Raw genomic sequence first — 225145 nt, 5'->3', positions numbered from 1 at the left:
GATGATGGCCGTACTCGTGCGCCAGCGTGTGCACCAGCTCGACCGTCCGCCACTCCGCCTCCTCGACCGCGAACGTGTGCCAGCCCACGCAGATGGCGTCCGGGCCGACGTCGTAGTACGCCCCGCGGTCGTCGTTGTCCACCGCGGGATCACAGTCCCCGCTCCCGAACGCGACGAGTTTGGCCGGCACGAACACGAAGCCCGCGCGCGAGACGAGCGGCGCCCACGCCCGGTTCAGGCAATCCACCAACGTCCGCGAGTACCGAAGTACTCCCGCGCTGTCCTTCGGCACCACGTCCGGCAGCACACACCGCACCGCGTGGACCTTCCCAGCCGCATACAACCCGTTGCTGACCAGCAGGGGCTCATTCGTTGGTGTCGCCACCGGTTGCGGCGCGACCTTCGGCGTCACCACAGGCGTCACAACAGGCGACACCGTCGGCGTCGATGACGGAGGTACGCCGCCATCCACCACCGCCGGCCGACCCTGCTGCTGCGAACAACCCCCAAGCACAGCCAGCGCAGCGAGCAGCGCCAGCCGTCGCAGCATCAGCTCACCTTGCTGGCTGGTGCCGTGAACGTGTTGCAGGACGCGGGGCTGGTGGACTTGAACGCCGGGCCGGCCCACGCCCAGTTGCTCTTCTTGGACCCGTGGTCGCGGACCTTCTTCGGGTTGTACTCGTCGCCGCTGTGCGAGGCCTCGTACTCCCAGACCTTCAGCTTGTTGCCGCTCAGGCCGAGCGACTTCTTGTTGGCGCCCAGGAAGGCCCCGCCGAAGCAGGTCGCCTGCAGCTCGGTACGCCGGGACCACTCCAGCTTCGACGCGTTCGACCTGGCCCATCCCTCGCGGGAGTCCGCCGCGGTCAGCATCTCGGTCATCTGCTGCACGTGGTGGCCGTACTCGTGCGCCATCGTGTCCAGCATCCACACCCGCGCCCCGATCGGACTGTCCTTGTAGAACTGGAGGTCGTTCTTCCAGCTGATGTTGATGCTCTCGTCGGTCGAGCAGTAGTAGGCGACGTTCATCTCGCCGGAGCAGTCGTCCTGCGACGACGGCTGCTTGCTCTGCAGCTTGAGCTGGGGCGCACGGAAGCGGTACCCGGCCTTGGTCACCACCGGCTCCCACGCCTTGTTCAGGCACGGCAGCAGCGCGGTGTAGTACCGCAGGATCGCCGACTGGGAGTCCGGCTTGATAGCCGGCTCTTTGCAGCTCACCGACGCGACCTTGCCCGCCTTGTAGAGCTCGTTCTGCTGCAGGCGGACGATGTCCGGGACGTTCGGGGCGACCTTGGTGACGGTGACGTCGGGCGGGACCGGGAGCGGAACCGTCGACTTCTTCACCTCAGGCTGGGTGAGGGGCCGGTCGACGGTGTTGTCGTAGCGGTTGATCAGTTTGAAGCCGGCGATGGTGGCGCCGGTGAGCATCAGCACGATCAGCACCGACAGGCCGCCGATGACCGCCTTCGAGAGCTGGCGCGGCGGCTTGATCGGCGGCGGTTCGGAGGACCACTGCGCGCCGGCCCGGGACGGGTTCGAGTGCCAGCCCACCGGCCGGGACCCACCGACCCGGCGGGTGCCGGCGAGCGGCTGCAGCGGCGCACCGGTCAGCGGTGCCACCGGCGGGCCGCTGTACTCCGTCTGGGCGTTGGGGTCGGCCGGAAGCGGACGTGCCTTGCGGCGCAGTGACGAGTCGGCCAGTGACACGTCCCGCGCCTTGCCCATGCCGATCGAGCGGGCCCGGTTCAGCGTCAGCGGGCGGCTGCCGTCGGGGACCGTCTCGCCCTCGCCGCCGGGCATGAAGTGTCCGGGCTTCGGCGTACCCCCGGTGTCGTCCGGCATCGCGCTCCCTCGTTCCGTCAGCTGACCTTGGCGGATGCTGCGACGAAAGTGTTGCAGGACCCCGGGTTGGTTGTCGCGAAGCCCTGGTTCATCCACAGCGCCAGGCTCTTCGCGGAGCCATGATCGCGCACCTTCGTCTTGGTGTGCTCGTCGCCACCGTGCTGGATCAGGTAGGTCCACTGCCGCAGCACCTCGCCGCGGAGCGGGAAGCTCGCCTTGGCCGCACCGAAGAAGGCCGCCGACAGGCAGCTGGCCTGCAACGACGCACGCCGCTTCTGCTCGAGCTCAGCGGCCTTGTTCGCGGCCGAGTCGCCCTGGTTCTGGGAGGCGTCGAGGATGCCCATCAGGTTCTGCACGTGGGTGCTGTAGACGAACCCGATCGCCTGGGCCATCGCCGCCCGGGTCAGCGCCTTGTTCTGCGGGTAGTTCTCGGTCAGCTCCTGCCACGGCATCGCGACGCTGCCGGCCTCGGCCGGGCAGTACGACTCGACTTCCTCGTTCTGTACGCCGCACGCCGTCTCGTTGCCGACGCTGAACAGGACCAGCTGTGGCGACCGGAACTCGAACCCGGCCTTCTCGACGACCGGCTTCCAGGCCCTGTCCAGGCAGCCGATCAGCGCCTGGTAGTAGGAGCGGACGTTCTCCATCGAGGTCGGCCGGAACGCGGGCTCCTGGCACTTGACGACGGACATCGCCCCGGCCGCGTAGAGCGGGCTCTTGGCCAGGACCTCGGCGTCGGGTGTGCCCTTGGTGACCGGTTCCGAGGGGTCGTTGCTCGATCGTGCCGACGGGGTAGCCCCCGGGTCCCCGATCGGGCCGTCGTATGCGGTCAGCACCTTCGCGGCGAAGGCGAGGCCGCCGCCGACCAGGATCAGCGCGCCGATGACGATTCCGGCGATCAGCGCCTTGGAGCGCTTCTTCGGGACGAACGGGATCGGGTCCGGGTGGAAGACCCGCCGGTACGCCTCGGCCGCGGCGTCGTCGACCGGCGGCGGGCCGAGCCGGCTGCCGGACAGGCTGGTCCGCTTGGACTCGATCCTGGTGCCCTGCAGCTGCGGCGGTGTCGGCGGCGCGTCGCCACCCAGCCGCGGCGTCGGCGCGCTCAGCGGCGCCGCGTTCGGACTGCTCGGTTTCGGAGCACTCTCCGTGACACTGTGATCACCCTCGCCACCCGGCAAGAAGTGCCCGACCTTGGGCGCCGGCTTGTCCGCCATGATTCCCCGCTTCTTCTCCCCAGTACCGGCGACCGCCGGTCCTCCCAAACCCCACGCAACCCCACGCAAACGGCCCGCAACCCCCCGGTCTCGGGCCCCCGCGATGCTACGGGCCAGACCGGTATTGACGGAAGTTTTTTGCAGCTATTGACATCGTTTGGTGACCGCTGGAATTCGCTTGCCGACAGCACCCGGGTTCGAGTTGGCTGACCGGGTGGATCTGACGAACGAGCGCTATCCGCGCTCCTCGAAGTACGACGCGGAGTGGCTGCTGGCCGCCGATATGGGACCGAACCCGCTGTGGTTGCTGGAGGCGCTCGACGGAGAGCTCGACCTGCGGCCCGGGATGCGCGTGCTCGACCTGGGCTCGGGCAAGGGCGCGACCTCGGTCTTCCTGGCCAGGGAGTACGGCGTCCGCGTGTGGGCGGCCGATTTGTGGGTGGACCCGACCGAGGCCGCGGCCAACATCACCGCACAGAGCGTGGACGACGTGGTGACCCTGCGTGCGGAGGCGCACACGCTGCCGTTCGCGCAGGGTTTCTTCGACGCGATCGTCTGTGTGGACGCCTACGAGTACTTCGGGACCGCGGACGGCTATCTGCCCTACCTGGCCGGCTTCCTCAAGCCGGGCGGTCAGCTGGGAGTCGCGACGCCGGCGATGCGGCAGGAGGTCCGCGAGCTCGGGCACATCCCCGAGCACATCAAGCAGATGGTCGGGTGGGAGGCGATCGCGTGGCACACGGCTGAGTGGTGGCGGTTCCAGTGGGAGATCACCGAGCTGGTCGACGTCACCGCTGCGCACCTGCTTCCGTCCGGCTGGGACGACTGGCTCAGGTGGTCGCGCGCGCTCTCGTCATACCGCGGCGAGCGCGACGATGCGCTCGACATGCTCGAGGCGGACCAGGGCGAGTACCTGACCTTTGCGATCCTGGCGGCCCGCAAACGCTGAGCGGCTGGCATGCTGGGGACATGAGCTGGGCTGTTTACGCGCTGCGGGGACCAGGAGGCGTGCGTCGCCTCGACGACTTGCCGGTCGACTACGAGCCGCCGTCGCTGGGCACGGTGGCCGACGTGGTGGACAAGGTCCGGGAGGTGGTACCGGACGTCGACACCAGCAAGCCGTCCTGGCTGGCGCTGCGAAGTCCGGAGTACGACGTCGAGATGACGATCGGGAAGGGCGTCGAGGTCCGCGACATCACGTTCTACCTGAACGACGGCCCGCGCTCGATCCCGCTGGTGATGGAGCTCGCCCGCAGGCTCGGCGTCACGCCGTACGACACCGAGTCCGGCGACTTCCTCACCGAGGAGTCGAAGCCGCCGGTGCCGCCACCGATGACCGACGACGAGATCAAGATGAACAAGCCGAAGTGGTGGAAGTTCGGCCGGAAGTAGCCGGAACCGGTCAGTCGAGGACGGTGAGCTCGGCGGGGCCGAGGCGCAGGATGCCGGACGTCAGCGGGGTGGTGCGGATGCCGCCGTGGCCGCGGAGTGCCTGCATCGCGCCGGGGGCGAGGACCTCGTCCATCCACGCGCACGGGTTGGCCGGGCGGTTGGCCTGGAAGGTGATCGGACCGGCGCCGGAGTCCAGCGTGAACCGGCGCCCCGGTACCCGGCTTCCGTCGGCGGCACGGTGGGCGGCGAGGGTGTCGATCGGGTAGCCGCGGAGGGTGATGTTGCGCCGGGTCAGCAGCGGGTCGAGCCCGGCGGGCAGCCCGAGCACGCGCACCACCTCGTCGAGCGAGGCGGCGTCGATCACCGTCACGGCAGCGTTCTTGTGGACCGTCTGACCGAAGTACCGGTCGCCGACGATGCCGAGGCCGGCGCGGATCTCGATCTCGGCGCGACCTACCGGTTCCGGATCCGGCGCGGGCCCCTCCTGCGGACGTCCCTCGAAGGCGTGCACGGGCGACACCAGCAGTGCGACGAGTTCGATGTCCATCTCAGCCCCAGGTCAGCGGGTCGAGGAGCCGGAAGAAGTCCAGGCGCCGCTGGTCCGGGTCGGGCAGTCCGTACGCCGTCAGGAACGGGCCCGGGTCGACCGACCACTCGTCGTGCAGCTGGATCGTGGCGAGGGCGAGATCGGAGTACCGGTCGGCAACGCCCAGCCGCCCGAGATCGATCAACCCGGTCACCTCCAGCGTCTCCGGGTCGAAGAACACGTTCGGCAGACAGGCGTCGCCGTGACAGACCGCGAGGTCCTCCACGAACTCAACGTAGGCCCGCTCGGCCAGGACTCGCGCGAGCAGCTCGGCCGGCGGCACCTGCCGCCACTCGTCGGTCAGGAAGTCCGGGTTGACCGCGCCTCGCCGTACGACGTCCTCGGCAGTCGCGATCACCTCCGCCAGCGGTCGCTCGAACGGGCAGTCCGGCAGGGTGTGGAGCTGGCGAATCGTCCGGCCGAGCGTCACCATCGCGGCGCCCCGAGAACGCTCCGGCACAGCGCTCCCCGGGATGCCCGGTACGGCCGTGGTCAGCAGGCAAGCGCCGTCCGGCGACTCCAGCCAGTCGACGACGGCTGCTCCGGGGACGTCTGTCCCCGCCAGCCACGCCACCCGGTCCCGCTCGGCGGCCAACTCCTCAACCCCAGCCGGTCCACAACACTTGGCGATCAAGTCCCCTTGCCGGTAGACGGACGTGTCGGACTCACCGTCCTCGAGCGGCACCCACTCGCTGGGCAGAAGCCCGGATCGCCACAGGTCGCGCAGGGTCATGACGACTCGCGCACGATCAGCTCCCACGGGAACTCGAACACCTCGCCCGGCGCACCCTCCCGATCCGTCAACCGGCCGACGATGATCCGCGCCAGCGCCTCGTTGAACCCGACCGGCCCGACCGTCGACAGCGACGGGTCGAGGTGCTCACCTTCCGGCGTGTTACCTACCCCGACGATCGCCAGATCCCCCGGTACGTCGATCCGCAGCCTATGCGCCGCCCGCACCGCCGCGATCGCCGCGAAGTCCGTCGTGCAGTACAAGGCCGACGGCCGGTCCGGCTTGCTCAGCAATGCCATCGCCGCGCGGTAGGCACCTTCCGGATGCTGCTCGAAGATCTCCACGTCCTCGTCCCGGATCGGCTTCCCGGCGTTGCGCAAGGTGTTGACGTACGCGTCGTACCGCGCGAACCCCGTCTTCCGTGAGGTCAGCGCGCCGACCCGGTCGTGGCGCTCGAGCAGATGCTCCACGGCCAGGTGACAGCGCGGCTCGGCCCCGGACCGGATCACGTCGTACCCGAGCGGCTCGAGCGTCTCGCTGAAGGCCACGATCTGCACGCCCTGCGCCGCGAAAGCCTCCAGCTCGGCCTCCTGCGCCGGGTCCCGGCGCACGCTGTCGATGAAGATCACGTCCGGCGTCCGGTTCGACAGCACGGTCCGCCAGTCGCCGTCGGCCACGATCAGCGCGGTCTTCCCGTACGGCGTCACCGCCGCGCTGACCGTCTCCGCGACCGCCTGCGACCACGGGTCGGCAAGCACGCTCAACGACAGCAGCACCAGATCCGACTTGCCGGTCCGGATCGCCCGGGCCGCATCGTTGCGCCGGTACCCGAGCCGGGACGCGGCCTCACGCACCCGGTCCGCGGTCGAGTCCTTGATCGTGTGCGTCCGGTGCCGCCCCGACAACACGTAGGACACCGTCGCGACCGACACCCCGGCCTCTTTAGCCACCATCCTGAGCGTCGGCCGATCCTGGTTCATGAGACCGATTCTGTCAGGTCGTGTCCGAAGCTCGCACGCCGTAGCGAGCAGGTGCTTGGTGCGGTGCATCGGCGTGCGGGAGGGGAGGTCTCGATGCGGAGCATCGTGGCCTTCGCTCCCGTGCGGCGAGGCGCCGTGCCAAGTGCCGCGCAGTAGGCGTGCGAGCTTCGGACACGGCCTAACCTTTGACGGCTCCGGTGATGACGCCCATGGTGAAGTGTCGTTGGAGGAAGGGGTAGACCATCGCGATCGGGACCAGGGCGACCACGACGACGGCCATTTGCAGGGATTGCGGTTGCGGTAGCGGTTCCACCCCGAGTTGGTCCGCCGACAACGACTTGCCCTGCAGCACGTAGGTCCGCAGGATCACCTGAACCGGCCACTTCGACGTGTCGTTCAGGTACAGCAGCGCGTTGAAGAACGCGTTCCAGAACCCGACCGCGTAGAACAGCCCGACCACGGCGACCACCGCCTTCGACAGCGGCAGCACGATCCGGCGCAGGATGGTCAGGTCGCTCGCGCCATCGATCCGGGCACTCTCCAGCAGCTCACCCGGCACATTCATGAAGAAGGTGCGCAGGACAACGAAGTTGAAGGCACCCAGCGCGCCCGGGAGGATCAGCGACCACAGGCTGTCGAGCAGCCCGAGCTGCTTCACCACCAGGAACATCGGGATGATCCCCGGCGCGAACAGCAACGTGAACAGCACCATCAGCAGCACCGGCCGGCCGAACAGCACCGGGCGCGAGGTGGCGTACGCGAGCGCGATGGTGACGGCCAGCGCGATCGCCGTACCGACCACCGTCACGAAGACGCTGACCAGGATCGCGCGGCCCATCAGCCCACCGGAGAACAACGTCTGGTACGCCTTCACCGTCGGGTGCGACGGCCACAGCACGTACCCACCGGCGTCGATGATGTCGCGGTCACTCGCCAGCGACGTGGAGATCACGACGAGGATCGGTACCACGATGACGAGCGAGAAGCCACCGAGCACCGTCGCCTTGATCGCCTGGTAGCCGGGCGAAGGATTCTCTTTCCAGATGGGTCTCATGCTCCTCGCCTTTGGAAGATGCCGGGCTCACCCAACCGATGAGCGAGCGAGTTGGCGCCCCACAGCAGCAACGCACCGACGACGCCCTTGGCCAGTCCCGCCGCGGCGCCGCTGCTCCAGTCACCGCCGACCACGCCTGCGTAGTACGTGAACGTGTCCAGTACTTCGGCCGCGCCCGGCCCGACCGAGTCGCGCTGCAGGATGAACTGCTCGAACCCGACGCTGAGGATGTCGCCGATCCGCAGGATCAGCAGCAGCACGATGACGGTGCGCAGCGACGGCAGGGTGATGTGCCAGAGCCGTCGCCACCGGCCGGCGCCGTCCGCCGCTGCCGCCTCGTACAGCGACACGTCGACGGTGGTGAGCGCGGCCAGGAAGATGATCATCGCCCAGCCGGCGTCCTTCCAGATCAGCTGCGCGACCACCAGCAACGGGAAGGTGTCCGGGTTCGTCATGAACGGGATCGGGTCGAGACCCGCGTGCCGCAGCAGGTTGTTCACGAACCCGGCCCCGCCGAGCGACTGCTGGAACAGCGTCACGACCAGCACCCAGGACAGGAAGTGTGGCAGGTACGCGATCGTCTGGAACCAGCGCCGGAACCTGTTGCTGACCAGCGAGTCGACGATCAGCGCGAGCCCGATCGGCACCGGGAAGAACAGCAGTAGCTGGACCGCGGCCAGCAGCAACGTGTTCCGCAGCGCGTCCCAGAAGTCCGGGTTGTCGTACAGGTTGACGAAGTTCTGCAGGCCGTTCCACTCGCTGTGCATGATGCCGAGGAACGGCTGGAAGTCCTGGAACGCGACCACGTTGCCGAGCACCGGCAGGTAGAAGAACACCAGCAGGAACACAACGCCGGGGATCATCAGCAGCACCATCTGCCAGTCCCGCCGCCACTTGGCGGCGAGCGGCAGACCGGTCTTGGCCTGCCGCTTGGTGCCACTCGGCTTCAGCATCATGACCCGGTGACCGGCACACTCGACGGCAGCACGGCCGCGAACTCGTCGCGGATCTTGTCACCGCCGCCGGACCTCCAGCGCTTCAGCGCGGCGTCGTACGCGTCCAGCTTCTGCCGGCCGGTGACGATGTCCACGATCGTGTCCCGGAACGCCGCGGTCAGCTTCGGGCCGAGCTTGCTGGAGGTGTCGGAGTACGTGCCCGCGGTCGGGTTCCGCATCGCGTACTTCAGCAGCTGCTGCTCGGTCGTGTAGATCTTCCGGGTGTCCTCGGGGTACGCCGGGTTGAAGATCACGCTCTCCGGCGAGTTCATGATCTGCAGCGCACTGACCAGACCGGGCGCCTGCTGCGTCCCGGCCTTGGTCAGCACCGGGTTCTTCGCGGCGTCCAGCTGGTACTGCTGCCCCTCGACGCCGAAGTTCTTGACCAGGTACTCCTTGGTGCCGAACGGCGCGGACAGGTAGTTCATCAGCGCGAGCAGCTCGCGGATGCGACCCTCGTCGGTCTTCTTGAACGGCGTGAAGCCGACCGTCCCGTAGCCCATGTCGTAGACCGGCTTCGCCTTGCCGTCGTGGCCGAACGGGATCATCGTGTCCACGAACAGCGTCGGGTCGAGCGCACGGAAGTCGGCGGTCGCCCGCGGTCCGACCACGACCTGCGCGGCGATCTGGCCGTTCACGGTCTTCGGCGTCGCGTCGGCGAGGTTGAGGTCCGGGTAGAACACCTTCGCCGCCCAGAGCTTGGCGGCGTACTCGACCGCGGCCTTGTAGTTGTCGGTCTCGTAGAGGTGGGTGAGCGAGCGGTCCTGGTTCACCCGCCAGCTGTTCGGAGCGCCGAACCACTCGCCGAACATGTGCAGCATGTTGATGATCGCCGGCTCGAGCGCGTAGTTCGTGCCGTTCGTCAGCTCCTTGCACTTGGCAAAGAACTCGTCGGCGTCCTGGCACTGCAGCCCACCGACCTTCTGCCAGGTCCTCGGGTTGCCCATCAGGACCTGGCCGAACGGCGTCGACGGGATCGGCGCGCCCCAGATCTTCCCGTTCACCACCGCCGTCCGCCAGGAGGCCGGCTTCAGCGCGGCCAGGTTCGGGTACTCGAGCACGGCGTCGCCGGACAGGTACTTGGTCAGGTCCTGGAACTTGGCCTCGAGCATCGGGCCGATGTTCGGGATGCCCTGGTTCGGCGGCAGCCACATCAGGTCCGGCAGCGAGTCGCTCGCCAGCAGCGTGGCGAACTTCTCCGGGTAGCCCGGGTCGGTGCCGATCGTCAGCTTGAGCTCACCGCCGAGGGCCTGGTTCAGCGCCTGCCACATCGGGTTGCTGCCCATCGGCGGCGGCGGCGTCGCGAACGTCTCGGTCAGCGCGGTCACCGCGCTCTTCAGCGGCGGCGCCTGCACGCTCGCGACCGCATCCGCCGGGAACTTCAGGAAACCGGGCTCCAGCCCCGACTCGGCCCCGGCAAGGTCGGGATGCAGGCCTTCGAACGGCTTGTACGTCGGGAGCGTGAGGTCGCCGGAGGCCTTCGCGCCGCCGTTCGCCGAACCGCCGTCGCCGCAGGCCGCGAGCGCGGATCCGGCGATCGCCGCTCCGGTCACCTGCAGAAACCGTCGCCGAGTGATCATAGTTGCTCCAAGTTTCGAAGAAGTGCTCACTAACACTCACTTAAACGTTAACCTGGACCGTAGACCTCACCCCGGCTTCGATGCAAGACAGCGGTCTCAAAAACCTTCCGGGCAGCCAAAAGCCGGCGGCCGCGGGCTCGAGATCCCGCGGCCGCCGGCCGCTCTTACCGCGTGTGAAGCTGGGTCAGCAGCGAACGATCAGACCCGTCAGGGCCGAGCAGCTCTTGCTCACCTTGTCGTTCGCGGCGGCCGGGTCGTCCGGCGAGCTCGCCGTCCGCTGGGCCGTCGCGGTCAGCGTGCCGACCGTGAGCAGGCCGGTGTCCGCCACCAGCGTCCGCGTCGTACTGGCACCGCTCGCGAGCGAGGCGATGTCGCAGTTCACCGACCTCGTCGTACCGATCCGGCTGCACGTGCTGCTCGAGTAGGTCAGACCGGCCGGGTAGGTGCCGACCACGCGGATGCCGGAGGCGTCCGCCGGGCCGTTGTTCTTCACCGTGATGGTGTAGGTGATCCGCGCGGTGACGACGCTGCGGACCGACGCGCTCAGCGCGACGGACACGTCCGCCGCCTGCGGCGTGATCGTGATCGTCGGGCCGGAGTAGATCTCGTACCCGTAGTTGTCGCCGATCAGCTGGCTGCGCAGGATGAACGGATCCATCTTCGGGTCGTCCTTCACCCGCAGCGTCCAGGTCACGACCCGCGTCTCGCCGGCCGCCATGTCACCGAACGAGGCCCGGAAGTGCGCCCCCTCGGCCACGTAGCAGTTGCCGCCGACGCAGCTGACCAGGTCGAGCCAGTCGGTCAGCGTCTGGTCCTTCGCGTAGAGAGCCGCCTTCGCGCCTTCCAGTACGAAGTCCCCCTTGTTGAACACCGTCTGCGTGACGGTGAACGTGTCCCCCGGGCTCAGCGCGGTCTGACTGACCTCCACCGAGCTTGTCGGCGGGTCGTCCGCCGAGGCCGTCATCGGTACGGCCAGCGAAGCGCCGATGATCCCCGTGATCAGCGCAGCACGAAGCAACTTCCAGGCATGCACAGCAAGCCCCCCTTTGATCCCCATGAACTCAAACGTCAAGACACTTCAAGACGCAACTGCCCCCACAGCCCGCCGACGGCGGTGAGAGCAGTATGTAGCCGGTGCTCGCGGGGGTCAACAACCCGGCCGTTGCCCTGCACAACTGGCATGCCAACCGACAAATACGCTCAGGCGGGGAGCTGAGCGAGCAGGTCCTCGACCCGCGCGGCGCGCCCCGCCTGGCGGTGCCGCTCCCACTCCGCGCGGGTCATCGCGTCGCCGACGAGCTCGAGCGCCTCGGCCAGCTCCTCCTCGGCGTACGGGTTGGCCAGCCGCAGCCGCTCACCCATCGCCTCCTCCGCGCCGAACAGCGCCGCGGCACGGACCGGGTCGCCGCGCCGGAGCAGGATGTTCATCACCGTGTTCGAGAACGCCATCGTGAGGCTCGGACTGCCCAAAGCGGTCACCGCCGGAATCAGGTCCCGCGCCAGCGCATCGGCCTCGTCGACCCGCCCGGTGATCGCCAGCAGATACGCAAGGTTCTGTCCTTGGAGGGCGACGTCGTGCGCGTCGCCGAGGGACTGCGTCAGCGCGAGCGACTCGCGCAGCAGCTCCTCGGCGCGGTCGAACTGACCGAGCTCCTCTTCGATCCCGCCGAGGTGGCCGAGCACGCGCGCGAGCCGCCACGGGTTGTCGAGCTCGCGCAGGCGCTCGACCGCATCGATCAGGATCGTCTGCGCCGCCTGCAGGTCACCCTGCTGCCGCCGTACCGAACCGAGCACGGTCAGGCCGAAGGCGATCTGGGCCGGGTCGTCCAGGTCCCGGGCCAGCTCGAGCGCGCGGGTCGCGACCTCGTCGGCGCGGTCCGTTTCGCCCTGCAGGAGCAGGAGGTTCGCCAGCCCGCGCAGGCAGCCGGCCAGCTCCGGCGAGGACGTCGTACCGGCGGCTGCGACGACCTGCTCGTGCCAGCGCCGGCTCTCGGCGAGGTACCCGCCGAGGAGCCAGACCCAGCCGAGGGCCGAGCAGAGCCGGAGAGCGGTCCGCAGATCATGCTCGGTGGCCCAGGTCAGCGCGGCACGGAAGTTGTCGAGCTCGGGCTCCGCGCGGTCGAGCAGTGGGTCGGACGCGGTCCGCTTCAGTACTTCGAGATGCTCGGCGAGGTCGGCGTAGTACGTCGCGTGCTGGTCGTGGATCATCGCCGCCTCAGCGGTGGCGCCCAGCTCGCCTGCGGCGTACTGCTGGATGGTCTGCAACAGGTGGACCCGGCCGTCGGCCAGCGTGAGCAGATTCGCGTCGTGCAGCTCGGCCAGCGCGTCGAGCGGATCGGTGCCAGTGGCAACTTTCTCGACCGCGACCAGGTCGGCGCTGCCGGCGAAGACCGCGAGCCGACGGAACGTCTGCTGGTGCTGAGGGCTGAGCAACTCGTAGGACCAGGCAATGGTCTCGCGCAGCGTGCGCTGACGGTCCGGTACGACGCTGCTCGTCGACGCGACGTCCAGCGAACGGTCGATCCGGGCGAGCAGCTCCTTGACACCGAGCAGCCGGATCCGCGGCGCGAACAACTCGATCGCGAGCGGCAGCCAGTCGAGCTGCCGACAGATCGCGACGACGTCGGCATGGTTGCCTTCGGCCAATGCGAACGACGGCTGCACGGCCTGCGCGCGCTGCACGAAGAGCTGCACCGCGTCCGCCTCCGGCAGCGGTACGACGGGATGCTGGTGCTCCCCGACCAGGCCGAGCGCTCGCCGCGAGGTCGCAACGATCTTCACGTGCGCGGTGCCTTCGATGATCTCGGCAACGACCCTGGCCGCGTCCGGGAGTTGCTCGAGGTTGTCGAGGACGAGGAGCAAGGTCCGTTGGGTGAGGTAGGCAACGATCCGACCGCGTTCCCGGGGCGGGATGTCGAGGACCTCGGCGATCGTTGTCCACAGCACCTGTTCGGAGGTGACGGCGGCGAGCGGGACGAAGTAGACGCCGGCCGGGAAACGGGTGGTCAACCCGGCGGCCGTAGCGATCGCGAGCCGCGACTTGCCTGAGCCGCCGGGGCCGGTCAGCGTGACCAGACGGACGTCGGCGCGGTCGAGCAGGTCGGTGATGCGGGCGAGGTCCTGCTCGCGGCCGAGCAGCGGCGTCGCCGGGGCCGGCAGGCTGGTCGACGTACCGAGAGTCCGGGGTGGTGGGAAGTCGCTCTGCAGGCCGTCGACGGTGATTTGGAAGAGCTGCTCCGCTTCGGGAATGTCCTTGAGGTGGTGCGTTCCGAGGTCGCGCAGGGTGACACCGTCGGAGAGTTGCGTGAGCTGTCCGGTCACGGCCGACACGATGATCTGGCCGCCGTGCGCAGCGGCGCCGATGCGCGCGGCGAGGTGCACATCCATACCCCAATAGTCGCCTTCGTGGATGCCCGGCGTACCGGTATGTACTCCCATCCGTACGCGGAGTCGTTCGCCACCCGGCCAGCAGTGCCCGTCCAGACCGCGCTGACCGTCCACAGCCGCTTGGACCGCAGCGGACGCGGTCGGGAAGACGACGAAGAAGCTGTCGCCCTCGGTGCCGATCTCGGTCCCGCCGTTCGCCGACCAGACCGCGCGCAGGATCCGCCGATGTCCTTCCAGCGCGTCCAGGTAGCGGTCCCCCAGCCGCCGCAGCAGGACCGTCGACCCTTCGATATCAGTGAAAACCATTGACACCGTTGCCCCACCAGCCATGCCGACAGTCTCGGTGGCGGTACCGGAAACGTCGAGAAGTCGGCGGCAACTTTTCCCTGGAACCGTGGGTCTCATGGGATGCGCGGCCAGGGAGGCGGCGGGGAGAAAAACTCTGAGGGGACTGGATATGAAGCGATTCGGAATCGTGGCGGGTGCGGTGTCCGGCGTGGCTGCGCTGGCGGGCGCGGGGGCGCTCGTCCTGGCCGGTGCGCTGCCGAGCAACGCGGCCACCGAGCAGGTCAGGACGGTTGCCGCGAGCAACACTACGGCGATCACCTACGTGCCGCGCTACTTCGACCACAGCACGCTGGGCTACCACTCCAGGGCCGTCCTGCCGAAAACCTGGAAGCAGGTCGTGCTCGCCAAGTGGCAGACGCGGCTCGACGACCCGGCGCACAACCGGATGATCCGGTTCAACACGGCGTACAGCGGCAAGATCAGCACGGTGACCGCGATGAACAACAAGATCAAGGCGCTCAAGGGCACCCGGCAGCTGCACATCGTCGGCACCTCGACCTTGACCATGCGGTCGACCACGCAGCAGGGCCCGCAGACCGTGAGCACGCTGGTCTACACCTACAAGAGCGGCAGCCAGACCCGCTGGGTCGCGACCCGGTACGTCGGTCAGCACGGCTCCAAGACCGCCCAGGTCGAGATCTCCGTTGCCGGCTCGACTGCCGACAGCAAGGTCCTCGGCACGGTGATCAACAACGCGACGCTGTCGGTGACGCGGTTCGGCTGATCCGGCCGACGTTTCGACCACACTCGAATACTGCCTGCGGCGGACCCTGGACGACCTAGGGTCCGCCGCATGGCGTCTGGTGTGAGCTACCGCGAGGTGTTCCGGGTCCCCGAGTTCCGGGCGATGTGGCTGGCCGAGCTCCAGTCGATCGGCGGCGACCAGCTGGCCCGGGTCGCCCTGTCCGTGCTGGTGTTCACCGACACCGGATCGGCCGCGCTGACCGGCCTCACCTACGCGCTGACCTTCGTACCCTCGTTGCTCGGCGGGCTCTTCCTGACCGGTCTGGCGGACCGGTTCCCCCGGCGCGAGCTGATCTTCTGCGTCGACGTCCTGCGCGGCTGCCTGATCCTGCTGGTCGCCGTCCCGGCGATGCCGTTCCCGGTGCTCTGCTTGCTGGTCGGGATCGTGTCGCTGCTCCAGCCGGTCTTCAAGTCGGCGCAGCTGGCCTTGCTGCCCGAAGTGCTGGGCAAGGAGAAGTTCGCCACCGGGATGGCGATCCGGAGCATCTCGATCCAGTCCGCGCAGATGGCCGGGTTCGCCGGCGGCGGCCTGCTGATCGCGCTCTTCAACCCGTACGTCGTGCTCCTGCTCGACGCGCTGACGTTCTTCGGTTCCGCCGTACTGATCCGGACCCTGCTCAAGCCTCGCCCGGCCGCGGACGGGACCACCGGCCGCAAGCTGGGCGGCTCGGCCCGCGAGGCGTGGGCGCTGCTCTTCAACGACCGCGGGATGCGCGCGCTGACCCTGATGCTGTGGCTGATGGCCCTCGTCGCCGTCTACGAGGGCATGGCCGCGCCGTACGCCGCTGCCTTCGGTGGTGGGTCCGTCACGGTCGGCCTGATCCTGGCGGCCGATCCGCTCGGCAGCGTGATCGGGGCGTTCCTGTTCAGCAAGCTGGTCCCGGAATCGCAGCGGGAACGCTGGCTCGGACCGCTCGCCGTCCTGGCCGCGGTACCGGTGGCGATCTGCCTACTCCGGCCCGGACTGGTTGCCTCGATCCTACTGTTCGTCGTCGCCGGCGGGTTCGGCACGGTGGTCGTGATGCAGACGACCACGTCGATGACGTTCCGGCTCCCGGATGCCCGCCGCGGGCAGGCGATCGGGATGTCGAACTCCGGCCTGACCACCGCGACCGGCGTCAGCCCGTTGCTCGCCGGCGTACTGTCCGACCAGACCTCGCCGACGCAGGCGGTCGGCTGGTTCGGGCTGATCGGGACGCTGGTCGCGATTCCGCTGGCGATCGGCTGGCAGCGCGCGTCCCGCAGTACCCCTGCCGAAGTCTGACCCGTCGGAACCCGTGTAACACGATGCGCGGCCCGGTGCATCTAAAGGGTTGAAACGACGAAGGGTGAGTATGGACGACTTCGAGGAGTTCGCCAGAGTCTCCGCCCCACGGTTGTACCGGGCCGCATGGCTGCTGACCGTGGAGCACCACCAGGCCGAAGACCTGGTCCAGGAGACGCTCGCGAAGCTCTACCTGTCCTGGCGCAAGCTGCAACACGTCGACAACGTGCCGTCGTACGCGCGGACAGTGCTGGCCCGCACCTACCTGGCCCAACGGCGGCGCAAGAGCTCGACGGAACGGCCGACCGCGAGCATGCCGGAGCGGGTCGAGCGACCGGGTGACCCCGAGCTGCGGCTCGTCCTGCAGCAGGCCCTGTCCCAGCTCTCGCCGCTGGATCGTGCGGTGCTCGTACTGCGGTTCTTCGAAGATCGCAGCGCCGAGCAGGTGGCGCTCGATCTCGGCAAGAACGCCGGCGCGATCAGGACCCGGACGTCCCGCGCCCTGGACCGGCTCCGCGCCGTACTGGGCGACGACGTCCGCCACCTGATCGCACTCTGACCCGCGGGAGACCCTGAATGACGAACAACCTGAACAACTCGCTCCCCGAGCTCCTGGAGCGCGCAACCGACACTCTCGACCCCCAGACCGACCTGGTCGCCCGCGGCATCAGCCGCGGCACCACCCTCCGCCGTCGCCGCACGGTTCTCCGAGCAGCAACCAGTGTGACGGCAGTCGCTGCCACGGTCGCGGCCGTCGCAGCCGGCACCCAGCTGTTCGGGGGCAGCAAGACGCAGGCACCGGTTGCCGGGAAGCCAAACCCGGTAGCGACGGCCACGCCGGTCGTGGTCAACGCCACCAAGGCGGACACGCTGGCGGATTTGCGGGCCGCGCTTCCGCCCGGCCTCAAAGTGGTGAAGACCGAGCTCGGCGGTGACAACGTCGACAACACCGTCCGGGCCGTTGTCGACGACGGCCACGGGCAGGCCCTGGTCCTCGTCCTGGTCACCGCACCGAACGCCGGGTTCCAGCCCAGCACGCCGGTGGTGCGCCGGCCGGACGGCTCGAAGCTCGGGTCGCTGCGCAACCAGCCGGTGACCCCGGGTGCCGGCGGTAACCCGGGCGGCGTCGTCTACAACGTGGTCGACACGGTGCGACCAGGCGGTCAGGTCATCAGCCTGATGGCGTTCAACGCTCCCGAGGAGAAGGGCGCCACGAAGACCCGGCCGGCGCCGGTGCTTTCGGTCGCCCAGCTCACGAAGATCGCCGACAGCAAGATCTGGACCTTCCCGGCCCCGGGCAAGCCGGGGCCGAAGCCCACTGGAAAGCCTCAGCCGCTTCCTGGCGAGGGGAAGCCGGCGGTTCCGCTGCAGCAGACCCAGCAGACCCTCCGCAAGGTCCTGCCGCACGGTCTGAAGCTCACCCGCCCGGAGGTCTGGGGCGGCGGGCACGACGGGTTCAACGCGGTCGCGTACGTCGTCGACGACGGCAAGGGACTGTCCCGGGTGCTGGCCTTCGTCACCATCGAGCGGCCAGTGACCAAGTGTCAGCCGGAGCGATCGACGACGCACTGCGAGGTCAAGGCGGACGGTTCCGTCGTCGGCTGGTCGAAGAACGCTCCCACGTACAGCGATGCCCGCCAGCAGATCAACGGCGTGGTCGCAAACATCGTCGAGATCCACTACCCCGACGGCCGCTACATCAACATGTACAGCTTCAACGGCCCGCAGGAGAAGGACGCCAAGCACACCCGTCCGGCACCGCCCTTCACCACGGACAAGCTACTGGAAATGGCCAAGAACAAGGGCTGGAAGTTCCCCGGCAACGGCAACTGACAACGTCACTCGGGGAGGGGTTGAGGGGCCCCTCCCCGAGTGCTGCACCTCCACCGTCGTCTGCATGGCACGGGTGCCGTTACATCCCTGCCGGTTCGGGAGCCTGGATCAGATTCCGAGGATGGTTCGGAGCGACTTCTCCAGCTCGACGTCCTCGATCGGTGGCGTGGGAGCGAGCCGGCGGCCGAGGAGGTCGGCGTACAGGTCGCGGAGGTGCTGTGACTGGGTCTCCCAGGAGACCTCTCGGAGCAGCTCAGGTTTGGTGGCGTTCTCGCGGTACGTGTCCCGGTCCTCCAGCACGCGGGTGACGGCGGCGGCGAGGTCGGTCGGGTTCTCGGCCTCGAAGACCTCGCCGATACCGGTCTGCCGGACGAACTCCTGCAGGCTGGGCATGTCGCTGGTGACGATCGGCAGGCCGGCAAAGATGTACTCGAAGACCTTGTTCGGCAACGCCATCTCGTGACTCGGGAACCTGAGGATCGGGATCAGCCCGATGTCAGCCTGTTCGAGGAACGGCACCACGTCGTCCGGTGGGACCGGGTCGAGGTAGTGGACCCGGTCGTCGACGTCGAGCTTCTCGGCGAGCGCTTGCAGCTCGTACACCGGCCGCATCTCGACGGTCGGCACGCAGACCACAGCCAGGTGTACGCCGGGGAGCTCGGGCAGCGCCTGGATCGCCGTCTCGACGCCGCGGGCCCGCGTGACGCCGCCGCTGTAGACGAGCAGCGGGACGCCCTCGGGGATGCCTTGCCGGATGCTCGGAACCGCCGGCCGGTCGTCCTGCTCGAGCCGCGGGCTGTTCATCACGACCGTGGGTTCACGGGGCAGCTCGTGCCGCTGCTGCAGGGCCCGCGCAATCGCCGGGCTGACCGTGACGACGCGATCCATGTACCGGATGAACTCCGCCTCGTGCCGCGACCAGGCCGCGATGAGCCGCGGGGTCCGTGGCGGGTACACCGAAAGTCCGGGAACGAATTCGTGAGCGTCGTACACGGTCTTCACGCTGTGACCGCGCAACTGCGCGCGCCCCGCCGCCCGCGCCGCGACGCCGATCACGTGCATGTCATGCGCGTGAATAACGTCCGGTCTCGTCTTGTCGAGAATGTCACCGAAAATCGTCTCGTAATCGTAGGCCTCCGGGATTTCCGTGCGCCAGCTCACTCTTTTGCTCTTGGCCGTTCGGGCATCCCAGCGGCGCCAGATGTTTCCGGTCGTTTTGACTTGCCGGCGCGCGACATTCAGCCGCAGCCGGGTGGTCACCGCGGCCACTTGCCACCGCTTCGCCAGCACCACCCGCTTGGCGACACCGACCTTGAACGCCACACCGCTCAACTGCCCGGCCCTGCGCTGAGCGACCGCGTGGCCCGCCGCCGCCTTCAGATCCCCCCGCCGAGCCCGCACCCGCGCCGCCCGCGCCACCAGTGCAGCCACCGCTTCCCCACTCCGCGAGCCCCGCCGCCCTTTCCGCCGCCGGGTCCGGTCGTCCCGCAACACGAACCGCCCGCGAACCAGCACCTTGAGCACCCCGTTGCCCATCCGCTCGACCGACGCCGTCCCGTCCCTGACAACCCCGAACAAGGTGACTCTGACACCCGCACCGGCGAGCGCATCAGCCTCCTTCAAAACCCGCGTGTCATTCACGATGTCATTGGCCACCATCATCACCACATGCGGTGCGACTTCACCCACGAATATCCCCTCTGCCGTCCCCAGACATACCTCAGCCCAACGGGAACGTGCATTTGCTCGCCCGAATTCAGCACCCCCGTCCAACACCGGTGAAACGCATCCCACCCGGCCGCCGGTTGCATCACCCCGCCAACCTCTAGATGGACCCACGCACCCGGAAGTTGCCGAGGCCTCAACCACCCAGACGCACCACCACCCCCAAACGCTGCGTCCCCGAGCCAGTCCCGCGCTGATCGCGAGCCGGGCGGGGGCGACGCACCACGAGGACTGGGCGTGGCACGACAGCCGACCACCGACAACACCCGTGGCCGCGTAGCACCGCACTGGGTCAAGCACCTGCACCACTCACCAGCAGTACGACGAGTAGTACGCCGGCCCGGTGTAGTCACCGCGAGCGCAGCGAGCGAACCCCCGGCACTCGCCGGGAACACCGGGGCGCCCGCCCCGAACAAACAGGGTGGGTGGGGCGGCGCGTAGTGCGGCGACGAAGGAGCCGTGCGTAGCACCGCGATGGGACTACCACCTGCACCACCCACCACGAGTACGACGTGTAGTGCGCCCGCCCGGGGTAGTCACTCGCGAGCGGTAGCGAGCAACTCGCCAGCGCTAGCTGGCAGGAGGCCGGCGGTAAGCCGGAGGGTAGGTGGGAGCGGGCGTAGTGGGCGCGTCGGAGGAGCGCAGCGACGACAGAGCGGCCGCGGAGCACGCGTGGGAGGACCCTGGGCTGGTTAGGGTCAGACAGATGACGGTCACCTATCAGTTCGAGTACTCCGAGCGGTTGCGGTGCGCGTTCATCGGGGCCGGCGGCCACTCGTACCGCAACGTCTATCCCACGTTCCAGTACGCACCCGTCGACCTGGTCGCGGTGTGCGACGTACAGCTCGACCGGGCCCGCACCTACGCGCGCACGTTCGGCGCGCCGGCGGCGTACGACGATCACCGGGAGATGCTCGCGGCCGAGCGGCCGGACGCGGTGTTCATCGTGACGTCGTACACGGAGGACGGCGACGTACAGGCGACCGCGCTCGCCGAGGACTGCGTGCGTGCGGGTGCCCACGTCTGGATGGAGAAGCCGACGGCGGCCGGGCTCGCGCAGCTCGACCGACTGCAGGCGGCGGCCGACGAGACCGGGCGCACAGTGATGACCGGCTTGAAGAAGATCTTCACGCCGGCCATGGAGAAGGTGAAGGCGATCATCGGTACGCCGGAGTTCGGTACGGCGTCCTCGATCTCGGTCCGCTACCCGCAGGCCCTGCCGGCGCCGGCCGATCGGTCCGACGACGTGAAGATGATCGGCTTCCTGGACCACATCTTCCACCCGGCCGCGGTCCTCACCCACCTGATGGGACCGGTACGGCGACTCAGCTACGAGTGGGAGCCGCGGACCGGGTCGAGCGTGTCCAGCCTGTTGTTCGAGTCGGAGGCGATCGGGACCCTCCACCTCGCCGCCGGTTCCGCGGCGAGCGCTCCCCTCGAGCGCGTCGAGGTCGTCGGCGACGGCGCCAACGTGGTTGTGGAGAACGGAGTACGGCTCACCTACTACCGCCCGGGCGCCGACCTGCCGTATGGGCGTTCCGCCTCGTTCATCACCGCCGACGAGGTCGCTCCGCTGCGCTGGGAACCGGAGTTCTCGCTCGGGCAGCTCTACAACAAGAACCTCTTCTACCTCGGCTACGTCCCCGAGGTGGTCCACTTCTGCGAGAGCGTGCTGGCCGGGAAGCCACCGGAGAAAGGCACCCTGGCCGACGTCCGCGAAATCCTCAAACTGTACGAGCTGTACCGCCGGACCGATTGAGGTGGCTCTCGCGCTACCCCGGTGGTAGCTGCGCGGGGATGGTTCGGCCTGCAGGCGGGCGGATGTGATGGGGATGGCACATTCGACGGTTGCAGAGGTGGGACATGACGATTGGCAGGATCACGGCCGGGCGACGCGGCGTACTGGGGTTTGCGGTCGCGGCGGCCGCGGCTCGCTGGATCGCGCCGGAAGCGAACGCGAACGGCGTGGCGCCGTCCCTGGACGACACCGACATCACCGAACTCGCCCAGCGGATGGCGGCCGGCCAGATCACCGCACAACAATTGACGCAGTACTACCTGCACCGGATCGACAGCATCGACAGGCGAGGGCCCGGCCTGCACGCGGTGATCGAGGTCAACCCCGACGCGATGCGCGAGGCCCGGCGGCTGGATGCCGAGCGCAGCGCCCACGGAGTGCGCGGTCCCTTGCACGGCCTGCCGGTGCTGGTGAAGGACCTGTTCGACACAGCGGACCGGATGCATACGACGGCGGGTTCCTACGCCTTGGAAGGATCACGACCGCAGTCCGACTCGACCGTGGTGGCCAGGCTGCGCGCGGCCGGTGCGGTCCTGCTCGGCAAGACCAACCTGAGCGAGTGGGCCGGCGGCATCTCGCTCACGCACCACGCCGGCTGGAGCGCTCGCGGCGGTCAGACCCGGAACCCGTACAAACTCGACCGCTCGCCGAGCGAGTCCAGCTCCGGCTCCGCGGTGGCGGCCGCCGCGAACCTGTGCGCCGCCGCCATCGGCACCGAGACGAACGGGTCCATCCTCGACCCGGCGTCGGCCAACTCCGTCGTCGGCGTGAAGCCCACCGTGGGTTTGATCGGCCGCGGCGGCATGATCCAGGGCGTCCCGAGCCAGGACAGCGCCGGCCCGATCGCCCGTACCGTGCGCGACGCCGCGATCGTGCTCGGCACGCTGGTCGGCGTCGACGAGCGCGATCCGGCCACTGCGGCGAGCCGGGGACATTTCCACCTCGACTACACCCGCTTCCTGGACGCGGACGGGTTGCGCGGTGCGCGGATCGGCGTACCCCGGCAGGTGTACTTCGGGTACAGCAACCACGCCGATGACATCGCCGAGCAGGCGATCGAGGTACTGCGCAACGCCGGCGCCACCGTGGTCGACCCGGCCGAGATCGCCACCGCACAACAACTCGACGAGACCCCGACCTCCGTCGTCGTCCAGGCCTACGAGATCAAGCGGGCCTTCAACACCTACCTGTCGCGGACGCCCGGCGATCATCCGCGCAGCCTGACCGAGCTGATCGAGTTCAACCGCGCGAACGCCGACCGCGAGCTGCGCTACGTACGACAGGACGGGCTCGAGGCGGTCCAGGCGCTCGACTACACCGAGACGGAGTACCGCGAAGCCCTGGCCACCAACCACCGGCTGTCGCGCGACGAAGGAATCGACGCCGTACTGCGCCAACACCGCCTCGACGCACTGGTGATGCCGAGCACCGCCCCACCGGGCAAGATCGACCTGGTCAACGGCGACAGCTACAGCGGCGACAGCTCCACTCCCGCCGCACTGGCCGGCTACCCGGCGATCACCGTGCCCGCCGGATTCGCCTTCGGGCTACCGGTCGGTCTCACCTTCATGGGTACGGCGTGGTCCGAGCCGGTGCTGCTGCGGCTCGCCTACGCGTACGAACAACACAGCAAGGCTCGCCGCCTACCGTCGTACCGACCCGCGGACGTCGGCCTCTGACGCCGTCATCGACGGAGCCAGTCGACGTCCTGTGGATCGAGGGGTTCGGCGGTGCCGAGCTGGCGGCCGAGGTGGATGGTTCGAATCCGCCGCTCGAGCAGTACGGCCGCTTTGACCGCTTCGCCCGCACTCGATCCGACGGTGAACAACCCGTGACCCCTCATCAGCACGGCCGGCGAGCTGCCGCTACGCAACGTACCGACGATGTCTTCGCCACTGCCCGATCCCCCGGGAGCGACCGGGATCCGGCCACCCGCCGCATCCACCGGCAGGGGTGGCACCGGCTCGCCCCGGGCAGCGGCGGCCATCACCAGCGTCGACCGGGTGTTCACGATCACCTGCACCTCGGGCATCTCCCGGTGCACGTCGACGTGAGTGTCACCTCCGGACCACGGGGCGAGCCCGCCGTCGAGCACCTTGCCAGACATGTCGGTGACGACAACCGAATCCGCCGACAGGTCGTCGCGGGAGACCCCGGCGGGCTTCAGCACGACGACGTCGGAGTCCGGAAGGTGAACAGACACGGCAGCCCTCGTGAAGAGCTCGGACTCCGCGCGGTCCGCGACGCTTCGCCGCAGCTCGTCGACCGCTTCGTCAACTCCGGTCAGCTCCATGGCGATCCACCGCCCCGGCATCAGCGGGCTCCGGCCCGGCTGATCCGGTGGTAGACGTCGTTCCAGTGCAGCTCCCGCTGGAACTCGCGGACGGTGGTCGACGCGTCGATGACGGCCAGCTCGACGGACAGCATGTCGGCGAAGTCCTCGTACACCTCGCGGTCGAGAGCCGTCGACAGGACCGTGTGGTGCGGTCCGCCGGCGACCAGCCACGACTCGGCCGAGGTGGCCAACGACGGCTCGGGCTTCCACACCGCGCAGGCGACCGGAAGCCGCGGCAGCGCCTCGTCCGGCTCGACGACCTGGACGACGTTGGCCGTCAGCCGGAAGCGGTCGCCCAGGTCGGCGATCCCGACCACGATCCCGGGCCCGGGATCGGCGGTGAAGCGCAACCGGACCGGATCCTCGCGACCGCCGATCGACAGCGGATGAATCTCCAGCGACGGGCGGGCCGAGGTCAGCGACGGGCACACCTCGAGCATGTGCGCGCCGAGGATCTTCTCCTCGCCCGGCACCAGGTGGTACGTGTAGTCCTCCATGAACGAGGTACCGCCCGGCAGCCCGCCGGCCATCGCCTTGCCGGCCCGCAGCAGCACCGACGTCTTCCAGTCGCCCTCGCCGCCGAATCCGTAGCCGTCGGCCATCAGTCGCTGCACGGCCAGGCCGGGCAGTTGCCGGAGCCCGCCGAGATCCTCGAAGTTGGAGGTGAACGCGCCGAACCGGCCGTCGGTCAGGAACGCGCGGAGGCCCAGCTCGATCTGGGCGCCGTACCGCAGCGACTCGTGCCGGTCGCCGCCGGGCAGCAGCTCGGGCGCGACGGTGTAGGTGTCGACATACTCCTCCACCAGGGTGGAGATCTCGGCACCTCCTACGCCGTCTACCGCGGTGACGAGCTCGTTGACGCTGTACGTGTTGACCGACACGCCGAACCGCAGCTGGGCCTCGACCTTGTCGCCCTCGGTCACCGCGACGTCGCGCATGTTGTCGCCGAAACGGGCGACCTGGAGCGACCGGAGCTCGGCGACGCCGAGCGCCGCCCGGGCCCAGTGCCCGACCCGCGCCTGGACGGTCGGCGACTCGACGTGTCCGGCGACGGTCTTGCGCGGTACGTGCAGCCGGGACTGGATGTACCCGAACTCCCGGTCGCCGTGGGCGGCCTGGTTGAGGTTCATGAAGTCCATGTCGATCGTTGCCCATGGCAACGCGACGTTCGCCTGCGTGTGCAGGTGCAGCAACGGTTTGCGGAGCGCGTCGAGCCCGGCGATCCACATCTTCGCCGGCGAGAAGGTGTGCATCCAGGCGATCACGCCGACGCACTCGGGTGCGCTGTTCGCCGCCAGCATCTGGCGCCGGATCGCGTCCGCGTCGAGGAGCACGGGCTTCCAGACGACCTGCACCGGCAGGCGGGCGTCGGCGAGCCGCTTGGCCACCGCCTGGGACTGTTCGGCGACCTGCTCTAGCGTGCCAGGGCCGTAGAGCCCTTGGCTGCCGGTCAGGAACCAGACCTCGCGAGCGGTCTCGGTGGTGTTCACAGTCATGCGGTCCTTCCGGGTCCGGCAGTGGTCATCGCTGTGGTCAGCGCAGTCCTCGCACTGGTGGGCGCAGTGGTCATCGTTGTCCGTAGACGTTCTGGTAGCGGTCGAACAGGCGGTCGATGTACTCCTGCTCGATCGGGACCGGCTCGCCGAGCTGCCGGGCGAGGTGCACCGTCCGGGCGACGTCCTCGCACATGACGGCCGCCTTGACCGCGGCCTTGGCGGTCGGCCCGATGCTGAACACGCCGTGGTTCTGCATCAGCACCGCCGGCGAGCGCGAGCCGCGGAGCGTCTCGACGATGCCGCGGCCGATCGAGTCGTCCCCGATGATCGCGAACGGCCCGACCGGGATCGGGCCGCCGAACTCGTCGGCGCACATCGTGGTGACACAAGGGATGGGCTCCGCCCGCGCGGCCCAGGCGACGGCGTACGGCGAATGCGTGTGTACGACGCCGCCGACGTCCGGCATCTCCCGGTACACATAGGCCTGCGCCTCGGTGTCCGAGGACGGCGCGTGCTCACCGTCGACGACCTTGCCGTCGAGATCGCAGACGACCATGTTGCCGGGAGTCAGTTCGTCGTACCCAACCCCGCTCGGCTTGATCACCATCAGGTCGTGTCCGGGGACCCGGGCGGAGACGTTGCCCGCAGTCCAGACCACCAGCCCGTTGGCCGGCAGGTGGGCATGCAGCCGGCACACCTCGGCGCGCAGCCGGGTGATGGTGCCGGCGACCTCCGTGACGGCGCTCATTTGGACTCCACGGCAGTACGGCGGATCGCTTTCAGCTTCCGCATCAACCGGTTGTGCCGCCCGAAGTGGTCGTGCAGCTCGAGGTACAGCTCGAACAGCTGGTCGTAGGCCTTGGCCCGTTCCTCGTCCGGGAGATGGACGCCGCGCCTGACCTTGCCCATGCTCTTGGCCGCTGCCGGTACGTCGGGATAGGCGCCGGCAGCCACGGCCGCGTGGATGGCCGAACCCAGCGCCGGACCCTGCTCGGAGTCGATGATCGACAGCGGCAGCCGGGTGACGTCGGCGTAGATCTGCATCAGCAGGGCGTTCTTCGCCAGCCCGCCGGCGATGATCAGCTCCTTCACCGGTACGCCGCTGCTCGCAAAGGTCTCGACGATGACGCGGGTGCCGAACGCCGTCGCCTCGAGCAAGGCGCGATAGCCGTCCTCGGGACGAGTCGCCAGCGTCTGGCCCACGACGAGTCCGGACAGCTCGTGGTCCACGAGCACCGACCGGTTTCCGCTGTGCCAGTCGAGCGCGACCAGCCCGTGCTCAGCCACCGCCTGATCGGCAGCGAGTTTCGTCAGATGCTCGTGCAGCGACTCGCCCGCGGCAGCAGCAGCTTCGTAGTACGAGTGCGGTACGGCGTTGTCGACGAACCAGCCGAAGATGTCGCCGACACCGCTCTGGCCCGCCTCGTAGCCCCACCGGCCCGCGATGATGCCGCCGTCCACCACACCGCACATGCCCGGCACCTCGCGGAGCGTGTCCGCACTCATCACGTGGCACGTCGACGTACCCATGATGGCGACCATCTGTCCCGCGTCCACCGCTTGCGCCGCCGGTGCCGTCACGTGCGCGTCGACGTTGCCGACAGCAACCGCGATACCTTCCGGCAGACCCGTCCACGCAGCGGCCTCGGCGGTCAACGTGCCGGCCGCCGAGCCGAGCTGACCGATCGGGTGTTCCAGCTTGTCGGTGACGAACCGCCCGAAGCCGGGCGCGAGCTGCTCGAGGAAGTCCGCCGACGGGTACCGGCCGTCCTGGAGGATGCCCTTGTAGCCCGCGGTGCAGGCGTTGCGCACGTACTTGCCGGACAGCTGCCAGACGATCCAGTCCGCCGCCTCGACCCAGTGCTCCATCCGGTCGTAGAGCGGGCGATCCTCCTCGAAGAGCTGCAGCCCTTTGGCGAACTCCCACTCCGACGAGATCAGCCCGCCGTAGCGCGGCAGCCAGTCCTCGCCGCGGGCGCGGGCGAGCTCGTTGATCCGGTCGGCCTGCGGCTGTGCGGCGTGGTGCTTCCAGAGCTTGACGTACGCGTGCGGCCGGTCCGCGAACCCGTCGGTCTCGTTCAGCGGCGTACCGTCGGCCAGGCACGGGACCATCGTGCAGGCGGTGAAGTCGGTCGCGATCCCGATCACGCGCGCCGGGTCGATCCCGGACGCGGCGACCGCCGCGGGGACAGCGGTCCGCAGTACCTCGCGGTAGTCGTCGGGGACCTGCAGCGCCCAGTCCGGTGGCAACCGCAGACCGGTCGCCGGCAGCCGGTCGTCGATCACGCCCTGCGCGTACTCGTGGACGCCCGTACCGAGCTCGGCTCCGTCGGACACGCGGACGACGACGGCGCGGCCGGACAGCGTACCGAAGTCGACTCCGACGACGTAGCGCTCCTCAGAGCTCATGCACGGTTCCTTTCTGCTGACATGAGGGTCATCAGTGACGAGAGTGTGAACGCTAACATTCTGCGTTGTCAAGAACTACGGTCCGGATCCGGACAGCGCCTGTTAACGCTAACTGATCAGTGTTGTGGGGTGGCTGTGGAGTCGCGCACGACCAGCGTGGGACGGATCAGCTCGGTGGACGGATCGGCCTCTCCGGACAGCGCCCGCAGGGTCAGTTCGACGGCCCGCCGGCCGAGCAGGGAGAACTCCTGGTTGACGGTCGTGAGCGCCGGCCAGAGGTACGCCGCCTCCGGCACGTTGTCGAACCCGACGACGCTGATCTCGCCGGGCACGTCGCGCCCCTTCTCGTGCAACGCGTACACCAGCCCCATGGCCATCCCGTCGTTGGCCACGAAGACCGCCGTCACGTCCGGGTCCTCGGCGATCCGCAGGCCCGCTTCGTAGCCGCTCCTGGGCAACCAGTCACCGGCAAGCTCCGGGCCCGGCAGAACGTGCCGATCCTCGTGCGCACGTTGCCAGCCCACGCGCCGCTGCCTGGCTTCGGCCCATTCGAGCGGTCCGGTGACATGGGCAACATGACGGTGGCCGAGATCCAGCAGATGCTCCACCGCGAGCCGGGCACCCACCTCCTGGTCGATGCCCACCGCCATCCGCTGCCTATCGCTCACGCCTTGGACGACGACCAACGGCACCGGCATCTCGAGCGACCTGACCTGCACGAGCGCCTCCCGGTGGGCGACCGCCACGACGATCGCCTCGACGGCCTCGTCGAGCAGGCGGTCGACGGCCGCCCGGAGCGACTCCGACGAGAAGTCCTCGACCGCGACCAGCGAGACGTCGTACCCCGCTTTGTGGCCGGCGTCCTGCACCGACACCGCGATCATGCTCGGTCCGTGCAGCACCAGGTTCCCCGAGATCATCCCGATCCGGTGCGAGCGGTTCGTCACCAGCAGGCGGGCAGCGTTGTTACGCCGGTAACCGAGCTCGGCGATCGCGGCCAGCACCCGGGTCCGGGTCTCGTCCCGCACCAGCTCCGAGCCGTTCAGTACCCGTGACACCGTCTGGTGCGAGACACCGGCGGCGGCAGCCACATCCGTCATACTCGGAGCTCGCCCAATACCGTCGCCCGCTCTCACCATGGGGAAATAGTAGGTTTCGGAGCCGCCGGACGCGGTTTCGGCTGCCTCTCCGGGCGAGGCGCGGCTGTCGTACCGCGGACCATCAGACGCGGCTGCACCGGCCGTGGCTGCAGCGGCGTACCGCTGAGGCGCGCGAGAACGGACTGGATGACGCGCCGGCCCAGTTCGGCGAAGTCCTGCCGGACGGTGGTCAGCGGCGGTGCGTAGTACGGCGCTTCCGGGACATCGTCGAACCCGACCACGCTGATGTCCTCGGGCACCCGGATCCCGCCTTCGTGGAGCGCACTGAGCAGGCCTAGCGCCATCTGGTCGTTGGCAACGAAGACGGCCGTAACCTCCTCGCCGCCACGCCGGCGTGCGATCAGCTCACGGCCGGCGAGGTAGCCGGCCGGTGGCCACCAGTCGCCGTGCAGTACGGACGGGACCGGGGCGCCGACTGCCTCGAGCTCCTTCCGCCAGCGGCGCTCCCGGGCATCCGCCTCGAGGGCGTTGGCCGGTCCGCGGACATGATGAACCGTGCGATGACCGAGACCGAGCAGGTGCCGGGTGGCCAGCGCCGCGCCGGCCTCCTGGTCGACCCAGACCGCCAGGTCCTGCCCGGCCCGCTCCGCCTGTACGGCGATCAGCGGCACCCGCGGACTCGTTTCGGGCAACGCGCGGACCGCACCCTCATAGGTGCTCAGCGCAACGACCGCGTCGACGGACTGCGTCGCCAGCCGGTCGACCGCCTCGATCAGGCAGCCGGCGCTGTCGTCGTCAAGCACGGAGACGGTCAGGAAGTAACCGGCCTCGCGCGCGGCGTGCTCCAGCCCGAGCAGGGTCTGGGCAGGCCCGTACTGGCTGACGTTGGCGATCGCGAGGCCGATCGTGCGGGACGACCCGGTGACCAGGGCGCGCGCCGCGCTGTTCGGCCGGTAGCCGAGCTCGGCGATCGCCTCCAGCACCCGTTTGCGGGTCGCCGCGGCGACGTTCGCATGCCCGTTCACCACCCTCGAAACGGTCTGGTGCGACACGCCGGCGTGAGCGGCGACGTCGGCCATCCCGAGGGACCGGGTGGCCCCGGGATCTGCTGGCGTCCCGGAGCTGTCCACGGTCCTCAGCGGCTGGCGCCGGCGCGGCGCTTGTTGTAGATGTCGAAGGCAACGGCCAGCAGCAGGACCAGGCCCTTGACGACGGACTGGGTCGACTGGTCGACACCCATCAGCTGCATACCGTTGCTCATCACCGCCATGATCAGACCGCCGACCATCGCCCCGACCACCGTGCCGACGCCACCCGCGACGGCCGCGCCGCCGATGAACGCCGCCGCGATCGCGTCGAGCTCGAACATGTTGCCGGCCGCCGGCTGGGCGCCATTGGACCGGGACGAGTAGATGACGCCGGCGATCCCGGCCAGGAAGCCCATGTTGACGAAGATCCAGAAGTTGACCTTGCGGACCTTGACCCCGGACAGCATCGCGGCCGACAGGTTGCCGCCGATCGCGTAGACCTGGCGTCCGAAGACGGTGTTCTTCGTCATCAGTCCGTAGGCGATCACGAGCACCGCCAGGATGATCAGGACGATCGGCAGTCCGCGAGCGTGGGCAAGCTGCCAGGCGAAGTACATGACGATCGCGGCGACCACCAGCACGCGGGTGACGAACAGCGGGAACGACTCGACCGGCTGCTCGTACCGGATCCGCGCCAACCGGGTGCGGAACACGCCGAAGGCGTACCCGGCGACCGCGATCGCGGCAATGAGCAGCGTGAATGCGTCGTACCCCTGTCCACCCATCAGGCCGTTCAGGAAGCCGCTGGCGACCTTCTGGTACTCCGCCGGGAACGGCGACAGCGACACGTTGTCCAGCACCTGCAGCGTCAGACCGCGGAACAGCAGCATGCCCGCCAGCGTCACGATGAACGCGGGCATACCGACGTACGCGACCCAGAAGCCGTGCCAGGCGCCGACCGCGGTGCCGACCGCGACGGCGGCAATCATGCCGATCCACCACGGCTGGCCGTGCTGGATGACGAGCACCGCCGAGACCGCGCCGGTCAGCGCCACGATCGACCCGACCGACAGGTCGATGTGGCCGGCGATGATCAGGATCACCATGCCGATCGCCAGCACCAGGATGTAGGAGTACTGGAGCACGATGTTGGTGATGTTGCCCGGGCTGAGCAGTACGCCGTGGGTGAGCGACGCGAACAGCGCCACGATCACCACGAACGCGATGTAGATGCCGCTCTGCCGCAGGTTGCGCATGATCAGGGTGAGCGGATCGCTGGTCCCTACGTGCAGCGCGGCGGCGGAGGCGCTCTCGGCCGGCGCCTGGTCCGTGGGTGCGGACGGTTTGGTGCTGGTCATCCGGCGAGCTCCTTCTCCTTCGTCATGAGCAGCATCAGGTTCTCCTGCGTTGCCTGGCCCACCGGCAGCTCACCGGTGATCCGGCCCGCCGACAGGGTGTAGATCCGGTCGCACATCCCGAGCAGTTCGGGGAGCTCCGAGGAGATGATGACGACCGCCTTCCCCTCGGCCACGAGCCGGTTGACGATCGTGTAGATCTCGAACTTGGCCCCGACGTCGATCCCCCGGGTGGGCTCGTCCAGGATCAGCACGTCCGGATCCGTGAACAGCCACTTGGAGAGCACGACCTTCTGCTGATTGCCGCCGGACAGGGTGCCGACGGTGTCCAGCACGGTGCGGGTCTTGATGTTCATGTCCCGCCGGCCCTGCTCGGCGACCTTGATCTCCTCGTTGCCGTTGACCCAGCCGGCCCGGGCCAGCTTGCCGAGCGCGGCCGCGGAGATGTTGGCGCGGACGTCGGCGATCAGGTTCAGGCCGTACCGTTTGCGGTCCTCGGTCGCGTAGGCGATGCCGTTGGCGATCGCTTCGGCCACGCTGCGGGCCCGGACCTGCTTGCCGTGCACGTACAGCCGGCCGCTGACGTTGCGCCCGTACGAGCGCCCGAAGACGCTCATCGCGAGCTCGGTGCGGCCCGCGCCCATCAGCCCGGCGATGCCGACGACCTCACCGGCCCGCACGTTCAGGGACGCGCCGTCGACGACCTTGCGGGGCTGGACCGGGTGCCACACCGTCCAGTCCTCGATCCGCAGTACCTCGGGCCCGGGCTCGGAGTGCCGGTCCGGGTAGAAGCTGTCGAGATCGCGGCCGACCATGCCGCGGATGATGCGCTCCTGGGTGACCTCGCCCGACCGCATGTCGAGCGTCTCGACCGTACGGCCGTCGCGGATCACCGTGGTGGAGTCCGCGACCGCGGTGATCTCGCTCAGCTTGTGGGAGATCATGATGCAGGTGATGCCGCGGTCCCGGAGCCTCCTGAGCAGGTCGAGGAGGTGGGCCGAGTCGACGTCGTTCAGGGCGGCGGTCGGCTCGTCCAGAATGAGCAGCCGGACGTCCTTCGACAAAGCCTTCGCGATCTCGACCAGCTGCTGCTTGCCGACCCCGAGCTGGATCACCGGCGCGACCGGGCTCTCGTCGAGGCCAACCGAGCGCAGCAGCTCGCGGGCCTCGGCATTGGTCCGGTTCCAGTCGATCAGCCCGCCGCGCCCGCGGCGCTCGTTGCCGAGGAAGATGTTCTCCGCGATCGACAGGTACGGCACCAGCGCGAGCTCCTGGTGGATGATGACGATGCCGACGTCCTCGCTGTCCCGGATGCCGGCGAAGTGCACCGGTTTGCCGTCGAAGCTGATCTCGCCGTCGTAGCTCCCGGTCGGGTAGACGCCGGACAGCACCTTCATCAGGGTCGACTTGCCGGCCCCGTTCTCACCGCAGATCGCGTGGATCTCTCCACGCCGGACGACCAGCGAGACGTCCTCGAGTGCCTTGACACCGGGAAAGGTCTTCGTGATGCCGCGCATCTCGAGCAGTACGTCGTTCATTCCTCCTCCTTCAGCTGGGGCCGGGCCCGGTCGCCGCCGGGCCCGGCCCGTCGGTCACTTCGCCTGACCGGCGGCGACCTCGGCGGCCGTGTAGTAGCCGGTGTCGACGAGCTGCTTCTGGATGTCGGTCTTGAAGACGGTCTGGATCGGCAACAGGTACGCCGGGACGACCTTCACACCGTTGTCGTACGACTTGGTGTCGTTCGACTCCGGCTGCTTCTTCTCCAGGAACGCCACCGACGCGTTGACGGCCTGGGCGGCCAGCAGCCGGGTGTCCTTGAAGATCGTCGAGCTCTGGACGCCGGTGTTGATCAGCTTGACCGAAGCGATCTCCGCGTCCTGACCGGTGATCACCGGCATCGGCTTGGCCGCCGTACCGTAGCCCGCGTTCTGCAACGCGGTGATGATGCCGCGCGAGATGCCGTCGTACGGCGAGAGCACGCCGTCGACCTTGCTGCCGTCGTTGTAGCTCGAGGTGAGCAGGTCCTCCATCCGCTTCTGCGCCGTCTCCTGCAGCCAGCGCAGGGTCGCGACCTGCTCCATCTTGGTCTGCTTCGACTTGACCACCAGCTTGCCGCTGTCGACGTACGGCTTCAGCGTGTCCATCGCGCCGGTGAAGAAGAAGTGGGTGTTGTTGTCGTCCAGCGAGCCGGCGAAGAGCTCGATGTTGAACGGTCCGGTCTTGGCACCCTTCGAGCCGTCCGGGTTCTCCAGGCCCAGCCCGCGCAGCAGCGCCTTGGCCTGGGCGACCCCGACCTTGTAGTTGTCGAAGCTGACGTAGAAGTCGACGTTCTTGCTGCCGCGGATCAACCGGTCGTAAGCGATCACCGGGATCTTCTTGTCGGCCGCCGCCTGCAGCTGGCCGCTGAGCGCGGTGCCGTCGATGGCCGCGATGATCAGCACGTCGGCGCCCTGGGTGATCATCTGGTCGACCTGCTGGGACTGGGTCGGGATGTCGTCGCCGGCGTACTGCAGGTCGACCTTGTACCCCTTCGCCTCCAGCTTCTCCTTGACGGCCTTGCCGTCCGCGATCCAGCGCTCCGACGTCTGCGTCGGCATCGAGACGCCGATCGTCAGATCCGCGGGCTTCTGACTCGCGGTATCGGTGGTTCCGCCCGCCCCTTGCCCGCCGCAGGCCGCGAGGCCGAGCACCAGTAGGGCGCCACTCACAGTGGCCACAAACCTCTTCTTCACAGACCTCTTCCCTCCGGGCACGTCGATTGTTAGCGCTCACATATTGGCGTCGAGACTGGAGCCGGTCAAGACATCGGCAGGACATCGTGGTGTCACGGTCTCGTAACGTCCGCCGCTTCGACCCACGGGAAAGCCATTGCCAGAAAGGGCTAAAGGTGCGTAACCCGATCACGGCGACCTGGCCGGCGAGCCGCAGCCGATCCTCCGGGCAGTTTCTGGACACGCTAACAACTGAACGATCCTCACCCGGTCGGGCGGCATGATGGGCGGGATGATCGAGTACCAGCTGAGTGCGGCGGATCTGGCCGCGGTCCGGTTCGCGGTGTCGCCGTTGAACGAGACCGTGCTCAGCCTGCGCGTCCTGCAGAACCCGGCGCGGTACCCGTTCCACCGGCGCTGGCTCCGGCAGCTTCCCGACCTGGACCGGCTGCCGCACTTCGGCCTCCTGATGTCGTCGTTGAACGATCGCGGCTGGTCGCCCGACTTCCTCAGCCCGGTCCCGCGGACGCAACACCCGTCGTTCGACGAGGAGCTCGCGCTGGTCGCCGGCACTGCGCCTTCGCAGGTCGAAGCGGACCTGGCCGCGATTGCGAACCCGGTCGGCGCTCCGTTGGGGCGGCTGTTGTCGGGGCTGCGGCACTACTGGGCGGCCGCGATCGAGCCGCACTGGCAGCAGCTCAGGGCAGTGCTCGACGCGGACATCGCCTACCGCAGCCGAGTCTGCGTGACGCACGGTTTGGCGACGATGTTCGCGGGCCTCTCGGACCGCCTGACATTCGAGCCTCCGCTGGTCCGCATCACGATCCCCGGCGCCCTGCCCCGTCACGTCTCCACCGCCGGCACGGGGCTCACGCTGATGCCGAGCGCGTTCGCCCTGCACACCGCCGTACCCGCGGATCCCGCCGGTCCCCCGCTGATCATCTACGGCGCGCGTGGCGTCGCGACGCTCTGGGAGGACGGTTCGCCGGCTCCTCCGCGGGCGCTGGCCAACGTACTCGGCGAGACCCGGGCCGGGCTGCTCATTCGGCTCGCGGAGCCGGCCAGCTCCAGCGAGCTCGCGCTCCGTCTCGGGGTCAGCGTCTCCGCCGTCAACCAGCATCTCCGGGCGCTGCGGGACGTCGGTCTTCTGCAGTCGTCGCGGGTCGGGCGGTCGGTGGCGTACCGGCGTACCGCTCTCGCCGACGAGATGCTGCGTTCGGATGAAGCACCTGGCTTCATCGATGGCTCCGGGGTGCCGCCGGGCCGACCATGATTCGGTCTTGCTACCGCCGAGCTGATCTGGAGTGACGTCTGTGGCGTACGCCGTTTCCGATGTGCACGGTCACGTCGACGAGCTGAGATCGGTGCTATCGGCAACTGGTCTGACCGACTCCGCCGGCCGATGGACAGGTGGCCGATCCACGCTCTGGTTCCTGGGCGACTACGTCGATCGGGGCCCTGACGGCCTGGCGGTGATCGACCTGGTGATCGACCTCCAGGCCGGCGCCGCTGCGGCGGGAGGCAGGGTTGGCGCCTTGCTCGGCAACCATGAGGTGCAGTTCCTTGCCGCCCATCGGTTCGGGTACGAGCCGGTGGCCGCGCTCGCGCCGTACCCCGACTGGCACACCGGGTGGCAAGCCTTCGGCGGCCAACAGACCGACCTCGACGGGCTGCAACGCGATCAGCTGGACTGGCTCCGCGGTCTGCCCGCCCTGTCGCGCCACGGCGAAACGCTGCTGATGCACTCCGACACCGACCGCTACCTGGAACTCGGTGCAACCGTCGACACCGTGAACGCCGAGACCGCTCGGGTGCTCGGCTCCGCGAACCTCGACGACTGGGTCCGTCTCTGCGATGTTCTCAGCTCACGTCACGCCTTCCAGGACGACGCCAGGCTCGACCGCGTCCTCGGTTCGTATGCCGCCGACCACCTGATCCACGGCCACACGCCCGTGCCCGCCAACCGCCCTTTCCGGTACGCGGACAACCGCGCCACCGCCATCGACGGCGGCGTCTTCGAAGGCGGCCAACTCCTCCTCACTACCCTCTGAACAGTGGACATCCTGACCCTGCTGATCGCGTCCGCGGCCGCCTTCAGCTTGGCCTTGCTGTCCGCAGTGGCGGGATTCGGCGGCGGGGTGTTGCTGTTGCCGGTATTCACCGCGCTCTTCGGGCTACGAGTCGCCGTACCAATGCTGACCCTGACCCAACTGTCGAGCAACGCGTCCAGAGCCTGGCTCAACCGCCACGACCTGCGCTGGCGGGTCATCGCATGGTTCGCCCTAGGAGCCATCCCCTTCGCAGTAGCTGGCGGCATCCTGCTCAGCCACGCACCACTAGCTCCCCTAAAACGACTGCTGGGCGTCTTCCTGATCGCGGTAGTCGTGTGGCGCCGGCTCCGCCCGTCAGCACCCCGACCGAGCGACCCCCAGTTCGCAGCCGTCGGCGCAGCCTCCGGCCTAGGCTCAGCCCTCCTCGGATCCGTCGGCCCGCTGACCGCCCCGTTCTTCCTCGCCTACGGCCTGACCCGAGCCGCCTACATCGGCACCGAGGCCACCAGCGCCCTGATCATGCACCTCACCAAACTCACGACATACGGCGCCGGCAACCTCATCACCCACCAAACCCTCACCTACGCCCTCGCCCTAACCCCAGCCACCCTCCTAGGCACCTGGACCGGTAAACACCTCACCACCCACCTAACCGACCACCGCTTCACCACCCTCGTAGAACTCGGCCTCCTAACAGCCGGGGCCTTGTTCCTCATCGGCTTCTGAGCCACCAACTGTTGTTCCGAGGACAACAACGAGCTGGCACGAGTGCGCGGACGGCGAGGAGATCACCCGTCGACGCGCATCACGCGATCGGTCCCCAGGGGCTCGTAGTGCTCGGTGAACAGCTTCGCCACCAGCTCACCCCGGCTGGACACCCGGGTCTTGTCGAACACCGCCTTGATGTGGTCGCGGACGGTGTGCGGGGACAGGAACAGCTTCGCCGCGATCTCGCCGGTGCCCAGGCCGCGCTCGACGAACTGGGTGATCTCCAGCTCCCGCTCGGACAGCTCGTAGGCGGCGAACAGGATCGGCGCCACCTCCGACGGGTTGGCCGCGTCGACCACTATCGCCGTCTGCCCCAGCGAGCCGTCGGCGTTGGTCAGGCACGAGGCGTGGCACTGGAGCCAGGTGTTGGCGCGGGTGCGGACGCGTACCCGCGCGCTGCCGCGGTCCCGGCCCTCGGCGATCGCGCGGGCGCGTACCACGACCCCGTGGACCCACGCGGGCAGCCGCAGCCCCAGCCGGGTCGGCACCCCGGGCCCGTCCGCGATCTGAGCGAGGTGGTGGCGGGCCTCGTCGTTGACCGACAGCAATGCGCCCTCCGGGTCGAACAGCAGCAGGCCGGGGCCGGGCACGACGTCGGTCGGAACCGCGGGGACCGGCTGGGCATAGGACCGCAGGCGGTGCGCCAGCGGCGTCGACAGGCCGGCCAGGAACTCGATGTCGGCCGGCGTGAACGGCATCTGGCCCTGCTCGCGGAACAGGCTCACCGTGCCCCACGTGTGGCCGGCGGCGGTGCGCAGGACGCTCCGCAGCTCGTCGTCGAAGCCACGCGGACGCAGGTACTGCCGGTAGAGCGCGCTGCGACCGGGCAGGTCGCCGGTGGTCTCCCGCAGGCCGGCCGCCGACACCGGCATCCGGGCCACCTCGTGGAACGGGTTGACGCTCTCGGAGAGCAGTTCGCTCTCCCAGAACACCGCGCAGCCGTCCTCGTCGAGGTTCTCCACCCGGATGGGCGCGGTCATCAGGCCGGTCATCGGATCGGTGGCCCGCCAGACGGCGGCCGCGAACGGCACCACCTGGCGCAGCCGGGGCGACACCTCGGCGAACAGGTCGAGGACGTCACCGGCCCGGTCGGCCCCGGCCAGCAGCTCCTCTCTGGCCCGCAGCCGGTGTGACGCCGTCGACCTGCCCATGCCGCACCTCGCCTCTCTCGATGGCCCACGATTGTTCGCGGTACGCCGTGTCACTCAAGTGTTCGCGGTACGCCGTATGACTCAAGTATCCCGCGGCGGCGGTGCGCGCGCCCTCCCTCAATCGAGGGGGTGCCAGGGCCCGGGAACCCCCGCGTCGCGGGATGGGACCGGACCACGTCCGGCGCGATCGTGGATGTCGACCACGGTGACGGCCACCCCGTCAGGAGGATGCGATGCGAGTTCCCAACACCGCGGCCCGCCCGCCCGGATCCCTGGCGCTTGCCGAGCTGGTCCGTGGCCCGGTCCTGTACCCCGGCTCGCCGGAGTACGTGGCCGAGTGCGCGACGTTCAACCTGATGGTGCGGCACCACCCCGCGGTCGTCGTGGGCGCCACGGGCGTCGCCGACGTCATGGCCGCGGTCCGCCACGCCGCCGCGCACGACCTGCCGGTGGCCGTGCAGGCCACCGGGCACGGGGTCAGCCTGCCTGCCGACGGCGCGCTGCTGATCAGCACCCGCCGGATGACCGGCGCGCAGGTCGACCCGCAGACCCGGCTGGCGCGCGTCGAGGCGGGCGTGCGCTGGGAGCAGGTCATCCACGAGGCGGCGGTGTTCGGCCTGGCCCCGCTCAACGGCTCCTCGCCGCTGGTGGGCGTGGTCGGATACACGCTCGGCGGCGGCATGGGGCCGCTGGGCCGCAAGTACGGCTACGCCGCAGACCACGTGCGCGGAATCGAGGTGGTCACCGCGGACGGGCGCCTGCACGAGGTGTCCGACCTGCGCGAACCGGACCTGTTCCGGGCGCTGCTCGGCGGCAAGGGCAACTTCGGCGTGGTCACCGCGGTGGAGTTCGAGCTCGCGCCGGTGTCGCGGCTGTACGGCGGCGCCCTGTACTTGGCCGGCGAACACGCGCCGGAGGTGCTGCGGACGTGGTGGCGCTGGGCCGACGAGGTCGACGACGAGACGACGTCCTCGATCGCGCTGCTGCGGCTGCCTGCGGTGCCCGACGTCCCCGAGCCGCCGCGCGGCAGGCTCACCGCCCATGTACGGATCGCCCACCTCGGTTCGGCCGAGCAGGGGGAGCGGCTCGTCGCCCCGCTGCGCGGGGTGGCGCCGGCACTGATCGACTCGGTCGGCGAGATGCCCTACTCGGCGGTCGCGCGGATCCACGAGGACACCACCGTGCCGGTCGCTACCACGAGCGCAACATCATGCTGCGCGAACTCGACGACAGCGCGCTGGACGCGCTGCTCGCGCTCGTCGGCCCCGGGTCGGAGTGCCGCGACCCGATGGTCGAGATCCGCCAGCTCGGCGGCGCGCTGGGCCGGCCGCCGCGCCGGCCGAACGCGGTCGGCAACCGCGACGCCGCCTTCTGCCTGACGACGCTGTCCCCGCCGGACGACGACGGGATCGGTCCGGAGCTGTTCGCCGCGCTGCGGCCATGGAGCACCGGCCGCAGGTACCTCAACTTCCTCAGCGGACCGGACACTGCCGAGCTGGTCCGGGATGCCTACGACGCGACGACATTCGACGCGCTGCGCCGGGCCAAGGCCGTCCACGACCCGGGGAACCTGTCCGGGTCAACCACAACATTCCCCCGCAGACACACCGACACCCGGGACCGGTGACACGATGACCAGGACCGAACCCACCGCGAACCGCACCACCACCGAACCGGCTCGCCGGCCGAGCGCCGCGCTGACCGGCGTCCGGCTCGGGCTGCTGATCGGGCCCATGGTGTTCGGCGTCTCGGCGGGCAGCCTCGCGTTGCCCAACACCGCGACCGCCCTGCACGTGGACCCGTCGGCAACGGCCTGGCTGCTCGCCGCCTACGCCCTCACCCAGGGCACCTGTACGGCGCTGTTCGGCAGGCTGTCCGACGCGCGCGGTGTGCCGCGCACCCTGGTCATCGGCGCCGCGCTGCTCGTCGTCGGCGTCCTGACCTGCTTGCTCGCGCCCGACGTCGGCGTACTGATCGCCGGCCGACTGGTGCTGGGCAGCGGCGCGGGCGCGATGACCGCCTCCGCGTTGTTCCTGGGCGCGACGTGGCCGGAGTCCGACCGCGGCGCGGTGCTGGCGACGATGGCGGCGACGATGTCGGCCTTCGTCGGCAGCGGAACGATCGTCGGCGGCCTGGTGACCTCCGCGCTGTGGTGGCGGCTGACCCTGGTACTGCCCGCGCTGTCGCTGGTCGGCGTCCTCGTGTGCCTGCGGCTTGCCGCCGCGCGCTCCGAGCGGTCCGGCAAGCCGGTCGACATCCTCGGCGCGGGCCTGCTGGTGGTTACCGCCGCCGGGGTCCTGGTGCTGATCCAGGCCAAGACCCTGGCGCTGCCCGCGGCCGTGGTGGTCGCGACTGCGGTGGTCGCCGTACTCGCCGCGGCTGGGCTCGCACTGTGGATGCGCAACCGGCCGGCGGGTTTCGTGCCGCGGGAAGTCGTCGCCGTGCCGGCGTTCCGCGCCGCCGCGCTGATCGGCTTCGGCGCGTTCGGCGGCCTGTACGCGATCCTCTTCGCCGCGCCGCAGATCCTCGTGCGCGGCCACGGGTGGACCGTGCTGGTCACCGGCCTGGCGCTGCTGCCGCCCGCGGTGCTCGGCGCGGCGCTGTCCCGGCTCGCCGGCCGGATGAGCGCCAAGCTGGGCGGCTACCGGCTGCTGACTCTTGTCGGTGTGCTGTTCGCCGCCGCACTGGTGGGCACGGCGCTCACGGCCGGCGCCGTCGCGGCGACCATCACCGCGGTGGCGGTCGGGCTCGTCGCGTTCGGCATCTCGCAGGCCCTGCTGATCGCCAAGGTATCGGCGACCGCGCCACCCGGGCTGCGCGGCGCGGCGACCGGTCTGCTGCAGCTGACCCACGTCACCGGCGGCGCCATCGGTTCCGCGGTGGCCGGGGCGCTGTCGCTGCCGCTGGGCGTGCCGCACGCGCTGCTGCCGATCGCCCTGCTCCCGTTGGCGGGCGCCGCGGTCGCGGCCGTGGCGGGTCACCGTATCGAGTGATGCACCCACCGAGCCATGACCCGAGGCGCGATTAGCCTCCGGTCATGGCCGATCGTTGGTGGCGCCGCAACCCACGCGAGGTCCTGCTCACCGACCCGGCCCTGGTGCTACCCAAGTACGTCGAATGGCTCGGCCGCTACATCGCGAGCGGTGGCGAACCGACGCACTACCACAACTATCCGTTCAAGCAGGTGAGCTCCGGCTATCAGCGCGGTGGCACGGTAACTCTGGATCACACGAGTCCGAGTATCGTCGTCACGGATCGGAACACCGAGGTTGTCCGGGCACCGGACGACGACGAGTACCCCCTCCCGGTCACGGTCCTGCGCTACGAGGACGCCCTGCCGAAAGAGATCGACACGCCCGAAGGACCGGCGAAGCTCGATCCCCCACTCACCACGGTCCCGGAGCGGCGGCACCGCATGGTCGCGGTCTTCTCGGACCCCGAGTTCGACGCCGTCCTCAAGCCGGAACACCACCAAGAGCGACGAAACCAGATCGCGGCGGACAGGCTCCTGGCTGAGAACGGCGACTTCCCCTTCGGGGATCCACCGGATCGGGAAGACGTCGAATCGGCGCAGCTGGCGGACGCGGACGTCGAGCTCCTCACGTCGGCAACGTTCAAGGACGCCGTACGTTTGCCGTCCGGTCTCGTGATCAGCGGCGAGACGGCCACCGAGCTCCGCCGGCAACTGCTGGCCACGAACCCGGAACCGGCCGACGAGCGGACCGCGCGGGATTTCCAGGCCGCGTTGGGGACCCGGGAGTCGCCGGCGGTCGCCGACGCCGCTGGTGCCACCAGGCCCGCCAAGCCAGCCGAGGAATCGACGGTTGCCACCCACACCGATCCGAGGCGTCACGGCAAGTCGCGCGAGCTCTGATCAGGGCAGAGCAGCGTCTTGCCGATGGTTGTGCGAGTTCGCGTGCGAGTACGTCCAGCGCCCCTCCGGGGAGCTCCCGCCAATCAGCCGGATCCGGCTGAAGGCTGCGCGCCGTACCCGAGGAAGCGCCGCCCGGCGGCCATCGTCACATTGGTTGCCGTGAGCAACGGAACCGGTCAGCTGCCGACGATTCCGGTCGCCGCCACGGCCAGCACCCGCCCGCCGGGTCTCGACCTCATCCATGATCGGGAAGACCACGCTCGCCGGTACAGCCCGCTCGGCGTACCCGACCCACCCGCCCGGACGCCGGCGCCAGGAACGAAGGGCGGCGCTTCTACCGCACGCCGGCCCCGGTCAGTCGTCGGCGTCGAAGAAGACGAGTTGGCCGTTGAGGGCGGTTTTGCGGTGGCGTTGGAGGTTGTCGTGGCCCCAGGGGAGTGCGTTGAGGTTCTCCCAGATCGGGCTGAAGTGCTCGTCCTCCAGCTGCTGCTCCTTGAACGGGTCGGAGCTGAAGACGTCCGTCTCGTCAGTGACCCGCATGCCCGGGTTGTCGCAGGCTTCAGGGCGCCGCTGCTTGCCGCTCTCGGAGTACCCGATCGTCGTGAACGCCGTGACGGGGTGGCCGGCCCAGATCGCGGACAGCGGCTCGATGAGGTTGTCACCGGAGTCACCACGTCCGGCGTTGCAGCCGAGCAGGATTATCGGTGCGCCGGGCTCGAGCATGCGGGCGATACGCACGAGCTGAGGCGTCAACTCGAGCAGGGTGAACGACGACAGTTGCTTTCCGTCGAAGACTTCGTTGCTGACGTCGAGTTGCCCTGGCAATCCGTGGGCGTTGATCGCGAGGCGGGTGATCGAGCCGGCCCCGATGGTGGCCGATCCGGCGCCGTCGTCACCGTAGAAGTCTGGGATGACCGCCCGCTCGAGCGCGTCCGCCAGCCCCTGAAGGGTGCTGAATTTCATGCCCAGCTGCCAGCCGGCTTGGCCACGCGATGTGCCACCAGGGTAGGCGATCACCCGGTTGGCTCCCGCTTCGAGGCGGGCGTCGCTGCAGACCAAGAGCGGTGCACGCTTGTGCTCGGCCCAGACGGCGAGACCGGTCGGCCAGCCGGCGCTGGTCGGCAACGGATAGCCCTCGTCCGCGCGGTCGTTGGTCCAGTCGTAGCGCACGTACTGGTCGCCTTTGAAGAAGTACGCCTTGTCGTGGCCGACGACTTTCGGCGCGTCACAACACGCAGTCAGGCCGCTGGTAAAGCCGTCCCCGAGGCTCCACGCTGAAATGGGCTTGATCTCCTGATCGACACCGAGAGAGGTCCAGTCGACCCGGGCGTAGATGTCGTCCTTGAAGAAGTACGCCTTGTTCTTGAAGGCGCCGAGTCCGTTGAACGCGACGTCCACACCGCTGGCGAAAGGCTCCGGGAGGCCCCAGCCTTTGGCGATCGAGTTCGGCCCGCGGTCGATGGTGTCCGTACGCCAGTCGTAGCGCACGTACTGGTCATTCTTGAAGAAGTACGACTTACCGGTGAAAGCCGCTTGGCCGTCGAGTGCTGCATCCACGCCGGCTGCGAAACCACCCGTGACATGCCACAGATCCATCGAAAGCGGATACCCGGCTTCGCCATAGTCCTTGCCGAGGTCGTAGCGCCAGTATCGGTCGCCGGAGAAGAAGTACACCTTGTCTGTGTTGTTGGGGTTGCGAATGCAACCGCGCGGCGAATCCGGGAGTGCTCCCATAACGTGCTCCGTCCGCCTCAGCCGGTTCCGTGCAGGGTGGCCAACGCTGTATTAGGCGTCAGTACGACCGGGCGGTCGACATCGATGACGATGCCTGGCACAACGATCTGCCGCACGACCTTGCCTTCGCTGTTGATGAGCGGGAACGACGTACTCAGCGACGGGTCGACGAACGCAGCCGTGGACGTCGAGCCCGCAGCAAGCAGCGACCGAGTGGCCCCGGCGTGGTCGACCACCGAGGTGAGGGCGGTGACGACAGCCTTGGCGGCCGCCTCCCGTACTGCGGTGTCGGTCACGCAACTGTCGAGCAGCGATCGCATCTCGCGGATCGGGACGGACCGAGCCGCACGCTCGTCGCCGTTGCGGAAGACCAGGTTGGCGTCGACCAGGCTGAGCACGAGGATGTATTCCTGCGTGAGCTGGAACAGCACGAAGTTGATCGGATCGGGGTTGTCCGAGTTGTCCACGGTCTGCTTGAAGCCTGTCTCGGTCGACACGTCGATCTGCTGGCTCGCGTCCCGGACGCTGACTTGTTCGCGGTGCTCGTCGTGCGTGCGGGCAGCCTCTTTGTGCGATTGGGTGCCGACGGCCTTCGCAAACCCGCGGCGGACGTCCTGGGACTCACCCTTGACCCGGAGCGTGGCGTCGACCTCCCCGCCGAACAGCGACGTCGCGTGTGCCTCGCCATGGAACGAGGCGTCCATCCCGTAGTCGTAGTTCTCCTGTGCCTCGGAGGATGACTCGTCCTCCCGGACCGCCTTCGAGAAGTTGTCGGCGACCCGCTCGGAACTGCTCTCGAGAATGTTCGACGAGGTCGCGTCGCTCTCCGATACCCGCTTCTTGGTGACGACCTGGAACTCGGTCTTGGTATGGCCGCCAACCTGGGTCGGCGTGCCGATCACCCCGCCGTTGCCGATCTCGCCGTGGAAGGTGGTGAGGGTGTACTCCTCGGTGAGAAACAGTTGCGGCACCGGCATGAATCGACCCATGACCGGATAGAGATCGGCGAGCTTCGACGGCCCCTCCTCGACGCGGTCGAGCGGGAGGTTGTAGCGGATGAACTCGTCACCGCGGAAGAAGAAGATGTGCTCCGCGTGCACGCCCGTGCCGTAGAACGCGAAGTCGATCCCGTCGGCGAACGCCTCCGGCCATCCATGCCAGTTCTCGACAATCGGCGCGGGGCCGAACTCGACCGCGTCCTTCGGAAGGCTGTAGCGAACGTACTCACTGCCGCGGAAGAACCAGATCTTCCCGAGGTGAGCGCCGAGCCCGTGGATCGCGGCATCGACGCCCTGCGAGAACGAGTCCGGCATGCCGTTCCAGCCGTCGGCGATCGGCCGCACCGGGACGGTGATCTTGTCCCGAGCAGGGTCGTAGCGTAGATACTGGCTCCCCGAGAAGAACCACAGCTGCCCCTCGAAGGGGGCGACCAGGCCGGTCGCGGTGGCGTCGACGCCCGTCGTGAAATTGACCGGGAAACCCTTCCAGTTTCCCTCGATCTTCAGGTCCTCGCTCGTCTCGTCGCGCGCATTGGCCTTTTCGAAGTAGCGCACATAGCTGTCCCCGCGGAAGAGCCAGATTCGGTCCGCAAACGGCCCGAACCCCCGGACGGCGGTGTCGAACACGCCCTTGCGCTGCGCATATCGAGACTGGCTCGGATCAGAAAAGCCGCCCAGGCGTGAGGGAAACGCTGACGGCTCAAGCCCCAGCGAGATCATCAGCGGTTTGACGCGGAGCTCGCGGCTCTCCTCGAGCGTCGGCGAAACCTCAAATAGCGGCCGCTCCGCAGCCGGCGACCCCGGATCGACCCGCAACACATTCCCATTGCCCGCGGGAATACCCACCGTTCCGCTCATAAGGTCCCCCCGACCTAGCGGTTCATTGTTATGCAGCGTACGCCGAGCATGGGCTTCGGTGGAAGGCCTCCTCCGGGCGGGTCAGGCTTCGTGGTTTCGCTGGTCCTGGCCGCGGGCTGCGCGACCGAGAGTCGTCGCGGTGCCAGGAGGGCGGGCGCCGTTGTCCGCGGCCCGGCGTACCTGGCCAGAGTGCCCTTGAGAGGTGTACGCCTGCACCTGCGCGGCGAGGCCGGGATCATGGTCCGCGGACTGCGTCTCGAAGAACAGCTCCTCGACCTGCGTAGCTCCGTTCAGGTCGGTGGAGACCAGGTGGATCGGTTCCGAACGGGGTACGCCGTCCCACGGCGGCCGCATCGGAGGTACGCCGTCGGCGCCCGTCCAGGTGCGCTCGTCGACACCGCAGTTGACCCGCAGCGCTTGCTCGGCAAAGTCACGCGCGGCGGCCGGGTCCTGACGAATCGCCTCGCGCAACCGCTCGGCGACGGACGCGGGCAGCACTGCCTGCACCTGCAGAAAGTTGCCCGGCTGGTTCGGCTGGACCGACGGGTACAGCGGCAGATCCTGACGGCGGCGCTGGCCGAGCTGATGCGGATCGAACGCGTAGCTGACCCGGACACCGGGCTCGAGACCGTTCGGGCCCGGGACCATCAGTGGCTTGTCGCCGTCGCGGACAGCACCGTTCTCGGTCTTCTTCCACCACAGCCGGCCGGTCTGCACGGCCTGCTGCCGGAACGACGGCTGGGTCGCCGGTGCGAATGCGACGCCTTCGTACATCCGCGGTCCGGCTGCGGCGAAGGCGGACCGGGTGTCGGTCCCAGGCGTGCCGTTTGTCGCGGCACCGTCGCCGAAGCTGTGGTTCCCGGAGTCCGTGCCGAGGCCGTCGCGGTACCGGACCGTCGCACCCCGCGGCCGCTGGGTCGACGCCGTCACCGTGCCGGCCATCCCGGTAGCCACGTCGCTGCCGAGCCGCGGATCGCCGGCGATACCGTGCTGGGCCACCTGCCACTGCCGATGACGTCGGTTGCCTTCGCGCACTACCTCCGGCTGACTCCTGAGCTGGTCGAGTTGCTCGAGGGTTGCGTTCAGGTGGATTCGCTGCTGACGATTCAGGTCGCGGGTCAGTCCGCCTTCGAACTCCGTGAGTATCCGAACGAGGTCCGTACCCGTCGTCGTCCGGGACCGCAGGCCCGTAGCCAGGACGGCTCGCAGCGCGACCCGCTGATCCTCGACCCGGGACCGCAGCAGCAAACCGTTGACATGATCAAGCAACTCCGCCGCACCGACCGGCTGCAAAGTCTCCACGCATTCCCCTCGCCAAACCGACGACCGCAGACGTAACTCTGCCCCAAACCCGTGTCACCACCGATTCAGAACGTTAGTTCGATTGGGGCGGGTGGGGACGGGACGCGATGAGGACCTGGCGCGGTGGCACCGGAAGGGTGGAGGTGCCTGCGGCGATAACGTTCGCGCGATCCCAGGGACGGTCTGATTGGAGGAAGGGATTCTCGGCCGCCATCCAGGTGTGCCAAAACTCGACCGTCGCCTGCGGGCCGCCGTTGACGCCTGACGCAAGGTCTCGGGCGATCCCCAGCCGCTCAGCCTCGGCGTAGTCGGACTGGACCCAGACCAGGCAGTCAATCAGACCGGCGAGTTCCCGACGCCCGGCGCCGACCCCCTCGACGATCACCAGCCTCTGCCCGGCCGGTACGGCGATGGCGCCGGGTCGGTCATGGAGATCCCAGGCCGGTGGACGATACGACACGGCCTCGCCCCGTCGAAGAGGTTCGAGCACGCCGCTCGCCAAAGCGTCGTGCCAGCCGAACATCGGGGCATGCCACGCGACGTCATCGACATGCACGACCGCGGAGTCCGGTATCGCGCCGACCAACCGTTGCGCGAGCGTGGACTTGCCCCCACCGCTGCGTCCATCGACCGCCACGATGCACGGACGTTCAGCCTGGGGCGCATCGGCGTGGCCGAGAACCAACGTTGCCAGGTCAGCCAAATGGACGGATCGCCATGGACCGGCGGGTGGTTCACCGGGTCCAGGTCGCATGTTCACCCCACAAGCATGCCGGATCCCCAACGAGGATTCAGGTTCCGCGAATGTAGAAGGTCTTGCTGACCACCACCACGGAGTGGCAGGCCGGGAAGTAGGACCGGTACGGGATGTTGCCCTTGGACGTCAGTTGCACGTTGACCGTGTAGCGGTCCGACAACCGCACCGCCGCGGTACTGACGGTGCGCCACTGCGTAGCGGTGGACTCCCGCCTTGCCCTCCCGGCACAAGTCTGCGACAGCCGGTCGCCCTCCTCGTAGGCCCAGGCACATTCTCATCCGGCGAAGCGCTCGCATACCACCTGCAGACACGCGGCCGGGTTGCCGTCGTCGGTGAGACCACACCCGGCGCCGCCGACCACATCACCCCGATCCGGCTGGCGCCGACGGTTCTGGCCTACCTGCCCGAGGCGTACGTCGTCGACACCATCACCGGCACCAACTGGGAAGGCTCCGGCGTCGTACCCGACGTCCTAAGCCCTCCCAACACAATGATCGAAACCGCAGTGGCAGCGCTGCGCTGACGGCTACTGGCGATCCGTCCAAGCGGCTGTGGGTGGACGCTTCAGCCATCCACCCACAGTATCCAGAGGAGATTTACGAACCGCGGATGGCGGAAGCTATCCGGCCCGGTGCGTCGATCGCCACGTTGTGATGAGCCTGCGACAGGACAGTCAACGTGCTGCCGGTCAACGCGGAATGCAGCTCGTTGGCGATGTTGAGGTTGAGGTCAGGATCTTGCGCTCCCCAGACGAGACGGGTGATGGGCCCGAGCTTGGCAAGCTGGGGCACGCGTTGTCCGTCGGCTCTCACAGTGTTGCCGACGTCGGCAGCCAGCGATGTCATGGGCGTGATGCTGCTGGGCGTCGTCTCGAATTGGTGCGCGAACAGCGGCGTGAAGACGCCGGCGTCCTGCGGACGCTCGAAGAACGTGCTCTCTTCCCACCGGAAGACGGTGGCAAACAGCCCGGGCTGGGTCCGGTAAGCCGTGACGAGGCTGTTGAGCCCGAAGGCGGTTCCTGCCGGCAGCGGGCCCAGGGGTGCCGATTGAGGGTACTGGCCCAGGATAAGAGTGGTTGTCAGAGCCGGCGGACCGGATTTGTCCACCGGAGCGTAAAAGCCGTTGGTGACGACGAGACGCTGAGTCCGGCCGGGATTGTCTAGCGACCAGTTGATGGCCGCCGGGACACCCGAATCGGAGGCGACGAGGATTACCGGCCCAAGGTGGAGCTGGGTGATGACCGCATTGAGGTCCGCCTCCTGCTGTGCGAATGTGTAGTTGTAATTCGCCGGCTTGTCAGATGCGCCCCACCCGAGGAAGTCGAAAGTGACAACAGTGCGGCCTTTGAGGCGCGCCACGACCTTGTCATAGAGGTGGTGGTTGTCGGGGAAGCCGTGGAGGAGGACGATCGCTGGTCCGGCACCCTTCTGCTCATAGGCTGCGATGTGATGGCCATCATGCGTGACGAACACCTGGTTCAGGTCGGATATATCCGTATCACCACGCGCGAACGAGGGGCCAGCGAAGGTGGCACCGAGCGTCACAGCAACCGCCGTGAATGCGATGAGCAGCGCTTTACGCGCCTTGAGAAAAGATAGCGACATGTTTTCTTCCTTCGGGAGCAGATATCAAGGGACGCCGCAGCTCACACAAGCTGCGAGAGCAAGGTCAAAAACCCGTTGAGAAGTCGGCCCGGGATTATCACCCCTCCTGCTGGGCCGGTATCGGGGTCGGCTCCCCCGACGTCGTGTGCTGGTCGGGACGGGCTGGAAGGAACACGAAGGCGGTGATCGCGCCGGCGGCGGCGACGCACGCGGCCACCACGCAACCTCCGGTGAAGCTGTGCATGAACGAGAGGATCGCTGCGTCGGTGAGGCCGTGCGCGAGGGCGGGGTGCCCGGCGTCGGCGATGCGCTTGGCGGCGGCGGCCGCAGCGGCGACCGAGCCGTTCGCGGCGGTGACGGCGGACGCCGGAAGTCTGGCGGGAAGCGCTGACGCCAGCCGGTTGGTGTAGAGCGATGCCGCGGCACTACCGATCACGGCGACGCCGAGGGTGCCGCCGAACAGTCGTACGGCGCTGTTGACGGCCGAGCCGATGCCGGCCTTCTCCGGCGGTACGGAACCCATGACGGCCTCGGTGGCCGGCGCCTGAGTGAGTCCCATGCCGAGCCCGAACAGCGCGCCCTGGACGGCGATGACGCCGTACGACGTCCCCTGGGACACCGTCGCGGTCCACAGCAGGGCCACGGAGTAGCACAGCAGCCCACCGGTGACGACGAGCTTGTTGCCGATCCGCACCGCCAGCCTTGTCCCCACCACAGCCGCTGCTGCCACCGACCCGGCGACCGGGAGCAGCCGCACGCCGGTGCTCAGCGGGCCATAACCCTTGATGAACTGCATGTATTGGGTCATCAGGAAGATGAAGCCGTTCAGCACGAAGAACGCGATCGCAATCGCGCCGCTGGCAGCGGTGAAGCGCAGGTTGCGGAACAGCGCGACGTCCACCATCGGATGGGTGGCCCGGCTCTCGACGGCCACGAGAGCGGCCAGTACCACGGCCCCGGCGGCGAGCACGGCGATGGTCCGCGCCGAGCCCCAGCCCCAGTCAGGAGCCTGGATGAGTCCGAGGACGACCAGCCCCATACCGGCGGCGGAGAGCGCCAGCCCGGTCCAGTCAATCCGCGGGGTACGAGGATCGCGGGAGGTCGGTACCGCGACCGCGATGACCAGCGCGACCGCCGCCGCCACCGGTGCCATGAACGCGAAGACGCTGCCCCACCAGTAGCGTTCCAGCAGCCACCCGCCGATGATCGGTCCGGTGGCTATCCCGACTCCGGTGGTGGCGCCCCACAGGCCGATCGCCACCGCCCGCTCCCGCCGCGCGGTGAAGACGTTGGTCAACAGCGACAGCGTCGCGGGGAACATCATCGCGGCACCGAGTCCCATCACCGCGCGGGCCACGATCAGCTCACCGGGAGTGTTGGCGAACGCGCCGACCAGGCTGGACGCACCGAACACGCCGAGGCCTGACAGCAGCATTCCCTTGCGGCCCAGCCGGTCCGACAGGCTCCCGGACGCCAGGACCAGCGCGGCGAAGACCAGGTTGTAGGCGTCGACAACCCATTGCAGGTCCGTGGTAGTCGCATTGATCCGCACGACCAGAGTCGGCAGCGCGACGTTCACGATCGTGATGTCCAGGCTGATGATCAACGCCGCCAGGCACAGGCCGGCCAGGACGAGTCCCCTGCCCTTCATGAAGCCTCCTAAGTTGCTTTATTAAACTCACTGATCACGATGCTAAAGTAGTGAGTTGAATAAAGCAACCAACTAGGTAGGAGTCATGCGGCAGACAAGCTTCTCCTCGATGCAGTGCTCGATCGCCCGGAGTCTGGAGCTGATCGGCGACTGGTGGACGCCATTGATCATCCGGGACCTCTACTACGGAATCAGTCGCTTCGACGACCTGGTCGAAGACCTCAGCATCTCCAGGAACCTGCTGGCCGCCCGCCTCACCCACCTGGTCAAGCACGGCATCGTGTACCGCCGCCCCTACAGCGAGCACCGGGCTCGACACGAGTACCTGCTGACCGAGTCCGGACGGGACCTGATGCCGGTGCTCATCGCCCTGATGGCCTGGGGTGACCGCTGGGCCACCCCCGAAGGCGGCCCTCCCGTGCTCTTAGAGCATCGGCCCTGCGGACACCGGTCCACCCCCGTCGTGAGCTGCGACGCCTGCGGCGAACCGGTTCGTCCGGGCGAATTCGACGCCTTGCCCGGCCCAGGCGCACGACCGAGCCCCGGCACGCGGATAGTCGCCGAGCTGATCTCCGCCCGCCACTCACGCCAGCCGCCTGCCTAGTGGTGGTTACCTGTTGGCCCAGACCTCGGCGACGTCGTACCGATGGCGTCCGCGATCGACCTGGTCATCACACCTCCGCAGTTGCTCGGCCGGGAGCAGGACCGGGCGTCGTGGCGTCTCGTCGCCAGCGAGCCGGTGGTGTGCTGTAGCGGCTCTTGAACGCGCGGCTGAACGCTGCCTCCGACGTGTACCCGACTCTCGCCGCGACGTGGTTGACCGACAGGGAGGTGTTGCGGAGTAGGTCGGCGGCGGTGTCGAGACGCACGTGCGCGAGGTAGGTAGCCGGTGGCTTCCCAACGCGCTCGGCGAACCGTGCCGCGAACGTCGATCGCGACAGGTTGCACACCTGGGCCAGGTCGTCGACCGTCCAGTCGCGGCCGGGAGCTCGGTGGATGGCGCTCAGGGACAGGCCGATCTCCGCGTCGAATGCGCCGGCCAGCCAGTTCGGTTCGGGGTCCTTGCCCGCGGCCCAGGTGCGCAGGATCTGGACGAAGATCAGGTCGAGAATACGGGCGATCATCACCGCCGAACCTTGCGAGGGCGTCTGCATCTCGATCAGGAGCATCCGGCGAGCGACTTCGAGGCCTTCGGGTACCGGGGTGCCGGTGGCGCCCAGGACGATCGCGGCCGGCAGACTCCTCAGCAGATGACTCGCCTGCGGGTCGCCGATCGTGAACCTCCCGCAGAGCCAGCGCACCTGTTCGGAGGCGGGGCCGCGTGCGCTGCTCAACTGGTGCCGGTCGCCGCGCGGGAGCAGGACAACATCTCCGCGACCGATGTGCTTGACGTCCGGGTCGCCGTCGATCCGAAGCTCGAGCTCACCCTCCTCGATGATGTGCAGGCTGCCGACATCGGCGAAGCCGACCGCGAAGGTCGACGGCTGCTGCAGCGTGACGACCCGTTCTCCGGTCAGCCGGACGCTGCGGAGCAAGTCCGAGAGCAGGTCGTCCGGCTGCGCGGCCGGTGGACGATCTGCAAGATTTCCCGGCGAGACGGTCATGGTCGGTCAGTATTCCTCTCACTAGGATCAACAATCGCCGCGAGTGCAGATGCTCGCCGGTTTCACGTCGAAATCATTGAAAGGTCATCAATGGCGAACCCGACCAAGATCAGCTTTGTCTACTCCAACCCCGAGGATCCGGAGGCTTTCGAGGCAGCGTACGGCGAGCAGCTCACGCTGGCGCGCAAGCTCCCCGGTCTGATCCGGCTCCAAGCCTCGAAGGTCTGGCCGAAGGAGGACGGCAGCGAAACCCCGGCGTACCGGCTGCTGGACCTGTACTTCGAGGACTACCAGGCGGCCAGTGCCGCCGCATCGGAGGCGGGCCCCCTGGTCGGCGCCACCCTCGAACACGCCACCGGCGGTGTGGTGATCGCGTTCGCGGAAATCCTCGAGGACGCCTGAATCGAAAACTCTTGGAACCGGTCCGGAGTCAGGCGGCCCGGACCGGTTCACTTATCGAGTTACACCTGAGAATCCCGGGGCAAAACGCCGGGATTCTTACCTAGAATTTCAGTCGAGTGCGCCCAATGGCTGGGATAGACCTCGAGAAGGCGTGCGCGGTCCACGGCATGGTGGAAGACTAGACACACTCGCTTGCTTTGTTCAACCATCATCTTGACTTTAGTGTGTACCATGCACGTGTGCGCAGCTATGACCAGTACTGCTCGATAGCCCGAGGGCTCGATATCATCGGCGATCGCTGGACGCTGCTGATCGTGCGAGAGCTCCTCCTCCAAGGCCCCTGCCGTTTCACCGACCTGAAGAACGGCCTGCCCGGCGTCGCCACCAACATGCTGTCAAGCCGGCTCAAGGAACTCGAGCAGACGGGACTGATCACTCGGTACGACGCGCCGCCGCCAGTCGCGACCGTGCTGTACGAGCTGACGCGAGACGGCGCGGATCTCGAGCCCGTTCTCAAACAGATCGGCCTGTGGGGACTGCGCCGAATGACCGACGACCGTGCTGACGACGCATTTCAAGCCTCATGGTTGGCGTACGCCCCGGCGTGGTTCACGGCCGACGCCAACCCCGACGGACCGCCGGCCACGATCCAGCTCATCGCCGGGGGCCAGGAAGCGGTGATCGCGCTGGAAGGCGGAAGCGTCCGCACCTGGGTCGGACACGTTGACCACCCAGACCTGGTCATCGACGGATCACCACGCGCAGTACTCGGACTGGTGACCGGAATGATCGACCTCAAGGCAGCCAAAGCGCTTGGCTCGACGATCCGCGGCAAGCATCAGCTACTGCAGCGCCTGCACCCGATCCCGGCCACGCCAGAGGTTGAGTAACGGAACGATGCAGCGACGGCGGTCACTTCCAGTCAGGCCAGAGTGGATCAGTCTCGGAACGCGCGATCTGGATCGGCGTAGGCCTGCATGTGGACGATGAGTCCGTTGCGGACTGTGAAGATGTCCGCGACCTCAGCTTTCCGATCGATGCCGTCGGCACCGATGCCTTCGAGGAAGTGACGGACAGCGATGGTGTTGTCCACGCGTCGAGCGACCGGGACCGAGTGCAATCGTTCCCAACTGTCGCGGGAACGCCGGAGGTAGCCGGCGACGGCGTCGCGACCGTCGTATCGCCCACCATCGGGGAACTCGTCGGGCTCGACCCAGACGACGTCTTCGGCCATGTTCGCCACTGCGGCATCGATGTCGCCGAGAGCGAAGGCCCGGTACGCCGCCAAGACCGTCTCCAGGTCCGGATCCCCGCGGCGCACTTCACCTTGCGGCCCAACTGACTTCTCGTCGTTGACGTCTGCTGCCACCAGTTCGGGTTGGTCGTCCTGGGGAGGCTTGGACGATGCAGAGGTCATGGTTGAGTTCTAACACAGTCAAGTGGTCTTTTGCAATCAATAAGTAGCAGATATCACCACAGCAGGTTGAACGCGACGCCGGCTGACTGGCAGCATGAGCACATGATTCCTGCACCCGTGAAGCCGACCGTCTCGATCAACGCGCTCGAGGTCCTCGACGTTCGCGTGGGCACTATCGAGGCCGTCGACGATGTGGCCAATTCCAAGAAGCTGGTGCAGCTCACCGTCAGCTTGGGCGATCACCAGCGCACGATTCTCGTTGGGATGAAAGGCGAGCGCGACGACCCGCGCGAGATCGTGGGGAAGCAGGCCCTCTTCGTTGTCAACCTGGAACCACAGCGGATGGCCGGTGTCGTCTCCGAAGGCATGGTCTTCGACCTCGGTTACGCCGACGGCCTGTCCCCGGACCTCGCAATGCCAGAGCGACAGATACCTGACGGCACACGCGCCGGCTGAGGAATCGAGGCGTTGGTCTCCAGCGTGCACCTGGAATCGCACGGGGCCTGAACGCTTACACCGCGACCACTTAGCCGGGTCAGAGTTCAACGCGCTGAGCTATGGCCGCGGCCTCGAGCCGGCTCGGTACGCCGAGCTTGCGCAGGACGTTGGTGACATGCACGCTCGCGGTCTTCTCCGAGATGAACAGCGCCTCGCCGATCTGCCGGTTCGTCTGTCCCTCGGCGAGCAGTCGTAGAACGTCGACCTCGCGTGGAGTGAGATGGAAATGGGCCAGTGGATTGGCAGGTTCTGTGGGCTGGCACGTGGTGAGATCCAGCCGACCGCGACGGGCAAGCTGGCGTATCTTCTCTGCGAGCGGTACCGCGCCGAGCGCCTCGGCAATCCGAAGTGACTCACGGGCGGTGGTGGCAGCCACCGTCCGGTCCCCGTGCTCACGAAGCAGGGCGTCGGCTTGGCGGTATCGCGCCTCGGCGATCTGGAAAGGCTGGCCGACCTGTTCCCAGGCTGTGACGACAGTTGCCCAGGCGCCGCCGGTATCACGGCCGAAGACGCGGTCATGCTCGGCCTCGGCCGTAGCAAGCCAAGCATGCGGTTCAGGAAGCCACGTACCGCGGGCCACGACATCCGCAGTGAAGGCTCGCAGACGATCGGCAAGCCGGTCCGCAGCGGCTTGTGCGCTACCCGGGGTGAAGACAGAACGCTCAGCCTCGACCGTCATCGCGAAGGACAGCGCGCGCGCCCGGTAGAACTGATCGTCCGTGCGCTCGGCAATCTGCAATGCATCGTCGAAGAGCTGCCGAGCGTCGTCGAGGCGTTGGCCGGCGGCTGCCAACTCTCCCGCGCGCATCAGTGCCTGCGCCCGAAATTGCACATCGCCGGACGCCTTCGTTTCATCAAGGCACTGCTGAATCAGCCTCCGCGCCTCGTCGTAGTCGCCACGCTGCAACGGCAGTGGCAGCCAGCGCAGCTCGAGATAGGGACCGGCTGTCGAGTTGGGCATGGCCGCGCGCATCCGGTCTGCCTCGGCCCACCGCCCGGCGCAAATCAGCGCGGCGAGCGCGTTGCCGGCGATCGACTCGCTGTGACGCGGACGACCGACCTTGGCGGCATACCGAATCCCCTCGGCGCCTACGCGAACTGCCTCGGCGTACTCACCACTGATCAGCAAGCTACTGGCCTCATTGACATAGGCGCGGCAGACCTCGTCTGCGGTGCCGAACTCAGTGGACAGGCGGTGGGCCTGGCGCACGGCAGCCAAGCCGTCCTGAACGCCGCCGAGCGCGACCAGTGCCGTTCCCATGCTGCACAGCGCATGGCCCTCGACGTCCGGCGCGCCGACAGTTCGGGCGATGGTAATCGCTCGGGTGAGTACTGCTTCAGCATCGCGGTACTGCTGACGAACCATCATGCTCTGCCCGAGTGCCGAGAGCGCGAAGGCCTGTTCCCGAGACGGTGGCCGGCCTTCCAGAATCGCTACAGATTCCTCGTACGCCGCGACGGCTTCCGGCCCATGCCTCTGTGTCCAGTTGCTGCGACCGATCCGCTCCAGCACGAGCGAACGTTGTTCCGGTGGCGCATCCCTCAGCTCGTCGAGCGCTGCCTGGGCCAGAGCGATAGCACGGTTGGTGCTCGAGCTCGCCTGCACTGCGTCCGCGGCGTGGAGGAGCAGCTCGGCACGACTCATGCCCGCCGCCGCGTCCGCGTCCGGTACCTGGCCGCGAAGTCGTAGAGCCCGCTCGAAATGCTCAGCCGCATCAGCCAGCGCGCTGACCTTCTCCGCTTCGAGCCCCGCACGGACGGACGCTCCGAATGCGCGTGGAGCGTCGGTTGCGGCGTACCAGTGGTAGGCGATCTGTGCCCAGCGCGACCGCTCGTCTCGTCGAGTTCCCGCCTCCAAGGCCAGCGCCGCGACGCGGTGAAGATCCTCTCGTTCCCCGGGCAGGAGATCGTCGTAGAGGGCCTCGCGGATCAGGGCGTGCCGGAACCGGCAGCTGTCACCGTCGAGGACAAGGATCTGGTGGAACACGGCTTCACGCAGAGCCGCAGACACCGTCCCCGCCGGTCGCTGGGTGATCAAGCCGAGCTGCACGTCATCGACATCCATACCTAGTACGGCGGCGTTGTGCAGCAGACCCTGGGCGTCGGACGAGAGGCGTTCCACCCGAGCAAGGATCACGTTGGCCAGCGAATCCGGCAGGCCGCCGTGGATCGCTCCGGCAGCGATCATTTCCTCGACGTAGAAGGGGTTGCCTTCCGTGCGGGTATACAACTCATCGACGACTTCGGCGGTAGGCGGCTCATCGCAGATGTCTGCGAGCATCCGGGCCAGATCACCTCGAGCCAGGCCACCGAGCAGGATGCGCTCGACCAGTGGGTCTCGCTCGAGGTCGGCAATGACGGGACGGAGCGGGTGTCGGCGGTGCAACTCGTCGGAGCGATAACTGAGGACGACAGCAACCGCCGCGTCCGGAAGATTGCGACCGAGGAATGCGATCCAGTCACGAGTAGACGCGTCCGCCCAGTGCAGGTCCTCGAGGACGAGGAGTACCGGATCCCGCTGCCCCAGCCGGGTCAGCAGGCCCAGCAGATTCTCGAAGAGGAAACCCGAGCTGTCGGATGCCGACCCGGACCGGGTTCCGAGCAGCGCGCCGATCTCGTTCCATCCCTGTCCTGCGAGGTCGATGAACTCCTGGTCGCCGAGATGCGCACGAAGGTCGCGCAACGCCTGCACCAGCGGGGCATAGGCCACGGACACCTCGCCCAATTGCACGCAGCCCCCGACGGCGACAACGAAGTTCGCCGCGCGCGCCTCGGTCACGACTTCGGCGATCAATCGACTCTTCCCGATACCGGCATCGCCGGCGACCACGACCAGAGCCGAGCTGCCCTCGCCCGCTGCGGTGATGGCCGAGCGCAACGCCGCCAGTTCACCGATCCGTCCAACCAGCCGATCGCTGGTCACGCGTCGAGCCACAGGCACAATATGACGGCTCCTAACGTTGTCGTTCTGCTCTGTCGTCTGGATGGTTTTGGGCTGGATGCGGGCGACGGACCGCAGGCTCAGCCAAGAGGAGGTGGAGCACCTCCGGCTCCGCCACACAGAGCGCACGGGCTTTCTCTTCGTAGGCTCGGTCAGCACCGGTGAGGCGACCGTGATGTTGACGGAGGTGCTCGCCCCATGAAGGCACCACATAGATCTCGAGAAACTGGCCGGGAAGCTCGCCGATCCGCCACAACTCACAACTGGTGGCACCAGTACGCCGCCGCGATCTCTGCACGTCCGACATGGCGACGACGAACTGTTCCTCGCTGGATTCCGGCACTCGGTAGGTAACCTGGATCGCTACCGGGTCCAGCCTGTTCTGCGGCTGCTGGGCAAGATCCGGCTCCGGCCAATACACGGCAGGTTCACGGTTCATGCCATGCCAATCCACCGCCGGCTTGCGCCCGACGATCGCCACGCTGAGCACGATCAGAACAGCTGCGGTGACATACGCCGCCGTCACGCCGGCACCTTGCGCGAGCAGTCCCCACAGCAATGCGCCGCCTGCCTGTGCACCGAACAGCACGACCTGGTAGGCGGCCGATCCACGTGCGCGTACCCATTGCGGCAGAAACATTTGCACGTTCGCGGTTGCATCAGTCAATGCTGCTGTCCAGGCGACACCAGAAATAACCAGTACCGCCAGGACAGGAACCGGCTTGTCCAGCACGGAGAGGGCAGCAACGGCAGCGGCGAACACGAGACGCGCGGTGACAGGGAGTCGGGTGTTGCCGAGCCGTCGCCGCATCCACGGCACAAGTGGTGCTCCCGCAGCGGCGCCGCCGCCGGCAGCGGCCAATGCGAGGCCGTACCCTCCAGCTCCATGCCCCAGTCCTCGCGCTGTCACGAGCGGCAACAGAGCCCAGAAACACGAAGCCGGCAGCAGGAATGCTGCGAGTTGCCAGAGCATCCGTCGCATGACACTCGAGTAGCGCACATAACGCCCGCCTGCACGCAAGGCAGCGATGAAAGGCTCTCCTCGTTCGGCTGGCAGTGGTTCCTTCTGACGCCACAGCCCGAGCACAGCAGCGTAGGCGCCGAACAGAACCGTGGTCACGCCAAACACTGCTGATGCGCCCCACGATGCCAGAAGTACGCCACCGAGCAGCGGACCGATCGCACGCGTGAGATTGATGCCGAACGCATCCAACGCGGCAGTGGACTGTAGGCGACGCCGTAGAATCAGGCTCGAAACGAGACCCTGGTAGGTAGGGGCGCCCATGGCCGTTCCGCAACCCGCCATGAAGATGAGCAGCAAGACGACCGGCGGCGACAGCCTTCCAACCAGGGCCAGCGCCGCCATCGCTGTCGCCGTGCAGACCTGGAACACCTGTATCGTCAGCAACATCCGGCGGCGGTCGAGAACATCGGCCAGCACGCCGGCCGGCAGCGCCAGGAGAAGTACCGGCAGCATGCTCGAAGTGTTGACAAGGGCGATGAGCACTGGCGAGCCTGACAGCTCGACGAGGATCCACTGCGCAGCCATCAACTGCATCCAGCTGCCGAGCAGACCGCCGATGCCGGCCGTCCACATCATGCGATAGGCACCGTTACGCAGCGGATCCCAGACGCTCACGACGGACTCACTGCCCAACACCCATGGCCGCGGCATAGCGGATCCCGATACCCCAGGTGCCACCGTGCTCCTGGGCGATCTCGCTCGCGCCGTCCGCCGTGGCTGCGATCCCCCAATCCGCCTGCAATTCCTGCAGAAGGGTCACCCACGTGATGGGGACCGCACCCGCCTGCATCATCCTGTGCATTGCGAGGTTGTGCGATTCGACTGACGTGTCGCCACACGCGTCGGCCACGACGTACACGTCGTACCCGGCGGCGATTGCGCTGAGGGCGGGGTGTGCCACGCAGACCTCGGTCCACAATCCCGCGAGCACCAGTTTGCGTCGTCCAGTCGATTCGATGGAACTCACCACGCGCTCGTCCGCCCAGGCGTTGATGACGGTGCGGTCGTAGACCTCGGTGTCGGGGAACAACGACGCGAGTTGCGTGAACGTCGGTCCGCCGAACTGCTTGGCGCTGATGGTCGCGAGCACTGTCGGCACACCGTAGAGCGCGAGCGTCTTACCAAGGCCAGTCACGTTGTTGAGCAATGTCTGGCCATCGATCGAGTTCACACCGAAGGCGAACTGCGGCTGAAGATCCACAAGCAATGCCACGGTGTTGTCCGGCGTGAGCAGAGTGGTCGGTCCTGTCATTTCGTTTACTCCTCCTCGGTGCAGATATCGGATAGTTCGGCGTGAGCTACGTGGCGCTGGACGTGACCTCAGTCGCGACGGCCGCTGCTCTTGATGCGCGGTGGAGTGAAGCAAGGGCTCGGACCTGCGCCCATACCTGAGCGCCGCGCCGGGACGTACTCGTCTGGTCGGCGACCACCGGAGCATCGGGCAGCGCTGACTGCGCCAGGCTCCGGGCGTTCTCCACAACGGTGTTGCCGGGGATGGATATCGACATTCTGGGCTCCTTCATAGATCGCGCGAGTTCGGTTAGTGGCCTTGCGGTCCGCATCCCGCGGTCCCACCAACACATCGTCGATCTGGCAGCCGGCACACCACATCTGGCGCACAACCTCAGATCAGGCCCCTTGGCACTCAATTCCGACGCCCGTGCACTTAGATCCGACATGGCAGGCATGAGCCTTCTTCAGGCGTTGAAAAGGAAAATCACCTGCCAAGTCTGACTGGCTGGGGCAGGGCTGGACGGATTCAGGCACGGCACGCCCGTCACCTCGTGGACCCAACCTGCCAGCCGTGCGATGCACACCGCTTCCCTCGGGTACCAGTCCTGGTACCACACCCGCTGGTACCAGCCGTGTTGCCAGTGCAGGAAGTGTTGGCTGGACTCGGAGAGGCAGTACTCGGTGTGGATGGCTTCAGGAGCGAAGTAGGTGTCCGCTTGCAGGCACCGGCCGGTGGCGACGTTCTTGGTCCAGCCGCCGTTCCAGATATGCCATTGCTGATAAGGATTACGGGGATCACAGGGGTTCAGGTAGACATCGCCGGCGGCATTGCTGTCCAAGCAATATCCTTCGTCGTTTCCGATCTGGTTGTAGTCAAGACCAGCTGATGCCGGCGCCGCAGTACCAATGATCAGCCCAGCGACGACAACGCTGCACGCGATCGCTGCGCTGATCCAGCCTCTTAGCCTCGTCTTCAAGGAGAGCTCCTATGCTCGGTGGCTCCGTTCGCGGAGCCCTGTGAGCATCTGAGCACCTTGGCCTTGCATCTGGCTTACGCGCCCTTCACAGCTTGTGAGGTCAGCGACCCTCAGTGCTGGTCTGCCAAATCGTCGTTCGCCCGTACACGATGACGGCGTTGCCAGTGTTCAGCATTTGGAGTACGGCGCCGGCGTGCGGGGCGGTCTTGCTGGACCAGAGGGGCTTGTTGGCGGGGCTGTAGACGATCAGATTGCCGTCGGCCTGCATGATCGCCCAGGCGCCGGGGTTCTTACCCGTCGCGGTGTGCCACAGCGGGGTCGTACCATTTTTCACCAGCACCAGGTTGCCGTCTGTCTGCATCATCATCCGGTAGATCCGGTTTGTCGAGAACAGCGCCTGCCCCGGCTTCAGCGCCCGATTCACACCGAGCGTGCCCAGCACCATCGAGCGCGTCCAGACTGGCTTGCTGCGGCTGTTGTAGAGGACCAGGTTGGAGTCGTTCTGCACCGCCAACCTCGCGTTCGTGCTGCCGGCGGTGTTGCTGGCCCAGATCCGCGTGCGACCGGAGATGACGACCAAATTCCCGTCGCGCTGCATGACCAGTGAGGAGGCCCTGCGGTTCGTCATCGTGCCCCACAGCGCGGTGCGACCCTTGTAGAGCACGGCGTTGCCATCGGCCTGCATGAGCAGGGTGAAGACGCCGTTCTGGGACCGGCGATACTGACCAGGCTTGAGGATCTGGCCGGGCAGCAACACATCCGAAACTGAAGCCACCTGCGTCGTTGAGATGGCTTCAGTGGTCGATGCGTCAGCGGCAGGGGCAATCAGCAGCGTCGCACTTGCAGCGAGCGTGATGAGCGCCCACGTGCAGGTGGACTTGAGGTTGATCATCGAACTTCTTCTCCACTTCCAGACGGTCGGTCCGGTCGGTCCGGACCAAGGAGGTGGGCTCCGCGCCCAGCGCACGGAGCCCACCGTGGGTGCGTCGCCTTCTTCAGCGCAGGCACGGGCAAACGCTACGGAGCCCGCCTTGCACCTGACTTACACGTCGACGGGACATGCGCGATCACGTCCGAGCAGCGGCACCAAGCCGATCCGTCGACCTCGGCTCGCCGAACATCCAACCCGACGACTCCTGGATGGAGATGGATGCCTTAGGCATCGAGTGCGGCAGGTCAGTGGTTCGGCTCCAGGTCCGGGCGCATGCGGGCGAGGAGGGTGGCGAGTTCAGGTTCGGTGATCTGCTCCGTGAACAGCTGGCCGAGGGTCGTGCCGTCGGCCCAGGCGCAGTGCACCTCGGAACCGGCCCGCTGCGGAACAGGGATCGAAGCGCACTCGATCGTCTCACCGCTACGGCGGCCGGGGTGCTCGGTGATCCCGTGCTCGAACTGACCGTGGGTGGCAAGGTCGCGAAAGAACGCGTCCATCGTGACCTTCGGGTCCCAGCGGCCTTCCAGCCCGACAAAGACCATCACGAGTGGCTTACCGTCAGGATGCTGGGGATGCGCGTAGGTCGCGTACTTCAGATCCTTCCCCGACTTGATCAGGTTCTCGTAATACTCCTCCACAGCCGGCGGTGTCGGCACCTTGTGCACCCCGCCCGCCACGTCCGGCAGCGCGAGATGCCCGCGCTGAACACCCGGCGGCGTCGGAGCATCGCTGTCGTAGTGGATCAGTAACGGCAGGATCCCGACCACCAATGTCGCCGTCGCGAGGCCACGCAACCGCAAGGCTTTCCGCACCTCGGGCCGTTGGTAGATCGGCAACACCGGCGGTGAACCGACGAACTGCTGAGGTGGTGACGACCATCCCGGCTGCGGGTTCTGCGCGGGCGGCGGTACCGCGCGTTTCGTTGCCTCGAGTCGCCGATTCACAGCAATGAGTCCAATGATTCCACCGAGGACGAGGACGAGCCCGACCACCGTGAGCACCGACAGGTCGGTCGGTGTCCCGAGGGTGACCGCAGCGTCAAGACTGATCTGGCACATGACCTCGACTCCCCTCGGAACCTCTTCGCCCTGCTGATGCGGCCTGTCACGCGGAAGTTGCACCAGGCCGCCGGCCCCAGCTAACGCCAGCTCGCCTTCACATTGGTTTCACGTCCCGTGGCGGTCCGACTGGCTCAGTCCAGGAAGGTGCGCAGATTTGCGACGTAGGTATCGGGATCGTCCAGCCACGGGTAGTGGCTCGCCTGGGGGTGGACCGTGAGTTGCCAGCCCGCGAACGACGCGACTGCCTCGGCGGCCTGTTCAGGTGTGGGGCCGATCTCCAGCTCCCCGACGTACATCATCACCGGCGCGTTCACAGCGGCCAGCGCCGCCTTTATGGCCGCCGGCTCCGGCGCCCCCGGACCGTAGAACTCGGCTGCCACTGCCTTGTGCCGCTCGGTGAATCCCAGCCGGGCGTGCCTCTGCGCGGCTAGGTCCCAACGGCCGTAAAAGAAGGGCAGGTAGCGGTGTCGAGTCTCATCGGATGTATCCCCACTTCCAGCCGCATCGATCGCGGCGCACGCATCCTCGTACCAGGGCTCTCCCGAACGGCGTGCCATAGCCGCCCGCTGCTGCGCGTCGGTCAATGTCAGCCCCAGCGGGAAGAGCCCTGGGCTGTGTAGCACCAGGCGCCGGATGCGCTGCGGATATGCGGCTGCGTAGTAGAGTCCCACAACACCGCCCGCTGAGTGCGCGAGCAAGTCCATCCGCTCCAGACCAAGCTCGACGCGCAGGCCTTCGACGTCCTCGGCCAACCGATCGCGACGGTACGTCGCAGGGTCCGTCGGCGTCGAGGACTCTCCCGTCCCCCGGGTCTCGGGCATGATCAGCTCGCGATAATCTGCGAGCCCCCCAAGGTCCCCAAAGTAGTCGGGGTGCCGACCAGGCCCACCTGGCAGACATACCAACGGACGCCCGGTTCCGATCCGTCGATACGCAATCTTCGTGCCGTCGTACGAGGTGAAGTGCGGCATGGCGGCACGATAGCCCCGCGCTGTGCAATTCGATCGCGTGTTCTGCTGCCAGCAGAGACAAGCCCCGCCTCTCCAGGCTCATGCCGTATCGCTCTTGCCATCAGCAACCAATGACCGGCCGCGCTGCGTCGCGTTATCTGATCGAGATTGGACTGGCGCAGTACGTCACGAACTGGCATCTCCACTGGGGCGGGTTTGTTCCTATGCTGCCGCAGACACTCACTAAGGAGGACCGATGAGATCTCTGCGCGTCGCCGCTGTTGCCCTCGCCAGTGCGGGCGTCGTCGCCGGCTCGTCCGTCGCAAACGCACACCCGCGTTGCGAGCAGGTCGATGCGACCATCTACGACAAGGTCGTCGACGTAGGCTGCCCGTCACCGACCCAGGTCTGCGTTGCCGGCACGTTCCGCGGCCGCCACAGCTTTGACGGCACCAGCGTCTTCATCCTCGGGTCCCGGGGCGAAGCGCCACCGACGGCGCCCGGCTACCGCCCGGTCAGCGGGACGATCACCTACACCTTCGCGGACGGCTCGACCTTGACCGCCCTCGAGACCAGCATCGGCAACGTCAACACGACAACCGGCACCGGCCATGCCGGCGGCACCCAGGAATTCACCGGCGGCACCGGCCGCTACGAGAACGCCACCGGCTTCACCTACCTCAACCAGCACTGGCAGACCGACCATTTCGTCACCACGATCCACGGCGAAGCCTGCCGCTCCAACGGCTGAGCAGCACGCTCCCTGCGGAGGTTCCTCAGGGAGCGTGCTCGACGGGGATTCTTGCTTAGACGTTCCTCGCACGTCGCCAGGTTTCGAAGTTTGCGGCGATGATGCGCTCGTCGTGCACGCCGGCTGCTTCGTCGGACGCGAGCCAGACGATAGGCGGTGCCATCACCGTCGGTTCCAGGAGTCTGCGACCCTCGGGCGAGGCGTCGTCGGGCAACATCCCCGTCGCGGTCAGGCCACCTGGCAGCAGCAGGTTGACAGTGACACCCGTCGTACGCAGATCGGCCGCCATGATCCGCGACATCGCCTCACTGCCGGCGCGGGACGGTCCGCACGGCACGAAACCGACTCGGTGCATGGTCGAGTTGACCGTACCAGCACCCTCATCGGTGTCTCCCTTAGCGAGCTAGTGCGGCGTCGAGTGCGCGGCGAACGGCGTTCTCCGGGTCGGGGTCCAGCTCGCGGGTGCGCCAAGCGACGAAGCCGTCGGGCCGGACCAGGCTCGCGCCGCCCGCACCGATCCCGTAGGCCGGCAGCGTGTCGATCACGTGCACGGCGATCGGGAGACCACGCGCGGCGGACTCCCACGGCGAGCCGTCCCGACCGGCCAGAAGCACGAATCCGTCCCCGAAGAGGTCAAGCACAGAGCTGGACCCTAGAAACACATGTGGTGCTCGGGTCCCCGGCTCGCCGGACAGCTCGGAGGGCACCACCGGCGGTCGATCCAGGTAGCTGTATCCCATCGCGACCGCACCGTACTCAATGAGCTCCGGTCCCTCGGCAGACCGCATCCGGCTGCCGAACCGCGCGAGCGCCTGCTGCATGGTCAGCCGGCCCACCGGACGCCGTTCCGCGTCATAGGTGCGCAGCAAGTCCTCGCCTGCCGAACCATCCAGGACCGCGGCAAGTTTCCAGGCCAGGTTGTGCGCATCCTGAATGCCGCAGTTCGCACCCAGACCGCCGGTCGGCGGCCACGTGTGCGCCGCGTCGCCAACCAGAAACACGCGACCTACCTGGTACCTGCGTGCGAGTCGGGCAGCGATCGGAAAGGCCAGCACCGTCAGATCCGTGCCAGGGATCTGTGGATGCAGCTTGACCTCCACGTCCGGCAGTCCTGCCGCGGCGCGGACCATGTCTGCGATCCGCGCATCGCTGTACGCCGTGACGTCCTCGGCAGCGGCGTCGTAGCCGGTGCCGAACACCCAGCGCAGGCCGGCATCGTCGTGCGCCATGAGAATCGTAAAAGGACGCGGCTGCTGCAGATACGCCATGCTCGCGATGCGGCCGCGTAGCGCAGGTCGCAGGTCGGCCTCGACGATGGCGGTCAGCGTAGTGAACAGAACGCCAGGGCCGTCGGTCTCGATTGCGAGTTCGGCACGGATCGAGCTGTTGACCCCGTCAGCCGCGATCAGGTATTCCGCCTCGATCGTCTCGTCCACACCGGTTGCATGATTCCGGACGGTCGCGAGGACGCCGTGCAAGTCCTGTCGATGGGTGACGAGTTCGACGCCGAATCGTAGCTCGGCTCCGAGCTCGCGAGCTCGATCCCGAACAAGGATCTCGAGCACGTCCTGGTCAATCGGGCCGAACCCGCACGGGCTGGAACTTGCTCCGTCGTCCTCGTGCGGCTCGTCCGGCGTGGTGTACTCCGCATCGTTCAAGGTCTGCCCTTGTACCGGCGTGTAAGCGAAGCCCGGACCGGCGAACGCGGACCCCAGGATCGCGGGCTCGAGCCCTGCCTGCCGGTAGATCTCCATGGTGCGTGGGGTCAGACCGCGCGCCCGCGGATGAATCAGCAGGTCGGGGTGGCGCTCGACCAGCACGCACGGCACTCCGTGCTTCGCCAGGAACAGGGCCGCTGTGAGTCCGACAACCCCGCCACCGACAACCAGTACTGAAGTCTGCACGAAACTCCTCCTCGGTCGAGACGTCATTCCTCGCCACGCCAAGCACGACAGGTTCTGCCCGCTGACTCGGCGACTGCTGAGACATGGCTCCGGCCTGGTGCGCGCCCAACGCCGGCTGCTGAGACGACGGACGCGCGCCGGCGCGCACACTGGACTTCTTACTCGAATCAGAACTCGACGACATCCAGGAAAGACTCACGTGTTTCGCGCATTATCATCACCCCTTCCCTTTGGCAGATTGGACATTAGGCGCTGCACCTTGCTGCGATCTTTCACGACGCTTTCTCGAGCACTGGGTTGGAATCACGGCGCCGAGCACTGCGCAGACCTCGCAGCAAACTCTGTGCCTACCGTGACGAGCTTGGCGTGATGTAAGAGTCATGAAGCCCTTGGCTTCGTAGGGTTTACCCATGGGTGGCACAACGCCGGGACGTGATGATCGGGTGCGACTTTGTCAGCTTTGTTCTGGTGGTGTCCATGGCAGTGCCGGGGATGCCCTTGGCCGTTGTCTGTGCCGGAATGGCGGGCGTCGCCCTTGTCGGCGGGCCGTTCCGCTCCGCGCGACTGGCGCTGCTACCTGAGCTGTTGTCCGGTGATGCCTACATCGCAGGGCTTGCCGCGCGCGCCATGATCAACCAGACCGCACAGCTGGTCGGGTTCGCCGCGGGCGGTGTCCTCGTCGGACTGGCGAGCCCTTATATAGCCTTGGTGGCCGACGCGATGACGTTCGCGGCCTCGGCCGTCCTGCTGATCCGGGTATCCCGCCGACCGGTGACTCAGCACCGGCGGCACCGGTTCTGGTCATCCTCCCTCCACGGCGCCCGGGTCATCGCAGGCATCCCGGGCCTGCCCGCGCTGTACGCCCTTGCCATGCTCGCCGGTTTCTACATCGGGCCCGAGGGCCTAGCCGCAGAGCCTGCGTTCGGCAGGTCCCTCCGGTATCCGGCTGCCGGCCGGTGCCTGACACCGGTCCGGATCAGGATCGCGGAGCCTGCGAACGTCAGCGCGTCGACCGCCAGTGCAGGCCTGGCGCCGATCCACGCAACCAGAGCGCCACCGACGGCGAAGCCGCTCATCTGCGCCGCCTGCACCGTAATCTGACGAGTCGCCTGCGCTACATCAAACCGATCTCCCTCGAGGGCCAGCGGCAAGGTGGCGATCTGGGCTGCCGCGAACGGCGCGGCCAACAACTGCACAACGATCAGCAGGCCGCCAAGGCCCACGACCGGAACGCCTGGCAGGACCATGTCGCCTGCCACAGATTGCAATTCGGCCAGCCACAACGCGCGGAACTCCCCTACCCGAAGGACGTCACCAAAGCTCGCCCGTTGTTCGCCCGCACCCGATCTGGACACCCAACGCCTCCAATTGCGGTGTCGGTCACGCGAGTCCTTGCGTCAGTTCACGTCTCGTTGGCAGCCTCGCCCTCCGCTACCAAGGTGGGCTCCTGTTCGAGCTCCCTGGCGTCGCCACCTTGCGTGTTCCGCACCTGCCTGAACGCTCGGACGGCGAGTACAGCCATGCCGGCGTAGAAGATGGCACTGACGACGCCCACGACGTGCACACCGGACGTGAAGGCGTCACGTGCGGCGGCCAGGAGGCCGCCGCCCTGGCCGGAAGGCAGCTGACCGGCAGCCTCGACAGCGCGGTCGACGCTCTCGCGGGCGGCGTTCGCCGCATCGGCCGGTAACGCGCCGAGGGCGCCCTCCATGTTGCTGCGATACACCGCCGTACCGAGCGTGCCAAGCGTCGCGATGCCGAGCCCGAGGGCGAGCTCAGTGGTGGTTTGTACGATTGACGCGCCTGAGCCTGCCTTGTCCGCGGGCACGGCGCCCATGGCGAGGTGATTGCAGAGCGCGGCCAGTGGCGCCGTTCCGAGCATGACGACACACATCGCGATGAAGATCATCCCAGGCCCGGACGTCGAATCGGCCAGCGTGAAGCCCAGATAGCCGACACCGGCAACGACCAGCCCACCCGCGATCAGGTACGCCGGGCGGACATGGTTTGCCACCGGCGGGGTGGCAAGGTTGCCGGCGATCATGAGCACGTTGGGAAGCAACAGGAGGAGGCCGGCCGCCAGCGGGGTCAGCCCGGCGACGTTCTGGAGGTACAGGTTGACGAGGAGGGAGACACCGGCGCCTACCAGCGCTGTCGTGAAGAACAACGCCGTCGCGGCGCTGAACGTGCGGTTGCCGAACAGACGTAGGTCGAGCAGAGGTTGCTCCAAGTGCCGCTGCCGCTGGACGAACACGACCCCTACCGCCAGGCCGAATGCCAGCGCCACGGCGGGGAACCACCCCCAGCCGTACCGAGCCAGACCCTTCAATCCATAAACGAACGGCAAGATCGCCGCGAGCGACAGTACGACGCTGACCGGGTCCACCTTGCCGGACTGATGCACTTTCTGGTCCGGAAGCAGGAAGGGCCCGAATGCCAGCAACAGCACTATCCCTGGCAAGGACACCAGGAACACTGAGCCCCACCAGAAGTACTCGAGCAGCACTCCACCGACCAGCGGACCGAGCGTCAGTCCGCCCATGAAGCAGGCCAGATAGATGGCGATGGCACGACTGCGTTGCTTCTCGTCGGTGAACATCCCGATGACCAGGGCCAGCACCGACGGCATCACCGCTGCACCCGCGACGCCGAGTAGCGCACGACTGGCGATGAGCATCTCCGGACTGGCGGAAAAGGCTGCCGCTACAGAGGCGATGCCGAACAAGGCGGCACCGAAGAGCAAAGGCTTCTTCCGGCCGATTCGGTCGCCGATCGTGCCCATGGTGACCAGAAAGCCCGCGATCACGAAGCCGTAGACATCGACGATCCACAGTTGCTGGATGCCGGTCGGCGCGAGGTCGACGGTCAGACGGGGGATGGCGAGGTACAGCACGGAGAAATCCATCGCGATCAGGAAGACCGGCACTCCGAGCACTGCCAGACCAACCCATTCCCGCCGCCCTGCCAACGGACTCGGCTCTGCACTGGTCACGATCCGATCCCGCTCCCGACCACGACGCCCACTGGGTTGCTCGGCAGCGAACGGTTCAAAGATGGGTCGACCGCCTGCACCGTGATGACGTGCGAACCTGCCGTGATGCGGCAGAGCTGGACGAGGGTGTCGATGTTGTATGTCGTGGCAGCCGGCCTGGCCCGCTGTTGCCCGTCGACCAGCACCCAGTAGTGATAGATCACTCCCGAGTCGTCGGTCGAGGCGTCCCAGCGGAGGATTGCTTCGCCGCGGAACTCGCCGGAGATCCGCAGCTGTTGCGGCGCCGACGGCGGGGTTGTATCGGCGACCGCGACCGCCGGCGGGGCGATCAACACACCGCCGACGACAAGTACCAGCATTGCAGTTACACGCATTGGGGACTCCATGGTTGATCGGTCAACCATGGACGCTAGCTCCGGGCCCCTTTCACATCGCTCACACGAAGCCTCGCCGGCCGGGGCCCAGAACCTATGCTTGGGTCAACGGACGATGGCGAAGGAGGGAGCACGGTGGCGTCGGCACCGTTGGACTCGCGCCGGCAGCTCGGTGCGGAGCTGAGAATTCTCCGACGCCGGAGTCGTTATTCCGGCCTCGAGCTCGCTGCGAGGCTCGGCGTGGGGCAGGCAACAGTGTCGCGCATGGAAACCGGCCAAGTCCGGCCCAGCCTCGAGGTGATCGAGCGCTGGCTGAATCTCACCGGGGCGGACCAGACCATTCGAGATCGCGCGCGCAAGCTGGCAGACGACGCCCAACTCGATGTCGTCGGCTGGCGCGCGGTCTATCGACGAGGCCCCGCGCGTCGGCAGCGCCAGTCGATAGCGTACGACCCCCTGGCGACCAGAATCCGCTGGTTTCAGCCGTTCATGGTGCCAGGACCCTTCCAACCGCTTGCGTATGCACGAGCGCTGATGCTTGGAATGCGCATCGACGACGTTGACGTCTGGGACCTCGAGCTGGCAATCGAGGTGAGGGCAGAGCGCAAGCGCCTCATCTTCGAGGAGGGCACCCCACTTGACGTCATTGCGACCCAGACTGGACTTCGCGCGCTGCCTGCGGGCCTTCCAGCGACGGTACTGCGTGAGGCGTGGTCGGCGATGCTGGACGCGAACGAGCTGCCGAACGTAACCGTCCGGATCGTCCCAGACGACGCACCGATGCGTCAGGCGATCATGTGCGGTTGGGTCATGTACGACCTCGCCGACGAAGCAAAAGACCCGCAGGCCGTGCAGGTCGAAACCCCCGGTGCTCTGTTGACCTTCACGGGACAAGATGTCGCGCCGTACGAGACCGCCTGGGCCAGGATGGCTGCCTCCGCCCTGAATCCGCGGAAGTCCTCGGATCTCCTGCGGGCCCTCTTACGCGAGAACGACTGAATCACTGTAAGGAGAGGCTGCGGCGAATGGCCTTGGCCACGGCCAGCGCTTGGGCTCGATCGAGGTGATTCGCGGCATCGAGCGTGGCTGCCGCGAGATCCGACAACTCTGTGTCGAGCGGTGTCGGCGGATTCGGAACGGGGGTCGCTGTCCGCATCCCGGCGGACACCGTGTAGTGGTCGATCAGCCGAACAAGTACGGCGCTGCGAGCCTCGGAAGGGTCGTTGCGAGCTGATAACGCCGCTGCATGGATTCTCACCAGCGGATGGAAACGGAATCGGTCAGGCGCAGGCTCGCTCAGCAGGTGTGCATCAAGCAGCTTCTCGAGCAGCCCGCTGGTCTCCTCCGTGCTGCGCCCGATCATCGCGGCAGCGGCGGCAGCTTCCACCTCCACACCCGGATGGAGTCCGAGAAATCGATACAGCTGCTGTTGCGGGCCGGTGAGATTTCGGTAGGAGAGGGCCAATGCCCCGGCAATGCTCCACTCGCCGACGTCGAGAACGGACAGCCGGCGGTTCGGGTCACGGAGCTGGTCGGCCAGCTCGTGAACGCCCCAGGACGGATGCGAGCGCAGCCGGGTACCTGCAATCCGGATGGCAAGTGGGAGCCTCCCGCACATTTCCACGAGCTCGAGTAGCGTCTCGGGCGGGCCAATGACCGGCAACTCGGCGATGTGGGCGAACAGCGTTACCGCGTCCTCGGGTGGCAGCAAGCCGAGCGAGAGTGTGCACGCATTGTCCGGGCCCGATAGCGCCGTTCTACTGGTCACCAGCACAGCACATCCAGCGGCTCCGGGAAGCAGCGGCCGCACTTGCCGCTCATCGCGGGCGTTGTCCAGAACGATCAAGGTCCGGGTGTCGGCAAGCTTGCTTCTGTAGAGCGCCGAGCGGTCTTCCGTGCGGCACGGAATCTCACTGACCGGAACATCGAGCGCCAGCAGTAGCCGCTCCAATGCGTCAGCGGGCTGGACCGGCAGCACGTCCTTGCTGAATCCGTGCAGGTCGATGAAGAGTTGCCCGTCCGGGAATCTCGAAGCGAGTTTTTGGGCTGCGTAGACCGCAAGGGTCGTCTTGCCAACACCGGGCATGCCGTTAATTGCGGCGACTGCCATCACCGGCCCTGCAGATTCGCTGGGTGCCAGAGATTCCATGAGCTGCTCGACCTCAACTGCGCGGCCGGTAAAGTTTGGCGAGGCGGCCGGCAGCTGTGCGGGAACGGTTCGCATTCTGACGATCTGCGGGTTTCCCGCGGCATCGAACAAGGTGGTATCGCTGTTCAGGATGCGTTGATGTAATTGTTGCACCTCCGGACCCGGATCGACTCCGAGCTCGTCGGTCAAAATGATCCGGAGCTTCCGGTACGCCGATAATGCGTCGGACTGCCGCCCGGACCGATAAAGGGCGGTCATCAGCTGCGCCCAGTACCGCTCGCGGAGCGGCCATTCGGCCACCAGCCCCAACAGTCGGGGGACCAGTTCGGCATGGCGCCCCAGCGACAGTTCGGCGCCGATTCGGTGTTCGACGGCGATGGCCCACAACTCCTCGAGGTGATCGACCTCGTCTCGCTGGATCCCATCGGATGCGACGTTGCTCAGGATCGGACGTTGCCAAAGATCGACCGCTTCGGCTGCGAGCGACGCCTCGAGAGCGAGATTGCCTGCCGCATGCGCACGGTCTACTCGACCGAGGAGTTCGGTGAACCGCAGGAGATCGAGACTCTCGGCACTCGCGGATGCGACGTATCCGCCGTCTTCGGTGCGAATCACGGCCGGCCCGTCAGGGCCCAGGACCTGGCGCAGCCGCGTCGTATAGACATGCAGATTTTGACGAGCCCGCGGGGATCGGCGACCGTTCCAGAGCTGGCCGATGAGGTCGGATGCCGGAACCACTTGGTTGGGCCTCAGGAGAAGCGTCGCGAGGATGACCGACAGCTGGCCCGGTGGGACCTTGACAGGTTGCCCAGCTCTTGTCACTCTCAGTGGCCCAAGGACCTGGAAGAGCAGCCCTTGCTCCCGCCCGTCACGGCGACGCATCTCGACAGCCGGATCGACACCACAGACCACGACCTCGGACAATCCACACCTCCGCATCCGTGATTATTCGCCGATATCCACAATTATCCACGCATTAGGCAGGATACGCCCGGGCAGGGTCGCGTCTCAAAGGGTGCGGAGACTACCTCGCGGCCGGAGCGCCGGCCTCGGTGCCTTGATCGGAGACGACCAGCCAGCGCCCGCGATCGTAGGTGTACGTGACTGTGTTGAGGGCGTGCCGGCTGAACCCCGGCCGCTCGATCAGGGTCCGGTACACGATGACCGCAGTACGGCAGCCCTGCACGGATCTGGTGACTTCGGTCCAGCTCCACTTGGCCACCTTGGCCTCGAAGTAGGGAGCGAGAGCTTCCATGATCTCGTCCCGGCCGACGGCGACTACTCCGACCGCGAACACGCTCGTCGCGTCGGGGTGATGGACATCGCGGAACGCCACGGCGTCATAGTCGCGGAAGGACTCCATGTCCTGCCGTTGCGCCTGGTCGAACCTCTCCGCACAGCTGCCGTGACGCGAGTCCGCTCCCGCAGCCAAGAGGTGCACGCCTTCGATGGAAGGGATCGAGGTCGTCAGGACAACACTGAGGGCTGCGGCGCCGACGGCAAGTTTGCGCATGAGTTTCTCCCTGGGTCGGTGGGAACGAACTCAGCCACGGTAAGTCCGCGGTGCGCCCGAGGATGACGCCAAACCAGGACCGCGCGCATGGGCCAACGGCACTCACGTCACCCGTCGGGTCAGCCTTGCCTCCGGCAACTGTTGCCAGGAGCAATAGTTAGGCCATCGTGGAGCCGCGGGGCGGCTGGCGAGGGAGGACGTCGAGCAAGGCGGCGAGTGCACCTCGAAAAGCATGGGCCGGAGGGCGGGCATAGCCGATCACCAGGCCGCCTGGTTCGGTGTCCTGGCTGTCGCTGATTCGAAACCTGCTGAGGCCCGCAAGAGCCAAGCCGCGCGCAGCGGCGCGTGAGACGACCTCCGTCTCCGTCTCGCGGCCGCCGGGCAATTCGATCAGGCCGTGAAGACCGGCAGGAACGCCGCGGAGGTCCAGCGGCTGTTGCCGTGCGCCCAGCGCCTGCTCGAGTTGCTCGCGACGCCGGCGGTATCGCAGTCGAGCGGTACGGAGGTGCCGGTCGAAGTCGCCGCACTCGATGTACTCCGCCAAGGCCAACTGTTCACCGATACCGGTGTGCAGGTCGCTGTCCTCCCGCAACTTCAGCAGCGGAGCCAGACATCGGCGTGGAACCGCCATCCAGCCAAGTCGGAGTCCTGGGGCCAGCGTCTTGCTCATCGAGCCGACATACACCACGTGATCTGGGTCCTCTGCCTGCAGAGCTCCGACTCGAATCTGGTCGTAGCGGAACTCCCCGTCGTAGTCGTCCTCGATGACCAGGGCGCCGGTTGCCCGCGCCCACTCGACCACCTCCACGCGGCGCTCGGCGCTCAGCGGAACTCCGGTAGGGAACTGGTGCGCAGGGGTGAGGAGCACCGCGGCCGCGGGCGCTTGCCATAGCCGGCCAACGCAGGCCCCGGCTTCGTCCAGCGGAAGGGCAGTGACGGTCAGGCCTTGTCTTGTCGCCACGCGGCGGAGTCGGGGAAAACCATAAGACTCCATGGCCATCGTCGCGCTTCCCGTTTGACCGAGTACGGCGGACAGCATGCTCAATCCGTGGGTCGCTCCATTACAGACCACGATCTGGCCGGCGGATGTACGCACGCCTCGGGCGCGCCCGAGGTAGGCAGCGAGGGCGGCCCGCAGCCGCGGATGGCCCAAGGGATCTCCGTAGGCGAGCGACTCCATCGGGGCCGACAGTACGGCGCGCCGGTAGGCTGCGCTCCACGCGTCACGGGGGAAGTCAGCGACGTCTGGAACGCCAGGTCGCAGGTCATAACGCGGCCGCGGCTCAGCACCGTCGGACTCAGCCACCACTGTGGCTTCGGGCAGGTCGCGCGCGACCGATGTGCCACGTCCGCGGTGTGCCTCGAACCAGCCCTCCGCAACGAGTTGGGCATAGGCATTTGCCACGGTGTTCCGTGCGACGCCGAGGTCAGCGGCCAGAGACCGGGAGGAAGGTAGGCGCGTACCCTGCTTGAGCCGGCCATGCCGCACCGCCTTGCGGAGATCTCGCTCCAGCCCGGCCCGCAGATCACGGCTACCGATCTCGACATGTAGATCGAGACCCGGCGTGATCGTGTGGTCCGCGCCGTCTCCACGTCGAACCGACAGGGTCACCGGCTCGGAGCGGTCCTGCCCGGATTCGTTGAACGGCGAAAGCGATCGATTCTGTATCTGGCGGATCGGTTCGGGATTCAGAAAGTGAAGCCGCATCCTTCGTCGGTGCACCACGGTGACCAGACCGGCAGACGCCAACAGGTCGAGATGTTGCGTCACTGATTGCCTGGTCATGCCGCCGACGCTGTCGCAAAGCTCGGTCAGCGTCTGCCCGTCGCGCTCACGAAGGCGGTTCAGGAGGGCCCGGCGGGTGCTGTCGGCCAGCGCCCTGAAGACCGCATCCTGCGCCATCGCGTCAGCATCCACGCCGTCATTATGCAGGCATTCACCTGCATACCCCCGATGGAGAAGTCTCGATCTACATCCATCGCTGTGCGCCGCCGCACCGCGGGGGATCGCCCACCAGCGGTAATTCAGCATTAGTCGACCAGGTAGCGGTTTCTCCGCGCTTACTCCGGCCAAGTCGGCCCTGAGCACGGGTCTGCGTTGTGGATGGTGTGGTCGACGCAGGGAGCCAGGTCTGTCGTCTGCTACGGGCATAACGGTCGAGACTGCTGGACGCGGACCCACCGCTCTACTGTTCGATCATGTCCGACGCCGTGGTGGTGCGTGACCTCGTTGAGCGGCTCACGGGCTGGCTGCTCCGGCTGATGCCACCCGGTGCCCGGCGCGACACGCTCATCGCTGTGCTCACCGAACGGTTCGAGGCCGTAGATACCCCGGTCACCAGCGCCGACTGTGTGGCGATCGAACGGTGTGCCTGGACGGTCTCCCGCCATCTCGCGCTCACCTTCGAGCCCCGCGGCACCGGACAGCCCGACACCGAGTCGCGGGGCTGGCCGGATCCCGACCCGGACGTAATCCGGGCTCGAGCCGGATGCGTCTCGCAGGTACGGCGGCTGCCGGACGGCACCTGCCTCATCAGCGTCGACGACCTCGACGTCGTCAACCTCGCCCAGCCGTATCTCGACGCCGCGTTCGCCCTCGCGCAGGGTTCGTCCCGGATCCTCCTGGACCTGCGCGCCAACGGCGGCGGCGATCCGGCGACGGTGGCGCACATCGCCGGCCGGCTGCTCGGCGATACGCCGACACAACTGTCCGAAGTCATCTACTCGGACCGGCTGCGCCAGTGGTGGACTCCCGCCCTGCCCTCCGGCACAAGTCTGCGACAGCCGGTCGCCCTCCTCGTAGGCCCAGGCACATTCTCATCCGGCGAAGCGCTCGCATACCACCTGCAGACACGCGGCCGGGTTGTCGTCGTCGGCCAGACCACGCCCGGCGCCGCCGACCACATCACACCGATCCGGCTGGCGCCGACGGTTCTGGCCTACCTGCCCGAGGCGTACGTCGTCGACACCATCACCGGCACCAACTGGGAAGGCTCCGGCGTCGTACCCGACGTCCTAAGCCCTCCCAACACGATGATCGAAACCGCAGTGGCAGCGCTGCGCTAACTAGCCCCTGGCCAGGTGATCCACAACAGTGAATGCATACGGTCAGCAAATCTGCCGGCGCAAGGCCGGCTGAAGAAGAAGACACGGGTGTGAGCCGTCGCCAGGAAGACACGCAAGGTGGCGTCGGTACCGCGCTGATACTCCGCGCTTTGGAAGACGCAGTACGTCGCCCTCGGCGCCGACGACCTGGCCGGGCTGAGGTCGGCTGGTGCCGTGATCGTCGGCGATCCCGAGGCCGTACGCCGTCTCGTCGCGAACGTCCGCGTCCCGGCCCCCACAGATCAGTACTCACTCGGCACCTCCGGCCAAGGGCGGGCGGGTAGCGGCCACCCGCCGCCCGAAACATGACCCGGTTCGGCGTCCGGTCGGTTCGCAGTGTCTTGATCGATCCTCCGGCCGGATCCCACCGCGGTGACGTTGTCGTTGCACGCAGCTGGGCGTGGCATGACGCGTACGGGCCTGCTGCGACGCCATCGATATCCGAGCCGATGGGCTAACAGGACCCACCCCGCCGAGACGCCGACTACAAACTGCCTAGTCCAGATAAGGCCGCCAGTTCCGCCCGAGGGACTCCAGACGCCGTCGCCGGACGGTCCACCGCATCGAGCGGATGTCGGTTCCCTCGACCGCGAGCACGTCGAACGCGATGAACGACGCCGGCTGCGCAGGCGCCAGTCTTGAGCGCACCGTCGCGGCCGTGTTCACGTTGCGCTGCTACAGCGCGTCGAAGTCGAGCCGCTCGCCGGTCGACACCACGAGCTCACCGTCCAAGACACAGTCCACGCCGACCTGGCGCTTCAGCTGGGCCGCCACATCGGGGAACTTCACGGTGAAATCCTTGCCGTTGCGCGACCACAACCGAACCTCACCATCACCGAGCACCGCCGCAGCCCGGAACCCGTCCCACTTCAACTCGAACCAGGCGCCACCCGGCATACCGCCGCTGCGGCGCAGCTCAGGCACCGCCCGGGCCAGCACCATCCCGACCGGCCCGAACAAACCGGCCGCCAACTCGACCACCCTGCCAGTGTTGCCCTCAGCAACCGTTCCGCGCCACCCCCGATCCAGCAGGCTGGGAACAGTCACCGGTGGGTGACAGACCTCAGGAGTCAGCGCTGTTCCTCGCACCTTCCATCGATCCCGCCGCGCAGTTTGTGGACAACATCAATGTCGGCATCCATCCACCAGAGAAGGACCTTCAGACGACGATCGCGCACACCGAGCGCGACTATAGGACCTTGGTACCGACCTACCGCGTGGTGACCGACGAGCCGGCCACCGCGAACGGCCAGGCTGCCTGGCTACTCGGCGGCGCGTTCGACCGCGGGAAGATGCACCTCGAGAATCTGCAACTCATCTTGGCGAGCTACGCCGACCTTGAAGATCTTGCACGCGCATCACTGCTGTCGTTCCATCTGGTTTGAACACGCAAGCGCGGTAACTCCCGGCACTTCATGGCCGGCGAGCACACCGTCGGTCAGATGATCCGCTCCCCCGCCCACGAGCTTGCGAAGTCGTCATGGCCGACCGTCAGCGCGAGGTTGCGAGTGTGGATCGGAGCTTTTCGGCGTCGGGGTGCTGGAGTTCTTCGAGGATGGTCAGCGCTTGTTGCCACGCGCGGCGGGCGCTCTGGACCTCGCCGGCGGCACGGCGGGTATCTCCGATGCTGGTCAGGATGATGCTCTGGTAGTAACGGTTGCCGACGTCCTCGAGAATGCCGAGCGCGCGGTGGTAGCTGGCCATCGCTTCCTCGTACTGGCCGAGTTGGTGGTGAGCGTGGCCGATGCTGTGCAAGGTGTTGGCCTGCTCCGACAAGTTGCCCAGCGACTCGTGCAGCGCGAACGCCTGGCGGCAGAACTCCACTGCCTGTTCGTGCCGCCCGAGCAGACTGTGACACCAGCCGACCGCATTGAGTGCGTCGGCTTGGCCGGGTTCGTCACCGGCGGCGCGATACAACTGGAGGGCCTGGTCGGCGTGCTTGAGGGCCTCGGCCGGGTCACCGCGCTGGTCCCAGAAGAAGCCGAAGCTGTCGTGGGTACGGGCTCGATCCAGCAGATCGCCCGAGCGGACGCCTAGCTCTACCGCTGCATTGAGATGCTGCTCGGCCTCGTCGAAGTGCCGCAGCATGATGCAGGCTGAGGAGAGGCTGCGCAGGATCTGTGCCTGCGCGTGCAGATCACCCACGCGTTGTACGGCCGCCAGGGCAATGCGCGTACTGGCGGCCTGGTCGTGCCAGTGTCCCTGCCGGTTGAAGAACGTGTACAGGGTCCTGGCCAGCTGCCAGGCATGAGCGTCGTAGCCGGAGGCGGCCGCGAGCTCGATGCAAGCCACCAGGATCGGTCGTTCCGCGGCGAGCCAGTCGAGCGCCTGCTGGGGGCTGTCCTGGCGTTCTGGCGTAACCCCGCTCCAGGCCTCGTCGAGGGTCAGGGGTGGACGCAGGGGTGCGAGCAGGCGGTCCGCGCTGTTCGCCGAGTGGAGGTAGTGATCGAGCATCCGGCGTACTGCGGTGTCGCGTTCGGGGCTGGTCTTGGGTGTGAGTTCGGCCGCGTAGCTCCGGAGCAAGTCGTGCATGGCGTACCGGCCGTGGGTGTGTTCGGCGAGCAGACCCACGCGGACCAGCACGTCGATCAGCGATCGCACGGTGGCGATGTCGTGTCCGGCCAGGCTGGCGGCGGCAGGAGCGCTGATGTCGGGGCCTGGATGCGTTCCGAGCAGCCGGAACACCCGCGCCGCAGCGGTGTCGAGTGCCTCGTACGACCAGGAGAACACGGTACGCACGTCGACGCTGGGTTCGTCGTCGGTGAGGGTCTCCCAACGCCGCAGCGAATCATGGAGTCCTTCTGCCATCGCCCGCAGACTGACGTCGGGTTCGAGTGCGGCGCGGGCCGCCGTCAAGGCCAGCGCCAGGGGTAGCCGCGCGCATCGGGTGACGATGTCGGCGATCGCTTCGGGTTCGGCGGAGACTCGGCTGGGTCCCAGACGCAGGCTCAGCAACTCGCGCGCCTCGAACTCGGTGAGCAGGTCGAGCACGACGGGGTGGGCGCCCTGGGCCGCCACCAGTCCGCGAAGCTGGTTGCGGCTGGTGACGATGACGAGGCAGGTCGGCGTACCGGGCAGCAGCGGCCGGACCTGTGCGGCGTCGCGGGCGTTGTCCAGCACGATCAGCATCCGGCGTCCGGCGAGTTCGCTGCGATACAGCGTGGCCTGGGCCTCGAGATCGACCGGGACCCGCTCCGGTGACAAGTGCAACGCGTCGAGGAACCGGCGGATCACGTCCGCCGGATCGATCACGGAACCAGCGGCGTCGAAGCCGCGCAGGTTCACGTACAGCTGCCCGTCGGGAAACGCGCCGGCCACCTGGTGCGCCCAGTGAACGGCCAGCGCGGTCTTGCCGACGCCCGCCGTACCGCCGATCACCGTCACCGGTACGGCCCCATCCGCCAGCAACCCGTTCAAGGCCTCTAACTCGGCGGTGCGGCCGACGAACTGCGCAACAGCTGCCGGCAGCTGCCGTGGCACCGGCCCGGTCTTACCCACGCTGATCCGCGGCACACCGCTCAGGATCTGCTGGTACGCCGCTCGCACGGGCGCGCCAGGATCGACGCCAAGCTCGTTGGCCAGCCGCTTGCGAAGCCGCTCATACGCAGCGAGCGCGTCGGCGGAACGGCCGGTGGCGTGCAGCAGGAGCATCAACACCTCAGTCAACGACTCGGTCAGCGGGTGTTCGTCGGCGAGCTGGGCCAGCACGCCGATCGCCGCCGAAGGATCCCCGGCCGCCAGCTCGGCACGCGCCCAGGCGGCGACGACGTCGAGATGCTGCGCCCACCAGGACGACCGAGTCCGCAGCGCCCATGATCCCGACACACCGGTCAGCGGCTCGCCGCACCACAGCGCCATCGCCTGGCGCAGCGATTCGAGTCGCTCATGGTCCCGACCCGGCAGCTCACCGAGCAGAGCGCGATAGCGCAGTACGTCGACCCGATCGGGGGGAATCTCCAGCACGTAACCCCCGCCGCGGCGGACCAATCGCACCGGCACATCGGCCGTACTGACCTGCTCGAGAATTCGGCGCAACCGGGTGATCGCGACGTGCAATGCCCTCCGTGCCCCGGAGGGCGCTTCGTCCCACACCCGGTCGATCAGCGTCTCCACAGCGACTACCCGCCCCGCCTCAGCCGCCAGCACTGCCAGAACCAGTCGCTGTTGTGGCCGGCCCAAATCCACGGCCTCACCGTCCGCCATGAGCACCACCGGCCCGAGCAGTCGCAACTCGATCACGCCTCGGCCTCCCCGGTCATGGACACGTTAACAAGTTGTCAGGAATTCGGGTCACCGGCCGCGGCCACGATGCCAAGGTCGCCGGCCGGCATTCGAGAGACAGCCGGCGCTCGGGCCGGGTTCGCTACGAAAGGAATAGCCGATGTTGAGAATCGTTCGATGGTTCGTGTGTGGGCTGGCAGTGAGTGTGACTGCGACTTCACTGATATCCGCAGGTACGGCCAGCGCGCAGACGCCCCCGATCAATGAGTGGTCACGCCACTGCGTCTCCGACAGCTCCGACAGCTACATCGGCCTGCGCGCGGGCAGTGGCGGCTCGGTGTTCCTTACGTCTCGGAACTTCCAGGCGACGGCGTGCGAGTACCGCTACCACAACTACATGCAGGTCGGCCTGTCCTGGAAATATCTCAGGATCGAAAGACCGGCAGGGCTGCTCGGCGGTACGGCATTCTTCTTCAAGGTCTGGGACTGCGCGACGAACAAGGTTGCCGGGTACGGCGTCAAGAACTACGCCGCGCACGGAATGCGGCTCTACGGGACGTCCGGCACAGCACAGACATCGACGTTCACCGTGAAATCGGGCCACAAGTACAAGGTCCAGGTCACGGGCGTGGCGAACTATCTGTACAACAACTTGATCTGGCGCTTCGCGGAATACCCACCGCGCGGGGTAGGCGCGTTGAGTGCCTACAGTGCATGCTACGCAAGCTGACGCCATCCGATGCCGCCGGTTGTCGTCGGCGCCCATTCGCTCTTTTCATGGAGGAGAAGTTGAAGAAGGTCATGATGTTCTTGTGCGCCGGCCTGATGCTGCTCGGCGGTGCGGCGACACCGGCGTACGCAAGTGAATCGGAGATTACCAAGACGTGCCGGTCCGGTGCGCTCGGGGCGATCTGCGTCCGCATCTATTTCAACCCCACGACCGGCTGGGCGCGCGCGCACTACGCTCTCGATCCGGTAGACGGCAATCTCTTCTCCGCCTCGAACGTCACGTTGTACTACGAAGTCTCCGCCGGCGGCTGCCCGTGCCGAACTATTCCCCGGTATTCCTTCGCCACGACGACCTATGCGTACGAGGACATCGAGGTGAACATGAGGGACATCTCACCGAACACCTATTGCTGGACCCTCTCGGCCACGATGGACTACCGCCACAGCGGCGGCGCCGACTCGATCGGAGCATTCACGGCGGGTCGCATCTGCGCATAGGAGCAGGCCGCGCGGCTGACCCAGCCTCGGCCACGCCGTTGCGAAAGAGTCCAGACCACCTGGTGCGGAATTCCGGTAGCGGCCGTATCTTCTCTCCCGAAGGGGGACGGATGAACCGACAACTGACTGCCCTGACCGGAAGTACCGTACTCGCGCTGGCGGCGCTGGTGCCCACCGCCGCGGACGCGCACCCGCAGGCGGCCGCCAACGCGTGTTACGTCTGGCAGGGTGGAATCGATGGCGTTGGTGGCCATCATTTCTCGACCCCGACCGCCAGCAGTCCGCCGACAGTGATGGACAACTGGGGCACCCCCGGCGTCTACAAGTCCGGGGCGGTCCGCCTGAGCTCCCGGCAGACCATGGAGACGGACATCGACGGCTACGACAACTACGGGTATGTCGTGATCGCCGATGCGCTCTACTACAGCTACTACCTAAGGCCCGCGGATGGCACCGTCAAGTACCAGTCCCTGACCCGCCTCGGCGGCGGCTGGGCCGGCTTCCGCTACCTGGAGGTCTCGCAGTACCAGAGCCCCGAAGGCACGACGCCGAACGTCTCCCGGGCGGCGTCGTACGCGCTGCGCAGCGACGGCGTGCTGTTCCGCTGGAACGTCCTCGGCGGGAAGATCTGGCGAGTGAGCGGGTCGTACCCAGGCTTCTCGGCCGTCAAGACGATGACGCTGATCGCCAAGACACCGACCTACGACACCTTCCTCGCAAACACCCGGGGTGGGGCGCTCTACACGATCCGGATCCCCACCACGTCGCCGGTGAAGCCGGTCGTACGACAGGTGCGGACAAGCGGCTGGCAACGATTCGAAGCGCTCATGACGATGGCCTGCGGCCGGAACGGCAATCTGTTGCTCGCCCTGGACAAGGACGCCGACAGCCCCAAGGCCTACCTGTACGCCGTCGGCCATGCGAACGGGCTGTCGACGGTGATCCAGCCCCGAGGTCAGGTGCCCGCGGCTCCTGGCTACCCGGTGGACTTCCGCTGGGTGCAGCTCCCGGTCTATGACGTCGCGAACGGAGACTGACGATGTCGCGCAAGGCTGCCGTTCTGACCTGCGTAGCAGCTCTGGGCCTGGCAGCCACGGTCCAGGCCGACGCGCATGCGGCCGGGACCGCGAGCACCGCGGCCTGCGACTGGCCGACCAGTACGGCCAGGTCACCCATCCGCCGACGACGCGGCGCGTGGGCGGCGGGTGGAGCAGCTACCGGTCGCTCGAGGTCTCCGTGTACCAGGCGCCGTTCCCTGGGAAGGTTCACCGGGAGGCGGCCTACGCCCTGCGAACCGACGGCACGCTGCACCACTGGCTGATCGACAACGGCACCTGGCACGCGGCCGGCGCGTACACCGGGTTCGCGGCGGTGAAGTCGATGGCGCTGTACACGATCCGGCTCTCGGCCGGCTCCGGTGCGCCGGTCGTCACGCAGGTCCGGGCGCGGACCTGGCAGGGGTTCGAGACGCTGTCCGCGATGGCGTGCGGCCACAACGGCACGCTGCTCGTCGGCATCGACAGCGACACCCGCCAGGCCTTCCTATACTCCGTTGGGCACGCCAACGGGTCGGCGACGCTGATCCGGTCGCACGGCCGCGTCCACGGCACGTTCGATGACCCGTGTACTTCCGCTGGGCCCCGATCGCGGAGTACGACACCGCGAATGGCGGCTGATCAGCAGACCGGACCGCAGCGCCCTCCTGGAACTGACGGAAGTGGCCGGCCTGCAGTCATTGCAGATGAGCTGGCCTGGTGACCGCACACGCATTCTGGAAGACCACGGCGACGATCCTGGAAGGCGCAGGACAGACGCCCCGCCAGGTCGCCACCAACTCGGGCACGTCAGACTTCCACCACCGTCGACGACTACTTCGGCCGCCGTCGCCGAACCCAGAAGCAGCCAAGCACCTCGAAGAAGCCCTCCGCCACGTCCACGACCGGGATCGCACCGATGTGCAAGGCCCAGAACTCGCTCCGGCGCAAAACCTCGAGTAAACGCGGAGTAGCCCTGCGGGGCATAAGCGGCTACTTATCTTGCCTCGTCGGAGAGCCGGTGAGGGGACTCGAACCCCTAGCCCCCGCTTTCTACGCAGTCACTCGCCAGTGGTGCGCGTTGATGCTCATATCCCTTGCACAGCAGGGTTTTCGACTAGTTGATCGGTTCCTCGATGTACGTTCGATCGCGTCGCTACCCGTTGAAACCCATGGGATAGACCATGGGTCGAGCGCCGATTGCCGGACAGGGTCGGCGCAGCCCTTCCGGCGCGATGTGTGGTCAGTCTCCGTCCGACTGCCGAATGTCGGCTGCGGTCTGCGATCATTCTTCGTATGTCTGCTCGTCCTGCTCGGTCCTACACGAATTGGGTGCTGGTTCCACCTTCGACCGAGGGTGGCATCATGATCGGCGAATCTGCTTCGGTTGCCTACATCCTGGAGACGCTCGGCACTCACTCTGAAATCGCCAAGGTCGGCAGAGCACGCTTCTCCGGAACCATGTCAGAACGCAATGCACTTTGGCGTGACTTCCGGAACTACACCCGGCAGGCGATAAGCAACTTCCAAGCTGCGCAACTAGTTCCGAATAGATCAGCGGCCCTACTTTACTACTACGCAATGATGAATTTTGCCAAGGCTGAACTGCTCGACACACACTCAAGCAATATCGTGGATCGACGGATCGGTCATGGGCTGAGCTTTAGTCCAACCGCGGCGAAGACGGTGTCTGGCGACGCCCTCATCGTGAGGGATGGCATCTTTCGCTTACTCTACGAACGACGCCTTGGCAAGACAATTCGAGTCGGTGAAAGGCTACCAGTCGCAAGACTTCTAACTCAGATTCCTGAAATCGCAATGCAACTCGGCACCGTAGACGGTGGAAGTTGTCAAGTCGCCGGTCTCTATCAAATGCTTGCGCGAGATGCAAACCAGGCGTGGTCGCTCATCGCGATAGCGGACCCCGGCGTTCCAAGTGGCAACAATGTCACTCGGAAGTTGCTCGCCAGAGGTTTCGAGGAGGTCGAGCGCCCGCCGGACTGGAGGGACCATTTTGCCTTCAGTCGCGCATTCAACAGATCGCTGACCTTCTACGAATCTGTGAGGAAAATCGATACTCGTGGCGTGACTACGATACCAGCAGCCACCGCCCGGATCATATTTGATATTGAAGATATTCTAGGCTTGCAGACTTCCGAAGATTTCGACGCTTGGATTGCGCCCAGTCTGTATAAGAGTCGAATGCTCCCAATGCCGCCAGCCCTCGCCCGTTACGCGCTGACATATTACGCATCCTCTCTCGTACGCTACAAACCGCAGATGTTCGACGGCCAGCTTCATCCAGAGCAGGCATATTTGTTCGACGCGATTGCCAGAGAACTCGCCGTTCCGATGCTTCAGGACACCCTGTCGGCGATTTCTCAGAAGACCGTTCTCTTCCGTCGCGCTGGCTCGTGGCGGGCATAAGTTGACGTGTACGCATCAAGCACGCGGGCAGACCTCCCGCATCGCCCCGATAGCTGCCGACCTTAGGCCCGGTGCGGCGCGGGTCAAAGGTCGAAGATCCCGCAGGGACGCCGTAGGCGCCCTTGACGCGTGCCGTGCCGGGCCGTCCCTTCCATGATTGTTAGCGGGGCGATGCGGAAGCCCCACAGACTGGCTGGTGGCGCCGCAGATGCAACGGATGCGGTAGCCGGCCTTTCGGCGAGTGATGCACCGGCAGGGTGTCGGATCGTTGATGGCGAGTTGTGCTGTCTTCGACCCGGCACCCTTTGGCACGTGCGCGCCAAGCCAAGGGACGCGCCCGGAGCGCAGCGGAGGGGAGGCAGGCGTCCCGCCCTGTGGTGCCGGCGCGCTTTCGGGCCCTGGAGGGGCCCGTCTTGAAGACGTAGAGAACTTGTCAGAGTGAACCCGCAGTGTCGCCCAGGAGTTCACACCGGCTGGGGCATTAGGCTCTTCTAGAGCCGTTGGCGAAAGGTGGACTTCCATGGCTTCTGAGCAGGATCGCCACATCAAATGGTGGGCCATCGGGGCGGTGAGCGTTGCAGGGCTGGCCATCACCGCACTGCCGTTTATCCTCTCTCGTTGGGTCGACCGAGAATACGGCACGTGGGAGTCGTTGGCTTCGTCTGCACTCACGAATGTGGGTACAACGGTATTGGTTGTTGCTGTGGTCTTCTTCCTGGAGCGTGGGTTGGTCGGGCGCGTTCGCGAAGTCGCGGAGCGGCAGGCGGAGGCAGTCGTCGAAGAACGCACCCGCGAACTCGTCGAAGCTAACCGGGACTTGAGCGTGCGCGTTGACGCTCTGCAGGAGCAACTCGAACGGCGCGTGGCCGATGAGGATTCGGACCGATTTGCGCGAGCCGACCGACTGTCGGCCAGTATCTCGTTCGACACTGTCACTGATGCGCTGGAGGAAGCAAACGATTTACGGGCCTTGGCGTTCGGCGACATCATCGTCCCTGCGGGCGACGACCTTGACGGTCCACGCATCAAAGTCTCTTGGCGACCGCACTGGTCGAACTATCTGCATGTCGATCTGGATCCTGAGCACGAAGATGGGGAGCCGAGGCTGACCCTGCAATACGAAGCAGTTCGTGATCCAGACGGCGGCGGGGACATCACTGGAGTGGTGGTTGACTGGTCGCCGCATGAATCTCCGGTTGACGCCCTGCAGAAATTGCGGGATGAAATGCGACGGCAGGGTTTCGGTTCAGAAGCAAAGGCGGTTGGCACTAAGCTTTTTGAGAATCTTCACGACGCGGTCGCAGCTGCTCTGGCCGCGAGGATTGACACTGACGGCGCATGGGCTCACGGCGCGATGTATGAGTGGCTCGCTGATGGTTGGGCAGTAACAGACCGCGGATTAGCCTCCAGAGACCACGGCATCATCGAATCGAAAGAATTTCCCGAGTCGGATTATCAGCGAGTCATGCGCCCTGGCTCAAATCAAGGGACTCAGAAATTCGACCGCCCGGCGCCAGACGGCGTTGATCCAGAGTTCTGGCAATTGGCCATCAAACGTGCGAGCAACATCCATCCCCGATCCGGTTGGTACGCCGGAGACGATACTCGACCGCCGGCGTACACACGATCAACTTCCCCGAAGCCACGGGCCGAATGACGTTCGAAACGAGTGCGCTGACCGTACAACCTGGCCTGCCGACGCATCCGCTGGCCAGCGGTTGAATCGCTCTAGCTCGTCGGCAACTGACCGGTGAGAGCGCCCATACTGACAACGACGCCGTCCGCCCCCACGCCAATCAGGTCGCCTGTCTTTCCTGGCTTGTTTGCGTACCCGATACTGCGAGTTCCCGCCGCGATCGCGGCCTCAGTGTCGCTGACCTGGTCACCTATGAATACGGATCGAACCGCATCAACAACGGAGCGCAGATAGAGCCTGCTCAAGCAGAAAGGGGTTGGGCTTCATACGTTCGGCATGATTCGGGTCTCGCGCCTCGACATGCGTGATCTTCGCGGCAAGGTTGGCCCGATCCAAGTAGGAGCGGACGGACTCATGGCAGTTGTTACTAACGATCGCCACAGGCCGTCCAGCAGCCCAGCAAGCATCGAGGAAGGCCTCGACGCCTGGAGTTGCCGTTGCGCTTTCAACTGCTCTTACTTCGGCTACCTGAAGGGCTTCCTCGATCCGTCTCCAGACCTTGTCTCCAAAATTGGCTGATTCGGCGAGGACTTCATGTGGACCGTTCGCTGCGCTGATGGACGGGCAACTCACCAAGCAGCTCGCAGAGCAGAGTTCTGAGTTCGCTGGCAATCTCGGGTGCGGGATAGCCCGCGAAGACGGAGCAGACTGGGCCGTCAAAGTCCAAGAGAACGGCCTGGCTTGCCGTGAGAAGTCTCGAGGCGGCAGATTCGGTGGTCACGGGTTGTGGGTCCGGCTGATGGTGCCCCAGAGGCTGTTGAACCAGAGTCGCGCCTGGTCGACGTACTGCGAGCCTGTAGCCCGGTCGTCGTCGCTCACGGAGTGGTGGAAGAGCACGGTGTCCTTACCTACTGCGTCGAAGATGGGCATGTCTTTCCCATCGATCGGCACTTCCCGCTCAACGACGGGATAGAAGCCGAAGAAGACCTCCTCGTCATTAAGGAGGTAGAGCTTGAACATCATCGGGAGGTTGACCACTCGGCACTCGACGCTGGTCTTGGGGACCAGGCCGGTACTGCCGAGCTCCTCGATGGCTTCGATGACTTGGCCGGCCGATCGGTGCGCGATCTCCTGGAACCGTCCGCGAACGGCTGCATCGTCGCGACCAGCCCGCGAAGGCACTGCCAACGGCTGCGATGTATCCGGCAGAAGCATGCGAACGCTGACTGACTCGGGAGTGAGGCGTCCCCGCCTAATCCGGTCTAGCGGCTCCTCAAGCGCTCCGAGGAGCGTCTCACCCGTCAGGCCTGCGAGGTCGATCTCGGCCGTCGATGACGCAGGACGTCTACTTCGATCGCAGGGCGCGGAACCGGAGGCGGCCCCTGGGGTAAACCATGGCCCGGAGGTTCCTGGTTCATGACCTCCAAGGCATATCCCCTGGTAGTGGAGCCGGTGAGGGGACTTGAACCCCTAACCCCCGCTTTACCATGCCAGGCTTCCCACTGGCTCGCGTCAGCAGCCGAAAGTTGCGGTTGACCTGCTCACTCTCCGATGGAGAGCACCCGCAGTTCATTGAAGTGGCTCAAGCCTTCGAGTTCATTCCGATGAGTAAAACGGTGAGCTATCGACTCAGGGAGGAGGTCCGAGGTGGGTATCAAGTCGCCCTTCTTGGCACCTGCCTCAGACATCGAGAGCTCTGCTTATGCCGCGTGTCTTATCGTCGGCGACTGCCTCGGCGCACGGGACGATCATCGCGCGGGCCGATGGGAGACTGAGCGTGTTCCGGACGAAGTTCAGGCCTCAGGTGCTGACGACCGATGACGACGGACCACAGCTCTGAGTCCGCCTTGAGGCCGATGCCTGATGGCGCGAGTAGGGTCATCTTCTTGTGGTCGATCGTGTAGGTGAGTGCAGGTCCGACAGTGGAGAGGGTCGCGGTGTCTACGTCGGCTGTTTCGCCTGTGCCAGGACGGCCGGAGGTGGCGACGGCGGTGAAGGTCGGTTCTGTGTTGGCAATAGTCATTGAACGATCATTGCTGCAGGCAATGATCGGGACCCATGTCCTACTCTCCCGGGACGAACGCCCCACGCCAGTAGGCCCCGCGCCGGTAGCTCGCAGAAGCGGCCTTTGCGGCCAGCCGGCGGATCATTGGAGCTAATGGTGCGGACACGCCGCGAGCGTCGAAGTCCAGCTGAAAGTGGCTCGGCAGGGGCTGTCGTCCAGCCGTTCGATCGAGACGGCGGCGGGGGCCGGACCGTCGATTCCGCGGGCTGCCCAGCTCCGAGGAGGCCTGTTCTTGGTGATCTCCTGAGTCATCCTGCGTTCGGAGCCGGCGATCCTGCGTACGGTGACGAACCACGCCCCCGCCGCACGGCCGTCAATCTTCACTCGCACGACGTCCTTGTGCCACTCGGGAAAATGCTCTGGATCCGTCGCGTAGGCGAACACGTCCGCTGCTGCTCGATCGATTTCGATGCTCGAGACGAAGGGTTCTGCCATGGGCCTGTGTCGCTTCCCTGATCCGTTGTGCTGAGGTGGTTGCTGGAGTCAGGTGCTGGGGAAGTCGGTCTGCCCGAGCGGGGCGACGGCCTCCAGGTCGTCGAGTTGCTGGCGGATCTTGGTGCGGATGTGGTCGTGTGCCATTGCCCCGAGCGGTAGCCGGAGCGGTGGATCGTCGCTCACTGCCGCGTCGACGATCGCCCGCGCTGCTCGGACCGGATCGCCAGGCTGGTTGCCGTCCAGCTGTGTGAGGAGTTCCCGAACTGGTCCCACACTCTCAGCGTAGTCGGGCATCGGCTCGGCGGACGGCATCGAGCTGGCCCGGGCGAACGACGTACGGTGAGGGCCCGGTTCGACGATGGTGACGCCGATACCAAGATGCGCGACCTCAGCGGCAAGTGCCTCGGAAAAGCCCTCGACCGCGAACTTGGCCGCCGTGTAGTAGGCGCCGCCCGGGAGCGCCTCGATGCCGTTCAGCGACGACATCTGAACGAACCGGCCCGACCGCCTGCTCCGGAAGTAGGGCAGAGCAGCACGAGTCACGTTGACCACTCCGTAGAAATTGACATCCAGCTGGCGGCGCAGTTCCTCATCGGTCAGTTCCTCGATCGCACCCACGTGCCCGTAGCCGGCGTTGTTGACCACCACGTCGACCCCACCCGTGTCCTGCTCCGCCCGCTGCATGATCGCGCGCGCGTCGTCGGGGTCGGTAACATCCATCCGTAGGGCGACTGCCCCGTCCGCCAGGTCATCCAGCGAGTCCGGATCGCGCGAGGTGGCGACCAGCCGGTCTCCACGGCCCACCACTTCCTCGCAGATCGCCCGCCCGAAACCACTCGACGCACCGGTCACGAACCAGACCCGAGTCCCGTTCTGATCAGACACAGCACGCCGCCTCCTCATCGGACTCAGTTCGAATTTCCACAACCCCGTGCCCAACAACCGACACCGCAAAACCCGCATACCGCCGCTCGATCTACCAGTGCGGCACATCTCGCGCACGTAGACGGGCATGACGGGGTCAGCTGCCGGTGTTGATCACTTCGGAGAGGGCGCTGACATTGAGCTGAGCGGTGCCGCCGCAGGCGCCGCTCAGACGGGTCAGGGAACCGCGCAGGTCGTAGACGCCGTCGGGAAACTGCATGACACCGTTGACCGAACCGGCGTATCGACAGGTGCCCTGTGGCGTGGTGATGGTCACGTCGACGCCCCCAATGGTGTAGCCACGATCTTTCAGAAGGTCTAGTTTCCACGGTAAGGCGTTGGGAGTCGCACTGGCGCCGCTGAAGCAGTCGATGCGCAGGTTGTCGATGTCGGCCTTGACCCTGCCGACTCGGTCGTCGGACGTCACCGGCCCGCTGAACTGGTTCTGGCATTCGGCCAGGACAGTGTTGTCGGTGTTCATGAACTCCATACCGGTGCTGGTGAACCCATGCACGGATTCTGCTGCGGTGGATGCGGACGCTCGAGGGGCGGCGGTGAGGGCGAGCGCTGCTCCCGCGGCGACGACGGCGACGCGTTGCGTCAGCAGACGTATTCTCCCGATGGTCATGGTTCTCCTCTGCTGTGCTTGAGTCTCGACGGCCGGGCGCCGGGTCGCAGACGCCGGCATCTGATACGCGGTCGACCGGTGACTGGTTCAACAGGCCAATCGACGCACACGCTCTGATCAATGAACTCGACAGAGCCCGGCGTGTGAGCCGGTCACGGTCGAGTACGCCGAAATCGAGCTCAGGTGAGTGTCAGCGGTCGCGGGAGATGTCTTCGAGGGCGCCGCCCGCGGCCGCGTGCGGGAGCGCCCGGGCGACATCGGCCTGGGCGAGCATGCCGACCACGACCTGCTTGTCGATGACCGGGAGCCGTCGGACCTGGTGAATGGCCATGGTACGCAAGGCGTCCGCAGCCGAGTCGTCCACGCCGATCACGACCGGTGGGCCTTGGGCGAGCTCGCCGACCGGTACGCGGTTCGGATTGCGGTCCTCCGCGACACACCGGACGACGATGTCGCGATCGGTGAGTACGCCGGCCAGGCGACCGTCATCGCCGCAGACCGGCAGCGAGCCGACGTTCAGCTCACGCATCTTGAGTGCTGCTGCGCCCGCGGAGTCGTTGACGCCGATTAGTTCGGCGCCTGGTGTCATCAGTTGCCTGACGGTGATCATGCGAGTCCCCTTCCCACTGGGCGTTCGCGTCAGCTGATTCCGTGCCCCTTTACCTCGGAGCCAAACAGCTCCGCTGCAGCTCGACTGCTGCCCGACCTGGCCGCCCGGGTGCGTCGTGATGCCGGTCCGGTCGCTGCCGATCTGTAGCGAGGACAACCGCCTGACGGCTGACCGATCGCGACATCGTCGTGAAGTGCGTGGCCGACGGCGGCAATCCGTCGCACACCACCGCCGAGACCCTCGGTCGGGGAAGGCCGCTCACCATCGGATCGGACGACAGCACACTGTACGACGGCGGCTCGACGCGGAATCGCAACGGTCATGGTCGGCTTCGCCCTCCGCCTTGCGATCGACCTGTGGCAAAGGGAATTCTTCGCGTCCGCGTAGCCCAGCATCACGGGTCGCGGACGATACGTCTTGCGTAACCACCTATACCGCTTATGCCGTTCTCATTTGAAGCGCAGAGCCGCCGCGGACCGCAGCTGGGGACGAGTTCCGTTTCCGTAGCGGGCGGCCGAGTCTGGACCTGTGTTCGACCGTGCTGTGGCATCAGCTCCGTCCAGTCGAGCTGCTGCAACGGCTGGAGGATTTCGTTCAATGGCTGGTGGGCGCAGGGCTGTGGACCAAGTCACGGTGACCGACTCTGACGTGGCGGCTGCAGCAAACGACCCGAGCCCACAGCTCTCGCCGGCCGGCGAACTCCGCTGGTTGGCCCCCGAGCCCCTCCGGGCAGCGCTGTCGGTGGTTGCCCGCGATGCGCATGAACTGCTGACCGGGCCACTCGCAAAGCGAGTGCGCGTCTGCGCGGCGCCAGACTGCTCCTTCTTGTTGTCGACACGTCCAGGCCGGGCAGACGACGCTAGTGTTCGCACAACCGCTGCCGTAACCGCCACCATGCGCGCGACCACCGCGCCCGCCAAGCCCGCGACCGGTCAGAGGAGGATAGCTGAGCTGTATTGCCACGACGGTTGCTTCAGGCAACAGGTACTCTCGGTTCCTGCACGAAGTCGGGATCGCCTCAGACACGCCGCACCAAATGTCTCGGGCGCATCGAAGTAGCCGAAGGCATCAATCTGCCCGTCGGCTTGTGAGTCACCGGTGCTGAGAGCATTGAGCTTGGTTCAGGTTCTTGGGCAGAATCCACTCGGGAGACCATCTCAACAAGAACGGAGAACCATGGCCGAGCCCGGCGTAACCCGCGTGGCCGTCTACATCGACTTCGACAACATCGTGATCTCGCGCTACGACCAGGTCCATGGCCGTAGCCAGTTCCAGCGTGACAAGGTGCGGGCGTTGGACCGGGCACAGCGGTCGGCCGAACCCGATATCGCGGACAAACTCCGGCGCGCCACGGTCGACATCGGCGCGGTCATCGACTTCGCCTCGTCGTTCGGCACTCTCGTTCTTACGCGCGCCTACGCGGACTGGTCAGACCCGGTCAACGCCGACTACCGCGGGCAACTCGTCAGCCGCGCAGTAGACCTGGTGCAACTGTTTCCCGCTGCTGCCTACGCCAAGAACGGCGCCGACATCAGACTTGCTGTAGACGCCGTCGAAGACATGTTCCGGCTTCCGGACCTGACCCATGTGGTGATCGTGGCCGGAGACTCCGACTACATCGCCTTGGCCCAACGCTGTCGACGTCTTGGCCGCTACGTCGTGGGCGTCGGGGTAGCAGGATCGACCAGCAGATCGCTCGCCGCCGCCTGCGACGAGCTCGTCATCTACGACGCGCTACCCGGCGTCACACCCATTGACACCTCCCAACCAGCGACCGAACAACGCACAACCCCCAAGGCCGAATCCGAAGAAGAAGCCGACACCTCCCCCCAGCCCGGCTCGCGCCGTACCCGGGCCGCGGGCGCCGCGGTGACGAACGAGACTGATCCCGACTCCGAAGACCCCCAGCAGCTGGCCACGAGCCTACTCGAACGCGCACTGCGCCTCGGACACGAGAAAGATGACGGCGACTGGCTGCACAGCTCCGCAGTGAAGAGTCAGATGAAGCGCATGGACCCATCATTCAGCGAGAGGGCACTCGGCTACCGATCGTTCTCGGACTTCGTGCGATCACGAGAAACCGTCGCCGAACTCGACGAGACGACCCCCGTACGGCTCGTACGGCTCAACCCGACGCTGGCCGCACGCTAGTCCCCGTAAGCGATGTAGCTTGAACGGATAGCCGAGGCGGGCTCCTTCCCTCCGTTGCTACGCCAGGTCAAAGAATCTGGTCTGCTCGAGCTGGGCAGCGTGTCGCGGCGTCGGCCAGCTGCGCACTCCGGTTGCCCCAGCCATCGTTGCCGAGGGCAACATAACCATTGCGATCTGGTTCGGGCGGCGGCGATGAGCGTTCTGATAACGGCAAGCGTTTGCCGGCACCAGAAACCTACCGTCGTCGAGTCGAGGCATAATGGGCTGCATGGATCACACCGATCAGCGGGGTGCCCCTATCGACGGCGCGCCCCCGCGGCCCCTGACGGCGGCGTACGGCGCCAATGATGCCAACGGTGCAGTGCAGGCTGACGTCTTCTCGCAGCTGGCGGTGGAGATGCAAGCTGCCGCCGGGGTCGAGGAGACCGTCGACGCGGTCGTGCAGTTCGCGTTGCAGGCCTTGGACTGCAGTTACGCCGGTGTCGCACTGCACGCCAAAGGCGAGCGGCCGGCGATCCCTGCCGTCACCGACGCCGTGGTCGCCGAGATCTACCAGTTCCAGCTCGACAGCAACGAAGGTCCGCTGATCGCGTCGATGCGGGACCGTGCCACCGTACTGATCTGCGACACGGCCGCCGATCAACGATGGCCGCAATGGGCGGAAAAGGTCACCACCCTGGGCGTGCGCAGCGTCCTGGACGTGCCACTCACGCTTGGCCAGGCCTCATCCACGGTCGGCGTACTCGGCCTCTACAGTCAGCGCCCGGACGGGTTCAGCACCGACGACGAGGCGATCGCGCAGATCCTGGCCCGCCACGCCTCGGTCGCCGTCGCTGCCGCACGGCACGAGGAGACCATGGCCGCCGCGGTGGACGCGCGGAAACTGGTCGGTCAGGCGATGGGGATTCTGATGGAGCGTTTCGATGTCGACGGTGACCGCGCCTTCGCGATCCTGAGGCGCTACTCCCAGGACACCAACACCAAGCTCCGCGATGTGGCCCAGCAACTCATCCACACCCGCCAACTCCCGCACTGAAGCGGCTATACGGGCGGCGAACGCCTCGGTGATGCTATTGGCAGTCACGAGTCCTCGTCCTCAGCCTCGTTGGAGAAACTCAATCGTCGACTGATGATCTGGGATGCCACCTCCGCAAGCGTGGTGTCGTGGGAGAATGCGTGGGCGCGAAGCAACGCCATCGCGTCGTCCGGGCTGATCCGAAGCTGTACCACGACCATACCCGTGGCCTGATGGATGGCCGAGCGACTCGACCACGGTCCGGCCGTCAGATCGGAGTCCTGGGGTATGTCCTTGACCAACGCGGCCCCGATCGCATCGGCGAGGAACTGGGCATGAGCCCGGTCCGGCAGCACGCGACCGCTGTGGTGGACACTCAGGACGCCGATGACGGCTCCTGTGGCCCGCACCGGTACGGCGTACAGCACCTCCGCACCCGCAATCTCGCGGGCTGCATCGACGAACAACGGCCACCGACCCTGGCGACTCCGAAGATCCGCGACCGTGATGTCCTGGGTGTCGTAGGCCGTCGGCCCCGGCCCTTCGCCGAGAACGTCCTGCAGATCCTCCAACCTGGCGGCAACGTCATCCGTGACACACAGCGTGATCCGCCCAGGCCGGGTATAGGACACCGTGAGGGCGGCACCGTCGCCGCCGAGGATCGACAAGTAGGCCCGGCACAACCGCTCCTCCAGCGGCCGGTCGGAACCCTCGTTCGCCACCGCCCGGGCCAACCGCGCCAGGAGCGAGATCCGGTCCAGGTCGGTCATCTGGAGTCCCGTGACATATCTCGACGACCCATTCCACCAACCTGTCGAGCCGGCTTCCTCCATTGCTTGCCGACTTCACTCCGGGTGTGCCCATCTGATGGGATCCAAAACGGCCCAACTGGCCTCCGCGACTGGGCCGAGTTCCATCCTCGCCGAGATGCCGTCCGCTGGGAGGTCACGCGGAGCCCGACGCAGTACGTCGACAAGCCCCGAAGCAGGACCCCTGGCCGAATTGTTGCCGCAGGCAATCGATCGTCCCCGATCCGACTTGCCGGCCGGATCGGGCCTGCCGATTCCTCACCTGAGGGACCCTTGGTCCAGGGTGGTGGTGAAACCGGCGAAGTGGGCGGGCTCGAACTCGGTCCGGTACAGCGTGGCGACCAGCTCTCCGCGGCTCGAGACGCCGACCTTGGCGAGGATCGCCTTCACGTGGTCGCGGACCGTGTGCGACGACAGGTACAACCGGCGAGCGATCTCAGCCGTCCTGGCCCCGCGCGCGATGAGGCGGGTGATCTCGCGCTCGCGTTCGGTCAGGGCGTAGGCCTCGACGAGGATCGGCGCCAGCATCGCCGGGTTCGCCGGCTCGAGTACGACGGCGGTGCCGGCCGGCGACCCGTCGGCGTCGTACGTCGTCGACGCGTGCCCGACGACCCACTGGCCGCGGCGCGATCGCACCCGGCTGCGCGCGATCCCGTCGCCACCTCGCACGAGTGAGTCCCGGGCACGTACGGCGGTCACCAGGAGCCAGAGCGGGAGCTGCAGCCCGAACCGGGTAGGCACCGGCTCGTGCAGCGGCAGCTCGTCCAACCAGGCGACCGCGTGCTCGTTGGCGGACACCAGTCGGCACCGCTCGTCGAACATCAGCATGCCGGGCGCCTCGCCGATCGTGCCGATGCCATCGGCAACGTCCTCGAGGACGAGGCGGCGCAGTGTGTCGCCGAGGGGCAACGAGAGGCCGGCGACGAGCTCCGCCTCGGCCGCCGAGAACGCCGGCTGACCCTCGCGCCGCCACAGCGCGACGATCGCCCACGGAACCTCGCCGACTCGAAGTACGGCGCGCAGTTCGTCGCCGAACCCCATCGGCCGGGTGAACCAGCGGAACCGGCTGCTCCGCGCCGGGTCGCCGGTCGTGTCCTGGAGCGCGGCGGCGGGCCGTCCTGCGCGGGCCAGGTCCTGGAACCGGTTGAAGTCCGGTCTCACGAACTCGCGATGCCAGTGCTCGGTGCATACGTCGACCGGGGCCGAGAAGTCGTCCAACAGGCTCGGTGCCGTCGGCAGCCCGGTGACCGGGTCGGTCGACAGCCACGTCGCGGCGTCGTGCTGAACCAGTTCGTGCAGTGATCTCGAGGCCACGGCGAACACGTCGGTCGCGGTCCCGGCGGCCGACACCTGACGGAGCAGCTCGACACGTCGACGCGTCCGTGCCCCTTGTGACATCACCGAAGTCATCGATCCAGTCTTGCGCGAAGCACCTCTCCACCGTCAAGGCGAGACCCCTCAATTGAGGGATTTGCCGGCCCGGCCCGACCGGCCACGGTGGGAACTATCGACGAAATCGGAGGTAGTTCCATGAAGAACCGTTCGTACCTGATCCCGGCCGTCCTGCTGGCCGGTATCGGTGGCGTGCTAACGACCGGTACGGCGTTCGCAGCGGGCGAATCGGCGCCCGCACAGCCGAGGGCAACGCTCGATTGTCACGAGACGGCCGGAGCGCTGACTGTGCGGCACCGGGCACCCGTGCACACCAGACCGAGCGCCGCCTCCCACGTCATGTGGTTCGCAGCCAAGGGCAAGACGTACCGCATCGGCGGCTACTGCGACAACTCCATCGGAAACAGGTGGTACTGCGTGGCCGGCTGCGACTTCAGAGACACCCCCAAAGGCTTCTGGATCTTCGAGGAGTACTTCAAGCCTTGAGCAAGCCCCAGGGTCGCCAGACGTGGAGTCGCCTTGCCAGCGGGGCATACCGGCTCGAGGCGCTGGGTACCCGCGATCTACGGCTGTGTATCGGCTGGTGTGGACCTGGATGTGCGGACTGGTCGCCGCACGGGGCAGCGCGGCCGCATTGATGCTGCTGCCGGTCGGCACGACGATAGTCCCGCTGTTCATGTTGTTGGCGGTTGGTTCGCTCGCGGGCGTAGACCGCAGAACGGTCTTCGGGCCGATCGGGCGCCGATTCCTCGCCCGGCGTCGCACCTTTCTCGGTGTGGGGCCGTAGCCGTTCCGCCAGCGGGCGAGTGGGTACTACCCAAGGATCGAACCGGTCCGGAAAGGAGAGCCCAACGATGACCGGCGACCAGCGTGAGCTCACCGACACGATCGCCGACAACCTCGCGCCGCTGAAACCGGCACTGCGTGGCTGGCTCCATGCGGGTACCCTCCCGCTCGCCTGCGCGGCCGGCCTGGTGCTGATCATCCTGGCGCCCACGCGCGCCGCCCGCACCGCCGCGGTCGTGTTCGGCAGCGCGTCGATCCTGCTGTTCGGCATCTCCGCCCTGTACCACCGACTTCACTGGCGCTCCAGAGCCAAAGGACTCTTACGCCGCCTCGACCACGCGAACATCTTCGTGATGATCGCCGGCACCTACACGCCCTTCGCCGTACTTCTACTCAGGGGAACCGATCGAACCACATTGCTGATCGCTGCCTGGGCCGGAGCAGCTCTGGGCGTGATGTTCCGGCTGCTCTGGGTCGCCGCTCCCCGCTGGCTCTACACACCCATCTACCTGGCCCTCGGCTGGGTCGCGATCTTCTGGCTCCCCGCCTTCTATCACCGCGGTGGCGGCATCGCAGTGGCGCTCCTGATCGCCGGCGGGATCCTGTACTCCCTCGGCGCAATCGTTTACGGATTGAAGAAGCCAAACCCGTCACCACACTGGTTCGGTTTCCACGAGATCTTCCACGCCTGCACGGTGGCAGCGTTCGTCACTCACTACATCGCCGCCAGCATCATCACTTATCAGTCCGCCTGACCAGGTTCTTCACACCCTGACTCGCCACGACCTTGTACGCCGCACCGTGGGCCGCGTCAGGTGGTTGGCACTGCCGGAAGCTTGGACAGTGCTTGCACTGCGCAACTAGGCGCCGCCGATGACGGCATGGGCCGCGCGCAACTTCGTACCTGGAAATTGGACCGGCAATGGGAAGGGACCGCCGACCCACCCGCCGTTCTCGAAGGTGGCCAGGCGGCTAAGCCGTACGCCTCGAGTACAGCACCCCCGTCGCCTGACCACCTTCGCCTTCCGGCCGCTCGGGAGCCCACAGCACCTTGAAGCCCCCACAGCACACAGCGGCCAGGACCTGTAGGTACCCAGTTCGGATCGCCGCTAACGCGCAATGTCGAGATGCTCGTCAACGCACGAGCAGCGGGCCGGAATCGTGGCTGGCGTTGCATTGCCACCACTTCTCGTGATGGGGTGGACGGCGGGTTCCCCGGCTGTCAAGGGGATGTTCCGACTGTGAGTTTGCCGGCCGGACCGTGGCCGGGGAGCCCACCAACCTGTGCCCCAGACACAGTGTTCACGGATCGGCCTACTCGGTACCCGATTCCCGCGTTCGCATCGCCGTATCGGGTCGTGATTCGCCCCGGGACCGTTGGGTACCGCGAATCAACGAAGAACGTCGCTCGGAGATGATGCAGCATGGCTACGCAGACACGACGGGTAACCGTGTGGACCGTCGCAGTCCTGATCGCCGTAATTCTCCTCGCCGGCAACGGAGGCGGTGGCGGCGGCGGCTACTGACTGATCCGGAACCACCGGATAGGCCCCGGCGCGGTGCGAAGTGCGCCGGGTCGAGCGACCTGAGGTAGTACCGGGTTCACTGAAAGCAGGTGTTCTCAATGTATGACATCGTCCTACTGGTTGAAGAAGAACTGGCCGTGCCGGACGCGGAGCGGCTGGTGGAGCTCTACGGCGGTGCACCGGAACCGGCGAGCTTCCACATAGTTATTCCGTGGGAGGACGCAGGGGCCCGGGTCGAGGCATCGCTCACCAGTCTCGCCGGCACCGAGCTTTACGGCATGGCGGCCGAACGGCACTCGGTCCAGTCGGACGAGCAGGTACTCGAGGCACAGCACGAGGCGCAACGTGCCGCCGACGCCCGGGCCGCCGCAGCGCTCGAACGCAGTGTGCAGCGATTGCAATCCTTCGACCGGGAAGCGGACGGCCTGATCACCCGCCGGAACCCAGTGGACGAGCTCAGCGAGTACGTCAAGCGAGTTGACGGCCAGGAGGTCGTCGTCCTCACCAGGCCGCACATCGTGGCCGAATTCTTCCATGTCGACTGGTCCACCCAGGCTCGTCGGCACCTCGGCGTACCTGTGCTCCATCTGCTCGAACAGCACGTGGACAGCCCCACGGAGGTCGAGCGCTGATCTTGCTGCGCAGGAACGGCGGGTGAACAGTTGCGCGCAAATCCTCACGCACGCAGGGATTCGCGCAGGTACAGCTCACCGCGAAAGCACAGTCCCTGCGCGTGCGCCCGGCGGAGGTTCGACTGGCTTCAGAGGATCGTGTCCGGGGCATCAGTCCGGCGATCGCAACAAGCTGTCACTATTTGCTCAAGGCAAACTGTTGTTGACCATGAGGCGCTGCAGGGCGGCGCATCCGGATCACGCCGACCCGGTCCTCGATCGTGTCCGGCGGGGCGGCGGTCAGCAGGTCGTTCCTCCTGAGGCGCTTGGCAGGAAGCGGCCGGGGCCGCCTGTGGCGAAGCTGCGGCAGGCGTCGTAAAGTTCAGGTAGGGCCTTGTTGAGCCCTCCCAATCGGTCCCCGCTCCACCCCCCCGAGCGGGGACCGATCCATGTCCGGTCGTGCCCACGTGGCTGCAGTGGTCGGCGACGGTCCGACTGAACGGGCAGGTGCGGCGCGCCTGCATCGTCATGTCCAGGGCGTTTGGTTCCGCGAGGCGCGGGATACGGCATCGGCAGCTCGTTCGTCTGGGCGCGCCGGGCCCATTCACATCGATCAGGCTTTGCGCTGGATGACCTGCCAGAGCCTTCGCACCGGCGTGCCGTCGGCGATCTCCTCGACCTCATGCTCCACCCAACCGGCGGCAAGCGACTCGATCAGCTCGCGATCGAAATAACGGGTGCCGCACGTCGTGCAGCGCTGCGGTGACCAGCTCACTCAACTCGAGGCGCCCCCCCGTTCAGATCCGCCACAGCACCTCCACGACAGCAGGGACTTGCTCACATCCAGGCGTCCGATAGTCGTACGTCCGCCCGGTACCCTCGCGAACTTCCAGCAGGTGGTTCGACACAAGCGATCCTGGCCCGCTATCGGCGGTCAGGGCCGGTGATCGACTGGCCACCGGTCGACGACCGATCACGTTGTTCGGCTGCGCGGCGCTCGTCCTCAGCAGTACTCCGCTGACTTAGGTCGATGCGACGGGTGCGGACGAGGAGCAGGGTGCCGCCACCAGCGATGGCAACGACGATCAGTGCGGCCGCTACAACCCAGCCGGCGCCGTTGTAGTCCTTCGGACTCGAGTTGGCCGAGCCCGGGGGGTTCGGTGCAGGGGAGTTCGTCGAGCCCACCGTCGGAGACGGGGAGGCCGCTGCCTGCGCATCTGTCGATCCGGCCGCAAGAGGTGCCAGTACAAGCACCAGCACGGCTGCTGCGGCCAGCATTCGCCATGCTCTGCTCATCATTGTTTTCCGGTGCCCAAGGCGCACAACGGCAAACGAATCCGGAAGCCGCCTCGCCGGGCGTTAGCCGGGCCAGGTCGTAGGGAACCGGGATCGTATGTCGACGACAACGGAACGCCCCCAAGGAGGTCGGAGACCTCCGGCTGGCGACAGTGTGCGTGAACGCAACCGACATGGACCGGGCCGCTGACTTCTGGTCCACGGCGCTCGGGTACCGACGACCTCAGCGGATCGATGACGCTGACCAGTTCGCGAAGCTCGAGGATCCGGCAGGCAGCGGTCCCATCGTGCTGTTGCAGCGAGCGGACGAGATCCCGGCCACGCCGACGCCGGTACATCTCGACCTGTACACGTCGGATCGCGAGGGCCACATCGAACGGCTGCTGAAACACGGCGCCACCCGGGCCGAGAACTGGCCGTACCCCAGCCGCCACGACTTTGTCGTACTCCGAGACACCGAAGGCAACGAATTCTGCGTCATCGCCGTCCCGCCGGAATAAGCCTCACCTGATGTGGGCGCAGACGGCCAGCGAGACTCCGGCGGCCTTTCGGTGGATCTCGCGGAGATCCATGAGGAGCACGAGTGCCGGATCGTGATGCCTGCCGATCAGCTCCGCTCCCTTGTGCCGGATCGTGGGCAGGATGGTTCCTCCTCAGGCCCGGCGCTCAGTCGAGGTCGTAGTTCTCGCCAAACCTCGCGAGTGCTCTGACGTGTTCCTGCGACCCGGGCAGCAAACCGGTCGGCTGTCATCAGGTGACCGGTACATCGGTGATGACCACGGCGTGCCGCAACTGTCCCTGCTGGCGCACGTCCTCCATCACCTCGTCCGCGGAGAAATCAGGGATCGAGCAGGTACTCCGCCTGTCCGGCTCCTGGATCCGCGGATCCGGCATCTCGTCGTACCCGATCTGCCGCTTTCCCTGCCAGGTCAGCGCCTTCATGTGACCTCCTGTTGCGCGAGGCCGAAATCTGACTTGGAGCTCGGACGCGCGCTGACGCCGTCAGCGCGCGTCTTCCACGGCCGACAACAATCTCCGCAGTGTCGTACCTACTCAGAGACTCATGCAATATCTATCATGACGAGTGTAGACATTGTCATTCGGCAGAGGTAGTATTATTGATGCTGCCAGAGAACAACACCGAAGCTGACGTAGCTAGTAACGACCTTGTCGACTTGACGGCCGAGTAGTTGGTGACAATCCAAACCCATGCGCGCCGGTGCGAATGCACCGGGCTTCGGCACGGAGGCTCGATGACCCCAGACACACATGGAGTGCCCGATGAGTTCAGATCCGGGAGCCGGGCCGGCCAGTTTCGACGATGACGACTACCCCGCGTTCACGATGGGCCGGGCAGCCGAGATGCTCGGCACCACCCCGGGGTTCCTGCGGAGCCTGGACGAGGCAAAACTGATCAACCCGCAGCGTTCCGACGGAGGTCATCGCCGCTACTCGCGGTACCAGTTGCAGCTCGCGGCCAGGGCCCGTCAACTCGTCGACCAGGGCACCGCACTCGAGGCGGCCTGCCGCATCATCATTCTGGAAGATCAGCTCGCAGAAGCCCTGCGTATCAATGACCAGATCCGTGGCCAGAGCTAGCACCACGCCATCGGCCGTGTCGGCCGCCCGGGGTGCACACCTACATCGCATCCCGCTTGGAGACCGAGATGGCCCTGTCAGAACCCGCCGAGGCGTTCGACGCCGGTACGTTCGCGCAGTTCGCGATCGAGTTACACGATGCTCCCGGAGTGGACGAAACCCTGGAGACAGTGGTGCAGTTCGCGATACAGGCCGCCAACTGCACCCATGCCGGCGTCGCGCTCGCGACCCGCGGCGGCCGCGCGGAGATCGGGGCAACCACCGACCCGGTCGTGGACACGTTGTACCGGTTCCAGATCGAGACCGATGAAGGCCCGATGCTGACCGCACTGTCCGGCGAAACGATCACCGTTCCCGACGTCGCGACCGACGAACGCTGGCCGCGCTGGCAATCCGCGGCCGCCGACGCCGGCATCGGAAGCGCGCTCCACGTCCCGATGACTGTCAGCGACCGCACCACCGGCGTCCTGTCCCTCTACAGCACCGAGCCGAAAGCATTCACGGTCGACGACGAAGCGATCGCCCACATCCTGGCCCGGCACGCCTCGGTGGCGGTTGCCACCGCCCGGAACGAGGAGTCCATGGCTCAGGCGGTGGATGCCCGCAAGCTGGTCGGCCAGGCGATGGGAATCTTGATGGAGCGCTTCGACATCACCGGCGATCAGGCGTTCGCCGTCCTGCGCCGCTACTCCCAAGACACCAACACCAAACTCCGCGACGTCGCCCAGCAGTTGGTCGAGACCCGCAAACTGCCCCACTGAGCGCGACGCGCCGGGTCAGGATAGTTCGTGCGCACCGGCAGCAGGGCGGTTCAGCGACGGAGGGCTCGTCGCGTCCCATCTTGGAATGTCCGGGTATCCCGCGTTTCTGCGCCTCGCGGTACAGCTCCTGGCGCGTCTTCGGTTAGGGATCTCCGACGTCCTCGGCGTCTTCGGTGTCCAGGTAAGTCACTGCCGCAGCTGGGTGACGATGGCTTGGTCGTCTTCGGGTGCCGGACTTGGGGTGACCGCCTGCAGCGGCAGCTCGGAGTGGGAGGTGATCGTCTCCACGTGGCGCAGAATAATGCCTTCGCGCAATGCCCATGGACAAAGATCGACGCTGCCGACATCCAGCGCTTTCAACGTCGTGTTGGCGATCACCGCACCAGCGAGGATCTGACGGGCGCGCGAGCTGGAGACGCCCGGCAGCTTGGCTCGGTCGGCAGCGGGCAGCGCGGCAAGCCGCGGGATCCACGCCTCGATGTCAGCGCGATCCAGCCGGCGCGTGACAAACGGGCCCTTCCGTTGCGCGGGAGCACCACTCAACCGAGTGAGTTGTTTGAACGTCTTCGACGTGACGACGATCCGGCTGGGGCCGGCCTCCCAGCGCAACCGGTCGACCACCTCGCCCAAGGTGTCGCGAACATGACGTCGCAACGCCTTCAGGTGCTTGTTCCGGGGCGGATCGACGGGCAGGAACTTCCGCGTCAACCGACCCGCACCCAGCGGCACCGAGATCGCCAAATTGGGCTCGGCGTCACGCCCCAGCACGATCTCCATAGACCCGCCACCGATGTCGATCAGCAGCAGCCGTCCTGCCGACCAGCCGTACCAGCGATGAGCCGCCAGATAGGTGAGGCGTGCCTCTTCCTCACCAGTCAGGTACTGCGGACGGACGCCGGCACCCACCTCGATCGCCTCGATCACCTCGCCCCGGTTGGCGGCGTCGCGGACCGCGGACGTCACGAACGGATACACCTGATCCACCTGCTGCTGTACGGCGACACGCATCGAACGGGTCACCGCGCCGACCACTCGATCGATCCCGGTCCGGCTGATCGATCCGTCCGCGGTGATCTCCTCACCCAGCATCGTCGGTGTCTTCACAGCCAGGGCAGGCAGCGGCGGAGCGCCGGCGGTGACGTCGACGATCTGCAACTGCGCCGAGTTCGACCCGATGTCCAACACTCCTAGACGCATACTGACGCGGTACCCGGCACCCAAACCGATCAGATGCCAGACGTTGAACGTCGTCGAGCTCATCGAGGCCGCTGACTCGGAGCTCCCTCTCGGCGCCGAAGGCCAACAGCCGCGGCGGACCTGCACTGGCAGGATGCAAATCGATTGGCTACCGTAGGGCGATCCGGCGTCGAGGAGAGCTATGGAAACCCTGCGCATCGTGCTCGACACGGACCTGGCGATGGGTGCCCCCGGATCCGATGTCGACGACGGATTTGCGCTCGCGTTGGCCATTGCCGAGCCCGGCATCGAACTCGAGTTGATCACCACCGTCGGCGGCAACAGTGACGTGGCGACGTCCACGCGGCTCACCAGAGAGCTCCTGGAGGTTCTAGGACGTCCCGACATCCCCGTCGTCACGGGCGCGTCGGCGCCACTCGACCCCGGTCTGCGGAACCCGGCCCAACCACTCGCGACCGGTCCCGTCCAAGCGCCGTACGCGGCCGTGGAGATCATCCGGCGTGTCATGGCCGAGCCCGGCGAGATCACCGTCGTCGCGATCGGACCCCTGACGAATCTGGCCGTGGCACTCATGCTGGAGCCAGGCCTTGCGACCGCGGTACGGGAGATCGTCGTCATGGGCGGGGTGTACCTCGAGCAGACGAATGTCGGCTGGATGCCGGGTGAGTACAACTTCTGGTGCGATCCGCACGCGGCGGACGTAGTACTCAAGAGCGGCGCACCGCTGCGGCTGGTCGGTCTTGACGTCACCCGCAAGGTGCGGCTGTGTCGAGCAGACGCCCGCGAGCTCGCATCGGGCGGTGAGTTCGGCCGGCGGGCCGCCGAGCACACCGAGGCCTGGATCTCGTTCCAGGAGCGCGTCAAACCGCAGGAGGAGCTCGAGCAGGGAAGTTGTGCCCTGCACGACCCCTTGGCGGTGGCGCTGGTCAGCCATCCTGACCTCGTGACCTGGCGAGACGCGTACGTCGCCGTCGAGACGGCCGGGCGGGTGACCCGGGGCGTGGCGATCGCCGACCTGCTGATGTGGGAGAACCCGCCGGCGCCCAACTGCCGGATCGCCACCGCGGTGGATGCCGCAGCGTTCCGCGAGTTGTTCCTGGAACGCCTCGCACGTCTTCCGTGACTCGGCGCATGGACCGCATTGACCGAGTGACCGGCCAGGCTCTAGCTTGGCACAAAACGATTTGCTTCCACTGACGGAGAGCGCGCCCGACCACGACGAGAGGCCGACCATTGAGCAAGCTGCGTGTGGGGATGATCGGGCTGGGAGAGGTCGCCCAGGTCATCCATCTTCCCGTCATCGAGTCGCTGCCGGACCGCTACGAGCTGGCGGCCGTCTGCGATATCTCGCCGGGTCTGGTCAAGCGGGTCGGTGATCGCTACCGGGTGGAACGCCGCTACACCAGCGCGGCGGAGATGATCGCGGCAGGCGGGCTCGACTGCGTCCTGGTCCTCAACAGCGACGAGTACCACGCCGAATGCACGGTGGCGGCTCTCGACGCCGGCCTCGACGTACTCGTGGAGAAGCCGATGTGCCTGAGCCCGCGGGAGGCCGCGGAGATCATCGCGGCCCGCGACCGGTCGGGCCGGACGGTGATGGTGGCCTACATGCGCCGCTTCGCACCGGCCTTCACCGAGGCTGTCCGCAAGCTTCCCGAGCTGGGCCCGATCCGCTACGCCCGCGTCCACGACGTGATCGGCGAGAACAGGCTCATCGTCGACCGGACCGCGTACGTCGATCGCCCGGACGACATCCCGCAGGACGCGATCGACGAGAAGTGGGCCCGGCGGGCAACGCTGGTCCGCGAAGCGCTCGGCGACGTGTCCGAGGAGCTCGCCGGGACCTACGGTCTGCTCTGCGGGCTCGGAAGCCACGATCTCTCGGCGATGCGCGAGCTGCTCGGCCGGCCGACGAAGGTCGCCGCCGCCAGGACCTGGCGCCAGGGCGGGTACGTCGTCGCGCTGCTCGAGTACGACGATTTCGTGGTGACCTACGAAACTGGCGTCGACGACCAGCTCCGCTTCGACGCGCACATCGAGGTGTACGGCGCCGCCGCGTCGCTGCGGATCCAGTACGACACGCCGTACGTCCGGCACTTCCCGACCGTGCTCGAGCTGGAGCGGACCGACGGCGACTCCTACGAGCGGTCGGTGATCCGGCCGCACCTCAAGGACCCGTACACCCACGAGCTCGAGTACTTCCACGACGTCGTCACCAGTGGCGGTACGCCGAAGACGACACCCGAGGACTACATCGAGGACATGGAGCTGTTCGTCGACATCATCCGAGCGCTGCAGCAGGCTTAGCGAGCGCAGCATCATCCAGGAAAGGACGTGACCGTGCTGACCGACGACGACGTGGAGTTCTTCCGCACCAACGGTTATCTGCTCCCGGGCCGGCCGATGTTCGGCGAGGACCGGCTGGCTGGGCTCGAGGCCATCTTCAACGAGCATCTGGACCAGAAGGGCGACAAGCTGTCCGACGAACTCGACACCCCGCACTACCGCGACGCGCGGCTGCTGGACTTCCTGCTCTCCGACCAGGTCCTCGACTGGATCGAGCCTCTGGTCGGCCCGGACATCGCGCTGTGGTCCAGCCATTTCATCTCCAAGGATCCCTTCACCGGCCGGGCGACGCCTTGGCACGAGGACAGCGCGTTCTGGGAGGGCAGGTTCGACGCCTACGATCACATCGTCACGATCTGGCTGGCGCTGGAGAACCCGAGCACACGCGAGAACGGCTGCATGCGGGTCATCCCGGGCAGCCACCTCAACGGCGGGTTCTCGCAGAACTACGTGCCCGCCGATCTGACGACGCAGACCTTCCACGCCCAGCTCGCGGAGGTCGACGAATCCAGAGCAGTCGACTTCGAGCTTCCGCGCGGCCAGTTTTCGATGCACGACGGCCGGATCGTGCACGGCGCGAAAGCCAACACCAGCCCGATCCGGCGCACCGGCTACACGATGCGCTACTTCCCCTCCTCGGTGCTGATGCAAGATGTGCCGCAGAACGAGGGCTGGAAGATCTGGCTCGCCCGCGGGCGCGACCTGGCCGGGAACCAGTACGCGAACGTCTGACCCGAGAGGACCCCGATGCAGCGCGGTGTGTACTTCGATGCGTGGTTTCCCCGTCAGCACTGCTACCACCCGAGCCTGCCACCGCGCCGGCTGCGGATGGTCGACGACCTGGTCGACTTCCGTGCCACGGTGCTGGTGTGGGCGTCGATGGGAGGCGGGTCGCTGTCGCTGCCGTACCTGGAGCAGGAGGCGTTCGGGCCGGTCGACGCCCGCTCGCGGTTCTACGGATTCGTCAACGACAGTGAGTTCATCGCGGCGTGCCACCAGCAGAGCATCAAGGTGCTCGGCATCGTGTTCGAGGCGCAGGGCTGGGAGTTTCCGGTCGAGCTGTCCGAGGAGGAGGACGCCGTACTCGCACTGAACGAGCTGCGCGGTGCCGGCAAGCGCGGCTGGATGGGCCTGCGCGAGTTCTCGTCGAACCGGTACCCGAAGCTGTGGAAGCCGGTCGAGCACTACTTCCCGCAGGGCCTGGTCAACAGCGAGGGCGAGCCGGTTGTCGACCTCATCGAAGAGTGCGTGGTCCGCGACATCCACCAGCAGCCGTGTCACGCGCACTGGGTGGAGTGTCCGGACCGCGAGCACCAGTGCTACTACATGGACCGCAACAACCCGGTATGGCGCGAGTACCTCAAGGCCGTGATCCGGATCCAGATCGACGCCGGGGTCGACGGCATCCAGCTCGACGAGGCCGAGTTGCCGATGGGCGCCTTCCAGTACGGCGCCTGCTTCTGCAAGGACTGCATGAAGGGCTTCCGCGCCTACCTCGAGGAGCACCCCCCGGCCGTTCTGGCTGGGGTCGATCTGTCGACCTTCCACTACGGGGACTGGCTGCTCGGGCAGGGCTACGACTTCAAGGACGGCCGGGAGTCGACACCTCTGTTCGGTCAGTACTACGCATTCCAGTGCCGGTCGATCAAGAAGTACTTCGGTGAGCTCGCCGACTACGCCCGTGCGTACGCACGCTCGACGGGTCGCGAGATCATTGTCAGCGGCAACTTCTTCAACCTCGAGCCGATGTACCTCGCCCTGGCCGACGACGTCGACCTGGTCATCACCGAGATGCGTAACACCACGTACCGCCAGCCCGAGTGGTACCGCTACGTCGCGGCATTCGCCGGCGACAAGGACGTGGTCGTGGTGGAGAACCCGTACGGCGGGGTGATCCCCGAACTGATCGGGTTGCTTGCCGAGGGCAAGGGGCATGACCTCTTCCGGCTCTCACTGTTCGAGGCGGCGGCGCTCGGAGCCAACATGTCGGTGCCGTACGGATCCTGGATGGGCAGTGTCATCGAGGACTCCTTCTACGCACCCCACCAGTTGGCGACCGGGATTCAGGCCTTCCTCGCCGACCACGAGCAGCTGTTCACGCGGCGTACCGTCAACGACGTCGCCGTGGTCTTCAGCGTCGAGAGCACCCGCGAACTGGTCGGAAAGGCCGATACCAGCGACAACACGACCAACGCGAGGGACGAGTCCGTCGTGGTGCCGTACCGCGTCGTCACGAGCACACTGGCCAGTAGCGCCGTACCGTTCGACGTGGTGATCTGGGCAGACGGCGTCACTGCCCCGGACCGCGCGTCGGCCGAGGCGCTGGCGCGATATTCGACCGTGATCCTGCCGGACGTGTACGCGCTCACGGACGCCCAGGCGAGTGCGATCGAGGGCTACGTCGCCGGCGGTGGCACCGTCGTCGTGACGGACCGCACCGCCGGGAAGCTGCCCGAGAACGTGCTGACCGCCGACCACGCCGTACTGGATGAACTACTTCCGCACGGCCGTCAGGTCGAGATACCTGTGCCGGTTGCGGCGAACATCCAACTGCTTGCCGACGGCTCCTATGCGCTGCACCTCCTCAACTACGATTACGACCCGGTCGCTGATGCCGTGCGGGCGGTTCCCGACGTGCCCGTGCGGATCAGGCTGCCCAAGGTCAAGGAGCGGGCCACGCTGGTCGCCAGCGACGGCAGCCGGACCGCCCTTGCGGTCCGCCGCGACGCCGGCGTGCATGCGGTCACCTTGGACACACTCGGCGTCTACTCGATCGTGGTCTTCCACGACGGCGACCTCTGAGAGGCTGGTCAGGTGAAGATCGCCGCGCTGCGGGGCCGCGAAGGCTTCGTGATCGAAGAGACCGAGGTCCCGGCGATCCGGCCGGACGAGATCCTGGTGAAGGTCGCCGTGTCCGGAGTCTGCGCCTCCGAGCTGGAGCCCTGGGTCGAGGGTCTGCCGGACGGCGAGGTCCGGTACCTGGGCCATGAGGTCAGCGGTGTCGTGGTCGAGGCCGGAGCCGACATCACCGGCCTGGTGCCGGGAGATCAGGTCGGGACGTGGGTCATCGAGCGCGGCTTCGCCGAGTACGTCGCGGTCCGGGCGGCGTACTGCTTCCCGACGGACCACCTGCCGCTCGACGAGGTGCTCGCCGAGCCGATCGCGTGCGCGGTCAACGCCGTCGAGGCGGCCGACGTACGGCTCGGTGACGATGTCGTCGTCATCGGTGCGGGCTTCATGGGCAACCTGGTGCAGAAGCTGGTCGCGGTCCGCGGGGTGCGGCAGTTGATCGTGGCCGACGCCAGACCGGATGCGCTGTCGCGTGCCGCCGCGTTCGGGGCGACTCGGGTCGTCGACGTCCGGCAGGAGTCCCTGCCCGACGTCGTACGGTCGCTGACCGACGGGCGCGGGGCGGACCTGACCTTCGAATGCACCGGGACGCAGCAGGCGCTGACGACGACGGGCGAGACCACCCGGATGAGCGGCAGGGTCGCGATCGTCGGGTTCCACCAGGGACCGGAGCGAACGATCCCCCTGGCGCACTGGAACTGGATGGCCTTCACGATTGTGAATGCACACTTCCGGGACGTCGGGGTCATCCTCCGCGGCATGGAGGTCGGCCTGCGTCTGCTGTCGTCGAAACAGCTGTCGATGCAAGGCCTGGTGACACATCGCTTCCGGCTCGAGCGGATCGGCGACGCCTTCGCCACCCTGCGCGACAAGCCGGATGGTTTCGTGAAGGCGGTGATCACCTTCCCGATCGGCTAGTGCCCTGCGACGCAGGGCACTAGGCCGAGCCCCGGGCGACGAGCGGGCAGGGCAGGACGACGGTCCGGCCGGTGCCCCGGTAGCGCCCGGCCATCCGGCTCATCAGCAGCTCCCCTGCCGTGCTGCCCGCCTCATACGACGGATTGAGCACGGTGGTCAGCTGCGGGGTGACGATGGTGGCGGCATCGACATCGTCGAACCCGGCGATCGCGACATCGCCGGGAACGTCGAGCCCGAGCTCGTGGGCGAGGTCGATCGCCCCGATGGCCATCAGGTCGTTGGCGCAGAACACGGCGTCCGGCCGGTTCCGGCGCGACATCAGGATCGCCATCGCCTCGTAGCCGCTGCGACGCGTCCAGCCGCCGCGCACCATCCGCTCGGCCGGGACCTTCTGGCCGGCGGCCAGAAGCGCGGCGCGGAACCCGTTCGTCCGGTTGGCGCCGTACTTGAGCGGACCTTGGATCATCGCGATCCGCTTGTAGCCCCGAGACGCCAGGAACTCACCCACGGCACGTGAGCCGGCCCCGTCATCAGGGATGACCGCGTCGCACAGGGGGTGATCCAGATGTTCGCCGATGCAGACGATGGGCGTGTGGTGGTCCGCCGGCCCGAAGGTGACCCGCGAGGCCGTCTCACCGGACGCGAAGACGATGCCGTCCACACCACGATCCATCACGTCCTGGAAGAACTTCGTCTCCCGCTCGTGGACGCCGTCGGTGTTGCAGACGTACGTGCCGTACCCCGCGGCGTCGACCGCATCGGCGAGACCGCGGGTGAGCACCGCGTAGAAGGGATTGGTGATGTCCGGCACCATGACCGCGATCATCTGCGACTGCCTGGTGCGCAAATTGCGGGCCACGACATTCGGCCGGTAGCCGAGCGCGCGGATCGCGTCCATCACGATGTCCCGGGTCGCTGCGCTCACGACACGCTTACCCGACAGCACGTGAGACACCGTGGTGGGGCTGACCCCGGCGCGGCCGGCCACCTCGGCGATCGTGACCCGTGATGCCGACGCTCGCTCCTCGGCTGTATCGCTCGACATGCCGGTAGTGTAGTGGAGAGCAAATCGATTTGACGCTAGTCCCGGTCCCCGCCGGACTTCGGTCCGCCGGTCCGCTCGGCCCGCCGCTGGGAACCATTGACAAACTCCCCCTGCTCGACCAGGCTACCCGCCAAGTAGCCAATCGATTTGCGCGGGCCGCTGAGGCCGTCTCGCCAATCGAGCAGAGGGGAGCTGATGTGGTGAAGTTCCACATGTCCCGGCGCGTCCCGGTCGGCGCGGCACTGGTGCTGGCCCTCGCGCTGAGCCTCGCCGCGTGCGGCAGTGGCGAGAAGAAGGCAAGCACCGATGCAGGCACCGGCCAGGGGCAGGTCCAGGAGCCCACGACGCCGCAGACTGTCACGTTCTTCTCCTGGGTCGGCAGCGAGCCGCAGATGAAGAAGCTGGCGGCTACGTTCCACCAGAAGCACCCGAACATCACGATCAAGTTCGAGAACGCGCCGGCCGAGCAGGCCGCGCAGGTGCTCAGCACCAGGATCGCGGGCAAGACCGCGCCGGATGTCGCCTACATCAACGCGATCGACACCAGCGACTACGCCGCGCGCGGCGCACTGGTTGACCTTGGCAACTACATGGAGCGCAGCAAGGTGGTCTCCCCGGAGGACTATGTCGACGGGTTCAAGAGCTTCGTCAGCTGGGACAACAAGATGTGGGGCCTGCCGTTCGACGGCGAGACCACGGGCCTGTTCTACCGCACCGACCGATTCGCCGAGGCCGGGCTCAGCGGCCCGCCGAAGACCTGGGACGAGTTCCAGCAGTACGCCGAGAAGCTGACTGACACCGCGAAGGGCAAGTACGGCTTCGAGATGTTCGCGTCCGAGTCGGCGTACTACTTCTACCCGTGGCTGTTCCAGGCCGGCGGCAACACGCTGACCGACGACGGCAAGGACGTCGCGTTCGACAGCGAGGCGGGCAAGAAGGCGGCCGAGTATTACGTGAACCTGGCCAAGTACTCACCCAAGGACTACTTCAACTCGAACTCCTACGACGGCCGGGTCGCGTTCGCCCAGGGCGACGTCGCTATGTACGTCGCGGGTGCCTGGTTCGCCGGCACGCTCGCGGACGAGTACCCGAAGCTCAACGGGAAGTGGGCGGCGGCGCCGTTGCCGGACGGCAGTGCGGGCTGCAAGACCACTATCGCGGGCGACTCGCTGGTGATGTTCAGTCAGACCAAGGTCTCCGACGCGGCGTGGCTGTGGATGGAGTTCCTCTCCGAGCCCGAGAACCTGGTGAACTGGACGTACAAGACCGAGGGAACGCTCCTGCCGCCGACCAAGTCGCTGCTGAACAGCCCCGACCTGGAGAAGGCGAAGCCGGTCCTCAAGCCCTTCGCCGACCTGATGAAGTGCGGCGTCGCCGGTATCGCCAACCCGAAGTTCCCGCGGGTCGAGACGATCCTCAACGAGCAACTCGGCAAGGCCATCTACGGCGAGCAGACGGCCGACCAAGCGCTGGACAACGCGGCTCAGCAAGGTCGCCCGATCCTGGCCCGCTGACCGGGATGGCCGTGACACACATTCAGACTGCCGGGCCGGACGAGGTCAAGGTCAACCGCCGAAGCCTCGCCGCCCGGATCTGGAAGGAACGGTCCGCGTACGTCTTCCTGCTGCCGGGTCTGCTGATCTTCTCGGTCTTCACGCTCGCCGCGTTGCTGTTCGCGTTCTACCTGACCTTCCACCGCTGGAGCATCATCGAACCGGACAAGCCGTTCGTTGGGCTCACCAACTACCACGACATGGTGCACGACGAGCGGTTCGCCGAGTCCGTGCTGAACACGATCTACTTCGGTGGGGCGTCCGTACCGATCTCGATGGCGATCGGGCTGCTGCTGGCGCTCCTGCTGAACCTGCCGTTGCGCCTGCGCAGCGTCTTCCGGACGGCGTTCTACCTCCCGGTGGTGACGCCGTTCGTGGTCTCGGCGATCCTCTGGAAGTGGCTCTACAACGGTGACCACGGGCTCTTCAACTACTACCTGCTCAAGGGCCACTTCATCGACCACCCGCTGCTGTGGCTGTCGGACAAGAACCTCGCCATGCCGGCCGTCATCCTGATGAGCGTCTGGGCCGGCGTGGGGTTCTCGATGGTGGTGTATCTCGCCGGGCTGCAGTCGATCCCCGAGGAACTGTACGAGTCGGCCCGGCTGGACGGGGCCGGCGCGCTGCGGCGGCTGCGTTACATCACGATCCCGATGCTCCGGCCGACGACGTTGTTCCTGCTCGTGATGGGCATCATCAGCTCGCTGCAGGTCTTCACTCAGATCTTCGTGATGACCAGCGGCGGGCCGGTCAACAAGACGACGACGATGGTCTACTACATGTACCTCTGGGCATTCAAGTACTACGACATGGGATACGCGAGCACGCTGGCGTTCGCGCTGTTCGCGATGCTGCTCGTGTTCACCGGGATCCAGTTGCGCCTGGCCCGAAGGGGGTCCGAGGTATGAGCGGCGCGGTCGAGGTCCGCCCGGAGGCGCCGGCGATCGTCGAGCCGGTGCGGACGGCGAAGAAGCCGAAGAACGGCAACCAGCAGTTCAGTGCCCGGCAGAAGCTGGTGACGTACCTGGTCCTGGCGCCGATCGCGATCCTGTTCGTGGCGCCGTTCGCCTGGCTGATCAGTGCATCGTTCCAGCCGATGGGCGAGATCTTCGCCTCGACGCCGCACTGGTTCCCGCAACACCCGACGCTCGACGGCTACAAGTCGTTCCTCGGCGTCGGCGACCTGACCAATGCCCAGCAGGGCCAGGGCCACGGTGACTGGCGATGGTTCGCCAACAGTGCGTTCGTCGCGATCTCGATCACGGTCCTGCAGACGTTCTTCAACGCCCTGTGCGCCTACTGCTTCGCCAAGCGCAAGTTCCCCGGCCGGAACGCGATCTTCGTGCTCTTCCTCGCCACGATGATGGTGCCGGGACAGGTCACGCTGATCCCGAACTACCTGATCATCCAGCACATCCCGTTCTTCGGCGGGAACAACTGGCTGGGCAGCGGTGGCCACGGCTGGCTCGACTCCTACTGGGGCTTGATCATGCCCGGCATCGTGTCCGCGTTCGGCATCTTCCTGCTGCGCCAGTACATGCTGTCCATCCCCGACGAGCTGCTCGAGGCGGCCAAGGTCGACGGCGCCGGCGAGTTCCGGATCTTCTGGAGCGTCGTCCTTCCGCTCTGCTTCCCGGCGCTCGCGGCGAACGCGATCTTCACCTTCCAGGGCGCGTGGGAGGACTTCTTCTGGCCGCTGATCATCCTCTCCAGCCCGGACAAGATCACCGCGCCGGTCGGCCTCGCGCTGTTCGTCGTACAGAACCGGACGTCGTGGACGTTGCTGTTCGCCGGGTCGGTGATCGCGACCTTGCCGATGATCATCGTCTTCATCGTCTTCCAGCGTCAGTTCGTGCAGGGCATCGCACTGACCGGCGTGAAGGGCTGAGCCGTGACAGTACGGCGAACGCGCCGGTGATCCGTTCTACTTCTCGAGGCGCCAGAGTTGTCGACGCTCCGGAGCGTACTGGAGGGCGTGGCTGATCGCGGCGTACGCCGGTTTCGGGTGCAGGTCACTGTCGAACGCCAGCGGGCGGCGGGGTGCGCCGTCCTCCCGCGGCCGGTCCTCTTCCAGCCATGTGTAGCGGTCGGTGAGTCCGAAGGCGACGACCGCCTTCACCGCCTTCTCGTCCAGCGTGACATCGAGGTACCGGCGGTACACGTCGGCGACCATGCGATCCCGGGGCCCGATCTCCGCGGGCAGACCGTCGTCCAGGATGTCGAGCTCGGTGACCAAGATCGTCAGACCGCGATCGGCCAGGTCACGCAGGAAGGCCCGGTAGCCACGTTCGTCGAACTTGCTGCTGAAATCATCGGCGAGAAGGTGGCCCTGGATGCCGGCCGCCTGGACGGGAACGTTCTGATCCAGCAGCCGATCGATCGCCTTCAGGAAGGCCTTCCGGCGCGGTTCGGCGCGGTCGCCGAACTCGTTCTCGGTCTCGAATCCGAACTCGTTGATGATGCGCAGCGCCTTCGGGTCGTTGTCCTTGGCCAGGTGGAACGAGTCACCGATGTAGCCCGGGCCGATGGTGCTGTACCACGGCACGTTCGTGCGGAACCCGTAATTGTCGGTGTCGTTCGGGTCCGTCACCTCGTTGGCCACGATCCAGCCGTTCATCCGGCCCCGGTAGTGCGCGAGCTCCGCGCGGATCACGCCGTACAGGAGCTTGCGTGCCTCGGTCTTGCCGAGACCCCACAGGTCGTCCTCGGTCCAGCCGTCCCCGAAGCCTTCGTCCCAGGCAAGGTGAGCACCGATGGTGAGCTGTCGGTTGGCCTCGGCGAACGCCACGATCTGGTCGCCGGGCGCGAAGTTGAGCGGGGCTGTCGGCGTGGGCTTGAGCTGGTACCAGAGCAGGTCGTCCTCGGTGAACAGCAGGCCCGCCTCACGCGCGAAGAGCGCCGGATAGGTCTCGTCGAGTTGCCAGCTGGCGATCGACGATCCGAACACGATGCCCTTGCGCGCAGCCTGCTGCCACAGCGGTGTCCGCCCGGCCTCGGGGACCGCCTGTGCGGCTGCCGGCAACACCGGCACGGCGACCGCGACCCCCGCGGCGCCCAGCAGTAGCGATCGTCGGCTGACGGGTCTGAGATCCATTGTTCGGCCCCCTGGGACAGGTTATGCAAATCGATTGGCTAGACCGTACGGCTGGGGATCCGGGCTGGCAAGAGCTCCGGGCGAAGGAGTTTCGAGGCAGCCTGCGAAACCGGAAGGGTGCCGATCAGGTCTCGGGTTCGCGCTGTTCCTGGTACCGGTAGCGTTCCATCGGCTCTGCTCTGGTTTGTTGCTTTCTGGCTTGGCATACCGGCGTACGTCCGGCACAGGTACCGCCCGGCATCGGCTGGGTTCTCGGCCCGGCACGGTGCCTCACGAGGACGTGAGAGGCATCGGTCGGGGAAGTACAGACCCCGGAGACGAGGTCGGCGAGTCTTCGGCGCAAACCGGCCTTGGACAGGTCGCTGAAGGCTGCTCCCGGCTCGCTTACGCCGGTGTCACGCTGCAAACCGCCGGCAGCCGCACGGAGGTTCCGGCCGTCACGGACCCGGTCGTCGCCGAGATCCACGAATTCCAGCTGGCCGGTGCGGACGGGCCGCTGGTCGAGTGCATGCTCCACCGAGCGACCGTGTCGGTACCTGATCTCGAGCAGGAGCCGCGCTGGCCGCAGTGGACCGAGATGGTCCTCGCCCTCGGGGTTCGCAGCCGACCTCGAACCAGACGAAGAGGTTGAGCAGATCGGCGGTGACGGCTGTCCCGATCATTGCCGCCAGCAACAGCTGGGCGAGACGGGCGTACCACCCGGCCCGCTTCAGGTACGACGATGCAGTGGTAGACCAGCTCGTGTCGCGACCGGTCGAGGTCGATGATCTGGTTGTCGACGACGAGCGAACTGATGATCCCGACTGCGCCGACGCGACTCTCGTCGTCGAATCGAGTGGGACGACAACCACACCCATCTCCAAGGGCAATGCGCAGCCACGCCTGGGGGCGATGCCCGAGTCAGGACACTAGCTGGGCTCGGAGATCTCGCTCACCGTGCGCCCTGCACGGCCGGGGGCTGCCTGGACGACGTCGGCCTGAGCCAGCATCCCGACCAGGTCATGACCGTCGATGACGGGAAGCCGCCGTACCTGATGGGCCTCCATGGTCCGCAACGCTTCCTCAATGGAGTCGTCCGCCCCGATCGTCACCGGCTTCCCCTGGGCGAACGCACCGGCTGTGGTCTTCGTCGGGTCACCGCCGTCGGCGACGCATTTCACGACGATGTCGCGGTCGGTCAGCATGCCCTTCAGCCGGTTGTCCTCGCCACAGATCGGCAGTGCACCGACGTCCAGGTCCCGCATCTTGCGAGCCGCGTCGGTCAGGCTCTCGTTCTCGCCCACGCACTCCGCGCCCGGCGTCATCAGATCCCGTGCCGTCGTCACGTCGTCCACCTCCTGAGCAGATTCGTTGGGACCCTGATGCGGTGCCCGTTCACGCCAGCCGGAAACCCGGGTGGCGGGTTTTGCCAGGGGACGCAGATCCAGAAGAACGTGTACGACCAACGGCTGCCGTGGTACGCCGACCTGCAGCAGCTCGCCGATCAGATCGGTGCCGCACTGGGAGCGATCGCCATCCGCCCCGACGACGTGTCGGTCGCGCGGGATGCCCGCGATCGCGGTCTGGGCCTGTACCGCTTGTTCTGCGCGGCCTGCTCGGATGGGCGGAGATCAGCTGCAGGTGCGACGTAGCTCAGCCGGGCGAGATCATGGAATCGTTGCCATACCTACTTGCCAGACCTGGCTAACGGGTGTCTAGGCTGCTGCGTGTGACTCTGGCGAGCCGACAGATCGGCGCGAATCTCTACGCCGTCGATGACAGTTGCACGGTCTACCTGCTCGTCGATCCAGCCACGCGAACCGCTGTGGCGATCGACGCCGGCAGCGGTACCTGGCTGGACCAATTGGCGTCGTACAGCGTCGACGCGGTGACCGACGTACTGATCACGCACCATCACCGCGACCAGGTGGAAGGGCTGCCGCGATTGGTGGCGAGCGGTGCACGCGCCTGGGTGCCGGAGAACGAGGCGGACCTCATCACCGACGCCGATCATCACTGGCAGGGGCGAAGAGTCGTCAACAACTACGACCTGCACACCGACCGGTTCTCACTGCTCGGGTCCGTGCCGATCGCCGGCGCGATGAAGGACTACAGCCTCCGCCGGATCGGTCACCTCGACGTGCTGACACTGCCAACGCCAGGACACACGCCGGGCAGCGTTACCTACTTGGTCAACGGATATGCGTTCACCGGCGACCTCTTGCACAGCCCAGGCAGGGTCTGGTCAGCGGCAGCCCTGCAGTGGTCGTACGTCGGCATGGAGGGCGCCGCGATGACCATGGCGTCTCTGGTCCAACTGCTGGATCACCAGCCACAAGCACTGCTGCCCAGTCATGGTTCACCAATGACGGACCCCGCTGATGCCGTGCGGCGGACGTGTGACGCGCTCGGCCGCCTGGTCGCGGTCCGGCTCGGCACACCCACCGGTCTCCTCGACAAGCTGGAGAGCCCGTACGTCGAGCTCAGCCCGCACCTGCTGATGAACCGCACCAGCGAATCGCGTAGCTACGCCCTGCTGAGCGATTCCGGTTCCGCGTTGCTGATCGACTACGGCTACGACCTGACCACAGGCATCCCGACCGGCGGCCCCAGGCATACGGTCAGGCCCTGGCTACCGAGCCTGCGAGCGCTGCGCCGTGACTACGGCATCGATCGCGTCGAGGTGGCCATCCCGACGCATTACCACGACGACCACGTCGCCGCCTTCAACCTTCTGCGCGAGGTACACGGGACCGAGGTGTGGGCAAGCAGTCCGGTCGCCCACGTGCTGGAGAATCCGGCGCACTACGACCTGCCCTGTCTGTGGTACGACCCGATCCCGTGTGCACGGCACATCCCGGACGGTACCGGCATCCGCTGGCGCGAGTACGAGCTCGACCTGCACGCGCTGCCGGGACATACGCTCTACGCCTCCGCGATCGGGTTCGAGGTGAACGGCCGGAAGGTGCTGGCGACCGGCGACCAGCAGACCGGCGGCTGGTCGCCCGACGGCTCACCGGAGATTCCGAACTTCCAGTACGCGAACGCATTCGCAGCCGACGACTACGTGGCCTCGGCCGCGCTCTACCAGCGGCTCCGGCCCGAGCTGATGATCTCTGGTCACTGGGACCCCCGTTCGGTGACGCCGGACTATCTGGACGCACTGACCAGCCTCGGGGACGAGGTTGCCGCGGCACACCGCGGGTTGCTGCTGCCGGAGGACCCGGTGTTCATCGGTGCCGTGCGGATCACGCCGTACCGCGTGGACGCCGTGGACGGGCGTCCGTTCGAGGTGCGGGTGAGTTGTGCGGGCGCACGGCTCGTCCTGCCGTCGGGGTGGAAGTCGGAGCAACTCGACGACCACCTGTTCGTCGTCGTACCGCACGTCGACCAGCCGGTACGACGTGCCCGGATCGCAGCCGCGGTCACCCGAGAGGGCCGATACCTGGGTCAGTTGGCCGAGGCATTGGTCGACGTACGCCTGCCCTGAAAGGACCTTCGTTGAAGATCGGTCACTACACCGTCGACGTCCATCCCACCAAGGCCCATGCCGACGTGCGGGGCGTCGGTGGGCAGCCCTGGTTCGCACTGCTTCTGTTCGCCTCGTTGGACACCACCACCGGGTACGACGAGAGCTACGGCGACATCGACCTGGAGTCGGTGCAGGAGGACGGTGCGCTGGTGGTGACTGCAACCGCCCGCAGCACCGTCTGGGAGAGCCGCGTCACGACAACCCGGTTCTTGGCGGACCGGATCGAGACGCAGACGACGGTGACTGGCAAGGGACGTCTCACGGAGACGCATCTGCTGGGTGGACGACGTACCCCGCGAGGTTTCCTGCCCAGCGGGTCTCACTTGCGGCTGGCGTACTCACCGAATCCGGATCACCCGACACGAGTCCTGCGGGACCCCCTGGAGCCCGCAACGATCGGTGTGTGCGGTGAGGGTGGTGAGCCGGGTATCGAACGCTGGTTGTTCTCCCCCGCCCCGTGGTGCTTCGCAGCGGCGCTGGACGACCAGTGGCTCGGTCTCAGTGTGGTGGCGCCGATCGCCGCGCAGACGTTCACCAGCTACCAATACCTGCCGGTCACCGGCGGCTTCAGCCTGCGCCTCGACTACGAGGGACACACCGTTGTCGAGGGCACCTCCAACACGCCGACTCTCGTCGTACACCTGGGCAGTGAGTCGCCGGAGGCGGTGCTGACCCGGCATCGCGAACTGCTCGACGCTCATGGTGTGGTCCCCGCCCGTACGACGCCGGCCGCCGACTGGTGGAGCGGCACGATCTTCTGCGGGTGGGGTGCCCAGTGCGCTCTGGGCGCCAGGACGGATCAGGCGCCGCAGCCACTGGCCACTCAGGCCAACTACGACCACTTCCTGGGCACACTCGCCGATCAGGGCATCGTGCCGGAGACGGTGGTGATCGACGACAAGTGGCAATCGTCGTACGCGACCTGCCGGCCAGATCCGACGAAGTGGCAGGACCTCAAGGGGTGGATCGCTCAGCGCCATGCGACCGGACAGCGGGTGCTGCTGTGGTGGAAGGCCTGGGACGAAGAGGGCGCTCCGGTCGAGGCTTGCATCACCGATGCCGCCGGCGGTCCGGTCGGACTGGATGCGGACGCGCCGGCATGCGTCGAACTGATCACCGAGGCGGTCGAGTACATGCTGTCCGCGGACGGACTGGATGCCGACGGGTTCAAGGTCGACTTCACCGCACGGACGCCCTCCGGCTCCTCGCTGCGACACAGTGGGGCACGCTGGGGAGCCGCTCTGCTCCATGAGCAACTGCGACTGGTCTATGACAGCGCCAAGCGGGTCAAGCCCGACGCGCTGGTCGTCACACATACTCCGAACCCGGCCTTCCTCGACGTGACCGACGTGATCCGGTTGAACGACGTACTGCGCGACGACACCGCCGACCCCGGCTATGTCGCTCGTCACATGACCTACCGAGCGGGCGTGGTCCGCGCAGTGGTCCCTGAACTTGGAATCGACACGGACGGCTGGATGATGCCCAGCCACGCTGAATGGCGCGACTACCTACAGGTCCAGGGTGCTCTCGGTGTCCCTGCGCTGTATTACGTCGATGGCACGGACACGGACCGCTATGACTTCGGCCCGGACGACTTCGCTGCGATCAGGGATACGTGGAATCGCTACAGGTCCGCCACGAACGCCTAGACTGCGGGCCATGAGCCCCCGGGGACAGCAGGCGGCACGGGCCTCGACGCAGACACCGTCACCGACACCGCAACAGCCGGCGGTACGACGTCCTACGGTGCAGGATGTAGCGCGAGAAGCCGGGGTATCACCGTCGACCGTCTCCCGTGCCTTGCACACCCGCGGCTACGCGTCGCCCGCCGTACGGGCCCGCGTACAGGCCGCGGCCGAGCGGATCGGATACGTCACCGACCACAACGCCCGCAACCTGCGCAGCCGCACCTCGACGTCGATCGGTGTGCTCATCTCCGATCTTCGCAACCCGTTCTACGCCGATCTGGCGGCCGGTATCGAGGAGGAGCTGCGAGCGGCGCAGTACCAGATGGTGCTCGTCAACGACGACGGCGACCCGGCCGAGGAACTGCGTGCCGCCGAGACGCTGCTGGCGATGCGGGTGCCCGGGGTGATCGTCACGCCGGTGACGGCCAAGTGTCCGCAACTTCTGCAGGACAACGGCGTCCATGTGGTGTGCGCGGACCGCGAGCTCGGCCGGTCCAAGGGTGACGTGGTCCTCAGCGACAACAAGGCCGGCGCGCGCGAGCTGACCGGACATCTGCTCAACCTCGGCCACACCAGGATCGGGCTGCTCATCGACGAGACCAAGTGGTCGACCGGCGCCGGGCGACTGGCAGGGTTCCGCGCAGCACACTTGGACTACCTCGTGGACCTCGACGAGGACCTGATCGCGTACACCAGCTTCGACGCCGGCGCCGCCCAGGCGACAACCCGGAAGCTGCTGAACGACCACGAGGTCACTGCGATCATCTCCGCGAACAATGTGCTCGCGCACGGCGCGTTGGCCGAGCTGAAAGACCGCCGGGTCAAGATCCCTCGCCAGATCAGCCTGGCCGCGTACGACGACGTGCCATGGATGTCGCTGGTACAGCCGTCCCTGACGACCGTCGACCAGAGCACCGTCGAGATGGGGCGCAGCTGCGCCCGACTGCTGCTCGCCCGGATCCGCGGCGAGCTCCCGCCGCAGCGGCGTATCGTCCGGGTGCCCGCCAGGCTGATCGTCCGCGGGTCAACCGGTCCCGCACCGCGCTGACCTGTCGCCCGTCGTCCACAAGCTCCGCCGCGACACCTTGACGACTCCGCACGCCCGCACTTACGGTTCCTGCAATCGAATGTGGCATCGATGCCACATTCCAGGCGTCCGCCCACTGCCGAGGGGCGCTCGTCCCCTGCCGAGATGAGGAGCAACGCAATGAAGCACCTGCGCCTTCCGGTGATGCTGGCGGCCGGCTCGCTCGCGCTGACCGCCTGCGCCGGCGTCGGGAACAAGGACGCCGGCGGCGGGAACGCCGACTCCGGATCCGCCGGCTCGACCCCGACCGGGACCCTGAACATCATGGGTTTCAGCGGTGAGGACGAGGTGGCCCAGTCCCGGATCACCGCCTTCAAGGCCGCGTTCCCGGGCGTCACGGTGAAGAACAACAAGGGCGACTTCGACGCCCAGCAGTTCCTCACCGCGGTCTCCAGCGGGAACCCACCCGATGTCGTCTACATGCCCCGCAACCTGATCGGGACCTATGCCGCGAAGGGCGCAATCCAGCCCTTGGACGACTGCATCAAGAATAGTGGAATCGATACCACACAGTATCGCGACGCCGCCATGAACGAGGTCCGCCTGAAGGACAAGACCTACGGCATTCCGGAGTTCTACAACGTCGAGGTCAACCTGATCAGCGGCAAGTCGCTGGCCTCGGCCGGGGTGCCGGTGAGCGATATCCAGACCACCGACTGGGACAGGCTCGAGGCAACCGCCAAGAAGCTGTACGTCGCGAAGAACGGCCGGCCGGCCCGGATCGGCTACGACCCGAAGATGCCTGACTTCTTCCCGCTCTGGGCGATGGCCAACGGCGCCGAACTGGTCAAGTCCGGCGGCGCGCCGAACCTCAACGACCCCAAGGCCGTCGAGGCCCTGCAGTACACGATCAAGCTGATCAACGACCAGGGCGGCTGGTCGAACTTCAAGACCTTCCGCGACACCTTCGACATCTTCGGCGCGAAGAACCAGTTCACCAAGGACCAACTGGCCGCCTTCCCGATCGAGAACTGGTACGTCAACGTCCTGCTGGACGCCCGGGCGAACGGGTTGCAACTGCAGTCGACGCCGTTCACCGACCGGAAGGGGCAGCCGATCAGCATGATCGGCGGCTCGGCCTGGGTGGTGCCGAAGGGCTCGAAGAACGCCGAGGCCGCCTGTCAATGGGCGAAGACGGTGACGTCGGCGGACACCTGGATGAAGGCCGCCGAGGCGCGGATGCAGACCGTCGCCAAGGACAAGAGCTTCTTCACCGGCCTGTTCACAGGGAACAAGACGGCCGACGACCAGATCAAGGCGAAGTACCTGAAACCCACTGGTGACGCCGGGTTCGACGCAGCCATCAAAAACTACTACGACATCCTCGACAAAGCCAAGGCGCTGAACCCGTCTGCGGCCGGCGCCGAGATCGACGCGGCCTGGAAGAGCGCCGTCGCCAAGGCCCTGGCGGGGTCGGCCACCCCCCAGGCCGCCCTCGACCAGGCCCAGGCAGAAGCCAAGGCTGCCTTTGACAAGGCCAGCCAGGGCTGACATATGACGACCACTGTCGAGCGTGCGGTGGCGCCCGGGCGGGCCGAGCCCGAGCGCCGCCGACGGCCGAAGCGCAGTCCGCTGGCCAAGCGGGAGGACCGGGCCGGGTGGCTGTTCGTGCTGCCGTGGGTTCTCGGGTTCCTGATCTTCACCGCGGGCCCGATGATCGCCAGCCTGGTGCTGTCGTTCACCGACTACCAGATGATCCAGACGCCGCACGCGGTCGGCCTGGACAACTACCGTGAGCTGTTCGACGACCCGCGTGTGCTCAAGTCGCTCAGCAACACCTTCGTCTATGCCGCGATGTTCGTCCCGATCGGTACAGTCGTCGCACTGCTGCTGGCGCTGATGCTGCAACGGGTCGGCCGCGCGGGCGGCTTCTTCCGGACGGCGTTCTACCTGCCGGAGATGACGCCGGCCGTCGCCGCAGGCGCGATGTTCCTGTTGCTCCTGAACGGTCAGCAGGGCCTGATCAACAAGGTCCTCGGCTGGTTCGGTATCAACGGGCCGAACTGGACCGCCGATCCGCACTGGCTCAAACCGTCCCTCGCCATCGTCAGCCTATGGACCCTCGGCGGCACCGTGGTCATCTACCTGGCCGCGCTGAACGGCGTACCCCGGCAGCTCTACGAAGCCGCTGAGCTCGACGGGGCGGGAGCGGTCACGCGGTTCTTCCGGATCACGGTGCCGATGATCTCCGGCGCATTGTTCTTCACCGTGATCACCAACACGATCGCAGCCATGCAGATGTTCGACCAGGCATACACGATGTTCTACGGACCACAGCAGAAGGCGACGGCATCCGACGAGTCGCTGGTGTACATGGTCTACCTGTTCCAGAACGCCTTCCAGTTCTTCAAGATGGGCTTCGCCTCCGCCATGGCGTGGCTGTTGTTCGTGATCATCCTGCTGATCACTTTCATCCAGGTGCGCATCGGCAACCGGTACGTCTACTACCATGGGGAGCGCTGATGAGGATCCCTTGGCGGCGCCTGCCGTTCTTCGTCTTCCTGACGCTGGCAACGATCGCGTTCGTCTACCCATTGGTCTGGCTTGTCTCGGCGTCGCTGAAGCCACGGTCCCAGGTCTTCGACAACCGGCTCATCCCGGCAGTCTTCCAGCCGTCGAACTACGTCCAGGTGTGGGACGCCGCACCGGTGCTGCGCTGGCTGACGAACTCGCTCACCGTCGGCTTCATGGCGGCCGCGACGGTCACCCTGTCGAGCGCGGCGGTCGCCTTCGGCTTCGCCTACTTCCGCTTCCGCGGCCGGAACCTGCTCTTCGGCATCGTGCTGTCGACGATGATGCTGCCCGGCGCGGTGACGATGATCCCGGTCTACCTGATCTGGAACAAGCTGGGCATGATCGACACCCAGATCCCGCTCTGGGCACAGAACCTGTTCGGGTCTGCCTTCTACATCTTCCTGCTGCGGCAGTTCTTCCTCGGCATCCCCCGCGAGCTGTTCGAGGCCGCCCGGGTGGACGGCTGCGGCTACTTCGGCCTGTTCCGGAGGATCGCGTTCCCACTCTGCAAGCCGGCCCTGGTGATCGTGTTCGTCTTCGAGTTCAAGGCGAGCTGGTCCGACCTGATGAAACCACTGATCTACCTGCAAACCCCCGAGTACTTCACGATGCCGCGTGGCCTGAAGCAGATCATCGACGCCTTCGCCCTCTCGGGCCATTACGAGTGGGAGATCGCGATCGCCGCCAGCGTGATCGCAGTGGTGCCGATGATCATCCTGTTCGCCTTCGGCCAGCGCTACATCCTCGACGGCGTGGCCACGACCGCGCAGAAAGGCTGAGCGTGAGCTCGCATCCTCCCTGGCAGCCGGTGCTGGCCCTCGACGTCGGCGGGACCAAACTCGCCGCCGGCGTCGTCGGTCCAGACGGTGGCCTACGCTCCCTGCACCAGGTCGGAACTGTCGTCGGCGAAGGTCCGGCAGCGGTCGTCAAACGCCTGCTCGAGCTGGGCGAGCAAGCCCTGGCCGAGTCGTCCGACGGACCCGTGGTGGCCGTGGGCGTGGGGTGCGGTGGACCACTGGACCCTCGCAACGGCGTGATCCTCGGTCCGCCCGGTCTGCCGGGCTGGGACGAGGTCCCGCTCGGCCGGATGGTGGCGGACCGGTTCGGTCTACCGACGTACGTGGAGAACGACGCGACCGCGGCCGCCCTCGGTGAGTTCCAGTGGGGTGGCTGGGGTGTGCGCGACCTTGTCTACCTCACCGTCTCCACCGGCTTCGGAGGTGGAGTCGTTGCCAACGGCAAGCTGTTCCGAGGCGCTGCGGACCAGGGTGGCGAGCTCGGGCATGTCGTGGTCGACTGGCAGGGCCGGGTCTGCGGCTGCGGTGCCCGTGGCTGCGCGGAGGCCTACGTCTCGGGTACGTCGGTCGCGCGCCGCGCGACCGAAGCCGTCGCCGATCGCCTGGGCTCCAGCCTGGCGCACCTTCCGGTGATCACCGCGAAGGACGTCGCCGAGCACGCTCGCGCCGGTGACGACGTGGCTGGTGCGGTGTGGGACGAGACGACCGCGATGCTCGGCAGGATGGTCGCCGTACTGATCAACATCTGCGAGCCTGAGCTCGTCGTTCTCGGTGGCGGAGTGACGCGATCCGGGAACCAGCTGCTTGATCCGGTCCGCGAAGCCGCGCTGCGACAAGCGATGCCTCCAGCCGCCAACGCCTGTGATGTGGTGCTGAGCAGGCACGGCGACGCGGTCGGTGTGCTGGGCGCGGCGGCGATCGCCTACGAGCGTCTGGGGGCAGTGTGAGCGAGCTCTACCTCGACGGTCTGCTGGACGGTCAGCTCGACCGCCACGTCGAGGTGACCACGGCAATGCGGGAACAACTCCCCCAGGTGCGTGCCGTCGCCGACGAGTTGATCCGCCGCCTCGCCTCGGGCGGTGTGCTGTACACGTTCGGGAACGGTGGCTCCGCGGCCGACGCGCAGCACCTGGCCGGCGAGTTGATCGGCCGCTACCTGCGCGAGCGCCGGCCGCTGCCCGCGGTGGCGCTCGTCGGAGACGCGGCGGTGGTCAGCTGCATCGCCAACGACTACGCGTACGACGACGTGTTCGCGCGACAGGTGATCGCGCTCGCCCGTCCCAACGACATGGTCCTCGGCTTCAGCACCTCGGGCACATCGCCTACCGTGGTCAACGGCCTGGCGGCAGCTCGGACGAACGGCGCGTGCTCGGTCGCCTTCACCTCGGCGCGCGGCAAGGACCTCGCGGCGGCGGCCGACCTGGCGGTCGTCGTACCGGCCGAGGCGACGGCACGGGTGCAGGAGATGCACGTCCTTGCCCTGCACCTGATCAGCGAACTCGTCGACCGCTGGGCAGCCGAGTCCGGGGAGAGCACATGACACGTGGACCTTTGCACATGATCGGCAACGCACACATCGACGCGGTCTGGCTCTGGCAGTGGCAGGAGGGCTACCAGGAGGTCCGGGCCACGTTCCGCTCCGCCCTCGACCGCATGGACGAATACCCGGACTACGTGTTCACAGCGGACTCGGTCGCCTACTTCAGCTGGATCGCCGAGCACGATCCGGACCTGTTCGGGCGGATCCGCAAGCGCGTCGCCGAAGGCCGGTTCGAGATCGTCGGCGGCTGGTGGGTCGAGCCGGACTGCAACCTCCCGGCTGGTGAAGCGTTCGTCCGCCACGCGCTGTACTCGCAGCGCTGGCTGGCCGAGCACCTCGGCGTGATCGCGACCGTCGGATGCAACGTTGATCCGTTCGGTCACAACGCCACGCTGCCGCAGTTGCTCAGCAAGGCGCGGCTGGACTCCTACGCGTTCCTGCGGCCGCAGAGTCATGAACGGGAGCTGCCCGGTCAGAAGTTCTGGTGGGAGGCTGCCGACGGGTCGCGTGTGCTGGCGTACCGGATCCCGCACGAGTACTGCTCCCCCGGCGGCGAGATCTCCGGTCACGTCACCAAGGCACTCCAGCAGTTGCCGGTGACAACCGAACCGTTGATGGTGTGCTACGGCGTCGGCAACCACGGCGGCGGACCGACGATCGAGAACATCGAGTCGATCAAGCAGCTCGCCCGGCGGGATCTGTTCCCGGAGATGTTCCCCTCGACGATGCGCCGATTTTTCGACGAGGCCAGGACCTTCGACGCTATCCCGGTGCACACCACCGAGCTGCAGCCGCACGCCATCGGCTGCTACGCCGCGCACTCCGGCGTGAAGCGACAGAACCGGCTGGCCGAGCAGGCCCTGCTGGCGGCAGAGAAGTGGGCGACCGTCGCAGCCGTCGTCGGCGGCATGCCGGATGCCACCGCCGAGCTCGAGCACGCTTGGAAACAGGTGCTGTTCAACCAGTTCCACGACATCGCGGCCGGCACCGCGATCGAGCCGGCGTACGACGACGCCCGCGACCAGCTCGGCGAGGCGAAGTCGATCGCGGCCCGGCTCGCGAACCGTTCGATCCAGTCGATCGCCCGGCAGATCGACATCCCGGCCGAGTCCGCGATGGTCCCCGTCGCAGTGTTCAACCCACATCCATGGCCGGTCACCTCGACCGTCGAGCTCGAGCTCGGATACCCAGCGCCATTGCGGGGTGCAATTGCGCTGTCCGAAGGTTTGGACGGACCGCCGGTCGACGTCCAGGAGATCCGCTCGGCCGCGACTGCGAACGGGCGCCGACGGGTCGCCTTCAAGGCAACGGTCCCGTCGCTCGGCTACCAGCTCTACACGATGCGACCGGGAGACCGCTCGTACCATCCGGGCACACCGGCCGACGACGGCCTCGTGCTGGACAACGGTGTAGTGCGCGCCGAGGTCGACCGGACGACGGGCTGGCTGAAGTCCCTGGCGACGGCCGACGGACCGAACCTACTCGCCTCCGGCGCCGCTCATGCGCAGGTGATCGAGGACGACACCGACACCTGGAGCCACGGCGTCCGGTCACTCTGGAACACGATCGGATCCTTCGAGGTGACGCGGGTACGCCGGCTCACCGATGGGCCGGTCCGACAGCTCGTCCGGGTCGAATCGGCGTACGGCAACTCCAACCTGGTCGAGGAGTTCGTCCTCGACCAGGGCTCGGACGCTGTCGAGGTCCGGGTCACGATCGACTGGCGTGAGCGGCTGAGGACGCTCAAACTCTGCTTCCCGTTCGCGGTCAGGAAGGCGGAGGCGACCCACGAGATCCCGTACGGACACCTCATCCGCGAGCAGAACAGGGAAGAGGTGCCGTCGCACGCCTGGGTGGACATCTCCGGACCGGGCGGCGGCGTCGCCGTACTGAATGACGGCAAGTACTCGTTCGCGGTGGACGGCTCGACGGCTGGGAAGCCGGTGCTGGCGATGACGGCCGTGCGCTCTCCCGTGTATGCGTGGCACGATCCGCGACATCTGGACGACGACGGCGTGTACGAGTACCTGGATCAGGGCATCCAACGATTCAGGTACCGGCTGCAACCCCACGGCGGGGACTGGCGGGCGGCGGCCGTCGTACGGCGCGCAGCGGAGTTGAACCAGCCGGTGACCCCACTGATCGAGTGCTTCCACGACGGGCCGTTGCCGGCCGCGCAGTCGTATCTGTCGGTCAGCGGGCCGGGCGTCGACGACGTGATCATCTCGGTCCTGAAGCGCGGTGAGGACGACGACGGTGCTCTCGTCCTGCGCGGGTACGAGACCAGCGGCCGCGAGGCCGCTGTGAAGGTCGACCTACCGTTCCTGGGCCGGTCGTTCGAGACGGTCTTCCGACCCAACGAGGTGAAGACGCTGCGGCTCCCGTCATCGGCCGAAACCGCACCGTCCGAAGTCGACCTGATCGAATGGGACCCGACCAAACCGCCGCCGCTGCGGCGCTGACACAAACGCGACGGACAAGCTCACCCCGCGATCGGCTGTGTCAGGCCCGGCGTTGTGCTTCCTCGATGATCGCGGTCGCGGCCTCGGTCAGAGTGGAGCCGTTCTGGACGGCGCGCTGGACGAGGAGTTGGTAAGCGGTCGCCACGTCGACGCCCGAACGCTCGGCCAAGACGCCTTTGGCCTGCTCGACGACGGTGCGCCCGTCCAGCACGATGCGGACGCGCTCGTCGAGCTCGTTGCTGGTGACGACGACTGGCTGGACGATCACGACAGTAGCGATGTCGGCGAAGGCCTGCGTCAACTGCAGGCTCTCGTCGTCGGCCGTCTCCACGTTGGTGTGGAAGGCGTTCATGGCGCCGATGAGTCGGCCGTGCCAACGCAGTGGGACTGCGTGGACGGCCGAGAACCCGGCAGCGACGATCGCCTCACCGACCTTGCCCCAGCGCGCCGCTATGTCGTCCGTTAAGCGCACCGACTGCGGCGCCCCGTCGTGTGCCGCGTCGATACAAGGGCCGCTGTCGTGCTGGAGCTCGTACAGCTCCAGCTCGACGGCCTGATGTGAGGTCGCGCTGAGGATCTCCAGCCGGCCGTGGCCGTCCTTCACCAGCAGCCCGATCGCGCCCGCCTTGGTCAGTTCGGCGCAGTCACCCAGGAGACGAACCAGGATGTCGGCGACGTCATCTTGCTGAACGATGGCCGCGGCAGCGTCAATGAACGCCTGGGAAGCAGTGGTGGCAGTCATTAGCTCTCGCTTTCTGCGTCATGATCGGCGTCATCGGAGAATCGCAGCCGTCGGCCGGTGATTTGGTCGGCGACCTCGGCCAGAGTGACGCTGTGGGAGAAAGCATGCGCCCGCATCAGCGCCATGGCGTCGGTGGGACTGATCCCGAGCTGCATCAGCACCATCCCCGTGGCCTGGTGGATCTGCGCCCGGGTTGACCACGGCCCGGGGTCGAGATCGGACTCGACCGGTGGTGGCGGGTCCTTCATGAGCGCGGCGCCGATCGCGTCGGCCAGGAACTGCGCGTGGTCACCGTCCGGCAGGTCGCCGGCGTTTTGGTGAATGGTGAGTACACCGATCGCGTGTTCACCGGGACGCATCGGTACGGCGTACACGGTGCGGACACCAGGCACCTTGCGCGCGGCGTCGGTGAACAGCGGCCACCGCCCACGGTCGACCCGCAGATCGGTCGTCATGGCGGTCCCGGTCTTGTAAGCAGCGGGACCGGGGCCTTCGCCCAGGACGTCTTGGAGGTCTTCCAGACGGGCCGCCACATCGTCGGTGGCACACAGCGTCACCCGGCTCGGCTCGGTGTAGGACAAGGTGATCGCCGCTCCATCTCCACCCACGATCGCCAGGTAAGCACGGCACAGACGGGTCTCGAGCGCCTCATCCGGCCCGTACTCGGCGATCTGCCGTGCCAACCGCGCCAACAGCGTGGTCCGATCCACCTGATCCATCTATCTCATCCCCGAATGCCGCCGGTAGCCTCGACACACACCGGTCCAGGTACCCAAGCGCATCTTTCCACCCTCGCAGATTCCCACGCCGAATGCACCCGTGACCGGCAGACTCGCTGGTCGCTGCACCGCTGGAGCGAATCGCGAACCGCGTCGGTCCCGGAATGGCTCCGCCGGGCGCGGGTACCTGGCTGGCATGGATCACGACGAGAGCCCGGTTCTGGATGCGCTGGGGGAGTACCACGACCGCGGGTACGCCGATTTCGCGCCGCCTGGCCACAAGCAGGGGCTGGGCGCGGACGACGCCGTACGGCGGGTTCTCGGAGCCGAGGTATTCCGGTCCGACGTGCTCGCCACCGGCGGGCTGGACGACCGCAGGTCCAGCAAGCGGGTTCTGGAGCGTGCGCAGGAACTGATGGCGGATGCTGTCGGCGCCCAGCACGCGTTCTTCTCGACCTGCGGCAGTTCGCTGTCGGTGAAGAGCGCCATGATGGCTGTCGCGGCACCCGGCGAGACCATGCTCATCGGCCGCGACGCCCACAAATCCGTGATCGCCGGTCTGGCGTTGACAGGCATCCAACCGGTGTGGGTCCGGCCGCGGTGGGATCGCGAGTTACATCTGGCGCATCCGCCGAGCCCGGACGCGTACGACGAGGCCTTCGCGGCGCATCCCGAGGCAGTCGGCGCCTTGGTCACCAGTCCGTCGCCGTACGGGACCTGTAGCGATCTGAAGACAATCGCGGAGATCTGCCATCGGCATCACAAACCTCTGCTCGTGGACGAGGCATGGGGCGCACACCTACCGTTCCACGACGACCTGCCAACCTGGGCGATGGATGCCGACGCCGATGTCTGCGTAGTGTCCGTGCACAAGATGGGTGCGGGATTCGAGCAGGGCTCGGTCTTCCACCTGCAAGGCGATCTGATCGACCCGATCAGACTGAAACAGAGCGCGGACCTGCTGTCCACGACGAGCCCGAACGTCCTGCTCTACGCCGCGATGGACGGATGGCGCCGGCAGATGGTCCGCGACGGTCAGGACCTGCTCGGATCGGCGCTACGACTGGCTCGCGTCGCACGTGAGGCGATCGACGAACTGCCCGGGCTACGCGTCATCGAGAAACAGTTGGTGGCCAAGGAGGCATCACACGATCTCGACCGTCTGCAGATCATGATCGACACCCTCGACGCCGGCATCTCCGGGTACCAAGCATCGGATTGGTTGCGTGAGGAGCGAGCGGTCAACGTCGGCCTGTCGGACCATCGCCGGATACTTGCCCAGCTCACCTTCGCCGACGACAAGCACCGCGTCGACCGCTTGGTGTCGGCTCTCGGCGATCTGACCCGCACTTCACTGCCCGCACCGACCAGCGTCGTACTCCCGGAACCGCGGGATCTCGAACTCGAGCAGGTGATGCTCCCGCGAGCAGCCTTCTTCGCCACCCAAACGACCGTCCCGATCAAGGAGTCGATCGGCCGGATCGCGGCTGAGCAGGTCACGCCGTACCCGCCGGGCATCCCGGCGATCCTCCCCGGCGAACGCATCTCCGCCGGCGTTATCGACTACCTCCGCTCCGGCAAAGCAGCCACCATGGTCATCCCCGACGCCGCCGACCCGTCGCTCAAGACACTCCGCGTGGTCGCCGCTTAGGCACGGTCCCCACCCTGTGCGACGGCACCCACACGATGCCGATCAGCCGGAAGCCGGCGCGCTCGCCCGAATGATCACCACGTCCTCCTCCTCGACGCCGGCGGGAATCGTCCCGGCCACCTGCTGCGCTCGCATCAACGGTCCCAGCAGACCACGCTCGCAAGCCTGTACGCCGACGTTCACCAGCCCGGCGTACTGGAGCCGCTGAACGGTCGCGTCGATGCCGATGAGTGACGAGTGCACGACGAGCAGCGCTCCGCCTGGCCGCAGATGAGCGGCCGCCCCGTCGCAGAGCACATCGAGGACGATCCGGCCGTCGTGCCCAGCCTCCCAAGCCCGGCAGGCACCGAAGCGCGGCACGCCGGGACGCAGCGACGGCACGTACGGCGGGTTGCTCACGATCAGATCGAACCGCTCGGCCGCGACCGGGCCGAACGTCCGGCCTTGCAGCGTCCGGACGCGCACGCCGGCTCGAAGCGCATTCAGCCGGACCGTGAGCAACGCCCGCCGCGAGACGTCGATCGCCGTCGTATCGGCACCGCACTCGGCCGCCGTGAGGGCCAGCAGACCGCTCCCGGTGCAGATGTCGAGGGCACGGGAACCAGGCCGGAGATTCTCCGACCGGATCGCGTCGGCCAGCATCCACGAGTCCGAGATCGGCGCGAAGACACCAGGCAGGGTCATGATCCTCATGTCGTGAACACCTCCGCGAGCCACGGCACGACTCCGCGCGGACCGAGCCTTCGAAGTTGTTCCACGGGCGGGTCGGCGACCAACGTCCGCACGTCGTCCAAATCTCCCGGCGCGTAGGGCTCCGCGGCATCGATGAGGTCGTACACGCAGCGGCGGGTAGGACGAGATGCACCGGTGCGAAGGTCGAGCAGCTCACCCCGGACGCCGTCTCGAAGCGCAGCCCACCGGTTCTCCGCGATCCTCCACGTCGGCGCCGGCGGCAACAGCTCGCCGAGATAGTGCAGGTCGGCCAGCCGGGCGGCGAGTGCGTACCCCGATGCGAACGGCGCAACGCCTGCCAGAGCGGCCAGCTCCGGGAGGAGATCCCGCAGCGCGTGATAGACGCCCAACGTACAGTCGGGGTCGCCGAACGCGAGATGGACCTGCAACGAGGACACCAGTTGGCGGCCGATCACCTCGCCGTACCGAGTTGCCAAACCTGCAGCACGGTCGGTCACAGCGAGCGCGACAGGAACGTCGACCAGCGGATGCGCCGGCGTAGCGATCGGGACCACGTCAGGCCCGCAGTTCGTCGACGGCGCTCGCGACGTCCGCGTGCGCGAAGGTCGCGATCTCGACCTGACAGGCCGGCAATTCCTGCTTCACCCTCGGGTCACCGATCTCCGCCACCACACCGGCGGCCTCCGCAGGTAGCCAACTCTCCCGACGTACCAGGAGGAGTTCCTCCTCGAGGCCGATGGTCCCGGCGACCGTCTCGTCGAACACCGAACGCAGACATTGTGGTGTGACCGGCTCGGTCCGCATGGAAGCCTCAGCCGACCAGTACATCGGTGACGACCGCGTAGTGGTCCGACGGAGGACGGCCATGGTCCTCGTCAAATCCGACCAGCCGGGAGCCTCTGGAGGTCAGCCCGTCGTTGACCAGGACGTAGTCGATACGGTGGTCCTCGAGCCATTCGCCGTGTCCCAGGTGCAGGTTGCGCGAGCTGTACGTCGCACCGTCGTACCCGTTCGGCTGCCAGCAGTCCTCGAGTACTTCGAACAGCGGCTTGAGCTCGGCCCGGTCGGGTGGCGTGTTCAGATCACCAGCCACGACCACCTCGTCGCCGTCAGCTCTGAGTTCGGATACGAGTGCGGCCAGCGATCCAGCCTGCGCCAGTCGCTCGCGTTCGTGGTTCTCTTCCCAGTCCAGGCAGCTCGTGATGAAGTGCAGGCTGTGCGCGCCCAGCCGGATCTCCGCCCTGAGGGCGATGGTGTCGGCCGACAGACTGTGCCGCTCGATCTCGCGGAGCGGAAAGCGGCTCAGGATCCCCAGTCCGAGGTCTACGTCGGGGTCCGGGTCCCGCGGCATCCGGGACCGGGCGAAGACCGGCGTCATCCCCAGTTCGAACCCGAGCAGATCGGTCTGCAACTGGCCGTCTGTGCGCCAGGTTTCCTGCAGCGCAACGAAATCCGGTCGTTGCGCCCGCACCGTATCGGCGATCGCACGCTGACGGCGCAACCACTGGTCACCGAACCGTCCCCAGACGTTCCACGTCATGAACCTCACGACTGTCTCACCCTTTCGTCCTTAGGCCCGGGCCGGTACCCAGCACCTTCCTCAACCACGCCTCGGTTTGCGCAGGGGGCGCCGGACAGGAACGGGGCGTCACAGTGAGATGTGGTCCTCCAGCAATGTGGGATCGCACCACGGTCCGCGAGAACAGATCCATGATCGACCTGGACATCATGACCGTCCGCGACCTGATCACCGCTCTGGCCGAAGCCGAGAACGCGGCCTGACTCACACGTTCCACCACGAAGCCGCGCGCGGCCGACGATCAACTGCTGGCAGCCCTCGTCCATGGCTACCGCTGATGCCACGCCAACCTTGGCGCCGTACCCAGTTCGCCCTGCCGGAGATCCGTAGATCAACGGCACGATGGTTTCCAGCTCTTTGAGGCGGGGTACCGGCGTTGTCTGCACTTCGAGAGGTTGGAGGAGACCGATGTCGATCTGGGCACGGTTCAAGCGGTGGCGTCTGAGTCACAAGCTCAACGAACGCGACGCGCCCGCCGACCCCAGTACTGCCATGATGAGGTCGACGGGCGGCGACCCGGACGGCGGGACCCCCAGCACTACTGGCACCGGGACCAGCGACGAATTCGTCGGCCGGGTCGCCGGTGAAGACGATGCGGCGGGCGGGACGACGGGAGCCGAGCAGCGCGGCCACCCACCTAAGTATCAAGCCGACAGCTGACCTCGGCTGCTTTGCCGGCGGGGCCGGCTTTACCCTCCGGACTCTGCGTCAGTCGTCCCGCGCAGGAGGGCCGCGACAGGTGCGCCGACATTCCAAGCCCGGGTAGTCACAAGCCCGGGTAGTCATCAGCCATCAGCTCGAAGACTGACGCCGCCGCGGGGGGATCCAGCAGCAGCGTCTCGACTCGGCCGATGACGAAGGCCTTCGCCACGTCCCGGACGCCGGTCGCGACACCGAGGTCCTGGCCGAGCCGGTCCTGCAGGCGATGGATCAGTTCCATGCGCCGGGGACTCCATCAGGGCCTCCCGGACCGCCTGTTGTTGGGCTGGTCGCCACCGTCCTCGGCGCGATCACCACCGGAGTCGAGCCGGACCCTAGGACACTGTTGCCTTGTCCACCTGTTGATGGCCACTCGTCGAACAACACACCGTCCCACTGGCGCCCACCACCATTCGCGCCACGGGTCCGGGCGAGCGTGCTCCTGCACCGGACGCGGAACCGCGCCCCATATCTACCAACACGGTCGCGATCGGTCGTTCACTGTCGTACAACGGGCCAAGCCTGCTGACGTCCATAACGCCCGGGCACCCGACGGCCCGTCCCGAAAACGGTTCGCCCGTCGGCACGTCGGGCCCATGCGCCGCAGGCGTGTGGGCCCACTGTTGTGGCACGGCAGCTGCGTACTTCGGTTGCAGCATACCCGTCGTTGCTGATGGCAACAGCACGTGCCACGACCTGGTACGACCGCCTCGTGGCAGAGTCTGGCCTCGGCCTACTAGATGGGGGCGAAGTGAGGAGCAGCTTGGCGCCAAGGGCCTTGCTTTCGACCGTTCGCCCTCGTCGCGGCGAGGCACAATGGCTGCCTGGATCACACCAGCCGGGTGCCCATGTCGACGACGCGTCCCTGGGGCTTCCTAGGACGGCGTACGACGCCGATGATGCCGACAGCGCAGCGCAAGCTGACGCGTTTCGCAGCTCGTAGTAGAGGCGCATGCCGCCGACGGTCTCGATGCGGATCACCGTGCCACCCTGCTGATCCGCGACGCCGTCGCCGACCGGGCACGGCTGTCAGGAGCACCGCGCCGAAGTAGCGACTGGCCAGCTCGGTCTCCGCCGGTACACCACGCCGATGGTGCGCTCCAGTCACTCCTCCGCCGAGAACCGACGAAGCTCCGGTTCGACTTCTCTCCGCCGCAGCGGCAACAGGAAGCGATCGCGACCGACCCGGTGGGTTCATGCTTTGTAGCTGCGCGGTAATGCGGTTTCGTCAACGCACACGACCTAATCGACCGCCGGGCCGGAAAGCCGACCTGACCTGCGCGGTTCCCAGCGATCTCCTTACTACACACCTTCTCTGCTCGATGATCCTGCCGGCTCACCGGAATCCGTTCAGCCTGATCGAGCTGGTGTTCGGCTACATCATTTGCGGGTGGTTCCCAGGCCCGCCACCAGATTGACAGTCGTCGCGAGGATCACAGCACCGAAGAGATAGGAGAGGAGTGCGTGGCGTAACGCCATGTGTCTGATCTGCGATGTCTGCAAGTCGGTGCCAGAGACCTGAAAGTCATACCGATCGTGAAGGCGAGGTATGCGAAGTCGAGATAGCAAGGCGGAAGCCCTTTGCGCCTCCCAGATGACCGCGGCCGAGGAAGCCCGCAAGGCCAGAAGCCCGTCGATCAGATTGCCGACCCGCATGTCTTCGAACAATGGCCAGGCTCATGTACGCCAAGACGGCGAGTTGCACACGGAACTTCTGCCAGCCCGTCGTCACTGATATCCCTTCACCGGTGGCTTCTCCGGGCAGACAACTCTCCCCGCAGACTCAGGTACCCAACCAAACGATCAGCTATTGCCCAGGCGTTCCGATTCGCTGCCGCCCGGGGTGTTCTCGCAGTCTGCGGTTATGACCGAACCAGGAACCGTTCTAATCACCGGCCCGACCCCCAACCTGGGCCGTCACGCCGCGCTGGCCATGGCCGGCCGCCCGCAGGGGCAGCGACCCGACCTGCTGCTGGTCGACCGCGCCGGGCGCGACCTGACGGCGCTCGCCGACGAGGCGCGTGCCCTCGGGGCACGCGTCCACGAGATCGGCTGTGACCTCGCCAGCCTGACCGACGTCGGTGCCGCCGCGGCCGCCGTGCGCGGCTTGGCTTGGCGCGGCCGCTGGACAAGTTCAGTGAATAGACCCGTCCCACTTCAGCTCGTACTGCGAAGCTGGGCAGTCCCGCTCCCGCTTGATACGTGAATAGACGACCCCGGGGTGGGAACCGCCGCGCTCACCTCTCCGCCAGAGGCGTACCGAATGGTTCCTTCGAGCGACGCACCGGCACCGCGAGGACTCACACGGAGGTGTGCAGGCCGCCAGGACAGCCCGTGGTCCGGGTCCTGACCACGACCGACCACAAGCTGATCGGGCACATGTACCTGGTCGCCTCGTTCGCGTTCTTCCTCATCGCCGGCGTCATGGGGGCTGGTCGTCCGCGCCGAGCTGGCCTAGCCGGGCCTGCAGGATCGATCGAGCACGAGTTCGTCGCCCCGGTCTTCGGTACGTGGTGTCCACCGCACGGCCTGTCCGGCGATCCGGAGATACTCCTACCGCGACTTCAGCGAAGCCCGGGCAGCGCACTGGCTCCTGCTGATCGCCGCGGACCGGGTCGACGAGGTGAAGCACCGTCAGGTCGTTGGCCTCTCGCCGTCCCGACAACCCGATCACCGAGACGGGCATCCTGGCCGAGTTCAAGCACCACGGACTTCGTTCGCGGCGCGGCCAGAAGCGGGCCGATCTCGTGCATCAGCCGCTCGACCTGGTCATCGTCGGCTGGCCCTGGATCGCGAGCGGGATCGTGAGCCTGGGTCTGGCGCTGCGCCTCGGCCGTCGGCTCCGGCACTCGCAGCAGCGCTAGCAGCGAGTCACCGACAGGCGGCTTACGCCGTCCTGGACCGGGTACGCGCGCCGCCACCCAGCGGGTCACCTTGGAGCCGTTCACCAGAAGCGGTACGAGGCAACGACCCTGCGGGAGACCACCGACGAGCCGGGCGTCCAGAAGCTGCGCAGCATCCGCTTCCTGGCTGCCCACCCTCTGGTCGTCCGCCCTCTGGTCGCCCACCCGTTGAAGGGTGCTCCTGACGCCCATAACCGGGCGACCGCTGGATTGTTCGCCGTACGGCGACCTGAGCTGATCGGAGGCGAGGTCGGAGAGGTTCGAAAGGCGATCAGAGGGAACAGCGGGCTACAGGTGGGTCCGGCGCCCGCGGGTCCGAAATCCACCCAGGTTGTGTGCACTGAGCACACAGCGCCACAACCGCCGTGCCCGACCTTCGGCGGCCCACGCCAGGGTCAATTGCTTGACCCGAAGGCGCTCCGAGCCCGTCACTACCTCACCCGTGTTCCCTGCGCGGCCGAAACCCGCCCTGTCAGACTCCCAAGCTCAGCAGCCCCGCCAGGTCCCCAGGGTGCGTACGAACGCTGACCCGTTCGAGACGCACACATCCCGGCCCAGGGTGGTGATTGGGTCGTGCATTCGTTCGCAGGAAGCGGGTACAGGTGCGGCACGGCAGGATCCTGAGGAGGTAGTGATGCCTGAACGGTCGGCGAACGTCAAGAACGAGAAGCAGTACGAAGCCCTCAAGGACAAGGGCATGTCCAAGGAGCGTGCAGCCAAGATCGCCAACTCGCCGAAGTCGAGCGAGCACGGCGGCAAACAGAGCGGCAAAGGCGGCAACAGCAGCCAAGGCGGGACCACAGCCCAGAAGAAGAAGGCCGGACGCAAAGGCGGAAAGGCCGCCGCGAAGAACAGCTGACTCCTCTTCGACCCCGCAAACGCGGCCATCCGGACTGGGCAGTCAAGGTCACCGATCTCGGCGGCAGCGGTCGGTGCCCGGAAACTCGTCGGCCAGGCCATGGGGATCCTGATGGGAGCGGTACGACGTCGACGACCGCGCGTTCGCCATCCTCAGGCGGTAGTCCCAGGACACCAACACCAAACTTCGTGACGTCGCCCAAGCGCTGATCGACACCCGCAGGCTCCCCCACTGAATGCTGCCCTTCCACACCCTCCGGTAAATCTGGCTACACCGACGAAGCTGCGACGACAGGACGGCAACGCCGTCCCCCCTCGCACAAACAGTCGCAGCCCGATACGGCGGCCGCGGCATCGATCGTGACGACCTCGAGCAGATCGCCTACGAACACCTCATGAAAGCACTCAGAAACTACCTCCCGACGCACAACTCGGACTTCCGCTCATACGCCCTACCGACCATCCGAGGCGGCACCCAGCACTACCTCCAGATCAACCGCCTGCAAACCCAACTGGCAACCCAGCACAACCGCTGGCCGACCTACCACGAACTCGCCACGAACTCGACGTCCATGTCAGCGACTCGTCGAAGCCGACCAAGCCCACGGATGCTTCCAGCCCACTTCCCTCGACGCACCCCGCGGCACCGACGAAGCCCGAACCCAAGGACAGTTCCTAGCGACCGCTGCAACACCTACGAGCTCGTCGACCAGGTCTACTCGCTCCTGCCAGTTGTCAAACAGCTTCCAGCACGCGACCGGCACGTCCTCCACGGCCGTCTCGTCGACCACCGCACCCAAGCCGAGATCGGAGCCGAAATCGGCGTCACCCAAATGCAAGTCTCCCGCCTCCTCCACAACCTCATCACCCAACTCCAACTAGCGGTCTCAGCCTGACCACAGCGCTAGTGGTGCGCCAGATAGTCACCGCGATCTCAGCGGCAGGCCGGTGCGGGGAGCACTGGCATCGAGAAAGGCGGGGGCGAGATCGAGGCGGCTTTGTACCGCCCGACGAGATGCCTTCGGCGCTGTTGCTGGTGATTGGGATCGCCGGCCATGGATACGGCGGTTCTGCGGGTGCGTCCAGGTCCCCCGGACGCACCCGCAGTACCATCGGCGGCCCTCAAGTCGCCTGGGAGATCTCGCTTACCGTCTCGCCCGCCTTGCTCGGGGCGGCCTTTGCCACGTCGGCCTGCGCGAGCATCCCGACGAGCTTGTGACCATCGATCACCGGCAGCCGGCGGACCTGGTGTTCCTCCATCGTTCGCAGCGCTTCCTCGATGCTGTCGTCGGCTCCGATCGTCACCGGCTTGCCCGTACCGAACGCGCCGACCGTCGTTTTCCCCGGGTCACCGCCGTCGGCCACACACTTCACCACGATGTCGCGGTCGGTCAGCATGCCCTTCAACCGGTCGTCCTCGCCACAGATCGGCAGCGCTCCGACATCCAGGTCCCGCATCCTGCGCGCCGCCTCGACCAGCGTCTCGTTCTCTCCGGCACACTCCGCACCAGGCGTCATCAGTTCCCGTGCCGTCGTCATGTCATCATCCTTTCTCGGCCGACTCATCCGATACCCCGCGAGTGCCCGAGCCGGGCCGCTGCAAACTCCGCTCAGGGCACAGGACCGCATCATCGCGGGTTCTCCTGATCCACCTTTCGGTAGCGCCGGACATACCTTCGCCGTAGCCATGGCCGGACTCGGCCAGGTCTCTTCAGCTCACCAAAGCTGACTCGATAACCTGCTGACGTCCTGCACAGGTGATCGCCAGAACAAGGGCTATTTCCCCAGGATGATGACGAACCCGCTGGCGATCCTGGCGGGAATGCGGCGCAGCGAAATCGAGAGGTTTTGAGGCGGTACGGCGTACTCCAGGCTCGCCAACCGCCGGCACAGCGCCTCGAGGACTCTGATCGTGACCGCCTCGCCCGGGCACCGATGACCGGTGCTCGGATCCCCTCCACCCTGCGGGACCAGTTCGTCGCGCTCCACCGGTCGCTCCAGGAACCGTTCCGGCCGGAACGCGTAGGGATCGCCCCACAGCCCTTTGTCGTGGTTCTGTCCGTACAGGTCGAGGAAGACCATGCAGTCCGCCGCAATCGGCTCGCCCTGCCAGTCGAGGTCCGTGACGGTCATGCCACCAACGAACGGTGCGAACGGGTAGAACCTCCGGATCTCGTGCACGAACGCCGCCCCGTAGGAGGGATCGCCGGTCCGGAGCCGATCGCGGCACTCTTGCCAGCGGTACAGCGCATGTGCGGCGTACACGGCGAACCACGAGATCGCGACAGTTGGTCTGATGATGTTCAGCAACTCCACCGCGGCGATCCGCGGTTCGAGCAGGCGGCCGTCAGCGCCCCGATGAGCCGACACCACATCCAGGACCGATCCCACCGGCGGAACGCAACTGCCGGAGCGCACCCGCTTCACCACATCGGCGAGCCATCGCTCCCTACGGCCGCGCGCGCGACGTGCCCGCCAGTGTCGTGGACCGAGCGTGGCGAAGCCGTCGATCATTGACACCAGGTCCCTTGCGACAGCAGAAGCCTCGGACTCGTCCACCGGGATGCCGGACCAACGACAGACGGCGAGCGTCAGCACCTTGCTGACCTCGTCGAAGAGGACCATTCGGCCCTGCCGGCCGGTCACCGCGTCGTCCCAGGCTTCCGCCACCTGCTCCACCAACGCCGCCACAGCGTCCGGGGCAGTCAGAAGTGAGACGAACATCGCCTTGCGCAGGCGGTGGGTCTCACCGTCGAGGCCATGGACAGCGCCTTTGCCGAACAGCGTCCCTCGCACAGGCTCTGGAAGAGCACCGCCCCGGCGGATGTGGGCCTCGTCGTAGAAGAACCGAACTGCGTCGGGGCCGCGAAGAGCGACAGCAGGCCGCCCCATCAACCGTGCCCGAACCAGGTGGCCGTCGGTGCGGCGAAACAGGCCCGGCAACCAGGCATACCCCTCCGCCATCAGTACTGCGGTGCTGTCCAGACGAGGCAGTCGTGATGCGTTCATGTCCGGCCGGTACCCACCGTCGGCATGCTTGAGCGCGATGCCGGCGTTCTCCGACTCGCGCAACATGGGATCCGCGTGCGGGCACAGTTTTACCGTCTCTCACCCGGGTACCGGTCGGGTCGCCGGGACGTGTCGGCTGAGCATGAGGAGATGGTTGTGACTCGACCAGGACTCGAGACGCCGGCGGAGGCCGGCCCAGCGGAGTTCTCTCAAGAATGCGTCAGGATCGTCGTCAGGCCTGTTGGGGCGCCGCTACCGATCGGCCTCTACTCACTGGCGGCGGCGAGTCTTGTTCTGGCCGGTCTGCAGTTGGGCTGGATCGCACCGACCGAAGGTAAGAACGTTGCACTGGCGCTCCTCGGGTTTGCGTTCCTCGGACAGGCGCTTGCCTCGATTCTCAGCTTTCTGAGCCGCGACGGAACGGTAGCCACGGCGATGGCGATCCTGGCGCTGACTTGGTCGGTGACCGGGTTGATCCTGTTTCGCTCGCCTCCTGGGCGGACCAGCCATGCGCTCGGATTGTTCCTCATTTTCACCGCGACCGCGATGTTGTTGACCTCAGCAACCGCCTCGATCAGCAAACTCGTTGCCGCCGGCGTCTTCCTGCTGGCGGCGATCCGCTTCCTGGTGATCGCGGTCTACGAACTGACCGGTAGCCAGGGCTGGGAGCGGACCGGCGGGGTTATCGGACTCGTCTTGTTCTTGCTCGCGATCTATGCCGCGTTCGCTTCCGAGCTCGAGGACGCTCTTGGACGGACGGTGCTGCCGCTCGGCCGTCGCGGCAAGGGAAAGACTGCGATGGACGGCAGCATGCCCGAGCAGTTCAAGGATCTCTCGACCCAACCCGGTGTGAGAACCAAGTTGTAGACAGCTGGATGGGCATGATCGGCCGGTTGCCGTTCACGATCGATCTCCGGTGGCCGGCGGGCAGGGCGTCTTCCTCCGCGAAGTCGACGCACAGGCCGTAGTGGTCACTGTGGGTCGCGCCGGTTCGAAGATTCGCGTGCACAGACAATCCGGTTCGGAGATCACTCAGCGTTGCGGATGGTGTCGGCGACGAGGCGCTCGGCAACTGTGTGGAGTTTGATGTTGCCGTCCTGGGAGGTCCGGACCAAGAAGGCAAACGCCCTGTCGGGATCGAGGCGGTAGCGCTCCATCAGGATTCCGATCGCCTGCCCGATCAGGCCGCGGCTGGCCAAGGCGTTGGCCAGTGTCTGGTCGTGCTGGGCCCAGCCCATCGCGACGGCCACCATCGTGGCGAACATGGCACTGAGCTGGCGGCTTTCGACGTCGAGGACGTGCGGCCGGTCGGCGTACAGGTTCAGCGCGCCTCGGGCGTGCGGCTTGGCGTCGAACTGGAAGGCGAGCTGGGATCCGAGCCCGAGTGCTGCGGCTTTGGGCCCGTAGGCCGGCCAGCGCTGGTCTGTGGCCAGGTCGTCGACCTGGACCACCGGCTCGGACAAGGCCGCCTCCAGGCAGGGGCCTTCACCGAGTTCGTATTGCAACTCGTCGGCCTTGAGCGGCAGCGCACCGGTGGGCGCCAGCGTGGTGATTTCGCCCCGGCGGGTTGTGACCGAGATGCTGGCGTGGTCGATGGCTGGGACCGCATCGACCACGCTGTGAGTGATCCTGCTCAGCGCCTCGTCCAGGTCGATCGGCACCAGGAGTGTGGTCGCGACCTCGGTCATCAAGTCGATCAGATCGGTGTCACGCGGTCGCGAGTTCACGATGAGCTCCTCCGATCGAATCCGGCTAGTGCCGGCAACGCCACAGTCTGACAGCCAGACCGCATGGCTTGTCTGGACTTTGTCACGCTGGCGGAGGTTTGCGCTACCGTCCCAGGCCTGCGGATTGGCGTCGGGGGTCTCTACCAGCGGCCAGAACCCGACAACCGGCGCCGCTCGCAAGGTTACAGATCCCGGCGGGTGGAAGAACCGTCGGCTTCACGATCCGTCGGCCGCTGAACAGATCGGCCGCACACTCCGAACACTGCGTTCGATCGATCTCGGGAGCTGACGACGAGGCGGGCGGATCGCTCGGCAGTCCGGGCGGCTGGATGCGAAACACGCGTACGGGGTTTCCGGGGAATGGCGGCGGGTACCGCGCCGGTCCCCTTTCGGCGACGGCAAAGGAGCTTTCGTGTTCGACGTCCCTCTTGACCCCGGTCAGCCCCCGGCTGGCGCCGATCCGAGAGTCAAGCTCGAACAGCCGGCATGTCAGCTCGTGCGGACGCTCGGCCCGGCCGCAGTCCTCACTTGGCTCGCAGAGGTGTTCGTTCCATGAGGCTCCTGACCCTGCCCGGCGTCTTCGCGCCCATCTCCGACTCCTGGATGCTCGCCGAAGCCATCCGCCAAGAAACCCTCGGACTGACCGCAACAGCCCTCGACCTCTGCACCGGCAGCGGGGTTCTCGCCCTCACCGCGGTTCAATGTGGCGCAGCCACGACCGCGACAGACGTCTCCCGTCGCGCCTTGCTCACCGTCCAGCTCAACGCGATCCGCTACGGCCTGCGGGTCCGGACGCTCCGTGGGCAGACCTTCGCGCCCGTACACGGCGAGCGGTTCGACCTCATCGTGAGCAACCCTCCGTACGTCCCCTCGGCGAGGCCCGGCGTACCCCGATCCGGCCGATCCCGAGCCTGGGAAGCAGGAAACGACGGACGGATCGTCCTCGACGAGATCTGCGCCGGCGCTGCCGCCCACCTCCGTCCCGGCGGCGTCCTACTCCTCGTGCATTCCTCGCTCATCGGCGTCGACGCAACGCTGTACCGCCTGCAACAGACCGGTCTCGTGGACGTCGACGTACGAGAACGCGTGAGCGGACCACTCGGCCCGCTCATGCGCGCCCAGCAACTCACAGGAACCATCCCACCCGGCATCGACGAAGAAGACGTCGTCATCATCCGCGCCGTGCTACCGAAGTTCCGTACCAGCACCTGAGCCCGCAGTCTCGGCGCTTAGCGCACGACGCGGATGGTCCTGACCGACGGGTCGGCCGCGTCGGGGACAACCATCGTCGCCTCGACACCCGATCGGAGGTAGTCGACGACGCCCCGCGTAATGCGCTCCCCGGGCAGGATGGCCGGGATGCCGGGCGGGTACGGCGTGGCCTGCTCGGCAGCGATCCGGCCCACGGCCTCCTCTGCCGGTACCGTCTCCTGCGCGGCGAAGAAGGCCTCGCGGGGTGACAGCACCTGCTCGAGTTCGAGATCATGCGGCGTTGGCAGCACGACGGACTTCGGTTCGGGCAGCGACGCCCGGGTCAGATCGGTCAGCGCGGAGATCAACCGATCGGCCTGCTTCTGGTCGTCAGCAAACGTGAACTGGGCGATGATCCGCCGGTGATCGGCGAGTCCCACGTTGATCGCGCGCTCCGCTCGGAGCCAGTCGGATGCCTGGTAGCCGGAGATGCCGGCCTCCAGGGTGTCGACCATGATCTGCAACCGGTCCAGGTCGTGGGACGCCTCCTTCGCGACCAGGCGGTCCTCCAGGACATCGAGTCCTGGCAGGTTGTCGATCTCGGCCCGGGCCGCGGTAGCAAGCTTCAGCGCGGCTCCGAGCAGTTCCTGGCCGTGGAACGCCATCTGTCGCCGCCAGCCGTCCATTGCGGCGTACAACAACACGTTAGGACTCGTGGTCGACAGCAGATCAGCGCAGTGGCTCAACCGGACCGGATCGATCAGGTCGCCCTGCAGGTGGAAAACCGAGCCCTGCTCGAAGCCGGCGCCCATCTTGTGGATCGACACCACACAGACGTCCGCGCCGGCATCCATCGCCCACGTCGGAAGGTCGTCGTGGAAGGGCAGGTGCGCGCCCCACGCCTCGTCCACGATCAACGGCTTCCCACGCAGGTGGCACACCTCGGCGATCGCCTCGAGATCACTACAGGTGCCGTACGGCGACGGACTGGTCACCAGCGCACCGACCGCCTCCGGATGCTCGTCGAAGGCACGGTGGAAAGCCTCCGGCGACGGCGGATGCGCCAGATGAAGCTCGGTGTCCCACCGCGGCCGAACCCAGATCGGCTCGATCCCGGTCAGGGTCAGCCCAGCAATTGCCGACTTGTGCGCGTCCCGGCCGATCAGCATCGACTCCCCCGGCGCCGCGACCGCCATCATCGCGCTCTTCACCGACAACGAGCTTCCACACGTCGAGAAGAACGCGTGCTCAGCCCCGACAGCGTCGGCCATCAACTCCTGCGCCTGCTGGACGACCTCGCCCCGGCTCATCCGGTCGTCAAGGCCCCCGGTGGCCAGGACGTCTGAGCGGAACACGTCGGCTCCCAGAGTCCGCAGTACGGCATCGTCGGCACCCAAACCTTGCTTGTGACCCGGCGGGCAGAAGTTCGCATAGTCCCGGCCGTGGTAATCGGCGAGGGCCTCCAGCACCGGGCTGCTGCTCTGATCCATGCCGCCCCGGTACCCGCGGCAACGAATCGTAGACGAAGCTCAGTGAGTGAACGCGCAGAGTCAGGGCGGGTGGGGTGGTGGTGGCGCGGGTGATCAGGATGGTGGGAAACGGTGCCGGGCGCGATGTCGTCGAAGCCGGCCAGCGGATGAGCTGGTATGGATTACGGCCCACGTCTTCCGGAAGACGACAGCGACGGTCCTCGAAGCTGGGCAAACGTCGAGGCAGATCGCTGACCAGCCCGGCCACGCGTTCACCAGCACAACGATGAACGGCCACGTCGCGCGGAGGGCGCGCAACCCAGAGGCCGCACGGCACCTCGCAGAGGCGTACCCAGGTCTTCATGAGCAGTCTGCGGCGTGGTTACTTGGGACCTGTGTTCGTACAGTGAGGTGATAGAGGGGCGCGTGGCCCTTCCTCGGGTTGGTGCTGTGTCGGCTGGCGGACAGTCGTCGTTGCCGTGGATGGTGCTCCCGCGCCTGGACGAGCTCGAAGCCGACCTGGTCCAGCGCCGCGACCATGCCGCCGCCAGCGGCTGGAAAGGTGAGGTCGAAGGCATCGATCTGACTTCGACGTTCCTGCGCAGCAAACGCGTCCAGACTCGGCGGTCCGTCAGCCTCGGTATGCCGGCGCTTCGGCACCAAAGCCGCTGACCACCGTTCAGCCTGCCCGGACAACCTCAGGCCAGCATCTGAACCGCATACAGGCCCCCGATGGCAACCGCGAGACCGCTCAGCAACAGCCGCAGAGCTTTCTCGGGCACGCGCGGCTGCGTCCATGCCTCCTTCTCACTTCCCCGGCAGGTCGGTCAACGGCATCCCCCCGAACCGACACCCAGTTGCGCACCGGCACCCCAGCCGGCAGGGCTGAGCGTCGCACAGAACTACTTTTCCATCATCAGGTCCGCTGGGCTGCCGGCCGGGTCAGCGGGACCACGCGGCGGTCCCCGAAGGAGACCATCGCGTGTACAGGCCAGGCACTGGCGCGCATAAGCGCCGCGAGGCCCCGGCGACCCTGCTGGCGGGCGAGCTTCGGCCCCACGGTGAGCATCAGAGCGGTGAGGGCCGGCATCGGACGTGCGAAGAGCGTGATCTCCTTGATGCGTGCCTCGTCGTCGAGCCGCAGCAGCTGCGCGTCCTCGAATGGCTGGGATCCCAGCTGCGCCCGGTAGAAGACCGAGTACGCGTCGCCCTCGCCGGTCGTGGTGTGGAAGCGGACGTCCTCGACCGCCGTGAATGCCAAGGCCAGGAAGTCGCGAACCTGACCGGACCCCTCCAGGCGGAACTGGTCGGTGACGGCCAGCAGGTTTGCGAGCTGCTGGTCGAAGATGCCGGCAGGATCGAGGCGGCGCAGGATGGTGGCGCGTCCGGCCAGGGGTCCGGCGGTGTAGCGCAGCTTCGGCTTCGCGTCGGTACTGGTGGAGCAGAGCCACGCCGGCTGGACGTGGTCAGCTCCGACGGAAAAGTCCGCTGAGCATTCTGTAGATCGCGAGTTGGCTGCTGGCGAAGTAGTGGTGCTTGGGCAGTTCGTCGGCGACATCCTGCTCGCGCCGCCGGTAGTAGATGTGGCGCTGCACGGGCGGTAGTACGTCCTGGTCGGCGAAGTTGATGCTGGGGATGAACACCATTCCCCACGGTCCGGCGATGGTTTCGATGAACGGCCCGCCCCATTCGTCGCAGTGGGCGCGATTGAGGCGCGCGCATTTGGCGAAGCGTCCCTTGTCGGGGTTGCCGAACCGGGACACTCGCCCGTGGGCGAAGCCCGGGGGCAGCAGTTTCGGGTTGACGAAGGTCGCGTGGTCGGCGTGCATCACGACGTTCTTGGCGCGCACGAAAGTGACGTCGGTGTAGGGCCCTCCCATGAACTGCCGGCAGTACAGGCAGTGGCAGTAGAACCGCTGCATCCGAACCCCTGCGGTCACTTCGAAGGTGTTCGCGCCGCAGGCGCACGAGCCGCGGATGACGGTTTCTGTTGGCGTGTCGGTCGACATGAGCTGTCGCTCCGTTTCGGCAGTGGTGTGGGTCAGTGTCGGCGGAGACCGGAGACGGCGGTCAGCGGAGGAAGAAGTTGAGAAGGGTGTCGGCACGCCTGCCGAAGGGTGCGTGCAGGAGGCGGATGGCGTTCCAGCGGCCCTGCACGTAGATGCCCTTGGGGTGGCTGAGCGTCCGGAATCTCTCCGCGCCGGGCACGCCGAGGAGCAGGCCCGCTGGCAGGACCTGCTCGCACCGCTGATCGAGCCACGCCTGACCGACTCCGAGCACCGCAACCTCGAGGCACGCGCGATCGCCGCCGCAGCGACACCATAACGTCGCTGCCTTCGGCCGTTTGGTGGAGACCCCGAACAGCAGCTCGCCGGGACCAGCGAGGAGGCCCGGCACCGACTGCGCACCGAACAACCGCGAACACGCGTCAGGGTCCGGCGACAGTGAGCCCTCGCGCTTGACGATAGTGCAGACAAGGACATACCTGCTGATCGTGGAGCCCGGCGAGGGCGTGCTCCCTCAGGACATACCGGACAGATCTCTCAAGACCTACCGGACTGAATCTGAGAGTCCGAGCGGGACGGTGTTGAGGCTGCGGGTGTGTCGAAAGCCCGGCTGGTTGTTACCGCGATCGAGATCGAAGGACGTAGCGTTGCCGAGTACGGCGTTGCCCGTCCGTACATCTACGAACTGCTGACCCGGTACCGCGCCGAGGGCGAAGCGGCGTTCGAGCCACGGTCGCGCCGGCCCAGAACAGCCCGACCGCGACATCACAGTCGACGGTCGACCTGATCATCACAGTCCGCGAGCAACGAGTCGAGTCCAGCCTCGACGCGGGTCCGGACACGATCGGCTGGCATCTGGAGCGTCACCAGGTCACCGTCTCGATCAGCACCCTCGCTCGCACACTGACCCGCCAAGGCTTGATGGCGCCACAACCGAAGAAGCGACCGAAGAGCTCCTACATCCGGTTCCAGGCCGAACAACGAAACCTGGCAATCCGACGCAGCCCAGCGGCGTACGGCCGGTTCGTCCAGGTGTGGGACGACACCTCGTACGGCGACGGCGACGGCGACCAGGCGGACCTCTTCGAGGCCGAAGCCGCCGGCGATGCCCTCGAAGAAGCCGAGGCCGAGGGATATGGCGAGCTCTACGCGCAGCACCGTGACACGCCGAGCAGATATCCCTTCATGATCCGCGATCCTTAGGCGCGTCGCGGCGCGGTGCGGCCGGAGTGCACGGCGGCGAGCACGTGGGCACGAAATGCCTCTGCGGCGGGTGTGGGGCGTTCGCCGGCACGCCAGATCAGCGAGATGGGCACCGTCTGCCGCGGGGTGAGCGGGCGGATCGCGAGGCTTGCGTCGTGTGCGGCGACGACCGAGCGGGGCATCAGCGACACGCCGAGCCCGCCGGCGACGAGTTCGCGGATCGTCACCTGGTCGTTGGCTTCGGCAACGATCCGGCTGTCGGGCATCAAGCCGGTCAGCACGTCGCGCAACGCCGACCCGGAACCGTAGGCGACCACCGGCTCCCCGGACAGGCGGTCGACACGCACGTGCTTGGCCCGTGCGAGCCGGTGCTGCGGAGCGGTGATGAGCACGAGTTCGTCGTCGAGCAGCCGGACTCCATCGAGTGCGTCGTGGGCCTCGTGGGCGACGAGGGCGATGACCAGGTCGAGAGTGCCGTCGTGGAGCTGGCCGAGCAGCGCGAAGGCGACGTCCTCGTGCACGGTGACGTTGACTCCGGGATGGGCGCGGGTGAACTCGGCGACCAGTACGGCGGGGTGGAGGTCACCGATGGGCGGGACGCCGCCGAGACGCAGTCGGCCGCGCATCAGCCCGGAGATCGCATCGAGATCGGCCCGTAGGCCGTCCACTTCGGCGAGCGTCCGCCGTACTCGGGCGAGCACGACCTCCCCCGCGTCGGTGACCTCGACGCGGCGGGTGGTTCGGCGCAGCAGTTCGACGCCCAACTCGCGTTCGAGTCGTTGCACCTGCTGCGACAAGGCCGACTGCGCGACATGCAACTCCTGCGCGGCGCTGGTGAACGATCGACGGCGAGCGATCGCGTCGAGGTAGCGCAGCTGCCTCAGCTCCATCTGCGCAATCTATCGCAATTGCTTCTAAGTACGTTCCGATCCTTGTATTGGGAAGATTGATCGTTTCGTGGCACGGTGGTTGCCATGGCCGACTTGTACACCGTGACCACGCCTGAGGTCAGGTTTCTGGATGCCCAGCAGGCCCGCGACCAGACCGTCGTGGACGAACTGGTCCACCTCGTCAACGGAGCCTACGCAGTTGGCGAGGCAGGTCTGTGGCGCGATGGCGCCACCAGGACCGTGCCGGCCGAGATGGCGGACGCGATCGGCAGCGGCGGCGTTCTGGCCGCCACACTCGGAGGCCGATTGGTCGGGTGCGCGTACGTGCGCCCCTTGGACGCGGACACGGCAGACCTCGGGCTCGTGTCGGCCGCACCGCAGCTGTGGGGCAAGGGCATCGGAGGCGAGCTCGTACGCACCGCCGAGCAGCTGATGGGCGAGCGCGGCACGACAATCATGCAACTCGAAGTACTCGTCCCGACGACGCGGGAGCACGAGGGCAAGCGGCGCCTCCGCGCCTGGTACACGCACCTGGGCTACCAGGTCGTCAGAACCGAACCGTTCGAGCACGTCGCAGCACACCTGCAACCTCAACTCGCCACACCCTGCCAATTCCTCATCTTCCACAAACCTCTGACGCCGAACCGACACCGCAACTAGCCGCGAGAAGCACCTGTGGATCGCCCTGCTGATGGCATCGGTAGACCATCGGTATCAGTAGAACAGGAACCTTCTCCGCATCGCCAAGATCCCTCGCGAAGACCTGCGAGAGCATCCTTTCGGGGACGTTCTGCGTGGCCGTGGTCGGCGTTGATCGACGCAGCTGCTCGGACGACGGTGAATTCCGAGCTTCGTACGACGTGAGCAAGGAGAATTCATGCACAACACCCGCGATCAGGCCGCTCCGACCGGGACGAATGCAGCGGCAGAGCCGCGCGATGCCGAACAGGACCTCGCCACGGTCTCGTCGCTGCCGCTGATGCAGCTGTCGATCGGCTTCTGGTCTTTCAAGGCGCTCGCGTCTGCAGAAGAACTGGACCTCTTCGCGCGTCTGTCCGGCACCGACGGTCAAACCGTCGACGAACTTGCCGAGCTGCTGGGCTTCGAACTTCGGCCCGTCGAGTTGCTGGTGACCGCGTGCGCGTCCATCGGGTTGCTCGAAAGCCGCGACGGGCGCTACGTCAACAGCGCACTGGCTGAGGAGTATCTCGTTCCCGACAAACAGTACAACTTCGGCGGGTGGGTGCGGATGCTCGACCGCCGGCTCTACCCGGCGTGGGGCAGACTGACCGAGGCGGTGCGGACCAACCGGCCGACGAGCTGGAATCCCGATGAGCAAGCGCACTTGTTCGACAGCGAGGACCCTGAACTGCTGGCCCTGTTCTGGGAGGCGATGCACTCGCTGTCGACGCTTACCGCGCGCGAACTCGGCGTACACGTCGACCTGTCCGACTCCACCGCCCTGCTCGACATCGGCGGCGGGTCCGGGGCCTACGACATCGAGTTGTGCAGGCGCTACCCCAACCTGCGGGCAACGGTGTTCGACCTGCCACCGGTCTGCGAGATCGCCGCGACGAAGGTCGTGGCAGCAGGCTCGCAGGACCGGATCGCGGTCAGCCCGGGCGACTTCCTCGCCGATCCCGAACTCCCAGCAGGGTACGACGTCATGCTGCTGTCGATGATCATGCACGACTGGACGCCCGAGCAGGACCTGGCGATCTTGCGCAAGTGCTTTGCGGCTTTGCCTCCCGGCGGGCGGATCGTGATCAGCGAGTTGCTGGTCAACGACGACAAGACCGGGCCACCTGCGGCCGCCTTGATGAGCCTGAACATGCTGGTGGAAGCGGCGGGTCGCAACTACACCGCGGCGGAGTACGAGCGATGGCTCCACGCCACCGGGTTCGTCGACGTCCAGATGGTGTCGTTCGAGGCTCCCGGCGCGAACGGCGCAGTCCTCGCCCGCAAACCATGACGGCACCGGCCGGACCCCGACCGAGCTCGCCCGCTCGCGCGACCCAGAAATCGCGTGAGCGCTTTGTGCTATTTCGTTGGCGACGCCAACAATAGGGGGTCAGGGCAGGGGTGGTGGGGCGAGGATGGTGATGCCGTGCTGGGCGGCTGTTCGCCTCACCTCGGCGAGGTCGGGGCGTTCGGTCGATTCGGGTGGCAGGGTCAGGGCTTCGGCCGGCTGTCCGACCTCCGCTGCGAACCTCTCGAACCCGCCAGGCAGGTGCAGGGTCAGGAAGCGGGCGGTCGGCGAAGTGACGACGTACGCGTGGCGAAGCCGTCTCGGGAGCGTGACGACCGTACCAGCCGTCGCGGTGTGGTCCTCCTCGCCGGCAAAGACCCGGAGTACGCCGTCGAGCACGAACAGGGTCTCGTCCTCATCGTCATGAATGTGGACCGGGCTCCCGCTGCCGCGGCGGGCGAGGTTGTCGGTGAGCGAGAACGCACCAGCGGTCTGTTCGCTGCTGATGCGGATCTGGGACAGAACGCCGAGAAACCAGATCGCCGTCTGTTCGTCCTCGCTCGAGATCACGGCGCGGCGTGTGGGCATCACGGCTCAGGTCCTCCTCGGTATTTCGCATGCTGTTCGGATCCAGCCAAACGCCTCCGATGGATGATGTCCAAGGCTGATCCAGCGGGGATTGATAACGTGAATGCATGGATGTCGATGCCCGGTTGTGGCGGTCGTTCGCTGCGGTCGCGGACGAGTTGCACTACGGCCGGGCCGCCGAGCGCCTACGCATCACCCAGCCTGCTTTGTCACGGCAGATCCGCGATCTGGAACGAACCCTCGGTGTCCGGCTGTTCGACCGGACCAGCCGCCGGGTCGTTCTCAGCCCGACCGGGCGAGCGGTTCTGGAGCTGGCTCGGCGGGCATTGACCGAATCCGACCGCGCGATCCGGCTGGCCAAGCATGCGGCCGCGGGGACCTGGGGTGAGCTGGCGATCTCGATACTTCCATCGGCGGCGCTCGGGCAGTTACCGGCGATTGTGCGCGCGTTCCGCACCACGCATCCGGACGTCGGGGTCCGGATCGTCGAGAGCTTCGACGACGAGCAGTTGGCGGCGCTGGCGAGCGGGCGGTCCGATGTCAGTTTCCTGCGAACCTCCGCCGCGCCCGCCGGCATAGAGCTGCACCCGTTGCTCACCGAGCCGGTGCTCGTGGCGTTGGCTGCCGGTCATCGGCTGGTACGGCGCGATCGGATCGAACTGTCCGAACTAGCTGATGAACCGTTCGTGTTCTTTCCGCGGCATCGATCTGTGCTCGCGTACGACGAGTTCATCGCGGCCTGTCGCGCGGCCGGTTTCAGTCCGTCGATCGTCCAGGAGGCCAGCGGCATCTCCGCCCTCGGTCTCGTCGCCGCAGGCCTCGGCATAACGATTGTTGCCGCGTCGTACGGCGCTGTATCGGTCGAGGGCGTCCACTTCGTCCCAGTCGATGGTCATCAGCTCACGCTCCAGCTGGCGTGGTCAGCGGACAACACCAATCCAGCTCTCCCCAGCTTCCTGGTGACCGCCCGCGAGACTGCCACCCGGCTGAATGGGTCTTGAGCGCACAGGCGTTGACATCGAGCGCACGGTCCGGTCGACGAACTGCTGCCGCACGAGCCTGCTGGTTACGGTCGCGGACAGACCCCCCAGCGAGAGGCGACGAGATGACCGACATCGGCGACCGCAGTTACGTGCTCGGACAGGGGCTCCGGGCAACGATCCTGGCCACGGGCGAGGAGACTGGTGGCAGGCACGATCTGAGTGATACCTGGCAGCCGGCCGGCGAGATGACGCCGTTGCATCTCCACACCCGGTACGAGGAACGCCTGTGGGTGGTGTCAGGTGGCCTGAGTGTGTGGGCGGGCGACGAGTTCGTCGAGCTCCGGTCCGGTGACTACTACCGGATCCCGACGCACGTCCCGCACGCGATCCGCAGCGGGCCGATCGGCTGCCACGCCCTGCACATCTCGACCCCGGCCGGCTTCGCCGAACTGATCGCCCGCTCCGCTACCCCGGCTCGACTCGCGACGCCCTCCACGAGATGGACCTCGACCTCTTCATGGCCGTGACCACCGAACTCGGTGACGTCGTCCTCGGTCCAGCCGGCGCCCTCCCGGCTGATCAGTGATGCCCGGAGAGCACTCAGCGCTTGAAATGGGGCACGCTCCAGCTTCTGGTGTCGGCGTCTACGGCGACGGCGGGTCCGAGGAAGTGCTCGGTGGTTGCGATCTGGCAAGGTCCGCTACCTCGGACTGAGACCGGTGCGTACGTCGTCATCCGTCCATCCGCTCCGCGACAGACGAGAACGCCGCCCGGAACTCGCCCGGCGGAAGACCGTACTCCCGCTTGAAGGCGCGGCTGAAATGACCGGGATCGGCCAGACCCCAGCTCGCCCCGATCGCGGCCACCGGACGACCGCACTGCTCCGGATCGAGCAGGTCGCGGCGCGCTCGGTCGAGCCGGCGCCGCCGGATCAGCTCAGCAACGCCTTGGCCAGTGGGCTCGAAGAGCCGATGCAGGAAGCGCAGTGAGATGTGGTGAGCCGCGGCGACGCCGGCCGGCGAGAGAGTCTTGTCGGCAAGGTTCTGCTCGATGTACGCACGGCATCGCACCAGCAGTTCGCGGCGGTGTATCTCCGGTGACACCGCCGAAGGCCGATCGGCCTTGGCGGCCAGACCGGCGTGGATCAAGTCGAGTACTGCACCGCCGATCCGCGCACCGGACGCGCCGTCGTCGGCATCAAGGTGCTGGGGCAACTGGCGGACCAGGCCCGATACCAAGGCCGCGGTACCCGCCTCGCCAGAAATCCGCGCACCGATGAACGGATCGATCTCACTCGTTCGCAGCGGACTGAGCAGCTTGGGATACGTGACGAGGATGACCCGACGCGACGAGTACTTGCATCGCATCGGCCGGGACAGATCGACCACGCCCAGATCTCCCGGCCGGAATCGCGCCGTCCGGCCGTCCTGCTCCCCGATCGACATGCCATCCGCCTGAACGAACAACGCGTACCGCTCGTCGTCGTCCGAGCGGATGTCCCGCGAGTCCCGCACCGCCTCGCCCGGGCCGTTGTGGGAATCGATCACCCGCATCGGTCCGACATCGGCCATCGTCACGCTGTCCGCGCCGCGGCCCTCACGACGTACATGCATCGCGACAAACCCCGGCACCGCGATCGGCTGCCAGTTCATCCCTCCACTCTGCGCGATCGCCGCCTCGATGCCAACCGCGATCCTTGCCGGTCCAAAGCTTCGATACCCGGAACGCGGCCGCGCAACCGCTCTCACGAACGTGCATGCGCGCAACGACAAGGGTCTGGCGTCCGATGCTGAGGCGGTGGCAGCTACAGCTCGACAGACTCGAACGGTGACCCCACGAAACTCGCGGCAAGCCTCGCTCTCACTGGCCGCTGTCTCATTCGCAGTTGGCACGGATGGCTTCGTGACGGCGGGATTGTTGCCACTGGTGTCGAAGTCTCTCGACGTCTCGGTCGCCTCCGCAGGCCAGATGGTGACGCTCTACGCACTGGCGTACGCGATCGCCGCTCCCGTGATGGCGGCTCTAATCGCCAGCTGGCCCCGACGCCTGGTTCTGCTCGTCGGTCTGTGTACGTTCGTCGCCGCCAACTTGGCGACGGCCGCCGCCCCTACCCTGGCCTGGCTACTTGTCAGCCGGGCCGCCGCTGGAACTGCGGGCTCGTTGGCAACACCCACGGCCATGGCAGCGGCAAGCGAACTGGTTCCCCCAGAACGACGCGGCCGCGCTCTCGCCATCGTCGTCGGCGGTCTGTCATTCGCGACCGCACTGGGCTCACCGCTCGGTCTCTTGATCGCAGCGGCCGGCCACTGGCGTACGACGCTCTTCTTCGTCGCAGCCCTCGGCGTGGCAGCCGCAATCGGCGTCGCGCGCACAATCCCCGCGTCCCGCCCATCCAGTCCGGCACCCAGCATGAAAGCGCGGCTGATAGTTGTCCGCGACCTGCGCGTACTGCGGGTGCTCATCACCAGCTTCGCAGCGTTCACCGGCTATTACGTGGTCTACACCTACATAGCGGTCGTCCTGCAGCCGGCGGCCGGCAATCGGGAGGCAGTCCTGACGGCCCTTCTCGTCATGTACGGCGTCAGCGGGCTCGTCGGCAACCACCTCGCAGGACAGGCCGTGGATCGCTGGGGCCCCCACCGCGTCGGTCTCATCGCCCTGCTGGTGTCCGGAGGCAACATGGCGATCCTGTCCTGGACGCGCACCTCGCTGCCTGCTGCTGCTGTTGCCATGACCATCTGGGGCCTGAGCGCCTGGAGCATGCCAGTCGTACAGTCCCACCGGCTCGTCACAATCAACCCAGCCACAGCACCACTGCTCACCGGCCTGAACAGCTCGATCGTCTACCTCGCAGTCTCGAGCGCCGCCTGCGCAGGAGGTGCCGCACTGACCTGGTCCGGTCCCAGCATCCTCCCGATCCTCGCCGCGGCATGCGTCGCACTGGCCGTCGCGTCCGTCGCCGGCGCGTACCGCTCGCCCGTGGACTCGCCCGCGTCGACCGTGCGGTTCACGCCTTGAAGTACTTCTCTGTACAAGGTTGAGAAGCCCGCATGCCTCCTCGTACCGCCAGGTCCGATTGGTCGGCTGTGCAGACGACGCTTCCGCACTGAACCGTGGGCAGCATTCCGGTCAGTGAGGAAGTTCAGGTAACCGCAGTAATGATCGGCCGGCTCGATACGGTGTTCAGTCCGAGCATCGAACCGATGCCCAGGGCATCCATCGCACACTGGCGGACCTAATCGCGGACAGAGGGACGCCGGGTCATGCCCGCGCCGTGTTCTCGGCCGGCCCGGCGCGCTCATCATTGAACCTGGGGCGAGCGGCCTGCGTAGTGCTTGGTATGAGTGGCGTGCGGCTACTGAACGAGCACGCGGGCTCCTGCGACCGTTTGCTTGGCGAGGGCATCGTCCACGAAGCCCCTGTGGGGGCATGGCTGCCCGTCCGCACGGTCCGGTCGAGAGGTCGGTGCGGACTGCGCGCGCTGAACGAACGCGGGGTGGACGGATCATGACCTGCCCGACAGTGACGGACCTCGGGCCCTATGTCCTCGGAGGCCTTGAGCCGGAGGAGTATGCGGACGTCCGCAGGCACCTGGACCACTGCGTGCAGTGCCGCGACGCACTCGAGGAGATCGCCTGGATTCCTGCCTCGCTGGACAAGCTCCCCACCGAAGAGATCGAACGACTCATCGCACAACACAGAATCCGGCAGACCGCCGGCACGACCGCTCGGCGTCAGCGGTGGCTCGCCGCGGCCGCCATGGTGCTCGCCGTCATCGGCGCCACAACCGCAGTAGCGCACGTTCCCGGGTCGATGAACGCGGGCTCGACAATGCAGACCGTCGATCCGCACACACGCGTCACCGCCACGCTCGCCATGACTCCCCGAGGCGCCAAGACCGGTCTCCGGTTGAAGCTGGCCGGCGTTGCGCCGGGCGAGCGCTGCTCGTTGATCTCGCGCACCAAGGCCGGTCGTACCGAGGTCACCGCCACCTGGGTGGCGAGCTATCGCGGTACCGCGGACATTCCCGCAACCACAGCGATTCCAGCCACGCAACTGAGTGGGTTCGACATCGTCACCGCTGATGACCGGGTCCTGGCGCGACTCGCAGTACCCCATCGATGAACAGACAAAGGAGAAAGTCCATGAGGAACATCCGACAGCTGCGAGCCGGTGCGGCCGCTGCAACGCTCCTGATCCCGGTCGTCTTGGTTGCTTGCAGCAACCAAGACGACGCCGGTGCCGGCGGCGGCTCTTCGATCTCGATCACCGAGCCGGCCAACGACGCAAAAGTCAACCTTCCATTCACCGTGAAGGTCAAAGCCGGCGTGCCGCTCGGACCGACCGAATCCGGCAAGAATCATGTGCATCTCTGGCTCGACAACGACTCGGAGAACTACCTCGTCGTCGAGTCCGACACCGCGACCGTTTCGCCAGGCATGAAGGCCACCTTGACCGGCAAGCCGCTTGGCCTCGCCCCGGGCAAGCACGTCATCCACATCTCGCTGCGGAACGCGAACCACTCGGCCGCCGGTGCCGAGACGCAGATCCCGGTCGAGCTCGGCAGCGGAAGCGTCCCGGCACCAAGCCCGGCGCCGACATCCACCGACACACTGTCGCCCCAGCCGGGCAACGGGAACGGATACTGACGTCGTGGCCGGACGCATCCGGGACCGCCTGCGCAACCAGGGGAACGGTCGACCATGGCACGCGCGTCATCCCGCCGGCGCCTGCCGGCAGACAGTTATGCGCTACAACCGGCGGACTCGGTGGTACCACGCGGCCGTGTACGTCGTCGTGCTCGTGTTACTCGCCACCGGGTGGTGGTTGCGCACCGGGCAAGAAGGCCGACCGAGCATCCTGGCCCGGCTCACCAGGACTCCCGATACCATGTTGCACACGATTGCGGGCTGGGTGCTCACCGGTCTGGTCACGGTGGGCACCACTGTCGGCCTCCGCGCCGCCCGGACGTTCGCGCTGGAATCGGTACGGGCCGACCGTGGCGATCTGCGCTGGTTCGCGCGCTGGCCGGCCGCTGTCTTCACCGGCCGATTCGCCCGCCACCGTGGCCACTTCGACCCCGGACAGCGCGTGGCGAACGTCGTACTCGTCATCCTGCTGACCGCCCTGGTCGCGAGTGGCGTCGGGCTTACCGTCGTCGTCGGCGGGTCCGGGTTCGTCTGGTTGCAACGGGTGCACCGCTGGTCGACGTACCTGATCACCCCGGTGCTGGCGGGGCACATCCTGATCGCGTCCGGCATCCTGCCGGGCTACCGCGGCGTGGCCCGCGCAATGCACCTCGGCGGACGCCTCCGGGTCGAAACCGCCCGCCGCATCTGGCCCGAATGGCTAGAAAACCAGTCCAACAACCACAAACCAAGATGATCCCCGAAGCCCCCACAGACGCAACTCGCCCATCACGCGACAACAGCATTGACCGGCCCGTTGCTCCGACTCGGTCGGCCGTCCCGAGCGTCTGGCTGAACGGTGCCGTACGACCCCCTTCTTTGCTATCGGCAACCAGAGTCTCCGGATGCCCGTCAAGCGAGCCGTGTCGCGCCGGCGCGGGCTGACCAAGCGCGGCTCAACTCATGCGGCACGCGGCGGGCCTATGCGATCGGGAATATGACGTCGCACGCCTCGTCGGTGGGCGCTGCTGATGCCGGGTCGAAATCGGCACGGTACATCTCGCGCGGCGAACCGATGCGCCGCCGACCGTGCTGGTCGATCCACCGCTCAACAGCGTCATACGCGGACAGGATCTGCGGCCACCCGAACTGCGCCTTCGTCACCGAGACGTACGCCTGCCGGTGCGCCGGCTCGCGGCGGGTCGCCGTCGACTCGGTAGTCACCGGAATGCATATCTCGATGGGACCTATGCTGTCCTCGTTCACTTCCCCGTGGTAAATGACGAACCGTTCGCCGGACGCTCCACCGTGGGCAGCCGCGCTTCTCGTCAGCTGCTCGGTCATGTCCGCGGTGGTTGCCGTCAACGCGGCAATGTCGACCGCGCAGGTTTCGCTGACCACGATCTGTTCGGGCTGGTCGCGCTCGCGGATGTCGAATGTCGCGAACCGGGATTCCCCCCAAAGCAGGCTCTGCCGCAACTCCTCGGCCAACTCGCGCTGTGCGGCGAGTCGGCGTTCCACCCACTCCCAATACGAGGTGAGGACACTGGCACCGACCTCGCCGGCCACGGAAATGACCCGAACCACCTCGGACAGCGGCATGTCGAGCCGACGCAGCCCGACGATCAGCCGAGCGGTGAAGAGTTGACTCTCACGATAGCGGCGATACCCGGTCTGTGGGTCGATCTCCGCCGGCAGCAACAGGCCCAGCCGCTTGTACAACCGGAGCGCCTTGATCGAGAGACGGGATCGGCGGGCGAACACGCCGATCGTCAACAGCGGTTCGGCCACCTAATCGGCCAGGCGGAACGCGAGCTCGGTCTCCCACTTATTCATATCCGGCTGGTCCTGCGGATTGGTGTGGTAGACCTCCAGTCGGCAGCCCCAACGCTCGCCCTCCGGCGACGGCGAGACATCCCAGCGCAAGCCCTGACCGTCGGCCCACTCGAGCAGCGAGCCCGTCGCGTCGATCAACGTCTGCGGGGCGCCGATGTGTCGCAGCGTGGCATAACGCCCTGCAGGCAGCACACCCGCGTGCACCCGCTCATCGCCGCCGACCGGCTCCTGGGTCGGCTCGCCAGCCTCGATCTGGAGGTAGCGGCTCATGTCAATGACCGTATATCGCCAAAACGCCGGCCCCGACGACTTCACACCATGCATCCCGAGCCAACGGGACACCTCCTCACTCAGCGGCGGCACTGCCGTGCCAATCTCCGCCATCCTGACCTTCGCGCTGATCGCGACGTACGGCTGTGAGGCTCGTTCGATAATGGTCGGTTCTGTATTCATGCCGACAGGATCCAACCAGCCCCAAGGGCAAGGTCAAGACTCCAGTTGGTAACTAACGTCGTGAGTCGACCAGTCGTCTGCAGCCACCGCCCCGTCCGGTGGCCCGGAGCTGGGGAGTCCTGCCTGTCGAATCCATTGCGCGCGGCTGAGCGGCGGTGCGACCTCAGGTCAACATTGCCCGTGCTTGTGCGACGAGTTCGCATTGACGCATCCACTGCGCACCGACCGAGCCGATGCCTGGCGACACGATCACGCAGTCCGCTCCGGCCGCGGCGTACTGGGCGACGCGTTCGGCCGTGAGTTGGCGCAGTTTAGCCACGCCGGCCGCCAGCGTGTGCGGTGCGATCTGGGAGGGGAGCCATCCGTCGCCGTAGCTCGCGGGTCGGTGAATTGCCGTGTCGGAGTTCCCGCCGATGAGGATGGGTGGTACCGGTGCTCCGGGCGCCGGCGTGACGATTTGTTCACCCGGTTGATGCATTAACTGGGTCGGCTCGCCTGCTATGAGCCGGGCAAGGACGGCGAGCGCGGCGTCGGTCCGTCGGCCCCGGTCCCGGCGCGCGACGCCAATCGCCCGCCAGAAAGGCGCATCCGCCGGAGCCCGCCCCGAGCAGGACGCGGTTTCGGCTGACGTGCTGGAGCGCCTGCACCTGTGCAGCCAGCCAGGCGAGGTCGTAGCGGCAGGCTGAGTACGCCGAAACCGATGCCGACCCCGATCGGTGGCCGCGGACGCGAGTGCGATGCTGGCCTCCGGCGCGGGCGTACCGGCTCCGATGATGAGGTCGGCGGCCCATACAGAGTCGAGCCCGAGCGCCTCGACGTGTCGCGCTGCGACGGCTACGTCCATGTGTCTGGGCGCTTCCTCTTCGCCAAGCATGGGCGGCCGATCCCGATCGTGACGGCGTGCCGTGCGTGGGTTGCTGCGCTCATGACAGACCTGCTCCAATCGTCTGCACCCCTTCGACTCAGGCCGGCCCAGCTGCTCTCGAAAGTCCACAGCAGGACGAAACGTGTAGACAAACCGGGCTGGCTCAGTTCACGAACGACTCGGGGCCGAAGCGGCCCCAGGCCACAAAGACGGCCATGGCGAGATAGACCAGGTCTGGCACGATCGTTGCCTTCTCGCCACGGCCCAGGCGCATGATCACTGCGCCTACGAACAACAACGCCACACAGGTGGCAGTCACCGGTACCAGAATCGGCACGATGTCGAGTGCGGCCGGCAGGATCAGGCCGGCCGCACCCAGGATTTCGAGGACTCCGATAGCCCTCAAGGCCGCAGGGCTAAAGTCCAAAACCCATTCCGCCGCAGCGCCGCCCAGCGACGCCAACTTCTCCCTGGGCACGAACATCTTGGAGGTGCTGACCAGTAAAACAGCAGCCAGTACTCCGGCCACGATCCACAGAACGACATTCATGAGTGTCTCTGCCCTCATGCCTCATGATCGGCAGTAATGCGGCTCACAGCGTTGCCCTCGGATCCGCCGCACGCTGGTCGGCAGCGGTCCGACGCGCGAGGGCGTGGCAAGACGATCACCCTCATGCGACTCGTACCCGTCACTGCCAGCGGCAAACACGACAACGTAGCGTTGCTCGATCGAACCGGAACGGACAGACATGACTCCGACGGCACAAGCGCGCTGAGACCTGTCGCCCCTGCGGATGAGGGCGTCGCGGGAATCTCCATGAGGACAGACGTCGCGCGTCTGCGTGCCCGTAGCCGCTCGCGATGCATGCATGCCGGCGGCTGGTCGTCTCGCGTGATCTACCCAGGCTGGACACGCCCTCGAACGCTTGGGCCTCCACTCGCAGGACAGCTCTGTCGGAGCCAACCCTGTGAAGGTAGTGCCGCAACTACCTGCGCTGGCGATCCTCAAAACTTGCTTGTCGGCCGCGCAGTCCTCCGGCTGGTGAGGGGTCAGCTGCCGTGATTCCGGGCCGGGCCGACCCGCGGAGACTGGATCAGCTCGGACAGTTGGCCTCCTCAACCCAGCCTTGCGTTCAGGTTCCCGCGGCCGCGGTTTTCCCGGTCGAACCTGCGACGGACCTCGTGATCGGCCACAGCGATCTCGTGAGCGGCTACCGCCTCGTTGCGGAACCACCCGGATTGAGGATCTGCTGGATGGTTACCAGGGTCGCTACGAGCTTTGGAGGTGATGATGATGAGCTTCGACCGCCCCAGGTTCCGTGCGAAGAACGACTCCGGCATTGAAACGACCGAGATTCACCGGAACGATCGGCTCGACCCGATCTGATCGACCCTGGCGGCGATGCGCGACTGCCCGAACAGGACCAGGTATGGCGTGCCCCGAAGGAACAGGACGTGACCGAAGGCGAACAAGGCACGCCGGTCGAACCGCCAGACTGAGCACCTCGACCGATTGTCCGCGCCTGGCGAGGAGGACATCTCGATGGGCTCGAACAGGGTCGAGTTCGTCAGTCCGGTCTGCCTCATATACCGGCGCCCAGAACTGGAGCGCGACCTGGGGGTTTCTCAGCACGAAGTAGTTGAACAGGAACAACCTGGCCGCGACTTGTCGGCATCGCCAAGTGACGTGACACAGCGGGCAGCCATGACGTGCAGCTCGGTAGAGGCTGGCAGGAGGGCGTCATGCATTCCTCGGTAGGTCTTACCTTCCTGGACCTGTCCGATCACATCGGCCGGCCCACCAGAAGGGCGGGCAGTCCCCGCGTACCCCGTTACTCCTCGGGCTCGGCCAGCTTTCGGTGCATGGCTGCCTTCACCTTGTCCGGAGTCATCTTGGCGGCAAGTTCCTGAGCCCTCGTCTTGAGCGATGCTGCGACCTGGCGATCCTTCCCCGCCATGAGCGCGGCGAGGCCCTGTCGAGCAACCTCGGCCGGGTCGTCCTTGCCGGCCTGGCCTACCGGCGTAGCGTCCATTCGCGCACGGTGAAAGAAGTTCGTCTCCGTCGGCCCAGGCATCAACGACGTGACAACTACGTTCGAGTCCTCCAACTCTTCCTGCAACGCCTCCGCGAACGACTGCAGGAACGACTTCGTCGCGTTGTACACCGCCTGGAAGGAGCCCGGCATTGTCGACGCGATCGATGACGTGATGAGGATCCGGCCTTCGTCGTCGGCCACCATGTCACGGAGCAGCAGCTTGGTCAGATGCACCGTGGAGCTGACATTCAGATCGATCATCTTCAGCTCCGCAGCCAACTCAGTTTCGACGAAGGCACCACCCCAGCCGACGCCTGCGTTCAGAATCGCGACGTGCACCGCTCGGGTTGCGAGCGCGGTGTGGAGACGCTGGACTCCCTCAGCGGTCGCCAGATCGACGCGAACCGCCTCGACCGGGACCGTCCCATCCCCGGCGGTGCGCAGCTCGACCGCAGCCTCTTCGATGCCCTTGTCCTCGGCCGCGATGACGAGACCATAGCCGTTCAGGGCCAGCTGTCTGGCGAGTTCAAACCCGATTCCACTGGAGGCGCCCGTGACGACAGCAAGCAATCGATTCCCAGTCATGTCTACCCCTCTGCTGTCAGCTTCGGCTCGTGTACTCCGACAAAGCCGGTACCCACAGCCGGAAAAACAGCACTCACGGAACACTCCAGCCGCCAGGTCCTCTAGCACCGCGATGGACAAGCCCGCGCGGTCCTTCGGCGCCAGCTCGCTCTCCGCCGCCGCGTCGGTGTCGATCACCAGCGTCTCAACCTGGCCCTGCACGAAGGCATCGGCGACATCGTGACCGCCAGTCGCGACAGCAGCGCGTCGACTCACGCGGATCCTTCACCCCGTGGGCAAGTCGAGCCACCCGACAATCGAGCAATTCAGCAACGCACCACGAATCGCATCCGCGCGAACTAGGCCCCCTTCGGCGCCGGTACGTCGGAGGCGGTCGCAACCACAGTCCGTGACACCGGAGCCGGCTCGGCAACGGTCTCCCCGGAGTAGTTCGGATACCGACCGGACGACGTCCTCTCCGGCGCCCGCAACACTCAAGCTGCAGCGGGCTTCCTTTCTCCACACCGGATCGCTGACCGCCCTGCCGCCCGACGTCAGTAGCCGCCACCGCCGCCGCTGCCCCCACCGAACAAGACACCGAGCACCACCAACGCGACAACGATCGCGACGGCGACTGCGATCCACACAGCTCGCTTGCTGGCCTGGGTTGTCATCACGGAACACCTCCTACTCGGGCCGGAGACCTTTTCATCCATGGTGGCCCGGTCATTTCGGTACCCCCGAACCACGGTCAGGAACCCGCGCATCATCTCTGACTGCTCGTCCGGGACCCAGAGTTGGTCAGATTGCATACCTTCCGGGCACCCGCGACGATACGAAAACGGACAGTAATGACAATGGCAGCTACTGACCGAGGTGAGACCAGCGGTCTGTCGACGGACGCTCAGTCCGTGGCGCCGATGTTGCACGACGTTGTCGATCGGTGGACCTTGCTAGCCCCGCGTTCTGCACAGGGCGAAGGCTTGGCACCGTCGGCGGCGGAGTCCCGCATCTGAGGCGCCAGCCAGACGACCATTGCCAGCAGCCCGAGAGCGAGCCAGACCGCGACCGGGAGCACGACGGTGCCTGCTACGGTGCCGCCTGCGATCCGAAGTCCTGAGATCGCTCGTCAGATCCATCGATAGGTCCGCATGCGCTCGCTACATGTCGTGCTGGATATGAGAGCGTTCGCAGAGCAGGCACAGCCTGGTCGTCGGGATCGCTGCCAGCAGCTGGCCGGGGAGGAGGCGTCCGCAGAGCTCGCAGGCGCCGAACGTGCCCCGGGCGAGGCGGAAGAGCGCGGCGTCGATCTCCGCCAACGCGCGCCGCGCACCGACGGTCAATGCGGCCCGGACTTCACCGACCGCTACCGAGCACGGCACTTCCGCGTCGTACGACAGGGTGATGAGTTGCTCGAGCCTGAACTCGCGCTCCTGTTCGAGTTCGCGGCGGAACCACGCCAGGTCCAGAGAGCGCTCGCCCAGCGGCGCTTGATCCGAAGCGATCATTGAGCCGATCTCCTTGTCATGCAGGGCGCACCGTCAAGTACCCCGGCCAAGGTGGAGTAATACCTTGACCGCGCCGTGTGCCTTCTGCTGGAACATCCGGTACGCCCCGGGACCGTCCGACAGCGGTAGGTGATGGGTCGCGAACGTGTCGACGCCGAGCGGGTCCTCGTCGGTGAGCAGGGGAAGGATCTGGCCGCTCCACCTGCGCATGTTCGGTACTTCGGCCCCGACGTGGCAACCGGTTCTCTCAAGACGGCCGTCGAGCCGTCCCCGCTGCGATTCGAGCACGATAGATCCAGATGCTCCGCTGCTGTCCGCATCGTGGCGGGGTGTTGTGCCACCCATGGGCGTGTGATGGGGTTGTCGGCGGGTTCCCCGGCTGTCAAGGGGATGTTCCGACTGTGAGTTGCCCGGCCGGACCGTGGCCGGGGAACCCACCACTGGTTCCTCGGCGTCCGACCGACAACGCCACGGAGCGGGGTGACGAGTCCTCCCGCAGTCGACCAGGAACGGCACGATTCCGTCGTACGGCGGTGGATCGGCCGCCGCGACGCGCCAACTCAGCGCGGCACCGGCCGGCGTGGAGGCTCGTCGAGATCGGGACCGACGATCTCCAGGATGACATCCGACGGTGCGCGACCAGGTAGTTCCGAATTCCCAGCTCGACATGGCGACCGAACTCCCGGTCGCGGCCACCGCTGTCAGATCATGAGACAAGATTCTCGCTCTGCAGCCTGGAGGCCTGCCAGCCGTTCGAGGCCTGGAGCCATGAGGGTGCGGTACACCGGTCTCTCACGGGCTAGACGCCGCGATCGGCGTACCGCACCGCGCAGGGCCAAGCGGTATGCGAGCGTCTGACCCTGAGCCGCCGTCGCAGTCAGACCCCTGCGGCGACACCTCGACCGTACGACGATCACGCCAGGAGCGCCACCATGGGCGAGGAGGTCCGCGACGCCCGACGAACCATCCCGCGGGCGATCCTGCTCGCACTTGCCGGCGCGGTCAGGGCTCGAAGCGGTAGCCCATGCTGGGCTCGGTGATCAGGTGGGCGGAGCGGATCGAGTTCGAGCCTGCCGTGAAGTTGCCCCCTGTAAACGCGCGAAGGATGCTCCTATAGATGGTCAAGTGGTTGTTAGGGCGTGGTAGAGCTCGCGGGTGATGAGTCGTTTGAGGCAGCGGATGATGTCTTTTTTGGAGAGTCCTTCGGTGGTTCTGCTGGTCATGTAGGCGCGGGTGCGGGGGTCCCAGCGGAGCCTGCAGATGACGATGCGGTGGATGGCGGTGTTGGCTTGGCGGTCGCTGCCGCGGTTGAGTCGGTGGCGGTGGGTTTGGCCGGATGAGGCGGGGATGGGGGCGACGCCGCAGAGCATGGCGAAGGCTGCCTCGGAGCGGATCCGGTCGGGGTTTTGGCCGGCGGTGACCAGGAGTTGCCCGGCGACGTCGGTGCCGACGCCGTTGAGTTCGAGGAGCCGGGGATTGATCGCTGCGACCAGCGGCCGGATGAGTGTGTCGAGTTCGGTGATCTGTTCGGTGAGGTGGTTGTGGTGGCGGGCCAGGCTGCGGAGGGCGGCTTTGGCGGCTTGATCGGGGTGGCTGATCCGGGTGGGGTCTGGGCGCAGCGCGGCGCAGGTTGTGATGAGTTCACGCGCGGACAGGTGACGCAGTTGGCTGCGCAGTGGTTCGGGGGCGGTGACGATCAGGGTCTTGGTCCGGCGGATGCAGTCGGCGCGGTGGCTGATCGCGCAGCGGCGGGCGACGCGCAGGTTACGTAGGGCCTCGACGTGTCCGGTACGGGTTTTGGGTGTTGCGGTCCGAGTGTTCGAGGCGGCGGCGCGGGCAGCTGCGTCGGCGTCGATCGGGTCGGACTTACCGGCCGAGCGGCGGGTCTTGCGATCCGGACGGTCGACCTCGATCACGGTCATGCCTTGGCCGGTGAGGTAGTTCGTGAGGCCGTTTCCGTAGGCGCCTGTTCCCTCGACTCCGATCTGCTGGACCGTTCCGAACGATTGCAGCCAGGCCAGCAACTGCCGGTAGCCGGCCGGGGTCGCCCCGAAGGTGTGGTGGTCCAGGAGCCGGCCGACAGGATCGATCACGGCGGCGGTATGGGTGTCGCGGTGGGTGTCGACACCGCCGATCACGCCGTACTGGAGACCGGAATCCGTTCGTGTCATCGTGGTCATCAGGCCGTCCTTTCGCTAGGGCTAGGGCGGCACGCACCAGCTGAGGCGAGCGGACAGAACAGTGATGGGTGCCTGCTGGCACAGGCTCCTCTGAAGTCACCAACGCCCCTGGCCCGGTGAGTGCAAGTGAGCTCCGCAGACGGTTGACCGACAGATCCCGTTCAAGACCCGAGGTCAGTTAGTGGGCGAGTCAGGACAGCCGCTGCGGAGCCACACTCACATCATCACTGTTAGTTGATCTCGGACTTGTTGGCACGCGAGAACCAATCAGTCGGGTTGCGGACCACCGAACACGGCCCTGCCTTCGCGGTCCAACCAGGTTTCGAAGTCCATCAGATCCGGGTGCCGCTTGCGGAGCGCGGGAATCCCCCTTCTCGTCATCGCGTCCTTCTCTGGTCAGTAGGCCCAGCCGGCGAGCGGATCGCCGCCGGTCAGGATCGTGTTGGTGTCGTGCGGCCGGTTCAGCAGGCGGCTGAGCCTGGCTCCGGGTTGGATAAACTCGGTCTTGGTCGTCGGCTTGGGCTCGCCGTCGGCGATCTGCTCGACCAGCTCGAATAGCCGCTTGCGTCCCACGGGTTGCCGGCACCGCGCCGTTTCGCGGGTGTGGGCACCAGCTCGAGCTGGTCAGGCGCGGCCGCGATCAGTCGCCGGTCGGCGACGGCGATCGGCACGGCCCGGAACGGCAACCCGGATCCAGGCCTCCAGAACCCACGAGCAGAACCACCAGCAGTCCGCAGGCGCGAACTTCAGCATCTAACTCAGACAACCTTGCGCAGTTCGGGTACCCGGCTACATCCGCCGCTACGCCGGAGGCCACGTGGGCAGTACTCATCACCGTTTCGTGGCGTGCCGCCCGATACCAGAAGGCGATGTCGAGTTCTCCGCGACGTCGTCAGGTTCTTTGGTTATGAGCAGGTGATCGGCGGAGAGATCGTCGATCAGCCGTGAGCAGCGGGCACCGAACAGTACGTCGCCGATCGCATCGGGACGTTGTCGTACGTAGCTCCCACAAAGGTCATGGGCTGCGGTCTGTTCATGGACAGCGTCGGCCTCGACGTGCTCGGTGAAGAAGCGCGCCTCATCTTCGGAGGCACGTAGTGATGACGCCCGCGTACTGACGATTGCGCAGCGGGAAAGTCATCTCGAGTGCCGACAGTGACCGACGAGCGCACCCGTGCAGCGGCGGTGCGTCGTGAAAGGCGACATCGGGTTCGACACCGCCAGCGTGACGGCCGGTACGACGCCGGCGTAGGAGCCGTAGCCGTCGCCGAGGCCGGGGCCGGGGCCGGGGCATCGCCTACGGAACAGCTCGGAGTGCATGCGTTCCGCGCGGCCGCCGCCGTATTCGTCGGCCCCGCGCGATGCCGAAGCTGTGCGGATCAGCCTCCTCAGCTGGTGCCTTCGGCCGACTGCTGGAGTTGGGCGTAGAGGAGTTGGAGGTAGTCGGCGCCGGCGATCGCGGTCAGGGCCGAGGCTGCTACCCGGGTGAAGCGCGGTGCGAACAGGAAGCCGATGCTGAACGCGGTCGCGGCCCACACGGCCAGGCAGAACGGGCAGCTGACCAACTCTCCGATGGCATGCCGGAGCGAACCTTCGGAGCGGACGTCTTCCATGACCTCTCCCGGGCCTCCGGTCTCGCGGTAGCGCGTGAACGGCATCCGTAGCGGGCTGGTGATCGCGTCCTTGCTCATCAGCCGCGCCAGCTTGTGGGTTCCGGCAGTCATCAACAGCAGGTCGTACGGCGAGATCCGTCGGCTGCTCGTCCCGCGCACCGCGGCCGCCGCCCCGGCGACACCTGCCAGACCGCCGAACAGTGTCATCAACAGCGCGTAACCACCCAGTGGCCGGTCGGCTCCCTGCCGATATTCGTCGGCTTCCGCACGGACGGATCCTGGCATGGTGATCACCTCGAGTCGTCGTGGATGCGCAACCACCGGTACCCGTAGCCGCGCAGTACCACTTCCTTGGTCGCTGGTTCGTAGTTGCTGTCGGCAAGTAGATCGGCGCGCACGTCGTACGGCAGGTGTACGCGCGCCTCGTCCGGCGACAGGTTCGCGAGCATCAGTACGGCGTCGTCGGAGCGGTGATGCAGGACGCCGAAGACCGAGCGTGGTTCGAAGGCGAGCCCTTCGCAGCGACCGGACGGAAGCACGCCGAGCTCGCGACGAGCCGCGGTCAGCTGCGAGACACGGCTCAGCAACGACCCGGTCCGAAGTTCCTGCTCGGCCACGTTGACGTCGGTGAACGAATAGGGACCCGAGGCAATGGGCTCGGGCTCCACGAGACTCGGCGGCGCCTTGCTGAAACCGGCGTTCTCCGCGGCCGACCACTGCATCGGAGTCCGTACCGAGGCGCGATCGGGCAGCGAGAGATCCTCACTCATCCCGATGTCCTCGCCGTACCGGACAACCGGCGCCCCTGGCAACGATTGCGCGACCGCATGCGCCATCGCGACCCGCCGGACATCGCCGAGCATCGGCGCCAGGCGACGACGGATCCCACGCCCGAAGACGCGCATCTTCTCCTCGGGAGCGAAGGCGTCGAACACGTCGTTGCGCTCGGCCTCGGACAGCCGGTCGAGGTCCAGCTCGTCGTGGTTGCGCAGCCAGTTGACGTACGTGCACCCGTCCGGCGGCTGGGGTTGCGCATGCAGCGCCCGGACCAGTGGCTGGGCATCGCACCGCGCGAGCGCCAGGAACAGCAGGTTGTTCGTCCAGAAGTCCAACACGGCATGCAGCCGGTCGGCATCCCCGAAGTACTCGTCGTACTGCTCAGGCGGCACGTCCACCTCGCCCATCAGCGGTACACCGTCAGCGACGGCAGCCAACTCGGACAGGAACCAGTAGCCGTCCTCGCGCCCGTCCGCCAGCGCAGCCTGCCGGACCATGTAGGGCACGGCATCGACGCGGAACCCGTCGACACCCCGATTCAGCCAGTGCCGGACAATTCCGTGGATCTCGGCGCGGACCGCTGGACGGCCGACGTCCAGGTCCGCTTCGTGCCGGTAGAACGCATGCCGGTAGTACTTCCCGACCTGCTCGTCGTACGCCCAGATCGAGTCCTCCACGCCTGGGAACACCGGTTTCTGGACGGCCGGATCCTCCCGCGGTTCCCGTGCCCAGACGTAGTAGTCGCGGTACGGCGAATCGGCGGCCGCACGCGCCGCGCGGAACCACGGATGATCCACCGAGGTGTGCTGGACGACCAGCTCGATCATCACCTTCAGATCCAGCTGGTGAGATCGCTCCACCAGATTCTCGAAGTCGGCCATCGTGCCGAACCGGGCCGACACGTCGCGGTGATCGACGACGTCGTACCCGGCATCGAGGTACGGCGACACGAAGAACGGCTGCAGCCAAAGAGTGTCCGCCCCGACCGCGCGAATGTAATCGAGCTTGCGGACCACGCCCTCCAGATCGCCGCGACCATCGCCGTCGGAGTCGAAGAACTCCGCCGGATCCAACTGGTAGATGACCCGTCCGTCGAGGCGCATGGTCGGCCGGTACCCGGGGGTCCCCGGCAGAAAACGCGCGTGCCGACAGCGGACGACGGGTACCGCGAGGGCTACCAGAAGACGTGAAGCAGACGATGGGCCGCGATCCGAGGCCGGTATGCCAGGCCGGAGCAACAGGAGCCGACCGCTTCCCTGACGGCAGTCCCCCGGTCGCTTGCCGGCGTGTCGGCGGATACTGCGGAGCTGCCGGAAGACTGACGAGATGGGTAGGAAGTTGACCTACGAGCGCGACGACGAGAGCACCGGCGAGCGGCTCGACCGGCACTGGAACGAGTTGTTGCAGGAACTGCGGCTCGTCCAGACCGGCACGCAGATCCTGTTCGCGTTCCTGCTGGGGATCGCGTTCCAGACCCAGTTCCACACCGCGGACGGCTTCACGCACGCGGTCTACGCAGGAACACTGATCGCCGCGGCGCTGGCTGTCGCCCTCTTCCTGGCGCCGGTCGCCTTCCACCGATTCCTGTATCAGAAAGGCATGCGCGACAGCCTTGTCACGATCACCGACCGGCTCGCCCGAGGCGGGATGGTGTTCCTCGTCGCGGCGATCTGTGGCGGCGTGCTGATCGCGCTGGACGTCGTCCTACCCCGCCCAGCCGCTATCGCGGCAGTCACCGGCGTCCTCCTCTGGTTCACCACCTTCTGGCTCGCGATCCCGGCGTACATCAGATCGCGGTCCGATTCGTCTCCGGCCGGTCGGGAACCGGAGCGGTATGACCGTGAAGCTGAATGAGAAGGCGTTCGAACACGCGAAGGACCTGGTCCGGAAGGGCCAGACGACCACGGACGAACGGGACGACTGGAGCGAGCATGCCCCGACCGCGGACCAGCAGAACGAGTACCTCGACAAGCACGGCTGGAGCGACTACAGCCTCTGGTTCCTCGGCGTCGACACCGACATGGACGAGGAGACCAAGGGACACTACGAGTTCCCGTACGGCGACTTCCGCCGGGTGCACCGCTGCGGCGTGATCAGCGCCGAGTCACGCGCCGCGCAGTACAAGCATCCCGAGATCCAAGAGGCACTCGAGAAGATTCACGAACTCCTTGACGGCGACCACGCCTGAGTCAGAGAGCAGGCACGGCGGGGAGCAGTTCGGCGCGGACCAAGTCGGGAAACCGTCCACGTCCGGCCCCGCGCTCCCTCAAGAACAGCGATTCCCCGCCACCGCCGACATGGTTGCCTTCACCCCGATCCCGGCGCTACCGCTGCAGGGCGTTTCCGTTTCCTCCGCATTGGCACGGGCACCGGGCATCGCGAAGGCACTTTCGAGGAAGCGGAGCACGCCGATGTCGATCTGGGAACGCTTCAAGCGCTGGCGACTCACGCACAGTCTCAACTCAACGAGGCCGATGCGCCCGCGGACGCCAGTACTGCGATGATGCGCGCCGAGGGTGGAGATCCGCAGGTCGACACCCCGGCCACAACCGGCACCGGTCGCAGCACAGAGTCCGTCGGCCGCGTCGTAGCCGTTCCCGCAGACCTCGCACGTGGGCATCGATCTCTCCAGACTTCCAGCGGGTGCGTTGGCGGTCAGCCTCCGCTACCCGCGCCACAGTTGGCCCATGCAGCGCGCGCAGGCTGTGATCTGCTCTCCTTGCAGCCGCCCGGGTCGAGCCGGCGGATACGACTGTCGAGCTGTGTCGCCAGGGGCGTGACAGCTACGCGGCCCTCCAAGCGGCCAGTAGCCCGGCGGCTCGCGTGCGGATCGTCATGGGACGTCAACGTTGCCTGGACGAGCTCGAGCGCCGCGATCCCGAGGGCTTGAACGCGTGGCTGGGCTCGACTGCCAGCGCCGCCGGTGACCCGAGCTACTGCCTGACGCACTCCGACGCCGAGCCCCCTGCCGACGCCTGACGCGCCGCCCGCCGGTCCTCGCATCATCTCTCGCCGGTGCGCCGAGCCCGATGGCGATCACCGGGCCTGCGTCCGAGCTGGTCGGAGATCTGCCCGAAGATCATCAGCGACGGGATCAGCACCAGCGCGCGTAGACGGCGAAGATCAGTACCAGCACGGCGGTCGACAAGCCATACCGCAGCGCATACCCGGCGTACAGCGGTGTCGCGAGATTCGCCGACAGCAGCATCGACCTGAACGCCGCGGTCACCACCGCCAGCGGCAATCTGGCACGCCCGGGTAGGAGCGCGGCGACCCCGATTCAGTCGCCTACCTCGGCCACCGGGTCGGAGAGGTAGACACGCCGGCCCTGCATCCGACCGATCCTGGTCTCGGTGCCCGGCCAACGTCCGACGCGAGCGACCCGTCGACCGTGAACATGAAGCCAGTACCCCTGCCACAGATGGGCTATGCGGCCAGGGGCCGCCTAATCCGTTGTTGGAAGCTGACCGTGACGTCGCCGTCCCTGTCGCGCATTGGCTTCGCGGCGCAGACTGGCGACGGGTGACCGGTCGTCTTGCGTCCCGGTTCCACCCCTCCGTTCGGGGCGAGGCAGCCTCGGCGGCTGGTCACCGTGAGCGGGGTAATCAGCGCTGAGTCCAGGATTGATCACTCCAGGCATGAAGGTCGTCAGGTGTCGAGGATGCTGAACGGCTGGCGGGGGGCGCTTGGACCGCCGTGCCGATCGGACAATGGGGGCACGGCCGCGGTCGCGTCGAACCAGATGTATTCATCGAACTGTTCAGGGAGGACGGCGCCGAAGTAGTGACTGGCGAGCTCGCTGTGAGGCCGATAGACGACTCCGATCGCGCGCTCGAGCCGTTCCCGCTGCAACGAACGATGCAGTCCGGGCCCCGCGTCCGGAAGGCGCAACGGCAGAAGGAACATCTCCGGCTCAGCCTGATGAAAACTCACCCCAGGCAGCCGCAGCCATCACCGTGCCATGGTCGGTTCCGAAGCCCACGTGGTACGACGACGCGCGGTACTCCGTTCGCACCAATTGACCGAGGTTGATCTGCCCGTTGATGCTCATCGCGGTGGCGCGCGCATCAGCCAGATGGGAGTTGTGTGCCTAGACCACGCCCTTCGCGCGGCCGGGCCGTGGAACCTCATCAGCGCCCGCAACGTGCTCATCATGTGCCGATCGCGAATGTTCCACGATTCCTCGCCGCCGTAGTACATTGCCCGGCAGTACCGCTGCGCGTCGCGAGCAACCACGGCGTTCTGCTCGGCGTCGAGAAACTCCTCGCCTCGACCCGTACGGTAACTGCCACGCCGTCGGCACAGCTCCTGCAACACTGCAGCCCCAAGCCGAATACGACGACAGCAGGCGGCACGCCGCACAAACGAACTGTCCCCGTCGATGGTCGACATCAACAACATTCCGGCGGCGAGCAGTGCGGGGCCGATGTGAGCGGCCACCTGGGACCGACCCGCTGCGTCAGCCCGCCCATCACAGGCGACAGAGCAGCACCGCGGCCGTGATCGGCAACGTCGCGCCCCCGCCGCAAGTGCCGTGTACTGAACTGAAGCCTCGGCTCGCGTCCTCGATGAGCAGGTACGTCGCGCTGCCCAATCCGGTCACCGCCGCAGGGACCCGGCCATCTCGGACCTGCCGCGGCCCCTCGGGGTCGCGAGACTCTGGGACGTGCCGAGCGGCCGCAAGCAGTACTACGACGGGTACTGGGACGTTGATCAGGAAGATCGCCCGCTATGAGATTGCATGCCCCGGGACTCCGCCCAAGAAGGGGCCGAGCGCCGCAGCAACGCCAGAGAGTCCAGACCAGGCGCCGATCGGCTTCGAACGGTCCTCGGGGCGAAACAATGCCTCGATGATCGCGAGGCTCCGTGGAGGAGCCCGGTCCCCACTCCCTGAACCTGGCGAGCGACAACCAACGATGCGGTCGTCGGCGCAACGGCACACCCGCCAGAGGCGACCGTAAGGCTGCCGTGCCGATCATGAAGATCCTCCGGCGACCGTACCGATCGGCCAAGAACCGCCGAGCAGGATGGACGAGGACACGGTCAGTAGATAGCCGTCGAGAATCCACTGCAGTCCACTGAGGTCTGCACCCAGTTCTTGATCGATCGCCGGCCGCGCGACATTGACGACAGTGGCATCAAGGAATCGTCCGTCCTCGCCTGGTGCCCACCTTTTCGATCGAGAAACGACCGGTAGGGTAGTGAGTCCGCGGCCCATACCGGAACTTGAAACTTGTCACGACTGTTCAAGCCTGCGAGATTCGGTCGTCCGGCCAGACGTCCTGGTCACGCTGCATGCTCAGGATCTTCACGACGGGTTCGCGGTACACAAATGGTCCCTCGAGGCCGTGTACTCATTGATTCTGTTCATTGCGCCCTCCTGCTTCTCGGGCTCCGGCCTTGCTGCCTCCGGTTTCTGTTCGGCTCGAGCGCTGTGTGCCGAAGTACGAGCCGGTCAGGATCATCGCGCAGCCGGCCAACTGGACCAGGGTCGGTCGCTCGTCGAGTACCAATGCGCCGAGCGCGACCGCGCCGACTGGCGTGAGCATCAACAGGACGGCGCCGACATGACTCGGGAGCTTTGGCGAACTGGTAGCCCACGAGCAACCATCCAAGCACAGTCCCCGCCACCGCGACGCCGAGGAGCCAGCCGATGGCGGCCCAGCCCGGTGTGAGCTCGACCCCTTTCCAGAAAGCTCCCACGATCAAGGAGACCAGGCCTGCTGGAGCGATGACCGCAACGTACTTCTGCACCGGAGATCCCTCAGCACCTCCCCGCCGGAGTAGGTACAGGAAACCCGAGTAGCAGACCGCGGCGAACAACGCATGCACGGTACCTGCGACCGGTTTCGTCCCTACGGGCGCGCCCCCGATCACCCCGGACGTCAGCACCACGCCGACCAACAGCACCGGAACCCAGTACAGGTACTGCCGTGTGACCGTCTCCCTGTCCATCAGCCACGCAAGCAGCGGCAGGAGGACTACTTGGACATTCACCAACACGGTCGACAAGCCGGCACCGACCTCGGCGATCGCCGCGGTCCAGAGCAGCATGTCACCGGCGAAAAACACACCCGCGAGCCCCGCTACCAGATAACCCCGACGACCCGGAGACGGTTGACCGCGACGTTCGAACGCGGCCAGCAACAAGAGCAGCGGAAGCGCCAGCAAGCACCGAAAGAAGCTCGTCGTCCCCGGCGATGTCCCTGCCAAGCCGATCAGCACCGACGAAGCGGAGACAAGTAGAGCTCCGGCTCCGAGTGTCGCCGCGGGGTGCGCCGATCCAAGCATTACAGCACGCAGCTCGTTTCTGCTACCAGATCGTCCGCGCATCACCACCGCCATCTTCCCGAGCACCATCGCCGCAAACCGCCACCGCCGTCGCCGGTTCCACGAATTCCTCGACGGCAGCCATGCCTGACAAACAGTAGTAGTGGGCGGCTGTTGCCGGGCTCCCCTGCCGGTCACATCCGCCCACTGCCGTTTCCGGAGTTCCCCGGGCAAGGCGACGACTGCACCATGCACGAGGAGTCAACCCAGTACCCATCTCGACGTTCATAAACGCCCGGCTTGTCTCATCACGGTGTCTGACGACGGCACCGTGCGTCGTCAGACGTGCCGCATGGGCGTGATCAGGCGCACCCAGTACGACGAACAGCAAACCCAGCACGGTGCCGACAAAGGACAACGCGATGGCTGCTCCGGCGAGATTGCGGTGCCGGATCACGAGCACGGCTCCGCAGAACATTCCTGCCAGGAACAAATAGTCAGTACCCAGAAACTCACGACCGCTCCCGTGGCTCGTCCTGGACCGTGCCCGACCACTGTGGGATACCGCGGCAGGACTCAATAACCGCGGCATGAAACGTCTCAAGCGGTGTCTCGGAAGTAGGGTTCCGAGCCGCTCTCATGAGACAACCGGTCCAGGCGGCACGAACCGGCGAAACGCCGTCCCAGTCTCACCGCTGTAGCGGCGTCAATTTCCTACAGTTGGGACAGCGTCGGCCGGTACCGCGATCGAGTGGGGCTATGCCCGCGTCTCGACCAAAAAGCAGGACCTGCACCGCCAGCTCCACGCCCTCACCTCCTACGGCATCCCCGACGACCTGACCGGCGATGATCAGCGGCTGTACGTCGGCAAGCTCACCGGGACAGGCTCGGCCGGTCGCAGACCGAGATGCTGCAGCTGTTCAACGAGCTCACCACGATGTGCGTGCACATCGACGTCATCGGCGGCCCGATCCCGTTCGACACACGCAAACCCGGCCCGGCGACCGAGCTGGCCAAAGCGCTGCTGCTGTTCCTCGGTCAGGTCGAGCTGATCTACACGAATCGGGTCATCGCGATGACTGAAGAGCCGCCTGCGGCAAGCGAACCGGCTCTTTCCAGTTGAGGGTGTAGATCAGCAGGACTGGTCAGTCGAACAGCTTCCAGTGACCCTCGGAGACGACAGCGACCTCGCCGTTGATGACGGTGATGGTGGTCTGGTCGTCGATGGCGTAGTCCGGCACGTAGCGCGGCGGCCCAGCGCTCCGCGTCGGCTAGGCCGAACTCCGGCATGTTCGGGTTGTCGAGGTGCGGAAAGATACAGAAGTCGACCAGCCCCAGTGCCTCGACGCTGCCCGTCGGCGACTGCCAGTCACTCAGGTCCTGGCCTAGGTGGGGCGCCGCCACCAGGCTCCCGGCGCTCACCCCGACCCACACCGTGTCCTGCAGCGAAGGCAGGACGTCAGCCGCGCCGGACTCCTGCAGCCAGTGCGCCAGGTACAGCGGATCGCCACCGCCCACCAAAAGAGCGTCGGTTTCCCGGACGATGGGGATCCACTGCGCCGCGTCGATGCTGGGAAGCGCCGTGAGCTCGAGCACGCCGAGAGACTTCCAGCCCATCTCGCACAACGGAGTCATCGCGCGGCCGGAGACGATGCGCCACGCGGCAGCGGGACCCCCCGCGGGGTAAGCCGCCGTTGGGATCACCAAGGCGCTGGCCTCGGCGATCGGCTTGCCCAGCATCTCGACGAGCGCGTTGGCGATGCTCGTGTTCTTGATGCCGGCGGAGGCGAGAAGAAGCTTCATGTCTCTCCTACGATCTCGTCTTCCCGAATCCGAGCACCGTGACCGATCTGATCGAAGGGCGCGCGCCCCTGCTCGAGACCGGCGGGTTCAGACCTCAACTACACCCTCGAATGGGATGAGCCACCTAACCGGCAAGCACTGCCGAGCTCAGCGTGGAGTGCCCGGGTTGTCGGGGCAGCGTGGTATGCCGGAGACATGACGATCAAAGCGGGTGTGATCCTGCCCGGCGGGAGTGCCTCCACTCAGCTCGACCAGGCGATCCTCGCCGAGCAGTCCGGATGGGACGGTGTCTTTGTGTGGGAGGGGGGCTACGGCGTCGATGCGTGGGGGTTGCTCGCGGCCATGGCCGCGAGCACCACACGGGTCAAGTTGGGGACAGTACTGACGCCGTTGCCCTGGCGGCGGCCGCCGAAGCTCGCCAGCCAGGTCGCCACCCTGGACGAGCTATCGGGCGGTCGGGCGATCCTCACCGTCGGGGTTGGTGACATCGCGACCGGCATGCCGATGACCAGCGAGGATCTCGACATCCGGAAGCGCGCCGACATGATGGACGAGGGCATCGACGTGATTCGTTCCTTGTGGGCAGGCCAGCAGGAGTTCCATGGTCGCCACTACAGCTACGCCTGTTCGCATGCCGGTCTCTTCGAGGCGCTTCGACAGCCGCGGCCCGACATCCCGATCTGGGTCGTCGGAGCATGGCCGAGGCCTCGGTCGATGCGTCGAGTGCTGAAGTGCGACGGCGTCCTCCCGCAGTACGTGGACGGCGCCGGCCCGGAGGCCCTCGCTGAGGTGAAGGCATGGCTCGACGAACGCACAAGCCGTCCGATCGACGTGATCAGCGAGGGCGAGACACCGGGTGACGATGCGAGCGCCGCCGCGGAGGTCGTTCGACCGTGGGCTGAGGCCGGTGCCTCCTGGTGGCTCGAGACTCGTTGGGAGATGCCGCACAACTCCGATGAGCGGATGGCCGAGATCAGCGGCCGGATCGCGGCCGGTCCTCCTGTTCCATGAACACAGGTACCAACAGTCGATGGTTTCCTGACTCACGTGGTCTCGGCCAGTAGCCCCTGTTGGTGCCTGGACCGGCCGTTATGGGCGTGTCCCTGTGTGTGCAGACGACTTCGGACATCCGTGCAGCCGACTTCGAACATCGACACTGGTGCCCGCTCGGCGCCGTACACCGTACCCCGGCCCGGTGATAACGGCGGAATCGTGGTCCGGATCGCTGCGGGTGGATCGTGGTCTGCTGAGCGGGCGCCCCGGGCAGCCGGCAGCGGGTCCCGTTGATACAGCTAGTTATCACCGGGCGACCCACGGGTAGACGTAGATGCGCGTACCCGGGCTGCAGGCTCACATCCGGGCGCGCAGGACGTCGGCTTCTCCGCGTGGCGAGAACGGGTCGAAGCCGTGCTCGGCAAGCCAACGAACCACCAGCAGAGCTCGCAACGACCACCACGCGCGGACCACGTCGAGGTCTACGTCTCCGCCATAGCCGGCGACGACGTCGCCGAGGTGCTCCGGGTGCCCAAGCGTCAGGGTGGCGAGGTCGCGCAGGGCGTCGCCCTGTCCCCCTTCAGACCAGTCGATGATGCCGGTGATGTCGTCGCCGTCGGCGAACACGTGGGTGATGTGCAGATCCCCGTGGATGAACACCGGGGTCCACGGGCGGAGCGCGGCGTCGGCGACCCGGCGGTTGCGGGCGACCACGTTGGCGGCCAGGAGACCGTCCCTCACGAGCTGCTCACACTCTTCGTCGAGCTTCGCCGCCAACTCGTCGATACCCTGGCCGCCCCCGCCGGGCCAAGGCGGCGCCGGCGCGTCGTGCAACTCTCGGACCACGGCACCCGCTGCGGCCCACGCCGCCGGGGATGACGTCGACGGCCTGCCGATCCGGCCCAGCACTGTCCCTGGGACCGCAGAGATCGCCAGCACGGACGGCTTGTGCCAGAGCACCCTCGGTGCCGGTACCGGCACCACGGCCATCACCTCGACCTCGCGGTCGAGGCGCGCCTGGTCGGAATCCACCTTCAAGAACACGTCGCCAACGCGCAGGGTCGCGCGCTCGGAGTGGGCGATGACGACTTTGACCTCATCCATGGGCGGCCAGTATGGCGGGGGTGATCGCCTCCGTCACCGAATTTATCCCGTGCGCACGCCCGATGGCCGTCGCGCGATCCGGCAGGCCCGCGCGCAACGCTACCGCTGCCGAGGTGACGTCGCCTCACGCTGGCATTGATCATGTGGACCTGGCTCCAGCCGGCGCCCGGACCTACAGCCGGCAGGACTGTCGGTTCGGGTCATCCTCCGGGCACCCTCAACTGCCGCGAACCGGGCGCTGCTCCCGGCTCATCAACTCCCGTTCCTGTCAGTTCGTGACTGTGCCCCGGTGACGTCTCACCGGGGCACGATGCGTGGCAACCGGGCGTCGCGCTACTGGTCGGAACGTCCCCAAACCTTAAATGCGTGCCCGCACCCGTCATGTGCCCTGCCGCAAAGCCCGCAGCAGGGGCGCGGGTCCCCGAGAGCAGCTGGGGGAGACACTCACCCGAGGACCGCGCACCCACCCGGTACCCCTCCGTGACGGCAGCCTGCGGTCACGGCAAGAGCCCCGGCTTGCGAACCGTTCCCCGACTTCTATACGCACGGGACTTGGCGCCGAGACGCCGCTAGTAGTACAGCCGTAGATCGCTACCTTGGCCGATTCGCCTTACTCGTAGGCGATATGGGGATCGGCGTGTCCGTGTAACAACTGCCACGTAGATGCGATCACGAACACCATGAGCGCGAGATTTGTGGATGAGCGCTGCCCGCCCGCTCCGATTCAGTCGGGTGAGCGTGGTTTCAGTTGGTTGCTGACGTCAACCACTCCCGCGGTGTCCAGGCGTCATCGCCGGCTGCGCGTTTCGCCAACCAGGACGACACCTCTCCACCGAGAACGACCACGGCTCGCTTGACATCCACCCGGATGTCGTAGCCCTGCGTGTGCGGGTTTTCCTTGAGGCGCTCCACCACCAGCGACTTGATCTCGCGGTTGGTGGGATGCCCCGGTGGCACCGGCCGCTCCCCCCAGTGGTAGTAGTACCGCTCAGTGGGGTAAGTCTACGGATCGGTCGCCATCAGTTGTCTCCTCCGTCCGCGCGTGCCTCCCAGCGACCACGTCGGGATCCGCGTCAGACCCGGTCGCGGCCGACGAGCTACGAACTTCCGTCGCCAGTGAGCCGGTGAACGCCGTCGTACTCGCTCCCGCAGACTTCGCACCTGGCACGGGTGTCTCCGGGATCTCCTGGGATCGCGGCCACCGTCCGGTACCCAAGAAGCGCCATCACAATGCTTTCGCCGACCGGCGGCCGACATCGTCAGGCCTTTTCGACGTCTGGCTTGAGGGTGCGGCACGCCATCACACAGGGGATGATGAGATTCATGACCGACGTACCGTACCGCGCAGTGCCGAACGGTATGCCAGGCGTCCAGCCCTGAGGCGCGCCTCCGCGGTCAGACCACCGCAGCGGCCCTTCGACCGTACGCCGATCGCCTGTCGATGGCGCTGTAATGCTCGCGAGGTGGCTACCGGAATGATGTTCCTTTCGGCACCGAAGGCGGCGGTCCTGTGTACGACGTGGTTGTCTTGAGCGTGCGGCCGAACCGTCTTCCCCCAACCACCTGATCCGCGCCACCAACAGACCCTCGCGAACCGTCCGTTCCCAAGCCGCCTCGGCCCGATCCGCGAACCGTTCGATAGTTGCTGCTGACAACGCTCAGCTTCAGACAGCCAGGATCGCGGCGCACCGCCACCCGGTCTCGCCGGCCGCGAAGGTCAGATCTTGGAGGCGTACCTCGTCCGGCGGCGCGCTTACCGCGTCGAGGGTCTCGGGTTCTACGATCTGCTGAATAACGTCGAGGCCGTCGTCTGCCCTGGCCGACACCCAGGTCCGAACCGGGATCTGGCCGGTCGTTGTCATCCGGTAGATGACCTCGTCCAGCACCATCACGAGCAGCTCCGCGTCCGTTGCCAGCGGCACCGGGAACCAGGTCTCCACAGCCTCTTCGGTGTCGAACCCTGGGTCGACAACTCCTTCTACGAGCGCCGCTACCGCCTCCTCGACGCATTGTTCTCGCGTCTGTGCCCAGGCCTCGATCCGGATGTCTGTCACGTGCGGCACCACGCAGTGTCCCCGTGGCCGGCCGTCACCGTCACTCACGCAGCCGCCCCCTCGAAGAAGACCTTGATGTTGCGGTACTGGACCCGCGAGTCGGTGTCGTGGTTCTGGACCCCGACATAGCCGCTGTCCGCTCGAGAGCCGCTGAAGGCCGTGACCTCGCGGCCATTGACGCCGACCCGGAAGACGTCGCCTCGAGCCTGGATCTCGAGATGGTTCCACTCGCCTGGCGGCTTCACCGATGGATCGGCGTACGGCGCCTGCAACCCGCAGATTGCGCCCGTGCCCTCCGTGCCGTCCCTGCCGTCGCACAACTGGACTTCGTACCCGTCGGTGAGCGCGACCCACGGATCGTCACCCGGATCGGGAAATCTCACGAACACCCCGCCTACGTCCGACGCATGCGCGACCCGCCAGTCGAGCGTCAGAACGAAGTCGGTGAACTCGCCCTCGGCGTACCACAGCATGCCCAATCCGCCCCGGCTCTGGACAGAGGCGTCAACGAGATCGAACCCACCCGCACCGCACATGCGCCAACCCACCATCACCGTCCCGGCGAGCAACACCTGCGGCTCCCGGCACCACCTTCCGGTGATCCCAGGCAGGCGCGCGATGGCCGCTCCCATCGAGACCAGCACCTCTTCGACCCGCCGTGCCAGGTCGACGTCGTACGAGGTCACCGCATCGGCCGACCGGTTCACGATGATCAGCAGACTGTCCTCCGAGCTCTCGACATGGCCGTCGTCCCGCAGCACGGCCTCGACTTCCGGCAGCAGACCACCGGGCGGCAGCACCACACGCCGTCTCAAGTGATCGTCGCCACCCGTCCAGTCGGACAGCTCGTCGAACGCCTGCCGGATTTCGTCATCAGCCAGTCGCGCCGCGTCACCGTCCGGAAGTGGAATCGCCGACACCTGATCGAGCCAGTTCGGTGACTCCAGCGACGAGAACGCCACCGGCTCATGATGCGCGAGAACGGACAAGGTCGCCTGCGCACGGAGCCGGGCCTGCTTCGTCGTGCAGTTGCATCGCCGAGCGATCTGGGCGACGAAACCTGTCTCATCCGCCGACCTCCCCATCGGCGGACGGGCCGCGGCATCAGAGGCTATGGATTCACGCAAGATGTCAGGCAACACGGCTTCCAGTCGCCGCCTGTTGTCATCGGCCAGAAGATGCACAACCGCGCCGACCGTGGCCGCCGCAGCCTGCCCGGCAGACTCACGGTTCGGCAACCCCGCCAATCCACGGATCTCGTCCAGCAATGTCTCGTGCCGCACCACAGGGGAGCCGTTCCCCTTCCCCGATTGGTCAAACACACCTCGCCTGTAACGAGCCCGGACCGGACCGGACCGGCACCACCGTATGTCGGAGCCCATCCTGACGCTCGGTACGGCCTCGCCGTGATCGACCTGGCAACCGTCACCGGCTCACGACCAAAAGGTGATCCGCTCCAGGTCGACCATCAGGTCGCGGGATTCTTCACGGCGCTCGTTGAACGACCCCGTGCTCCGGTGGAACGAACTGGACCCGTCCGACGCTTGCCGTCTCGAACTCATCTACGCCCGTACGCCGGATCCGGACCAACCCCCTGGGCGCGCGCCACGGTCATCCCGACCGGTACCAGCAAGCGGCCTCCTACAGCCACCTGCCCCATCGGCGTGGCGCACCATGGCGTTGTGTACGCCGTCTGACACAAGACGCTCACGTACCGTCGCGTCGAGCTCACATGCCGCTCGACTGACCAGCCGCCACCGTTCCCGAGCGCGGCTACTCAGGCTGGACCCCATTCCCTTCCCCTCACTTGCTCCGGCCCGCATGCAACCCGACCTTGTGGGTACTGAGCGCGAACCGCCGCCTGACCAGTTCCCGACCGACAGGAGGCACGATGCTTGCCATGGTCATCGATCCCGAGACCATTCCCCCGACACCGGCACCCCCTGCGCCGCCGGATCCGCACGAGCCAGTACCGCCTACCCCGACCCGGCCGGAACCGGCCGACCCACCGGAGCCGACCGAGCCACCACCGCCGCCCACCGAACCCGCACCCGTCTGACCCAGATGAATCACTGAGTGCTTTCAGTCGATCTATCGCTGCTCCCGCCTGCGCGCCACAACGGGGAGTTGGAGACGGTACTTCACTGTGCAGCGATCGCCTCGTTCGCACAGCAACTGAGCTGACCACCGGTTCTCAGAGTTGTTCACGGAGGAGCGGGATTACGCCACCGGCCAGGACCAGATCGACCTGGCGGCGCGACAGACCGTGGCGGAGGTGGACGGTCGCGTCGCCTACGCGAGCGTCGAGGACGTCCGAGGTTCGCAATGCGTCGCGCACGTTATCGACGACAATCACGTCCCCGGCGTCGATTCGGTCGTAGTCCGCGTCGTCGACGAACTCACAGGCCAGTACGCCGAAGTTCGCCAGGTTCTGCCGATGGATGCGGGCGTACGAGCGGGCCACGACCAGCCGTAGGCCCAGGTACCGGGGTGCGATCGCGGCGTGTTCGCGCGACGATCCTTGGCCGTAGTTGGCGCCGCCAACGACCGCGTGGTCGCCGAGTTCGCGGGCGCGGTCGGCGTACTCCGGATCGACCGGACGGAACGTGAAGCCGGCCAGCCTCGCGATGTTCGACCGGTACGGCAGGGCGGCTGCGCCGGCAGGGGATATCTCGTCGGTCGACAGGTTGTCGCCCACCTTCAGGGCGACGGGCACCTCTACACGGTCGGGCAGGCCGTCGAAGTCCGGGAGCGTGCCGATGTTGGTCCCCTTCTCCAGAGGTCCGCCATCGGTCCGAGGTGGTTCGAGCATGGCGAGGTTGACGCTGTGCCGCTTCGGCAGCTCGAGTGTTGGGTACGAGACCAGGTGTTCCTCGGCCCAGGCGCGCGGATCGATGATCGCGCCGACCAAGGCGCTCGCAGCCGCTGTCTCGGGCGAGCACAGATAGACCGCGTCGTCCGGACTGCCACTACGGCCCGGGAAGTTGCGTGGCATCGTCCGCAGGCTATTCGTCCCACCGGCCGGCGCCTGGCCCATCCCGATGCAGCCGAGACAGCCGGCCTGGTGGATCCGCGCACCCGCCCGCACCAGTTCCAACGTCACGCCCGTCCGGGTCAGGTCCTCAAGGATGCTCCGGGAGGTCGGGTTGACGTCGAAACTGACCGCACCGCTGGTCTGTCGGCCCCGCACCATCGCCCCGGCGATCGCGAAGTCGCGCAGCCCCGGGTTGGCACTGGAGCCGATCACGACCTGGCCGATCTCGGTCCCGGCGATCTCCCGGACCGGCACGACGTTGCCCGGTGAGGTCGGCTCGGCGACCAGGGGTTCCAGTATCGTCAGGTCGATCCGGTCCGAGACGTCGTACGTCGCTCCAGGATCGGCCGCCAGCTCGCTGAACTCGGTCTCCCGCTCCTCGGCCCGCAGGAACGCGCGGACAGCGTCGTCGGCGGGGAACACCGTTGTCGTCGCGCCGAGCTCGGCGCCCATGTTCGCGATGACATGCCGGTCCATCGCCGATAACGATCTCAGCCCGGCCCCGTGGTACTCCACGATCCGGTTCACGCCGCCATCGACGCCGTACCTGCGCAGCATCTCCAGGATGACGTCCTTCGCCGATACCCACGGCTGCAGTTCGCCGGTCAGCTCGACGCCCCAGACCTCCGGCATCCGCAGCCAGAACGGACGCCCCGCCATCGCCTGAGCGACCTCGATGCCGCCGGCACCAATTGCCAACATGCCCAGTGAGCCAGCCGCACAGGTGTGCGAGTCCGCGCCCAGCATCGTCGCACCCGGCCGGCCGAACCGCTGCATATGTGTCGGGTGAGAAACGCCGTTGCCTGGCTTGGAATACCACAACCCGAACCGCCGGCAGGCGCTGCGCAGGAACCTGTGGTCCTCGGCATTACGCTCGTCGGCCTGGAGCAGGTTGTGATCGACGTACTGGACGCTGACCTCGGTCTGCACACGCTCCAGCCCGATCGCCTCCAGCTCGAGCATCACCATGGTGCCCGTCGCGTCCTGCGTCAATGTCTGGTCGATGCGCAGCCCGACCTCACCACCTGGTGACAAATCACCGGCCACGAGATGAGACCCAATCAGTTTATGCGTGAGGTTCCTCGCCACGGACGCGACTCCCTGGTCTTGCGATCGCCGGCAATCGCACCGGTACCCGATTTCCCGAACCTCACCGCGCCTCGCCCTGTTTGACCCGGACCACAGCTGGAACCAGCCTCGATGGTCTTCATCGGATTCACCGCGCACGACAAACGGTTCCTCTGGCCGTTCACGTCAGCGGTGCTGCTGTTCAGCCTTAACGCCGTCACCACGGGTCAGGCTAACCGAGACCGGTCTGCAGGGACTCACGCACCAGCAGGCGATCGACTCTTCGAGCGCTGCGGCGACCGCATCAACCCGCGAACCCCTCGACACCCGGATCTCAACGCCGCTCCGCAGGCGGCGAGCATTCGCTATCTCAGTGGCCTACAGACCCTCAACGGGCAGAGCGTGCACTACCACGATGCCTGGGCAGTCGCCGGCGACGGTCCCGGCCTCACCTGGTCGGCCGCCAATCCCCTCGCCGCCACAGAAATCGACGCCATCGTCGGCCAACCCGGCCACAGCCGCCGGATCGACTATGTCTTCGTCGGATCCGCGCACGCACACCCAGATGCGCGGTCACGGATCATGGCTGCTCAACTGATTGGCGACTCACCTGTGGACCACACGTGGCTGAACGACCACACCGGCGTCATGGTCGACCTCGATGCAGAAATCACCGCGAGCTCCTGACGCCGACTCACTGCCGTCTGCCGAAATCGGATGACATCTTGCCTGATCTGCTCGTGCTACCCGCTAGCCAACCGAGGTCTCGGACCGCTCGGGTGACATTATCGTTGCCCCGAGCAATGTGGCCGCCAGACAGGCCGTGATCAGCATCGCCGATGCGAATCCGTCTTCGAGCTGTTGTGCCCGCTGTAGGTCGCTGCCCGACAGCCCGGTGAGTAACAGGAGCCCGGCCACCGTCACCAGCCCAGCCACGCGAGACACTGCGTTGTTCACGCCGGAGGCCACTCCGGCGTGCCGATCGTCGACAGTGGCGAGTGCGGTCGCAGTCACCGGGGCAACAGTCACGCCGAGGCCGAGACCGAAGACCACCACGGCCGGCAGTACGCCGACAATGAACGTGCTTCTGCCATCGAGGCGGGTCATCAGCAGCGCGCCGGCGGCCAGTAGCGCCGGCCCGACGGACAGCGGCAACCGCGGCCCGATCCGCTGTGCCAGCGCGCCCATCGGCGGCGACAGCACAAGCACCGCGGCGGTGATCGGCAGAGTGGCCGCACCAGCCTCGAGCGCGGAGTACCCGAGCGATACCTGGAGGAAGATCACGAACAAGAACATGACACCTCCCAGTGCGCCGTAGACGGCGAACGTGACCAGATTCGCGGCGGTGAACTGCCGCGACGCGAACACCGACAGGGGCAGCATCGGGCTGTCGGCCGTCCGTTCGCGCACGACAAATGCGACCAGCCCAACCACGCCAACCGCCGTTGACCAGGAGGCCTCCGGCCAGCGGGCCGAGCGCGGCGCGCCGACGCCGGACGGACCGGACCAGGCGCCGATCGCGCGGGACCGATCCTCCGGACGGAAGACTGCCTCGATGATCGCCAGACTGCCTGGGGGTGACGAGCGCCGCGCCGACACCCTGCAGAAGCCGCGCGGATACCAACCAGGCCGTGGTTAGGGCTGCGGCGCAGGCCGCCGAAGCGACAATGAACCACACTGTACCGATCATGAAGACCAATGGCGTCCGTATCGGTCGGCCTACGAGCCGCCGAGGAGGATCAACGCACACAGCGTCAGCAGGTACCCGTTCAACACTCACTCCAGCCCGCCGACGCCCGTCCCCAGATCAGCCCCGATCGCCGGCAGCGCGACGTTCACTTATGGTGGCGTCAAGGAACCCGGGCGCCGACCCGAGCACCGTCACAAAGATCACCCAGCGCCGGACTTGTACCCGACCTCTCCAGTCACTCCGGCAGCTCCCCTCGGCAGTGGAAATCCCCCGGCGCCCGGCTATCAGCCCACCAAACGTGACCGTCATCAGCTATCCGATGGTCTATCCACCGTGTCTGGTTGTGCTCCGCGCAAGAGCCAGGGTCGAGCCTGCCGAGTAATCCGCGGCAGGATTACCCCGGTCAGGAGCGCCGTCAGCACGGCCGAGCTGATGGCCAGCGCGACAGGTTGTGGTAGGCGCCGTAAGGCAGCTTTGATGGCCGTTGCGGCAAAGGTGCTCAGAAGACGGCCGGAGCGCTTGTCACTGGTTCGAAGTTGTCATGAAGTCGCCGACGTCGTTGAACCAGTACTTCGAGCACCTCGGCACGGTGTGCGTGGTTGCGCTCGTATCCGATCAGCTGTTCAAGCTGCTGGAGATCCAGGGACGCAACACGCGCCTCCAATGACCGGGCACCCAGCTGATCGAAGTCGGACACTAGCAACGCAGCCTGCTTCTCAGTCATGCGGCTCCTCCAGCCTTTCTATCGGCAACTTGTACCCCCGGTTCCCCAAGCGCCCGGACAGAAACGCTCGCGCAGCGATCACGCACGGCTGCCGAGCCCGGCGGGTGGTGAGGAGTGGGGCCAGTCGCTCTCTGCTGGAAAACCCGCGCCATGAATCAGCGCTGCCGTCATGGCTGTACTGCTCCTGCTTACTTGCGACTCAACCACCCACCGCCCGCTGTGGGCGAACGAACTGGTACCCACGGCACAAACGCGTGTTTGCCGGCACCGAAGCCGGGACACCGGAAGACCGTATCCGGATCGGACTCTGGAGGTACTCATGACCGAACGCCCCGCCGAGGTCGGGGATCTGCGGCTGGCGACCGTGTGCGTGAACGCCACCGACATGGATCGCTCGGCCGACTTCTGGTCCGCAGCGCTCGGCTACGGCCGACCGGACAAGATTGCCGACGACGACCAGTTCGCCAAGCTCGAGGACCCGGCCGGCACCGGTCCGACGGTTCTGCTGCAGCGGGCGACCAGAATCCCGGGCGAGCCCGCGCCGGTCCACCTCGATCTCTATACGTCTGATCGCGACCATCACATCGAGCGCCTGCTCCAACTCGGAGCAACGCACCCGGAGACCTGGCCGTATCCCGACACCCATGACTTCGTCGTACTCCGCGATCCCGGCGGAAACGAGTTCTGCGTCATCGCGGTCTGACCAACAGGAGGTTCGTTCCATGAGCACCACACCTGTCCCACCAGTCCCGCCGCTGCCAGACCCCGATCGCCCCACGCCCGGGCAAGACCGTCCCGCAGGCGACCCGGACATCACGCCATACCCGGATCCTGAGCCCGACCCCGACGAGGACCCGGACGAACAACTTCCCCACACCTGACCCGCGGATTTCCTGCGAGGGAGGTCCGGACCATCGGGATGAACAACAGCTACTCCAGCCCCTGGTACCACGAACCTTCGCCCGATCTGCAAGGCGCTGTCCACGCCGGTGAGGATCACTCTCGGGTGCCCACGCTGGAAGGTCGCGTCCTGGATGAGAAGACCGTCCCGACAGAGGCGATGTCACAGAGCGTTGCGGGTTGCCTCGGCGACTATGCGTTCGGCGACCTCGCGCAGTTTGATGTTGCCGCTCTGGGACGTGCGAACCAGGAACCCGAAGGCCCGGTCGGCGTCGAGGCGGTAGCGTTCCATCACGATGCCGATCGCCTGGCCGATCACCGTACGGCTGGCCAGCGCGTCCCCCAGCGTCTCGTCGTGGCGCGCCCAGCCCATGGCGACCGCGACCAGCGTGGCGAACATCGCGCCGAGTTGACGGCTTTCAGCGTCGATGGCGTGTGGCTGTGCGGCATACAGGTTCAATGCACCGCGGACGTGCGGGTCGGCGCGGAACTGGAACGCCACCTGCGAACCGAGTCCGAGCGCCGCCGCCTTCGGTCCGTAGGAAGGCCACCGCAGATCTGTCACCAGGTCATCGACCTCGGCCACCGGATCCGTCAGCGCGGCGCGCAGACAAGGTCCCTCGCCCAATTCGTACTGCAATTCATCCGCTTCGACCGCCACCGCGTTGGTGGGTGCCAGAGTGCGGATCTCGCCGTCACGCGTGGTGACCGACACACTGGCGTAGTCGACTCCGGGTACTGTTTCGGTGACGCTGACGGTCAGCCTGCCCAGCGTTTCGTCGAGGTCGATCGGTACCAGCAGCGACGCCGCGACCTCGGTCATCACCTCGACCAGGTCGGTGTCAGGCAGGAGGCCCATGATCGGCTCCTCGAGTGGCGTCGGCACGGTCCGCCGGCAGCTTCAGTGTGACCCCTGAGCCAGTCGCCGGAGCCGCGAGAGAGCAGCGTAATCCGCCGGACATCCGACCCGCCGAGGCTGTGGCTGTCCGGCGCCCGTTTCCGCACCGGTTCGACCCACCATCGGTTAGGTCCGCATGCTGCCGGAACTGGGCCGACATGACTGTCAAGCTGAACGAGAAGGCGTTCGAGCACGCGAAGTCCCTGATCCGGAAAGGTCAGACGGCCAAGGACGAACGAGACGACTGGAGCGAACACGCACCGACAGCCGACGAGCAGAACGCATATCTGGACAAGCACGGATGGCGCGAGTACCGCCTGTGGTTCCTCGGGATCGACACTGACATGAACGAGGAAACCAAAGGGCACTACGAGTTTCCGTACGGCGACTTCCGCCGGGTGCACCGCTGCGGTGTGATCAGCGCCGAGTCCCGCGCGGCCCAGAACGACCATGCCGACATCACCAAGGCCCTCGAGAAACTTCACGAGATGCTCGACGGGGAGCACGCCTGACGCGCTCTCTTTCGCCTGCCCTGCTACATCGAGCGGCTGGTCCGGCCCGGCGCTCGTCAACGAGTTCTGTGTCGCTGCTTCGAGCAGGCTGCCAGCTCGTGACCAAGGAATTCACCGCGGAATCCGTCACCGCGGGCCCGAAGGCCGAAGCACATGTCGACGCGTTCACGCCGTACATCGAGGCCGGATTCGACGAGGTGTACGTCGCCAACATAGGCCCGCACACCATCGACATGATGAACCTCTACCGCACCGAGATCCTCCCCGAACTCCGCCGAAACCTCTCCGCACAAGGAGCGGCCCTATGGGCAAGCACGAAGTCTGCACGACAGTCGACGTCGCACCGAACATCGTCTACGACCGCCTCAACGACCTCGACCACCTCCCCGACCTCCTCCCCTGGCTGACCGGGCTGCACCGGACCGCGGCCCGCCCGGCCGAGGCCCGAGGTCCCGAGGCGCGCCGACCACACCAAGCAGTCCACGAGGAGGTCCACGTCACCGCCGACGCGACGCCAGTCACCATGAAGGCTGGATCGACGTGCTCGACGAGGACCGGATGCTGCGATGGGGCGCGGCTGGTCGGCATGAGTACGAAGGTGAACTGCTGGTCGACTTCGTTGCCGACGGCACCTCGAAGCTAACCGTCTGCGTGCACACCACGCACGACGTCAACGTCGAGGTCGAACTCGAGCAGACCCTGGCCGAAATCAAGTCGACCCTCGAACAGGAGGCCGCAGGCCCACCCGGCGAGCCGAAAGCGTGACGACCCCCAGATGATCGGAGGAGCCCCATGCGTGCTCGCACCCTCAGGCCCACGCCTGCCACGTCCAATACCGACCAACTGGCGGACGTAGTTGTGACCGCCCTCGAGAAGCAGGATGTCGAGGTCGAGCGGGTCCGGCTGGTCGATCTGACCCTCAAGCCGGGGGTAAGCAGCGACGAGGGAACCGGCGACGAGCGGCCGGCGATCCATCAGAAGCTGTTGGCCAGCGAGATCCTGGTGGTCGCGACCCCGACCTGGCTCGGACGACCCTCGTCGATCGCGCAGCGGATGCTCGAGCGGATGGACGCGCTGCTCAGCGAGACCGACGACGAACAGCGCCCGGTCGCCTACAACCGGGTCGCCGGAGTCGTTGTCACCGGCAACGAAGATGGGGCGCACCACGTGATCTCGGAGATCTGTGGCGGCCTCGGTGACATCGGTTACACGATCCCGGGCCAGGCCTGGACGTCCTGGAACAAAGGCCCCGGTCCCGGGCCGAGCTATTCCAAGACCGGCGAGAGACACGACTGGTCGGCCAAGACCGCACGGGCGATGGCGAGCAACCTCGTCGCAGTCGCCCGGGCGCTGGCAGCCGGCCCGGTACCTGCTCCACCGGGCTGATCCCGCAATGCCGTACACGCGCACCGACGAGGACTCCTGCCGACACCTAGACGGGAAGCCTACGGAGCTGGTGTTGCGATGTCAGGCGCGGCGAGCAGTTGGCGGGCGGCTGCCGCTATGGAGTCACCGTCGATTCCGGCCCAGGCCAGCAGCTCCTCACCAGAGCCCGATCCGGGCATCTCTCGAACGGCGAGTTGCGTCACAGTCAGGTTGTTGCCTCGGGAGGTGAGTAGGGCTGCTGTGACGGCAGAGCAGAGGCCTCCTTCGGCATGGTGGTCTTCCGCGACCACGACCCGGCCGCTCGTGACCGAGGCGGCTTCGATGAGGACCGCGGCATCGATCGGCTTGACCGAGTAGCAGTCGATGACTCGAGCGGTCAGACCCTCACCGGCGAGGATGTCGGCGGCCGTCAGACAGCTGTGGACGGTGACACCGGCGCCGACCAGGGTGACCTGGTCGTGATCGCTCGACTGCGGAACCTTCGCACCGCCAACAGGAAAGCGCTCGTCCTGGGAGTAGAGGACCGGATAGGCACCCCGGGTTGTGCGTAGGTAGCTGACACCAGACGTCGAAGCCATCTCTCGTACCAGAGCGGCCGCGCTCGTGGCATCGGAGGGATAGAGCACGGTGGAACCGTGGACAGCACGCATCATCGCGAGGTCCTCCAACGCCATCTGCGAAGGCCCGTCAGCGCCGATCTCCACGCCGGCGTGCGAACCGACCAGCCGGAGGTCGAGCCCGGAGACGGCGCCCATCCGGATGAAATCGTAGGCCCGGGTCAGGAACGCCGCGAATGTCGACGCGAACGGCTTGTAGCCGCGCACGGCCAAGCCGCTCGCGGCCGCGATCAGCTGCTGTTCGGCGATGAACATCTCGAAGTAACGGTCCGGATAGGTACGGGCGAATTCGACCGCGTATGTGGAGTTGCTGACCTCACCGTCCAGGGCGACCACGAGTCGATCATGAACCCCGAGCTCCACCAGAGCGTCGCCGTACGCCTTGCGGGTAGCGACCTTCTCACCGACCTCGTACGACAGACTCTCATTGACATGCACCGGCTCAGTAGCACTGGGTTGACTCGCATCTGCATCGGGTGTCCGAGCGGCATCTGCGTCGGCCGTGCCGCCGCTCGGGCGCGGACCTCGAACCACGATCTCCCGCACACCACCCAACTCGGCGATCGCGCGTTCGGCCATCTCCGGCGGGAACGGCTTGCCGTGCCAATCAAGGCTGTCTTCCACCTCGGAGAAGCCCTTGCCCTTCACCGTGCGGGCAAAGACAACCGTCGGCCGATGGCTGTCGCCCTCGACGGTGGTGAGTGCCTGGTCGATCTCCGACAGGTCGTGGCCGTCGACAGTCAGCGCCACAGCGCCGAAGGACTCGGCGCGACGCGCATAGGTATCAAGATCCCACTCCAGCTCGGTTGGTCCCCGTTGCCCGAGCCGATTGACGTCGACGATGGCGACCAAGTTCGACAATTCGTAGTACGCGGCCTTGTCCAAAGCCTCCCAGATCGAGCCTTCGGCCATCTCGCTGTCGCCGCACAGCACCCAGACGCGATAGGGCAGCCGGTCGAGATACCTGCCGGCCAGTGCGACGCCAACCCCGTCTGGTAGCCCCTGGCCAAGCGAGCCCGTGGCGACATCGACCCAGGGCAACACCGGTGTCGGATGGCCCTCCAGACGCTGGCCGAATCTGCGGTAGCCGTTTATCAGCTCGTCGTCGGAGATCACACCAACCGCTTTGAACACCGAGTACAGCAATGGAGAAGCATGACCTTTGCTGAAGATCAGGTGATCGTTGCGGGCCGAGGCAGCCTCGTCCCAGTCATAGCGAAGGTGCCGGGCAACGAGGACCGCGAGAAGATCTGCCGCCGACATACTCGACGTCGGGTGTCCCGAGCCGGCGCTGGTGCTACTGCGGATCGAGTCGACCCGCAACTGGGCAGCCAGCCCCTCCACCGTGTCCAAACCGATCGATGCTGTCTCAGTCCGCATGACCATGGTTGCTCCGCAAGTGTCTCTGGAAGGTTGATTCAGACAAACGGCCTGCGCTCACGAGGTGCCCGACCGAGGCGGACGCAAACAGTCCCCCCGAGGATCACCGGTTTGCTCGCGCGATGATGTGGACACCGGAACCGCGACGGCGACTCGGAGGGTGTTCGGCTTGGGTATCGCGCTCGCGCTGGTGTCCGCACTCTGTTTCGGGCTGTCCGACTTCGCCGCCGGGCTGGCCGCTCGACGGCTGCACAGTGCAGTTGTGGTCCTGGTCGGCCAGATCTGCGGTGTGGTGATCGTCTCGACTCTCGCATTTGTCGTCGCCGATCCCCATCTGACCGGCGGCGACCTCGGCTGGGGCGCGGTGTCCGGTATCGGCACCGGCCTCGGCGCAGCCTTTCTCTTCCAGGCCATGAAGGTCGGGCGGTTCAGCCTCGTCGTACCGTTGAGCGACGTGGCCGGTGTGGCCGTGCCGGTGGCGATCGGCGTACTGCTGCTCCACGACAAGCTCAGCGGGCTCGTCTGGTGCGGCTTCGCGATCGCCGTACCCGCGATCTGGCTGATGACCAGCGGCCACGGGCCACGGACCGGCCCGACCGCCGGCACCAGTTGGGCGCTGCTGTCAGGAGCGGCCTTCGCCCTCCAGTACGTTGCACTGGCACAGACAGGCGCGGGCACGGGATTGTGGCCGCTGGCGCTCAATCGCGTCGTCGCCGCGGTCACGGTCGCACCCCTCGCCGAACGCCGCGAGCGCCTGCGAATGAATCGGCGGACAGCCGCGCTGGCTGCTGGATCTGGTGTGCTGGGGACGACGGCCATCGCCGCCTTTCTCCTGGCCAGCCGCGAACAAGCCCTGTCCGTGGCGGTCGTCCTGACGTCGCTCTACCCCGCCGTACCAGTCCTCCTCGGACTGACACTGCTGCACGAGCACCTGACCCGCCGCCAGCTGGCCGGACTGGCCTGCGCGACCGCGACCGTCGTCCTCGTCTCATCGTGACCCACCGGGGTGTCTACCTTGCGGGCCAAGGGCCACCCGGCGGCAGGCGTCTGGGGCTGTTCAATTTGAGCAGCGTGCCCGGGTGCTCCATCGGCCCGTGGGCAGTCTTCCCCGCTCAATCAGCGGGCCTGGGCATCCTGAATGTTCTGCGCGGCGGTCTCGCTCAGGCTTGCGCCGTTCTCGGCTGCGCGGCGGGTCAGCAGGTCGTACGCCGCTGCCATGTCGATGTTGGCGGTATGGCCAGCACGCCGCTTGGCTTGCTCGATCACGGTGCGGCCGGCCAACGCCAGCCGGATCCGCTCAGCGACGTCGGCACCACTCAGCTCCGCAGATTCCTCGCGCTGGCGTGGGTTGGATGAGCGGTAGGGAGACCCGGAACAGCGGCCGATGAAGCCCTCTGTGGCTCAAGCGTTGAGCAAACCTCCGATTCGCCCGGCGGGTGATGCGTCGGTCAGGAGGTCTGGATGAGCAGGGAACCCTTGCCCGTGGGGACGTGGGGGAAGATCACGTCGCGGGTGGTCAGTTGAGATGAGAACGGACGGGCTTTGAAGTTCGAGGCTCGTGCGAAGTTTCGGGACCGGGATGGACGGACTCGGCCGGTCGCGAAGTGGGGAAACACGGCGAGCCAGGCCGAGAATCGGCTTCGGGAAGCCCTGGCCCGGACAGCCGACTGAGCGATGCGATCGTCACAGTTGAATTCAGAACACATTCTGAACTAGTATGTACTGCATGACGACCGACACCGCGTCTCGAAACTCCTTCCAGTCGTCTGACTTGAGTCGCTCGTCGGCCGAGGTTTTCGCCGCGGCTTCGGATCATCCTGTCGAGGTGACGCGCCGGGACGGCGAGTCCTTGGTCCTCATGTCGGAGAGCGAGAATCGAGCCCGTAACTCGCTGCTTGAGCTCGCGGCCCAGCTCATCGCCGTCTCCACCAGCCTCGAAGGAACACTCGCCGAGCGGATGAGTGATCACTTCCCATGGATGCTCGCCCTTAGTCCGGAGGGCCGTGAGACCTGCGCAACCGACATCCTGACCGCGGCTAGGGCATCATTCGCCACCGGCCAGGCACACCTCGCGCTCGCCGAGCTGACCTCCTGGCGTGAAACAGCAACTGCACTCGCCGCCGGTCTGGGTCATGCACCCGTGGAATGGCTTGATGAGGATGAGCCAGTGGAGCGTCCCTGACGCATGTCGAAGCAGACAAAAGTCGAGCGTCCGACCAAGAACAGCGAGTACGAACTGCGCTTCGCCTCGGCCAACGCACAGAAAGGCTGGCGCGACCTCGCAGCCACACTGCGAGGTCCGCTCGCCGATACCTGGGACTTCCTGACCAGGACTCCGCTGGACGTGACGCCGACCAACTACCCGCTGAAGGATGCGCTGGGGATCGTATGCCGGGCAGGCGTGAACCACCAGCGATGGCAGCACAAGCCCACAGCCAAAGGTACAGCCCGGATCTGGTTCTACGTCGACGACCACGTGGTCTACCTCGAACAGGTACACACAAGCCATCCGAACCAGACAAAGTAGGCCAGCCCAGGACGAGGCTCTTCTGACTGAAAGAGGCCCCCGCCACGTCTCTCGGCGAGGCTGCGCGGGCGGCGTTTTCGGTGACCACGTCGCTGCCGCCGCGATGATCGATCGCGTCCTCCACACGCCGACGTCGTCACCCTCAAGGCGCGCCTCCTACCGGCTACACGACCGGCATCGACACCCTGCCGAGCATCGCGGTCCAAGACACGGCAGACTAGAAACCAAGAACCGCTGGCCTCACCTTCGAGCGTTGGATCGGCCCCAGATCCGAGCGTCGTCGGCAGAAGACGCCAGCGACCATCTTGGAAGCTGCTGGACAGACACCACGCGAGGTGGCTGTACTCGCCCCTTCGGCTCAACGTCCGTGAGCACGTCTGCGTACTGATTCGCGTCCGCGATCGTCGGGATGCCCGGCGCCGATTCCAGCGCAGCGAGGTAGTCGTGAAGGTGAGCCATCACCTGCGGGTAGACGTCCAATTCCCGGGCTGACTTGACACGGTCAAGCGGCAAATCCTCACCACATCCACCGGGCCGGGTACATCAGAAGTCCTATAACTCGCCGGCTCACCGGGATGTCAGCTGAGCAGCAATGTCACGACGCCCACCACTGTGCCGCCGACCGTGGCAACCAGCATCACCAGGTCGTACATGCCGCGCCGGGCGTTCGACTCGCTGGCCGGTGCCGGATGACTTCGGACAGCCTGTGGTCTGGTCGAGCTGTCCGGAGCAGCCCACATCACGCGGAAACGCCGGCCGGGATTGGAGGTACCAAGGGAAGCGAACATAGCGTCGCGCTTCCAGCGCGCGTGATCGTGGCACCCCCGAAGCTTGCCCCGGACTCCGCGGTCACAGGGCTTGCGTCGTTCGGTCATGTAGTCGCATTTCGTCGGCATCAGGAACGACACCCAGAACAGCAGGACCGTAGGCACCAGGACGATCCAGGCCGGCGGATGCTCGCGGCGGATAGCCGAAATACGCAAGGAGGGCGATCCACGCCAGGGCGAACAGTTCCTTGGCCTTGCTCGCCCTGCTCCGCCTCGCCACGACCTCACCTCGCGACGGACTTGCGGAGTACGCCGACCGCATCGAGCACAATCATCCATTCCGCCACAGCGACCTCCCCCGTCGTGATCGAATGCACACCGAGCGTAGTTCCGCATCATTCCGGTCTCAACCGGAAGCGAGTCGCTGTTGACTGGCCGTGATCTGCAGGCCGCCATGCCGAATGGCGGTATCGTCCGGGCATTGTGGATACCCGTCGCTCGTTCTCGCCGGCGCTCGAGCCGCTGTGGCGAGCTGTGCACAAGCGGTTGTCCTCCGGCCAGCCAGTGAGCAGGGTGAGCGTCGGCCCGCTCAGCGACGAGGGGCGCGAGGCGCTGGCCGATCTGCTCGGTCGCGACCGGCTTCCGCCGGTCCACGCCACTGTCTCGCTGAGTGCCCTGGAGGATGCCGTCGGGAACCTCCGGGCTGTCGTGACGGATCAGATCGGACCAATTGGAGATCGGGCCGAGGACATCCGCCAGGGCAAGGGACAGAAGGACCGCTTGTGGGATTGGCTCGTCACCCACCCCGTCCTCGAAGCCCAGCCCGCCCTGAAGCCGTGGGCCGCCGCGACCCGCAAAACCGGATTGATCGGCGGCACTGTCGAAACCACGCGCGCCGAGCTCGAGAAGGTGCTCAAGGTACTTCGGGCGCTCCCTGCGACCGGCGTCCCGCTGCCGGTCTTCGCCGACACAGTTCTGAGCGATCCGCACGCTCTGGATGACGGTAAGCGGCGGACCGTCCTCGTGGCCAAGGCCCTGGCGGCGATCTTCGACGTCCCGGCGCCCGAGGATGCGGCATCGCGCAAGGCGTTGTGGAAGCGAGCCGGCGTCTCGGACGACGAGCTCTCGTCGACCGTCCTGGTCGGCGGTCTCTCGCCGACTGGCCCCGGCCTCGCCGCGGCCGTCCTCCGCGCGTGCGCAGGTGCCGGCGACGCGGCATCACTCACGTTGCGCCAACTCCGGCACCACCCGCTCCGAACCGGTCTACCGCCGGTCGCCTGGGTGTTCGAGAATCCGAGCGTCATCGCCCTGGCCCTGGAGCGTTTCGGGCGCGCGTGTCCTCCCCTGGTCTGTACTTCGGGCTGGCCGAGCTCGGCCGGGATCCTGCTCCTGCAGCAGCTGCGCGACGCAGGTACGACGGTCTACTACCACGGTGACTTCGACGGTGAAGGGCTGCGGATCGCGGCCTCGGTGGTGGCGCGGATCGGGGCGGTTCCCTGGCACCTGACCACCGCCGACTACACACGCGAGGCAGACTCCGAGGGCCCTCCGGTCGGACATGTGACGCCGGTTCCGTGGGACGATGGGCTCGGGGCCGAGCTGGCCCGGCGCGGTGTCACGGTGCCCGAGGAACGGGTGGCCGAGGCACTCCTGGACGAGCTCGCCGTACAGACTGTCGGTGATCTGGTCTAGCGTGATCGGAGTCGTATCCGGCAGGTGGGGAGCGGAGGCGGTGTGGACCCGATCCGGATTCCGCCCGAGTTGTTCCGATTCACGTGGGGCGATCGGGCGGAGCTGTACGTCGCGATCCTGCACGCCTTCACGGAGGCGAACGAACGCCTCGACACGACCCTCGGAATCGATGACCTGACCGCGTGGCTGCGATCGATCGGCTGGGTGGCACCGTCGTCCGAGGAGCAACTGCGCTCCGCTCTCGAGCAGCTCCGTGCCTGGCAGCTGGTCGACTTCATCCAGGATCACACGGAAAACTACCGAACAGCTCTCGAGTACGAGCGCAACAACGTCCGCTATTCGCTCAGCAGGCGCGGCGAAGCGGCGTATGCCGGTGTCACCCACGCGATGACCGTGCTGGTCTCGACCGGTGCATTGCAGACCGCGGTGCTCGACGCTATCGGCGACCGGCTGGCCGACCTCGTCGTCGAGCTCGACGGAGGTTCCGATCGGAAGGTCTTCACCGCCCTGATGGAGCTCGAAGGGCATCTGGAGGCGTTGCGTGGCAACACCAAGCAGTTCAACGGCGAGCTGCAGCGACTGCTCCGGGTGGAAGGCGTCGACCTCGCGACATTCCACGACGTCAAGGTATCGACGGTGGCGTACCTCGAGGAGTTCCTCACCAATCTCGATCACCGCGCTCATGTGATCCGGACCCGGATCGAGGCGGTTCTGGATCGAGGGGTCGCGTGGATGCAGCGCCGCGCCCTCACAGGCGCCGAGTTGCCGCAGCTCACCGGCGTCGACCCGGGGCCGGCCTGGCTCGAACGCCGGCAAGCACGCTGGGAAGGCTTGTTGGCCTGGTTCGTCGGAACGGATGTAGCGCCGCCAAGAGTCGAGCAGCTGCACACGGTCGGGCGTAAGGCCATCGTCACACTGCTTCAAGTGCTCGACCGAATCACCGAGACCAGGCGTCGGGCCAGCAGCGCAGTCGCGGACTTCCGGGAGCTGGCGCGCTGGTTCACGGTGGTCCCGGCGCAGGACGACCTGCACCGGCTCGGAGCAACGGCCTTCGGGCTGGCTTCGGCGCGGCATGCCCACCTCGCGATCGACGACCCGGAGCTGATCGCGTCCTCGACCTCCTGGTGGGACGCTCCTCCGGTAGCGGTCTCGCCGCTGCTGCGTTCTTCAGGCCGGACCGAGAAGTTCAGCCGGACCGGACGAGTACGTGATGTCGCGGCGCTGAAGGCTGCCCGCGCCGAGCGCGCGGCCGCCGAACGCACCGAACTGGAGGCGGCCTGGAGCCTTCTCGACACCGGCGGACCGGTACGGCTTTCCGGGCTGGCCGCGCTCGACGACCGGCTCTTCGAACGGCTACGCGAGCTGCTCGGCCAAGCGCTGACGAGTGCTCCGGCACGCTCAGGTCATCGGCGGGCGGCCACATCCGACGGCCAGGCCGAGATTCTGCTGTGGCTGCCCTCTGACGGCGCGGTCGCCACGATCCGAACGCCGCAGGGCGTCTTCCGGGGGCCCGACTACGTCGTCGAGATCCGGGCGAACCGGAGTCGAGCGAGCCGGGAATCGGAAGGTTCCGGATGAGCCAGCTCGCCAATCAGCTCGCCCAGGCCGAGCGCGAGGAGGTCTCGCGGGGCATCCGCGGCCTCCTCGGCATCCCGCTGATCACTCAGCAGACCGCACCGGAACTCTTCGATCTGATCCGCCGCCGGCAGGAGCCGGTCCGCAAATGGTTCGACTATTACTGCGGATGGGTCGTGCGGGTGGAACCCCGCCTCGGCTACGCGCGGCTGGTCAAGGTCCAGGCGTCGACGGACCCGAGCCGGCCACTACGCCGTCGCCGAACCGGGCGCGCACCGTTCGACCGCCGCCGGTACACCTTGCTATGCATCGTCATCGCCGAGCTGCTGACCGTACCGGTCACGACCATCGGACAGCTCGCCGAGCGAGTACGACAGGCCGCTGCTGTCGACGACGTGATCCCGGCCGTGGATACCGCCAGCAAGAACGAACGCCGGGCCTTCGTCGACGTACTGCGCCTGCTCGAGAGCTACGGCGGCGTCGAGGTCGTCGACGGCAGCACCGAGGCCTACGTCGAGAGCGAAGACGCCAAGATCCTGTATCGAGTCAACACCACCTTGCTCATCCGGCTCCTTGCCACGCCCGTCGGGCCGTCCACGCTAGCCGTACCGATCGAGGAAGTGCCCCAACGCTTCGAGGAGCTCCTCGGCACACTCACGCGGGAACGCCGGTACGGCCTCGCTGGGGATCCACTGGCCGGAGAGTCGGAGATCTCCCCGACGCAGCAGAACCTCTGGCTACGCCACACCGTCTTCCGGCGACTCGTGGACGACCCGGTGATGTACTTCGCGGATCTCTCCCCCGCTGAACATGCCTACCTGGGCTCACCGACCGGGCGGCAACTGCTCCGCCGGGCCGCCGAGCAAGGCGGATTCATCCTCGAGGAGCGAGCCGAGGGCGCGATGCTGGTCGACCCGGACAGCATCGCCACCGACTCCCGCTTCCCCGATGACGCCAGTACGGCGAAGGTCACAGCCCTCCTGCTGCTCGACACGCTCACGGAGCCAGCCACCACCGAGCAGCTCCGGCTCACCGCAGGCCGCTTGCTCAAGGAGCACCCCTCCTGGGCGAAGGCCTACCAAGATGCGGACGGACCGGCGAGGTTGGTGAACGACGCCCTCGCCGAGCTCACCGTCTTCGGTTTGGCCCGGGTTATTGGCGGAGTTGTCACACGACTGCCCGCGGCCGGGCGGTACGCGGTCCAGGCGCCACGCACGTCCGGTCAGGAGACGAATCCATGACAGTCACACGACTGGAGCGACACTCGCCGGCTCCCGCTGCCCGCGATGGCAGATGGATGCCCGCCAGAGCGGGCATCCTCAATGTCTGGCGGTACTACGACGAGGTCTTCACCTTCCACGACGGCCGGCTCCTGCTCCGCGGCCCGAACGGAAGCGGCAAGTCCAAGGCGCTCGAGCTCTTGCTGCCGTTCCTCTTCGACGCCAACCTGCGGGCTAATCGGCTGTCGACCTTCGGCACCGGCGAGCGAACCATGCACTGGAACCTCATGGGCGAAGGCGCATCCGGCACGACCCGCGTCGGGTACGTGTGGCTCGAGTTCTCCAGCTCCGAACGCGACACATGGTTCACCTGTGGAGCACGTCTACAGGCAGCGGCGCACACGACCACCGTCCACCCCGAATACTTCACCACCGACCTACGCATCGGGCCGGACGGCTTGTCCCTCGTCAACGATCTCGGCATGCCGCTGACGACCAGCGCTCTGGCCGAGCGACTCGGCGAACACGGCGCAGTCCACGGCAGCGCAGCGGCGTACCGTTCGACGATTCGTACGACGTTGTTCCCAGGGCTGACCGAACAACGGTACGACGCACTCATCATGGCGCTGCTGCAACTACGCACCCCGAAACTGTCCCAACGGCTCGATCCCGCGTTGCTGTCCACTCTGCTCTCCCGCGCGCTGCCGCCGTTGGATTCACAGGAGATCGCCGATCTCGCGGAAGGATTCGAGCGGCTGGACGCCCAACGGGAACGGCTACGCACGCTCGAAGCCGAGGTGGACGCCGCAGGCGAACTCGCCCGCCTCCAACGCGGTTACGCCCAACGGATCCTGCGAGCGTCCGCCGGCAAACTGATCGGTGCCACCACGGAACTGGAGCGGCTCAGCGGTGAGGTCAAGGCAACCGCGGACGAGCACGAGAAGGCGAACGCCCGCGACTCCCAGCTGGATGCCAAGCTCACTGAACTGGCAGGCGAAGCCCGGCGCACCCAGGCGCGCCAAGAGGGCTTGACGGATTCCGACATGTATCGGGCCGGCCGTGAACTGGACAGCTTGCGATGGCAGACCGAGGATGCGCGGGTGGCCGCGGAACGGACAGCCAGGCTGGCCACCCGAGCAGCCGGACAGGCCTCTGACGACCAACGGGACCTCAACGCGGCACTGCAGTCCATACAGCAAGCGGAGTCCGCCGTACAGAGGCATGGCAACGAGGTCCGCCAAGCCGCAACGAGGGCTGACCTGCTAGCGATAACGGACGAACTGGTCTCCAGCGCAACGACCGATGCACGCCAGGCGAAAACCTTGCTGCGGGCAATCGTTCGCAGCCGGGAGGACGCAATTCGCGAGGTCGGTTCGGCCGTCGATTCGCACGAGGGTGCAGTCGTACGGCGTCAGGACGCGGAGCAGGAACTGGACACGGGGCGTGGCGAGCTGGACCAAGCTCGGCTGGAACTGGACGAGGCTACCGAGGAACGCGGACAGGCACTCGCCGAGCTCGCGTCCCGCCTTGTCGTCTGGGCCCGCCAATGCCAGGAGCTGGTCTTCGAGAGTCCCGAGGCGCTCGAGTATCACGTCGAGTCCGAGGCCGCGTTGCGCGACGCTATCTCGACCGCGGCGACCGCCGTCACGTCGGACGTCGCAGCGAGGAAGGCGACCGCCGAGGCTGGGCTTGAAGCCCTCGAGGAAACTCGCCGCACCCTGGATGGTCAGCTCGACGAGCTCAATGTCGGCGCGCTCACACCGAGACCTCCGCCGTACCGAACGGCAGATCGCTCAACCGCCCCGGGCGCTGCGCTGTGGCAGCTGGTCGACTTCGCCGCATCCGTCCCCGCAGACATCCGCCCCCGACTCGAGGCCGCGCTCCAGGCCTCGAGCCTCCTCGACTCCTGGATCACGCCGGCCGGCGATGCCTGGCTGCAGCATCGCTCGTCTCCCGACGGCCAGGGGTATTGGCTCCGGCCGAGTCACGACACCTTTGCGGACCCGGCGGGGCTGGCACCAGTCGCCGGCCGATCGTTGGCGGACGTGCTCACGCCCGAGCCGGACGGCCCGGTGTCCGAGGACGCCGTACGCCGCCTGCTCGCGGTCGTGGCGGTCGGCGAACAGCTACCCGCCGACGCAACGGCGGCAATCGGGCTCGATGGAACCTGGCGGATGGGGGCCCTCACCGGAAGCTGGGACAAGGAGTCTCCCGAACACATCGGCGCCACCGCTCGGCAACAGGCACGTGCACGGCGCGCGGCCGAGATCCGCACCCAGCTCGCAGACAACGCAGCGCAGATCGACACGCAGCTAGCACAGCTGAACGCCTTGGACCACCGGCTGGAGGTGCTGTACGCCGAGCTCGCGTCGAATCCGACGTACGAGCGGGTTGACGAGGCGGGCCGCGCTCTGACCCAATTGCAGGCCGAAGTGAACGCCGCCGAGGGCGTGGTCCGCGGCCGAGTACAGACCGTGCAGCGCAGGGAAGGCGAGGTCTCTGCGGCGCTGCGGTCGCTGACCTCGCTCGCCTCCGAGGCTCAGTTGCCGACGCAGCGGTCGGCCTTGGCCGACGTCGAAACTGCGCTGCACTCCTTCGCCGACCTGGCCGACAGCTGGCTGGACGCCCAGGCCGAGCTGAACTCGACCCGCGACAAGGCCGGCGCTCTGAAGACTCGGGCCGATCGCTCCACCGACGACGCCGAGCAGCGCGCAGGAGAGGCTGCCGAGGCGGCCGCGGCCCACGAGGCCATCGCCGTACGGCTGGAAACCGTCGAGAACAGCGTCGGGCGGGATTACCGGGAGCTTCTCGACGTGATCGCCGAACTGCGCACGCGGCTCCAGCAGGTCCGCGCCGAAGAGGAGTCGGCACGGATCCTCAAGAACGAAGTCGCACGGACGATAGGTGAGCTGAGCTCCCGCCTCGAAACCGCGAAGGAGGCTCACGAACAGGGCACAGCTGCGAGAGATGCCGCTGCCGCCGGCTTCCGCAAGCTCGCCAGCGGGACCTTCCCCGCGGACAGCAATCTTCCGAACCTCGCCGCCTTCGAAGACGTCCTGGCCTCGTCGGACGGCGTGCGAGCCGCGCTGGACGCGGCCCGTCTGGTCGGGGCCGCCTGGCTCAACCTGCCGCACGCACCGAACCATCTCGCCGACGCAGTACGCCGCTTGTCGGAGAAGGTGCACGAGTGCCGTGAGTCCCTACGTTCGCGGGCTGACCTCGACCTCGAGACGCACGATGACGTCCAAGTCTTCACGGCGATCGTCGACGGGCTGCGGGTCGGCGCGGCCGAGCTACTGCGGATCCTCCGCCGCGATGCCGAGCAGAGCCGCGCAGAGATCACCGACCAGGAGCGCGAGCTGTTCGACCGCACCCTCACCGGCAACACCCGTCGCCACCTCGCGAACCGGATCCGGCAGGCCAACGAACTCGTCGACCTGATGAACACACGACTCGAACAGGTCAGGACCGCCTCGAAAGTCGCCGTACAACTCGTCTGGCAGACCGCCCCTGACCTTGCTGCCGGAACGAGAACCGCGCGCGACCTGCTGCTGAAGGATCCCGCCCAGCTCTCCGACGACGACCGAGAGTCCCTACACCGCTTTCTGCGCGACCGAGTCGAGCAAGCCAGAGCCAACGACACCGCGACCACCTGGGCCGAACAACTCACCCAGGTCTTCGACTACACGGCCTGGCATCACTTCGTCGTCAAGGTCGACCGCGGCAAAGGCGACGGCTGGCAGCCACTGACCAGGAAGCTGCACGGAGCCCTGTCCGGCGGCGAGAAGGCAATCGCCCTGCACCTCCCACTCTTCGCCGTCGTCGCCGCGCACTACCAATCAGTGCCCACCGCGCCCCGTGTCATCCTGCTCGACGAGGTGTTCGTCGGCGTGGACACCACCAACCGCGGCCAGGTCTTCGCCTTGCTGGCCGCGCTCGACCTGGATCTGATGCTCACCTCCGACCACGAGTGGTGCACGTACGCCGAACTCCCTGGCATCGGCATCCACCAACTCCTCACCGCCGCCGACGGCGACGGCGACGACGCAGTAACCACCGCCCGATTCACCTGGAACGGCCACGAACTGACATCCCAAGACACCACCCCCTGAGACCCACCGGGCCGGCATCCCCTGAAGAAGGCTCCGCTCACTCACCGGCTTCTTCGGCTGAGGATCGCCCACATGATCGACACCTTCATCTGTCCGAACCTCAACTACTGGGACCTCTCTCAGGCCGGCGGCCGAGCATCTGGCCGAGCCAGGCACGCTCCCGAGCCACCGCACGCGCTTGGCGCAACCGACCCAAGACGGCCTCGTCGATACTGGCCGAGCCCTCGACAGGGTTTGGCGGTCGAGGCGAGCGGGCCGAGCAGATCGGGCTGGTCATGCAACACCGCCAGATCCGAGATCGCCTCACCACCATCGGACAACATCACCGCGAGGTCGACCAGCACCCAGGCACGGCTCATGCCTCGAACCGCGCGCTGACGAAGCCTGCTCAATGCCTACCTGAAGGCATGGGTCAAACCGCTGACTTCGGCCAGATCGGCCAGCAGCCGCGACCCGGCATGCGAGGCGACATCCCGCCCATGAGTCGTCACCATGACCGCGGGACGCGTCGTTGTACTTTACCTGCGAAGTGCCTTCCCTCTCGGGTCATTCTGAGCTCAAAGGCATGTCCAGGATCCCTTTGCAGGTAAGGCACTTCTCTACATCCAGGCCGCGTGTCGACCACCGCGATCGCATCGTTTACTGCAAAGCGAGGTTTAGTGGCGCGGGCCCCGCCGGGGTGCTCCTCGGCCGGCCTCTCGCCAGTCGGTCGAGCGGCCGGGAATGCCGTTACCCGGATGCCCATTCGCACAGCTCGGTCCCATTGGCGCGAAGGGCGAACGCGGTGGCATCAGCAGCTTGTGCCAACGCCGTAACGCCTTCCCAAGCTTTCACTGAAGTCCCATTTCCTCCAGCGGCAGGTGCCTCGCGACTGTTCAACTGAAGTGTCGCAACCTCGGTTCCCACCGCACGTTCTAGAGTGTGCCTGGACGGGCTGTACGCGACCTCGGCTTCACCGTTCTGTGCCAATAAGGCATGCGCGAAGGGATCGGGTACGAGCGTCGACGACAGGGGTTCGCCAGTGTCGGCCTTTACCAAACCATTCTGAGTCAGAGCGGCGATGGTCCCGCCAAGATCATAGAGACCGTTCAATGGGATAACGTTCGTGTGCTTTGTTGAGCTCGACTGCTTTGTCGTGCTCGACGCAATTGCTAGGACGTCTGTTGCCGACTCGTTAGATAACCAACCTGGCGCCACGATCAGCGTACTACCCGTTCGAGCGACTTCCTTGGTGCCCTCGTACCCAGCCGGCAGGTCAAAGGCTCTCGACGTTGTGCCGTCGCTGGACACCCGTTGGAGATAGGAAACGCTGAGGCGGCCGATCAGCACCCCGTCGCCGTCCGCAATGAGGGTTGAAATCCATGTCCCAGCCAAGGGCTGGGTCGTGTCAACTGCTCCAGGGAGCTGACCTTCGGCGTCCGCAGGGATCGACGTTGTGGTTATCGTTTCTCGGATTGGATCCCAGCGCGCGACTGCGTACGGCAGATTGACCCATACAGCGCCATCACTGGTGATAACGGTGGTCGCGACAAGGCCATTATATCCGGCGTCCGGCAACGGATACTGAACGTCTTGACCAGTCGCGAGATCATAGCGATGGAGGCTCGATTTGCCTCCGATTTCCATGACCGGGAACCACAGCGCTTCCTTCACCTTATCGAAGGCGACGGAATAGGCCGGATCGTTCAAACGTTCCAGCATCACACAGTCCGCCGCCTTCGCGGACGAACGACTCGTTGGAACCTCGTTACCGCACGCAGAGCAAAGCACTCCGAGCGCGACGGCAACAGACAATCGCATCCTCCATGTCCGCAACGTACTCACCTCAACTGTCTGCCGAGTAGAATTGGGCGAAACTTCCAGAGGAATGGTAGTAGGGTGGCGCGTTATTGAAGGCATAAGTATAAGGGACTTGACTTGAAGTCCAGGCTGGCCAACTGCTCCCGAAGAGCACATACAGGGAGTGCGCAGGGTCGATCTGATGTGAGTTGTCGTACCGGAAGTATCCCGGATACGCCCCAGGCGTACATAGAAGGCGAGATTGCTCGCCGAATACCCCAGATCTCCACCCTGATACGAACAGAGGGAGTTTTTCTCCCAGTACTGGCGCATGGCCGTCAGGCTTCCTCCTTGGCCGTGCAGGAACGCCCAGGCCGTCCCTTGATATTTCCCCGTCTGCGTCCAAGTTAATGCGGAGCCCGAGGTGCTAGTGGGGGCGTTTCTGAAGTTTGGTGACGGTTGGCCTTCTTGAGGATCTGGTCGGGTGTTTTGGTCCAGGTGAAGGGGTGGCAGCGGTCGTTCCAGCCGGTGATGAAGGCCCGGATTTTGGTGTTGAGGTCTTTGACCGAGGTGAAGGTTCCTCGGTGGATGGCTTGGCGTTCGATGATGCCGAACCAGACCTCGACCAGGTTCAGCCATGACCCGGAGGTGGGGGTGAAGTGGACCTTGAACCGGAGGTGCGAGGCCAGCCAGTCACGGATCTCGGCCCGTTTGTGGGTGGCGTAGTTGTCCATCACCAGGTGCAGTTCCTGACCGGTGCCGTCGTCGGGGTAGGCGCGGTCGATCTGTTTGAGAAAGGCCAGGAACTCTTGGTGGCGGTGCCGCGGTTTGCAGGCCGCGGTGACTGTGCCGGTGGCGATCTCCAGTGCCGCGAACAGGGTGCTGGTGCCGTGACGCACGTAGTCATGGGTGCGGCGCTCGGGAAAGCCGGGCTGCAACGGCAGCATCTTCTGGGTTCGGTCCAATGCCTGGATCTGGCTCTTCTCATCGACACACAACACGATCGCGTTGTCCGGTGGCGCCAGGTACAACCCGACCACGTCGGTGACCTTGGCAACCAGTTCGGGATCGGTGGAGAACTTGAACGTCTCACTGCGCCACGGCTGCACCCCGTAGTCACGCCACGCCCGGGCCACCGTCGCGTTGCCGATCTTGAGCCGCTCGGCCAGCAGCCGAGACGACCAGTGCGTCACCCCCAGCTTCTTCGGCGGCGGTTTCAACGTCTCGGCCACAATCATCTTGTGATCGATCCGCCGCGGCCGGCCCGGCCGATCCGCGTCATCCAACCCGGACATACCGCTGCGCTCGTAGCGCTGCCGCCACCCGATCACTTTCGGGCGAGACAACCCCACCTGCTCCGCGATCACCGTGTTCGCGACCCCCTCAGCAGCCAGCAAAACCACCCGCGCCCGCAACGCCAACCCGGCCCGCACCGTCGTACTCCGCGTCAACGACACCAGCCGTTCCCGATCACCCTCACGAAGCACCAACGCAGCAGCAGGACGGTTCGCCATACCCCATTCTCACCCACCACCAACCGTCACCTAATTAACGACACGCGCCACTAGGAATCGGGGTCGGCGAAGCGTCCGAATTACCACTGTTTCTCTACGCCACGAGTCGGGGCTTGGTGTCAGCCGTCCAGGCGGGCAGGGTCTGGTTGTAGGGCGCGGTAGAAGGTTGAGCGACCGATGAGGAGGTGGCGGACGATGGTGGTGATGGATTCGCCGCGGGCCTGGCGGCCGAGGGCGATGGCAAGGGTGTCGTCGTCGACGGCGGTGGGTCGGCCGCCGCGGCGGCCGTGGGCTTGGGCGGCGCGTAGGCCGTCGAGGGTGCGTTTGCGGATGAGGTCGCGTTCCATTTTCGGCGGCCATCGCGGCGACCATGAACAGCATCTTGTCGGCGATGGTGGCGCCGTTGGGTCGATGGGTGCCGGCGCAGATCCCGGCGAGGATGTGCAGGTTGATCCCCCGGGCGTGCAACTGGTCCTCGAGGAGTACGAGGAGTTCTTTTCATCGAGCGGGCGATCCGGTCGGGTTTGTAGACCACGAGGGTGTCGCCGGCCTGGAGCAGATCCATCGCGGCCATCAGCTTGGGACGCTCGCCGCGGGTGCTGGCTGTCTCGATGATGACTTCGCGGCAGTGGGCGGCGGCGAGCGCGTCGAGTTGGGCTTGGTGGTCTTGGACCCGGGTGGAGACGCGGGTGTACCCGATGCGGACGGTGTTGTCCTAGACGTCGGTGACGATCATGGGAGTGATCGTCTCGAAAACGATCCGGAAAGGGTCGACGCGGCGCGCCGTTTCGGGACTAGTTTTGGGACGGGTTTCAGGTGGTTCGGGGTTCTGCCGAGCGAGCGTCCCGAAAACGACCGATTTCGGGACGGTGCCCCCGAGACGTCTCGCATGAAGTCGTCGCCGAACAGAACCAAGCCGGGCCGCGTTGGCCGCCCTACCTGCGGTGATCGCCCTGGCACTCATTGGTTCGGTGAGGGATGCGGAGCAAGCGCTGCAAGGATCCAGGTCCCTACTGCAGCCGGCGGCGACTGCCAACAAGGTCTGCAGAACCGTTGCCCAGGACAAGACGGCCTCACCGTCCCCATGCCGCAAGGAGATCAGTGTTGCCCCACTAGCGATCGAAGGTCATTGCTGCACCCTCAGCTGTGAAGATTCAGTCATTGCCGTTGGTGTTTGACTCGAGGCCCGAGAGATCAATGTCTGGGCTCAGGCGATCGCCGTCCTCGGTGGGCCCATATCACTAGTCCGACGAAACAGCCATTCCGACCAGCAGGCCCAGCCCGGCGCCCATCAACCATCCGCCAAATATTGCGCCGAGCCAGCTGTAGTCCACGCGGCCGGTGTCAGACGAGGCGCCCGTTGCATTGCCGTACTCGTCGTAGCTGCTCCAGCCAACGATCCCCTCGTCGGCGCTGCCTTCGGGGACGTCCGCGGTCGTCACCGCGTCCCGTGAGGATTGACGACTGTGTGAGGTCGGCGGCGCCGCTTTGGTTGACGGTGAGGGTGAGGTCGCTGCCGATGAGTTCGGCGTAGCGTTGGGTGGTTATGCCTTGCGTGACCCAGGTGGGGTTGTCCGAGGTGTCTGTGTAGTGGCGGACGGTGTCGGTTGAACCCGACGTGTTGGTGATCGTTTCGGTGACTCGGGGGTCGATCGCGTTGAGGGTGAAGGTGGTCGTGGTGCCCGCTTGGGTGATGGTGCGGGCGAGGTCGTTGTCGTAGTAGGACAGCGTGACGGCCCCGCTGGCGGACTGTGGGGCGTCGGATGCGGGGGTGTTCTGAGCGCTGATGGTGGACCGATCTCTACGAGACCGGGCACATTCATGAACCGTGACCACCTGAGTTGCGGCCGTCCGAGCCGACATCGATGTCCTAGTCGTAGGTTCATGACTCCTCATCGGTACCTGCGGGACCTGGGTGGTCGGGCATCCAACCAACGGTGGATGCTACTGCTGTGAAGACGCATGAGAGCTATGTGGTGGACGTCGAGGGATGGAACGCTCTAGAAACCGTAGAGGCGTGTCGTCTCATCTTGAGGACGCTGCGCAGCGGCGCGATCGAGTTCGAAACGGATATTCCGACGACAGATGCCGCATGGCCGGAAGATGTTGCCGCAGCGGCCGATTACCTGCGAAGCATCGCTGCAAGGACTGGCCGGACCGAAGAAGCTGGATACGCACAGACAGGCGTCTTGCGGGTGAGCGACGAGACCTGGTCGGCTTTCGCAACCTTCGCGCCATGGGCGTACGACGCTACGGTTTGGGACAGCGACCACCGCCCCATCGTGTACCTCGCGGACGAAGGCCAATCGATCACGTTACAGCTTGAGCGACGTCAATACGACGCCATCGCATCCGCAATCGGCGAGACGCGGTTGGTGCAGCAGCAGAAGTGGCGTCACATCCTGAAGGAACGTCGAAAGAACCAAGCATGATGTCTGCATAGCCGTCCCCGGTGAAGGTTCGTCCGTCCTTACCCAGCCTCCACGAGCTCGACGGTACGAGCGGGAGCCTGAGGCATCGTCCTTGCCTCGGGCGCCCGCCCTCGGGCGCTGACCGTGATGTCCGGTCTAAGTCAGACGAACTCCCTGCGACGTGGACCAGTCCAGCTCAGCGGCAATTGCCACACAGGTGCTGGGATGATCATCAAGGGCAAGGCAGCAGATCCACGGAGTAGCCCCAGCCCGAACCGTCCACCAAACCTACCGGCGGACAACAGGTAGCGCCGAGCATGATGCTTCGACCGCCCCCAGGCGTAGCGTCCTAACGCTTTGAACCCTTCGCCGACGCTGTAGTGCCCCTTGGAGCCCAGATTCGAGATCGGCGCTCCGGCGGCCTGCGTTGCACTGTCACACAGTTATCGTGACCCCATGCGGGTCTACGAACTTGCCCGAGCACTCGGCCTCCCGTCCAGAGGCGTCATTGCCCAGTTACGCGCAGATGGCGAGTGGGTTGATTCGCACCTAAGCGTGGTCCCTGAGGCCGTCGCCGATCGCTATCTTCCCGAGCGGTCAGCGCCTGTCCAGCCACAAGTACTGAAGCTCACTTCTCTCGAGCATCTGCCGAGCCACCCACGTTCATGGTCTCCACCCGCGGAAACGCGTCCCGCTCACGGCCGCCGGTCGCGATTCAAGCGCCGCCCAGGGCCACGCCCACTCACCATGCAGCAGTCTGCTGGGGACGAGTACGACGACCCCATCGACGACTTGCGTTACGAGCCAGAGATCACGACCCGCGATGTTGCCGATCTGCTCGGCGTGACGCAGTCGACGGTGCGCCGCTGGGTTGCCCGCGGTTACATCAGGCCGGTCGGGAATCTCGGTCCCTCCAATCTCTTCAACACCAGCGAGGTTCTCGCCGCCTACGACGACATCGAGGCGAGGCGCAAGGCGACCGGTCAGGCCCACCGTCAGTACGGCTACCGCGTTGAGATGCGCCCCATCGACCGCATCCGGCCGAAGCACTACGACGCGGTCGTCAATGTCGGTGAAGCCGCGCGCCTGATCGGCGTGAGACCAGGCACAATCCGCTCGTGGGTTCATCGCGGCCATCTCGCCCCTCTTGCGTCATCGAAGCCCCGAGCCATCCGGCTCCGGCTCGGCGACGTGATCACTGCCGCGCGGGCGCGGTGGCTACCGAGGCGCTCCGCTCGGCCCGGGCGCCGCCGACCTCGACCGGCGGAATGACCGCACGACTCGGACTGTGAGAAACCGAGCCCGCCTTCTCTGGAGGCGATGGGCGTGTCGATTCAGCGTCTCCGCATGCTTGTGAAACCCTTTGTGGTGGCGGACGACGTGTGCCCAAGTCCCTCTGGAGCTTCGGCTCGGAGGGCTTTGATGTCCGGCATTTGGCCGATGAGAGTGACACTTCCCCGCGAGTGGGGCAACAGTCTGGCTGGTGCCTGCGGCGGGTCGGCTGCACCAGCTCGACTGAGACTGTCACGCTGAAACCCGGACAGCTATACCTATGTCTGTCTTCGGACAGGGCAGCCCCCGGCGGATCCCCGCGCGGGGGTTTTTGATGCCCGGAGGGAGGTCACCCAGATGCGGCCTCCCTAGTAGAACTCTGCCCTCGATCCACCACAGTTGAAGATCCCACTCACCAGGCCCCGGCGCGACTGCCGCCCGGGGCTTTTGCATGCCCACACATCTGAGGCAGGGCAATGTCGAAGAAGAAGTACCAGCGCCCGGGCGTCGTCGTGCAGACGGCGGCCTCGCGCGCTCCGCTGCCGGTGAACGATCGGCTGGGCTGGGTTGCCACAGCCGTCTGGACAGCTGCTTCCTGCGCGTTCTTCATCGCCGGAGAAGTCCAGGCCGGCGTGACGTTCGCCAGCCTGGCCGGGCCAGTAGCGATTGCGCTGATCGCGCGCCGCGGCCGGTAGCGGCGCCGGCTCACCGCCGACGGTGACGTAGGCGTTCGCCTCCGTCTTCAAAGCAAGAGGTTTCTCTACCGTGGTCAGTCACGCGGCTTGTTTACGGAAAACCAGGTTTTCCGTAATGTGACCGGGCGTGGGTAGCGAGGACAACGTGACCCGCCTGGTGCGGGCGGAAACAAGCTGTCTGGTCCGGGAGGCACTGGCTGCGAAGAAGCGCGAAGGTGTGCGGCTGGGCCGGCCGAGCCGGATCACGCCGGAGGCGCTGGGCAAGGTACGGGATCTGCGGGACCGCGGTCTCACGCTGCAGGCGATCGCCAACGAACTGAACTCGCTTGGTACCTTGACCGCCAGCGGGCGTGTGGGGTGCTGGGGCACGTCGTCGGTGCAGTCGGCGCTTGAGACGGAGCGGCTCAATCGGGAGGCGCAAGCGGCGGCTGATCGCTGACCAGCCTCGCCGCACTCCCATCAGGCCGTCAGCCCCAGAGCATGCAGGTGGGGTCGCGGTCGAGTTCTGCCAGGAGGTCGTCGATTGTCTGTGACGGGGCGAGTTGGTCGTGGTGGTGGAAGCGCAGGTGACGATCGCGCCAGTACAGCGTCCACGACTTGCCGGCAGCGGTGTAGCGCAGCCGGGCGACCGGGACGCTGGTCCATTCCGGCGCGTGGTCCTCGCGCCATGGCGCGTGCCGTTCGACGATCGTCAGGTGCCGCGGCGCGAGTCCGAACGGCGACTGCGGTCCGGCTGGTGTCGTAACGGACGGGGCGAGGTGGCCGATATTGCGAGTAGTTGAGGCGGGACGACGCCGCAGGCCAAGCGCTGGGGGGTGAGCGGGCCGCGTGTCGTCCCGCCTCTTGACACCCCGCTCGGGCGAGTGCTCAAACGCGGTCCGGGCGGCGTATTGCAGCGCCACCCGCACGCTGCCCGGTCACCAGTCGGGCGGCTGAACTGAATCCCGACACGGCACGAACGGGCCAACGGTGACCAGCCCGCGGGGGCTGGCCCAGTTCCGGTGGGGGTCGGGACGCTGGGCGAGCATGGCTGGCCACCTGCGGCTCACTATCCACCCCTTCCGCGCGCTGCGCCGGTTTGCGGAACTGATTGGTCCGCTGAGCGGTCACCCGAGCCAAACGGTAGGCCGACAGCACCCGGCCCTACTGGACCACCTCGAGGCCGTGGCCAATGGGTTTGTGGAGACCACCCGACGTCGGACCGCCGCGGCGATCAGCTCTCGGCGGGCAGCTGCTCTAGGAGCTCGGGGCCGTTGTTCTTCACGCTGTTGACGGCCTTCGAGACGGCGTACATGTCGAGGCTGCCGTCGGTTGGCGGCGCCATGAGTCCGAGCAGCTGGTCGACGTCGTGGTTGCGGGGATCCAGCCGCTCGTCCCAGTGATCGCGGGTAATCGCCATGGGCATGCGGTCGTGGATCCGGCCCACGCTGTCGGTCGCGGTCGTGGTGATGATCGTGTACGTCGGCACGGCACGGCCCGGCGCGGGTCGTCGTCCGGCAGCGACTTGTCGTACCAGACCTCATAGAGGCCGGCCAACGACAGCGTCGAGCCGTCCAATGGGCGCAGCGCGAACGGCTGCTTCAGCTTCCTCCGGACTTGCCGATCTGGTCGGTTTCGAGCCACTAATGACAGCCGAACGAGGTCCTCTGCGCGGTTGTCAAGAAGCCTTTCGAGCCACATGGGCTGTTGGTGAGCCACTCCTACGAGACCGGCCCTGACGGCCGGGCGGAGGGTCTTGTTCGACAGCTTCACCGGTGATGCCTGCACACCTCGAGGCCGGGCAGGCCTAGTGCAAGACCGCGCACGCCGGTGGAGGCGAGCTGCCCGGACCGTACTCGCTCGGCGTGCCGTACGGGCCGGACAGCTCGTGCTCGGAATGGTGGTGCGCGGTACGAGCCGCCCTCACGGTCCAGACCTCGATTCCGCGGAGCCTACGAGCTCTCATGCGAAGACCGGCGCCGTGCGGATCGCTGGGATCGCGAACGGCTCATCGGAGGTAAGACCACAGAGTTTCGTCATTAGGGCGCCGCGCGTTCTCGTCAGGTTCCGAACCACCTCGAGCGGCACCAACACGACGGAGGTCAGCAAGTTGAGAGTGTTCTGCGGGATCGACTGGGCCGAAGGCCACCACGACGTGGCCCTGGTCGACGAGGCCGGCCAACTGGTCGCGAAGAAGCGGATCCAGGAGTCGGTGGCCGGCTTCACCGAACTGCTAGCCATCTTGGAGCAGGCGGGCGATAGTGAGCAGACGCCGATCCCGGTGTCGATCGAAACGCCCCGAGGGCTGCTGGTCGCAGCACTGCGGGCCACCGGCCGACCGGTGTTTGCGATCAACCCACTGGCGGTGGCGCACTACCGCAAGCGGCACTCTGTCAGTCGGGCCAAGTCCGACCACGCGGACGCGATGACGCTGGCCAACATCCTGCGCACCGATATGCACGAGCACCGCCAACTGCCGGCCGACAGTGAGCTCGCACAGGCGATCGCGGTGCTCGCCCGGGCGCACCAAGACGCCATCTGGCGCCGGACAAAGGCCACCAACGAACTGCGCTCGATCCTGCGCGAGTACTACCCGGCATTCCTCGAGGCGTTCGCCGGCAAGACCGCCACCAATCTGGCCAAGCCTGAAGCCCGGGCCATCCTGGCGATCGCATCGGCACCAGCCGCCGGCGCAAAGTTGTCTAGAGCCCGAATCGCGGCCGCGCTCCGCCGAGCCGGACGAACGCGAGGCGTCGACGCGCTCGCCGACGAGATTCACGCCGCACTTCGCCAGCCGCAACTGAGGCAACCCGAGCCCTCGAGCAGGCACTCGGCCGGCAAGCCTCGGCGCTCCTGGCCACCCTCGACGTCGAATGCCGCAACGTCGACGAACTCGGTCAAGCCGCCGCCAAGGCCTTCGCCCAGCACCCCGACTACGCGATCATCACCAGCTTCCCTGGCCTCGGCGACAGCACTGGCGCCCAGATCCTGGCTGAGGTGGGCGACGACCGCACTCGGTTCAGCGACGCCAGAGCCATCAAGGCATACGCCGGATCCGCACCCGTCACCCAAGCCTCCGGACGATCGATCTCGGTCACCTACCGCCAGATCAAGAACGACCGGTTCGCCGCGGCCGGCTGGCTCTGGGCCTTCTCCGCCATCGTCCACAGCGAGCACGCCAACGCTCACTACCGCCGCCGACGAGAACACGGCGACCGCCATACCGCCGCGCTACGGCACCTCTTCAACCGCATGCTCGGCCAGCTCTACTACTGCCTTCAAACCGGCAGATCTACGACCCAACGAAGGCCTTCCCCAACCACGCCGACCAGCCCACAAGAGCCGCAGCTTGACCGCTCAGCCTGATCGGACTTCTGACCAACACCCCTAGTACTGCGCTCTCAGCAGATCGGCCAAACAACCTCGATGAGGTGGTCGTCTGGCTCAAGGTTCCACTCCGGACTGGTGTGATAGATCCAGCGAGGCTCGCCGTCCAGGGTCAGGCCCTCACGGTCGGCGTGTTCGCGGATCCGGTGAACCACCGCCTTGCCGGCGGTGAGATGTATGTCGTCACGGTACAGAGCGGAGAAGGCCTCGCTTGCTGGAAGCGTCACCGCTTCGACGTCTTCCGTGGACTCGGCCGGTCTGTCCACCGGAATGACCGCCTCACCCGGGATGAGCCCGCCGTTCGTTGGTTCGCCGACACAGACGTACACACTGCCGGCCTGGGTCAGAGCCTGCCGTCGAACCTCAGCACTGACTTCGCGCAGTGCGGATCCGGCGCCGGAGTCGGGGTTCGACGGATCCCACAACCCGCGGCTCCGGAGGGCTGGCTGCTCGCGCAGGCGTCTGCGCATGACGTCAATGACCACGACCGTCGGTGCCTCAGGCATGCTCCCAAAGCTGTCAGTCAGTCAGCCCGCCGGTCAAGCGCTCCAGAACAGCTTGCGTGAGGGGCTCTGCCTCGAAACCAACCAGCCGTACGACGAAACACCCGCCTTCCCGAACCACGCCGAGCAGCCCAAAACCACCGCCCCTTGACCCCTTGGCCTGATCGGAGGTCTCGTAGAACGCGTCGACCGGGATCAGGGCCCGCTGAGACTTGAAGGCGCGACGGTACGCGGGCTTCTCGTGAACGGTCTCTGCGCGGGCGTTGATCATCCTCGCGCCGACCTTGATGTCCTTCGCCCAGAAAGGCAGCAATCCCCAGCGGAACGCGCGGAGCTCGCGCGCCGGCTCCGCGTCCTCACCGGCGTCCTGTGGGGCGCGGGCGATCACCACCGGGTTGTCCTTGGTCAGTGTCACGTTGAAGTCCTGGCCGCGGAGCTCGTCAGCGTTGCTCTCGTCTACGACGAACCGCTCGAGGAGATCGGCGCGGCTGGCGACTGAAGCGTATCGACCACACATGCTTGTCAGCCTGCCACGCGACACAGCCAACGGCCGGTGATAACGGCGGAATCGGGGATCGGGCGCGGCTGAGCGGGTCGCCCGGCGGGGTCTGGAGGCACGGCGGCCGCTGGGTCGCCTCCGCCCTGGCCATCGCCTGTTGTAGCAGCCGTTATCGACGGCTCACCGAACGAGGCCTAAGCTGCTGTCCACACCACGCAGGAGCACACCATGCCGGGCTGGTCCGCCAGCATGAAGAAGAGCTGGGAGATGCGTGGTGGTTGGAACGATGCTTCACCTGCTGGACGCGGTCACGCTCGGCGCCCTCGCGGGCCTCACGCTCGCACTCGCCGTTCTTTGGGCCGTCGGCGCGGCGCTGCTGGCGAAAAATCCCGACCGGCAACAGCACACCCTCGAGGTCCTCGCGGTCCTGATGCGCTGGCGACGCCGACCACCCGATGAGAAGCCGCCAGACACACCACCACGCGTCGACGAGCGAACGCTCGCCCCACGGATGAGCGTGCCGCCGGTTCTTCACCACATTCGACTCGGGAACCGGAACCAAGAACCCCCGCCAGAGATCGACCAGGTCGCGGCCGATGAGTTCCTTCATGATCTCGTCCCGGGTTCGCCTCGACACGACCCTGGAGTACGACCATCGTCGTCTGCAGTCTGCGGTAGACCGAGGTCTACGCCTCTCCCCGGACGCTCTTCCGGGCCGCGTCGATGAGCTCTTCGGCGCAGGCCTGCGCTGTGCGGAGGTCGAACGTCAACGATGCCTTGGCCTCCCGCAGTAACCGCTGCTCCTGATCTTTATGGAAGTCATCAGCTGTGGAGCTGTAGTCGGGTGCCGCGCGAACCTCAAGGCAGACGTTGTGGTGATAGAGAGCCTTGTCCACCAGGGGCTAGCTCGTACGAGCCGCTCAGCAAGTGCTGTAGCTCCCCGAACGCCGTACGACACTCACCTGAGGCGTACGCCTCGACGACCGGCCCGACGTCCTCTAGTTCGAGCACCACCCGGTGTACGACGCGCACCAGCGCCGGGTCGTCGCTCTGGATCGAGTCGATCAGGAGTTGACCGGCAGCGATGACGCCGAACAGCGCCTCTGACTTTCGCTCCCATACCCGGGCCTCGTAGGCCAGGCCGGGCTCGTGCTGCCGCTGCTCGCGCCCGGATCGGTATGAGAGCAGCAGCCCACCGAGGGCGACAGCCCCGGACGAGACGACCGACACAAGCGCGACAGGATCAGCCATCAGTCTCAACGCCCACCGCGACGCATCCCGCTCCGCCAGAATCGGGCCGCCTGCTGCAGTGCATTCAGCAGCACCAGGTGCTCCTGATCGGTCAACTCACGAGCCATCGATCCGATCACGCCGGAAGCAGGGCAGGGATCGCTCACGGGAATAACCATTTCCGCAAGACCTCCGATGTGGTTAAGGCGTCAAGTCAGGCGGCGCGTGACGCAGGTGGGACCTGGGTGTCAGGTTCCTGCCAGGACGACCGGCACCTGCTGGTTGGGCTGGTAGGTGTTCGTGAAACGTAGTGTTACTGGCGGGTTGTGGTGGCCCGGTGAGAGGTGTCGATGCCGCATGGTTACTTGAACGTCGAGTTACCGCGCGCTGCCAGTTGAGCTGAAGAAGGAGAATGCGGGTGACCAGTACTTATACGACTCGGCCGTTGTCGCCGGAGACCTGGGACGACTTCTGTGCCTTGGTGGAAGCCAACAACGGGGTCTGGGGTGGCTGCTGGTGCATAGGCTTCCATGTCGAAGGTTTGGGCGAGGAACCTCACAGCGCTGAACGCAACCGCGCTGCGAAGCGCGCTCACGTGGACAATGGCACGGTGCACCAGATCCTCGTCTACGACGCGGACGGCACTTGCGTGGGTTGGTGCCAGTACGGAAGCCCGGCGGAGCTTCCCAGAATCAAGAACCTGGCCAAGTATGCCGCTGGTGCCTTAGAGCTTCCCACGTGGCGGATCGGGTGCATCTTCACCGGAAGCCGCCACCGCGGTAGTGGCGTCGCCCGTGCAGCCGTCAGGGGCGCACTGGACGCGATCCAGGCTGCCGGCGGCGGAGTAGTTGAGGCCTATCCGGAGCAGACCACCGACCGCAAGCCGCAGCGTGGCGCCTATCTGCACACCGGCCCGGAGGAGCTCTACGAGCAGTTCGGGTTCGTGCGTGACCGTCAGATCGCCAAGTGGCGGTGGGTCATGCGCGCGGAGATCTGAGAGGCGTTGACGACCCGACTCAGGAGCCTCGGGCTGCCACCGATTCAGCCCGGGTACTGCTGGCCTCCCGCGTGAAGGCGAGCTCAGGGTTATAGGGCTGGCCGGATTGGAGACAGTGCCACAGCTGGCCGAGTTGGCGGTTGAACAGGTGATGCAGGGCTGAGGAGTGGCGGTCGCCGTTGTCGCGGCGGCGTTGGTAGTGGGCGCGGGCGTGTTCGTTGTGGACGATCGCGGCCCATGCCCACATCCAGCCGGCTGCGGCGAAGCGGTTGTTCTTGATCCTCCGGTGGGTGATCGACAGGGAGCGGCCTGATGCTCGGGTGATGGGGGCGGATCCGGCGTAGGCCTTGACGCCGCGGGCGTCGGCGAACCGAGCTCGGTCGTCGCCCATCTCGCCGAGGATCCGGGCGCCGGTGATCTCGCCGAGACCGGGGAAGCTGGTGATGATGGCGTGATCGGGGTGCTGTTCGAAGGCCTCGATCGTGGCCTGTGCGAGTTGGTCGACGCTGGCGCACTCTGCATCGAGGGTGGCCAGGAGCGCCAGCGCCTGGCGGCCCAGCGCCTGCTCGACGAGCTCGGGCTGGTGCAGCACCGGTTCACGCAGCTGGGCCTGCAGTTGCTCGGCGTGCGCATTGATGCCGCGCTGGCGGCCCGCACGTCGCAGCGCGGCGGCGATCCGGGCCTTGCTCAGCTTGGCCCCGGTGGTCGGGGTCGGAGCGATCGCCAAGAGCGCGCGGGCATCGGCTCGGGACAGGCAGGTGCCGGCCTTGCGGGTGAAGGTGTTCAGGAAGCTCGGGTAGTACTCCCGCAGGAGTGAGCGCAGTTCATTGACGGCGCGGCTGCGGCGCCAACTTGCGTCTTGGTGAGCCCGAGCCAGAACCGCGACTGCCTGGCCCAGTTGGGTGTCGGCCGGCAGTTGGCGGTGGACGTGGGAGTCGGTGCGCAGGATGTCGGCCAGTGTCATCGCGTCGGCATGGTCGGACTTGGTCCGGCTGACCGTACGGCGTTCGCGGTAGCGGGCCACCGCCATCGGGTTGATCGCGTAGACCGGGCGGCCAGTAGCCCGCAGCGCGGCGACCAGCAGGCCGCGCGACGTCTCGATCGCGACCGGGATCTGGCCACCTGGGTGATCGCCGGCCGTTCCCAGCAGCTCGAGCAGCGCGGCGAACCCCGCAGCGTCGTCGCTGATCCGTTTCTTCGCGACCAGCTGGCCGGTCTCATCGACCAAGGCGACGTCGTGGTGCCGTTCAGCCCAATCGATCCCGCAGAACACCTTCAAGTCCTTGCTCCTTCGCGTCGATGGCAACGTTGGTTCGTGCCTGACGGGACCGCGCGGCGCGCTAATGACGAGCCTCTGTGGGCTTACCTCCGATTGGCCGTTAGCGATCCCAGCGACCTCCACGGCTCCGGTCGTTGGGTCAGAGCTCAAGGGCTCTCCAGAAGCAAGGTTATGGACCGTGGCGGCGGCTCGAACCGGAACAACGTTCTCCTGCCAGACTGCGGCGAACGGTCGGCGACGCGCCGGGCGGCTCACCAGGTTCCACCAGGGCGCGCGATCTTGCGTGAGGTCTCGCGGGACCCTGCTATCCAAAGTCGTCACCTGATGGACCAGGCGAACCGCCCCGCCGAGACCAGCGGTGTAGACATCACTGCTTCAGCAGGGCCGTTCGGCTTTCATTAGCTATCCGGCCGCTCCGACAGTTCGGGCTAGTTTCCCTGCGACCAACGCCTCGGCGCGCCCTCGAGCAGGGCCGGCCGACGCTGACCAGACCAACAAACGCGGCCTATGACCGTCAGTGCGCCCTCGGTGGCCGGCCAGTTGACCCCGCCGCTGGCACCGCGCCTAATCAGGAACGCCGCGCCTCCGGGCGGCTTGGCAGATCATGAAGATGCTCACCGACTGCGGGCCCAGGGATCGAGCACCGGACACCTACCCGACGATTGGTTCCCGCGCAGCTACAGGTCGGATGTCCAGATCCTTCCGCCGTTGGACGGCCTTGCTGAGCTCAACCGCGAGCGCCTTGATGTCAGTGGTGGTGTCTACGCGTCGTGACGAAGACGTTGTTGGTGATCGGCTTGCCCTCCGAGGTCACGCGCGCCCAGGTGAACCTCTCCGCCCACTCGCCAGCCAGTTGATTACCTGCCCGGAATGGGTAGGCGATATCGGATGGTACGACGACGGTGCCATGTTTATGGGAGCCGAACGCGACCAGGACCTTCGTTCCATAGGCTTCGAGCTTTACCGTCTCGCTGGTAAGTTTCGGCAGCTTGGCTGATTTAATCGCTTCATTCAAGCGCTGTCGCGAGCGTGTATCGGTTGGGGCGAGGAGAAGGTCGCGTTTGATGAGTTCGCTGAGTTCAATCTCGGCTAGTCCCTCCTCAAGGGGGACCATGGCGACTAGTTCGCTCTGGTACAGCACCCGGCTGACGACATCCTCGCGGTCATATCGCCGAATGCTGGCCCCTCCATCCCCCTCTCCACCGGCCTCTCCCTCCCCCTCCATCGCCCTGGTCTGCGGTCTTCTTCTTGGAGTGTCTCTCCTGCGACCCAAGTCCGATTGCCAGGTCAAGCTGACCTCTGGCTACCTTGTCGACCGTCACGAAACCAACGCAACAGGTCGAACCCGTAGCTGCGACACGTCAGCGAACTGACATCGCTCAGCGACAAGTCCCGCAGATACGCAGCAGCTGGCTCGATCTCGTTGCCTCGGGCCCCAACCACCGCATACGGCGGATGTCTCAACTCTGTCTGGACTACCTCGCCGTCCCTGGGCGGATCAACTCGCCCCTCCACCAACTGCTGCCGACGGTTCAACACTGCACCAGGTCCTTCCGCTCCACAAACCGCGCTCCTCGTTTGGGAGTGCCTTGGTGCAGTTAACTAGTGGCGCGCGTCGTTAGTTGATTTACGGTTGGTGGTTGGGATGATGAGGCATGGCGAATCGTCCTGCTGCTGCGTTGGTGTTGCGTGAGGGT

Annotated in this window: 226 protein-coding genes and 7 pseudogenes (1 of these 233 cut by a window edge); 105 read left to right on the top strand and 128 right to left on the bottom strand. The window is 66.7% G+C overall.

What is annotated here, in order from left to right:
• The 3 genes in view from AB0E69_RS34305 to AB0E69_RS34295 are tightly spaced (at most 17 nt apart) and all read right to left on the bottom strand, a layout consistent with a single transcriptional unit that may run on beyond the window.
• On the bottom strand, window positions 1-550 hold the 5' portion of the coding sequence (locus AB0E69_RS34305) for a neutral zinc metallopeptidase (RefSeq protein ID WP_360155956.1). Its footprint begins 332 nt before the window's first position; the window shows 550 of its 882 coding nt (coding positions 1-550); its start codon is at window positions 548-550; its stop codon lies off the left edge, out of view.
• Window positions 550-1839, bottom strand: a complete 1290-nt coding sequence (locus tag AB0E69_RS34300) for a neutral zinc metallopeptidase (RefSeq protein ID WP_360155953.1) — start codon at window positions 1837-1839, stop codon at window positions 550-552. Before AB0E69_RS34300 ends, AB0E69_RS34305 begins: the two co-directional genes overlap by 1 nt.
• 17 nt (window positions 1840-1856) lie before the next feature.
• Window positions 1857-3053, bottom strand: a complete 1197-nt coding sequence (locus AB0E69_RS34295; protein WP_360155950.1) for a neutral zinc metallopeptidase — start codon at window positions 3051-3053, stop codon at window positions 1857-1859.
• 214 nt (window positions 3054-3267) lie between these two features.
• On the opposite strand from AB0E69_RS34295, the gene AB0E69_RS34290 reads away from it, so the two are divergent.
• Together AB0E69_RS34290 and AB0E69_RS34285 are read left to right on the top strand one after the other, a co-directional pair.
• Window positions 3268-4002, top strand: coding sequence for a methyltransferase domain-containing protein (locus AB0E69_RS34290; RefSeq protein WP_360155947.1), 735 nt, complete (start codon window positions 3268-3270; stop codon window positions 4000-4002).
• Window positions 4003-4022: 20 nt separating this feature from the next.
• Window positions 4023-4445: a hypothetical protein gene (locus tag AB0E69_RS34285; RefSeq protein ID WP_360155944.1), complete on the top strand. Its 423-nt coding sequence runs from the start codon at window positions 4023-4025 to the stop codon at window positions 4443-4445.
• A gap of 10 nt (window positions 4446-4455) precedes the next feature.
• Here AB0E69_RS34285 and AB0E69_RS34280 read toward each other — a convergent pair whose 3' ends face one another.
• The 8 genes from AB0E69_RS34280 to AB0E69_RS34245 all read right to left on the bottom strand — a co-directional run bounded on the left by AB0E69_RS34280 (window position 4456) and on the right by AB0E69_RS34245 (window position 14066).
• Window positions 4456-4992 (bottom strand): molybdenum cofactor biosysynthesis protein, encoded by a 537-nt coding sequence (locus AB0E69_RS34280; RefSeq protein ID WP_360155941.1) that lies wholly within the window; start codon window positions 4990-4992, stop codon window positions 4456-4458.
• Window position 4993: 1 nt separating this feature from the next.
• Complete coding sequence (locus AB0E69_RS34275; protein WP_360155938.1) at window positions 4994-5764, bottom strand: aminoglycoside 3'-phosphotransferase; 771 nt, start codon at window positions 5762-5764, stop codon at window positions 4994-4996.
• Window positions 5761-6744 (bottom strand): LacI family DNA-binding transcriptional regulator, encoded by a 984-nt coding sequence (locus AB0E69_RS34270; protein ID WP_360155935.1) that lies wholly within the window; start codon window positions 6742-6744, stop codon window positions 5761-5763. Before AB0E69_RS34270 ends, AB0E69_RS34275 begins: the two co-directional genes overlap by 4 nt.
• Before the next feature lie 178 nt (window positions 6745-6922).
• Window positions 6923-7798 carry a carbohydrate ABC transporter permease gene (locus tag AB0E69_RS34265; protein WP_360155932.1) on the bottom strand — a complete coding sequence of 292 codons (876 nt, stop codon included), beginning with the start codon at window positions 7796-7798 and terminating at the stop codon, window positions 6923-6925.
• Window positions 7795-8751, bottom strand: coding sequence for an ABC transporter permease subunit (locus tag AB0E69_RS34260; RefSeq protein WP_360155930.1), 957 nt, complete (start codon window positions 8749-8751; stop codon window positions 7795-7797). The genes AB0E69_RS34265 and AB0E69_RS34260 overlap by 4 nt, the downstream gene beginning before the upstream one ends.
• The gene (locus AB0E69_RS34255; protein WP_360155927.1) at window positions 8751-10373 is read right to left on the bottom strand and encodes a sugar ABC transporter substrate-binding protein; all 1623 of its coding nucleotides are present in this window, start codon (window positions 10371-10373) and stop codon (window positions 8751-8753) included. The genes AB0E69_RS34260 and AB0E69_RS34255 overlap by 1 nt, the downstream gene beginning before the upstream one ends.
• 184 nt (window positions 10374-10557) lie before the next feature.
• Window positions 10558-11430, bottom strand: a complete 873-nt coding sequence (locus tag AB0E69_RS34250; RefSeq protein ID WP_360155924.1) for a hypothetical protein — start codon at window positions 11428-11430, stop codon at window positions 10558-10560.
• A gap of 143 nt (window positions 11431-11573) precedes the next feature.
• Window positions 11574-14066, bottom strand: a complete 2493-nt coding sequence (locus tag AB0E69_RS34245) for a tetratricopeptide repeat protein (protein WP_360155921.1) — start codon at window positions 14064-14066, stop codon at window positions 11574-11576.
• A gap of 151 nt (window positions 14067-14217) precedes the next feature.
• Here AB0E69_RS34245 and AB0E69_RS34240 point away from each other — a divergent pair, with 151 nt between their 5' ends.
• The 4 genes from AB0E69_RS34240 (at window position 14218) to AB0E69_RS34225 (ending at window position 17949) form a co-directional block, all read left to right on the top strand.
• Complete coding sequence (locus AB0E69_RS34240; protein WP_360155918.1) at window positions 14218-14832, top strand: hypothetical protein; 615 nt, start codon at window positions 14218-14220, stop codon at window positions 14830-14832.
• Between the two features lie 69 nt (window positions 14833-14901).
• The gene (locus tag AB0E69_RS34235; RefSeq protein WP_360155915.1) at window positions 14902-16116 is read left to right on the top strand and encodes an MFS transporter; all 1215 of its coding nucleotides are present in this window, start codon (window positions 14902-14904) and stop codon (window positions 16114-16116) included.
• A 70-nt stretch (window positions 16117-16186) separates the two neighbouring features.
• Window positions 16187-16675 carry a SigE family RNA polymerase sigma factor gene (locus tag AB0E69_RS34230; protein WP_360155912.1) on the top strand — a complete coding sequence of 163 codons (489 nt, stop codon included), beginning with the start codon at window positions 16187-16189 and terminating at the stop codon, window positions 16673-16675.
• Between the two features lie 17 nt (window positions 16676-16692).
• A complete protein-coding gene (locus AB0E69_RS34225; protein ID WP_360155909.1) occupies window positions 16693-17949 on the top strand; it encodes a hypothetical protein in 1257 nt (418 codons plus the stop codon).
• A gap of 108 nt (window positions 17950-18057) precedes the next feature.
• Here the strand turns inward: AB0E69_RS34225 and AB0E69_RS34220 are convergent, their stop codons facing one another.
• Window positions 18058-19638 (bottom strand): glycosyltransferase family 4 protein, encoded by a 1581-nt coding sequence (locus AB0E69_RS34220; RefSeq protein ID WP_360155906.1) that lies wholly within the window; start codon window positions 19636-19638, stop codon window positions 18058-18060.
• 742 nt (window positions 19639-20380) lie between these two features.
• Here AB0E69_RS34220 and AB0E69_RS34215 point away from each other — a divergent pair.
• Entirely contained in the window at window positions 20381-21433 is a 1053-nt protein-coding gene (locus AB0E69_RS34215) for a Gfo/Idh/MocA family oxidoreductase (RefSeq protein WP_360155903.1), read from the top strand.
• Window positions 21434-21537: 104 nt separating this feature from the next.
• Complete coding sequence (locus tag AB0E69_RS34210) at window positions 21538-23151, top strand: amidase (RefSeq protein WP_360155900.1); 1614 nt, start codon at window positions 21538-21540, stop codon at window positions 23149-23151.
• A gap of 5 nt (window positions 23152-23156) precedes the next feature.
• On the opposite strand, the gene AB0E69_RS34205 is transcribed toward AB0E69_RS34210, so the two are convergent.
• The 9 genes from AB0E69_RS34205 to chvE all read right to left on the bottom strand — a co-directional run bounded on the left by AB0E69_RS34205 (window position 23157) and on the right by chvE (window position 33912).
• On the bottom strand, window positions 23157-23765 hold the full coding sequence (locus AB0E69_RS34205; RefSeq protein ID WP_360155897.1) for a class II aldolase/adducin family protein: 609 nt from the start codon (window positions 23763-23765) through the stop codon (window positions 23157-23159).
• Between the two features lie 20 nt (window positions 23766-23785).
• Window positions 23786-25303: an L-arabinose isomerase gene (gene araA / locus AB0E69_RS34200; RefSeq protein WP_360155894.1), complete on the bottom strand. Its 1518-nt coding sequence runs from the start codon at window positions 25301-25303 to the stop codon at window positions 23786-23788.
• A gap of 70 nt (window positions 25304-25373) precedes the next feature.
• Window positions 25374-26051, bottom strand: a complete 678-nt coding sequence (locus AB0E69_RS34195) for an L-ribulose-5-phosphate 4-epimerase (protein ID WP_360155891.1) — start codon at window positions 26049-26051, stop codon at window positions 25374-25376.
• Window positions 26048-27712, bottom strand: coding sequence for a ribulokinase (gene araB / locus AB0E69_RS34190; RefSeq protein ID WP_360155889.1), 1665 nt, complete (start codon window positions 27710-27712; stop codon window positions 26048-26050). Before araB ends, AB0E69_RS34195 begins: the two co-directional genes overlap by 4 nt.
• 116 nt (window positions 27713-27828) lie before the next feature.
• Window positions 27829-28812, bottom strand: coding sequence for a LacI family DNA-binding transcriptional regulator (locus tag AB0E69_RS34185; RefSeq protein WP_360155887.1), 984 nt, complete (start codon window positions 28810-28812; stop codon window positions 27829-27831).
• A 32-nt stretch (window positions 28813-28844) separates the two neighbouring features.
• The gene (locus tag AB0E69_RS34180) at window positions 28845-29891 is read right to left on the bottom strand and encodes a LacI family DNA-binding transcriptional regulator (protein ID WP_360155885.1); all 1047 of its coding nucleotides are present in this window, start codon (window positions 29889-29891) and stop codon (window positions 28845-28847) included.
• Between the two features lie 56 nt (window positions 29892-29947).
• Window positions 29948-31198, bottom strand: coding sequence for a multiple monosaccharide ABC transporter permease (mmsB, locus tag AB0E69_RS34175; RefSeq protein ID WP_360155882.1), 1251 nt, complete (start codon window positions 31196-31198; stop codon window positions 29948-29950).
• A complete protein-coding gene (gene mmsA / locus AB0E69_RS34170; RefSeq protein WP_360155879.1) occupies window positions 31195-32733 on the bottom strand; it encodes a multiple monosaccharide ABC transporter ATP-binding protein in 1539 nt (512 codons plus the stop codon). Before mmsA ends, mmsB begins: the two co-directional genes overlap by 4 nt.
• Window positions 32734-32787: 54 nt before the next feature.
• Window positions 32788-33912 carry a multiple monosaccharide ABC transporter substrate-binding protein gene (gene chvE, locus AB0E69_RS34165; protein WP_360155876.1) on the bottom strand — a complete coding sequence of 375 codons (1125 nt, stop codon included), beginning with the start codon at window positions 33910-33912 and terminating at the stop codon, window positions 32788-32790.
• A 286-nt stretch (window positions 33913-34198) separates the two neighbouring features.
• Between chvE and AB0E69_RS34160 the strand changes: the two genes are divergently transcribed.
• Genes AB0E69_RS34160 through AB0E69_RS34150 form a run of 3 tightly spaced genes read left to right on the top strand, consistent with a single transcriptional unit; the run spans window position 34199 to window position 36683 of the window.
• Window positions 34199-35179 carry a helix-turn-helix domain-containing protein gene (locus tag AB0E69_RS34160; protein WP_360155873.1) on the top strand — a complete coding sequence of 327 codons (981 nt, stop codon included), beginning with the start codon at window positions 34199-34201 and terminating at the stop codon, window positions 35177-35179.
• Window positions 35180-35210: 31 nt separating this feature from the next.
• Window positions 35211-35957: a metallophosphoesterase gene (locus AB0E69_RS34155; RefSeq protein WP_360155870.1), complete on the top strand. Its 747-nt coding sequence runs from the start codon at window positions 35211-35213 to the stop codon at window positions 35955-35957.
• A 3-nt stretch (window positions 35958-35960) separates the two neighbouring features.
• On the top strand, window positions 35961-36683 hold the full coding sequence (locus AB0E69_RS34150) for a sulfite exporter TauE/SafE family protein (RefSeq protein WP_360155867.1): 723 nt from the start codon (window positions 35961-35963) through the stop codon (window positions 36681-36683).
• 62 nt (window positions 36684-36745) lie between these two features.
• On the opposite strand, the gene AB0E69_RS34145 is transcribed toward AB0E69_RS34150, so the two are convergent.
• Complete coding sequence (locus tag AB0E69_RS34145; protein WP_360155864.1) at window positions 36746-37876, bottom strand: helix-turn-helix transcriptional regulator; 1131 nt, start codon at window positions 37874-37876, stop codon at window positions 36746-36748.
• A 233-nt stretch (window positions 37877-38109) separates the two neighbouring features.
• On the opposite strand from AB0E69_RS34145, the gene AB0E69_RS34140 reads away from it, so the two are divergent.
• Genes AB0E69_RS34140 through AB0E69_RS34125 form a run of 4 tightly spaced genes read left to right on the top strand, consistent with a single transcriptional unit; the run spans window position 38110 to window position 41750 of the window.
• Window positions 38110-39255 (top strand): FAD-binding oxidoreductase, encoded by a 1146-nt coding sequence (locus AB0E69_RS34140; protein ID WP_360155861.1) that lies wholly within the window; start codon window positions 38110-38112, stop codon window positions 39253-39255.
• Window positions 39165-39503 (top strand): hypothetical protein, encoded by a 339-nt coding sequence (locus AB0E69_RS34135; RefSeq protein WP_360155858.1) that lies wholly within the window; start codon window positions 39165-39167, stop codon window positions 39501-39503. Before AB0E69_RS34140 ends, AB0E69_RS34135 begins: the two co-directional genes overlap by 91 nt.
• A 4-nt stretch (window positions 39504-39507) precedes the next feature.
• The gene (locus AB0E69_RS34130; protein WP_360155855.1) at window positions 39508-40869 is read left to right on the top strand and encodes an MFS transporter; all 1362 of its coding nucleotides are present in this window, start codon (window positions 39508-39510) and stop codon (window positions 40867-40869) included.
• Between the two features lie 44 nt (window positions 40870-40913).
• On the top strand, window positions 40914-41750 hold the full coding sequence (locus tag AB0E69_RS34125) for a hypothetical protein (protein WP_360155852.1): 837 nt from the start codon (window positions 40914-40916) through the stop codon (window positions 41748-41750).
• A 354-nt stretch (window positions 41751-42104) separates the two neighbouring features.
• On the opposite strand, the gene AB0E69_RS34120 is transcribed toward AB0E69_RS34125, so the two are convergent.
• The 4 genes from AB0E69_RS34120 to AB0E69_RS34105 form a co-directional block, all read right to left on the bottom strand.
• Entirely contained in the window at window positions 42105-43484 is a 1380-nt protein-coding gene (locus tag AB0E69_RS34120; RefSeq protein ID WP_360155849.1) for a hemopexin repeat-containing protein, read from the bottom strand.
• A 17-nt stretch (window positions 43485-43501) separates the two neighbouring features.
• Window positions 43502-45037 carry a hemopexin repeat-containing protein gene (locus AB0E69_RS34115; RefSeq protein WP_360155846.1) on the bottom strand — a complete coding sequence of 512 codons (1536 nt, stop codon included), beginning with the start codon at window positions 45035-45037 and terminating at the stop codon, window positions 43502-43504.
• Between the two features lie 384 nt (window positions 45038-45421).
• Complete coding sequence (locus AB0E69_RS34110) at window positions 45422-46642, bottom strand: hypothetical protein (protein WP_360155843.1); 1221 nt, start codon at window positions 46640-46642, stop codon at window positions 45422-45424.
• Between the two features lie 73 nt (window positions 46643-46715).
• Window positions 46716-47345, bottom strand: a complete 630-nt coding sequence (locus AB0E69_RS34105; RefSeq protein ID WP_360155840.1) for a hypothetical protein — start codon at window positions 47343-47345, stop codon at window positions 46716-46718.
• 184 nt (window positions 47346-47529) lie between these two features.
• Between AB0E69_RS34105 and AB0E69_RS34100 the strand changes: the two genes are divergently transcribed.
• On the top strand, window positions 47530-47922 hold the full coding sequence (locus AB0E69_RS34100) for a S41 family peptidase (RefSeq protein ID WP_360155837.1): 393 nt from the start codon (window positions 47530-47532) through the stop codon (window positions 47920-47922).
• A 73-nt stretch (window positions 47923-47995) separates the two neighbouring features.
• On the opposite strand, the gene AB0E69_RS34095 is transcribed toward AB0E69_RS34100, so the two are convergent.
• Together AB0E69_RS34095 and AB0E69_RS34090 are read right to left on the bottom strand one after the other, a co-directional pair.
• Entirely contained in the window at window positions 47996-49003 is a 1008-nt protein-coding gene (locus AB0E69_RS34095) for an alpha/beta hydrolase (protein ID WP_360155834.1), read from the bottom strand.
• A 97-nt stretch (window positions 49004-49100) separates the two neighbouring features.
• A complete protein-coding gene (locus AB0E69_RS34090; protein WP_360155831.1) occupies window positions 49101-50654 on the bottom strand; it encodes an MFS transporter in 1554 nt (517 codons plus the stop codon).
• Between the two features lie 85 nt (window positions 50655-50739).
• On the opposite strand from AB0E69_RS34090, the gene AB0E69_RS34085 reads away from it, so the two are divergent.
• Window positions 50740-51258 (top strand): helix-turn-helix domain-containing protein, encoded by a 519-nt coding sequence (locus tag AB0E69_RS34085; protein ID WP_360155828.1) that lies wholly within the window; start codon window positions 50740-50742, stop codon window positions 51256-51258.
• Between the two features lie 67 nt (window positions 51259-51325).
• Here the strand turns inward: AB0E69_RS34085 and AB0E69_RS34080 are convergent, their stop codons facing one another.
• Window positions 51326-52258 carry an AraC family transcriptional regulator gene (locus AB0E69_RS34080; protein ID WP_360155825.1) on the bottom strand — a complete coding sequence of 311 codons (933 nt, stop codon included), beginning with the start codon at window positions 52256-52258 and terminating at the stop codon, window positions 51326-51328.
• Between the two features lie 90 nt (window positions 52259-52348).
• Between AB0E69_RS34080 and AB0E69_RS34075 the strand changes: the two genes are divergently transcribed.
• On the top strand, window positions 52349-52660 hold the full coding sequence (locus AB0E69_RS34075) for an EthD family reductase (RefSeq protein WP_360155822.1): 312 nt from the start codon (window positions 52349-52351) through the stop codon (window positions 52658-52660).
• A gap of 197 nt (window positions 52661-52857) precedes the next feature.
• Window positions 52858-53550 (top strand): helix-turn-helix domain-containing protein, encoded by a 693-nt coding sequence (locus AB0E69_RS34070; RefSeq protein ID WP_360155819.1) that lies wholly within the window; start codon window positions 52858-52860, stop codon window positions 53548-53550.
• A gap of 47 nt (window positions 53551-53597) precedes the next feature.
• On the opposite strand, the gene AB0E69_RS34065 is transcribed toward AB0E69_RS34070, so the two are convergent.
• On the bottom strand, window positions 53598-54077 hold the full coding sequence (locus tag AB0E69_RS34065; RefSeq protein ID WP_360155816.1) for a nuclear transport factor 2 family protein: 480 nt from the start codon (window positions 54075-54077) through the stop codon (window positions 53598-53600).
• Window positions 54078-54194: 117 nt separating this feature from the next.
• Here AB0E69_RS34065 and AB0E69_RS34060 point away from each other — a divergent pair, with 117 nt between their 5' ends.
• Window positions 54195-54533, top strand: coding sequence for a hypothetical protein (locus tag AB0E69_RS34060; protein WP_360155813.1), 339 nt, complete (start codon window positions 54195-54197; stop codon window positions 54531-54533).
• 79 nt (window positions 54534-54612) lie between these two features.
• On the opposite strand, the gene AB0E69_RS34055 is transcribed toward AB0E69_RS34060, so the two are convergent.
• The 8 genes from AB0E69_RS34055 to AB0E69_RS34020 all read right to left on the bottom strand — a co-directional run bounded on the left by AB0E69_RS34055 (window position 54613) and on the right by AB0E69_RS34020 (window position 63713).
• The gene (locus AB0E69_RS34055; RefSeq protein ID WP_360155810.1) at window positions 54613-57510 is read right to left on the bottom strand and encodes an AAA family ATPase; all 2898 of its coding nucleotides are present in this window, start codon (window positions 57508-57510) and stop codon (window positions 54613-54615) included.
• A gap of 19 nt (window positions 57511-57529) precedes the next feature.
• Complete coding sequence (locus AB0E69_RS34050; RefSeq protein ID WP_360155807.1) at window positions 57530-59155, bottom strand: MFS transporter; 1626 nt, start codon at window positions 59153-59155, stop codon at window positions 57530-57532.
• 7 nt (window positions 59156-59162) lie between these two features.
• Window positions 59163-59792 carry a hydrolase gene (locus AB0E69_RS34045; RefSeq protein WP_360155804.1) on the bottom strand — a complete coding sequence of 210 codons (630 nt, stop codon included), beginning with the start codon at window positions 59790-59792 and terminating at the stop codon, window positions 59163-59165.
• Between the two features lie 46 nt (window positions 59793-59838).
• Window positions 59839-60048 carry a hypothetical protein gene (locus AB0E69_RS34040; protein WP_360155801.1) on the bottom strand — a complete coding sequence of 70 codons (210 nt, stop codon included), beginning with the start codon at window positions 60046-60048 and terminating at the stop codon, window positions 59839-59841.
• Between the two features lie 189 nt (window positions 60049-60237).
• Window positions 60238-60750, bottom strand: a complete 513-nt coding sequence (locus AB0E69_RS34035) for an RICIN domain-containing protein (protein WP_360155798.1) — start codon at window positions 60748-60750, stop codon at window positions 60238-60240.
• 100 nt (window positions 60751-60850) lie between these two features.
• Window positions 60851-61642, bottom strand: coding sequence for a hypothetical protein (locus tag AB0E69_RS34030; protein WP_360155795.1), 792 nt, complete (start codon window positions 61640-61642; stop codon window positions 60851-60853).
• Window positions 61643-61926: 284 nt separating this feature from the next.
• Window positions 61927-62739 carry a hypothetical protein gene (locus tag AB0E69_RS34025; protein WP_360155792.1) on the bottom strand — a complete coding sequence of 271 codons (813 nt, stop codon included), beginning with the start codon at window positions 62737-62739 and terminating at the stop codon, window positions 61927-61929.
• A gap of 134 nt (window positions 62740-62873) precedes the next feature.
• Window positions 62874-63713 carry an alpha/beta hydrolase gene (locus AB0E69_RS34020; protein WP_360155789.1) on the bottom strand — a complete coding sequence of 280 codons (840 nt, stop codon included), beginning with the start codon at window positions 63711-63713 and terminating at the stop codon, window positions 62874-62876.
• A 235-nt stretch (window positions 63714-63948) separates the two neighbouring features.
• Here AB0E69_RS34020 and AB0E69_RS34015 point away from each other — a divergent pair, with 235 nt between their 5' ends.
• Window positions 63949-64443 carry a hypothetical protein gene (locus tag AB0E69_RS34015; RefSeq protein WP_360155786.1) on the top strand — a complete coding sequence of 165 codons (495 nt, stop codon included), beginning with the start codon at window positions 63949-63951 and terminating at the stop codon, window positions 64441-64443.
• Between the two features lie 55 nt (window positions 64444-64498).
• Here the strand turns inward: AB0E69_RS34015 and AB0E69_RS34010 are convergent, their stop codons facing one another.
• Window positions 64499-64798 carry a hypothetical protein gene (locus AB0E69_RS34010; protein ID WP_360155783.1) on the bottom strand — a complete coding sequence of 100 codons (300 nt, stop codon included), beginning with the start codon at window positions 64796-64798 and terminating at the stop codon, window positions 64499-64501.
• Between the two features lie 40 nt (window positions 64799-64838).
• On the bottom strand, window positions 64839-66347 hold the full coding sequence (locus AB0E69_RS34005) for an FAD-dependent oxidoreductase (protein ID WP_360155780.1): 1509 nt from the start codon (window positions 66345-66347) through the stop codon (window positions 64839-64841).
• A 414-nt stretch (window positions 66348-66761) separates the two neighbouring features.
• On the opposite strand from AB0E69_RS34005, the gene AB0E69_RS34000 reads away from it, so the two are divergent.
• The gene (locus tag AB0E69_RS34000; RefSeq protein WP_360155777.1) at window positions 66762-67448 is read left to right on the top strand and encodes a hypothetical protein; all 687 of its coding nucleotides are present in this window, start codon (window positions 66762-66764) and stop codon (window positions 67446-67448) included.
• A gap of 301 nt (window positions 67449-67749) precedes the next feature.
• Here AB0E69_RS34000 and AB0E69_RS33995 read toward each other — a convergent pair whose 3' ends face one another.
• The gene (locus AB0E69_RS33995; RefSeq protein ID WP_360155774.1) at window positions 67750-69339 is read right to left on the bottom strand and encodes an MFS transporter; all 1590 of its coding nucleotides are present in this window, start codon (window positions 69337-69339) and stop codon (window positions 67750-67752) included.
• Entirely contained in the window at window positions 69336-69713 is a 378-nt protein-coding gene (locus AB0E69_RS33990) for a fibronectin type III domain-containing protein (protein WP_360155771.1), read from the bottom strand. Before AB0E69_RS33990 ends, AB0E69_RS33995 begins: the two co-directional genes overlap by 4 nt.
• A gap of 96 nt (window positions 69714-69809) precedes the next feature.
• Between AB0E69_RS33990 and AB0E69_RS33985 the strand changes: the two genes are divergently transcribed.
• Window positions 69810-70712 (top strand): helix-turn-helix transcriptional regulator, encoded by a 903-nt coding sequence (locus AB0E69_RS33985; protein WP_360155768.1) that lies wholly within the window; start codon window positions 69810-69812, stop codon window positions 70710-70712.
• Between the two features lies 1 nt (window position 70713).
• Here the strand turns inward: AB0E69_RS33985 and AB0E69_RS33980 are convergent, their stop codons facing one another.
• From AB0E69_RS33980 to AB0E69_RS33970, 3 genes are all read right to left on the bottom strand, one after another.
• Entirely contained in the window at window positions 70714-72786 is a 2073-nt protein-coding gene (locus AB0E69_RS33980) for a BTAD domain-containing putative transcriptional regulator (protein WP_360155765.1), read from the bottom strand.
• A 100-nt stretch (window positions 72787-72886) separates the two neighbouring features.
• Window positions 72887-73375: a DUF4440 domain-containing protein gene (locus AB0E69_RS33975; RefSeq protein ID WP_360155762.1), complete on the bottom strand. Its 489-nt coding sequence runs from the start codon at window positions 73373-73375 to the stop codon at window positions 72887-72889.
• A 157-nt stretch (window positions 73376-73532) separates the two neighbouring features.
• Window positions 73533-75293 carry an aminotransferase class I/II-fold pyridoxal phosphate-dependent enzyme gene (locus AB0E69_RS33970; protein WP_360155759.1) on the bottom strand — a complete coding sequence of 587 codons (1761 nt, stop codon included), beginning with the start codon at window positions 75291-75293 and terminating at the stop codon, window positions 73533-73535.
• 281 nt (window positions 75294-75574) lie between these two features.
• Between AB0E69_RS33970 and AB0E69_RS33965 the strand changes: the two genes are divergently transcribed.
• The gene (locus AB0E69_RS33965) at window positions 75575-76441 is read left to right on the top strand and encodes a S41 family peptidase (RefSeq protein WP_360155756.1); all 867 of its coding nucleotides are present in this window, start codon (window positions 75575-75577) and stop codon (window positions 76439-76441) included.
• Window positions 76442-76975: 534 nt separating this feature from the next.
• Here the strand turns inward: AB0E69_RS33965 and AB0E69_RS33960 are convergent.
• Window positions 76976-77146 carry a hypothetical protein gene (locus tag AB0E69_RS33960; protein WP_360155753.1) on the bottom strand — a complete coding sequence of 57 codons (171 nt, stop codon included), beginning with the start codon at window positions 77144-77146 and terminating at the stop codon, window positions 76976-76978.
• 9 nt (window positions 77147-77155) lie between these two features.
• On the bottom strand, window positions 77156-77461 hold the full coding sequence (locus AB0E69_RS33955; RefSeq protein WP_360155750.1) for a hypothetical protein: 306 nt from the start codon (window positions 77459-77461) through the stop codon (window positions 77156-77158).
• Window positions 77462-77529: 68 nt separating this feature from the next.
• Between AB0E69_RS33955 and AB0E69_RS33950 the strand changes: the two genes are divergently transcribed.
• The gene (locus AB0E69_RS33950; protein WP_360155747.1) at window positions 77530-77865 is read left to right on the top strand and encodes a hypothetical protein; all 336 of its coding nucleotides are present in this window, start codon (window positions 77530-77532) and stop codon (window positions 77863-77865) included.
• A gap of 106 nt (window positions 77866-77971) precedes the next feature.
• Here AB0E69_RS33950 and AB0E69_RS33945 read toward each other — a convergent pair whose 3' ends face one another.
• On the bottom strand, window positions 77972-80719 hold the full coding sequence (locus AB0E69_RS33945) for a BTAD domain-containing putative transcriptional regulator (protein WP_360155744.1): 2748 nt from the start codon (window positions 80717-80719) through the stop codon (window positions 77972-77974).
• 187 nt (window positions 80720-80906) lie between these two features.
• Between AB0E69_RS33945 and AB0E69_RS33940 the strand changes: the two genes are divergently transcribed.
• The 7 genes from AB0E69_RS33940 to AB0E69_RS33910 all read left to right on the top strand — a co-directional run bounded on the left by AB0E69_RS33940 (window position 80907) and on the right by AB0E69_RS33910 (window position 87046).
• Window positions 80907-81431 (top strand): hypothetical protein, encoded by a 525-nt coding sequence (locus AB0E69_RS33940; protein ID WP_360155741.1) that lies wholly within the window; start codon window positions 80907-80909, stop codon window positions 81429-81431.
• A gap of 47 nt (window positions 81432-81478) precedes the next feature.
• Window positions 81479-81928 (top strand): hypothetical protein, encoded by a 450-nt coding sequence (locus tag AB0E69_RS33935; RefSeq protein WP_360155738.1) that lies wholly within the window; start codon window positions 81479-81481, stop codon window positions 81926-81928.
• Between the two features lie 110 nt (window positions 81929-82038).
• The gene (locus tag AB0E69_RS33930; RefSeq protein ID WP_360155735.1) at window positions 82039-82965 is read left to right on the top strand and encodes a hypothetical protein; all 927 of its coding nucleotides are present in this window, start codon (window positions 82039-82041) and stop codon (window positions 82963-82965) included.
• Entirely contained in the window at window positions 82943-83686 is a 744-nt protein-coding gene (locus AB0E69_RS33925; protein WP_360155732.1) for a hypothetical protein, read from the top strand. Before AB0E69_RS33930 ends, AB0E69_RS33925 begins: the two co-directional genes overlap by 23 nt.
• Complete coding sequence (locus AB0E69_RS33920) at window positions 83683-83925, top strand: hypothetical protein (RefSeq protein WP_360155729.1); 243 nt, start codon at window positions 83683-83685, stop codon at window positions 83923-83925. Before AB0E69_RS33925 ends, AB0E69_RS33920 begins: the two co-directional genes overlap by 4 nt.
• 402 nt (window positions 83926-84327) lie before the next feature.
• Window positions 84328-85389, top strand: coding sequence for a YaaC family protein (locus AB0E69_RS33915; RefSeq protein WP_360155727.1), 1062 nt, complete (start codon window positions 84328-84330; stop codon window positions 85387-85389).
• Window positions 85390-85909: 520 nt separating this feature from the next.
• Window positions 85910-87046, top strand: coding sequence for a hypothetical protein (locus AB0E69_RS33910; RefSeq protein ID WP_360155724.1), 1137 nt, complete (start codon window positions 85910-85912; stop codon window positions 87044-87046).
• Between the two features lie 71 nt (window positions 87047-87117).
• On the opposite strand, the pseudogene AB0E69_RS33905 reads toward AB0E69_RS33910, so the two are convergent.
• From AB0E69_RS33905 to AB0E69_RS33875, 7 genes and pseudogenes are all read right to left on the bottom strand, one after another.
• A pseudogene (locus tag AB0E69_RS33905) lies at window positions 87118-87333 on the bottom strand (HAD hydrolase-like protein); the annotation flags it as partial.
• A complete protein-coding gene (locus tag AB0E69_RS33900) occupies window positions 87299-87658 on the bottom strand; it encodes an HAD hydrolase-like protein (protein ID WP_360155721.1) in 360 nt (119 codons plus the stop codon). The pseudogene AB0E69_RS33905 and the gene AB0E69_RS33900, both read right to left, overlap by 35 nt.
• A gap of 144 nt (window positions 87659-87802) precedes the next feature.
• Window positions 87803-88213, bottom strand: a complete 411-nt coding sequence (locus tag AB0E69_RS33895; RefSeq protein ID WP_360155718.1) for a hypothetical protein — start codon at window positions 88211-88213, stop codon at window positions 87803-87805.
• Between the two features lie 967 nt (window positions 88214-89180).
• Entirely contained in the window at window positions 89181-89525 is a 345-nt protein-coding gene (locus tag AB0E69_RS33890; protein WP_360155715.1) for an SRPBCC family protein, read from the bottom strand.
• Between the two features lie 48 nt (window positions 89526-89573).
• Complete coding sequence (locus AB0E69_RS33885) at window positions 89574-90410, bottom strand: oxidoreductase (RefSeq protein ID WP_360155712.1); 837 nt, start codon at window positions 90408-90410, stop codon at window positions 89574-89576.
• A 136-nt stretch (window positions 90411-90546) separates the two neighbouring features.
• The gene (locus AB0E69_RS33880) at window positions 90547-91077 is read right to left on the bottom strand and encodes a hypothetical protein (protein WP_360155709.1); all 531 of its coding nucleotides are present in this window, start codon (window positions 91075-91077) and stop codon (window positions 90547-90549) included.
• Between the two features lie 190 nt (window positions 91078-91267).
• Window positions 91268-91687, bottom strand: coding sequence for a CBS domain-containing protein (locus tag AB0E69_RS33875; protein WP_360155706.1), 420 nt, complete (start codon window positions 91685-91687; stop codon window positions 91268-91270).
• Window positions 91688-92863: 1176 nt separating this feature from the next.
• On the opposite strand from AB0E69_RS33875, the gene AB0E69_RS33870 reads away from it, so the two are divergent.
• Together AB0E69_RS33870 and AB0E69_RS33865 are read left to right on the top strand one after the other, a co-directional pair.
• Window positions 92864-93838 (top strand): NYN domain-containing protein, encoded by a 975-nt coding sequence (locus AB0E69_RS33870; RefSeq protein WP_360155703.1) that lies wholly within the window; start codon window positions 92864-92866, stop codon window positions 93836-93838.
• A 268-nt stretch (window positions 93839-94106) separates the two neighbouring features.
• Entirely contained in the window at window positions 94107-94874 is a 768-nt protein-coding gene (locus tag AB0E69_RS33865) for a GAF and ANTAR domain-containing protein (RefSeq protein ID WP_360155700.1), read from the top strand.
• A 44-nt stretch (window positions 94875-94918) separates the two neighbouring features.
• On the opposite strand, the gene AB0E69_RS33860 is transcribed toward AB0E69_RS33865, so the two are convergent.
• Both AB0E69_RS33860 and AB0E69_RS33855 read right to left on the bottom strand, forming a co-directional pair.
• Window positions 94919-95623 carry a GAF and ANTAR domain-containing protein gene (locus AB0E69_RS33860; protein WP_360155697.1) on the bottom strand — a complete coding sequence of 235 codons (705 nt, stop codon included), beginning with the start codon at window positions 95621-95623 and terminating at the stop codon, window positions 94919-94921.
• A gap of 297 nt (window positions 95624-95920) precedes the next feature.
• The gene (locus AB0E69_RS33855; RefSeq protein WP_360155694.1) at window positions 95921-97072 is read right to left on the bottom strand and encodes a helix-turn-helix transcriptional regulator; all 1152 of its coding nucleotides are present in this window, start codon (window positions 97070-97072) and stop codon (window positions 95921-95923) included.
• A gap of 120 nt (window positions 97073-97192) precedes the next feature.
• Here AB0E69_RS33855 and AB0E69_RS33850 point away from each other — a divergent pair, with 120 nt between their 5' ends.
• The 3 genes from AB0E69_RS33850 to AB0E69_RS33840 all read left to right on the top strand — a co-directional run bounded on the left by AB0E69_RS33850 (window position 97193) and on the right by AB0E69_RS33840 (window position 99998).
• The gene (locus tag AB0E69_RS33850) at window positions 97193-97540 is read left to right on the top strand and encodes a hypothetical protein (RefSeq protein ID WP_360155691.1); all 348 of its coding nucleotides are present in this window, start codon (window positions 97193-97195) and stop codon (window positions 97538-97540) included.
• Between the two features lie 368 nt (window positions 97541-97908).
• Complete coding sequence (locus AB0E69_RS33845) at window positions 97909-98595, top strand: hemolysin III family protein (protein ID WP_360155688.1); 687 nt, start codon at window positions 97909-97911, stop codon at window positions 98593-98595.
• An 869-nt stretch (window positions 98596-99464) separates the two neighbouring features.
• Window positions 99465-99998 carry a hypothetical protein gene (locus tag AB0E69_RS33840; protein WP_360155685.1) on the top strand — a complete coding sequence of 178 codons (534 nt, stop codon included), beginning with the start codon at window positions 99465-99467 and terminating at the stop codon, window positions 99996-99998.
• A gap of 592 nt (window positions 99999-100590) precedes the next feature.
• Here the strand turns inward: AB0E69_RS33840 and AB0E69_RS33835 are convergent.
• Together AB0E69_RS33835 and AB0E69_RS33830 are read right to left on the bottom strand one after the other, a co-directional pair.
• Window positions 100591-100752, bottom strand: a complete 162-nt coding sequence (locus tag AB0E69_RS33835; RefSeq protein WP_360155682.1) for a hypothetical protein — start codon at window positions 100750-100752, stop codon at window positions 100591-100593.
• Window positions 100753-100901: 149 nt separating this feature from the next.
• Window positions 100902-101273: a hypothetical protein gene (locus AB0E69_RS33830; RefSeq protein WP_360155679.1), complete on the bottom strand. Its 372-nt coding sequence runs from the start codon at window positions 101271-101273 to the stop codon at window positions 100902-100904.
• Between the two features lie 152 nt (window positions 101274-101425).
• On the opposite strand from AB0E69_RS33830, the gene AB0E69_RS33825 reads away from it, so the two are divergent.
• On the top strand, window positions 101426-101773 hold the full coding sequence (locus AB0E69_RS33825; protein ID WP_360155677.1) for a VOC family protein: 348 nt from the start codon (window positions 101426-101428) through the stop codon (window positions 101771-101773).
• 250 nt (window positions 101774-102023) lie between these two features.
• Here the strand turns inward: AB0E69_RS33825 and AB0E69_RS33820 are convergent, their stop codons facing one another.
• The gene (locus tag AB0E69_RS33820) at window positions 102024-102215 is read right to left on the bottom strand and encodes a hypothetical protein (protein ID WP_360155675.1); all 192 of its coding nucleotides are present in this window, start codon (window positions 102213-102215) and stop codon (window positions 102024-102026) included.
• A 339-nt stretch (window positions 102216-102554) separates the two neighbouring features.
• Here AB0E69_RS33820 and AB0E69_RS33815 point away from each other — a divergent pair, with 339 nt between their 5' ends.
• Window positions 102555-102872: a MerR family transcriptional regulator gene (locus tag AB0E69_RS33815; RefSeq protein ID WP_360155672.1), complete on the top strand. Its 318-nt coding sequence runs from the start codon at window positions 102555-102557 to the stop codon at window positions 102870-102872.
• 68 nt (window positions 102873-102940) lie between these two features.
• Window positions 102941-103633, top strand: coding sequence for a GAF and ANTAR domain-containing protein (locus AB0E69_RS33810; protein WP_360155669.1), 693 nt, complete (start codon window positions 102941-102943; stop codon window positions 103631-103633).
• Between the two features lie 186 nt (window positions 103634-103819).
• Here the strand turns inward: AB0E69_RS33810 and AB0E69_RS33805 are convergent, their stop codons facing one another.
• A complete protein-coding gene (locus tag AB0E69_RS33805; protein ID WP_360155666.1) occupies window positions 103820-104893 on the bottom strand; it encodes a Ppx/GppA family phosphatase in 1074 nt (357 codons plus the stop codon).
• Window positions 104894-105011: 118 nt separating this feature from the next.
• Between AB0E69_RS33805 and AB0E69_RS33800 the strand changes: the two genes are divergently transcribed.
• From AB0E69_RS33800 to AB0E69_RS33780, 5 genes are all read left to right on the top strand, one after another.
• Complete coding sequence (locus AB0E69_RS33800) at window positions 105012-105953, top strand: nucleoside hydrolase (protein WP_360155663.1); 942 nt, start codon at window positions 105012-105014, stop codon at window positions 105951-105953.
• 110 nt (window positions 105954-106063) lie between these two features.
• On the top strand, window positions 106064-107137 hold the full coding sequence (locus AB0E69_RS33795; RefSeq protein WP_360155660.1) for a Gfo/Idh/MocA family oxidoreductase: 1074 nt from the start codon (window positions 106064-106066) through the stop codon (window positions 107135-107137).
• Between the two features lie 27 nt (window positions 107138-107164).
• Window positions 107165-107908: a phytanoyl-CoA dioxygenase family protein gene (locus AB0E69_RS33790; protein ID WP_360155657.1), complete on the top strand. Its 744-nt coding sequence runs from the start codon at window positions 107165-107167 to the stop codon at window positions 107906-107908.
• 15 nt (window positions 107909-107923) lie between these two features.
• Window positions 107924-109978 carry an alpha-amylase family protein gene (locus AB0E69_RS33785; RefSeq protein ID WP_360155654.1) on the top strand — a complete coding sequence of 685 codons (2055 nt, stop codon included), beginning with the start codon at window positions 107924-107926 and terminating at the stop codon, window positions 109976-109978.
• A gap of 12 nt (window positions 109979-109990) precedes the next feature.
• Complete coding sequence (locus AB0E69_RS33780) at window positions 109991-110944, top strand: zinc-binding dehydrogenase (protein WP_360155651.1); 954 nt, start codon at window positions 109991-109993, stop codon at window positions 110942-110944.
• Between the two features lie 19 nt (window positions 110945-110963).
• Here AB0E69_RS33780 and AB0E69_RS33775 read toward each other — a convergent pair whose 3' ends face one another.
• Complete coding sequence (locus AB0E69_RS33775; protein ID WP_360155648.1) at window positions 110964-111989, bottom strand: LacI family DNA-binding transcriptional regulator; 1026 nt, start codon at window positions 111987-111989, stop codon at window positions 110964-110966.
• 197 nt (window positions 111990-112186) lie between these two features.
• Between AB0E69_RS33775 and AB0E69_RS33770 the strand changes: the two genes are divergently transcribed.
• Genes AB0E69_RS33770 through AB0E69_RS33760 form a run of 3 tightly spaced genes read left to right on the top strand, consistent with a single transcriptional unit; the run spans window position 112187 to window position 115430 of the window.
• Complete coding sequence (locus AB0E69_RS33770) at window positions 112187-113503, top strand: sugar ABC transporter substrate-binding protein (RefSeq protein WP_360155645.1); 1317 nt, start codon at window positions 112187-112189, stop codon at window positions 113501-113503.
• 11 nt (window positions 113504-113514) lie between these two features.
• On the top strand, window positions 113515-114450 hold the full coding sequence (locus tag AB0E69_RS33765; RefSeq protein ID WP_360155642.1) for a sugar ABC transporter permease: 936 nt from the start codon (window positions 113515-113517) through the stop codon (window positions 114448-114450).
• Window positions 114447-115430, top strand: a complete 984-nt coding sequence (locus AB0E69_RS33760; protein ID WP_360155639.1) for a carbohydrate ABC transporter permease — start codon at window positions 114447-114449, stop codon at window positions 115428-115430. The genes AB0E69_RS33765 and AB0E69_RS33760 overlap by 4 nt, the downstream gene beginning before the upstream one ends.
• 36 nt (window positions 115431-115466) lie before the next feature.
• Here the strand turns inward: AB0E69_RS33760 and AB0E69_RS33755 are convergent, their stop codons facing one another.
• Complete coding sequence (locus AB0E69_RS33755) at window positions 115467-116636, bottom strand: endo-1,4-beta-xylanase (protein ID WP_360155636.1); 1170 nt, start codon at window positions 116634-116636, stop codon at window positions 115467-115469.
• 280 nt (window positions 116637-116916) lie between these two features.
• Between AB0E69_RS33755 and AB0E69_RS33750 the strand changes: the two genes are divergently transcribed.
• Complete coding sequence (locus AB0E69_RS33750) at window positions 116917-117267, top strand: hypothetical protein (protein WP_360155633.1); 351 nt, start codon at window positions 116917-116919, stop codon at window positions 117265-117267.
• Between the two features lie 11 nt (window positions 117268-117278).
• On the top strand, window positions 117279-117548 hold the full coding sequence (locus tag AB0E69_RS33745) for a hypothetical protein (protein WP_360155630.1): 270 nt from the start codon (window positions 117279-117281) through the stop codon (window positions 117546-117548).
• Here AB0E69_RS33745 and AB0E69_RS33740 read toward each other — a convergent pair.
• On the bottom strand, window positions 117545-117961 hold the full coding sequence (locus AB0E69_RS33740; RefSeq protein WP_360155627.1) for a CBS domain-containing protein: 417 nt from the start codon (window positions 117959-117961) through the stop codon (window positions 117545-117547). The genes AB0E69_RS33745 and AB0E69_RS33740 overlap by 4 nt on opposite strands.
• A 108-nt stretch (window positions 117962-118069) precedes the next feature.
• Here AB0E69_RS33740 and AB0E69_RS33735 point away from each other — a divergent pair, with 108 nt between their 5' ends.
• The 10 genes from AB0E69_RS33735 to AB0E69_RS33690 all read left to right on the top strand — a co-directional run bounded on the left by AB0E69_RS33735 (window position 118070) and on the right by AB0E69_RS33690 (window position 130238).
• Window positions 118070-118267: a hypothetical protein gene (locus tag AB0E69_RS33735; RefSeq protein WP_360155624.1), complete on the top strand. Its 198-nt coding sequence runs from the start codon at window positions 118070-118072 to the stop codon at window positions 118265-118267.
• 77 nt (window positions 118268-118344) lie between these two features.
• The gene (locus AB0E69_RS33730; RefSeq protein WP_360155621.1) at window positions 118345-120105 is read left to right on the top strand and encodes an MBL fold metallo-hydrolase; all 1761 of its coding nucleotides are present in this window, start codon (window positions 118345-118347) and stop codon (window positions 120103-120105) included.
• An 11-nt stretch (window positions 120106-120116) separates the two neighbouring features.
• Entirely contained in the window at window positions 120117-121799 is a 1683-nt protein-coding gene (locus AB0E69_RS33725; protein WP_360155618.1) for a hypothetical protein, read from the top strand.
• A gap of 10 nt (window positions 121800-121809) precedes the next feature.
• Window positions 121810-122886, top strand: coding sequence for a LacI family DNA-binding transcriptional regulator (locus AB0E69_RS33720; RefSeq protein WP_360155615.1), 1077 nt, complete (start codon window positions 121810-121812; stop codon window positions 122884-122886).
• Window positions 122887-123045: 159 nt separating this feature from the next.
• The gene (locus tag AB0E69_RS33715; RefSeq protein ID WP_360155611.1) at window positions 123046-124416 is read left to right on the top strand and encodes an extracellular solute-binding protein; all 1371 of its coding nucleotides are present in this window, start codon (window positions 123046-123048) and stop codon (window positions 124414-124416) included.
• A 3-nt stretch (window positions 124417-124419) separates the two neighbouring features.
• Window positions 124420-125388 (top strand): sugar ABC transporter permease, encoded by a 969-nt coding sequence (locus AB0E69_RS33710; RefSeq protein ID WP_360155608.1) that lies wholly within the window; start codon window positions 124420-124422, stop codon window positions 125386-125388.
• Window positions 125388-126218 (top strand): carbohydrate ABC transporter permease, encoded by an 831-nt coding sequence (locus AB0E69_RS33705; RefSeq protein ID WP_360155605.1) that lies wholly within the window; start codon window positions 125388-125390, stop codon window positions 126216-126218. The genes AB0E69_RS33710 and AB0E69_RS33705 overlap by 1 nt, the downstream gene beginning before the upstream one ends.
• Window positions 126219-126220: 2 nt before the next feature.
• On the top strand, window positions 126221-127183 hold the full coding sequence (locus AB0E69_RS33700; RefSeq protein WP_360155602.1) for an ROK family protein: 963 nt from the start codon (window positions 126221-126223) through the stop codon (window positions 127181-127183).
• Window positions 127180-127776 (top strand): SIS domain-containing protein, encoded by a 597-nt coding sequence (locus tag AB0E69_RS33695; RefSeq protein ID WP_360155599.1) that lies wholly within the window; start codon window positions 127180-127182, stop codon window positions 127774-127776. Before AB0E69_RS33700 ends, AB0E69_RS33695 begins: the two co-directional genes overlap by 4 nt.
• Window positions 127773-130238: a glycoside hydrolase family 38 C-terminal domain-containing protein gene (locus AB0E69_RS33690; RefSeq protein WP_360155596.1), complete on the top strand. Its 2466-nt coding sequence runs from the start codon at window positions 127773-127775 to the stop codon at window positions 130236-130238. The genes AB0E69_RS33695 and AB0E69_RS33690 overlap by 4 nt, the downstream gene beginning before the upstream one ends.
• Window positions 130239-130278: 40 nt before the next feature.
• Here AB0E69_RS33690 and AB0E69_RS33685 read toward each other — a convergent pair whose 3' ends face one another.
• Together AB0E69_RS33685 and AB0E69_RS33680 are read right to left on the bottom strand one after the other, a co-directional pair.
• Window positions 130279-130980, bottom strand: coding sequence for a GAF and ANTAR domain-containing protein (locus AB0E69_RS33685; protein WP_360155593.1), 702 nt, complete (start codon window positions 130978-130980; stop codon window positions 130279-130281).
• Complete coding sequence (locus tag AB0E69_RS33680) at window positions 130980-131699, bottom strand: ANTAR domain-containing protein (RefSeq protein ID WP_360155590.1); 720 nt, start codon at window positions 131697-131699, stop codon at window positions 130980-130982. The genes AB0E69_RS33685 and AB0E69_RS33680 overlap by 1 nt, the downstream gene beginning before the upstream one ends.
• 196 nt (window positions 131700-131895) lie before the next feature.
• Between AB0E69_RS33680 and AB0E69_RS33675 the strand changes: the two genes are divergently transcribed.
• Window positions 131896-133350 carry an aminotransferase class I/II-fold pyridoxal phosphate-dependent enzyme gene (locus tag AB0E69_RS33675; protein WP_360155587.1) on the top strand — a complete coding sequence of 485 codons (1455 nt, stop codon included), beginning with the start codon at window positions 131896-131898 and terminating at the stop codon, window positions 133348-133350.
• A gap of 42 nt (window positions 133351-133392) precedes the next feature.
• On the opposite strand, the gene AB0E69_RS33670 is transcribed toward AB0E69_RS33675, so the two are convergent.
• From AB0E69_RS33670 to AB0E69_RS33655, 4 genes are read right to left on the bottom strand one after another with little or no spacing between them, the layout of a single operon-like run.
• Window positions 133393-134043: a methyltransferase gene (locus tag AB0E69_RS33670; RefSeq protein WP_360155584.1), complete on the bottom strand. Its 651-nt coding sequence runs from the start codon at window positions 134041-134043 to the stop codon at window positions 133393-133395.
• A complete protein-coding gene (locus tag AB0E69_RS33665; protein ID WP_360155581.1) occupies window positions 134040-134597 on the bottom strand; it encodes a hypothetical protein in 558 nt (185 codons plus the stop codon). The genes AB0E69_RS33670 and AB0E69_RS33665 overlap by 4 nt, the downstream gene beginning before the upstream one ends.
• Window position 134598: 1 nt before the next feature.
• Window positions 134599-134808: a hypothetical protein gene (locus AB0E69_RS33660; protein ID WP_360155578.1), complete on the bottom strand. Its 210-nt coding sequence runs from the start codon at window positions 134806-134808 to the stop codon at window positions 134599-134601.
• 46 nt (window positions 134809-134854) lie between these two features.
• Window positions 134855-135583 (bottom strand): endonuclease/exonuclease/phosphatase family protein, encoded by a 729-nt coding sequence (locus tag AB0E69_RS33655; protein ID WP_360156211.1) that lies wholly within the window; start codon window positions 135581-135583, stop codon window positions 134855-134857.
• A gap of 447 nt (window positions 135584-136030) precedes the next feature.
• Here AB0E69_RS33655 and AB0E69_RS33650 point away from each other — a divergent pair, with 447 nt between their 5' ends.
• Window positions 136031-136282: a hypothetical protein gene (locus AB0E69_RS33650; protein ID WP_360155575.1), complete on the top strand. Its 252-nt coding sequence runs from the start codon at window positions 136031-136033 to the stop codon at window positions 136280-136282.
• Window positions 136283-136388: 106 nt separating this feature from the next.
• On the opposite strand, the gene AB0E69_RS33645 is transcribed toward AB0E69_RS33650, so the two are convergent.
• Both AB0E69_RS33645 and AB0E69_RS33640 read right to left on the bottom strand, forming a co-directional pair.
• The gene (locus tag AB0E69_RS33645) at window positions 136389-136562 is read right to left on the bottom strand and encodes a hypothetical protein (protein WP_360155572.1); all 174 of its coding nucleotides are present in this window, start codon (window positions 136560-136562) and stop codon (window positions 136389-136391) included.
• A 1139-nt stretch (window positions 136563-137701) separates the two neighbouring features.
• The gene (locus tag AB0E69_RS33640; protein ID WP_360155569.1) at window positions 137702-137989 is read right to left on the bottom strand and encodes a DUF1345 domain-containing protein; all 288 of its coding nucleotides are present in this window, start codon (window positions 137987-137989) and stop codon (window positions 137702-137704) included.
• Window positions 137990-138185: 196 nt separating this feature from the next.
• Between AB0E69_RS33640 and AB0E69_RS33635 the strand changes: the two genes are divergently transcribed.
• The 5 genes and pseudogenes from AB0E69_RS33635 to AB0E69_RS33615 all read left to right on the top strand — a co-directional run bounded on the left by AB0E69_RS33635 (window position 138186) and on the right by AB0E69_RS33615 (window position 140978).
• Window positions 138186-138527 (top strand): KR domain-containing protein, encoded by a 342-nt coding sequence (locus AB0E69_RS33635; RefSeq protein ID WP_360155566.1) that lies wholly within the window; start codon window positions 138186-138188, stop codon window positions 138525-138527.
• A 436-nt stretch (window positions 138528-138963) separates the two neighbouring features.
• Entirely contained in the window at window positions 138964-139185 is a 222-nt protein-coding gene (locus AB0E69_RS33630) for a hypothetical protein (RefSeq protein ID WP_360156220.1), read from the top strand.
• A gap of 673 nt (window positions 139186-139858) precedes the next feature.
• Window positions 139859-140083, top strand: coding sequence for a hypothetical protein (locus tag AB0E69_RS33625; RefSeq protein ID WP_360155563.1), 225 nt, complete (start codon window positions 139859-139861; stop codon window positions 140081-140083).
• Between the two features lie 66 nt (window positions 140084-140149).
• Window positions 140150-140318 (top strand): annotated as a pseudogene (locus tag AB0E69_RS33620) (ANTAR domain-containing protein); the annotation flags it as partial.
• A 27-nt stretch (window positions 140319-140345) separates the two neighbouring features.
• Window positions 140346-140978, top strand: a complete 633-nt coding sequence (locus tag AB0E69_RS33615; RefSeq protein ID WP_360156208.1) for a sigma-70 family RNA polymerase sigma factor — start codon at window positions 140346-140348, stop codon at window positions 140976-140978.
• Between the two features lie 226 nt (window positions 140979-141204).
• On the opposite strand, the gene AB0E69_RS33610 is transcribed toward AB0E69_RS33615, so the two are convergent.
• Window positions 141205-141621, bottom strand: coding sequence for a CBS domain-containing protein (locus AB0E69_RS33610; RefSeq protein ID WP_360155560.1), 417 nt, complete (start codon window positions 141619-141621; stop codon window positions 141205-141207).
• Window positions 141622-141858: 237 nt separating this feature from the next.
• Window positions 141859-143157, bottom strand: coding sequence for a cytochrome P450 (locus tag AB0E69_RS33605; RefSeq protein ID WP_360155557.1), 1299 nt, complete (start codon window positions 143155-143157; stop codon window positions 141859-141861).
• Here AB0E69_RS33605 and AB0E69_RS33600 point away from each other — a divergent pair.
• Window positions 143116-143958 carry a GPR1/FUN34/YaaH family transporter gene (locus AB0E69_RS33600; RefSeq protein WP_360155554.1) on the top strand — a complete coding sequence of 281 codons (843 nt, stop codon included), beginning with the start codon at window positions 143116-143118 and terminating at the stop codon, window positions 143956-143958. The genes AB0E69_RS33605 and AB0E69_RS33600 overlap by 42 nt on opposite strands.
• A 161-nt stretch (window positions 143959-144119) precedes the next feature.
• Here AB0E69_RS33600 and AB0E69_RS33595 read toward each other — a convergent pair whose 3' ends face one another.
• The gene (locus tag AB0E69_RS33595; RefSeq protein WP_360155551.1) at window positions 144120-144818 is read right to left on the bottom strand and encodes a GAF and ANTAR domain-containing protein; all 699 of its coding nucleotides are present in this window, start codon (window positions 144816-144818) and stop codon (window positions 144120-144122) included.
• Window positions 144819-145370: 552 nt separating this feature from the next.
• Here AB0E69_RS33595 and AB0E69_RS33590 point away from each other — a divergent pair.
• Window positions 145371-146030 (top strand): methyltransferase, encoded by a 660-nt coding sequence (locus tag AB0E69_RS33590; RefSeq protein WP_360155548.1) that lies wholly within the window; start codon window positions 145371-145373, stop codon window positions 146028-146030.
• A 17-nt stretch (window positions 146031-146047) separates the two neighbouring features.
• On the opposite strand, the gene AB0E69_RS33585 is transcribed toward AB0E69_RS33590, so the two are convergent.
• Window positions 146048-147499 (bottom strand): hypothetical protein, encoded by a 1452-nt coding sequence (locus AB0E69_RS33585; protein ID WP_360155545.1) that lies wholly within the window; start codon window positions 147497-147499, stop codon window positions 146048-146050.
• Window positions 147500-147928: 429 nt separating this feature from the next.
• Between AB0E69_RS33585 and AB0E69_RS33580 the strand changes: the two genes are divergently transcribed.
• Window positions 147929-148150: a hypothetical protein gene (locus AB0E69_RS33580; RefSeq protein WP_360155542.1), complete on the top strand. Its 222-nt coding sequence runs from the start codon at window positions 147929-147931 to the stop codon at window positions 148148-148150.
• Window positions 148151-148394: 244 nt separating this feature from the next.
• Here the strand turns inward: AB0E69_RS33580 and AB0E69_RS33575 are convergent, their stop codons facing one another.
• On the bottom strand, window positions 148395-149036 hold the full coding sequence (locus AB0E69_RS33575) for a hypothetical protein (RefSeq protein WP_360155539.1): 642 nt from the start codon (window positions 149034-149036) through the stop codon (window positions 148395-148397).
• Window positions 148945-149487 carry a hypothetical protein gene (locus AB0E69_RS33570; protein ID WP_360155536.1) on the bottom strand — a complete coding sequence of 181 codons (543 nt, stop codon included), beginning with the start codon at window positions 149485-149487 and terminating at the stop codon, window positions 148945-148947. Before AB0E69_RS33570 ends, AB0E69_RS33575 begins: the two co-directional genes overlap by 92 nt.
• A gap of 163 nt (window positions 149488-149650) precedes the next feature.
• Here AB0E69_RS33570 and AB0E69_RS33565 point away from each other — a divergent pair, with 163 nt between their 5' ends.
• The 3 genes from AB0E69_RS33565 (at window position 149651) to AB0E69_RS33555 (ending at window position 150687) form a co-directional block, all read left to right on the top strand.
• The gene (locus AB0E69_RS33565; protein WP_360155533.1) at window positions 149651-149803 is read left to right on the top strand and encodes a hypothetical protein; all 153 of its coding nucleotides are present in this window, start codon (window positions 149651-149653) and stop codon (window positions 149801-149803) included.
• A 276-nt stretch (window positions 149804-150079) separates the two neighbouring features.
• Window positions 150080-150271 (top strand): helix-turn-helix domain-containing protein, encoded by a 192-nt coding sequence (locus AB0E69_RS33560; RefSeq protein WP_360155530.1) that lies wholly within the window; start codon window positions 150080-150082, stop codon window positions 150269-150271.
• A gap of 134 nt (window positions 150272-150405) precedes the next feature.
• Window positions 150406-150687: a hypothetical protein gene (locus AB0E69_RS33555; protein WP_360155527.1), complete on the top strand. Its 282-nt coding sequence runs from the start codon at window positions 150406-150408 to the stop codon at window positions 150685-150687.
• Here AB0E69_RS33555 and AB0E69_RS33550 read toward each other — a convergent pair.
• Window positions 150684-151577: a LysR substrate-binding domain-containing protein gene (locus AB0E69_RS33550; protein ID WP_360155524.1), complete on the bottom strand. Its 894-nt coding sequence runs from the start codon at window positions 151575-151577 to the stop codon at window positions 150684-150686. The two genes, AB0E69_RS33555 and AB0E69_RS33550, sit on opposite strands and share 4 nt — an antisense overlap.
• A gap of 84 nt (window positions 151578-151661) precedes the next feature.
• Between AB0E69_RS33550 and AB0E69_RS33545 the strand changes: the two genes are divergently transcribed.
• Window positions 151662-152237 carry a GNAT family N-acetyltransferase gene (locus AB0E69_RS33545; protein WP_360155521.1) on the top strand — a complete coding sequence of 192 codons (576 nt, stop codon included), beginning with the start codon at window positions 151662-151664 and terminating at the stop codon, window positions 152235-152237.
• Window positions 152238-152454: 217 nt separating this feature from the next.
• Window positions 152455-153549 (top strand): methyltransferase, encoded by a 1095-nt coding sequence (locus AB0E69_RS33540; RefSeq protein WP_360155518.1) that lies wholly within the window; start codon window positions 152455-152457, stop codon window positions 153547-153549.
• Window positions 153550-153648: 99 nt separating this feature from the next.
• Here the strand turns inward: AB0E69_RS33540 and AB0E69_RS33535 are convergent, their stop codons facing one another.
• On the bottom strand, window positions 153649-154134 hold the full coding sequence (locus AB0E69_RS33535; protein WP_360155515.1) for a cupin domain-containing protein: 486 nt from the start codon (window positions 154132-154134) through the stop codon (window positions 153649-153651).
• Window positions 154135-154241: 107 nt separating this feature from the next.
• Between AB0E69_RS33535 and AB0E69_RS33530 the strand changes: the two genes are divergently transcribed.
• Both AB0E69_RS33530 and AB0E69_RS33525 read left to right on the top strand, forming a co-directional pair.
• Entirely contained in the window at window positions 154242-155135 is an 894-nt protein-coding gene (locus AB0E69_RS33530; protein WP_360155512.1) for a LysR family transcriptional regulator, read from the top strand.
• 104 nt (window positions 155136-155239) lie between these two features.
• Window positions 155240-155644, top strand: a complete 405-nt coding sequence (locus AB0E69_RS33525; protein WP_360155509.1) for a cupin domain-containing protein — start codon at window positions 155240-155242, stop codon at window positions 155642-155644.
• Window positions 155645-155848: 204 nt separating this feature from the next.
• Here AB0E69_RS33525 and AB0E69_RS33520 read toward each other — a convergent pair whose 3' ends face one another.
• Window positions 155849-156769 (bottom strand): helix-turn-helix domain-containing protein, encoded by a 921-nt coding sequence (locus tag AB0E69_RS33520; protein ID WP_360155506.1) that lies wholly within the window; start codon window positions 156767-156769, stop codon window positions 155849-155851.
• 28 nt (window positions 156770-156797) lie between these two features.
• Between AB0E69_RS33520 and AB0E69_RS33515 the strand changes: the two genes are divergently transcribed.
• The 4 genes from AB0E69_RS33515 to AB0E69_RS33500 all read left to right on the top strand — a co-directional run bounded on the left by AB0E69_RS33515 (window position 156798) and on the right by AB0E69_RS33500 (window position 160502).
• Window positions 156798-158135, top strand: coding sequence for an MFS transporter (locus AB0E69_RS33515; protein ID WP_360155503.1), 1338 nt, complete (start codon window positions 156798-156800; stop codon window positions 158133-158135).
• A gap of 489 nt (window positions 158136-158624) precedes the next feature.
• Window positions 158625-159242, top strand: coding sequence for a zf-HC2 domain-containing protein (locus AB0E69_RS33510; RefSeq protein ID WP_360155500.1), 618 nt, complete (start codon window positions 158625-158627; stop codon window positions 159240-159242).
• A gap of 20 nt (window positions 159243-159262) precedes the next feature.
• Window positions 159263-159766, top strand: a complete 504-nt coding sequence (locus tag AB0E69_RS33505) for a hypothetical protein (protein WP_360155497.1) — start codon at window positions 159263-159265, stop codon at window positions 159764-159766.
• Between the two features lie 97 nt (window positions 159767-159863).
• A complete protein-coding gene (locus AB0E69_RS33500) occupies window positions 159864-160502 on the top strand; it encodes a cytochrome b/b6 domain-containing protein (protein WP_360156205.1) in 639 nt (212 codons plus the stop codon).
• Between the two features lie 224 nt (window positions 160503-160726).
• On the opposite strand, the gene AB0E69_RS33495 is transcribed toward AB0E69_RS33500, so the two are convergent.
• The 12 genes and pseudogenes from AB0E69_RS33495 to AB0E69_RS33440 form a co-directional block, all read right to left on the bottom strand.
• A complete protein-coding gene (locus AB0E69_RS33495) occupies window positions 160727-161536 on the bottom strand; it encodes a MerR family transcriptional regulator (RefSeq protein ID WP_360155494.1) in 810 nt (269 codons plus the stop codon).
• Complete coding sequence (locus AB0E69_RS33490) at window positions 161537-162034, bottom strand: GyrI-like domain-containing protein (RefSeq protein ID WP_360155491.1); 498 nt, start codon at window positions 162032-162034, stop codon at window positions 161537-161539.
• A gap of 163 nt (window positions 162035-162197) precedes the next feature.
• Window positions 162198-162878, bottom strand: coding sequence for an LLM class flavin-dependent oxidoreductase (locus AB0E69_RS33485; protein ID WP_360155488.1), 681 nt, complete (start codon window positions 162876-162878; stop codon window positions 162198-162200).
• A 184-nt stretch (window positions 162879-163062) separates the two neighbouring features.
• Window positions 163063-163449, bottom strand: coding sequence for a DoxX family protein (locus tag AB0E69_RS33480; protein WP_360155485.1), 387 nt, complete (start codon window positions 163447-163449; stop codon window positions 163063-163065).
• A 1282-nt stretch (window positions 163450-164731) separates the two neighbouring features.
• Window positions 164732-165775 (bottom strand): SDR family NAD(P)-dependent oxidoreductase, encoded by a 1044-nt coding sequence (locus tag AB0E69_RS33475; protein WP_360155482.1) that lies wholly within the window; start codon window positions 165773-165775, stop codon window positions 164732-164734.
• 884 nt (window positions 165776-166659) lie between these two features.
• A complete protein-coding gene (locus AB0E69_RS33470; RefSeq protein ID WP_360155479.1) occupies window positions 166660-167007 on the bottom strand; it encodes a TraR/DksA C4-type zinc finger protein in 348 nt (115 codons plus the stop codon).
• Window positions 167008-167040: 33 nt separating this feature from the next.
• Complete coding sequence (locus AB0E69_RS33465; protein WP_360155476.1) at window positions 167041-167217, bottom strand: hypothetical protein; 177 nt, start codon at window positions 167215-167217, stop codon at window positions 167041-167043.
• Window positions 167218-168128: 911 nt separating this feature from the next.
• Entirely contained in the window at window positions 168129-169178 is a 1050-nt protein-coding gene (locus tag AB0E69_RS33460) for an IS110 family transposase (RefSeq protein ID WP_360156202.1), read from the bottom strand.
• Between the two features lie 405 nt (window positions 169179-169583).
• Window positions 169584-169760 carry a hypothetical protein gene (locus tag AB0E69_RS33455; RefSeq protein ID WP_360155473.1) on the bottom strand — a complete coding sequence of 59 codons (177 nt, stop codon included), beginning with the start codon at window positions 169758-169760 and terminating at the stop codon, window positions 169584-169586.
• Window positions 169761-170018: 258 nt separating this feature from the next.
• A pseudogene (locus tag AB0E69_RS33450) lies at window positions 170019-170567 on the bottom strand (iron-containing redox enzyme family protein).
• Between the two features lie 8 nt (window positions 170568-170575).
• Complete coding sequence (locus AB0E69_RS33445; protein ID WP_360155470.1) at window positions 170576-171007, bottom strand: DUF1360 domain-containing protein; 432 nt, start codon at window positions 171005-171007, stop codon at window positions 170576-170578.
• 83 nt (window positions 171008-171090) lie between these two features.
• Window positions 171091-172680, bottom strand: coding sequence for an alpha-amylase family glycosyl hydrolase (locus AB0E69_RS33440; RefSeq protein WP_360155468.1), 1590 nt, complete (start codon window positions 172678-172680; stop codon window positions 171091-171093).
• 223 nt (window positions 172681-172903) lie between these two features.
• Between AB0E69_RS33440 and AB0E69_RS33435 the strand changes: the two genes are divergently transcribed.
• Window positions 172904-173431: a DUF6328 family protein gene (locus AB0E69_RS33435; RefSeq protein WP_360155465.1), complete on the top strand. Its 528-nt coding sequence runs from the start codon at window positions 172904-172906 to the stop codon at window positions 173429-173431.
• Entirely contained in the window at window positions 173412-173765 is a 354-nt protein-coding gene (locus AB0E69_RS33430; protein ID WP_360155462.1) for a hypothetical protein, read from the top strand. Before AB0E69_RS33435 ends, AB0E69_RS33430 begins: the two co-directional genes overlap by 20 nt.
• Before the next feature lie 78 nt (window positions 173766-173843).
• On the opposite strand, the gene AB0E69_RS33425 is transcribed toward AB0E69_RS33430, so the two are convergent.
• Entirely contained in the window at window positions 173844-174197 is a 354-nt protein-coding gene (locus AB0E69_RS33425; protein ID WP_360155459.1) for a hypothetical protein, read from the bottom strand.
• 215 nt (window positions 174198-174412) lie between these two features.
• On the opposite strand from AB0E69_RS33425, the gene AB0E69_RS33420 reads away from it, so the two are divergent.
• Window positions 174413-174556, top strand: coding sequence for a hypothetical protein (locus AB0E69_RS33420; protein WP_360155456.1), 144 nt, complete (start codon window positions 174413-174415; stop codon window positions 174554-174556).
• Window positions 174557-174671: 115 nt separating this feature from the next.
• Here the strand turns inward: AB0E69_RS33420 and AB0E69_RS33415 are convergent, their stop codons facing one another.
• From AB0E69_RS33415 to AB0E69_RS33385, 7 genes and pseudogenes are all read right to left on the bottom strand, one after another.
• Window positions 174672-174821 (bottom strand): hypothetical protein, encoded by a 150-nt coding sequence (locus AB0E69_RS33415; protein WP_360155453.1) that lies wholly within the window; start codon window positions 174819-174821, stop codon window positions 174672-174674.
• Window positions 174822-175225: 404 nt separating this feature from the next.
• Window positions 175226-175510, bottom strand: coding sequence for an erythromycin esterase family protein (locus AB0E69_RS33410; RefSeq protein WP_360155450.1), 285 nt, complete (start codon window positions 175508-175510; stop codon window positions 175226-175228).
• Complete coding sequence (locus AB0E69_RS33405; protein ID WP_360155447.1) at window positions 175491-175628, bottom strand: erythromycin esterase family protein; 138 nt, start codon at window positions 175626-175628, stop codon at window positions 175491-175493. The genes AB0E69_RS33410 and AB0E69_RS33405 overlap by 20 nt, the downstream gene beginning before the upstream one ends.
• Complete coding sequence (locus tag AB0E69_RS33400; protein WP_360156199.1) at window positions 175625-175969, bottom strand: erythromycin esterase family protein; 345 nt, start codon at window positions 175967-175969, stop codon at window positions 175625-175627. Before AB0E69_RS33400 ends, AB0E69_RS33405 begins: the two co-directional genes overlap by 4 nt.
• A 962-nt stretch (window positions 175970-176931) precedes the next feature.
• Window positions 176932-177126: a hypothetical protein gene (locus AB0E69_RS33395; RefSeq protein WP_360155444.1), complete on the bottom strand. Its 195-nt coding sequence runs from the start codon at window positions 177124-177126 to the stop codon at window positions 176932-176934.
• Window positions 177127-177469: 343 nt separating this feature from the next.
• Window positions 177470-177868, bottom strand: a pseudogene (locus tag AB0E69_RS33390) (EamA family transporter); the annotation flags it as partial.
• A gap of 22 nt (window positions 177869-177890) precedes the next feature.
• Window positions 177891-178325 carry a DUF4040 domain-containing protein gene (locus tag AB0E69_RS33385; RefSeq protein ID WP_360156196.1) on the bottom strand — a complete coding sequence of 145 codons (435 nt, stop codon included), beginning with the start codon at window positions 178323-178325 and terminating at the stop codon, window positions 177891-177893.
• A gap of 429 nt (window positions 178326-178754) precedes the next feature.
• On the opposite strand from AB0E69_RS33385, the gene AB0E69_RS33380 reads away from it, so the two are divergent.
• On the top strand, window positions 178755-178970 hold the full coding sequence (locus AB0E69_RS33380; RefSeq protein WP_360155442.1) for a hypothetical protein: 216 nt from the start codon (window positions 178755-178757) through the stop codon (window positions 178968-178970).
• Here AB0E69_RS33380 and AB0E69_RS33375 read toward each other — a convergent pair.
• On the bottom strand, window positions 178901-179650 hold the full coding sequence (locus tag AB0E69_RS33375; protein ID WP_360155439.1) for a Type 1 glutamine amidotransferase-like domain-containing protein: 750 nt from the start codon (window positions 179648-179650) through the stop codon (window positions 178901-178903). The genes AB0E69_RS33380 and AB0E69_RS33375 overlap by 70 nt on opposite strands.
• A 195-nt stretch (window positions 179651-179845) precedes the next feature.
• On the opposite strand from AB0E69_RS33375, the gene AB0E69_RS33370 reads away from it, so the two are divergent.
• Window positions 179846-180661 (top strand): LLM class flavin-dependent oxidoreductase, encoded by an 816-nt coding sequence (locus AB0E69_RS33370; RefSeq protein WP_360155436.1) that lies wholly within the window; start codon window positions 179846-179848, stop codon window positions 180659-180661.
• Window positions 180662-181000: 339 nt separating this feature from the next.
• On the opposite strand, the gene AB0E69_RS33365 is transcribed toward AB0E69_RS33370, so the two are convergent.
• The 6 genes and pseudogenes from AB0E69_RS33365 to AB0E69_RS33340 all read right to left on the bottom strand — a co-directional run bounded on the left by AB0E69_RS33365 (window position 181001) and on the right by AB0E69_RS33340 (window position 187924).
• Window positions 181001-181747 carry a phosphotransferase gene (locus tag AB0E69_RS33365; protein WP_360155433.1) on the bottom strand — a complete coding sequence of 249 codons (747 nt, stop codon included), beginning with the start codon at window positions 181745-181747 and terminating at the stop codon, window positions 181001-181003.
• A gap of 744 nt (window positions 181748-182491) precedes the next feature.
• A complete protein-coding gene (locus tag AB0E69_RS33360) occupies window positions 182492-182704 on the bottom strand; it encodes a BON domain-containing protein (protein ID WP_360155430.1) in 213 nt (70 codons plus the stop codon).
• Between the two features lie 707 nt (window positions 182705-183411).
• Window positions 183412-183801 carry an archease gene (locus AB0E69_RS33355; RefSeq protein WP_360155427.1) on the bottom strand — a complete coding sequence of 130 codons (390 nt, stop codon included), beginning with the start codon at window positions 183799-183801 and terminating at the stop codon, window positions 183412-183414.
• Between the two features lie 44 nt (window positions 183802-183845).
• Complete coding sequence (locus AB0E69_RS33350; protein WP_360156193.1) at window positions 183846-184763, bottom strand: DUF1080 domain-containing protein; 918 nt, start codon at window positions 184761-184763, stop codon at window positions 183846-183848.
• Window positions 184764-184781: 18 nt separating this feature from the next.
• Window positions 184782-185183: pseudogene (locus AB0E69_RS33345) on the bottom strand (DUF2267 domain-containing protein); the annotation flags it as partial.
• 812 nt (window positions 185184-185995) lie between these two features.
• Window positions 185996-187924, bottom strand: coding sequence for an aconitate hydratase (locus AB0E69_RS33340; RefSeq protein WP_360155424.1), 1929 nt, complete (start codon window positions 187922-187924; stop codon window positions 185996-185998).
• Between the two features lie 111 nt (window positions 187925-188035).
• Between AB0E69_RS33340 and AB0E69_RS33335 the strand changes: the two genes are divergently transcribed.
• The gene (locus tag AB0E69_RS33335) at window positions 188036-188590 is read left to right on the top strand and encodes a hypothetical protein (protein ID WP_360155421.1); all 555 of its coding nucleotides are present in this window, start codon (window positions 188036-188038) and stop codon (window positions 188588-188590) included.
• A 63-nt stretch (window positions 188591-188653) separates the two neighbouring features.
• Here AB0E69_RS33335 and AB0E69_RS33330 read toward each other — a convergent pair whose 3' ends face one another.
• Both AB0E69_RS33330 and AB0E69_RS33325 read right to left on the bottom strand, forming a co-directional pair.
• Window positions 188654-189502 (bottom strand): MFS transporter, encoded by an 849-nt coding sequence (locus AB0E69_RS33330; protein ID WP_360155418.1) that lies wholly within the window; start codon window positions 189500-189502, stop codon window positions 188654-188656.
• A 590-nt stretch (window positions 189503-190092) separates the two neighbouring features.
• The gene (locus AB0E69_RS33325; RefSeq protein WP_360155415.1) at window positions 190093-190317 is read right to left on the bottom strand and encodes a hypothetical protein; all 225 of its coding nucleotides are present in this window, start codon (window positions 190315-190317) and stop codon (window positions 190093-190095) included.
• 319 nt (window positions 190318-190636) lie between these two features.
• Here AB0E69_RS33325 and AB0E69_RS33320 point away from each other — a divergent pair, with 319 nt between their 5' ends.
• On the top strand, window positions 190637-191020 hold the full coding sequence (locus AB0E69_RS33320) for a VOC family protein (RefSeq protein ID WP_360155413.1): 384 nt from the start codon (window positions 190637-190639) through the stop codon (window positions 191018-191020).
• Between the two features lie 360 nt (window positions 191021-191380).
• Here the strand turns inward: AB0E69_RS33320 and AB0E69_RS33315 are convergent, their stop codons facing one another.
• On the bottom strand, window positions 191381-192040 hold the full coding sequence (locus AB0E69_RS33315; RefSeq protein ID WP_360155410.1) for a GAF and ANTAR domain-containing protein: 660 nt from the start codon (window positions 192038-192040) through the stop codon (window positions 191381-191383).
• A gap of 233 nt (window positions 192041-192273) precedes the next feature.
• On the opposite strand from AB0E69_RS33315, the gene AB0E69_RS33310 reads away from it, so the two are divergent.
• The 4 genes from AB0E69_RS33310 (at window position 192274) to AB0E69_RS33295 (ending at window position 194013) form a co-directional block, all read left to right on the top strand.
• The gene (locus tag AB0E69_RS33310; RefSeq protein WP_360155407.1) at window positions 192274-192627 is read left to right on the top strand and encodes a hypothetical protein; all 354 of its coding nucleotides are present in this window, start codon (window positions 192274-192276) and stop codon (window positions 192625-192627) included.
• A 98-nt stretch (window positions 192628-192725) separates the two neighbouring features.
• The gene (locus tag AB0E69_RS33305) at window positions 192726-193034 is read left to right on the top strand and encodes a hypothetical protein (protein ID WP_360155404.1); all 309 of its coding nucleotides are present in this window, start codon (window positions 192726-192728) and stop codon (window positions 193032-193034) included.
• Window positions 193035-193167: 133 nt separating this feature from the next.
• Entirely contained in the window at window positions 193168-193392 is a 225-nt protein-coding gene (locus AB0E69_RS33300) for a hypothetical protein (RefSeq protein WP_360155401.1), read from the top strand.
• 27 nt (window positions 193393-193419) lie between these two features.
• Window positions 193420-194013, top strand: a complete 594-nt coding sequence (locus tag AB0E69_RS33295; protein WP_360155398.1) for an NAD(P)H-dependent oxidoreductase — start codon at window positions 193420-193422, stop codon at window positions 194011-194013.
• Window positions 194014-194072: 59 nt separating this feature from the next.
• On the opposite strand, the gene AB0E69_RS33290 is transcribed toward AB0E69_RS33295, so the two are convergent.
• Window positions 194073-196010 carry a transketolase gene (locus AB0E69_RS33290; protein WP_360155395.1) on the bottom strand — a complete coding sequence of 646 codons (1938 nt, stop codon included), beginning with the start codon at window positions 196008-196010 and terminating at the stop codon, window positions 194073-194075.
• 169 nt (window positions 196011-196179) lie between these two features.
• Between AB0E69_RS33290 and AB0E69_RS33285 the strand changes: the two genes are divergently transcribed.
• Window positions 196180-197007 (top strand): GRP family sugar transporter, encoded by an 828-nt coding sequence (locus AB0E69_RS33285; protein ID WP_360155392.1) that lies wholly within the window; start codon window positions 196180-196182, stop codon window positions 197005-197007.
• A gap of 119 nt (window positions 197008-197126) precedes the next feature.
• On the opposite strand, the gene AB0E69_RS33280 is transcribed toward AB0E69_RS33285, so the two are convergent.
• Window positions 197127-197297 (bottom strand): ANTAR domain-containing protein, encoded by a 171-nt coding sequence (locus AB0E69_RS33280; protein WP_360156190.1) that lies wholly within the window; start codon window positions 197295-197297, stop codon window positions 197127-197129.
• 439 nt (window positions 197298-197736) lie between these two features.
• Here AB0E69_RS33280 and AB0E69_RS33275 point away from each other — a divergent pair, with 439 nt between their 5' ends.
• Both AB0E69_RS33275 and AB0E69_RS33270 read left to right on the top strand, forming a co-directional pair.
• A complete protein-coding gene (locus tag AB0E69_RS33275; protein ID WP_360155389.1) occupies window positions 197737-198192 on the top strand; it encodes a prevent-host-death protein in 456 nt (151 codons plus the stop codon).
• Window positions 198193-198195: 3 nt separating this feature from the next.
• Window positions 198196-198537 carry a hypothetical protein gene (locus AB0E69_RS33270; protein ID WP_360155386.1) on the top strand — a complete coding sequence of 114 codons (342 nt, stop codon included), beginning with the start codon at window positions 198196-198198 and terminating at the stop codon, window positions 198535-198537.
• 578 nt (window positions 198538-199115) lie between these two features.
• On the opposite strand, the gene AB0E69_RS33265 is transcribed toward AB0E69_RS33270, so the two are convergent.
• A complete protein-coding gene (locus AB0E69_RS33265) occupies window positions 199116-199520 on the bottom strand; it encodes a hypothetical protein (RefSeq protein WP_360155383.1) in 405 nt (134 codons plus the stop codon).
• 267 nt (window positions 199521-199787) lie between these two features.
• Between AB0E69_RS33265 and AB0E69_RS33260 the strand changes: the two genes are divergently transcribed.
• The 4 genes from AB0E69_RS33260 to AB0E69_RS33245 are packed head-to-tail and all read left to right on the top strand — an operon-like array spanning window position 199788 to window position 207903.
• The gene (locus tag AB0E69_RS33260) at window positions 199788-200996 is read left to right on the top strand and encodes a TIGR02679 family protein (RefSeq protein ID WP_360155380.1); all 1209 of its coding nucleotides are present in this window, start codon (window positions 199788-199790) and stop codon (window positions 200994-200996) included.
• Window positions 200997-201038: 42 nt separating this feature from the next.
• Window positions 201039-202574: a TIGR02677 family protein gene (locus AB0E69_RS33255; protein WP_360155377.1), complete on the top strand. Its 1536-nt coding sequence runs from the start codon at window positions 201039-201041 to the stop codon at window positions 202572-202574.
• Window positions 202571-203812: a TIGR02678 family protein gene (locus AB0E69_RS33250; RefSeq protein ID WP_360155374.1), complete on the top strand. Its 1242-nt coding sequence runs from the start codon at window positions 202571-202573 to the stop codon at window positions 203810-203812. The genes AB0E69_RS33255 and AB0E69_RS33250 overlap by 4 nt, the downstream gene beginning before the upstream one ends.
• 56 nt (window positions 203813-203868) lie before the next feature.
• Window positions 203869-207903 carry a TIGR02680 family protein gene (locus tag AB0E69_RS33245; protein WP_360155371.1) on the top strand — a complete coding sequence of 1345 codons (4035 nt, stop codon included), beginning with the start codon at window positions 203869-203871 and terminating at the stop codon, window positions 207901-207903.
• Window positions 207904-208632: 729 nt separating this feature from the next.
• Here AB0E69_RS33245 and AB0E69_RS33240 read toward each other — a convergent pair.
• The 5 genes and pseudogenes from AB0E69_RS33240 to AB0E69_RS33220 form a co-directional block, all read right to left on the bottom strand.
• A complete protein-coding gene (locus AB0E69_RS33240; RefSeq protein WP_360155368.1) occupies window positions 208633-209604 on the bottom strand; it encodes a hypothetical protein in 972 nt (323 codons plus the stop codon).
• 485 nt (window positions 209605-210089) lie between these two features.
• On the bottom strand, window positions 210090-211196 hold the full coding sequence (locus AB0E69_RS33235) for an IS630 family transposase (RefSeq protein ID WP_360155365.1): 1107 nt from the start codon (window positions 211194-211196) through the stop codon (window positions 210090-210092).
• 119 nt (window positions 211197-211315) lie between these two features.
• Window positions 211316-211543 carry a helix-turn-helix domain-containing protein gene (locus tag AB0E69_RS33230; protein ID WP_360155362.1) on the bottom strand — a complete coding sequence of 76 codons (228 nt, stop codon included), beginning with the start codon at window positions 211541-211543 and terminating at the stop codon, window positions 211316-211318.
• A gap of 161 nt (window positions 211544-211704) precedes the next feature.
• Window positions 211705-211896: pseudogene (locus tag AB0E69_RS33225) on the bottom strand (recombinase family protein); the annotation flags it as partial.
• 541 nt (window positions 211897-212437) lie between these two features.
• A complete protein-coding gene (locus AB0E69_RS33220; RefSeq protein ID WP_360155359.1) occupies window positions 212438-212638 on the bottom strand; it encodes a hypothetical protein in 201 nt (66 codons plus the stop codon).
• Between the two features lie 510 nt (window positions 212639-213148).
• On the opposite strand from AB0E69_RS33220, the gene AB0E69_RS33215 reads away from it, so the two are divergent.
• The 4 genes from AB0E69_RS33215 to AB0E69_RS33200 all read left to right on the top strand — a co-directional run bounded on the left by AB0E69_RS33215 (window position 213149) and on the right by AB0E69_RS33200 (window position 216013).
• Window positions 213149-213628 (top strand): hypothetical protein, encoded by a 480-nt coding sequence (locus AB0E69_RS33215; protein ID WP_360155356.1) that lies wholly within the window; start codon window positions 213149-213151, stop codon window positions 213626-213628.
• Between the two features lie 726 nt (window positions 213629-214354).
• Window positions 214355-214879 carry a helix-turn-helix domain-containing protein gene (locus AB0E69_RS33210; protein WP_360155353.1) on the top strand — a complete coding sequence of 175 codons (525 nt, stop codon included), beginning with the start codon at window positions 214355-214357 and terminating at the stop codon, window positions 214877-214879.
• Window positions 214880-215355: 476 nt separating this feature from the next.
• A complete protein-coding gene (locus AB0E69_RS33205; protein ID WP_360155350.1) occupies window positions 215356-215574 on the top strand; it encodes a hypothetical protein in 219 nt (72 codons plus the stop codon).
• Window positions 215575-215701: 127 nt separating this feature from the next.
• Window positions 215702-216013, top strand: a complete 312-nt coding sequence (locus AB0E69_RS33200; protein WP_360155347.1) for a hypothetical protein — start codon at window positions 215702-215704, stop codon at window positions 216011-216013.
• A 28-nt stretch (window positions 216014-216041) separates the two neighbouring features.
• On the opposite strand, the gene AB0E69_RS33195 is transcribed toward AB0E69_RS33200, so the two are convergent.
• Both AB0E69_RS33195 and AB0E69_RS33190 read right to left on the bottom strand, forming a co-directional pair.
• The gene (locus AB0E69_RS33195) at window positions 216042-216476 is read right to left on the bottom strand and encodes a DUF3024 domain-containing protein (RefSeq protein ID WP_360155344.1); all 435 of its coding nucleotides are present in this window, start codon (window positions 216474-216476) and stop codon (window positions 216042-216044) included.
• Between the two features lie 311 nt (window positions 216477-216787).
• Entirely contained in the window at window positions 216788-217090 is a 303-nt protein-coding gene (locus AB0E69_RS33190) for an SOS response-associated peptidase family protein (RefSeq protein WP_360156188.1), read from the bottom strand.
• A gap of 573 nt (window positions 217091-217663) precedes the next feature.
• Between AB0E69_RS33190 and AB0E69_RS33185 the strand changes: the two are divergent.
• Window positions 217664-218919, top strand: a pseudogene (locus tag AB0E69_RS33185) (IS110 family transposase).
• Window positions 218920-218954: 35 nt separating this feature from the next.
• Here AB0E69_RS33185 and AB0E69_RS33180 read toward each other — a convergent pair.
• The 5 genes from AB0E69_RS33180 to AB0E69_RS33160 form a co-directional block, all read right to left on the bottom strand.
• Entirely contained in the window at window positions 218955-219446 is a 492-nt protein-coding gene (locus AB0E69_RS33180) for a hypothetical protein (RefSeq protein WP_360155341.1), read from the bottom strand.
• A gap of 13 nt (window positions 219447-219459) precedes the next feature.
• Window positions 219460-219960 (bottom strand): SOS response-associated peptidase, encoded by a 501-nt coding sequence (locus AB0E69_RS33175; protein ID WP_360155338.1) that lies wholly within the window; start codon window positions 219958-219960, stop codon window positions 219460-219462.
• 151 nt (window positions 219961-220111) lie between these two features.
• Window positions 220112-220552 (bottom strand): hypothetical protein, encoded by a 441-nt coding sequence (locus AB0E69_RS33170; RefSeq protein WP_360155335.1) that lies wholly within the window; start codon window positions 220550-220552, stop codon window positions 220112-220114.
• 248 nt (window positions 220553-220800) lie between these two features.
• The gene (locus AB0E69_RS33165) at window positions 220801-221193 is read right to left on the bottom strand and encodes a hypothetical protein (protein ID WP_360155332.1); all 393 of its coding nucleotides are present in this window, start codon (window positions 221191-221193) and stop codon (window positions 220801-220803) included.
• 5 nt (window positions 221194-221198) lie between these two features.
• Window positions 221199-221339, bottom strand: coding sequence for a hypothetical protein (locus AB0E69_RS33160; protein ID WP_360155329.1), 141 nt, complete (start codon window positions 221337-221339; stop codon window positions 221199-221201).
• A 251-nt stretch (window positions 221340-221590) separates the two neighbouring features.
• On the opposite strand from AB0E69_RS33160, the gene AB0E69_RS33155 reads away from it, so the two are divergent.
• Complete coding sequence (locus tag AB0E69_RS33155; RefSeq protein ID WP_360155326.1) at window positions 221591-222169, top strand: GNAT family N-acetyltransferase; 579 nt, start codon at window positions 221591-221593, stop codon at window positions 222167-222169.
• A gap of 19 nt (window positions 222170-222188) precedes the next feature.
• On the opposite strand, the gene AB0E69_RS33150 is transcribed toward AB0E69_RS33155, so the two are convergent.
• Both AB0E69_RS33150 and AB0E69_RS33145 read right to left on the bottom strand, forming a co-directional pair.
• Window positions 222189-223448 (bottom strand): IS110 family transposase, encoded by a 1260-nt coding sequence (locus AB0E69_RS33150; RefSeq protein ID WP_360155323.1) that lies wholly within the window; start codon window positions 223446-223448, stop codon window positions 222189-222191.
• 748 nt (window positions 223449-224196) lie between these two features.
• Window positions 224197-224673, bottom strand: a complete 477-nt coding sequence (locus AB0E69_RS33145) for a LysR substrate-binding domain-containing protein (protein ID WP_360155320.1) — start codon at window positions 224671-224673, stop codon at window positions 224197-224199.
• Between the last annotated feature and the right edge of the window lie 472 nt (window positions 224674-225145).

The sequence above is a fragment of the Kribbella sp. NPDC026611 genome, assembly GCF_040638345.1.
In the GTDB taxonomy this organism is placed as follows: domain Bacteria; phylum Actinomycetota; class Actinomycetes; order Propionibacteriales; family Kribbellaceae; genus Kribbella.
The sequence above is the reverse complement of the archived record's forward strand: the minus strand, read 5'-3'. Positions and strand labels throughout refer to the sequence as shown.

Coding starts and splice junctions, on each gene's coding strand:
- AB0E69_RS33175 (WP_360155338.1), bottom strand. CDS start 219,960: ATGTGTGGTCGATACGCTTCAGTCGCCAGCCGCGCCGATCTCCTCGAG.
- AB0E69_RS33865 (WP_360155700.1), top strand. CDS start 94,107: ATGGATCACACCGATCAGCGGGGTGCCCCTATCGACGGCGCGCCCCCG.
- AB0E69_RS33915 (WP_360155727.1), top strand. CDS start 84,328: ATGATCGGCGAATCTGCTTCGGTTGCCTACATCCTGGAGACGCTCGGC.
- AB0E69_RS34185 (WP_360155887.1), bottom strand. CDS start 28,812: ATGACGGATGTGGCTGCCGCCGCCGGTGTCTCGCACCAGACGGTGTCA.
- AB0E69_RS34135 (WP_360155858.1), top strand. CDS start 39,165: ATGGTCGAGATCCGCCAGCTCGGCGGCGCGCTGGGCCGGCCGCCGCGC.
- AB0E69_RS34225 (WP_360155909.1), top strand. CDS start 16,693: ATGACGAACAACCTGAACAACTCGCTCCCCGAGCTCCTGGAGCGCGCA.
- AB0E69_RS33975 (WP_360155762.1), bottom strand. CDS start 73,375: ATGCGCAAACTTGCCGTCGGCGCCGCAGCCCTCAGTGTTGTCCTGACG.
- AB0E69_RS34095 (WP_360155834.1), bottom strand. CDS start 49,003: ATGTCGCTATCTTTTCTCAAGGCGCGTAAAGCGCTGCTCATCGCATTC.
- AB0E69_RS34125 (WP_360155852.1), top strand. CDS start 40,914: ATGGCCGATCGTTGGTGGCGCCGCAACCCACGCGAGGTCCTGCTCACC.
- AB0E69_RS33465 (WP_360155476.1), bottom strand. CDS start 167,217: ATGCGCAGGTGGAGCGGCCAGATCCTTCCCCTGCTCACCGACGAGGAC.
- AB0E69_RS33925 (WP_360155732.1), top strand. CDS start 82,943: ATGACGTCGCGAACGGAGACTGACGATGTCGCGCAAGGCTGCCGTTCT.
- AB0E69_RS33205 (WP_360155350.1), top strand. CDS start 215,356: ATGTCGAAGAAGAAGTACCAGCGCCCGGGCGTCGTCGTGCAGACGGCG.
- AB0E69_RS33230 (WP_360155362.1), bottom strand. CDS start 211,543: ATGGAACGCGACCTCATCCGCAAACGCACCCTCGACGGCCTACGCGCC.
- AB0E69_RS33815 (WP_360155672.1), top strand. CDS start 102,555: ATGAGTTCAGATCCGGGAGCCGGGCCGGCCAGTTTCGACGATGACGAC.
- AB0E69_RS33315 (WP_360155410.1), bottom strand. CDS start 192,040: ATGACCGAGGTCGCGGCGTCGCTGCTGGTACCGATCGACCTCGACGAA.
- AB0E69_RS33485 (WP_360155488.1), bottom strand. CDS start 162,878: ATGGACGTAGCCGTCGCAGCGCGACACGTCGAGGCGCTCGGGCTCGAC.
- AB0E69_RS33490 (WP_360155491.1), bottom strand. CDS start 162,034: ATGAATACAGAACCGACCATTATCGAACGAGCCTCACAGCCGTACGTC.
- AB0E69_RS33500 (WP_360156205.1), top strand. CDS start 159,864: ATGCGCTACAACCGGCGGACTCGGTGGTACCACGCGGCCGTGTACGTC.
- AB0E69_RS33810 (WP_360155669.1), top strand. CDS start 102,941: ATGGCCCTGTCAGAACCCGCCGAGGCGTTCGACGCCGGTACGTTCGCG.
- AB0E69_RS34130 (WP_360155855.1), top strand. CDS start 39,508: ATGACCAGGACCGAACCCACCGCGAACCGCACCACCACCGAACCGGCT.
- AB0E69_RS34235 (WP_360155915.1), top strand. CDS start 14,902: ATGGCGTCTGGTGTGAGCTACCGCGAGGTGTTCCGGGTCCCCGAGTTC.
- AB0E69_RS33545 (WP_360155521.1), top strand. CDS start 151,662: ATGGCCGACTTGTACACCGTGACCACGCCTGAGGTCAGGTTTCTGGAT.
- mmsA (WP_360155879.1), bottom strand. CDS start 32,733: ATGAACGACGTACTGCTCGAGATGCGCGGCATCACGAAGACCTTTCCC.
- AB0E69_RS33690 (WP_360155596.1), top strand. CDS start 127,773: ATGACACGTGGACCTTTGCACATGATCGGCAACGCACACATCGACGCG.
- AB0E69_RS34250 (WP_360155924.1), bottom strand. CDS start 11,430: ATGGGGATCAAAGGGGGGCTTGCTGTGCATGCCTGGAAGTTGCTTCGT.
- AB0E69_RS33535 (WP_360155515.1), bottom strand. CDS start 154,134: ATGCCCACACGCCGCGCCGTGATCTCGAGCGAGGACGAACAGACGGCG.
- AB0E69_RS33525 (WP_360155509.1), top strand. CDS start 155,240: ATGACCGACATCGGCGACCGCAGTTACGTGCTCGGACAGGGGCTCCGG.
- AB0E69_RS34210 (WP_360155900.1), top strand. CDS start 21,538: ATGACGATTGGCAGGATCACGGCCGGGCGACGCGGCGTACTGGGGTTT.
- AB0E69_RS33250 (WP_360155374.1), top strand. CDS start 202,571: ATGAGCCAGCTCGCCAATCAGCTCGCCCAGGCCGAGCGCGAGGAGGTC.
- AB0E69_RS34025 (WP_360155792.1), bottom strand. CDS start 62,739: ATGTGCCAGATCAGTCTTGACGCTGCGGTCACCCTCGGGACACCGACC.
- AB0E69_RS34065 (WP_360155816.1), bottom strand. CDS start 54,077: ATGACCTCTGCATCGTCCAAGCCTCCCCAGGACGACCAACCCGAACTG.
- AB0E69_RS33290 (WP_360155395.1), bottom strand. CDS start 196,010: ATGCGGACTGAGACAGCATCGATCGGTTTGGACACGGTGGAGGGGCTG.
- AB0E69_RS33520 (WP_360155506.1), bottom strand. CDS start 156,769: ATGAACTGGCAGCCGATCGCGGTGCCGGGGTTTGTCGCGATGCATGTA.
- AB0E69_RS34040 (WP_360155801.1), bottom strand. CDS start 60,048: ATGTCGATATCCATCCCCGGCAACACCGTTGTGGAGAACGCCCGGAGC.
- AB0E69_RS33540 (WP_360155518.1), top strand. CDS start 152,455: ATGCACAACACCCGCGATCAGGCCGCTCCGACCGGGACGAATGCAGCG.
- AB0E69_RS33400 (WP_360156199.1), bottom strand. CDS start 175,969: ATGTCGACCATCGACGGGGACAGTTCGTTTGTGCGGCGTGCCGCCTGC.
- AB0E69_RS33890 (WP_360155715.1), bottom strand. CDS start 89,525: ATGGCAGAACCCTTCGTCTCGAGCATCGAAATCGATCGAGCAGCAGCG.
- AB0E69_RS34295 (WP_360155950.1), bottom strand. CDS start 3,053: ATGGCGGACAAGCCGGCGCCCAAGGTCGGGCACTTCTTGCCGGGTGGC.
- AB0E69_RS33245 (WP_360155371.1), top strand. CDS start 203,869: ATGCCCGCCAGAGCGGGCATCCTCAATGTCTGGCGGTACTACGACGAG.
- AB0E69_RS33990 (WP_360155771.1), bottom strand. CDS start 69,713: ATGCGTGTAACTGCAATGCTGGTACTTGTCGTCGGCGGTGTGTTGATC.
- AB0E69_RS33635 (WP_360155566.1), top strand. CDS start 138,186: ATGACCGAACCAGGAACCGTTCTAATCACCGGCCCGACCCCCAACCTG.
- AB0E69_RS33605 (WP_360155557.1), bottom strand. CDS start 143,157: ATGTTGCGCGAGTCGGAGAACGCCGGCATCGCGCTCAAGCATGCCGAC.
- AB0E69_RS33930 (WP_360155735.1), top strand. CDS start 82,039: ATGAACCGACAACTGACTGCCCTGACCGGAAGTACCGTACTCGCGCTG.
- AB0E69_RS34275 (WP_360155938.1), bottom strand. CDS start 5,764: ATGACCCTGCGCGACCTGTGGCGATCCGGGCTTCTGCCCAGCGAGTGG.
- AB0E69_RS33470 (WP_360155479.1), bottom strand. CDS start 167,007: ATGATCGCTTCGGATCAAGCGCCGCTGGGCGAGCGCTCTCTGGACCTG.
- AB0E69_RS33715 (WP_360155611.1), top strand. CDS start 123,046: ATGAAGCACCTGCGCCTTCCGGTGATGCTGGCGGCCGGCTCGCTCGCG.
- AB0E69_RS33440 (WP_360155468.1), bottom strand. CDS start 172,680: ATGCGCCTCGACGGACGGGTCATCTACCAGTTGGATCCGGCGGAGTTC.
- AB0E69_RS33145 (WP_360155320.1), bottom strand. CDS start 224,673: ATGGAGGGGGAGGGAGAGGCCGGTGGAGAGGGGGATGGAGGGGCCAGC.
- AB0E69_RS33165 (WP_360155332.1), bottom strand. CDS start 221,193: ATGGCTGATCCTGTCGCGCTTGTGTCGGTCGTCTCGTCCGGGGCTGTC.
- AB0E69_RS33985 (WP_360155768.1), top strand. CDS start 69,810: ATGCTTGGGTCAACGGACGATGGCGAAGGAGGGAGCACGGTGGCGTCG.
- AB0E69_RS33880 (WP_360155709.1), bottom strand. CDS start 91,077: ATGACCATCGGGAGAATACGTCTGCTGACGCAACGCGTCGCCGTCGTC.
- AB0E69_RS33435 (WP_360155465.1), top strand. CDS start 172,904: ATGGGTAGGAAGTTGACCTACGAGCGCGACGACGAGAGCACCGGCGAG.
- AB0E69_RS33820 (WP_360155675.1), bottom strand. CDS start 102,215: ATGAAGGCGCTGACCTGGCAGGGAAAGCGGCAGATCGGGTACGACGAG.
- AB0E69_RS34020 (WP_360155789.1), bottom strand. CDS start 63,713: ATGCCGCACTTCACCTCGTACGACGGCACGAAGATTGCGTATCGACGG.
- AB0E69_RS34120 (WP_360155849.1), bottom strand. CDS start 43,484: ATGGGAGCACTCCCGGATTCGCCGCGCGGTTGCATTCGCAACCCCAAC.
- AB0E69_RS33210 (WP_360155353.1), top strand. CDS start 214,355: ATGCAGCAGTCTGCTGGGGACGAGTACGACGACCCCATCGACGACTTG.
- AB0E69_RS33510 (WP_360155500.1), top strand. CDS start 158,625: ATGACCTGCCCGACAGTGACGGACCTCGGGCCCTATGTCCTCGGAGGC.
- AB0E69_RS33840 (WP_360155685.1), top strand. CDS start 99,465: ATGTATGACATCGTCCTACTGGTTGAAGAAGAACTGGCCGTGCCGGAC.
- AB0E69_RS34090 (WP_360155831.1), bottom strand. CDS start 50,654: ATGAAGGGCAGGGGACTCGTCCTGGCCGGCCTGTGCCTGGCGGCGTTG.
- AB0E69_RS34230 (WP_360155912.1), top strand. CDS start 16,187: ATGGACGACTTCGAGGAGTTCGCCAGAGTCTCCGCCCCACGGTTGTAC.
- AB0E69_RS33685 (WP_360155593.1), bottom strand. CDS start 130,980: ATGACTGCCACCACTGCTTCCCAGGCGTTCATTGACGCTGCCGCGGCC.
- AB0E69_RS33275 (WP_360155389.1), top strand. CDS start 197,737: ATGACGACCGACACCGCGTCTCGAAACTCCTTCCAGTCGTCTGACTTG.
- AB0E69_RS34045 (WP_360155804.1), bottom strand. CDS start 59,792: ATGACAGGACCGACCACTCTGCTCACGCCGGACAACACCGTGGCATTG.
- AB0E69_RS33530 (WP_360155512.1), top strand. CDS start 154,242: ATGGATGTCGATGCCCGGTTGTGGCGGTCGTTCGCTGCGGTCGCGGAC.
- AB0E69_RS33295 (WP_360155398.1), top strand. CDS start 193,420: ATGCGTGCTCGCACCCTCAGGCCCACGCCTGCCACGTCCAATACCGAC.
- AB0E69_RS34080 (WP_360155825.1), bottom strand. CDS start 52,258: ATGACCGTCTCGCCGGGAAATCTTGCAGATCGTCCACCGGCCGCGCAG.
- AB0E69_RS34195 (WP_360155891.1), bottom strand. CDS start 26,051: ATGAGCGCCGTCACGGAGGTCGCCGGCACCATCACCCGGCTGCGCGCC.
- AB0E69_RS34215 (WP_360155903.1), top strand. CDS start 20,381: ATGACGGTCACCTATCAGTTCGAGTACTCCGAGCGGTTGCGGTGCGCG.
- AB0E69_RS33515 (WP_360155503.1), top strand. CDS start 156,798: ATGCCAACCGCGATCCTTGCCGGTCCAAAGCTTCGATACCCGGAACGC.
- AB0E69_RS34160 (WP_360155873.1), top strand. CDS start 34,199: ATGATCGAGTACCAGCTGAGTGCGGCGGATCTGGCCGCGGTCCGGTTC.
- AB0E69_RS33655 (WP_360156211.1), bottom strand. CDS start 135,583: ATGACGTGGAACGTCTGGGGACGGTTCGGTGACCAGTGGTTGCGCCGT.
- AB0E69_RS33805 (WP_360155666.1), bottom strand. CDS start 104,893: ATGAGCTCGACGACGTTCAACGTCTGGCATCTGATCGGTTTGGGTGCC.
- AB0E69_RS33405 (WP_360155447.1), bottom strand. CDS start 175,628: ATGAGCATCAACGGGCAGATCAACCTCGGTCAATTGGTGCGAACGGAG.
- AB0E69_RS34075 (WP_360155822.1), top strand. CDS start 52,349: ATGGCGAACCCGACCAAGATCAGCTTTGTCTACTCCAACCCCGAGGAT.
- AB0E69_RS33365 (WP_360155433.1), bottom strand. CDS start 181,747: ATGGATGAGGTCAAAGTCGTCATCGCCCACTCCGAGCGCGCGACCCTG.
- AB0E69_RS33800 (WP_360155663.1), top strand. CDS start 105,012: ATGGAAACCCTGCGCATCGTGCTCGACACGGACCTGGCGATGGGTGCC.
- AB0E69_RS33845 (WP_360155688.1), top strand. CDS start 97,909: ATGACCGGCGACCAGCGTGAGCTCACCGACACGATCGCCGACAACCTC.
- AB0E69_RS33610 (WP_360155560.1), bottom strand. CDS start 141,621: ATGACGACGGCACGGGAACTGATGACGCCTGGTGCGGAGTGTGCCGGA.
- AB0E69_RS33910 (WP_360155724.1), top strand. CDS start 85,910: ATGGCTTCTGAGCAGGATCGCCACATCAAATGGTGGGCCATCGGGGCG.
- AB0E69_RS34085 (WP_360155828.1), top strand. CDS start 50,740: ATGCGGCAGACAAGCTTCTCCTCGATGCAGTGCTCGATCGCCCGGAGT.
- AB0E69_RS34280 (WP_360155941.1), bottom strand. CDS start 4,992: ATGGACATCGAACTCGTCGCACTGCTGGTGTCGCCCGTGCACGCCTTC.
- AB0E69_RS33935 (WP_360155738.1), top strand. CDS start 81,479: ATGGAGGAGAAGTTGAAGAAGGTCATGATGTTCTTGTGCGCCGGCCTG.
- AB0E69_RS34030 (WP_360155795.1), bottom strand. CDS start 61,642: ATGATCAACCTCAAGTCCACCTGCACGTGGGCGCTCATCACGCTCGCT.
- AB0E69_RS33860 (WP_360155697.1), bottom strand. CDS start 95,623: ATGACCGACCTGGACCGGATCTCGCTCCTGGCGCGGTTGGCCCGGGCG.
- AB0E69_RS33480 (WP_360155485.1), bottom strand. CDS start 163,449: ATGAATGTCGTTCTGTGGATCGTGGCCGGAGTACTGGCTGCTGTTTTA.
- AB0E69_RS33965 (WP_360155756.1), top strand. CDS start 75,575: ATGTCCGACGCCGTGGTGGTGCGTGACCTCGTTGAGCGGCTCACGGGC.
- AB0E69_RS34285 (WP_360155944.1), top strand. CDS start 4,023: ATGAGCTGGGCTGTTTACGCGCTGCGGGGACCAGGAGGCGTGCGTCGC.
- AB0E69_RS33325 (WP_360155415.1), bottom strand. CDS start 190,317: ATGACTGAGAAGCAGGCTGCGTTGCTAGTGTCCGACTTCGATCAGCTG.
- AB0E69_RS34255 (WP_360155927.1), bottom strand. CDS start 10,373: ATGATCACTCGGCGACGGTTTCTGCAGGTGACCGGAGCGGCGATCGCC.
- AB0E69_RS33270 (WP_360155386.1), top strand. CDS start 198,196: ATGTCGAAGCAGACAAAAGTCGAGCGTCCGACCAAGAACAGCGAGTAC.
- AB0E69_RS33775 (WP_360155648.1), bottom strand. CDS start 111,989: ATGTCGAGCGATACAGCCGAGGAGCGAGCGTCGGCATCACGGGTCACG.
- AB0E69_RS33180 (WP_360155341.1), bottom strand. CDS start 219,446: ATGCCTGAGGCACCGACGGTCGTGGTCATTGACGTCATGCGCAGACGC.
- AB0E69_RS33670 (WP_360155584.1), bottom strand. CDS start 134,043: ATGAGGATCATGACCCTGCCTGGTGTCTTCGCGCCGATCTCGGACTCG.
- AB0E69_RS33385 (WP_360156196.1), bottom strand. CDS start 178,325: ATGTTCTGCGGAGCCGTGCTCGTGATCCGGCACCGCAATCTCGCCGGA.
- AB0E69_RS33310 (WP_360155407.1), top strand. CDS start 192,274: ATGACTGTCAAGCTGAACGAGAAGGCGTTCGAGCACGCGAAGTCCCTG.
- AB0E69_RS33555 (WP_360155527.1), top strand. CDS start 150,406: ATGGCGCCACAACCGAAGAAGCGACCGAAGAGCTCCTACATCCGGTTC.
- AB0E69_RS33625 (WP_360155563.1), top strand. CDS start 139,859: ATGCCTGAACGGTCGGCGAACGTCAAGAACGAGAAGCAGTACGAAGCC.
- AB0E69_RS33600 (WP_360155554.1), top strand. CDS start 143,116: ATGCTTGAGCGCGATGCCGGCGTTCTCCGACTCGCGCAACATGGGATC.
- AB0E69_RS34145 (WP_360155864.1), bottom strand. CDS start 37,876: ATGGGCAGGTCGACGGCGTCACACCGGCTGCGGGCCAGAGAGGAGCTG.
- AB0E69_RS33680 (WP_360155590.1), bottom strand. CDS start 131,699: ATGGATCAGGTGGATCGGACCACGCTGTTGGCGCGGTTGGCACGGCAG.
- AB0E69_RS33585 (WP_360155545.1), bottom strand. CDS start 147,499: ATGGATCAGAGCAGCAGCCCGGTGCTGGAGGCCCTCGCCGATTACCAC.
- AB0E69_RS33505 (WP_360155497.1), top strand. CDS start 159,263: ATGAGGAACATCCGACAGCTGCGAGCCGGTGCGGCCGCTGCAACGCTC.
- AB0E69_RS33170 (WP_360155335.1), bottom strand. CDS start 220,552: ATGAAGGAACTCATCGGCCGCGACCTGGTCGATCTCTGGCGGGGGTTC.
- AB0E69_RS34265 (WP_360155932.1), bottom strand. CDS start 7,798: ATGAGACCCATCTGGAAAGAGAATCCTTCGCCCGGCTACCAGGCGATC.
- AB0E69_RS34010 (WP_360155783.1), bottom strand. CDS start 64,798: ATGCACCGAGTCGGTTTCGTGCCGTGCGGACCGTCCCGCGCCGGCAGT.
- AB0E69_RS33570 (WP_360155536.1), bottom strand. CDS start 149,487: ATGTCGACCGACACGCCAACAGAAACCGTCATCCGCGGCTCGTGCGCC.
- AB0E69_RS33875 (WP_360155706.1), bottom strand. CDS start 91,687: ATGATCACCGTCAGGCAACTGATGACACCAGGCGCCGAACTAATCGGC.
- AB0E69_RS33460 (WP_360156202.1), bottom strand. CDS start 169,178: ATGACACGAACGGATTCCGGTCTCCAGTACGGCGTGATCGGCGGTGTC.
- AB0E69_RS33335 (WP_360155421.1), top strand. CDS start 188,036: ATGGTCTTCATCGGATTCACCGCGCACGACAAACGGTTCCTCTGGCCG.
- AB0E69_RS33380 (WP_360155442.1), top strand. CDS start 178,755: ATGCTGCAGCTGTTCAACGAGCTCACCACGATGTGCGTGCACATCGAC.
- AB0E69_RS33425 (WP_360155459.1), bottom strand. CDS start 174,197: ATGCCCACGTGCGAGGTCTGCGGGAACGGCTACGACGCGGCCGACGGA.
- AB0E69_RS33420 (WP_360155456.1), top strand. CDS start 174,413: ATGGGACGTCAACGTTGCCTGGACGAGCTCGAGCGCCGCGATCCCGAG.
- AB0E69_RS33445 (WP_360155470.1), bottom strand. CDS start 171,007: ATGACACTGTTCGGCGGTCTGGCAGGTGTCGCCGGGGCGGCGGCCGCG.
- AB0E69_RS33710 (WP_360155608.1), top strand. CDS start 124,420: ATGACGACCACTGTCGAGCGTGCGGTGGCGCCCGGGCGGGCCGAGCCC.
- AB0E69_RS33550 (WP_360155524.1), bottom strand. CDS start 151,577: ATGGAGCTGAGGCAGCTGCGCTACCTCGACGCGATCGCTCGCCGTCGA.
- AB0E69_RS33850 (WP_360155691.1), top strand. CDS start 97,193: ATGAAGAACCGTTCGTACCTGATCCCGGCCGTCCTGCTGGCCGGTATC.
- AB0E69_RS34270 (WP_360155935.1), bottom strand. CDS start 6,744: ATGAACCAGGATCGGCCGACGCTCAGGATGGTGGCTAAAGAGGCCGGG.
- AB0E69_RS34245 (WP_360155921.1), bottom strand. CDS start 14,066: ATGGTTTTCACTGATATCGAAGGGTCGACGGTCCTGCTGCGGCGGCTG.
- AB0E69_RS34205 (WP_360155897.1), bottom strand. CDS start 23,765: ATGGAGCTGACCGGAGTTGACGAAGCGGTCGACGAGCTGCGGCGAAGC.
- mmsB (WP_360155882.1), bottom strand. CDS start 31,198: ATGACCAGCACCAAACCGTCCGCACCCACGGACCAGGCGCCGGCCGAG.
- AB0E69_RS33870 (WP_360155703.1), top strand. CDS start 92,864: ATGGCCGAGCCCGGCGTAACCCGCGTGGCCGTCTACATCGACTTCGAC.
- AB0E69_RS33650 (WP_360155575.1), top strand. CDS start 136,031: ATGTCGATCTGGGCACGGTTCAAGCGGTGGCGTCTGAGTCACAAGCTC.
- AB0E69_RS33720 (WP_360155615.1), top strand. CDS start 121,810: ATGAGCCCCCGGGGACAGCAGGCGGCACGGGCCTCGACGCAGACACCG.
- AB0E69_RS33830 (WP_360155679.1), bottom strand. CDS start 101,273: ATGAGCAGAGCATGGCGAATGCTGGCCGCAGCAGCCGTGCTGGTGCTT.
- AB0E69_RS33240 (WP_360155368.1), bottom strand. CDS start 209,604: ATGCTGGAACGTTTGAACGATCCGGCCTATTCCGTCGCCTTCGATAAG.
- araB (WP_360155889.1), bottom strand. CDS start 27,712: ATGAGCTCTGAGGAGCGCTACGTCGTCGGAGTCGACTTCGGTACGCTG.
- AB0E69_RS34240 (WP_360155918.1), top strand. CDS start 14,218: ATGAAGCGATTCGGAATCGTGGCGGGTGCGGTGTCCGGCGTGGCTGCG.
- AB0E69_RS33395 (WP_360155444.1), bottom strand. CDS start 177,126: ATGCTCACGCCAGTCGGCGCGGTCGCGCTCGGCGCATTGGTACTCGAC.
- AB0E69_RS33755 (WP_360155636.1), bottom strand. CDS start 116,636: ATGGATCTCAGACCCGTCAGCCGACGATCGCTACTGCTGGGCGCCGCG.
- AB0E69_RS33645 (WP_360155572.1), bottom strand. CDS start 136,562: ATGGAACTGATCCATCGCCTGCAGGACCGGCTCGGCCAGGACCTCGGT.
- AB0E69_RS33370 (WP_360155436.1), top strand. CDS start 179,846: ATGACGATCAAAGCGGGTGTGATCCTGCCCGGCGGGAGTGCCTCCACT.
- AB0E69_RS33785 (WP_360155654.1), top strand. CDS start 107,924: ATGCAGCGCGGTGTGTACTTCGATGCGTGGTTTCCCCGTCAGCACTGC.
- AB0E69_RS33760 (WP_360155639.1), top strand. CDS start 114,447: ATGAGCGGCGCGGTCGAGGTCCGCCCGGAGGCGCCGGCGATCGTCGAG.
- AB0E69_RS34180 (WP_360155885.1), bottom strand. CDS start 29,891: ATGGCCGACGTCGCCGCTCACGCCGGCGTGTCGCACCAGACCGTTTCG.
- AB0E69_RS34300 (WP_360155953.1), bottom strand. CDS start 1,839: ATGCCGGACGACACCGGGGGTACGCCGAAGCCCGGACACTTCATGCCC.
- AB0E69_RS33855 (WP_360155694.1), bottom strand. CDS start 97,072: ATGACTTCGGTGATGTCACAAGGGGCACGGACGCGTCGACGTGTCGAG.
- AB0E69_RS33575 (WP_360155539.1), bottom strand. CDS start 149,036: ATGTCGCCGACGAACTGCCCAAGCACCACTACTTCGCCAGCAGCCAAC.
- araA (WP_360155894.1), bottom strand. CDS start 25,303: ATGACTGTGAACACCACCGAGACCGCTCGCGAGGTCTGGTTCCTGACC.
- AB0E69_RS33705 (WP_360155605.1), top strand. CDS start 125,388: ATGAGGATCCCTTGGCGGCGCCTGCCGTTCTTCGTCTTCCTGACGCTG.
- AB0E69_RS34140 (WP_360155861.1), top strand. CDS start 38,110: ATGCGAGTTCCCAACACCGCGGCCCGCCCGCCCGGATCCCTGGCGCTT.
- AB0E69_RS33320 (WP_360155413.1), top strand. CDS start 190,637: ATGACCGAACGCCCCGCCGAGGTCGGGGATCTGCGGCTGGCGACCGTG.
- AB0E69_RS33375 (WP_360155439.1), bottom strand. CDS start 179,650: ATGAAGCTTCTTCTCGCCTCCGCCGGCATCAAGAACACGAGCATCGCC.
- AB0E69_RS33430 (WP_360155462.1), top strand. CDS start 173,412: ATGACCGTGAAGCTGAATGAGAAGGCGTTCGAACACGCGAAGGACCTG.
- AB0E69_RS33590 (WP_360155548.1), top strand. CDS start 145,371: ATGAGGCTCCTGACCCTGCCCGGCGTCTTCGCGCCCATCTCCGACTCC.
- AB0E69_RS34260 (WP_360155930.1), bottom strand. CDS start 8,751: ATGCTGAAGCCGAGTGGCACCAAGCGGCAGGCCAAGACCGGTCTGCCG.
- AB0E69_RS33675 (WP_360155587.1), top strand. CDS start 131,896: ATGGATCACGACGAGAGCCCGGTTCTGGATGCGCTGGGGGAGTACCAC.
- AB0E69_RS34015 (WP_360155786.1), top strand. CDS start 63,949: ATGAGATCTCTGCGCGTCGCCGCTGTTGCCCTCGCCAGTGCGGGCGTC.
- AB0E69_RS33235 (WP_360155365.1), bottom strand. CDS start 211,196: ATGGCGAACCGTCCTGCTGCTGCGTTGGTGCTTCGTGAGGGTGATCGG.